The 229921-nt window shown below is 69.6% G+C and carries 212 protein-coding genes, 4 tRNA genes, 2 rRNA genes, 2 pseudogenes and 1 riboswitch (2 of these 221 cut by a window edge); of the genes and pseudogenes, 52 read left to right on the top strand and 168 right to left on the bottom strand.

Going from position 1 to position 229921, the window contains the following annotated elements:
• From tsaE to CP978_RS20290, 8 genes are all read right to left on the bottom strand, one after another.
• A protein-coding gene (gene tsaE / locus CP978_RS20325) for a tRNA (adenosine(37)-N6)-threonylcarbamoyltransferase complex ATPase subunit type 1 TsaE (RefSeq protein WP_043443086.1) crosses the window boundary here: on the bottom strand, window positions 1–498 show its 5' portion. It extends 27 nt beyond the left edge of the window; 498 of the gene's 525 nt are visible here — the first part of the coding sequence; it begins with the start codon at window positions 496–498; its stop codon lies off the left edge, out of view.
• Between the two features lie 87 nt (window positions 499–585).
• On the bottom strand, window positions 586–1806 hold the full coding sequence (locus tag CP978_RS20320; RefSeq protein WP_043443084.1) for an alpha/beta fold hydrolase: 1221 nt from the start codon (window positions 1804–1806) through the stop codon (window positions 586–588).
• A gap of 68 nt (window positions 1807–1874) precedes the next feature.
• A complete protein-coding gene (alr, locus tag CP978_RS20315) occupies window positions 1875–3038 on the bottom strand; it encodes an alanine racemase (protein WP_043443082.1) in 1164 nt (387 codons plus the stop codon).
• Window positions 3039–3245: 207 nt separating this feature from the next.
• The gene (locus CP978_RS20310) at window positions 3246–4715 is read right to left on the bottom strand and encodes an NAD(P)H-hydrate dehydratase (RefSeq protein ID WP_079162225.1); all 1470 of its coding nucleotides are present in this window, start codon (window positions 4713–4715) and stop codon (window positions 3246–3248) included.
• 71 nt (window positions 4716–4786) lie between these two features.
• Window positions 4787–5158 (bottom strand): holo-ACP synthase, encoded by a 372-nt coding sequence (locus tag CP978_RS20305; protein ID WP_043443079.1) that lies wholly within the window; start codon window positions 5156–5158, stop codon window positions 4787–4789.
• Between the two features lie 51 nt (window positions 5159–5209).
• Window positions 5210–5596: a hypothetical protein gene (locus CP978_RS20300; RefSeq protein WP_052454204.1), complete on the bottom strand. Its 387-nt coding sequence runs from the start codon at window positions 5594–5596 to the stop codon at window positions 5210–5212.
• A 339-nt stretch (window positions 5597–5935) separates the two neighbouring features.
• Entirely contained in the window at window positions 5936–7783 is a 1848-nt protein-coding gene (gene glmS, locus CP978_RS20295; protein WP_043443077.1) for a glutamine--fructose-6-phosphate transaminase (isomerizing), read from the bottom strand.
• A 113-nt stretch (window positions 7784–7896) separates the two neighbouring features.
• A complete protein-coding gene (locus CP978_RS20290; protein ID WP_043443075.1) occupies window positions 7897–8685 on the bottom strand; it encodes a hypothetical protein in 789 nt (262 codons plus the stop codon).
• Window positions 8686–8953: 268 nt separating this feature from the next.
• Between CP978_RS20290 and coaA the strand changes: the two genes are divergently transcribed.
• Complete coding sequence (gene coaA / locus CP978_RS20285) at window positions 8954–9922, top strand: type I pantothenate kinase (RefSeq protein WP_052454203.1); 969 nt, start codon at window positions 8954–8956, stop codon at window positions 9920–9922.
• 54 nt (window positions 9923–9976) lie between these two features.
• On the opposite strand, the gene glmM is transcribed toward coaA, so the two are convergent.
• The 3 genes from glmM to rplM form a co-directional block, all read right to left on the bottom strand.
• Complete coding sequence (gene glmM, locus CP978_RS20280) at window positions 9977–11335, bottom strand: phosphoglucosamine mutase (RefSeq protein ID WP_043443071.1); 1359 nt, start codon at window positions 11333–11335, stop codon at window positions 9977–9979.
• A 259-nt stretch (window positions 11336–11594) separates the two neighbouring features.
• A complete protein-coding gene (rpsI, locus tag CP978_RS20275) occupies window positions 11595–12107 on the bottom strand; it encodes a 30S ribosomal protein S9 (RefSeq protein ID WP_043443069.1) in 513 nt (170 codons plus the stop codon).
• A gap of 42 nt (window positions 12108–12149) precedes the next feature.
• Window positions 12150–12593, bottom strand: coding sequence for a 50S ribosomal protein L13 (rplM, locus tag CP978_RS20270; protein ID WP_043443067.1), 444 nt, complete (start codon window positions 12591–12593; stop codon window positions 12150–12152).
• 379 nt (window positions 12594–12972) lie between these two features.
• Between rplM and CP978_RS20265 the strand changes: the two genes are divergently transcribed.
• A complete protein-coding gene (locus CP978_RS20265; protein ID WP_043449052.1) occupies window positions 12973–13845 on the top strand; it encodes a hypothetical protein in 873 nt (290 codons plus the stop codon).
• A 40-nt stretch (window positions 13846–13885) separates the two neighbouring features.
• On the opposite strand, the gene truA is transcribed toward CP978_RS20265, so the two are convergent.
• The 36 genes and pseudogenes from truA to CP978_RS20080 all read right to left on the bottom strand — a co-directional run bounded on the left by truA (window position 13886) and on the right by CP978_RS20080 (window position 38808).
• Window positions 13886–14740: a tRNA pseudouridine(38-40) synthase TruA gene (truA, locus tag CP978_RS20260; RefSeq protein ID WP_150478263.1), complete on the bottom strand. Its 855-nt coding sequence runs from the start codon at window positions 14738–14740 to the stop codon at window positions 13886–13888.
• A gap of 104 nt (window positions 14741–14844) precedes the next feature.
• On the bottom strand, window positions 14845–15351 hold the full coding sequence (gene rplQ, locus CP978_RS20255; protein ID WP_043443065.1) for a 50S ribosomal protein L17: 507 nt from the start codon (window positions 15349–15351) through the stop codon (window positions 14845–14847).
• A 187-nt stretch (window positions 15352–15538) separates the two neighbouring features.
• Window positions 15539–16561, bottom strand: a complete 1023-nt coding sequence (locus CP978_RS20250) for a DNA-directed RNA polymerase subunit alpha (RefSeq protein ID WP_043443063.1) — start codon at window positions 16559–16561, stop codon at window positions 15539–15541.
• A gap of 140 nt (window positions 16562–16701) precedes the next feature.
• Entirely contained in the window at window positions 16702–17106 is a 405-nt protein-coding gene (gene rpsK / locus CP978_RS20245) for a 30S ribosomal protein S11 (protein ID WP_003956432.1), read from the bottom strand.
• Between the two features lie 64 nt (window positions 17107–17170).
• On the bottom strand, window positions 17171–17551 hold the full coding sequence (rpsM, locus tag CP978_RS20240) for a 30S ribosomal protein S13 (RefSeq protein WP_030811707.1): 381 nt from the start codon (window positions 17549–17551) through the stop codon (window positions 17171–17173).
• Between the two features lie 192 nt (window positions 17552–17743).
• A complete protein-coding gene (gene rpmJ, locus CP978_RS20235) occupies window positions 17744–17857 on the bottom strand; it encodes a 50S ribosomal protein L36 (RefSeq protein WP_003974245.1) in 114 nt (37 codons plus the stop codon).
• A gap of 58 nt (window positions 17858–17915) precedes the next feature.
• Window positions 17916–18137, bottom strand: coding sequence for a translation initiation factor IF-1 (infA, locus tag CP978_RS20230; RefSeq protein WP_004927214.1), 222 nt, complete (start codon window positions 18135–18137; stop codon window positions 17916–17918).
• 247 nt (window positions 18138–18384) lie between these two features.
• Complete coding sequence (gene map, locus CP978_RS20225; RefSeq protein ID WP_043443058.1) at window positions 18385–19221, bottom strand: type I methionyl aminopeptidase; 837 nt, start codon at window positions 19219–19221, stop codon at window positions 18385–18387.
• A gap of 190 nt (window positions 19222–19411) precedes the next feature.
• On the bottom strand, window positions 19412–20074 hold the full coding sequence (locus CP978_RS20220; protein ID WP_043443056.1) for an adenylate kinase: 663 nt from the start codon (window positions 20072–20074) through the stop codon (window positions 19412–19414).
• Complete coding sequence (secY, locus tag CP978_RS20215) at window positions 20074–21387, bottom strand: preprotein translocase subunit SecY (protein ID WP_043443054.1); 1314 nt, start codon at window positions 21385–21387, stop codon at window positions 20074–20076. Before secY ends, CP978_RS20220 begins: the two co-directional genes overlap by 1 nt.
• Before the next feature lie 243 nt (window positions 21388–21630).
• Window positions 21631–22086: a 50S ribosomal protein L15 gene (rplO, locus tag CP978_RS20210; RefSeq protein ID WP_043443052.1), complete on the bottom strand. Its 456-nt coding sequence runs from the start codon at window positions 22084–22086 to the stop codon at window positions 21631–21633.
• A 2-nt stretch (window positions 22087–22088) separates the two neighbouring features.
• Window positions 22089–22271 (bottom strand): 50S ribosomal protein L30, encoded by a 183-nt coding sequence (gene rpmD / locus CP978_RS20205; protein WP_043443050.1) that lies wholly within the window; start codon window positions 22269–22271, stop codon window positions 22089–22091.
• Complete coding sequence (gene rpsE / locus CP978_RS20200) at window positions 22271–22876, bottom strand: 30S ribosomal protein S5 (RefSeq protein WP_030420826.1); 606 nt, start codon at window positions 22874–22876, stop codon at window positions 22271–22273. Before rpsE ends, rpmD begins: the two co-directional genes overlap by 1 nt.
• A 62-nt stretch (window positions 22877–22938) precedes the next feature.
• Window positions 22939–23322, bottom strand: coding sequence for a 50S ribosomal protein L18 (gene rplR / locus CP978_RS20195; protein WP_043443046.1), 384 nt, complete (start codon window positions 23320–23322; stop codon window positions 22939–22941).
• 3 nt (window positions 23323–23325) lie between these two features.
• Complete coding sequence (gene rplF / locus CP978_RS20190) at window positions 23326–23865, bottom strand: 50S ribosomal protein L6 (protein ID WP_043443044.1); 540 nt, start codon at window positions 23863–23865, stop codon at window positions 23326–23328.
• Between the two features lie 24 nt (window positions 23866–23889).
• Window positions 23890–24288 carry a 30S ribosomal protein S8 gene (gene rpsH / locus CP978_RS20185; protein WP_043443042.1) on the bottom strand — a complete coding sequence of 133 codons (399 nt, stop codon included), beginning with the start codon at window positions 24286–24288 and terminating at the stop codon, window positions 23890–23892.
• Window positions 24289–24520: 232 nt separating this feature from the next.
• Entirely contained in the window at window positions 24521–24706 is a 186-nt protein-coding gene (locus tag CP978_RS20175) for a type Z 30S ribosomal protein S14 (protein WP_003956452.1), read from the bottom strand.
• A 5-nt stretch (window positions 24707–24711) separates the two neighbouring features.
• A complete protein-coding gene (gene rplE, locus CP978_RS20170) occupies window positions 24712–25269 on the bottom strand; it encodes a 50S ribosomal protein L5 (RefSeq protein WP_019753095.1) in 558 nt (185 codons plus the stop codon).
• A complete protein-coding gene (gene rplX, locus CP978_RS20165) occupies window positions 25269–25592 on the bottom strand; it encodes a 50S ribosomal protein L24 (protein WP_043443039.1) in 324 nt (107 codons plus the stop codon). The genes rplE and rplX overlap by 1 nt, the downstream gene beginning before the upstream one ends.
• Window positions 25593–25594: 2 nt before the next feature.
• Window positions 25595–25963: a 50S ribosomal protein L14 gene (gene rplN, locus CP978_RS20160; RefSeq protein ID WP_003998823.1), complete on the bottom strand. Its 369-nt coding sequence runs from the start codon at window positions 25961–25963 to the stop codon at window positions 25595–25597.
• A gap of 308 nt (window positions 25964–26271) precedes the next feature.
• On the bottom strand, window positions 26272–26553 hold the full coding sequence (gene rpsQ, locus CP978_RS20155) for a 30S ribosomal protein S17 (protein ID WP_043443037.1): 282 nt from the start codon (window positions 26551–26553) through the stop codon (window positions 26272–26274).
• A complete protein-coding gene (rpmC, locus tag CP978_RS20150) occupies window positions 26553–26777 on the bottom strand; it encodes a 50S ribosomal protein L29 (RefSeq protein ID WP_030174543.1) in 225 nt (74 codons plus the stop codon). Before rpmC ends, rpsQ begins: the two co-directional genes overlap by 1 nt.
• Window positions 26777–27196, bottom strand: a complete 420-nt coding sequence (gene rplP / locus CP978_RS20145; RefSeq protein ID WP_043443031.1) for a 50S ribosomal protein L16 — start codon at window positions 27194–27196, stop codon at window positions 26777–26779. The genes rpmC and rplP overlap by 1 nt, the downstream gene beginning before the upstream one ends.
• Before the next feature lie 5 nt (window positions 27197–27201).
• The gene (gene rpsC / locus CP978_RS20140) at window positions 27202–28023 is read right to left on the bottom strand and encodes a 30S ribosomal protein S3 (protein ID WP_043443029.1); all 822 of its coding nucleotides are present in this window, start codon (window positions 28021–28023) and stop codon (window positions 27202–27204) included.
• Entirely contained in the window at window positions 28023–28370 is a 348-nt protein-coding gene (gene rplV / locus CP978_RS20135) for a 50S ribosomal protein L22 (protein WP_019329637.1), read from the bottom strand. Before rplV ends, rpsC begins: the two co-directional genes overlap by 1 nt.
• A 42-nt stretch (window positions 28371–28412) precedes the next feature.
• On the bottom strand, window positions 28413–28694 hold the full coding sequence (rpsS, locus tag CP978_RS20130; protein ID WP_003948639.1) for a 30S ribosomal protein S19: 282 nt from the start codon (window positions 28692–28694) through the stop codon (window positions 28413–28415).
• 12 nt (window positions 28695–28706) lie between these two features.
• The gene (gene rplB, locus CP978_RS20125) at window positions 28707–29543 is read right to left on the bottom strand and encodes a 50S ribosomal protein L2 (protein WP_043443027.1); all 837 of its coding nucleotides are present in this window, start codon (window positions 29541–29543) and stop codon (window positions 28707–28709) included.
• A gap of 51 nt (window positions 29544–29594) precedes the next feature.
• Window positions 29595–30014: a 50S ribosomal protein L23 gene (gene rplW, locus CP978_RS20120; protein ID WP_043443025.1), complete on the bottom strand. Its 420-nt coding sequence runs from the start codon at window positions 30012–30014 to the stop codon at window positions 29595–29597.
• On the bottom strand, window positions 30014–30679 hold the full coding sequence (gene rplD, locus CP978_RS20115; RefSeq protein WP_043443024.1) for a 50S ribosomal protein L4: 666 nt from the start codon (window positions 30677–30679) through the stop codon (window positions 30014–30016). The genes rplW and rplD overlap by 1 nt, the downstream gene beginning before the upstream one ends.
• A gap of 8 nt (window positions 30680–30687) precedes the next feature.
• Entirely contained in the window at window positions 30688–31332 is a 645-nt protein-coding gene (rplC, locus tag CP978_RS20110; RefSeq protein WP_043443022.1) for a 50S ribosomal protein L3, read from the bottom strand.
• Between the two features lie 16 nt (window positions 31333–31348).
• Window positions 31349–31657 (bottom strand): 30S ribosomal protein S10, encoded by a 309-nt coding sequence (gene rpsJ, locus CP978_RS20105; RefSeq protein WP_003948644.1) that lies wholly within the window; start codon window positions 31655–31657, stop codon window positions 31349–31351.
• An 853-nt stretch (window positions 31658–32510) separates the two neighbouring features.
• A complete protein-coding gene (locus tag CP978_RS20095) occupies window positions 32511–32792 on the bottom strand; it encodes a hypothetical protein (RefSeq protein WP_043443020.1) in 282 nt (93 codons plus the stop codon).
• On the bottom strand, window positions 32792–35566 hold the full coding sequence (locus tag CP978_RS36525) for an RHS repeat-associated core domain-containing protein (protein WP_227745641.1): 2775 nt from the start codon (window positions 35564–35566) through the stop codon (window positions 32792–32794). The genes CP978_RS20095 and CP978_RS36525 overlap by 1 nt, the downstream gene beginning before the upstream one ends.
• Window positions 35567–36131: 565 nt before the next feature.
• Window positions 36132–37562: pseudogene (locus CP978_RS36520) on the bottom strand (putative T7SS-secreted protein); the annotation flags it as partial.
• Window positions 37562–38215 (bottom strand): hypothetical protein, encoded by a 654-nt coding sequence (locus CP978_RS20085; RefSeq protein WP_043443018.1) that lies wholly within the window; start codon window positions 38213–38215, stop codon window positions 37562–37564. The pseudogene CP978_RS36520 and the gene CP978_RS20085, both read right to left, overlap by 1 nt.
• The gene (locus CP978_RS20080) at window positions 38212–38808 is read right to left on the bottom strand and encodes a hypothetical protein (protein ID WP_052454198.1); all 597 of its coding nucleotides are present in this window, start codon (window positions 38806–38808) and stop codon (window positions 38212–38214) included. Before CP978_RS20080 ends, CP978_RS20085 begins: the two co-directional genes overlap by 4 nt.
• A gap of 239 nt (window positions 38809–39047) precedes the next feature.
• Between CP978_RS20080 and CP978_RS20075 the strand changes: the two genes are divergently transcribed.
• A complete protein-coding gene (locus CP978_RS20075; RefSeq protein WP_043443016.1) occupies window positions 39048–39272 on the top strand; it encodes a hypothetical protein in 225 nt (74 codons plus the stop codon).
• Between the two features lie 12 nt (window positions 39273–39284).
• Here the strand turns inward: CP978_RS20075 and CP978_RS20070 are convergent, their stop codons facing one another.
• Entirely contained in the window at window positions 39285–39494 is a 210-nt protein-coding gene (locus CP978_RS20070) for a DUF397 domain-containing protein (protein WP_043443014.1), read from the bottom strand.
• Window positions 39491–40369 (bottom strand): helix-turn-helix domain-containing protein, encoded by an 879-nt coding sequence (locus tag CP978_RS20065; protein ID WP_043443012.1) that lies wholly within the window; start codon window positions 40367–40369, stop codon window positions 39491–39493. The genes CP978_RS20070 and CP978_RS20065 overlap by 4 nt, the downstream gene beginning before the upstream one ends.
• 179 nt (window positions 40370–40548) lie before the next feature.
• Here CP978_RS20065 and CP978_RS20060 point away from each other — a divergent pair, with 179 nt between their 5' ends.
• On the top strand, window positions 40549–41043 hold the full coding sequence (locus CP978_RS20060) for an ATP-binding protein (protein ID WP_227745640.1): 495 nt from the start codon (window positions 40549–40551) through the stop codon (window positions 41041–41043).
• Window positions 41044–41181: 138 nt separating this feature from the next.
• Here CP978_RS20060 and gdhA read toward each other — a convergent pair whose 3' ends face one another.
• From gdhA to rpsL, 13 genes are all read right to left on the bottom strand, one after another.
• Window positions 41182–42537 (bottom strand): NADP-specific glutamate dehydrogenase, encoded by a 1356-nt coding sequence (gene gdhA, locus CP978_RS20055; protein WP_043443011.1) that lies wholly within the window; start codon window positions 42535–42537, stop codon window positions 41182–41184.
• 703 nt (window positions 42538–43240) lie between these two features.
• Window positions 43241–44125 carry a hypothetical protein gene (locus tag CP978_RS20050; RefSeq protein ID WP_150478262.1) on the bottom strand — a complete coding sequence of 295 codons (885 nt, stop codon included), beginning with the start codon at window positions 44123–44125 and terminating at the stop codon, window positions 43241–43243.
• 279 nt (window positions 44126–44404) lie between these two features.
• A complete protein-coding gene (locus tag CP978_RS20045; protein WP_144401471.1) occupies window positions 44405–44782 on the bottom strand; it encodes a hypothetical protein in 378 nt (125 codons plus the stop codon).
• 243 nt (window positions 44783–45025) lie between these two features.
• The gene (locus CP978_RS20040; RefSeq protein WP_150478261.1) at window positions 45026–46030 is read right to left on the bottom strand and encodes a hypothetical protein; all 1005 of its coding nucleotides are present in this window, start codon (window positions 46028–46030) and stop codon (window positions 45026–45028) included.
• 61 nt (window positions 46031–46091) lie between these two features.
• The gene (locus CP978_RS20035; RefSeq protein WP_150478260.1) at window positions 46092–48353 is read right to left on the bottom strand and encodes a DUF6571 family protein; all 2262 of its coding nucleotides are present in this window, start codon (window positions 48351–48353) and stop codon (window positions 46092–46094) included.
• 66 nt (window positions 48354–48419) lie between these two features.
• The gene (locus CP978_RS20030) at window positions 48420–48788 is read right to left on the bottom strand and encodes a hypothetical protein (RefSeq protein WP_052454197.1); all 369 of its coding nucleotides are present in this window, start codon (window positions 48786–48788) and stop codon (window positions 48420–48422) included.
• 190 nt (window positions 48789–48978) lie between these two features.
• Window positions 48979–50199, bottom strand: coding sequence for a type VII secretion-associated serine protease mycosin (gene mycP, locus CP978_RS20025; RefSeq protein WP_043449041.1), 1221 nt, complete (start codon window positions 50197–50199; stop codon window positions 48979–48981).
• A 1647-nt stretch (window positions 50200–51846) separates the two neighbouring features.
• The gene (locus CP978_RS20015) at window positions 51847–52284 is read right to left on the bottom strand and encodes a DUF2563 family protein (protein WP_227745415.1); all 438 of its coding nucleotides are present in this window, start codon (window positions 52282–52284) and stop codon (window positions 51847–51849) included.
• 302 nt (window positions 52285–52586) lie between these two features.
• Window positions 52587–55700, bottom strand: coding sequence for a glycosyl hydrolase 115 family protein (locus CP978_RS20010; RefSeq protein WP_150478258.1), 3114 nt, complete (start codon window positions 55698–55700; stop codon window positions 52587–52589).
• A 250-nt stretch (window positions 55701–55950) separates the two neighbouring features.
• Window positions 55951–57144, bottom strand: a complete 1194-nt coding sequence (tuf, locus tag CP978_RS20005; protein ID WP_043443001.1) for an elongation factor Tu — start codon at window positions 57142–57144, stop codon at window positions 55951–55953.
• Window positions 57145–57311: 167 nt separating this feature from the next.
• Window positions 57312–59438 (bottom strand): elongation factor G, encoded by a 2127-nt coding sequence (fusA, locus tag CP978_RS20000; RefSeq protein ID WP_043442999.1) that lies wholly within the window; start codon window positions 59436–59438, stop codon window positions 57312–57314.
• A 39-nt stretch (window positions 59439–59477) separates the two neighbouring features.
• A complete protein-coding gene (gene rpsG / locus CP978_RS19995; RefSeq protein ID WP_003992340.1) occupies window positions 59478–59948 on the bottom strand; it encodes a 30S ribosomal protein S7 in 471 nt (156 codons plus the stop codon).
• Between the two features lie 2 nt (window positions 59949–59950).
• Window positions 59951–60322 (bottom strand): 30S ribosomal protein S12, encoded by a 372-nt coding sequence (rpsL, locus tag CP978_RS19990; RefSeq protein WP_030422047.1) that lies wholly within the window; start codon window positions 60320–60322, stop codon window positions 59951–59953.
• 454 nt (window positions 60323–60776) lie between these two features.
• Between rpsL and CP978_RS19985 the strand changes: the two genes are divergently transcribed.
• From CP978_RS19985 to CP978_RS19960, 6 genes are all read left to right on the top strand, one after another.
• On the top strand, window positions 60777–61535 hold the full coding sequence (locus tag CP978_RS19985) for a Crp/Fnr family transcriptional regulator (protein ID WP_043449036.1): 759 nt from the start codon (window positions 60777–60779) through the stop codon (window positions 61533–61535).
• Window positions 61536–61734: 199 nt separating this feature from the next.
• A complete protein-coding gene (locus tag CP978_RS19980; protein WP_150478257.1) occupies window positions 61735–62622 on the top strand; it encodes a hypothetical protein in 888 nt (295 codons plus the stop codon).
• The gene (locus CP978_RS19975; RefSeq protein ID WP_043442996.1) at window positions 62619–64832 is read left to right on the top strand and encodes a hypothetical protein; all 2214 of its coding nucleotides are present in this window, start codon (window positions 62619–62621) and stop codon (window positions 64830–64832) included. Before CP978_RS19980 ends, CP978_RS19975 begins: the two co-directional genes overlap by 4 nt.
• Before the next feature lie 80 nt (window positions 64833–64912).
• Complete coding sequence (locus CP978_RS19970) at window positions 64913–66577, top strand: hypothetical protein (RefSeq protein ID WP_184750536.1); 1665 nt, start codon at window positions 64913–64915, stop codon at window positions 66575–66577.
• A complete protein-coding gene (locus CP978_RS19965) occupies window positions 66574–67122 on the top strand; it encodes a Pycsar system effector family protein (protein WP_043442994.1) in 549 nt (182 codons plus the stop codon). The genes CP978_RS19970 and CP978_RS19965 overlap by 4 nt, the downstream gene beginning before the upstream one ends.
• Before the next feature lie 598 nt (window positions 67123–67720).
• Window positions 67721–68638: a M48 family metalloprotease gene (locus CP978_RS19960; RefSeq protein WP_227745414.1), complete on the top strand. Its 918-nt coding sequence runs from the start codon at window positions 67721–67723 to the stop codon at window positions 68636–68638.
• A gap of 80 nt (window positions 68639–68718) precedes the next feature.
• Here CP978_RS19960 and CP978_RS19955 read toward each other — a convergent pair whose 3' ends face one another.
• The 11 genes from CP978_RS19955 to CP978_RS19900 all read right to left on the bottom strand — a co-directional run bounded on the left by CP978_RS19955 (window position 68719) and on the right by CP978_RS19900 (window position 83211).
• Entirely contained in the window at window positions 68719–72639 is a 3921-nt protein-coding gene (locus CP978_RS19955) for a DNA-directed RNA polymerase subunit beta' (protein WP_043442992.1), read from the bottom strand.
• Between the two features lie 98 nt (window positions 72640–72737).
• Window positions 72738–76223 (bottom strand): DNA-directed RNA polymerase subunit beta, encoded by a 3486-nt coding sequence (rpoB, locus tag CP978_RS19950; protein WP_043442990.1) that lies wholly within the window; start codon window positions 76221–76223, stop codon window positions 72738–72740.
• Window positions 76224–76933: 710 nt separating this feature from the next.
• Window positions 76934–77317 (bottom strand): 50S ribosomal protein L7/L12, encoded by a 384-nt coding sequence (gene rplL, locus CP978_RS19940; protein ID WP_043442989.1) that lies wholly within the window; start codon window positions 77315–77317, stop codon window positions 76934–76936.
• Window positions 77318–77428: 111 nt separating this feature from the next.
• Window positions 77429–77959, bottom strand: a complete 531-nt coding sequence (gene rplJ / locus CP978_RS19935; RefSeq protein ID WP_043442987.1) for a 50S ribosomal protein L10 — start codon at window positions 77957–77959, stop codon at window positions 77429–77431.
• Between the two features lie 288 nt (window positions 77960–78247).
• Complete coding sequence (locus CP978_RS19930; protein ID WP_043442985.1) at window positions 78248–79111, bottom strand: SCO4651 family lipoprotein; 864 nt, start codon at window positions 79109–79111, stop codon at window positions 78248–78250.
• A 117-nt stretch (window positions 79112–79228) separates the two neighbouring features.
• Window positions 79229–80128, bottom strand: coding sequence for an SCO4651 family lipoprotein (locus CP978_RS19925; RefSeq protein WP_043442982.1), 900 nt, complete (start codon window positions 80126–80128; stop codon window positions 79229–79231).
• A 218-nt stretch (window positions 80129–80346) separates the two neighbouring features.
• Entirely contained in the window at window positions 80347–81072 is a 726-nt protein-coding gene (gene rplA / locus CP978_RS19920) for a 50S ribosomal protein L1 (protein WP_043442980.1), read from the bottom strand.
• A 93-nt stretch (window positions 81073–81165) separates the two neighbouring features.
• Complete coding sequence (gene rplK / locus CP978_RS19915) at window positions 81166–81600, bottom strand: 50S ribosomal protein L11 (RefSeq protein WP_043442978.1); 435 nt, start codon at window positions 81598–81600, stop codon at window positions 81166–81168.
• A 250-nt stretch (window positions 81601–81850) separates the two neighbouring features.
• Window positions 81851–82660, bottom strand: a complete 810-nt coding sequence (gene nusG / locus CP978_RS19910; RefSeq protein WP_043442977.1) for a transcription termination/antitermination protein NusG — start codon at window positions 82658–82660, stop codon at window positions 81851–81853.
• An 81-nt stretch (window positions 82661–82741) separates the two neighbouring features.
• Window positions 82742–83029 carry a preprotein translocase subunit SecE gene (gene secE / locus CP978_RS19905; RefSeq protein ID WP_043442975.1) on the bottom strand — a complete coding sequence of 96 codons (288 nt, stop codon included), beginning with the start codon at window positions 83027–83029 and terminating at the stop codon, window positions 82742–82744.
• Window positions 83030–83138: 109 nt separating this feature from the next.
• Window positions 83139–83211: transfer RNA gene (locus CP978_RS19900), tRNA-Trp, on the bottom strand.
• 262 nt (window positions 83212–83473) lie between these two features.
• Between CP978_RS19900 and CP978_RS19895 the strand changes: the two genes are divergently transcribed.
• The 3 genes from CP978_RS19895 to CP978_RS19885 all read left to right on the top strand — a co-directional run bounded on the left by CP978_RS19895 (window position 83474) and on the right by CP978_RS19885 (window position 86587).
• Window positions 83474–84700: a pyridoxal phosphate-dependent aminotransferase gene (locus CP978_RS19895; RefSeq protein ID WP_043442973.1), complete on the top strand. Its 1227-nt coding sequence runs from the start codon at window positions 83474–83476 to the stop codon at window positions 84698–84700.
• Window positions 84701–84859: 159 nt separating this feature from the next.
• Window positions 84860–85900 (top strand): adenosine deaminase, encoded by a 1041-nt coding sequence (locus CP978_RS19890; RefSeq protein ID WP_043442972.1) that lies wholly within the window; start codon window positions 84860–84862, stop codon window positions 85898–85900.
• Between the two features lie 54 nt (window positions 85901–85954).
• Window positions 85955–86587: an NAD(P)-dependent oxidoreductase gene (locus tag CP978_RS19885; RefSeq protein WP_043442970.1), complete on the top strand. Its 633-nt coding sequence runs from the start codon at window positions 85955–85957 to the stop codon at window positions 86585–86587.
• 34 nt (window positions 86588–86621) lie between these two features.
• On the opposite strand, the gene CP978_RS19880 is transcribed toward CP978_RS19885, so the two are convergent.
• The 6 genes from CP978_RS19880 to CP978_RS19855 all read right to left on the bottom strand — a co-directional run bounded on the left by CP978_RS19880 (window position 86622) and on the right by CP978_RS19855 (window position 89481).
• Entirely contained in the window at window positions 86622–87677 is a 1056-nt protein-coding gene (locus CP978_RS19880; RefSeq protein WP_043442968.1) for a UDP-N-acetylmuramate dehydrogenase, read from the bottom strand.
• 139 nt (window positions 87678–87816) lie between these two features.
• Window positions 87817–88245 carry a MaoC family dehydratase gene (locus CP978_RS19875; protein ID WP_043442966.1) on the bottom strand — a complete coding sequence of 143 codons (429 nt, stop codon included), beginning with the start codon at window positions 88243–88245 and terminating at the stop codon, window positions 87817–87819.
• Window positions 88246–88250: 5 nt separating this feature from the next.
• Window positions 88251–88706, bottom strand: a complete 456-nt coding sequence (locus CP978_RS19870; protein WP_043442964.1) for a MaoC family dehydratase N-terminal domain-containing protein — start codon at window positions 88704–88706, stop codon at window positions 88251–88253.
• Between the two features lie 331 nt (window positions 88707–89037).
• The gene (rpmG, locus tag CP978_RS19865; RefSeq protein ID WP_003948671.1) at window positions 89038–89202 is read right to left on the bottom strand and encodes a 50S ribosomal protein L33; all 165 of its coding nucleotides are present in this window, start codon (window positions 89200–89202) and stop codon (window positions 89038–89040) included.
• Between the two features lie 87 nt (window positions 89203–89289).
• A tRNA-Met gene (locus tag CP978_RS19860) sits at window positions 89290–89362 on the bottom strand.
• A gap of 46 nt (window positions 89363–89408) precedes the next feature.
• Window positions 89409–89481 (bottom strand) — tRNA-Thr (locus CP978_RS19855).
• A gap of 351 nt (window positions 89482–89832) precedes the next feature.
• Here CP978_RS19855 and CP978_RS19850 point away from each other — a divergent pair.
• Both CP978_RS19850 and CP978_RS19845 read left to right on the top strand, forming a co-directional pair.
• The gene (locus CP978_RS19850) at window positions 89833–91083 is read left to right on the top strand and encodes an amidohydrolase family protein (protein WP_043442962.1); all 1251 of its coding nucleotides are present in this window, start codon (window positions 89833–89835) and stop codon (window positions 91081–91083) included.
• Between the two features lie 112 nt (window positions 91084–91195).
• Entirely contained in the window at window positions 91196–91852 is a 657-nt protein-coding gene (locus CP978_RS19845) for an SDR family oxidoreductase (protein WP_043442959.1), read from the top strand.
• A 98-nt stretch (window positions 91853–91950) separates the two neighbouring features.
• On the opposite strand, the gene CP978_RS19840 is transcribed toward CP978_RS19845, so the two are convergent.
• Both CP978_RS19840 and CP978_RS19835 read right to left on the bottom strand, forming a co-directional pair.
• On the bottom strand, window positions 91951–92163 hold the full coding sequence (locus CP978_RS19840) for a hypothetical protein (protein WP_043442956.1): 213 nt from the start codon (window positions 92161–92163) through the stop codon (window positions 91951–91953).
• A 138-nt stretch (window positions 92164–92301) separates the two neighbouring features.
• Window positions 92302–92383, bottom strand: a tRNA-Tyr gene (locus CP978_RS19835).
• 241 nt (window positions 92384–92624) lie between these two features.
• Between CP978_RS19835 and CP978_RS19830 the strand changes: the two genes are divergently transcribed.
• Window positions 92625–93113, top strand: coding sequence for a YajQ family cyclic di-GMP-binding protein (locus tag CP978_RS19830; protein WP_043442953.1), 489 nt, complete (start codon window positions 92625–92627; stop codon window positions 93111–93113).
• A 94-nt stretch (window positions 93114–93207) separates the two neighbouring features.
• Here CP978_RS19830 and CP978_RS19825 read toward each other — a convergent pair whose 3' ends face one another.
• On the bottom strand, window positions 93208–93474 hold the full coding sequence (locus CP978_RS19825) for a GlsB/YeaQ/YmgE family stress response membrane protein (RefSeq protein ID WP_043442951.1): 267 nt from the start codon (window positions 93472–93474) through the stop codon (window positions 93208–93210).
• A gap of 186 nt (window positions 93475–93660) precedes the next feature.
• Here CP978_RS19825 and CP978_RS19820 point away from each other — a divergent pair, with 186 nt between their 5' ends.
• Window positions 93661–94923 carry an APC family permease gene (locus CP978_RS19820; RefSeq protein WP_043442949.1) on the top strand — a complete coding sequence of 421 codons (1263 nt, stop codon included), beginning with the start codon at window positions 93661–93663 and terminating at the stop codon, window positions 94921–94923.
• A gap of 147 nt (window positions 94924–95070) precedes the next feature.
• Here CP978_RS19820 and CP978_RS19815 read toward each other — a convergent pair whose 3' ends face one another.
• The 12 genes from CP978_RS19815 to CP978_RS19760 all read right to left on the bottom strand — a co-directional run bounded on the left by CP978_RS19815 (window position 95071) and on the right by CP978_RS19760 (window position 106622).
• Window positions 95071–95463 (bottom strand): YccF domain-containing protein, encoded by a 393-nt coding sequence (locus CP978_RS19815; RefSeq protein WP_043442947.1) that lies wholly within the window; start codon window positions 95461–95463, stop codon window positions 95071–95073.
• Window positions 95460–96323, bottom strand: a complete 864-nt coding sequence (htpX, locus tag CP978_RS19810) for a zinc metalloprotease HtpX (protein ID WP_043442945.1) — start codon at window positions 96321–96323, stop codon at window positions 95460–95462. The genes CP978_RS19815 and htpX overlap by 4 nt, the downstream gene beginning before the upstream one ends.
• Before the next feature lie 209 nt (window positions 96324–96532).
• Window positions 96533–98065 carry an NADH-quinone oxidoreductase subunit N gene (locus CP978_RS19805; RefSeq protein WP_043442943.1) on the bottom strand — a complete coding sequence of 511 codons (1533 nt, stop codon included), beginning with the start codon at window positions 98063–98065 and terminating at the stop codon, window positions 96533–96535.
• Entirely contained in the window at window positions 98062–99636 is a 1575-nt protein-coding gene (locus tag CP978_RS19800; RefSeq protein WP_043442940.1) for an NADH-quinone oxidoreductase subunit M, read from the bottom strand. Before CP978_RS19800 ends, CP978_RS19805 begins: the two co-directional genes overlap by 4 nt.
• 6 nt (window positions 99637–99642) lie before the next feature.
• Window positions 99643–101670, bottom strand: coding sequence for an NADH-quinone oxidoreductase subunit 5 family protein (locus CP978_RS19795; RefSeq protein WP_043442938.1), 2028 nt, complete (start codon window positions 101668–101670; stop codon window positions 99643–99645).
• The gene (gene nuoK / locus CP978_RS19790; protein WP_043442937.1) at window positions 101667–102032 is read right to left on the bottom strand and encodes an NADH-quinone oxidoreductase subunit NuoK; all 366 of its coding nucleotides are present in this window, start codon (window positions 102030–102032) and stop codon (window positions 101667–101669) included. Before nuoK (CP978_RS19790) ends, CP978_RS19795 begins: the two co-directional genes overlap by 4 nt.
• Window positions 102032–102661, bottom strand: coding sequence for an NADH-quinone oxidoreductase subunit J family protein (locus tag CP978_RS19785; protein WP_043442935.1), 630 nt, complete (start codon window positions 102659–102661; stop codon window positions 102032–102034). Before CP978_RS19785 ends, nuoK (CP978_RS19790) begins: the two co-directional genes overlap by 1 nt.
• The gene (locus CP978_RS19780; RefSeq protein ID WP_052454594.1) at window positions 102658–103185 is read right to left on the bottom strand and encodes a 4Fe-4S binding protein; all 528 of its coding nucleotides are present in this window, start codon (window positions 103183–103185) and stop codon (window positions 102658–102660) included. The genes CP978_RS19785 and CP978_RS19780 overlap by 4 nt, the downstream gene beginning before the upstream one ends.
• A 110-nt stretch (window positions 103186–103295) precedes the next feature.
• Window positions 103296–104264: a complex I subunit 1/NuoH family protein gene (locus CP978_RS19775; RefSeq protein WP_043442933.1), complete on the bottom strand. Its 969-nt coding sequence runs from the start codon at window positions 104262–104264 to the stop codon at window positions 103296–103298.
• Complete coding sequence (locus CP978_RS19770) at window positions 104261–105550, bottom strand: NADH-quinone oxidoreductase subunit C (RefSeq protein ID WP_043442931.1); 1290 nt, start codon at window positions 105548–105550, stop codon at window positions 104261–104263. The genes CP978_RS19775 and CP978_RS19770 overlap by 4 nt, the downstream gene beginning before the upstream one ends.
• Window positions 105550–106194 carry an NADH-quinone oxidoreductase subunit B gene (locus CP978_RS19765; protein WP_043442929.1) on the bottom strand — a complete coding sequence of 215 codons (645 nt, stop codon included), beginning with the start codon at window positions 106192–106194 and terminating at the stop codon, window positions 105550–105552. Before CP978_RS19765 ends, CP978_RS19770 begins: the two co-directional genes overlap by 1 nt.
• Window positions 106185–106622 carry an NADH-quinone oxidoreductase subunit A gene (locus CP978_RS19760; RefSeq protein WP_043449023.1) on the bottom strand — a complete coding sequence of 146 codons (438 nt, stop codon included), beginning with the start codon at window positions 106620–106622 and terminating at the stop codon, window positions 106185–106187. Before CP978_RS19760 ends, CP978_RS19765 begins: the two co-directional genes overlap by 10 nt.
• Before the next feature lie 319 nt (window positions 106623–106941).
• Here CP978_RS19760 and CP978_RS19755 point away from each other — a divergent pair, with 319 nt between their 5' ends.
• The 5 genes from CP978_RS19755 (at window position 106942) to CP978_RS19735 (ending at window position 114059) form a co-directional block, all read left to right on the top strand.
• Entirely contained in the window at window positions 106942–108135 is a 1194-nt protein-coding gene (locus CP978_RS19755) for a sensor histidine kinase (protein ID WP_043442927.1), read from the top strand.
• Window positions 108136–108376: 241 nt separating this feature from the next.
• Window positions 108377–109720 (top strand): sensor histidine kinase, encoded by a 1344-nt coding sequence (locus CP978_RS19750; RefSeq protein WP_043449021.1) that lies wholly within the window; start codon window positions 108377–108379, stop codon window positions 109718–109720.
• Window positions 109721–110190: 470 nt separating this feature from the next.
• The gene (locus CP978_RS19745) at window positions 110191–110850 is read left to right on the top strand and encodes a response regulator transcription factor (protein WP_278190175.1); all 660 of its coding nucleotides are present in this window, start codon (window positions 110191–110193) and stop codon (window positions 110848–110850) included.
• Window positions 110851–111058: 208 nt separating this feature from the next.
• On the top strand, window positions 111059–112987 hold the full coding sequence (locus tag CP978_RS19740; RefSeq protein WP_043442923.1) for a 2-oxoacid:acceptor oxidoreductase subunit alpha: 1929 nt from the start codon (window positions 111059–111061) through the stop codon (window positions 112985–112987).
• Window positions 112980–114059, top strand: a complete 1080-nt coding sequence (locus CP978_RS19735) for a 2-oxoacid:ferredoxin oxidoreductase subunit beta (protein ID WP_043442921.1) — start codon at window positions 112980–112982, stop codon at window positions 114057–114059. The genes CP978_RS19740 and CP978_RS19735 overlap by 8 nt, the downstream gene beginning before the upstream one ends.
• A gap of 50 nt (window positions 114060–114109) precedes the next feature.
• On the opposite strand, the gene CP978_RS19730 is transcribed toward CP978_RS19735, so the two are convergent.
• The gene (locus tag CP978_RS19730; protein WP_043442919.1) at window positions 114110–114538 is read right to left on the bottom strand and encodes a winged helix-turn-helix transcriptional regulator; all 429 of its coding nucleotides are present in this window, start codon (window positions 114536–114538) and stop codon (window positions 114110–114112) included.
• Window positions 114539–114628: 90 nt separating this feature from the next.
• On the opposite strand from CP978_RS19730, the gene CP978_RS19725 reads away from it, so the two are divergent.
• Entirely contained in the window at window positions 114629–115483 is an 855-nt protein-coding gene (locus CP978_RS19725; RefSeq protein ID WP_043442917.1) for an SDR family oxidoreductase, read from the top strand.
• A 130-nt stretch (window positions 115484–115613) separates the two neighbouring features.
• On the top strand, window positions 115614–116627 hold the full coding sequence (gene rarD / locus CP978_RS19720; protein ID WP_052454194.1) for an EamA family transporter RarD: 1014 nt from the start codon (window positions 115614–115616) through the stop codon (window positions 116625–116627).
• Between the two features lie 66 nt (window positions 116628–116693).
• Here the strand turns inward: rarD and CP978_RS36115 are convergent, their stop codons facing one another.
• Window positions 116694–118712, bottom strand: a complete 2019-nt coding sequence (locus CP978_RS36115; RefSeq protein ID WP_043442915.1) for a hypothetical protein — start codon at window positions 118710–118712, stop codon at window positions 116694–116696.
• Between the two features lie 257 nt (window positions 118713–118969).
• On the opposite strand from CP978_RS36115, the gene CP978_RS19710 reads away from it, so the two are divergent.
• Complete coding sequence (locus tag CP978_RS19710) at window positions 118970–119509, top strand: NUDIX domain-containing protein (protein ID WP_043442913.1); 540 nt, start codon at window positions 118970–118972, stop codon at window positions 119507–119509.
• Between the two features lie 12 nt (window positions 119510–119521).
• Here CP978_RS19710 and CP978_RS19705 read toward each other — a convergent pair whose 3' ends face one another.
• The 4 genes from CP978_RS19705 to CP978_RS19690 form a co-directional block, all read right to left on the bottom strand.
• The gene (locus CP978_RS19705) at window positions 119522–120418 is read right to left on the bottom strand and encodes an ABC transporter permease (protein ID WP_043442911.1); all 897 of its coding nucleotides are present in this window, start codon (window positions 120416–120418) and stop codon (window positions 119522–119524) included.
• Entirely contained in the window at window positions 120405–121421 is a 1017-nt protein-coding gene (locus CP978_RS19700; protein WP_043442910.1) for an ABC transporter ATP-binding protein, read from the bottom strand. The genes CP978_RS19705 and CP978_RS19700 overlap by 14 nt, the downstream gene beginning before the upstream one ends.
• Window positions 121422–121465: 44 nt before the next feature.
• Window positions 121466–122725, bottom strand: a complete 1260-nt coding sequence (locus CP978_RS19695) for a LolA family protein (protein ID WP_043442907.1) — start codon at window positions 122723–122725, stop codon at window positions 121466–121468.
• A gap of 308 nt (window positions 122726–123033) precedes the next feature.
• Complete coding sequence (locus CP978_RS19690; protein WP_043442905.1) at window positions 123034–124044, bottom strand: polyprenyl synthetase family protein; 1011 nt, start codon at window positions 124042–124044, stop codon at window positions 123034–123036.
• Between the two features lie 376 nt (window positions 124045–124420).
• Here CP978_RS19690 and CP978_RS19685 point away from each other — a divergent pair, with 376 nt between their 5' ends.
• On the top strand, window positions 124421–126415 hold the full coding sequence (locus CP978_RS19685; RefSeq protein WP_043449014.1) for a CocE/NonD family hydrolase: 1995 nt from the start codon (window positions 124421–124423) through the stop codon (window positions 126413–126415).
• Window positions 126416–126769: 354 nt separating this feature from the next.
• A riboswitch (cyclic di-AMP (ydaO/yuaA leader) is annotated at window positions 126770–126969 on the top strand.
• A 2-nt stretch (window positions 126970–126971) separates the two neighbouring features.
• Window positions 126972–127478, top strand: a complete 507-nt coding sequence (locus CP978_RS19680) for a transglycosylase SLT domain-containing protein (protein ID WP_107070409.1) — start codon at window positions 126972–126974, stop codon at window positions 127476–127478.
• Window positions 127479–127505: 27 nt separating this feature from the next.
• On the opposite strand, the gene CP978_RS19675 is transcribed toward CP978_RS19680, so the two are convergent.
• The 3 genes from CP978_RS19675 to CP978_RS19665 all read right to left on the bottom strand — a co-directional run bounded on the left by CP978_RS19675 (window position 127506) and on the right by CP978_RS19665 (window position 130914).
• Window positions 127506–128318, bottom strand: a complete 813-nt coding sequence (locus CP978_RS19675) for an HAD family hydrolase (protein ID WP_043442902.1) — start codon at window positions 128316–128318, stop codon at window positions 127506–127508.
• Window positions 128319–128384: 66 nt separating this feature from the next.
• Window positions 128385–129587 carry an FAD-dependent oxidoreductase gene (locus CP978_RS19670; RefSeq protein ID WP_043442899.1) on the bottom strand — a complete coding sequence of 401 codons (1203 nt, stop codon included), beginning with the start codon at window positions 129585–129587 and terminating at the stop codon, window positions 128385–128387.
• Between the two features lie 28 nt (window positions 129588–129615).
• Window positions 129616–130914: a carboxylate--amine ligase gene (locus CP978_RS19665; protein WP_043442896.1), complete on the bottom strand. Its 1299-nt coding sequence runs from the start codon at window positions 130912–130914 to the stop codon at window positions 129616–129618.
• 223 nt (window positions 130915–131137) lie between these two features.
• Between CP978_RS19665 and fahA the strand changes: the two genes are divergently transcribed.
• The gene (gene fahA, locus CP978_RS19660; protein WP_043442894.1) at window positions 131138–132352 is read left to right on the top strand and encodes a fumarylacetoacetase; all 1215 of its coding nucleotides are present in this window, start codon (window positions 131138–131140) and stop codon (window positions 132350–132352) included.
• A 178-nt stretch (window positions 132353–132530) separates the two neighbouring features.
• Here fahA and recQ read toward each other — a convergent pair whose 3' ends face one another.
• A complete protein-coding gene (recQ, locus tag CP978_RS19655; RefSeq protein ID WP_052454192.1) occupies window positions 132531–134507 on the bottom strand; it encodes a DNA helicase RecQ in 1977 nt (658 codons plus the stop codon).
• Between the two features lie 199 nt (window positions 134508–134706).
• Here recQ and CP978_RS19650 point away from each other — a divergent pair, with 199 nt between their 5' ends.
• Window positions 134707–135321, top strand: a complete 615-nt coding sequence (locus tag CP978_RS19650) for a Uma2 family endonuclease (RefSeq protein ID WP_043442892.1) — start codon at window positions 134707–134709, stop codon at window positions 135319–135321.
• A 77-nt stretch (window positions 135322–135398) separates the two neighbouring features.
• On the opposite strand, the gene nuoN is transcribed toward CP978_RS19650, so the two are convergent.
• Genes nuoN through CP978_RS19580 form a run of 14 tightly spaced genes read right to left on the bottom strand, consistent with a single transcriptional unit; the run spans window position 135399 to window position 151469 of the window.
• The gene (gene nuoN, locus CP978_RS19645; RefSeq protein WP_043442888.1) at window positions 135399–137048 is read right to left on the bottom strand and encodes an NADH-quinone oxidoreductase subunit NuoN; all 1650 of its coding nucleotides are present in this window, start codon (window positions 137046–137048) and stop codon (window positions 135399–135401) included.
• Window positions 137045–138616, bottom strand: coding sequence for an NADH-quinone oxidoreductase subunit M (locus tag CP978_RS19640; RefSeq protein ID WP_043442885.1), 1572 nt, complete (start codon window positions 138614–138616; stop codon window positions 137045–137047). Before CP978_RS19640 ends, nuoN begins: the two co-directional genes overlap by 4 nt.
• Before the next feature lie 5 nt (window positions 138617–138621).
• Window positions 138622–140517: an NADH-quinone oxidoreductase subunit L gene (gene nuoL, locus CP978_RS19635; protein ID WP_043442882.1), complete on the bottom strand. Its 1896-nt coding sequence runs from the start codon at window positions 140515–140517 to the stop codon at window positions 138622–138624.
• A gap of 14 nt (window positions 140518–140531) precedes the next feature.
• Window positions 140532–140831 carry an NADH-quinone oxidoreductase subunit NuoK gene (gene nuoK / locus CP978_RS19630; RefSeq protein WP_043442880.1) on the bottom strand — a complete coding sequence of 100 codons (300 nt, stop codon included), beginning with the start codon at window positions 140829–140831 and terminating at the stop codon, window positions 140532–140534.
• On the bottom strand, window positions 140828–141670 hold the full coding sequence (locus CP978_RS19625; protein ID WP_043442878.1) for an NADH-quinone oxidoreductase subunit J: 843 nt from the start codon (window positions 141668–141670) through the stop codon (window positions 140828–140830). Before CP978_RS19625 ends, nuoK (CP978_RS19630) begins: the two co-directional genes overlap by 4 nt.
• Complete coding sequence (gene nuoI / locus CP978_RS19620) at window positions 141667–142296, bottom strand: NADH-quinone oxidoreductase subunit NuoI (protein WP_043442876.1); 630 nt, start codon at window positions 142294–142296, stop codon at window positions 141667–141669. Before nuoI ends, CP978_RS19625 begins: the two co-directional genes overlap by 4 nt.
• A complete protein-coding gene (gene nuoH / locus CP978_RS19615; RefSeq protein WP_043442873.1) occupies window positions 142289–143656 on the bottom strand; it encodes an NADH-quinone oxidoreductase subunit NuoH in 1368 nt (455 codons plus the stop codon). Before nuoH ends, nuoI begins: the two co-directional genes overlap by 8 nt.
• Entirely contained in the window at window positions 143653–146154 is a 2502-nt protein-coding gene (locus CP978_RS19610) for an NADH-quinone oxidoreductase subunit G (protein ID WP_043442870.1), read from the bottom strand. The genes nuoH and CP978_RS19610 overlap by 4 nt, the downstream gene beginning before the upstream one ends.
• Window positions 146151–147536, bottom strand: coding sequence for an NADH-quinone oxidoreductase subunit NuoF (gene nuoF / locus CP978_RS19605; RefSeq protein ID WP_043442867.1), 1386 nt, complete (start codon window positions 147534–147536; stop codon window positions 146151–146153). The genes CP978_RS19610 and nuoF overlap by 4 nt, the downstream gene beginning before the upstream one ends.
• Window positions 147536–148411, bottom strand: a complete 876-nt coding sequence (gene nuoE / locus CP978_RS19600) for an NADH-quinone oxidoreductase subunit NuoE (protein ID WP_043442865.1) — start codon at window positions 148409–148411, stop codon at window positions 147536–147538. Before nuoE ends, nuoF begins: the two co-directional genes overlap by 1 nt.
• Complete coding sequence (locus tag CP978_RS19595) at window positions 148408–149748, bottom strand: NADH-quinone oxidoreductase subunit D (protein ID WP_043442863.1); 1341 nt, start codon at window positions 149746–149748, stop codon at window positions 148408–148410. Before CP978_RS19595 ends, nuoE begins: the two co-directional genes overlap by 4 nt.
• Window positions 149745–150545 carry an NADH-quinone oxidoreductase subunit C gene (locus CP978_RS19590; protein ID WP_043442861.1) on the bottom strand — a complete coding sequence of 267 codons (801 nt, stop codon included), beginning with the start codon at window positions 150543–150545 and terminating at the stop codon, window positions 149745–149747. The genes CP978_RS19595 and CP978_RS19590 overlap by 4 nt, the downstream gene beginning before the upstream one ends.
• Window positions 150542–151096: a NuoB/complex I 20 kDa subunit family protein gene (locus CP978_RS19585; RefSeq protein ID WP_043442859.1), complete on the bottom strand. Its 555-nt coding sequence runs from the start codon at window positions 151094–151096 to the stop codon at window positions 150542–150544. The genes CP978_RS19590 and CP978_RS19585 overlap by 4 nt, the downstream gene beginning before the upstream one ends.
• Window positions 151097–151109: 13 nt before the next feature.
• Complete coding sequence (locus tag CP978_RS19580; protein WP_003992243.1) at window positions 151110–151469, bottom strand: NADH-quinone oxidoreductase subunit A; 360 nt, start codon at window positions 151467–151469, stop codon at window positions 151110–151112.
• Window positions 151470–152253: 784 nt separating this feature from the next.
• Here CP978_RS19580 and CP978_RS19575 point away from each other — a divergent pair.
• Complete coding sequence (locus tag CP978_RS19575; protein ID WP_043449006.1) at window positions 152254–153063, top strand: C40 family peptidase; 810 nt, start codon at window positions 152254–152256, stop codon at window positions 153061–153063.
• 289 nt (window positions 153064–153352) lie between these two features.
• Here CP978_RS19575 and CP978_RS19570 read toward each other — a convergent pair whose 3' ends face one another.
• Window positions 153353–154642, bottom strand: a complete 1290-nt coding sequence (locus tag CP978_RS19570; protein WP_043442856.1) for a geranylgeranyl reductase family protein — start codon at window positions 154640–154642, stop codon at window positions 153353–153355.
• A 147-nt stretch (window positions 154643–154789) separates the two neighbouring features.
• On the opposite strand from CP978_RS19570, the gene CP978_RS19565 reads away from it, so the two are divergent.
• Window positions 154790–155296 (top strand): GNAT family N-acetyltransferase, encoded by a 507-nt coding sequence (locus CP978_RS19565; RefSeq protein WP_052454593.1) that lies wholly within the window; start codon window positions 154790–154792, stop codon window positions 155294–155296.
• A gap of 93 nt (window positions 155297–155389) precedes the next feature.
• Entirely contained in the window at window positions 155390–155728 is a 339-nt protein-coding gene (locus tag CP978_RS19560; RefSeq protein WP_043442854.1) for a PASTA domain-containing protein, read from the top strand.
• 10 nt (window positions 155729–155738) lie between these two features.
• Here CP978_RS19560 and CP978_RS19555 read toward each other — a convergent pair whose 3' ends face one another.
• The 6 genes from CP978_RS19555 to CP978_RS19530 all read right to left on the bottom strand — a co-directional run bounded on the left by CP978_RS19555 (window position 155739) and on the right by CP978_RS19530 (window position 161847).
• Entirely contained in the window at window positions 155739–156434 is a 696-nt protein-coding gene (locus CP978_RS19555) for a demethylmenaquinone methyltransferase (protein WP_043449001.1), read from the bottom strand.
• A gap of 71 nt (window positions 156435–156505) precedes the next feature.
• On the bottom strand, window positions 156506–157138 hold the full coding sequence (locus tag CP978_RS19550; RefSeq protein WP_043442851.1) for a hypothetical protein: 633 nt from the start codon (window positions 157136–157138) through the stop codon (window positions 156506–156508).
• Window positions 157139–157145: 7 nt separating this feature from the next.
• Window positions 157146–158360 (bottom strand): cyclic dehypoxanthinyl futalosine synthase, encoded by a 1215-nt coding sequence (gene mqnC, locus CP978_RS19545; RefSeq protein ID WP_043442848.1) that lies wholly within the window; start codon window positions 158358–158360, stop codon window positions 157146–157148.
• A gap of 88 nt (window positions 158361–158448) precedes the next feature.
• Window positions 158449–159177: a prepilin peptidase gene (locus CP978_RS19540; protein WP_052454191.1), complete on the bottom strand. Its 729-nt coding sequence runs from the start codon at window positions 159175–159177 to the stop codon at window positions 158449–158451.
• A 61-nt stretch (window positions 159178–159238) separates the two neighbouring features.
• Window positions 159239–160903: a serine/threonine-protein kinase gene (locus CP978_RS19535; protein WP_150478256.1), complete on the bottom strand. Its 1665-nt coding sequence runs from the start codon at window positions 160901–160903 to the stop codon at window positions 159239–159241.
• Between the two features lie 95 nt (window positions 160904–160998).
• On the bottom strand, window positions 160999–161847 hold the full coding sequence (locus tag CP978_RS19530; protein WP_043442846.1) for a menaquinone biosynthetic enzyme MqnA/MqnD family protein: 849 nt from the start codon (window positions 161845–161847) through the stop codon (window positions 160999–161001).
• A 351-nt stretch (window positions 161848–162198) separates the two neighbouring features.
• Here CP978_RS19530 and CP978_RS19525 point away from each other — a divergent pair, with 351 nt between their 5' ends.
• Window positions 162199–162402, top strand: a complete 204-nt coding sequence (locus CP978_RS19525) for a cold-shock protein (protein WP_043442843.1) — start codon at window positions 162199–162201, stop codon at window positions 162400–162402.
• A gap of 164 nt (window positions 162403–162566) precedes the next feature.
• On the opposite strand, the gene CP978_RS19520 is transcribed toward CP978_RS19525, so the two are convergent.
• From CP978_RS19520 to CP978_RS19480, 9 genes are all read right to left on the bottom strand, one after another.
• Window positions 162567–163772 (bottom strand): cytochrome P450, encoded by a 1206-nt coding sequence (locus CP978_RS19520; RefSeq protein ID WP_043442840.1) that lies wholly within the window; start codon window positions 163770–163772, stop codon window positions 162567–162569.
• Window positions 163773–163893: 121 nt separating this feature from the next.
• Window positions 163894–165834, bottom strand: a complete 1941-nt coding sequence (locus CP978_RS19515; protein ID WP_043442837.1) for an AMP-dependent synthetase/ligase — start codon at window positions 165832–165834, stop codon at window positions 163894–163896.
• Between the two features lie 471 nt (window positions 165835–166305).
• A complete protein-coding gene (locus CP978_RS19510) occupies window positions 166306–166605 on the bottom strand; it encodes a DUF4229 domain-containing protein (RefSeq protein WP_043442835.1) in 300 nt (99 codons plus the stop codon).
• 132 nt (window positions 166606–166737) lie between these two features.
• Window positions 166738–167262, bottom strand: a complete 525-nt coding sequence (locus CP978_RS19505; RefSeq protein ID WP_043442833.1) for a GNAT family N-acetyltransferase — start codon at window positions 167260–167262, stop codon at window positions 166738–166740.
• Between the two features lie 63 nt (window positions 167263–167325).
• A complete protein-coding gene (gene mqnE / locus CP978_RS19500) occupies window positions 167326–168489 on the bottom strand; it encodes an aminofutalosine synthase MqnE (protein ID WP_043442831.1) in 1164 nt (387 codons plus the stop codon).
• Window positions 168490–168620: 131 nt separating this feature from the next.
• Window positions 168621–169079 (bottom strand): Lrp/AsnC family transcriptional regulator, encoded by a 459-nt coding sequence (locus CP978_RS19495; RefSeq protein WP_043442828.1) that lies wholly within the window; start codon window positions 169077–169079, stop codon window positions 168621–168623.
• A 168-nt stretch (window positions 169080–169247) separates the two neighbouring features.
• Window positions 169248–169916, bottom strand: a complete 669-nt coding sequence (locus CP978_RS19490; protein WP_043442824.1) for a UbiX family flavin prenyltransferase — start codon at window positions 169914–169916, stop codon at window positions 169248–169250.
• A 123-nt stretch (window positions 169917–170039) separates the two neighbouring features.
• Window positions 170040–170942, bottom strand: a complete 903-nt coding sequence (gene mqnP / locus CP978_RS19485) for a menaquinone biosynthesis prenyltransferase MqnP (RefSeq protein WP_043442821.1) — start codon at window positions 170940–170942, stop codon at window positions 170040–170042.
• 79 nt (window positions 170943–171021) lie between these two features.
• Complete coding sequence (locus tag CP978_RS19480; RefSeq protein ID WP_043442819.1) at window positions 171022–172479, bottom strand: menaquinone biosynthesis decarboxylase; 1458 nt, start codon at window positions 172477–172479, stop codon at window positions 171022–171024.
• A gap of 89 nt (window positions 172480–172568) precedes the next feature.
• Here CP978_RS19480 and CP978_RS19475 point away from each other — a divergent pair, with 89 nt between their 5' ends.
• The gene (locus CP978_RS19475; RefSeq protein WP_043442817.1) at window positions 172569–172964 is read left to right on the top strand and encodes a PLD nuclease N-terminal domain-containing protein; all 396 of its coding nucleotides are present in this window, start codon (window positions 172569–172571) and stop codon (window positions 172962–172964) included.
• A gap of 42 nt (window positions 172965–173006) precedes the next feature.
• On the opposite strand, the gene CP978_RS19470 is transcribed toward CP978_RS19475, so the two are convergent.
• From CP978_RS19470 to hemL, 8 genes are all read right to left on the bottom strand, one after another.
• The gene (locus CP978_RS19470; RefSeq protein WP_043442815.1) at window positions 173007–173432 is read right to left on the bottom strand and encodes an SRPBCC family protein; all 426 of its coding nucleotides are present in this window, start codon (window positions 173430–173432) and stop codon (window positions 173007–173009) included.
• Window positions 173433–173571: 139 nt separating this feature from the next.
• The gene (ccsB, locus tag CP978_RS19465) at window positions 173572–174654 is read right to left on the bottom strand and encodes a c-type cytochrome biogenesis protein CcsB (RefSeq protein ID WP_043442812.1); all 1083 of its coding nucleotides are present in this window, start codon (window positions 174652–174654) and stop codon (window positions 173572–173574) included.
• Window positions 174651–176465: a cytochrome c biogenesis protein ResB gene (gene resB / locus CP978_RS19460; protein WP_043442809.1), complete on the bottom strand. Its 1815-nt coding sequence runs from the start codon at window positions 176463–176465 to the stop codon at window positions 174651–174653. The genes ccsB and resB overlap by 4 nt, the downstream gene beginning before the upstream one ends.
• A gap of 3 nt (window positions 176466–176468) precedes the next feature.
• Complete coding sequence (locus CP978_RS19455; protein ID WP_043442806.1) at window positions 176469–177239, bottom strand: cytochrome c biogenesis CcdA family protein; 771 nt, start codon at window positions 177237–177239, stop codon at window positions 176469–176471.
• 1 nt (window position 177240) lies between these two features.
• Window positions 177241–177876: a TlpA family protein disulfide reductase gene (locus tag CP978_RS19450; RefSeq protein WP_043442803.1), complete on the bottom strand. Its 636-nt coding sequence runs from the start codon at window positions 177874–177876 to the stop codon at window positions 177241–177243.
• Between the two features lie 66 nt (window positions 177877–177942).
• A complete protein-coding gene (locus CP978_RS19445) occupies window positions 177943–179226 on the bottom strand; it encodes a polysaccharide deacetylase family protein (RefSeq protein ID WP_043442801.1) in 1284 nt (427 codons plus the stop codon).
• A gap of 276 nt (window positions 179227–179502) precedes the next feature.
• On the bottom strand, window positions 179503–180177 hold the full coding sequence (locus tag CP978_RS19440) for a histidine phosphatase family protein (RefSeq protein WP_043442799.1): 675 nt from the start codon (window positions 180175–180177) through the stop codon (window positions 179503–179505).
• Entirely contained in the window at window positions 180174–181493 is a 1320-nt protein-coding gene (hemL, locus tag CP978_RS19435; protein WP_043442797.1) for a glutamate-1-semialdehyde 2,1-aminomutase, read from the bottom strand. The genes CP978_RS19440 and hemL overlap by 4 nt, the downstream gene beginning before the upstream one ends.
• A 139-nt stretch (window positions 181494–181632) precedes the next feature.
• On the opposite strand from hemL, the gene CP978_RS19425 reads away from it, so the two are divergent.
• The 3 genes from CP978_RS19425 (at window position 181633) to CP978_RS19415 (ending at window position 183593) form a co-directional block, all read left to right on the top strand.
• Window positions 181633–182295, top strand: coding sequence for a hypothetical protein (locus CP978_RS19425; RefSeq protein WP_079162218.1), 663 nt, complete (start codon window positions 181633–181635; stop codon window positions 182293–182295).
• A gap of 207 nt (window positions 182296–182502) precedes the next feature.
• A complete protein-coding gene (locus CP978_RS19420) occupies window positions 182503–182847 on the top strand; it encodes a PadR family transcriptional regulator (protein ID WP_174498651.1) in 345 nt (114 codons plus the stop codon).
• Window positions 182844–183593, top strand: a complete 750-nt coding sequence (locus CP978_RS19415) for a hypothetical protein (RefSeq protein ID WP_242647109.1) — start codon at window positions 182844–182846, stop codon at window positions 183591–183593. Before CP978_RS19420 ends, CP978_RS19415 begins: the two co-directional genes overlap by 4 nt.
• Window positions 183594–183706: 113 nt before the next feature.
• Here the strand turns inward: CP978_RS19415 and CP978_RS19410 are convergent, their stop codons facing one another.
• Window positions 183707–184150: a hypothetical protein gene (locus CP978_RS19410; protein ID WP_052454190.1), complete on the bottom strand. Its 444-nt coding sequence runs from the start codon at window positions 184148–184150 to the stop codon at window positions 183707–183709.
• A gap of 357 nt (window positions 184151–184507) precedes the next feature.
• Here CP978_RS19410 and CP978_RS19405 point away from each other — a divergent pair, with 357 nt between their 5' ends.
• Window positions 184508–186454, top strand: coding sequence for an APC family permease (locus CP978_RS19405; RefSeq protein ID WP_043442793.1), 1947 nt, complete (start codon window positions 184508–184510; stop codon window positions 186452–186454).
• Window positions 186455–186543: 89 nt separating this feature from the next.
• On the opposite strand, the gene CP978_RS19400 is transcribed toward CP978_RS19405, so the two are convergent.
• The 4 genes from CP978_RS19400 to CP978_RS19385 form a co-directional block, all read right to left on the bottom strand.
• The gene (locus tag CP978_RS19400) at window positions 186544–187992 is read right to left on the bottom strand and encodes a sensor histidine kinase (RefSeq protein WP_052454592.1); all 1449 of its coding nucleotides are present in this window, start codon (window positions 187990–187992) and stop codon (window positions 186544–186546) included.
• A gap of 122 nt (window positions 187993–188114) precedes the next feature.
• Window positions 188115–188828 carry a response regulator transcription factor gene (locus tag CP978_RS19395; RefSeq protein WP_043442790.1) on the bottom strand — a complete coding sequence of 238 codons (714 nt, stop codon included), beginning with the start codon at window positions 188826–188828 and terminating at the stop codon, window positions 188115–188117.
• A gap of 517 nt (window positions 188829–189345) precedes the next feature.
• Window positions 189346–190083, bottom strand: a complete 738-nt coding sequence (locus CP978_RS19390) for an FMN reductase (RefSeq protein WP_043442787.1) — start codon at window positions 190081–190083, stop codon at window positions 189346–189348.
• On the bottom strand, window positions 190080–191207 hold the full coding sequence (locus CP978_RS19385) for an LLM class flavin-dependent oxidoreductase (RefSeq protein WP_043442784.1): 1128 nt from the start codon (window positions 191205–191207) through the stop codon (window positions 190080–190082). Before CP978_RS19385 ends, CP978_RS19390 begins: the two co-directional genes overlap by 4 nt.
• 99 nt (window positions 191208–191306) lie before the next feature.
• On the opposite strand from CP978_RS19385, the gene CP978_RS19380 reads away from it, so the two are divergent.
• The 3 genes from CP978_RS19380 (at window position 191307) to CP978_RS34935 (ending at window position 192742) form a co-directional block, all read left to right on the top strand.
• A complete protein-coding gene (locus tag CP978_RS19380; protein WP_043442781.1) occupies window positions 191307–191642 on the top strand; it encodes a YnfA family protein in 336 nt (111 codons plus the stop codon).
• A 156-nt stretch (window positions 191643–191798) separates the two neighbouring features.
• Window positions 191799–192578: an SDR family NAD(P)-dependent oxidoreductase gene (locus CP978_RS19375; protein ID WP_043442777.1), complete on the top strand. Its 780-nt coding sequence runs from the start codon at window positions 191799–191801 to the stop codon at window positions 192576–192578.
• Window positions 192575–192742, top strand: coding sequence for a hypothetical protein (locus CP978_RS34935; RefSeq protein ID WP_167748013.1), 168 nt, complete (start codon window positions 192575–192577; stop codon window positions 192740–192742). Before CP978_RS19375 ends, CP978_RS34935 begins: the two co-directional genes overlap by 4 nt.
• Window positions 192743–192779: 37 nt before the next feature.
• Here CP978_RS34935 and CP978_RS19370 read toward each other — a convergent pair whose 3' ends face one another.
• The 3 genes from CP978_RS19370 to CP978_RS19360 form a co-directional block, all read right to left on the bottom strand.
• A complete protein-coding gene (locus CP978_RS19370; protein ID WP_052454189.1) occupies window positions 192780–193097 on the bottom strand; it encodes a hypothetical protein in 318 nt (105 codons plus the stop codon).
• On the bottom strand, window positions 193085–193375 hold the full coding sequence (locus CP978_RS19365) for a hypothetical protein (RefSeq protein ID WP_144401467.1): 291 nt from the start codon (window positions 193373–193375) through the stop codon (window positions 193085–193087). The genes CP978_RS19370 and CP978_RS19365 overlap by 13 nt, the downstream gene beginning before the upstream one ends.
• A gap of 103 nt (window positions 193376–193478) precedes the next feature.
• A complete protein-coding gene (locus CP978_RS19360) occupies window positions 193479–194672 on the bottom strand; it encodes an RtcB family protein (RefSeq protein ID WP_043442774.1) in 1194 nt (397 codons plus the stop codon).
• Window positions 194673–194904: 232 nt separating this feature from the next.
• Here CP978_RS19360 and CP978_RS19355 point away from each other — a divergent pair, with 232 nt between their 5' ends.
• The 3 genes from CP978_RS19355 to CP978_RS19345 all read left to right on the top strand — a co-directional run bounded on the left by CP978_RS19355 (window position 194905) and on the right by CP978_RS19345 (window position 198354).
• Window positions 194905–195762 carry a hypothetical protein gene (locus CP978_RS19355; RefSeq protein WP_043442771.1) on the top strand — a complete coding sequence of 286 codons (858 nt, stop codon included), beginning with the start codon at window positions 194905–194907 and terminating at the stop codon, window positions 195760–195762.
• Window positions 195763–195887: 125 nt separating this feature from the next.
• Complete coding sequence (locus CP978_RS19350) at window positions 195888–196835, top strand: DUF3558 family protein (RefSeq protein ID WP_043442768.1); 948 nt, start codon at window positions 195888–195890, stop codon at window positions 196833–196835.
• Between the two features lie 163 nt (window positions 196836–196998).
• The gene (locus CP978_RS19345; protein ID WP_043448981.1) at window positions 196999–198354 is read left to right on the top strand and encodes a DUF2637 domain-containing protein; all 1356 of its coding nucleotides are present in this window, start codon (window positions 196999–197001) and stop codon (window positions 198352–198354) included.
• Between the two features lie 69 nt (window positions 198355–198423).
• Here CP978_RS19345 and lysS read toward each other — a convergent pair whose 3' ends face one another.
• A complete protein-coding gene (gene lysS, locus CP978_RS19340; RefSeq protein ID WP_043442767.1) occupies window positions 198424–200163 on the bottom strand; it encodes a lysine--tRNA ligase in 1740 nt (579 codons plus the stop codon).
• A gap of 229 nt (window positions 200164–200392) precedes the next feature.
• On the opposite strand from lysS, the gene argS reads away from it, so the two are divergent.
• Window positions 200393–202153: an arginine--tRNA ligase gene (gene argS / locus CP978_RS19335; protein WP_043442765.1), complete on the top strand. Its 1761-nt coding sequence runs from the start codon at window positions 200393–200395 to the stop codon at window positions 202151–202153.
• A gap of 112 nt (window positions 202154–202265) precedes the next feature.
• Here the strand turns inward: argS and CP978_RS19330 are convergent, their stop codons facing one another.
• A complete protein-coding gene (locus CP978_RS19330; protein WP_079162216.1) occupies window positions 202266–203810 on the bottom strand; it encodes a transcriptional regulator in 1545 nt (514 codons plus the stop codon).
• 198 nt (window positions 203811–204008) lie between these two features.
• Between CP978_RS19330 and CP978_RS19325 the strand changes: the two genes are divergently transcribed.
• Window positions 204009–204785 carry a DUF4232 domain-containing protein gene (locus CP978_RS19325; protein ID WP_052454188.1) on the top strand — a complete coding sequence of 259 codons (777 nt, stop codon included), beginning with the start codon at window positions 204009–204011 and terminating at the stop codon, window positions 204783–204785.
• 48 nt (window positions 204786–204833) lie between these two features.
• The gene (locus CP978_RS19320) at window positions 204834–205646 is read left to right on the top strand and encodes a DUF4253 domain-containing protein (RefSeq protein ID WP_043442760.1); all 813 of its coding nucleotides are present in this window, start codon (window positions 204834–204836) and stop codon (window positions 205644–205646) included.
• Between the two features lies 1 nt (window position 205647).
• Here the strand turns inward: CP978_RS19320 and CP978_RS19315 are convergent, their stop codons facing one another.
• Window positions 205648–206865, bottom strand: coding sequence for an aminotransferase-like domain-containing protein (locus CP978_RS19315; protein WP_052454187.1), 1218 nt, complete (start codon window positions 206863–206865; stop codon window positions 205648–205650).
• A gap of 163 nt (window positions 206866–207028) precedes the next feature.
• Between CP978_RS19315 and CP978_RS19310 the strand changes: the two genes are divergently transcribed.
• Window positions 207029–207961 carry a phosphotransferase family protein gene (locus tag CP978_RS19310; protein ID WP_043448975.1) on the top strand — a complete coding sequence of 311 codons (933 nt, stop codon included), beginning with the start codon at window positions 207029–207031 and terminating at the stop codon, window positions 207959–207961.
• A 16-nt stretch (window positions 207962–207977) separates the two neighbouring features.
• On the opposite strand, the gene hemB is transcribed toward CP978_RS19310, so the two are convergent.
• The 6 genes from hemB to CP978_RS19280 all read right to left on the bottom strand — a co-directional run bounded on the left by hemB (window position 207978) and on the right by CP978_RS19280 (window position 215102).
• Window positions 207978–208970 (bottom strand): porphobilinogen synthase, encoded by a 993-nt coding sequence (gene hemB, locus CP978_RS19305; protein ID WP_043442757.1) that lies wholly within the window; start codon window positions 208968–208970, stop codon window positions 207978–207980.
• 228 nt (window positions 208971–209198) lie between these two features.
• A complete protein-coding gene (locus CP978_RS19300) occupies window positions 209199–210905 on the bottom strand; it encodes a bifunctional uroporphyrinogen-III C-methyltransferase/uroporphyrinogen-III synthase (protein ID WP_043442754.1) in 1707 nt (568 codons plus the stop codon).
• On the bottom strand, window positions 210902–211900 hold the full coding sequence (hemC, locus tag CP978_RS19295) for a hydroxymethylbilane synthase (protein WP_043442751.1): 999 nt from the start codon (window positions 211898–211900) through the stop codon (window positions 210902–210904). Before hemC ends, CP978_RS19300 begins: the two co-directional genes overlap by 4 nt.
• Window positions 211897–213693 (bottom strand): glutamyl-tRNA reductase, encoded by a 1797-nt coding sequence (locus CP978_RS19290; protein ID WP_150478255.1) that lies wholly within the window; start codon window positions 213691–213693, stop codon window positions 211897–211899. Before CP978_RS19290 ends, hemC begins: the two co-directional genes overlap by 4 nt.
• The gene (locus CP978_RS19285) at window positions 213690–214451 is read right to left on the bottom strand and encodes a redox-sensing transcriptional repressor Rex (protein WP_043442748.1); all 762 of its coding nucleotides are present in this window, start codon (window positions 214449–214451) and stop codon (window positions 213690–213692) included. The genes CP978_RS19290 and CP978_RS19285 overlap by 4 nt, the downstream gene beginning before the upstream one ends.
• A gap of 375 nt (window positions 214452–214826) precedes the next feature.
• Complete coding sequence (locus tag CP978_RS19280) at window positions 214827–215102, bottom strand: glutaredoxin family protein (RefSeq protein ID WP_043442745.1); 276 nt, start codon at window positions 215100–215102, stop codon at window positions 214827–214829.
• Window positions 215103–215304: 202 nt separating this feature from the next.
• Here CP978_RS19280 and CP978_RS19275 point away from each other — a divergent pair, with 202 nt between their 5' ends.
• The 3 genes from CP978_RS19275 to CP978_RS19265 all read left to right on the top strand — a co-directional run bounded on the left by CP978_RS19275 (window position 215305) and on the right by CP978_RS19265 (window position 219321).
• Window positions 215305–216228 (top strand): HAD family hydrolase, encoded by a 924-nt coding sequence (locus tag CP978_RS19275; RefSeq protein WP_079162215.1) that lies wholly within the window; start codon window positions 215305–215307, stop codon window positions 216226–216228.
• 721 nt (window positions 216229–216949) lie between these two features.
• Window positions 216950–217726, top strand: a complete 777-nt coding sequence (locus CP978_RS19270) for an ECF subfamily RNA polymerase sigma factor, BldN family (protein WP_043442740.1) — start codon at window positions 216950–216952, stop codon at window positions 217724–217726.
• Between the two features lie 305 nt (window positions 217727–218031).
• A complete protein-coding gene (locus tag CP978_RS19265) occupies window positions 218032–219321 on the top strand; it encodes a DUF5667 domain-containing protein (RefSeq protein ID WP_043442738.1) in 1290 nt (429 codons plus the stop codon).
• Window positions 219322–219415: 94 nt separating this feature from the next.
• Here the strand turns inward: CP978_RS19265 and CP978_RS19260 are convergent, their stop codons facing one another.
• From CP978_RS19260 to CP978_RS19230, 7 genes and pseudogenes are all read right to left on the bottom strand, one after another.
• Window positions 219416–220462, bottom strand: coding sequence for a lysophospholipid acyltransferase family protein (locus CP978_RS19260; RefSeq protein ID WP_043442736.1), 1047 nt, complete (start codon window positions 220460–220462; stop codon window positions 219416–219418).
• Between the two features lie 14 nt (window positions 220463–220476).
• Window positions 220477–221538 (bottom strand): NAD-dependent epimerase/dehydratase family protein, encoded by a 1062-nt coding sequence (locus CP978_RS19255; RefSeq protein ID WP_043442733.1) that lies wholly within the window; start codon window positions 221536–221538, stop codon window positions 220477–220479.
• Window positions 221539–221758: 220 nt separating this feature from the next.
• Entirely contained in the window at window positions 221759–221857 is a 99-nt protein-coding gene (locus CP978_RS19250) for a 30S ribosomal protein bS22 (RefSeq protein WP_003948845.1), read from the bottom strand.
• Window positions 221858–221999: 142 nt separating this feature from the next.
• Window positions 222000–222212 carry a helix-turn-helix domain-containing protein gene (locus tag CP978_RS19245; RefSeq protein ID WP_004984898.1) on the bottom strand — a complete coding sequence of 71 codons (213 nt, stop codon included), beginning with the start codon at window positions 222210–222212 and terminating at the stop codon, window positions 222000–222002.
• A gap of 613 nt (window positions 222213–222825) precedes the next feature.
• Complete coding sequence (locus CP978_RS19240) at window positions 222826–223998, bottom strand: acetoin utilization protein AcuC (RefSeq protein WP_043442727.1); 1173 nt, start codon at window positions 223996–223998, stop codon at window positions 222826–222828.
• Entirely contained in the window at window positions 223949–225160 is a 1212-nt protein-coding gene (locus CP978_RS19235; RefSeq protein WP_043442724.1) for an MFS transporter, read from the bottom strand. The genes CP978_RS19240 and CP978_RS19235 overlap by 50 nt, the downstream gene beginning before the upstream one ends.
• Window positions 225161–225221: 61 nt before the next feature.
• Window positions 225222–225836 (bottom strand): annotated as a pseudogene (locus tag CP978_RS19230) (HAD family hydrolase); the annotation flags it as partial.
• 93 nt (window positions 225837–225929) lie between these two features.
• Here CP978_RS19230 and CP978_RS19225 point away from each other — a divergent pair.
• The gene (locus tag CP978_RS19225; RefSeq protein ID WP_150478254.1) at window positions 225930–226700 is read left to right on the top strand and encodes an IS5 family transposase; all 771 of its coding nucleotides are present in this window, start codon (window positions 225930–225932) and stop codon (window positions 226698–226700) included.
• Window positions 226701–226831: 131 nt separating this feature from the next.
• On the opposite strand, the gene rrf is transcribed toward CP978_RS19225, so the two are convergent.
• Window positions 226832–226948 (bottom strand): 5S ribosomal RNA (gene rrf / locus CP978_RS19220).
• A gap of 83 nt (window positions 226949–227031) precedes the next feature.
• Window positions 227032–229921: ribosomal RNA gene (locus tag CP978_RS19215) — 23S ribosomal RNA — on the bottom strand; it runs 228 nt beyond the window's last position.

Genomic DNA, 229921 nt, shown 5'->3' with positions numbered 1-229921 from the left:
TGCCGCCCAGCGCCGGCCGAGGCCCGTGACGGTGACGTGCCGGACCTCGTCCGTGGTGTCCCCGACGGCGCGGTGGATGACCACCTGGAGCCGGTCGTCCGTCAGGTCCTCGACCTTGCCCTCGCCCCACTCCACGACCACCACGGACTCCGGCAGCGAGACGTCGAGGTCGAGGTCCTCCATCTCGTCGAGGCCGCCGCCCAGGCGATAGGCGTCCACATGGACCAGCGGGGGGCCGTCCCCGAGGGACGGGTGCACCCGGGCGATCACAAAGGTCGGCGAGGTGACCGCGCCCCGCACCCCGAGCCCTTCGCCGAGGCCCCGGGTCAACGTGGTCTTGCCCGCGCCCAGCTCGCCGTTGAGCATCACGAGGTCGCCGGCGCGCAGCAGCGCGGCGAGTCGGCGCCCGAGCTCCTGCATCTGTTCGGGGGAGGTGACGGTCAGCCGGGCGGTGACGCCTTCCGGCGCCGGGGTCTGCGGTGTTGCGAGTTCTTCCATCGTCACTCACTTGCGGTAGGGCATCGGTCACGCCCCGCGCGGGGGCCGGTCGGGCCGACCGCAGCCGCGGGCCGGCGGCCGACTCCCTCAGGAGAGGGCGGTGTCACAGCCACCCACGGTAGTCGTGCTCGGCACCGTCCCGGTGCGGGCGAGCAGATCGGCGAGGCGGTCCGTGACGACCTCGGGGTGCTCCAGCATCACCAGGTGCCCGGCGTCCGGTACGAGCACCAGTTCGGCCTCCGGCAGCAGACCGGCGATGGCCTCGCTGTGCTCGCTCGGCGTGACCAGGTCCTGCACCCCCGCCAGCACCAGCACCGGCAGGCCGGCGAAGCGCTCCAGGGCCCCGGTCTTGTCGTGGTCGGCGAACGCCGGATAGAACTCGGCGACCACGTCGATCGGGGTGCCCTCGATCATTCGTTCGGCGAACCGGACGACGGCCGGATCGATGTCCCGGCCGGCGAACGAGTACCGCTTGATGATCCCCGCGAACAGATCGGCGGTCGCCCTGCGCCCCTTCTCCACCAGCTCGGCCTGCTGCCCCAGCGCCTTGAGCACACCGGGCAGGATGCGCCGCACGGCGTTGACGCCCGCAAGGGGCAGCCCGAAGTTGACCTCGCCGAGCCGCCCGGACGAGGTGCCGACGAGGGCCACGCCGACGACCCGGTCGAGGATCAGCTCCGGGAACTGGTCGGCGAGGGCCATGATCGTCATACCGCCCATCGAGTGGCCGACGAGCACCAGGGGCCCCTCGGGCGCGGCAGCGTCGATCACGGCCTTGAGGTCCCGGCCGAGCTGGTCGATGGAGAGCGGGACGCCGTCCGCCTGGGCGAGCCCGCGCCCGGAGCGGCCATGGCTGCGCTGGTCCCAGTGCACGGTGCGGACGACACCGCGCAGCGCGGCCCGCTGGAAGTGCCAGGAGTCCTGGTTGAGGCAGTAGCCATGGCTGAAGACGACGGTGACCGGGGCCGGCGTCCTGCGTCCGAACAGCCGGCGGCGGCGCGAGGCGGCGCCGCTCTCCGGCTCGATGTCGTCGACCTCGTAGTACAGCTCGGTGCCGTCGTCGGCTCGGGTCTTGCCCGGAGTGCCGTGCAGGGAGCCGTACGGCCCCGACGAGTCGAGGGCGAGCCGGGCCTTGCGGCGCACACTGCGGCCGACCGTCATCCGCTCTATGGCGACCCCGGCGGCGGCGCCCGCCGCGACCACGCCGATGGCGGCACCGGCGACGAGGCCGGCCATGCGCCAGTTCCCGGTCGCGGAGACGGTGGCGCCGGTCACGGCCTCCACGGCCTCGGCGCTGCTCTCGCTCACGTCCCGCTTCCTCCTCGCCGGGGGCTCCGCTCGTCCTGACGTACCCTGCCCAGATTCACCCGGGCGGGCTACACGTCCTGTTCCGGATTCACCTTCACGTAGACGCGGGGCACTCGGGATCCGATCCGGGTCACGATTTCGTAAGCGATGGTTCCGGCCGCCTGGGCCCAGTCCTCGGCGGTGGGCTCGCCGAGGTCACCGGGGCCGAAGAGGACCGCCTCCGTGCCGGGGGCGGGCTCGTCGCCGCCCAGGTCCACCACGAACTGGTCCATGGCGACCCGGCCCGCGACGGTGCGCAGCTTTCCGTCGACCAGGACCGGTCCGGCACCGGAGGCATGGCGCGGGATGCCGTCCGCGTAGCCGACGGGGACCAGGCCGAGGGTGGTGCCGCCGGGGGTGGTGTACAGGTGCCCGTAGCTGACGCCATGGCCGCCGGGGACCTGCTTCACCAGGGCGAGCGAGGCCTTCAGCGTCATCACCGGGCGCAGTCCGAGGTCGGCGGGGGTGCCGAGTTCGGGGCTGGGCGAGAGCCCGTACATCGCGATACCGGTGCGGACGAGGTCGAAGTGGGCCTCGGGCAGGGTGAGCGTGGCGGGCGAGTTGGCGATATGGCGCACCTCGGGCCGTACGCCCTGCTCCTCGGCGTACGCCACCATCTCGCGGAAGCGGCTCAGCTGGGCCTGGACGGAGGGGTGGCCCGGTTCGTCGGCGCAGGCGAAGTGCGACCACAGGCCGACGACGGTGATCAGGCCGTCCGCCTGGGCGCGCAGCGCCTCGGCGACGAGTTCCGGCCAGTCGGCGGGCTGGCAGCCGCTGCGGCCGAGTCCGGTGTCGGCCTTGAGGTGGACCCGGGCGGGCGCGCCCGCGGCGCCGGCCGCCTCGCGCACCTCCTCGAGAGCCCACATGCCGCCGACGGACACATCGACGTCCGACTCGATCGCCCGGCGCCAGGGGCCGCCGGGGGTCCAGAGCCAGCACAGGACGCGCCCCGGGAGCCCGGCCTCACGCAGGGCGAAGGCCTCCTCGGGGGTGGCGGTGCCGAGCCAACGGGCGCCGGCTTCGAGGGCGGCGCGGGCGCACGGTACCGCGCCGTGGCCGTAGGCGTCGGCCTTGACCACGGCCATCACGGCGGCGCCGGGCGTCAGGGCGCGCAGGGTACGGACGTTCGCCCGCAGGGCCGCCAGATCGATTTCGGCGCGAGCACGCAGGGGTGCCGTCTGAGAACTTGTCATCGCGCCCCAGTCTCTCAGAGGGCATCCGCCCTCCCCGGCGCCGGTGCCGCGAGCGGGCTCGCGGACACTCCCCCGCGCACCGGCTGCGGCGGGAACGGTTTTACCCCTTCCCTCCTGAACACGACCGCGGCCGACGGCCGGTGGGACGCCGCATCCGGTGGCCGAAACCGCTCGGGAGGCGACGCGCGCCCGCTCTTCCCCGCCCGTTCAGTCCCGTAGGTCCCGCACGTCCCGCCATGCCTCCGGGATCGCGTCCGCCACGTCATGGGCGCCCGCCGGGGCCCCGTCCGCCGCGTACCGACCGGCCAGGCCGTGCAGATAGGCGCCCACGCTCCCGGCGTCCCGGGGCGAGAGACCCGCCGCGAGCAACGAGCCGGTCAGCCCGGAGAGCACATCCCCGCTTCCGGCGGTGGCGAGCCAGGGGGTGCCGGTGGCGTTCACCCGCACGGGGCCGCCCTCCGGGTCCGCCACCAGTGTGGTGGACCCCTTGAGCAGCACGGTCGCCCCGTAACGCGCCGCCAGTTCCCGTACCGCCGCGAGCCGGGAGCCCTCGACCTCCTCGCGCGCCACCCCGAGCAGTGCGGCGGCCTCCCCGGCGTGCGGGGTCATCAGGGTGGGTGCCGTGCGGGCGCGTACAACGTCCCGGTCGGCCAGCCGCAGCCCGTCCGCGTCGACGAGCACGGGGACGTCCGCCTCCAGGACCTCCGCCACGGTCGCCGCGTCGTCCCCGGCGCCCGGTCCCACCACCCAGGCCTGCACCTGCCCGGCCTTCGCGGGGCCCCGGTCGGAGACCAGGGTCTCCGGGTAGCGGGCGATCACCGCCTGCCCCGCGGGCCCCACATACCGCACGGCCCCGGCCCCGCCCCGCAGCGCGCCCGACACCGCGAGCACGGCCGCCCCGGGGTAGCGCGCGGACCCGGCCGCGACCCCGACCACGCCCCGCCGGTACTTGTCGCTCTCGGCGGTCGGCGCGGGCAGCAGCGCCGCCACGTCCGCGTGCTGCAGCGCCTCCAGTTCGGCCTCCTCGGGCAGGTCAAGACCGATCTCGACCAGGCGCACCGAACCGGCGTACTCCCGCGCCGGATCCACGAGCAGCGCCGGCTTGTGGGTACCGAAGGTCACGGTCAGATCGGCCCGTACGGCCGCGCCCCGCACCTCGCCGCTGTCGGCCTCGACCCCGCTCGGCAGATCGACGGCGACGACGACCGCCCGCGACTCCTCGGCGAGCGCGGCCAGCGGTGCGGCGTCCGGCCGGAGCCCGCCCTTGCCGCCGATCCCGACGATCCCGTCGACCACCAGGTCGGCCCGCCGGATCCCCTCCTCCGCGGCGGCGAGGAACGCGGGGATGCCGTCCTTCTGACGGCTCGGCGCCACCGTACCGCCGGCCCTCCGCAGGGCCGCGAGACCGCCTTGATGGGTGTGTTCGGGCGCGAGCAGCACCGCCGTGACCCCGGCTCCGCGCCGGGCCAGCCGTGCCCCCGCGTACAGGGTGTCGCCGCCGTTGTCGCCGCTGCCGACCAGCAGCACGATCCGGCTGCCGTACACCCGGCCCAGCAAGTCCGCGCAGGCCGCCGCCAGTCCGGCGGCGGCGCGCTGCATCAGCGCCCCCTCCGGAAGCCGCGCCATGAGCGCGCGCTCGGCCGCCCTCACCGTCTTCACGCTGTACGCAGTACGCATACCGCCGAGTCTCCCGCACGCGGGCGCGGACCGCCTTCGGGCCACGGCACACCGGCCGGACCGGCCCTGGCCTACCCCTCCGCCACGACGACCGCCGAGGCCACGCCCGCGTCATGGCTGAGCGACACATGCCAGGACCGCACGCCCAGTTCGGCGGCGCGGGCCGCGACCGTGCCCGTCACCCGCAGCCGTGGCTGTCCGCTGTCCTCGACATAGACCTCGGCATCGGTCCAGTGCAGCCCGCCCGGCGCGCCCAGCGCCTTGGCCACCGCCTCCTTGGCGGCGAACCGCGCGGCCAACGAGGCGATACCCCGCCGCTCCCCGTTCGGCAGCAACAACTCCTGGTGCAGAAAGAGACGTTCGGCCAGCGCAGGCGTACGGCTCAACGAGGCGGCGAACCGCTCGATCTCAGCCACGTCGATACCAACCCCGATGATGCTCATACGAGGCACCCTACGATCCGACCCCCACCCCTCGACGTCACCCGAAGCCGCTCACTCCACCCCGCCCCCGGAACTCCCCGGCGCTTCACCGAACAGCTCCTCCACCAACCCCACCGTGCCGGCCCGGTCGAGCCAGTCGTCGAGGCGGTCCAGATCGGTGCAGGAGGTGATGCGCTCGCGCATGTCATCGGAGAGAAGCAGCCCCCGCACTTCCAGTACCCGCAGAACCCCCTGGGCCTTTCCCTTGGCCTTTCCCGCGGCCTCCCCTTCGGCCTTGCCGTCCAGATACGCCTCCTCGAAGACGGTGCCCCTGCCCGGGAAATAAGTGATGACCATCTTCTCCAGCTCTCTCCACGTCTCGCGGGCCGGAATGTCCTCCAGGCCGATCTCCACCAATTCCGACCAGTACTTGGCCGTGTGCTTGTCGAACGACCGCATTCCGCGGGCCAGCAGTTCCAGTATGTGATCCGTGCGATGGTGTCCGGTCCGAGGACGAAGGGGCGAGTGACCTGTGTCTTCCAGGGGCCGACGCGGCATTCGAAGGGTGGGCCTCGATGGCGAGCAGGAAGCCGTTCCCCTCGGACGGTTCCACCTTCAGCACCGCGTCCACACGGGACGGCCGTCCGGGTGATCCGGATGCGTTCACCCTTTCGAGCGGCGGAAAAACGTTTGGTCTGCTGCGATCAGCTGGCGCCCCTGGAAGGCTGCACCACCGCCGTCCCCTCCCGCCCCCGGCCAGGGGCGCTCCCTTCCCGGCCGGGGCTGCGGGGCCGGAGGTCACTCCACGGTGACGGACTTGGCCAGGTTGCGGGGCTGGTCCACCTCGTTGCCCCGGGCGGTCGCCAGTTCGCAGGCGAAGACCTGGAGCGGGACGGTCGCGACGAGTGGCTGGAGCAGGGTGGGGGTGGCCGGGATGCGGATCAGATGGTCGGCGTACGGCTCCACCGCGGTGTCGCCCTCCTCCGCGATCACAATGGTGCGCGCGCCCCGGGCCCGGATCTCCTGGATATTGGAGACGATCTTGTCGTACAGGACCGAGCGTCCACGCGGCGAGGGCACCACCACCACGACCGGCAGGTCCTCCTCGATCAGCGCGATCGGCCCGTGCTTCAGCTCGCCCGCCGCGAAGCCCTCGGCGTGCATATACGCCAGTTCCTTGAGCTTGAGGGCGCCTTCGAGGGCCACCGGATAGCCGACGTGCCGTCCCAGGAACAGCACCGTGTCCTTGTCCGCGAGGGAGCGGGCGAGCTCCCGTACCGGCTCCATGGTCCTGAGGACCCGTCCCACCTCGCGGGAGATCTGCGACAGATCGCGGATGACGGCCCGGATCTCGTCACCCCACTTGGTGCCGCGCGCCTGGCCCAGATACAGGGCCACCAGATAGCAGGCGACGAGCTGGGTCAGAAACGCCTTGGTGGAGGCCACCGCGACCTCCGGGCCCGCATGCGTGTACAGCACGGCGTCCGACTCGCGCGGGATCGTCGAGCCGTTGGTGTTGCAGATCGCCAGCACCTTGGAGCCCTGCTCACGGGCGTGCCGGACCGCCATCAGCGTGTCCATGGTCTCGCCGGACTGGGAGATGGCGATGACCAGCGTGCGCGGGTCGAGGATCGGGTCCCGGTAGCGGAACTCGCTGGCCAGCTCCACCTCGCAGGGGATCCGCGTCCAGTGCTCGATGGCGTACTTGGCGATCATCCCGGCATGGAAGGCCGTCCCGCACGCCACGATCACGACCTTGTCGACCTCGCGCAGCTCGGCGGCCGAGATCCGCAGCTCGTCCAGGCGCAGCGAACCGGACGCGTCGATCCGGCCGAGCAGCGTGTCGGCGACCGCCCTGGGCTGTTCGGCGATCTCCTTGAGCATGAAGTAGTCGTAGCCGCCCTTCTCGGCGGCCGAGGCGTCCCAGTCGATGTGGAACGACCGCACCTCGGCGGGCCGGCCGTCGAAGCCGGTGACCGTCACCCCGTCCCGGCGCAGCTCCACCACCTGGTCCTGGCCCAGCTCGATCGCCGAGCGCGTATGGGCGATGAACGCCGACACATCGGAGGCCAGAAAGGCCTCACCCTCCCCGACACCCACCACCAGCGGGGAGTTGCGGCGCGCGCCCACCACCACCTCCGGCTCGTCGGCGTGCACCGCGACCAGGGTGAACGCGCCCTCCAGCCGCCGGCACACCAGCCGCATCGCCTCCCCGAGGTCCGCCGTCGCGGAGTACTCCTCGGCGAGCAGATGCGCCACGACCTCGGTGTCCGTCTCGGAGGAGAGCGCATGACCGCGTTCCTCCAGCTCGGCCCGCAGCAGGGCGAAGTTCTCGATGATCCCGTTGTGGACCACGGCGACACACCCCGAGTTGTCCAGGTGCGGGTGGGCGTTGGCGTCGTTGGGAGCACCGTGGGTGGCCCACCGGGTGTGCCCGATGCCCGTGGCGCCGGTCGGCAGCGGCCGGTCGACCAGCTCCTTCTCCAGATTGACCAGCTTCCCGGCCTTCTTGGCGGCGGCCAGTCCCCCGTCCGCGAGCACGGCGACACCCGCCGAGTCGTAACCCCGGTACTCCAGCCGCTTCAGTCCCGCCACGACCACATCGAGAGCCGGCTGCGGCCCCACATATCCCACGATTCCGCACATGAGCGGCAGCCTACGGTCCACCAGCCGTCCCGACCTCCCGGAACGTGCCCGAAATCGGAAATTCCCACCGGGGCAGGAAGCCCCGGTGGGACACACCGGATCAGCCGGACGGCTCAGCCGAGCTTGGCGAGCTGCGCCTCGACCAGCTCGGCCGGGAAGTCGTAGTCCTTGCCCGTGGCGGCCGACGCGAGGTTGGCGGAGGTGAAGTAGACCAGGGTGGCGCCCTTGCGGACGACGACGCCCTTGGTCGGCGCCTTGACGTCGTCGGCGTTCAGGGTCTGCGTCACCGCGAACGCCTCGTCGGCACCCTCGGGCGCCTGAGTCGTCTCCACCTTGGCCATCTTGGTCTTGGTGCCCGCCGCGGTGTAGGCGAAGCCGCCCGCGCACTTCTCGGCGGCCGTCTTGAGGTCCTTCATCACCTGCTCGGCGCCGCCGTCGTCGTAGGAGGCGAGCGTCTCGATGACCTTGGCCCGGTCGATGCCGATCAGCAGGGCCTCCTCGGTGCTGGCGTTCTTCGCGGGCCGCTTCACATCGTCCAGCCAGGACCGCTTCGCCGTGGCCGCGGGCTTGCCCACATAGCTGCCGGCCTGGAGGTGCGCGAGCGGTGCGCAGGCCTCGTCGTCGGCCTTCACCTTGTCCTGCGCGATGTCGTCCACCGCCGGAACCTTGGTGGCGACCTTTCCGTGCTTGACGTCCGCCTGGACGAGCGCGGCCTTCTCCAGCTCGGCGGCGGTCAGCGCCTTGGCAGGGGCGGCGGAGGGGGTCTTGTCGGCCTGCGTGGCCCCGGTGTCGCCGGCCTTCTCGTCCGCGCTGTCGGACGAACCACCACAGGCGGTGGCGAGCAGGACCAGAGCGGCGGTGGACGCGGCGAGGGCGGTACGACGGACCACGAGGGAACTCACGGAAGAACACTCTTTTCTTTCGGACCCGCGCCTCTTCGAACCCGCGCGGAGGTCTGCACGGCGGCAGCGCCTGCTTTACGCACACTTTACGCACAGCCGACCCACAGATGATCATGAATTTACCGGCCGGTACCCGACCGTGACATCGATGTGATCTTCCTCACCGGCCCACCCGTTCGCGCAGGCTCAGCCGTCCACGTGACCCACCCCACCCCGCACCGCGTTCAGGCTCCGTTCACAATGGACTGTGATCTCTCCGGTCTCCTCGATGCCCCGGAGCGCCCACCGGTCCCGACCGGAGGCGACTCCCTATGTCGATCTCACCCGTGCCGAGTGGAGCGCGCTGCGCGACAAGACGCCGCTGCCCCTGACAGCCGAGGAGGTCGAGAAGCTACGCGGTCTGGGCGATGTCATCGACCTCGACGAGGTGCGGGACATCTATCTGCCGCTGTCCCGGCTGCTGAATCTCTATGTGGGGGCCACCGACGGCCTCCGAAGCGCCCTGAACACCTTCCTCGGCGAGCAGGGCTCCCAGTCCGGCACCCCGTTCGTCATAGGGGTGGCCGGTTCCGTGGCGGTCGGCAAGTCGACCGTGTCCCGACTGCTCAAGGCCCTGCTCTCGCGCTGGCCCGAACACCCGCGCGTGGAACTGGTGACCACGGACGGCTTCCTGCTCCCCACCAAGGAGCTGGAGGCCCGCGGGCTGATGTCGCGGAAAGGCTTCCCCGAGTCGTACGACCGCCGCGCCCTGACCCGTTTCGTCGCCGACATCAAGGCCGGCAAGGACGAGGTGACGGCCCCCGTCTACTCGCATCTGATCTACGACATCGTGCCCGGGCGCAGACTCACCGTGCGGCGCCCCGACATCCTGATCGTCGAGGGTCTGAACGTGCTCCAGCCCGCCCTTCCCGGCAAGGACGGCCGCACCAGGATGGGTCTCGCGGACTACTTCGACTTCAGCGTGTATGTCGACGCGCGGCCCGAGGACATCGAACGCTGGTACCTCGAACGGTTCAAGAAACTCCGTCAGACCGCGTTCCAGGACCCCTCGTCGTACTTCCGCAAGTACACCCAGGTCTCGGAGGAGGAGGCGCTCGACTACGCCCGCACGACATGGCGGACCATCAACCGCCCGAACCTGCTGGAGAATGTGGCGCCGACCCGCGGCCGCGCCACCCTGGTGCTGCGCAAGGGACCGGACCACAAGGTGCAACGGCTGGGCCTGCGCAAGCTGTGACGGCCCCCGATGCCGCCGCGCCGCATCAGGGGCGGCGGCACCGGGGCGCGGCGATCAGCCGAGCGCCGACTTCACCGCGTCCGCGAGCCGGCCCGCGACGGCCTGCGCCTGGTCGATGTCCGCGGCCTCGACCATGACCCGCACCAGCGGCTCCGTGCCCGAGGGACGCAGCAGCACCCGTCCGGCCGACCCCAGTTCGTCCTCGGCCTCGGTGACCGCGGCAGCCAGTTCGGCGGAGGTGGCGACCTTGGACTTGTCGACGTCCGGGACGTTCACCAGGACCTGCGGAAGCCGCTCCATCACGGAGGCGAGGTCCCTCAGCGTACGGCCGGTCTGCGCCACCCGGGCCGCCAGCAGCAAGCCGGTCAGCGTGCCGTCACCGGTGGTGGCGTGGTCGAGGATGATCACATGGCCGGACTGCTCGCCGCCGAGCGCATAGCCCTTGTCCTTCATCTCCTCCAGCACATAGCGGTCACCGACCCCGGTCTGCACCAGAGCGATGCCCTCGCGCTCCATCGCCAGCTTGAAGCCCAGATTGGACATCACGGTGGCGACAACGGTGTCGGAGCGCAGCACGGAACGCTCCCGCATCGCCAGCGCGAGCACGGCCAGGATCTGGTCGCCGTCCACCTCCTCGCCCATGTGGTCCACGGCGAGGCAGCGGTCGGCGTCACCGTCGTGCGCGATGCCCAGGTCGGCGCCGTGTTCGACCACGGCGGCCTTCAGCTGGTCCAGATGGGTGGACCCGCAGCCGTCGTTGATGTTGAGCCCGTCCGGCTCCGCGCCGATCGTGATGATCTCCGCGCCCGCCCGGGTGAACGCCTCGGGGGAGACCCGGGAGGCGGCACCGTGCGCCTCGTCGAGGACGACCTTGAGCCCGTCGAGCCGGTTCGGCAGGACCTCCAGAAGGTGGTCGACATACCGCTCGAAGCCCTCGTCGTACGAGGTCACCCGGCCGACCCCGGCTCCGGTGGGCCGGTCCCAGGGGGCGCCGGTGCGGTGCTCCGCGTAGACGGCCTCGATCTTGTCCTCGAGCTCGTCGGCCAGCTTGTGACCGCCCCGGGCGAAGAACTTGATGCCGTTGTCCGGCATGGCGTTGTGGCTGGCGGAGAGCATCACACCGAGGTCCGCGCCGAGCGCGCCCGTCAGATGTGCGACGGCCGGGGTGGGCACCACACCGACGCGCAGCACGTTCACGCCGGCGCTGGCCAGTCCGGCGACCATGGCCGCCTCCAGGAACTCTCCGGACGCTCGCGGGTCCCGTCCGACCACCGCCGTGGGCCGGTGGCCCTCGAACGTGCCCGCCTCGGCGAGTACGTGAGCCGCCGCCACGGAGAGACCGAGCGCCATCTCGGCCGTCAAATCCGCGTTGGCGACACCGCGCACGCCGTCCGTGCCGAAGAGTCGTCCCACTGTGGTGTCCTCCGAACCTTGCTGCGTTGTACGGCCCATGCCGAGTGTCCGGCCAGGGACGGAGTACGTACATCCCTCGGACACCGTGTCTACAGGCTTATCCCCTCGGGGCGCTCCCGAGACAGCCGGGATTGCTCCATAAGCCTGCGATAAGCAACCTTCCCCCGTAAACGAACCGCCCCGGCGGCACGGATCGTGCTGCCGGGGCGATGCGGGTGCGCGCCACAGACGGTACGCCTGCGGCGGCCAGCCGACGCGATTAGCGCTTGCTGTACTGCGGAGCCTTGCGGGCCTTCTTCAGACCGGCCTTCTTCCGCTCGACCGCACGGTCGTCGCGGCGCAGGAAGCCGGCCTTCTTCAGGGCGCCGCGGTTGTTGTCGACGTCCGCCTCGTTCAGCGCACGGGCGACACCGAGACGGAGCGCACCGGCCTGACCGGAGACACCGCCACCCGCGATGCGGGCGATGACGTCGTAGCGGCCCTCGAGCTCGAGCACCTTGAAGGGCTCGTTCACTTCCTGCTGGTGCACCTTGTTCGGGAAGTAGTCCTCGAGGGTGCGGCCGTTGATCTTCCACTTCCCGGAGCCCGGAACGATCCGGACGCGGGCGATGGCGTTCTTGCGGCGGCCCAGGCCGGCGGCCGGCTGGGGCTCACCGAAATGCGAGGCGAGGGACTCGGAGGTGTACTCACCCTCCAGCGGAACCTCGGTCTCGGTGGTGTAGCTGTCGATGTCAAGCTCTTCGAGCGGCTGCTCGGCAGTGGTCTCGGCCACGATTCTCCTCAGATTCTGTTCAGTCTTAGGGGGTGGCCGGACTTACTGCGCGACCTGGCGGATCTCGTACGGCACCGGCTGCTGGGCAGCGTGCGGGTGCTGGTCGCCCGAGTAGACCTTCAGCTTCGAGAGCATCTGACGGCCCAGGGAGTTCTTGGGGAGCATGCCCTTGACGGCCTTCTCCACCGCCTTCTCCGGGCTCTTCGCCAGCAGCTCGTCATAGCGGACCGAGCGCAGACCGCCCGGGTAGCCCGAGTGGCGGTACGCCATCTTCTGGGTCCGCTTGTTGCCGGACAGGTGCACCTTGTCCGCGTTGATGATGATGACGAAGTCGCCGGCGTCCACGTGGGGCGCATAGATCGGCTTGTGCTTGCCGCGCAGAAGGGTGGCGGCAGTGGTGGCCAGACGACCCAGGACGACGTCCTGAGCGTCGATGACATGCCACTGGCGCGTCACATCGCCGGGCTTGGGGCTGTACGTACGCACGGTTCGTAGCCTTCGCTTCTTCAGTGAGGTTCCAGACAAGGTCACCGAAGACGATCACGACAGCCCAGACCGCAGGCGGGGACGCAAACCGCACGCCGGTCGCTGGTCATCGGCCCGGTGGACCGGTGTAAGGGCCCCTCACGTGAGAATGAGCAAGCCAATACACACAACGAACGACCAGGATACCGGGGGCGCCCACTCGGGTCAAAACGAGCCCGCATCGCCCTGTCGTGCCACCTTGTCCGGCCGGCCGGCGGAACCTTCGGCGGACCGGTTGTCCGGGCTGGGCCGTTTTGGTGCCGTGACGCTCGCCGCCCGGCCGCCACGGCGGCCAACTGCGGGGCGGAGGAGGGCCGGCCGCCCGTCTAAGATGCGCCGCATGAGTTATGGGCACGGGGATTCGCAGTGGGATCCCTGGAAACCGAGTTCCCAGCAACCCGAATGGAAAGCTGGCGACGACACCCCCGACTGGGCCGCGCTCGCCGAGGCCTCCGAGGCCCGCAACAAGCGCCGCCGGCTGCTGCTGATCCTCGGCGGCGCCCTCGGCACGATCGCCGTGGGGGCCGCCGTCGCCGTGGCCGTGGTGTCCGCGAACAGCGGCAACGGGAACTCCGACAAGCAGGCAGGCACCCTGCCCACCGCGGACATCCCCGGTGCGAGCACCGCCACCGCACCGTCGTTCGCCCCGACCTCGGCGCCTCCCCCGCTGGACCCGCTGGACTTCATCTCCAGCGCGGCGAAGGACAAGGCTCCGATCAGCGCGGACACCCTGTTCCCCGGTGCACAGCTGACCATGGGCAGCAATGTGTACAAGAAGGGCCCCACGGCCTCCACCGCCGACTGCGCCTCGGCCGCTCAGGGCACCCTGTCGACGTTGCTCGAGAAGAACGGCTGCACCCGCGTCATCCGCGCCACCTACAGCAAGGACGGCATCGCGGTGACGGTCGGTGTGGCCCTCTTCGACACCACGGCCCAGGCGACGAAGGCCAAACAGGAGGCGGACAAGCAGAGCATCATCACCTCACTGTCCGGCGACGGCGTCCCCGCGTTCTGCCGTACGACGATCTGCCGGTCCACCACCAACTCGTACGCCCGCTACGCGTACTTCACGATCGGTGGCTTCACCGACAACAAGAACGTGACGGAGAAGGACAAGCAGGTCTTCACCGCCGGTGACGATCTGGCCGAGTTCGCCTTCCGGCAGATCCACCGCCGCGGCGAGGTGCAGGCGTCCGCGGCCGCCAACCAGTGACGGTCCGTGGCGGCCACGGACTCAGGGCGAGGCCGGGGGTTCAGGGGCAGCCCGCCCCCGGCAGGGTCCGCCGGTTGCGCGCCTGCCTGTTCCGTTCGGCCAGCAGCTCGTCGGCCGGGTAGCCGACCTCCTCCAGGGTGAGCCCGTGCGGCCGGACGACATGCACCGCCGAGTCCCGTACGCCGACGGCCAGCACCTTTCCGGGCCAGTCGGGCGTCCGGTGCCCGTCCCCGACGAACAGCAGCGCGCCGATCAGCGACCGCACCATGTTGTGGCAGAAGGCGTCCGCGCGCACGGTGGCCGTGATGATCCCGTCCCCGCCGCGCACCAGGCTCAGCTCCTGGAGGGTGCGGATGGTGGTGGCCCCTTCACGCCGCTTGCAGTAGGCGGCGAAGTCGTGCTCCCCGAGGAGCCGCCGGGCCGCCTCGTTCATGGCGTCGACATCGAGCGGCCAGTCGTGCCACAGCACATGGTTGCGCAGCAGCGGATCGACACCGCCCGGGTTGTCCGTGACCCGGTAGGCATAGCGCCGCCATATCGCCGAGAAGCGGGCGTCGAAGCCGCTGGGCGCCTCTCTGAGGGCCCACACCCGCACATCCTTCGGCAGGCGTCCGGCCAGCCGCTTCAGCAGCTTGCCCCGGTGTTCGCCCCAGACCTCCCGCGGCAGATCGACATGGGCGACCTGCCCCCGGGCGTGCACCCCGGCGTCGGTCCGGCCGGCCACGGTCAGCTCATGGATGTCCGGCGACCGTGTCACCGTCCGCAGGGCGTCCTCGATCTCCCCCTGCACGGTCCGCCGGCCGCCGGCCTGCTTGGCCCAGCCGTGGAACTCGGTCCCGTCGTAGGAGAGATCGAGGCGGATGCGGATGTGTCCGGGCTGTACGTCGTCACTCACACACAGATCCTCACACAGGCCGCGGGCCGTGGTTCCGCCGAGCGCCGGGAACGCGAGAGCGGGCCCGTCCCGGGGGGACGGACCCGCTCTGCGTGAGATCGGACTCAGGCGTCCTTGGACTCCTCGGCAGCCTCGGCCGGCTTGGCGTCCTCGACGACCTCTTCGGCCTTGGTCTCCTCGACCTTGGTCTCGGTCTCCTTGACGGCACGCTTGGTCGCCGCCTCGGCCTCACCGACGGCCGTCTGCTGCACCGTCAGCGCCTCGACCAGCTCGATCACGGCCATGGGCGCGTTGTCGCCACGGCGGTTACCGATCTTGGTGATCCGGGTGTAACCACCCGGACGGTTCTCGTAGCGCGGGCCGATCTCGGTGAAGAGCGTGTGGACGATGCTCTTGTCCGTGATCACCTGGAGCACCTGGCGGCGGTTGTGAAGGTCACCCTTCTTCGCCTTGGTGACCAGACGCTCGGCGTACGGGCGCAGGCGGCGGGCCTTCGCCTCGGTGGTGGTGATACGGCCGTGCTCGAACAGCGCCTTCGCGAGGTTCGCGAGGAGCAGCTTCTCGTGCGCGGCGCTGCCGCCCAGACGGGCACCCTTGGTGGGCTTCGGCATGGTTCTTCTCCTAGGTGTCTGCCCCGGCCGTACCAGGTACCGGGGTCAGTATCCGAGCGAGCGGTTGCCCGTCGGAGATCCGGTCGTCCTGACGACTCCCGGAGGCCCCGCGCCCCAAAGGGGCACGGGGAACTGCGCGACCGGCCACAACGGACCGGCAGTCAAAATCGGACCGTCGATCCCGAGCTCAGTACTGCTCGGTCTCGACGAACCCGGCGTCCGCGTCGTCGTCCGCGCCGAACGCGTCCGCGGCGGCCGTCGGGTCGAATCCGGGCGGGCTGTCCTTGAGGGCCAGGCCCATGCCGGCCAGCTTCGCCTTGACCTCGTCGATGGACTTCGCACCGAAGTTACGGATGTCCAGCAGGTCGGCCTCGGAGCGGGCGACGAGCTCACCCACGGAGTGGATGCCCTCGCGCTTGAGGCAGTTGTAGGAGCGGACCGTGAGCTCCAGCTCCTCGATCGGCAGCGCCAGGTCGGCGGCCAGGGCGGCGTCCGTCGGGGACGGACCCATGTCGATGCCCTCGGCATCGATGTTCAGCTCGCGCGCCAGACCGAACAGCTCCACCAGCGTCTTGCCCGCGGACGCCATGGCATCCCGCGGACGCATGGCCTGCTTGGTCTCGACATCGACGATCAGCTTGTCGAAGTCCGTACGCTGCTCGACACGGGTCGCCTCCACCTTGTAGGTGACCTTGAGCACCGGCGAGTAGATCGAGTCGACCGGCACCCGGCCGATCTCCTGACCCACCTGCTTGTTCTGCACCGCGGAGACATAACCACGACCGCGCTCCACGGTCAGCTCCATCTCCAGCTTGCCCTTGCCGTTCAGCGTGGCCAGGACAAGATCGGGATTGTGCACCTCGACACCGGCCGGAGGCGCGATGTCCGCGGCGGTGACCAGACCCGGACCCTGCTTACGCAGATACATCACCACCGGCTCGTCGTGCTCCGAGGAGACGACCAGCTGCTTGATGTTGAGGATCAGGTCGGTGACATCCTCCTTCACGCCCGGCACGGTGGTGAACTCGTGCAGAACGCCGTCGACACGGATGCTGGTGACAGCAGCACCCGGAATCGACGACAGGAGGGTACGGCGAAGAGAGTTGCCGAGGGTGTAGCCGAAGCCCGGCTCCAGCGGCTCGATCACGAACCGGGAGCGGAACTCGTCGACGACCTCTTCGGTCAACGAGGGACGCTGAGCGATCAGCATGTGTGGATCAGATCCTTCAGTCGTGGACGCCCGCTATATGACGCCCGACGGGACCGCACCCTGCGGAGTGCGGGTATGGCAAGGGTACGGGCGGTACGCCCCCGAAGGGAGGTACCGCCCGGAACCTCATGGCAGATGCCTCAGACGCGGCGGCGCTTCGGCGGGCGGCAGCCGTTGTGCGGGGTCGGGGTGACGTCCTGGATGGAGCCGACCTCGAGGCCCGTGGCCTGCAGGGAGCGGATCGCGGTCTCACGACCGGAGCCCGGGCCCTTGACGAACACGTCGACCTTGCGCATGCCGTGCTCCTGGGCACGACGCGCGGCGGACTCGGCGGCCATCTGCGCGGCGAACGGCGTGGACTTGCGGGAGCCCTTGAAGCCGACGTGGCCCGCGGAGGCCCACGAGATCACGTTGCCGGACGGGTCCGTGATCGAGACGATCGTGTTGTTGAACGTGCTCTTGATGTGCGCGTGGCCGTGAGCGACGTTCTTCTTTTCCTTGCGGCGCACCTTCTTGGCAGCGCCCTGACGACCCTTGGGGGGCATCTCTCAACTCCTGGGGAGGTGGTCGGTCCTACAGCGAAGACCGTGGACAGGTGTCCGCTGCGGACTACTTCTTGCCCGGCTTCTTCTTGCCGGCGATGGCGCGACGCGGGCCCTTGCGGGTACGAGCGTTGGTGCTGGTGCGCTGACCGCGGACGGGCAGACCGCGGCGGTGCCGCAGGCCCTGGTAGCAGCCGATCTCGACCTTGCGGCGGATGTCGGCCTGGATCTCGCGACGGAGGTCACCCTCGGTCTTGATGTTGTTGTCGACGTACTCGCGGATCGCGACGAGCTGCTCCTCGGAGAGGTCGCGAACGCGGGTGTTCGGGTCGACGCCGGTCGCTGCCAGCGTCTCCTGCGAAAGGGTCCGGCCGATGCCGAACACGTAGGTGAGGGCGACCTCCACGCGCTTTTCGCGCGGGATGTCAACACCGGAAACGCGTGCCATTCAATGGCTCCAGTTGATCTTCGGAGGTCTTCCGCAGGACCGGTTCCCAGCCGCCGTACCAGGTACGAACTGGGTCCCCGGCCTCCGAACCGGGGGTGTCAGATCCGATCGCTCGGATCCGGGCCCTGCGTATGAACATATTCTGCTCGCGTCGCGCGAATCTCTGCGGATGCAGAGGGTACGGTCCTTGCGTCAGCCCTGGCGCTGCTTGTGGCGCGGGTTGTCGCAGATGACCATGACCCGACCGTGACGGCGGATCACCCTGCACTTGTCGCAGATCTTCTTGACGCTCGGCTTGACCTTCATGGGTGTGAGGTTCTCCGGGTCAGTGCCACCACCCCGTCAGACGGGGCACCGGCAAGATCTACTTGTATCGGTAGACGATCCGGCCACGCGTCAGGTCGTACGGAGAAAGCTCCACCACGACCCGGTCGTCAGGGAGGATGCGGATGTAGTGCATACGCATCTTGCCGCTGATGTGTGCCAGGACCTGGTGGCCGTTCTGGAGCTCGACCCTGAACATGGCGTTCGGCAGAGACTCGACGACAGTGCCCTCGATCTCGATGGCACCTTGCTTCTTGGCCACGCTTCGCCCTTCGAATCGACTACCTTGATCGACTCCAGGTCCCGCATGCGGACATGCGGATACACGAGAGCCGACGAGTCAGTCTACGCCAGGGCCCTCTGAAAGACGAATCGGGGAAGTCTGCCCCATTCCCGAGATCATCATGCGGACCGGCACGGGGGAGGGTGAAGCGACGAAGGGGTGTCCTGTGCTGCGGCCGGCCCGTACGGACCGGCGCCACCGGCGGTATCGGGCCTGGGCCCGCGCCTCAGGCGAGCGGGTCGGGCGCCGCCGTGATGCCGTACTCGGCCAGCTTGGCCTTGCCGCCGTCGGGAGCCGTCAGCACCAGCGGGCCCTGCTCCGTCAGGGCGATGGAGTGCTCCCAGTGGGAGGACCAGGTGCCGTCGGTGGTGATCACGGTCCAGTCGTCCGAGAGGACCTCCGTGCGCGGGGTGCCCAGGGACACCATCGGCTCGATGGCGAGGCAGAAGCCGGGCACCAGCTTGGGGCCCTTGCCCCGCCGACGCTCCACGTAGTTCAGCAGATGCGGGTCCATGTGCATCTCGGTGCCGATGCCGTGGCCGCCGTAGTCCTCGATGATCCCGTACCGGCCGCCGCCCGGCTTGGGCTGCCGGCGGATGTAGGTCTCGATCGCCCGGGAGATGTCGACCAGCCGGTTGCCCGGCTTCATCGCCGCGATCCCGGCCCACATGGACTCCTCGGTCACCCGGGACAGCTCGATGAGCTCCGGGGCGTGACCGGACCCCACGAACGCGGTGAAGGCGGCGTCGCCGTGCCAGCCGTCCACGATGGCGCCGGCGTCGATGGAGATGACGTCGCCGTCCTTGAGCACCACCTCGTCGGAGGGGATGCCGTGGACGACGACCTCGTTGACCGAGGTGCAGATGGTCGCCGGGAAACCGCCGTACCCCAGGAAGTTCGAGGTGGCCCCGTGCTCCGCGAGAACCTTGCGGGCGACCTGGTCCAGGTCCTTGGTGGTGGCACCCGGCACGGCCGCCTCGCTCGTGGCCGCGTGCACGGCGGCGACGACCAGCCCCGCCTCACGCATCTTGGCGATCTGCTCGGGGGTCTTGATCTGCACCATGACGGCTACGGGCCTTTCTGGACCGGAGAGAGTACGGACGCCATCCAGGGATGGACACCGTCAACGATAAGGTGCCGCCGCCACCGGCCCGTCCAGAGCCCCCGGGAGGCTGCACCTGAAGGGCCGCATGCCTCGGCCGCGGCTCCCGCCAGGGGAACCGCGGCCGGGAAGCGGCGGCAGGGACCGGTGACTACGCGTCGCCGGCCTTCGACCCGAGCGCCTCCATCGCGCGCTGGGTGACCTCCTCCACCTTGCCGAGCGCGGAGATCGTGACCACCAGGCCCTGGGCCTTGTAGTAGTCGATGATCGGCTCGGTCTGGGTGTGGTAGACCTCCAGGCGCTTGCGAACGGTGTCCTCGGAGTCGTCGTCGCGCTGGTAGAGCTCGCCGCCGCACAGGTCGCAGACGCCCTCCTTCTGCGACGGCTTGTACGACACATGGAAGACGTGCGAGGAGTCGTTGCGGCACACGCGGCGGCCCGCGATGCGCTTGACGACCTCGTCCTCCGGCACCTCGAGGTCCAGGACCCCGTCCAGCTTCATGCCCTCGGTCTGGAGCATGTCGTCCAGCGCCTCGGCCTGCTGCACATTGCGCGGGAAGCCGTCCAGCAGGAACCCGTCGGCCGCGTCGGACTGCTCCATGCGGTCCTTGGCCATCGCGATGGTGACCTCGTCCGGTACCAGATCGCCCCGGTCCATGTAGGACTTCGCGAGGGTGCCCAGTTCCGTCTCGTTGCTGATGTTGGCGCGGAACAGGTCGCCCGTGGAGATGTGCGGGACCGACAAGTTCGTGGCAAGGAACGCAGCCTGCGTTCCCTTGCCGGCACCGGGCGGTCCGACGAGGACGATTCGCATCAGCGGAGGAACCCTTCGTAATTGCGCTGCTGGAGCTGGCTCTCGATCTGCTTCACCGTCTCCAGGCCCACACCCACGATGATCAGGATGCTGGTGCCACCGAACGGGAAGTTCTGGCTTGCTCCGAAGCCCACCAACGCCATGGTCGGCACAAGAGCGATCAGACCCAGGTACAGCGAACCCGGCCAGGTGATCCGGTTGAGCACATACGAGAGGTACTCGGCGGTAGGCCTGCCGGCCCGGATGCCGGGAATAAAGCCACCATACTTCTTCATGTTGTCCGCGACTTCTTCGGGGTTGAAGGAGATGGCCACGTAGAAGAAGGCGAAGAACACGATCAGCAAGAAGTACAGGCTGATGTAAATCGGGTGATCACCCTTGGTGAGGTTCTGCTGGATCCAGGTCTTCCAGCCGGAATCTCCACCGGCGAACTGCGCGATCAACGCCGGGATGTACAGCAGTGACGAGGCGAAGATGACGGGGATCACACCCGCCTGGTTCACCTTCAGCGGGATGTAGGTGGACGTACCGCCGTAGGAACGGCGTCCGATCATCCGCTTGGCGTACTGGACGGGGATGCGCCGCTGCGCCTGCTCGACGAAGACCACCAGGGCGACCATGACCAGGCCGACCAGGATGACCGTGCCGAATTCGATCCAGCCGCCGGCCAGCGAGCCCTGCTTCTTGATGGCCCACAGCGCGGACGGGAAGGTGGCGGCGATCGAGATGAACATCAGGATGGACATGCCGTTGCCGATGCCGCGGTCGGTGATCAGCTCACCGAGCCACATGACGACGGCGGTACCGGCGGTCATCACGATGACCATCGTGATGGTGGTGAAGATCGACTGGTCGGGGACGATCGACGTCGCCACCGGGCATCCACTGAACAGCGCACCACTGCGGGCGGTGGCCACCAGGCCGGTGCCCTGGAGGATCGCCAGCGCCACCGTCAGATAACGGGTGTACTGGGTGATCTTCGCGGTGCCCGTCTGGCCCTCCTTCTTGAGGGCCTCGAGGCGCGGGATGACCACGGTCAGCAGCTGGAGAATGATGCTCGCCGTGATGTACGGCATGATGCCCAGCGCGAAGACCGTGATCTGCAGCAGGGCGCCGCCGCTGAACATGTTGACCAGGCCGAACAGGCCCTGGTTGCCCTTGGCCACGTCGATACAGGTCTGGACGCTCCTGTAATCGACGCCTGGGATCGGGATGTGGGTACCCATTCGGTACACCACGATGATGCCGAGCGTGAAGAGCAGCTTCTTGCGCAGGTCGGGCGTCTTGAACGCCCGGGCGAACGCGGTGAGCACGGTGCCTCCTGCGACCCCCGCGCGACTGCGTCAAGGGTGACGGTCTGAGATTCCGACTGAACAACGACATGCATAACGGTCAACTGCCGCCCCGAGTGCCCGTACCGCGGCACCCTGTGCAAGTTGGCAGTGGGGGCCACCTTACCGGCGGAACCGCCCCCCTTGGAACGACCAACCGGGGATACCCCAATTGTGGAGTATCCCCGGTCGGGATCGTTCAAGTCATCAAGACGTCCGAGAATGTCAGACGAGCTCGGTGACGGTACCGCCGGCGGCGGTGATCTTCTCCTTGGCGGAGCCGGAGACGGCATCGACCGTCACCTGCAGCGCCACGGAGATCTCGCCCTGGCCGAGGACCTTGACGAGGCTGTTCTTGCGAACGGCGCCCTTGGCCACCAGCGACTCGACGGTGACCTCGCCGCCCTCGGGGTAGAGCTCGGCCAGACGGTCGAGGTTCACGACCTGGAACTCGGTCTTGAACGGGTTCTTGAAGCCCTTCAGCTTCGGGAGGCGCATGTGCAGCGGCATCTGGCCGCCCTCGAAGCGCTCCGGAACCTGGTAACGGGCCTTGGTGCCCTTGGTACCACGACCGGCCGTCTTACCCTTGGACGCCTCACCACGACCGACACGGGTCTTGGCGGTCTTGGCACCCGGGGCGGGACGGAGGTTGTGGATCTTGAGCGGGTTCTGCTCCGCCATGATCAGTCGACCTCCTCGACCGTCACGAGGTGGCGGACGGTGTGCACCATGCCGCGGAACTCGGGGCGGTCCTCCTTGACGACCACGTCGCCGAGCCTCTTCAGGCCGAGCGAACGCAGGGTGTCACGGTGGTTCTGCTTGCTGCCGATGTACGACTTCGTCTGCGTGACCTTGAGCTGTGCCATCACGCACCAGCCCCGGCACGCGCACGAAGCAGAGCCGCGGGGGCGACGTCCTCGAGCGGCAGACCACGGCGGGCCGCGATCTCCTCGGGACGCTGCAGGCCCTTCAGGGCCTCCACGGTCGCGTGCACGATGTTGATCTGGTTGTCGGAGCCGAGCGACTTCGACAGCACATCGTGGATACCGGCGCACTCCAGCACGGCACGCACCGGGCCACCGGCGATAACACCGGTACCGGGCGACGCGGGCTTGAGCAGCACGACACCGGCAGCCTTCTCACCCTGGATCGGGTGCGGGATGGTGCCCTGGATCCGGGGGACCTTGAAGAAGTGCTTCTTGGCCTCCTCCACACCCTTGGCGATGGCGGCCGGCACCTCCTTGGCCTTGCCGTATCCGACACCCACGGTGCCGTCACCGTCGCCCACCACGACCAGCGCGGTGAAGCTGAAGCGACGACCACCCTTCACAACCTTGGCGACGCGGTTGATCGCGACGACGCGCTCAACGTACGCGGTCTTCTCGGCGGCAGCTGCGCCGCCGTCACGGCCCTTCCGGTCCCGCCGCTCGCCGCCACCGGCACCGCTGCCGCGGCGCTGGGGTCCAGCCATTGGATTTACCTCTCTCTTTTCCGCTAGCTACGCGACAACATTCCGTCGTCGCGACGGGCGGCTCAGAACTTGAGCCCGGCCTCGCGGGCGGCGTCCGCCAGGGCGGCGATGCGCCCGGCGTACTGGTTACCGCCACGGTCGAACACGACGGCCTCGACACCGGCGGCCTTGGCACGCTCGGCGACCAGGGCCCCGACCTGCTTGGCCTGCGCGGACTTGTCGCCCTCGCCACCACGGATCGAGGTGTCCAGGGTGGACGCGGACGCCAGGGTGTGACCCTTGAGGTCGTCGATCACCTGCGCCACGATGTGGCGGTTGGAGCGAGTCACGACCAGACGGGGACGCTCCGCCGTACCCGAGACCCGCTTGCGGATCCGGATGTGACGGCGCTTGATCGCGGCGCGCTTGTAGGCGTCGCCCTTGAGGATCTTCTGTCCGTATGCCATGGCTTACTTACCCGCCTTTCCGACCTTGCGGCGGATGACTTCGCCCTCGTACTTGACACCCTTGGCCTTGTACGGGTCGGGCTTGCGCAGCTTGCGGATGTTGGCCGCGACCTCGCCCACCTTCTGCTTGTCGATGCCCTCGACCTGGAAGCGGGTCGGGGTCTCGACCTTGAAGGTGATGCCCTCGGGCGCCTCGACGGTGATCGAGTGGCTGTAACCGAGCGCGAACTCCAGGTTGGAGCCCTTGGCGGTCACGCGGTAACCGACACCGCTGATTTCGAGCTTCTTCACGTAACCCTGGGTCACGCCGGTGATCATGTTCGCCACCAGCGTGCGGGACAGGCCGTGGAGAGCCCTGTTCTGACGCTCGTCGTTGGGACGGCTCACCTGGAGGGTGCCGTCCTCAGCCTTGACGATCTCGATCGGCGCGGCGACGGTGTGGGTCAGCTCGCCCTTGGGGCCCTTGACCGAGACCGTGCTGCCGTCGATGGTGACGTCCACGCCGGCGGGAACCGCGATGGGGAGCTTGCCGATGCGCGACATAGCTGTTTCCTCCGTTCCCTTCCGCTACCAGACGTAGGCGAGGACTTCCCCACCCACGCCCTTCTTGCCGGCCTGCTTGTCGGTGAGGAGCCCGTGCGACGTGGAGATGATCGCCACGCCCAGGCCGCCGAGCACCTTCGGCAGGTTGGTGGACTTCGCGTACACCCGGAGACCGGGCTTGGAGATCCGCTTGATGCCCGCGATGGAGCGCTCACGGTTGGGGCCGAACTTCAGCTCCAGGACGAGGTTCTTGCCGACCTCGGCGTCCTCGACCTTCCAGCCCGTGATGAAGCCCTCCTGCTGGAGGATCTCCGCGATGTGAGACTTGATCTTCGAGTGCGGCATGCCCACGGAGTCGTGGTACGCCGAGTTCGCGTTCCGCAGACGCGTGAGCATGTCTGCGATCGGATCAGTCATGGTCATGAATTGGCCTTCGGCCTCTCTCGCCGGGGTTTCCTGGTGCGCCATCCCTCTCCCCGATCCGAGACGGGACGGGTGCGGCGCGGTGGACCTACGGCGTAGTAAGCAAACATTAGCGGGCCAAGCCCGCAGTACGGGCGGCAGACGCCCAACCCCACCAGCCTACGGCATGCGGGGTGAGCGGTCTGCCGACCCTGTTGCTCACCGAGAGCCCGGTATCAACCCAAACGGGTTGTTACCAGGAGCTCTTGGTGACGCCCGGCAGCTCGCCGCGGTGAGCCATCTCACGGAGGCACACGCGGCACAGGCCGAACTTGCGGTACACGGAGTGCGGACGGCCGCAGCGCTGGCAGCGGGTGTACGCACGGACACCGAACTTGGGCTTACGGGCAGCCTTTGCGATCAGAGCCTTCTTCGCCATCTCGCTTACGCCTCCTTGAACGGGAAGCCGAGGTGACGAAGGAGCGCACGGCCCTCAGCGTCATTGGTCGCCGTGGTGACCACGGTGATGTCCATACCCCGGACGCGGTCGATCTTGTCCTGGTCGATCTCGTGGAACATGACCTGCTCCGTGAGACCGAAGGTGTAGTTGCCACGGCCGTCGAACTGCTTGGGGGACAGACCGCGGAAGTCGCGGATGCGCGGCAGCGCGAGCGACAGGGTGCGGTCCAGGAACTCCCACATGCGGTCGCCACGGAGCGTGACGTGGGCACCGATCGGCTGGCCCTCACGCAGCTTGAACTGCGCGATGGACTTGCGGGCCTTGGTGACGGCCGGCTTCTGACCGGTGATCGTGGTGAGGTCGCGGATGGCGCCCTCGATCAGCTTGGAGTCGCGGGCGGCGTCGCCCACACCCATGTTGACCACGATCTTGACGAGGCCGGGAACCTGCATGACGTTCTCGTACTTGAACTCGTCACGCAGCTTGCCCGCGATCTCCTCGCGGTACTTCTGCTTCAGACGCGGAGTGGTGGTGGTAGCCATCAGATGTCCTCACCCGTCCGCTTGGCAACGCGGATCTTGTTGCCGTTCTCGTCGAAGCGGTAGCCGACACGGGTCACGACCTTGTTGCCGTCCTTCTCCACGACCAGCTGAACGTTGGACACGTGGATGGGGGCCTCGGTGGTGACGATGCCGCCGGCCTGCGAGCCGCGGGCCGTCGGACCGGCCTTGGTGTGCTTCTTGACCCGGTTGACACCCTCGACCAGGACACGCTCGTCGCGCGGGTAAGCGGCAATGACCTTGCCCTGCTTGCCCTTGTCCTTACCGGTGATGACCTGGACCAGGTCGCCCTTCTTGATCTTCATGCTTACAGCACCTCCGGCGCGAGCGAGATGATCTTCATGAACTTCTTCTCGCGCAGCTCACGGCCGACCGGGCCGAAGATACGGGTGCCGCGAGGGTCGCCGTCGTTCTTCAGAATGACGGCGGCGTTCTCGTCGAAGCGGATGTACGAGCCGTCCGGACGGCGGCGCTCCTTGACGGTGCGAACGATGACCGCCTTGACGACGTCACCCTTCTTCACGTTGCCACCGGGGATCGCGTCCTTGACGGTGGCGACGATGACGTCACCGATGCCCGCGTAGCGGCGACCGGAGCCACCGAGCACACGGATGCAAAGAATCTCCTTCGCACCCGTGTTGTCGGCGACACGCAGTCGCGACTCCTGCTGGATCACGTCTATCTCCTGATCGTCTGCCGGTTCCCTCCGAACGGTGGTCCGGAGAGCCTGGCGGAACTGTCCTGCGGGTCGCTCCCGCAGGAATTTACGTAACGGGCCGACTCCCGCCGGGGTCCGTCCGTTGTACGGACCCCGTCGGGGCGGCGGCCTGGCCCCGCGGACTGACCGCGGGGATTCGGTCCGGTGAAGCCCTCGCCGGGGACAACCGCCCGGACCTCAGGTCCGGGCGGGGTTCCGCCCCACCGGCCCTGAGGCCTGGGGGCGAAGTCTCCGACGGCGGCAGCGGGGGCAGGGCCCCTGCTGGATTACTTCGCCTTCTCGAGGATCTCGATGACGCGCCAGTGCTTGGTGGCGGACAGCTTCCGGGTCTCCATGAGGAGGACGCGGTCACCGATGCCGGCAGCGTTCTGCTCGTCGTGCGCCTTGAGCTTGTTGGTACGGCGGATGACCTTGCCGTACAGCGCGTGCTTCACGCGGTCCTCGACGGCGACGACGACGGTCTTGTCCATCTTGTCGCTGACGACCAGACCCTCACGGGTCTTCCGTGCGTTGCGCTCGGTCTGCTCAGTCACGTTCTTCTCGCTCATCAGGCGCTCTCCACCGTTTCGATGCCCAGCTCACGCTCGCGCATCAGGGTGTAGATCCGCGCGATGTCCTTGCGGACCGCCTTCAGACGGCCGTGGTTCTCCAGCTGGCCCGTCGCCGCCTGGAAGCGGAGGTTGAACAGCTCTTCCTTGGCCTCGCGGAGCTTGCCCAGAAGCTCCTCGTTGCCCAGTTCGCGCAGCTCGGACGCCTTGGTACCGGCCGACATCACGCTTCACCTGCCTCGCGCTTGACGATCCGGCACTTCATCGGCAGCTTGTGGGCCGCACGGGTCAGCGCCTCACGGGCGATCTTCTCGTTCGGGTAGGACAGCTCGAACATCACCCGACCGGGCTTGACGTTCGCGATCCACCACTCCGGGGAACCCTTACCGGAACCCATGCGGGTCTCGGCGGGCTTCTTGGTCAGCGGGCGGTCCGGGTAGATGTTGATCCAGACCTTGCCGCCACGCTTGATGTGACGGGTCATGGCGATACGAGCCGCTTCGATCTGGCGGTTCGTGACGTAGGCCGGGGTCACCGCCTGGATGCCGTACTCGCCGAACGCAACCTGCGTGCCACCCTTGGCCATACCATCGCGCTTCGGGTGGTGCTGCTTGCGGTGCTTGACCCTACGGGGGATCAGCATGTCGGTCAGGCCTCCGTTCCGGTGCTCTCAGCCGGAGCGGCAGCGGGAGCCTCGGCCTTGGGGGCCTCGGCAGCCGGAGCCTGCTGCGGCTTGCGACCGCGCCGCTCGCCACCACGGCCACCACGGGCCGGGCGGTCGGCGCCACCACGGGCCGGGCGGTTGCCGGCGCGGGCAGCGGCGTTCTCAGCGCGGACCTCGGCGATGTTCTTGACGTCGCCCTTGTAGATCCAGACCTTCACACCGATGCGGCCGAAGGTCGTCTTGGCCTCGAAGAAGCCGTAGTCCACGTTCGCGCGGAGGGTGTGCAGGGGCACACGGCCCTCGCGGTAGAACTCCGAGCGGGACATCTCGGCGCCGCCGAGGCGGCCACCGCACTGGATCTTGATGCCCTTGGCGCCCGCCTTCATGGCCGACTGCATGCTCTTACGCATGGCGCGGCGGAAGGAGACGCGGGAGGAGAGCTGCTCGGCCACGGCCTGGGCCACGAGCTGAGCATCGGTCTCGGGGTTCTTGACCTCGAGGATGTTCAGCTGGACCTGCTTGCCCGTCAGCTTCTCCAGGTCGCCGCGGATACGGTCGGCCTCGGCGCCACGGCGGCCGATGACGATGCCCGGACGCGCGGTGTGGATGTCGACGCGGACGCGGTCACGGGTGCGCTCGATCTCCACCTTGGAGATGCCGGCGCGCTCCATGCCGGACGTCATCATCCGACGGATGGCGACGTCTTCCTTGACGTAGTCCTTGTACAGCTTGTCGGCGTACCAGCGCGACTTGAAGTCGGTGGTGACACCGAGCCGGAACCCGTGCGGGTTTACCTTCTGGCCCATTACCGGGTTCCTTCCTTGCTGCTGACGACCACGGTGATGTGGCTGGTCCGCTTGCGGATCCGGTAGGCGCGGCCCTGGGCACGCGGACGGAACCGCTTCAGGGTCGGGCCCTCGTCGACGTACGCCTCGGAGATGTAGAGGCTGTCGGCGTCGGTGTGGTCGTAGTTGTGCGCGGCGTTGGCGATGGCGCTGTCCAGCACCTTGCCGACCGGCACGCTCGCGGCCTGCGGGGCGAAACGCAGGACCGCCTGAGCCTCCGTGGCGTCCATGCCACGGATGAGGTCCACCACACGGCGGGCCTTCATGGGCGTGACGCGGATGTACCGCGCCTGGGCCCTGGCTTCCATGGTTGTCCCTTCAGTGTTTGTCATAGTCATTCCACCCCGCTACTAGCGGCGCTTCGACTTCCGGTCGTCCTTGACGTGACCCCGGAAGGTGCGGGTCGGCGAGAACTCGCCGAGCTTGTGGCCGACCATCGACTCGGTGACAAACACCGGAATGTGGGTCTTGCCGTTGTGCACCGCGATCGTGTGGCCCAGCATGGCCGGGACGATCATCGAGCGACGGGACCAGGTCTTGATGACGTTCTTGGTGCCGGCTTCGTTCTGGACATCCACCTTCTTGATCAGGTGGTCGTCGACGAAGGGCCCCTTCTTCAAGCTACGAGGCATCTCAACCCGTCCTTAGCGCTTCTTGTTCGTCTTGCGGCGGCGGACGATGTACTTGTTGCTCGCCTTCTTGGGAGACCGGGTGCGGCCTTCCTTCTTGCCCCACGGGGACACCGGGTGGCGACCACCGGAGGTACGACCCTCACCACCACCGTGCGGGTGGTCGACAGGGTTCATGACCACACCACGCACGCTCGGGCGAACGCCCAGCCAGCGCTTGCGGCCGGCCTTGCCCCAGTTGATGTTCGACTGCTCGGCGTTGCCGACCTCGCCGACGGTGGCGCGGCAGCGGACGTCGACCAGGCGGATCTCACCGGACGGCATGCGGAGGTGGGCGTAGGCGCCCTCCTTCGCGAGCAGCTGCACGGAGGTACCGGCGGAACGGGCGAACTTGGCACCGCCACCGGGACGGAGCTCGATCGCGTGGATCGTGGTACCGACCGGGATGTTGCGGAGGGCCAGGTTGTTGCCCGGCTTGATGTCGGCCCCGGGGCCGTTCTCGACGCGGTCGCCCTGCGTCAGGCCGCGCGGCGCGAGGATGTAGCGCTTCTCGCCGTCGGCGTAGTGCAGCAGCGCGATGCGCGCGGTGCGGTTGGGGTCGTACTCGATGTGCGCGACCTTCGCCGGCACGCCGTCCTTGTCGTGACGACGGAAGTCGATCACGCGGTAGGCGCGCTTGTGTCCGCCACCCTGGTGGCGAACGGTCACACGACCGGCGTTGTTACGGCCGCCCTTGCTGTGCAGCGGGCGGACCAGCGACTTCTCCGGCGTGGACCGCGTGACCTCGACGAAGTCGGCGACGCTGGCGCCACGACGGCCAGGAGTCGTCGGCTTGTACTTGCGGATACCCATTGTCTCTCAGTCCTCGGAAGATTCCGATTATCTGGACGATCCAGACCTCCGTCAGGAGGTCGGACCGCCGAAGATGTCGATACGGTCGCCCTCGGCGAGGGTCACGATCGCGCGCTTGGTGGCGGCACGCTGGCCGAAGCCCGTACGGGTCCGCTTGCGCTTGCCCTGACGGTTGATCGTGTTCACGCCGGTGACCTTGACCTCGAAGACCGCCTGGACGGCTTCCTTGATCTGGGTCTTGTTGGCACGCGGGTCGACGACGAACGTGTACTTGTTCTCGTCGAGGAGCGCGTAGCTCTTCTCCGACACGACCGGCTTGATCAGGACGTCACGGGGGTCCGTGTACGCCTTGCTCGCCGGGGTGATGACGGTGTTCTTGCCCTCGGTGGCGTGGCGGCGCGCCTTGGCGACGCGCGCGGCCTTGGCGGCCTTGGCGGCCTTCGAGGCAATGGCGGGATGACGGATAGCCATCAGGCCTCGCTCCCTTCGGTGTCGTTGCTCCGCGCAGCAGAAGGCGCGCCGGACACGAAGGACTCGAAAGCGGCCTGGGTGAAGACCACGTCGTCCGAGACGATCACGTCGTACGTGTTCAGCTGGCCCGGCTCCAGGATGTGGACCTGGGGCAGGTTGCGAGCGGACAGCAGGGCCTTCTCGTTCTCGCGCTCGACGACCAGGAGCACGTTCTTGCGCTCGCTGATCTTGCCGAGGAGAGCCTTGGCGGCCTTGGTGGAGATGTCCGACTCCACCACGTCGGTGACGACGTGGATGCGGTTGCTGCGGGCCCGGTCGGTGAGGGCGTGGCGCAGGGCCGCGGCCTTCATCTTCTTCGGGGTCCGCTGCGAGTAGTCACGCGGCTGCGGGCCGTGGACGACGCCACCGCCGGCGAACTGCGGCGCGCGGGTCGAACCCTGACGGGCGCGACCGGTGCCCTTCTGGCGGTACGGCTTCCTGCCGCCGCCACGGACCTCGGCACGGGTCTTCGTCTTGTGCGTGCCCTGGCGGGCAGCGGCCAGCTGTGCGACGACGACCTGGTGGATCAGCGGAACGCTGACCTTCTCAACGCCGAAGATCTCCGCGGGGAGCTCGACGGAACCGGCCTTCTCGCCCGCCGGCGAAAGGATGTCAACAGTGCTCATCGGTTACCTCAGGCCCCCTTGGCCGCGGTGCGGACCAGGACGAGGCCGCCGTTCGGACCAGGAACCGCGCCCTTGATGAGCAGCAGACCCTTCTCCGCGTCAACGGCGTGGACGGTCAGGTTCTGGGTGGTGACCCGCTCGTGGCCCATGCGACCCGCCATGCGGACGCCCTTGAACACACGGCCCGGGGTGGCGCAGCCACCGATCGAGCCGGGAGAGCGGTGCTTGCGCTGGACACCGTGTCCGGCGCCGAGGCCCTTGAAGTTGTGACGCTTCATGACACCGGCGAAGCCCTTGCCCTTGCTCTTGCCGGTGACGTCGACCTTCACGCCGGCCTCGAACACCTCGGCGGTGATCTCCTGGCCGAGGGTGTACTCGGCGGCGTCCGCCGTGCGGATCTCGACGAGGTGACGGCGCGGGGTGACGTCGGCCTTGGCGAAGTGGCCCTTGAGGGGCTTGTTCACCTTGCGGGGGTCGATCTCGCCGAAGGCGATCTGGACCGACTCGTAGCCGTCGGCGTCGTTCGTACGAACCTGGGTCACGACGTTGGGGCCGGCCTTGACGACGGTCACGGGGACGACACGGTTGTTCTCGTCCCAGACCTGCGTCATGCCGAGCTTCTCGCCCAGGATGCCCTTGATCTGCTTAGCCATTCTCAGATCACCGGCCTCAGAGCTTGATCTCGATGTCGACACCGGCCGGGAGGTCGAGTCGCATCAGGGAGTCAACGGTCTTGGGCGTCGGGTCGAGAATGTCGATCAGACGCTTGTGGGTACGCATCTCGAAGTGCTCGCGCGAGTCCTTGTACTTGTGCGGCGACTTGATGACGCAGTACACGTTCTTCTCAGTGGGCAGCGGCACCGGGCCCGCGACCGACGCACCAGTACGGGTCACCGTCTCGACGATCTTCTTCGCCGAGGAGTCGATGACCTCGTGGTCGTAGGCCTTGAGCCGGATGCGGATCTTCTGTCCCGCCATGGCTACTTCGTAGTCCTGTCTCTCATTTACGCTCTGGAACCCGGCGGGTTTGCGCCCTCGTCTCCGACCCCCGCGGTCGGGTGTGTCGCGCTCCCGCCGACATGAATGTCCCTTGTTCGAACATCCCTGCGGGGGAACACGGCCCTTCCGGAACCGCGAGACCGGGGGCGAGGACCCACCGGGTGCCTGGCCGACGTCGCACCCACGCTTCCCGGAAGATTCCCGTACGTCCGCCCCAGCGCTGCCGTCAGGCAGTTAGGGCGACGAGTACTGTGGGACTCGCTTCCAGTCCTCCCGGCGGGAGGCGCGCGGCATCAACACTCGACCGAGCAACTCCGACAGTCTGCCACAGTGAACGGCCCCCTGGCCAATCGAGCGGAAGAGGGTACCCCGGGGGCGACGATGGTCAAACGCGGTCGGCCATCCGTGTCGTCCGGAAGCCGGCGGGTACGTCGATCATCGCGCTGGGGTTCGGGCGCCGAAAACGCCGACGCGCATTCTGGGGGGGGGAACCATGACAGCAGCCGATGCGGAATGCGGGTCCCCTCTACGCCCGTGCTCGACCGCCGCGACGCCTGGCACACGGCCTGCCGCCGCCTGCTGAAGTCCCGTCCCGGCCCACTGCTCGTACCCACTCTCGCCATCGCTGAGTTGCTCAGGACTTCACGGAGGGCCTGTTCCCGGTCGAGTTCGTGCCGTCATTCACACTGCCGGGACGCCGAGTCGGGACGGGGTCTGCTGCCGGTGGACGCGCTCGCCGACGGCTGGGGCGTGCCCGAGGACCGGTTCTCCCGCAAGTGCGTATGGGCAGAACTGCGCCGCCCAGGTACGGAACCACCCCCACGGGCTGGAATCAGCACGCCTCGAAGGGCTTCAAGGCCAGAACCTCATGAATGTCGAGGAATCTGCATTCACCGGTCTCGCCGTGCACCGAAATACAGTTGGGTCCGTAATTGAAGTATTTATGGTCCCGGGTCTCGATGTACTTCACGGAATTGAAGCCGAAATAGAAGAACTCGCCCATTTTTGTCACGAATTCCCCGTCACCGTAAAGCGCGACCTGATCGCTCCACTCTCCGTACTTCTTACGCAGAGCCTCCGATGCGAGCCGCTCCGCCTGGTCCATCGTGTACATCAGTTGGTCCTCATCAACTTGAATGTCCTGTATAGCATAGGGTCGACGAATCCGGTCTGCACATCAGAGAAAAGAACGCGACCCTGATGGTTCACGATATTGAACACGTGACCCGCCATGCCCCCTTCGGGCCGTGCAGCCACCAGGCCCCGAGACCCGTGGCCGGAATTCCGGATATCGTCGACCATATCCCAGAATCCGGTGTCCTTGAAACTCCGGCCGTACGCGCTCTCTAGCCGTTCGAGGGATTGGAGCGGAATGTCACCGGGGACTGCCTTGACACCCTCTCCAGCAAGGTACCGGTCGAACGCCTCGCTCACATAGGTGCAGTTACTCATCCCTCCCTCCGGATTGAAGTCCTTCACCAAATGGGAAAGATCTGGCGTCTCGTACGGCTTGGGCGGGGGCAGGTTCTTCTGCGGCGCGAGGCCGAGGGGATCACAGGCCACCGACGGCCGATCCACATAAGTGGCGGGATTGGCTGCCGGAGCCAGCCCGAGGGGGTCGAGACTGACGTACCGTCCCACTTCGGGGTCGTAATACCGCAGGTAGTTGTAGTGCAGGCCCGTTTCGGTGTCGAAATACTGCCCCGGGAAACGCAGCGGTGTGTAGGCATGGCTCCGCACCGACCACGACCGTTTTCCCCAGTTCGTGGCACGGGACCGCCAGGCGATCTCTCCGGACTCGTCGATCAGCTCACAAGGGGATCCCGAGAGATCAGCCACGATGGCAAAGAACCGGGCGTCCACCTCTTCCTGTGAGGTCACGGCCATGGTTCTGCGTTCGCTCTGCGCAACCGCTTCGGCACCGTCGAGATGCCACGTCAGGGTCACCGAGTCGGCCGAGGAACCCCAGCTCGTCGTCTGTTCGCACAGCGAGACGCCGTCCCAGCTGAAGTCCACCCGTTCCAGTACGTCCACACCGTTGTCGGCGGTGCGCTGTTTGCTCACGCGTCGCCCGAGAGCGTCGTACGTGTATCGCCATACCGTGCCGTCCGGGGTGACAACCTGGGTGAGCCGGTCCTCCGCGTCCCAGTCGTAGCGCCATGTATCCGGTTTTCGGGAGAGCCGGACCTTCTGACGAAGCACAACACGTCCTGCGGCGTCGTACTCGTAGCGGATCCGGCCGGCGCGCAGCAGATCGGCACCCTGGTAGACACGCTCCCCGCATCCGTCGTCTCCGATGCTGCGCGCAGGCCAGTCAGCCGACACCTGGTTGCCGAGCGCGTCGTAGGTGTAGGCCTCCGCCCATCCCTCTCCGCTGACCTGTGTGGTCCTGCCCGTCAGGTCCAGGTCGAACAGCTGAACACCATTCAGTTGATCGTGGACCTTGGTCAGGCTGCCGTCACCGCGGTACTCGTAGGCGCGCGTCTGGATACGTCCGAGAGGGCCGTCCACCGCCTGGGACGCCAGGCGGCCCATCGCGTCGAACGAGCGGGACATGCTCAGGGACCCGGCGAACCTGCGACTGACTTCGCGCCCGACCTGGTCATACTCCAGCGTGACGACACGCCCGTCCGCCACGAGCCGACAGGGCCGCCCCGTGGCATCGAACTGCCAGGCGGTCTCAGCGCCCGACGGCGTCCGGCGTCCCTCCAGTCTGCCGAACTCGTCGTACCGGTACGCCACCTCCCGGTCGTTCACGCGCTCGCTGACCAGCCGTCCGTGCCGGTCACGAAGCAGGCTCAGGTCCGCATGGGCGTTACTGGCCCAAGCGATCCGGTCGGTGAAGTCGTAGTCGTACGTCATCACCTCGCCGTCGGCGGTCTTGCGAACGACCTGACCGAGTTCGTTGTGCTCGAAGGTGACGATCTGTCCCAGTGCGTTCGTGCGGGAGATCAGCTCACCGGCCGCGCTGTAGGAGTACCTGGTGACCCGGCCGCCGAAGTCGGTTTCCGAGGCCGGCCGCCCGACCAGGTCGTACTCGTAGGTCCACGTCAGCCCATGGGGGTTGGTCACCGTGGTCAGGCGGAGTTCGTTGTCGTACTGGAACTCGTACCGTGAGCCGTCGGGTTCGACGCGAGCCGTCAGTAGATCGAACGGGGCGTATTCGAAACGGGTGACGCCGCCGATGGCGTTCGTGTGAGTGAGACAGTTCCCCTCACCGTCGTACGTCCACGTCTCCTCCGTTCCGTCCGGGTTCAGCCGACGCTTGATCTTGCCCTCGACGGTCCATTCGAGCCGACCGGTCGTGCCCAGCGGGTCGGTCATGGATATGACCCGCCCGAGCGCGTCCCGCCGGTAGCGCATGACGCCGCCCTGGTGATCACGCATCTCCAGGGGCAGGCCGGCCGTGTCACACCGTATTTCGGTCGCCCGGCCGTACTGATCACGCAGTGCTGACGGACGTCCGCGAGCGTCGTAGGAGAAGAAGGTCGCACCGCCCGCCGAATCGGTCACCGACGTCTGGTTCCCGCGGTCGTCGAACTCCTGGCGGACCACGCTCCCGTCGGGACGCACCACCCGGATGAGCAGGCCACGGTCGTCGTAGGAGAACGCGGTGCGTCGGCCGTCCGGGCGGACGATCTCCGTCGGGTTCCCCATGTCGTCGTATCGGTAGGACGTCGTACGGCCGACGGCATCGGTCTCGGACAGCAGATGGTTGAACCGGTCGCGGGTGAAGCGCCTGGTGCTCCCCGCGGGGTCGACGATGGCGACGATCTGGTGGAGATCGTTGACGAAGTACTGACGTACCGCACCGTCCCCGTTGACTGCCGTCGTGGTGTGCAGTCCGGTTTCCGGGTCTTTCTCGTCGTAGGAAAGCCGGAGGCTCATGTGGCCCTGGGCGCCGCCTTGTGCGATGCATCGGTTTCTGTCGTCGTACGCGTACTCGTACGCATGCCCGTTGGTGTCCGTCCACGACGTGACGCGCAGCGCCTCGTCGTAGGCGAACCTGAGCGGCTTCCCGGACGAATTGCCGACTTCGGTCAGGTTCCCCTGGGCATAGCCGTAACGGACCAACGCGAGGTCGGAACCGCCGTCCCCCCCCGCCGACCAGGTGCACGCCGGTGACCAGCCCCTCGGCGCTGTCAATCCGCAGGCGGTACCCGGCGCTGTGGGCGATGTTCGAGGGAACTCCCGCCTCGTCGTACTCGAAGGTGATCCAGTTGCCGTTGCGGTCGTCGATCTGCTCCAGGACCGCCTGGTCGTCGCCCCGGTCGGCGAAGTGCCAGGTGTGGCGTGTCTGGGGGTCCGTGATCGTGTAGCCGCCGTCCACACGGTCCAGGGGACGCCGCGGACCGTGGCTGGGTAGGGTCGGCACACCGGGTGCCGGGTGAGGGTAGGCCAGGAGCAGGCCGTCCTCGGTGACGAAGACGACGCCTTCCGCGTCGATCTCCAGACGCTGGTCGAGTGTGGAGGACCAGGACGGCCCGAAACAGCGGCCGAGGTGGTAGCCGGACTCCACTCGCCGAGTCAGGGCCAAAGGCAGCACACCGGGAAGGACGGCATCCGTCTGCGGCAAGTACATCGTGCCGGTGGCGAGGTCAATCGGGTCGGTGCCCTCGCTGTGCTTACCCTCGGATCGGGAGTTTTCCGCCGGATCCCCGTTCACCTTCTCCCGAGCCGTCTTCCCGGCCGCTTTCTCGCCCTCACCCTCGACCGCGCTGCGCGCGGTCTTGCGCAGGCCCTGTTCCGCGGCTCCCTCCGCGCCCTCTTTCAGCGCGAGTCGTAGGCCGCCGCGGGCGAGTCCGGCGCCCTTGGTGCCGATGAGTTCGGGGATGAGGCGGCCGACGAACTCGGAGGGGTCCTTCTTGAAGCCGTCCACGGCGGCCTGGACGACGCGTTCGGGGTGGGAGGCGGTGGAGACGAGGCCGGAGAGCGTCATGCTGACGTTCTGCAGGTAATCGGCCGGGTGGGTGAGGTTGTAGGGGTCCGTGGGGTTCAGGCCACGGGCGAAGTTCAGCAGACCTGCGGTGCCCTTGAGGGCACCGCCGACGACGTGGGTGAGTTCGAGGTTGACGGCCTGGTAGCCGTCGACGAGGTCATGGCTGAGGCGTTCCAGGGGCGGGGGCTCGGCGGGGGCGTGTGCGAGGGCGGCCTTGACCTTGCTCTGGGCCTCGGAGGCGGCGGTGTTGCGCTGTTTGCGCGCCTCGGCCAGCTTTTGAACGGCGGATCGGATGTCGACCTTGCCGGGGTCCTGGAACGGCTCCGGCTTGGGACCGGGGTCCTGGTTCGCCTTGACTTTGGCGTTGTAGGCATCGACCTTCTTGTTGTACGCGTCGGCCGCGTCCTTGGACGCCTTCACGCCCTTGTTGTAGAGCTCGACGGCTTCCTCGGCCTGGCCTTGCGCCCAGGTGACGGATTCCGCGTACGACTCCAGCGCCCCGGCCGCCGTGTGGCACGCATCGGCTGCCTGTGCCCACTTGGTGGGGTGCACTCCGAACTTCTTGCGGAAGGTGTCGCCGGCCTCGCCTTTCCAGCCGGAGGAATCGACCTTCCTCATCCCCTGGTGGACCTTGTCGAAGGCGCCGTGGAAGTCCCGCAGATGCTTGGCGCTCTCGCGGATCTTTCCCGGATCGCCGTGGACGAGGTCTTTCGCCTCGTCGGTCTGGCCGAGTTGTTTCTCGCCCGGAGTGGCGCCCAGATCGGAGGCGATGCCGTCGCCCCAGTCCTCCACGCCATGGGCCCAGTCGTGCAGCCCGACGTAGTCCAGGCCCTCACCCAGCTTGTCCGTGGTCCAGTCGATGCCCTGGCCGAGCTTCTTCTTGCCCTCGTCCCAGAGGTGCTCGCCCTCGCCCAGCAGCGAGTTGGTCAGGTCTCCCAGTCCCATCAGCCCTGACCGTCCTGCTGCCCGGCCGTCTTGGCGCGTTCCTCGGGGGAGGGGCCGAAGGTGTCGTCCAGGAACTGGTTGTACTCCTTGTCGGAGACACCGAACGCGCCGTGCAGGTTCTCCGGGTTGAGGCCCAGCGGTCCGACGGTGTGCGAGGTCATCACGTCCCGGCCGGCGTCCTTCCAGCCCTGCTCACTGTTGGCCAGCGCCCTGTCGAACGACTCCTTGCTGTAGTCCACCCCGCCGAACGCACCGGACTTCGCGATGTCGCCCCACCCCATGCCCTCCACGTCCTCCTCGGACGCATACGGATTACCGATCGCCGAGTTCGCGACGACCTTGAAACTGCCCTCGACGTAGTGCTCGGTCTCGTAGAGCGTGCCCGCCGACAGACCCGTCTTCACAGCGAAGGCGTTACCCTCGTTGATCAGTGACCGCACACCCCACTCCCAGCGCTCGCAGAACGCCGTGAACTCCCCCGTCAGCCCCTCATGGCCCAGCTCAAGCCCTGACAACGCGATCTCACCGAAACCACGCCCGGCGCCGGCCTCGCCGACCATGCCGAGTTCCTCCAGCTCGCCCAGCGCCTCGGTCAGACCCTTGGCGACCAGACCGAGCCCCTCCGTGGACAGGTCCTTGCCACCATCAGTCACGCCGTTCCCCCCGTTCGTCCGTCCGCGTTCACGTCGAAGTCCACCGCCACCGCATCCGGCACGATCCCGCACACCGGCGGGAACACCATGCCGTCCTCCCCGTCCGCGCAGTCCAAGGCCACCCCGCACGGCACCCCGGCCGCGGGCACGGCCACATCCAGCAGACGCGCGCCAAGAATCGTCTGATACGTCCACTCACGGCTCGACTCACCACGTACGACGGCATAACGCGCCAGCGCCTGCTCATCGGAGAAAGCCAGGATGAAGCGGATACCGCCCAAGTCGACGGTCAACAGACCGCGTTCGGAGTCCGGGCCCGGCCCGTCACCCAACGGCACCAGCACCGCGGTACGACGGAACTCGCCGAGGAGCGCAGCGAACTCACGCCTGCGCACCGCCGCTTCGGAAGACGAGGATGCGGGTGATGGAACCGGCTCCTGAACGGACGACTGTTCACCCTGCCTCGTGCCCGTCTCCCGGTACTCCCGCGAAGACGTCATCACGGCCGGGGTATCCATCATCTCCGCGTAGTCCGCGAGTCGCGAACGTGGAATCCCCTGCGGCCCGTCGACCGCACCCCCGTGCTCAGCCATACGTCACATCATCACAACTCCACACGGCAAATTGCAAAGGCAACGGGGCGAGTCGCTGATACTTGGTCAGTTCTGCAAACAGGCGGCAGACGGTGGTCACGGCTGTCAGTAAGCGCTGTCGAGCCTGCCATGGTTCCAGAACACGCCTCCAAGGGATGCCAGCAGACAAGGCCGAGGCGCAGCGGCAGGGCCCAGTAGCGCGGCATGGACGCGGACGACACGGACCCGTCAGCCAAATAGTGCTCACCACGGGCGAGAGCGACCCGCGATGCAAGGGCCCGCCGCTCGACCCGTTCCAGCAGGACCGCGCCTGCCGCAGCGAACTGCGCCAGTGGTCGGCGCTGCTCGGCATCCTGGCCCTGTCACTCATCGTCACGGTGGTCGCCGCGACCACCGCCGTCTACGCCAAGCTGCTCTCCCGGCTCGCCCGCACGCCCGGCCGGGACGGCAGCAGCGCCCTCTGACCGGCGGCGCGATCAGCCCTCGGACACATACGGGACGAACGCCGCCCATGCGCCCGGGGCGAACGCGAGCCGGGGGCCGGCGATGTCCTTGGAGTCTCGGACGTGGACGGTGCCGGGGCCAGTGGCCATCTCGACGCACGACTCACCATCGGTGCCGTCGCTGTAGCTGCTCTTGAACCACGCCGGCTCGGCGGCGTCACCGGCAGCAGTCTTACGGATCATGTTTCCCCCAGCAGTAGGTGCTCGATGAAGGCCAGCGAATCCCGGGGCGTGAGAGCCTGCGCCCGGATGGTGCCGTAGCGCAGTTCAAGGATGCGCAGGAGCTTTGGTTCGGAGGTCGGCCGGCCGTTGAACGCGCCGTCGGAACGCCCCACTGCCGTGCCATCCGCGAACTTCAGCACCTCAATCTTGCCGTCCACCCCGGGGTGAGCATCGGTCTTCGTCGGCATTACCTGAAGTGTGATGTTGCGCAACTGCCCTACCTCCAGCAGGCGTTCAAGCTGCCCACGCCACACCATTGTGCCGCCGACCTCCCGTAGCAGCGTCGCCTCCTCCAGCACGAAACTGACAGAAGGAGCCGGATCGCGTTCGAAGATCGCCCCCCGAGCCGTCCGAGCGGCCACCATGCGCTCCACATCATCTGGCGAGTACGGCGGCTGCGCAGCGTGGAAGAGCGCCCGCGCATGTTCCGGTGTCTGCAGCAACCCACTGATGCTGTTGCACACGTACACCCCGATCTCGACCGCCTGCGCCTCCAGCTTCGCGATGTCCCGAACCTTCTTCGGGTATCGGACCCTCTTCACGTCCTCCCATGTCGCCGCGACGAGCCCACCCGCGTCCAACAGTTCATCGGCCCTGATCAGATAATCCTGCCGAGGAATCCGCTTCCCGCCCTCGACCTTGTAGACCAGGTCCTCCCCGTACCCGACGGCCTTTCCGAACTCGGCGGCCCGCAGTCCCGCCGCCTCACGCCGCAGCTTCAGTTGCCGCCCCACCGTGGTGATGACCGCCACGCCCCACTCGTCGTCCGGGTCCACCTCCCACCCCGGTTCATCCGCCTCGCTCCTGAGCCGTACCGCCTCGCCGTCCACCGACATGCCGCGCCCCTCCGTAGTCCCGCGTCGTACCGCGACGCCTTACCCGTGGCAACGGTGCCGACAGCCCGGACAGCACCGGACAGCTCGCCGACAGTCACGGTACGCAACCACTCAGTCACTCCTCACGGTAGATGCGGTCGGCCACGCTCAGTGATGTGAATCAGGAAATCGCCGAGCCCATGGCCCCACCAGCGACCACGCTCCCCCACTTCACCGTGCTGCTGTCCTCCACGCGGCGCGGGGCCCGCCTCGCACGCCTGCTCGCGGAGGCGCAGCTCCGCCGCTGGGGGCTGCCCACGAAGCCCGCGGACCTCCTCGTGGCCGAGCTGGCGGCCAACGCCGTCACACACGGTCGTGTCCCCGGGCGGGACTTCCGGCTGACGCTCTACGTGATCGGCGGCACCCTCCGTATCGAGGTCACCGACACCCGCGGTGACCGGCTCCCAGCACTCCAACGTCCCAGCGGGGACGACGAGTCGGGACGGGGCCTGCTCCTCGTGGACGCGCTTGCCGACCGCTGGGGCGTGGCCGAGGACCGATTCCCGCGCAAGCGGGTCTGGGCCGAGCTGCGCTGTGCGTCGCCGGCACCCGGCCCCACGGATTCCGGCGCCCCCGACTCCCCTGCTCTCAGCGCGAACGACCGCACACATGCAGCGGCCCCCGGCCGGGAGTAGAGATCCCGATCGAGGGCCTGGCCACCGAGCAAGTAGGGCTTCCCGACGGGTGCCCAGAACCCTGACGCGCCCCCGCCCTCAGCCCCTGTCCGGGGGCGGCGAGAACGGGGGCCGAGGATCAGAGGTACGGCGGCGGGATCAGATCACGCCCTGCTCCAGCATCGCGTCGGCGACGCGTTCGAAGCCGGCGATATTGGCGCCGGTGACATAGTCGCCGGAGGCGCCGTAGCGCTCGGCGGTCTCGTGGCAGGTGGCGTGGATGCCGTTCATGATGTGGGTCAGCTCCTCCTCCACCCGCGCGCGGGGCCAGACGGTGCGGGCGTGGTTCTGGCTCATCTCCAGGGCGCTGACCGCGACGCCGCCCGCGTTGGCCGCCTTGCCGGGGCCGAAGGCGACGCCCGCCTGCCGGAGGAGGTGGACCGCCTCCGGGGTGGCGGGCATGTTGGCGCCCTCGGACACGGCCTTGACGCCGTTGCGCACCAGCGTGGCCGCGGCGTCCGCGTCCAGCTCGTTCTGGGTGGCCGACGGCAGGGCGATGTCGGCCGGGACGTCCCAGACACTGCCGCCGGCGACGAACCGCGCCGAGGCGCCCCGCCGTGCGGCGTAGTCGCCGACCCGGCCGCGCTCGACCTCCTTGATCTGCTTGAGCAGCTCGACGTCGATGCCCTTGTCGTCCACGACATAGCCGGTGGAGTCGGAGCAGGTCAGCGGGTTCGCGCCGAGGGCGATCAGCTTCTCGACGGTGTAGATGGCGACATTGCCGGAGCCGGAGACTACGGCGGTCTGCCCCTCCAGGTCCTCACCCCGCTCGCGGAGCATGGCCGCGGTGAACAGGACGTTGCCGTAGCCGGTGGCCTCGGGGCGGATCGCGGAGCCGCCCCACCGCGTCCCCTTGCCGGTGAGGACGCCGGCCTCCCAGCGGTTGGTGATGCGCCGGTACTGCCCGAACAGGTAGCCGATCTCACGGCCCCCGACACCGATGTCACCGGCGGGCACGTCGGTGTGCTCGCCGATGTGCCGGTGGAGTTCGGTCATGAAGGACTGGCAGAAGCGCATGACCTCGGCGTCGGAGCGGCCGTGCGGGTCGAAGTCGCTGCCGCCCTTTCCGCCGCCGATACCCAGTCCGGTCAGCGCGTTCTTGAAGATCTGTTCGAAGCCGAGGAACTTCACGATGCCCAGGTTGACCGACGGGTGGAAGCGCAGACCGCCCTTGTAGGGGCCGAGCGCGCTGTTGAACTCCACACGGAAGCCACGGTTGACATGAACCCGGCCGTGGTCGTCCTGCCACGGGACCCGGAAGATGATCTGCCGCTCCGGTTCGCACAGGCGCTCGACCAGTCCGGCGTCCGCGTACTCCGGCCGGGCGGCGAGCACCGGCGCCAGAGTCTCCAGCACCTCATGGGCGGCCTGGTGGAACTCGGGCTGGGCCGGGTTGCGCCGTTCGATGTCGGCGAGCAGGGAGGCGAGCAAGGTCTTCGTGTCGGGTCGCGTCACAGGGGACCCCTTTCTGGCACGACTACCGGTGGAAACCGGTGGTGATGCGCTCGGCGCCGTTGCCTGCGCACAGGACAGGGCCGCCCCGGGAAGGGTCATCCGGGAAACGGCCGACCCTTCAGTGTTACCCCTGTGTAAACGTGGTGACCAGTGGCCATGTGGTCCCCGCCCACTATCTGAGACCACTCGACCCGAAACGCACCGGACACATCGCTGCCAATCACCTGATACTCGACGGCTGCTCCATCCGAGGGACAGATCGGCGATACCCCACGTTGACCACGGCGAACGTGTCCAGCGGCCGACGGGACCCCGGGCGGGACGATCCCCCGCACCGATCACGCCCACCCCCGACACCACCCGCCCCGCACAACTGTCCGATATGACGAACGCCACGCCCACAGAAGCCCCTAGGGCGAATCCGCATCGGCCGTCCCCTCCTCACGGCCTGGGCCAGCCGTCGCGAGTGCGCACCGGGCTCGCTCCCGACCGTCGCCTTCCGAACTGCCTCCCCGAGCCGGCGAACAGTCCGAGCTTGCCCTCCCCCAGGTCCTTACAGACGTCCGCATCCTGGCCGACCGCGCTGATCAGCCAAGCAGTCGCAGCGCGCTACTGCGCCCCCGACTGGCGCTGTTGAGCGAGTCGCCGACCAAGGAATCCGAGAGCTCCCGCCCCAGACCCATCCCGGTACTCCAGGTACGTGTCATCTCCGTACCCTGAATTTCAAAAAGGCTAAGGGCATCGCCGTTCTTACCCTCAACTCGAACTTTCCGGTCCCACGACGCAACAAGGTGGCCGGCACCATCCTTGCTGTACGGCGGGACGTTAACCTTTTTTTCGACAGCCGCGCAAGAACGTCCCGATCCCAGACCCCCGCCTCCCCTCCTTCGCCCCGAGCCTTCTCCGCCACCGCATCGAAGTTGCCCAGGACTCTCGAGGAGAGCTTGGCAAGAAGGGACAGCTTCTCCTTCTCCGCATCAGGTGACGTCTCAGCGAGGCGACCAGCGATCTCCTGCGTAATAGATTCACGCAGGATGGCATAAGCGGCAGAACTTTCGGAGAGCGAACGCATCACCTGCAGCAGGGACTCCAGCGACACCGCCATGTGCACACCGTCGTCATCCTGCCACGGTGACGTCGACGACGTATCCCTGCGAATGTATTCGACGTTCACCGAGGCAAGTATCTGGTCCATATCCTCGGCATAGTCGGCCAAGGCTTCAGAGAAGGGAACAGCCAAGTCAACATCCAGCTCACCAGCATTCCCGCTGACCTGCTCACTCATCACTGTCAGCAGGCTTTGCATCGACCGTGCCTGATCCAGTGAGTGCTCGCGTGCCACCGAGCCCATAGTGGCTCGCTTGACCGCATTACCCAACTGTGCACAACTGAGATCCGACTGATACCCCGCCCCCAGGGCCTTCTCCACCCGCTTGTCCCCTAGAAGGTCCTTGCAGTTCTTTCCCTCGCGAACCGAGTCGACGTACGACCATGCTCCAAAACCGGCGGCCAAAACCACAAGCGAGAGGATGCCGACGGCAACCTTGGAAAATACTCTCCTGGACGACTTTTCTGCTGGTTGGGACACGACTTCCTTCATTGCCGGCTAAGAGTGCGGGCAGTCCAGGGCCTGATCGAATAAATTCGTGCACGCTTAAAGATACTTAAACGCATCGCCAGCCCCCGGCCATGACCCTGGAGAGTTGCCGTCGCAAGGCTGTCCACACGATCCTTCGCACCCTCGTCATCCATCAGGATCACTGGAGCCAAGCGCCGACCGAACGCGCTTGTCCTCCCCCAACTTCTTACAGACGTCGACACTTTGGCCGAACGTGCCGCACTTGCTGTTCAGTGCAGGGCCTGCTCATCAAGTGGTGCATCGGAGCTTCTTGGTTACCGCGGGCGTGAAATCTTCCAGGAAGCGCTGAAGCTTCTTGTACCCAGCTTGCGTATTCTCAACTCGGCCTCCATAGAAGTCGACATCAAAGAGTATGTACGCCGTAGGGCTTCCACATTTCGCCACGACCAACGCCCCATCAGCCCCGATAACGGCACGCCCGGGGAAAGTCATCCTCCGTTCGGCTGCCATCCTGTAGTAGGAGGTTGCATTTTTCCAATCCTCGGGAGGCAACGGCTTATCGATCTGGCGAACCGTGACGCTCAAGACCCGAACCCCGTCGACGCCCAGATAGCAGTACGTATTCCGTAGGCCAGCTTCCAGCGGGTCTTCACGCGTCTTCTTCACCTGTTCTCCATCTGGAAGGAGCGGCGACAGCGTAGATCCATTTACGGGCACACTACAGAAATCTTTCGGTATAGCCATGTTTTTGCTACACCCAGTCAACGCTCCCGACAGAGCAATGATGACTGCTACGCAACAAGAAAATCTTTTCATCGATGAACTCCGGATATGCCATCCATCACACCCCAAGGCATTGCGGGCAATTCGCCAGATCGCCGTATACTCGAAGTCGCTGACAAATCGAGGTCAGGAGAGATTGCGAAGCGCGTTGCCCCGTGCTGCGGATGTGTCGTTCAGCGCGTCGTCGTGGAGTGAGTCCCGGACTTTGTCGCCGAGTCCTGTGGCCTTGCCCCATATGTCGACCATGACGGCATTTTGCTGCTCAAGGACATCCGCGCTGTTCTCGAGTCCGCCCTCACGCAACGTCTGCTGCCAAGAGGCGACAAGGTGGCCGACGGGATCCTTGGCGTAAGGGGGAGGCACAGACTGCCTCGCCGTCGCCTCCTCGAACACCTTCCGGTCCCATTCCGCCGCCCGTTCCTTGCCGAGGTCGCGCCGGACAGCAGTGGCGAAGGCGTCAAAAGCGCCGAACACATGGGAGTTGAGCATGGGAGGAACGGTGAGGTCGACGCCGGTGGCCCTGCGGGGCACGGCTGTGAGTACCTCAGCAGCATGGTGCGTCGTGGCCCCTCGCAGTGTGACGTAAGCCGTGGAGTCTTCCGAGAGGGCGCGCGCGACCCGGAGCAGCGTATAGCGCGGTACAGCCATGTGGACGCCCTCATCATCCTTCCAGGCCGGCTTGGAGGGCGAGCCGTTGCGGACGTAGTCCCTGTCTCCGAGACCAATGGTCGACGCTGTGTCCGCTGCGTAGTCCGCAAGGGACTCGGCGAAGGGCACGCGCAGTGCGGCATCAATATGGCCGCTGGTCTTCTCTAGGCTCTCGTCAACGGCCATCACCACCGTTTTCATTACCTGCGCCTGCTGAAGCGAGTGTTGTCCCGGCTGCACGCCCACAGCAGCCTTCTTTACGGCTTCTCCCAGCTCCGAACATGACATATCAGCCTTGTAGCTGCTTCCCAACGCGCTGCGTACGTGCTCGTCTTTGAGAAGCGCCTCGCAAGTCCCTGTTTTCTGGTCAGCCCCAAGAAGGAACCACGCCGCGGCCCCTCCAGCAGCCACAACACAAAAGACGACAGCGGCCACCGGGACGAAACGGATCCGCAGAGAACGACGGGTGGGCAGTTCAGGCAAGACTCTTCCTTCATGCAGAGACGCAATGCTGAGCGGTTGCCAATCTGATTCGAGGCAACTGTTACATGTATTTCGCCGCCAAGTTCGACCCTCGATCGTGACTGTTGAGCATTTCACCACGAAAAGCGTCCAGCAAATCTTTACCACTTCGAGAGTTCGGGTCGATATCTGGCCTGCCATCTGCCCATCCGGCGAGCATGTCGCCTAGCTGGTTGTTGGCATCGAGATACATATCGGCAATCGCGGCATCGGCCTTAGCGTCTGCCTTCCCCTTCATGTCATTGCCCCACAGCCAGGCCCAAGTGTCGACACCACGCTGAAGGGCATCGCCTACCGCAAGCGAACCACCAGCGGTCGGGATAGCCAATGGAGTGACCACCCCGCCAACAATATGGTAAGCGATCTTCGATTTCCAGTCAGCCTTGAGATAGTCGTCCATACGATCACTATTTATCACGTCTTCCCGAATGGCGCTGTAATTGCCGAGCGCAGCGCCTGCCTTACCGAGAGGCCCGGACTGCGCAAAATCCGTCTCACCGTCCGGGATCTTGTTCAGCTCAGCATTGATATACCGAGATTCCGCCTTGTGTAGCGTGGCATATGCATCTGGATCGTCAGACAAGCCACGCATAACTTGAACGAGGTCTTTCTGCGAGACCCCCAAATGCACCGTTTCGCCATCATGAAAGTATCCATCCCCGGTCGCTGCCCGCACATACTCGGTACCCATACCACCCAGGATTTCGTGCGTATCGTTCGTATACTCCGCCAGAGCGTTCGCCAATGGTTGACGTAGGTTCCTTTTCACGTCGGCGTCATTACCTGTGGACGGCTTGAGCTCCTCGATGATTCCGTGCATCACACGTGCTTCGGCGTCGCTGTGTGACATTTCAGGCCAAGGGTCCTGGCCTTTCGCGAGCGGAGGATGGCCGGTCGCCGCTGCCTCCAGGGCTGCACCGAGGCCTACCCGGCTCAGGGGGTCGTCCATCTCGATGACCGAGACACCAGCGTTTATATGTTTCGGCCACTCCCGTGCGCCGTCACCGCTACCGAGCAGATAGTGCAGGTGATCGTTGCCCTTTCCAGTCGGGTCGAAGAAAGCAGTGGCGGCATCGGGATTTTTACTCATGACACCAAGGAGTCCGTCAAGTGCGTCTGCTCGGACGCCATCGTGCCCGCCTCCCCATTCCGTAGAAAAGCCTGGATGCTTCTTATCAACTTCGATCAGGTCGTGGCCCATCTCGTACAGGAACTGGTCATCGTACTTGGCATCGCCATGCTGCATCATACTGACGAACGCCTGATACCCGTACAGGGGGTTCGCACCGGTCGCGTAGTTCTTGTTGCCATATTCATCAAGGCCTTTCATCCAATCCCGGTAAAATTTTCCGTCGCCACTGGCGAGCCACTCCTTGAATTTCTGCGACCCCGGAGGCATCTCTGTAACGGAACCAGGCACCTGAGTCGCTTGAGCCACGGTATCGGCCAACCCGCCCTGCAGTTCCATGTATACACGTTCATGACTCTTATCCGAGTCGTAGGCGAGGTGGTTCAGCTCATTGATGAACCTGATAGTTCCGTCTGCTCCCAGTTCATCCAGGAAGGCGCGACTGAACGAATTGTCGCCAGCATTGTCTCGGAAAGTGCGTTGAAGTTCGGCAAGTTCCGCAGCGGAGATGTTTTCTCCGAGGGTGATCCGATTCGCGATGTCGCTGGCTTCCTGCGCTTCGTACTTCTCGATGTCACCCTGGGCTTTGCCATTGAAGCCGTTGGTGGTGCCGTCCATCGGGTCTGAGTCGATCACTACGGCCTTGAAGGCGACCTCCACGCCCTTGTCCGCGTCGCCCACGTCGTTCACCAGCCGGTCGATGCGCTCCTGCCAGGAGACGACAGCCTTTCGGACGATCTCCTTATAATCTGGGTCATGGTGAAGGGCACTGGCTTCGCCTGCGCTCAGTTTTCCGTAGTCGTAGGAAACCACGCCTTGGTCCGAGACCAGCATGCCCTTCTCAATTGCCTCGTCCCGGGCCGCCTGCAGCTTCTTGCGAAGGTCGACAAACTGTTCATGTGCATCGCGGAGGAGCGACGCGATCGCCTTCGCTTCGACCTGCGCATTTTGGAATTCCTTGAGAGTGGTATCGAAGCGCTTGCTGGCGGCGTCCGAACTCACTCCTCTTGATGTGGGAAGAAGAGTGATTCCTTGCACATCACGCTCGTAAGCCTTTTCCTGCTCGTGGAACTCCTTCGCGGTTGCGTCCCAGCACTCCGCAGCAGTGGTAAGCATGGACAGATCGGTCGTTAGAATCTCGTGGTACGTCGGCATGAATCCCCGTAAATGCAGTGGCGTACGAGTCGGTTCGAACTCCGCAGAGTGCCGCTGTATCAGCTGCTAGTAGGAGTGGAAAACCGATACTTGGCCCGTCTTGGCTCCGATCACGGTATCGGTGCCATGCAAGACCTGGTTGGCCCCCTTGAGGGAATCCCTGTCACTCGACAGTCGATCTGTGTGGGCCTTTACCTGCTCGCCCCAGGCGTTGTGGGCTCTTTGTACAGCCCTGGAGGTCAGCCACCCGTGGCCGTCCTTTGCCCCGAACTCCTTGACAACAGCTTCAGTGTCCTTGTCAGGTAAGGCCCCGGCCTTGCGAGTGTCGCCCAGGATGTGTTGGTCAATGGCCCGGGCTGCGGCCCGCATCTCGGCCGGCGAAGACGCCAGATCCGGTTGCGCGCCCTGATCGGCCGGGAACTGGTTCAGCCTCATACCGACAGCTTGTGTGGTCCCGCGCCCATCGAGACCGGTCTCTCCTGTTGCGCCTGCCACGGGTTCTTCCCCCCATTCGACTGTTTCCAACATGCGGTCCGCCAGGCCGCACAGAGCACTGCGCTCGTCAGCACGGCCTGGCGCATTAATGTTGACGACTGGACCTGGTCCTCCAAGTGGTGGTCAACAGTCAGAAAGCATTGGGCCGCCGACGCCTAGCGACAGCGACAGCCGCTCCTACCCCGCCCAGCACCAGAACCGCGCCCCCGCCGAGGCCGGCCCACAGCAGGCCGTTGCCGTCGTCGTTCTTGGCGGTTGCCGCAGCCGGGGTCTTCGCGTCGCGACTCGCTGCCTCGGTGGAAGTCGGCGACGCAGAGGGCGATGCCGAGGCCGCCAGGTCCGGGAGCGGGTAGACGTCCGCGGGGCCAGGGTCGCCCGGGTTCTTCAGCGCTATGCGCGGGCGGACGATGCCGTAGCCGATGGAGTCATTGCGCTTGGCGCCGTCCGTGGGACCGCCGATGGTGTTCAGCATGACGCGCAGGACCTGGTTGTTGGTCCAGTCCGGGTGGGCCGACCAGATCAAAGCGGCGCTGGCGGAGGCGATGGCGGTGGCATCGCTGGTGCCATGGCCTCGACACAGACCGGTCTCTCCCCTGCACGCCGCGACCATGTCCTCACCGGGAGCTGCCACGTCGACCTGGTCGCCGAATGCGGATTCCTCGGTTCTCCTGAGGTTCTTGCCGACGGCGGCCACCCCCACCACTCCGGGTGTGGCCGCCGGGTATTCGACCGGGTTGTCCTTACCCCCGTCATTCCCTACTGCGGCGAAGACAAGTGAGCCATGGGACAGCGCGTAGTCCACCGCCTCGGTGAGCTGGGGTGAGCCGATCCGGGCACCCATGGAGATATTGATGACCTGGGCTCCCGAGTCTGTCGCATAGCGAATGGCCCGGCTGAGGTACGAGGGACCGGCGTAGCCCCTGATGTCGCTCGTGGCAGGCATACGGACAGGGAGAATCTTGACTCCTGGCGCAAGACCGAACGCCCCGCGTCCGCCATGGAACGCCCCTGTGCCTGCGATGAGTCCGGCCATTCCCGTGCCGTGGCCGTCGTAGTCCGTGTGCTCGTCTCCAGCACGCTTTGCGGGGGCGAGGTCCTTTCCGTCGAGCACTTGCCCCTTCAGGTCGACATTGCTCGGGTCGACACCCGTGTCGATCACAGCAACCGTGATGCCCTCACCTGTGCTCGTTCGCCACATGTCCTCTGCGTGCATGGCGTCCAGGTGCCATTGCATGTCCCGGATGGAGTCGGCGGCCTGAGCCTGTGTGGTGGCGCCGCCCACGAGGAGTACGCAGACGGCCATCGAGGCCACCACGCGGGCTGCCCTATGCCACTTGTTGATCGCGGCCATGCGCATGTTCTGGTGTCCCCTGATCATTGGCCGTCGGTCGGTGGTTCGCTTCGGCGCTTGGGCTTCTGTTTCTGGCTCCGCTGCCGAGGACCACTCGGCGATCCGTTCGTAACACCGCGAACGCCGCTCCGCGCGCCGCCCGCGGTCTCGCTCGGCACGCCGCCGGAGATACCTCCCCGCGTCGGTGCCATGGGCAGCTGCGTACCGGGTCGTACCGGAGGGCGGCCTGTCCGCTGTGGAGTGCCGCCTACGATGCCTTCACGCGGCGTGGATACAGCACGCCCGGCGGTGGGGCCGACGCTCCGAGACACCGGCTGTCCTGGCGCACTCGTTGATGGCAGGCGGCCGGACGGACCGGGACCAGTTGCAGTCGGGCCACCTACCGGTCCCCCCGGAACCCGGCCCATCGACCGTCCCCCGGCAGCGGGTGCAGCCGGACGCCCACCGGTCCCCGAACCGGGCGTACCACCACGCCCGGCTGCGGGACCCTGGCCCGAGGCGCCCTGGCCGATAGCGCTTACAGGACCTGGCAGGCTGCGGCCAGGGGAAGGACTGGTTCCTGCGACGCCACGAGCGGGAGCCGGCCCGATGGACTTCTGGCCGGGCTGGGCGGGCACGCGCCCTCCACCGACGGACTTCTCAACTCCCCCTGAAGCCGAAGGCATCCGCTCAAGGCCACGCGAGACCGGAGGAACCGGTCCGGGCGCCGGAGGCAGAGTTCCCATGTCCGGGCGCGCGGCCGCGGCCTGCGCTCCCGCAGGGCCCGTGACGGGCTGACGGACTTCTGGCGGCGCGGCCACCGTGTCGATGCCGACGCGCGTCGCCGGCTCGTCGACCGACGGAAGCGGGTGACTCGGCGGGGACACGCTGGGGGGCAGGTTCGAAGTGCGCCCGGAAGCCGCAGGATCCCGATGCTCAGAGCTTGTAGCGGCGCTGATGCCGTTGGTGGGGCCATAACTCGCACTTGGGCTTTTGGTACTCACACCATGGGTGGTGCCGGTTCCCGGGCGGGTCAGTTCCACGGATGAGCGATGCGGTTCCGGCGGCCTGATCTCATCCGGCGGCGGTGGAAACTTCGGCCTTTCCAGGCCGTCCAGTTGGCTCGCCGAGAGCTCGTAGGACTGTCCCAGCTTGTGCATCTGGGACGCCGCCTCCAGGCGGACCTTCTCCTGGTCCGCCTTCAACGCGGCGAGTTCCGTCGCCGACTTGGCGCGTACCGCGGCCGAATCCGGGTCGTTGTGGGCCGCCGTCGCCGCGTCCAGGTTCGCCTGTGCGCCCTTGGTGTCACGGGGGATCGATGCCTGGGCCGTGGCGATCGCACCCGATGCCTCGCCCAGCCACTTCGCCGCGTCCTCGCTGAAGTCACCCAGCCGGAGCGTGGAATTGGCCAGATCGTTCGCCCAGGCACGGAACGCGTCCGCGCCCTCGCCCTTCCACTCCACCCACTGTGGGCGGACCTTCAGTTCCTCGGCGATCTTCCGGATCTCCTCGGCCGCCGCCGTCAGACGGCCCGCGGCAGCCTGCACCTCTCCCGAGTTCGCCTGGTCCAGCCACGCCAGCATCTGCTCATGGCTCATGCCCTCGAAGGACGTACCGCCACCGTTGCCCTTGCCCGCCATCAAGGCACCCCCGTCACCGTCACCACCATCAGATCGTGCCACCGGCGTCGCGTGCGTGCGGCAGGGAGGGGTCGTAGCTTCCGCCGTAGTTCTCTCTCGCCCTCGCGCTGATGACCGTCATCCGGTGCCGCGTGTCCAGGTCGATGTTCGCGTAGCCCTTGTGCGAGGCCATGACGGCGATGCCCATGCCCTCCATCGAGTCGGACAGCAGCCTCGACAGCGTCTCCAGTTCGCCGATCACCGTCTCGTAGGCCGAGTACAGACCGGTCGCCTCCGACCACGAACCGCCACCGCCACCGAACTGGTGTCGGACCAGCTGGGCCTCCCCGACCTTGCCCGGGCCGGCGGCCGAGCCCTTCAGGTCACGGATCAGGGCGTCCACCCGCTTCTGGAAATTCGTGAACGACGACAACTCCGTGGCCATGTCGGCCTGGGCAGCGACGGCGCTCGCGGTCCCCTCGGCCAAGCCTGACAACAGCGACGGCGGCTGTCCGGTCGACCCGGCATCGCTCGGCAACACAGCACTCTCCCCCGTGCGTTCGTACAACACGCATTGCTCGGTGACAACCCTAGCTACGCCAAGTGACAGCGCCTACCCGGGTTGTGCGCGGCCGATCCGAATCGGCCGACGTCACTCGATCCAACCAGCTCAGGGGGAGCGGGCGCCTGAGTAGTTCTACTCAACCAGGCGCAGGCGCCTTCGCGGCGCCCGCACGCCGAGGCGGGCGCGGAGTCCGGTGACCCTGCGCCCGCCTTCCCGGTGGCAGGTCAGCGCAGTCGTCGGCTCTCCAGCGGGCCGAGGTACGTCTGCGGCAGGCCGCCCGTGTCGATCAGGAGGCGCTGGAGGACGACCGTGGGGTCGACCATCCAGAAGGTGAGGCGGTGGGTCCCGGCAGCGAGGCGGTGCCGGGTCGAGGTGCGGTTGATGTTGTCGGAGGTGTTCCGCGCCCACTGGATGTTCATCGAGCCGTCGTCCGAGCCCGTGGCCTCGATGATGTCCACCGTCTGCGGCTTCGCGTCGTCGAAGGAGACCGCGTACCGCAGGCCGCTCGTCGCGAGGGCCGGGTTGCGCGGGGACACCTCCGCCCAGAGCGTCACCTCACCCGGCGACAGAAGCGTCACCTCGTACTCCAGACGGGGGGACTTGGCGCCGCCCGGGGTCTGCCGGGGGGCCGTGACCGGCCAGGGGGTCATGCCCGCCGTGGTGCGGCCGATGCCGTCCAGCCGGCGCCAGGTGCCCACCGCGCGGTCGTAGTGCTCGGTGTCGATCGCCACATAGCCGCCCGCCTCGACAAAGCCCTTCAGACCCCGCTGCGACGGCTTGTCCGCCGTGCACTGGACGGTCACCGAGGAGCCCGCGCCCGACACCGTCAGCGTCGCCTTCGCGCCGCCCGCCGGCACCCTCGACCAGTCCACCCGGACCTCGACCCGCTCCTGCTGCTCCACCCGGCCCCGCTTGCGGTCCGGCACCAGCCAGGCGGCGGAGGTCTCCACCCGGTAGTCGAAGGCCGTACGGCCCCGGTTGAAGATCTCCACATACTGCTGCGGGCGGGTCTGGTACGGGCTGAACTCCGGCAGCCGCGCCGGGGTCGTCGCGCCGCCCGGCCACCACTGCCCCGCGTCCTCGGAGCCGTCCAGCGAGACGCCAAGACCCGCGGCCTTCGGTATCTCGATCCGCCGTACCGCCGGGAACAGGACGTCCGGGATCGCTTCGTTGTCGATCTCCGGCTGCTGCCAGCCCGCGTTCGGACCGTAGCGGTCCACATCGCCGTAGTCGATGTGCGGCTGGGTCTGGAAGCCGTTCCATTTGCCGCCCGCGACCTGGTGGTTGAAGTGCGCGGCGAGGGCGAGGTCCTGCTCCAGGCCCGCCTCCGCCTCCTTGGCCCGGTCGTTGGTCGCCGCCCGGCCCTGCCCGGCGTAGAGCAGGTTGGTGAACTCGGCCTGCCGCAGGGCGTAGAGGTTGGCGGTCGCCGTCACCTCGTAGCCGACCAGTTCGAACCAGGCGTCCTGGTTGCGGGCGGGCAGCTTCCGGGCGATCCGGTCGGCCTTGCGCGCCAGGGCCTTCCACTCGTCGGTGACCCGCTCCATCTCCCGGTGGGCGAAGTGGTACGGGCTCTGCTGGTCGTCGTACCGGACCTGACCGTCCTGGAGGGTGATCCGGCGGTTGAGCAGCTCGGGCTTGCGGCGGGCCTGGAGGCGGCCGTACTCCTCCAGCACCTCCGCGATCGCCGCGGAGTCGCTCTCGCCGAAGTTCTGGCGGGCGTACCGGCGTTCCCACTCCGTCAGCCGCTCCTGGGGCCAGTTGTCCGGGTTCCAGGCGTAGTCGAGGAAGAACTCGGTCGGCAGCTCATTGCCCTTCAGATCGCCGACGTTGACGACCCACAGGCCGTGGTTGCCGTAGGCGTGGGCCTGGTGGAGCTGCTCCTGGACATTGCGGAGGTTGGCGGTGTCGACCCACTTGTAGTTGCGGCCCACGCCGACGTAGTCGAAGTGGTAGTACAGGCCGTAGCCGCCGGGTCGGGCGGCCTCCGCGGGGTCGGGGTGCTTACGGATGTTGCTCCAGTTGTCGTCGGTCAGCACGACCGTGACGTCGTCCGGGGCGCGCAGTCCGCGGTCCCAGTAGCGCTGGACCTCCTTGTAGAGGGTCCACACCTGGGGGGTCTCGGCGGCCGGCCGGCCGGTGACCTCCTCGATGATGCGGCGCTGCTCGGAGATGATCTCCTGCATCAGTTCGATGCCGTCGCCGTCCGGCAGGCTGGTGTCGCCGTTGCCGCGCATGCCCAGGGTGACGACGCCCTCGAAGCCCTCGTCGACCATGCGCTGCAGGCCGTCCCGCCAGTACGCCTTGACCGCCTGGGCGTTGCGGACGTACGACCACTCGCCATTGCCGCCGTACGGGTCCTTGCCCCCGCTCGCGTGGCGGTTCCACTCCTCGATGCCGCGCATCATGGGGGCCTCGTGGGAGGTGCCCATGACGATCCCGTACTCGGTGGCCCGCTGGTGGTTCTCCGGGTCGTCCTCCGCGAAGGCGCGCCCCCACACCGCCGGCCAGAGGTAGTTGCCCTTCAGCCTGAGCAGGAGTTCGAAGACCTTGGCGTAGAAGTCGGCGTTGAAGCCGCCGGGGTAGCCCGGCGCCTTGCCCGGACCGAAGAAAGCGGGTGCCCAGAGGCCCAGGGCCGGGTTCTCGTCGTTGATGAAGACACCGCGGTACTTCACCACCGGTGTGCCCTGGGTGTGGCGGCCTGGCAGGATCCAGACGCGGTTGCGGCGCACCGGCTGCACATCGTCCCACCAGTACCAGGGCGAGACCCCGATGCCGTACGAGACGTCGTAGGCGCCGAAGATCGTGCCGCGCGGGTCGCTGCCCGCGATGACCAGGGCGCGGTCGACCCCGGGCATCGGGTGGTCCACCACGGCCTGGAGCGAGGTCTCCCAGCCTCCGCGCACCCCGGTGACGTCCAGCTTCCCCGACTTCACCAACGAGTCGATCAGCGGGCTGCGGCCGATCGTGCCCACCAGCACGGCGTTACGGGCGATGGTGCGGCCCGGCCGGACGCCCGTGACCCGCTCGATGTCGTCGCGGAGGTCCCCTGCGGCCCGTACGACACCGGAGTGGTCGTCGGCGCTGACCACGACCGGGGCGCCCACCAGGGAGAAGGAGCCCGGTCTCGGTTCATGGGACGCGAAGGAGACATAGGCCCCGGGTTCGGTGACCTGGAGACCTCCGCCTCCGGGCCCGTGTCCCTGTCCGTTCTCGTTTCCCTGTCCGTTCCCGTTTCCACTTCCGGCCGCCCACGCGGCGCCCGTGGCACCCGACGAAAGCACCGGCACCGCGGCGAGACCCGCGCCCAGGACGGCTCTCCTGCTGACGTGCGCAGACATGCACACCCTCCCGCTCTGAATTTGGTTAGTGGCATGACAAATGGTGGGCGAGTGATCTACGGGGAGCCAGAGGTCGTAGGCACCGAATAATTTCGTAACAGCGCCCCGGTTCCGCCTCCGACCGGCCGGCCGCACGGCGCACGGCCCCGGGTACGCGAAAGGGCCCGTACGACGTGATGTCGTACGGGCCCCTTCAGGTGCACGCAGTGCGCGTCACCGGGGTCATCGGACCCGGAGCAAGCTGGAGAGCTTACTTCACGATCTTGGTGACCTGGCCGGCGCCCACGGTACGGCCACCCTCACGGATGGCGAACTTCAGGCCCTCTTCCATGGCGACGGGCTGGATGAGCTCCACCTTCATCTCGGTGTTGTCACCCGGCATGACCATCTCGGTGCCCTCGGGGAGGGTCACCACGCCGGTCACGTCCGTCGTACGGAAGTAGAACTGCGGACGGTAGTTGTTGAAGAACGGCGTGTGGCGGCCACCCTCGTCCTTGGAGAGGATGTAGGCCTGCGCCTGGAACTCGGTGTGCGGGGTGACCGAGCCCGGCTTGATGATGACCTGGCCGCGCTCGACGTCCTCGCGCTTGATGCCGCGGAGCAGCAGACCGACGTTCTCACCGGCCTGGCCCTCGTCGAGCAGCTTGCGGAACATCTCGATGCCGGTGACCGTGGTGGTGGTCTTCTCGGTCTTGATGCCGATGATGTCGACGGTCTCGTTGACCTTGAGGACACCACGCTCGATACGGCCGGTGACGACCGTACCGCGACCGGTGATGGTGAAGACGTCCTCGATCGGCATCAGGAACGGCTTGTCGACGTCGCGCTCGGGCTGCGGGATCGACTCGTCGACGGCCTTCATCAGGTTGAGGACCGACTCGCCCCACTCCTTGTCGCCCTCGAGGGCCTTCAGAGCGGAGACCTTGACGACCGGAACGTCGTCGCCCGGGAACTCGTACTCGGAGAGGAGCTCACGGACCTCGAGCTCGACGAGCTCCAGGATCTCCTCGTCGTCCACCATGTCGGCCTTGTTCAGGGCGACGACGATGTACGGAACGCCGACCTGGCGGGCCAGGAGCACGTGCTCCTTGGTCTGCGGCATCGGGCCGTCGGTCGCGGCGACCACCAGGATCGCGCCGTCCATCTGGGCGGCACCGGTGATCATGTTCTTGATGTAGTCCGCGTGACCGGGGCAGTCGACGTGGGCGTAGTGACGCTGCTCGGTCTGGTACTCGACGTGCGAGATCGAGATGGTGATCCCGCGCTGGCGCTCCTCAGGAGCCTTGTCGATCTGGTCGAACGCCGAGGCCTCGTTCAGGTCCGGGTACGCGTCGTGCAGCACCTTGGTAATGGCGGCCGTGAGGGTCGTCTTACCGTGGTCGATGTGACCGATGGTGCCGATGTTGACGTGCGGCTTAGTCCGCTCGAACTTCGCCTTCGCCACTGGGTTCCTCCTGTGGAGTGGTTCTGTACGCCTTACTCATCGGCGCCAGGTGATCTTTGCTGGGGTGCCGCCCGCCGGGATCCTCGCCCGTATGGGGACCGAGGGTCCTTTCCGGGATTCGGAACCCGGCGGTCGGTGTCAAGCCTAAAGCGTGTAAACGGGGTGCGTTACTCGCCCTTGGCCTTCGCGATGATCTCCTCGGCGACGTTCCGGGGAACCTCGGCGTAGGAGTCGAACTGCATCGAGTAGCTTGCGCGACCCGACGTCTTGCTGCGGAGGTCGCCGACGTAGCCGAACATCTCCGACAGGGGCACGAGGCCCTTGACGACGCGGGCACCGGCCCGCTCCTCCATGGCCTGGATCTGGCCACGGCGGGAGTTGATGTCGCCGATGACCTCACCCATGTAGTCCTCGGGCGTGGTGACCTCGACGGCCATCATCGGTTCGAGGAGCACAGGGCCGGCCTTGCGCGCGGCCTCCTTGAAGGCCTGCGAGCCGGCGATCTTGAAGGCGAGCTCGGAGGAGTCGACCTCGTGGTAGCCACCGTCGAGCAGGATGACACGGACACCGGTCATCTCGTAGCCCGCCAGGATGCCGAACTGCATGGCCTCCTGGGCACCGGCGTCGACCGAAGGGATGTACTCCTTCGGGATACGGCCACCGGTCACCTTGTTAACGAACTCGTACGAGGTGTCGCCACCCTCGAGCGGCTCGATCGAGATCTGCACCTTGGCGAACTGGCCGGTACCACCAGTCTGCTTCTTGTGCGTGTAGTCGACCCGGTCGACCGTCTTGCGGATGGTCTCGCGGTACGCGACCTGCGGCTTGCCGACGTTGGCCTCGACCTTGAACTCACGGCGCATACGGTCGACCAGCACCTCGAGGTGCAGCTCGCCCATACCACCGATGATGGTCTGGCCGGTCTCCTCGTCCGAGTGGACCTGGAAGGACGGGTCCTCCTCGGCCAGGCGCTGGATGGCGACGCCCAGCTTCTCCTGGTCGCCCTTCGACTTGGGCTCGATGGCGACCTGGATGACCGGCGCCGGGAAGTCCATGGACTCCAGGATCACCGGGGCCTTCTCGTCGCTCAGCGTCTCACCGGTGGTGGTCTGCTTCAGGCCCATGACGGCGACGATGTCACCGGCGCCCACCGACTCGATCTCCTCACGCTTGTTGGCGTGCATACGGTAGATCTTGCCGATGCGCTCCTTCTTGCCCTTGACGGCGTTCAGCACGGCGGTGCCGGACACCAGGCGGCCGGAGTACACCCGGACGAAGGTGAGCTTGCCCAGGTGCGGGTCGCTCATGATCTTGAACGCCAGCGCGGCCAGCGGCTCGTCCTCGGACGGCTTGCGCTTGACGATCACCTCGGGGTCCTTGACGTCGTGGCCCTCGATGGCCTCGACGTCGAGCGGCGAGGGGAGGTAGCGCACGACCGCGTCGAGCAGGGGCTGGACGCCCTTGTTCTTGAACGCGGTACCGCAGAACACCGGGGTGACGGTCTTGTCGGACGCCTTGCCGGAGGCGATGGTGATACGACGGATCGCCGCGTACAGCTGCTCCTCGGTGGGCTCCTCGCCCTCGAGGTACAGCTCCATCAGCTCTTCGTCGTTCTCCGCGACGGCCTCGAGCAGCTTGCCGCGCCACTCCTCGGCGGCCTCGGCGTGCGTGTCGGGGATGTCGACGACGTCGTACATCTCACCCTTGGTCGCCTCGGCGGACCAGACCAGGGCCTTCATGCGGACCAGGTCCACCACGCCGCGGAAGTCGGCCTCGGCACCGATGGGCAGCTGCATGACCAGCGGCTGAGCGCCCAGACGGTCGGAGATCATGTCGACGCAGCGGTGGAACTCGGCACCGGTGCGGTCGAGCTTGTTGACGAAGCAGATACGCGGAACGCCGTAGCGGTCCGCCTGACGCCACACCGTCTCGGACTGCGGCTCGACGCCCGCAACACCGTCGAACACCGTCACGGCACCGTCGAGGACGCGCAGGGAGCGCTCCACCTCGACGGTGAAGTCCACGTGGCCCGGGGTGTCGATGATGTTGATGGTGTGGTCCACATCGGCCAGCGGCCAGTGACAGGTGGTGGCAGCAGACGTGATCGTGATGCCACGCTCCTGCTCCTGCTCCATCCAGTCCATGGTCGCGGAGCCTTCGTGCGTCTCGCCGATCTTGTACGAGACACCCGTGTAGAACAGGATCCGTTCGGTGGTGGTCGTCTTGCCCGCGTCGATGTGGGCCATGATCCCGATGTTGCGGACCCTGGCCAGGTCAAGTGAAGTGGTAGCCATAAGGCTTCAGTCTTCTCTCGGTTCTCGATGGGGTAGCGACTACCAGCGGTAGTGCGCGAAGGCCTTGTTGGACTCGGCCATCTTGTGCGTGTCCTCGCGCTTCTTCACCGCGGCACCGAGGCCGTTGGAGGCGTCGAGGAGCTCGTTGAGGAGACGCTCGGTCATGGTCTTCTCGCGACGGGCGCGGGAGTAACCGACGAGCCAGCGCAGCGCCAGGGTGTTGGCACGACCGGGCTTGACCTCGATCGGGACCTGGTACGTCGCGCCACCGACACGGCGGGACTTGACCTCGAGGGTCGGCTTGATGTTCTCCAGGGCGCGCTTCAGCGTGATGATCGGGTCGTTGCCCGTCTTCTCACGCAGACCCTCCATGGCGCCGTAGACGATGCGCTCGGCGGTGGAGCGCTTGCCGTTCAGCAGCACCTTGTTGATGAGGGAGGTCACCAGAGGAGAGCCGTAGACCGGGTCGATGATGACCGGGCGCTTCGGGGCGGGGCCCTTACGAGGCATTCTTACTTCTCCTTCTTGGCGCCGTAACGGCTGCGAGCCTGCTTGCGGTTCTTGACACCCTGGGTGTCGAGCGAGCCGCGGATGATCTTGTAGCGAACACCCGGCAGGTCCTTCACACGGCCGCCGCGCACGAGCACGATGGAGTGCTCCTGCAGGTTGTGTCCCTCACCCGGAATGTAGGCCGTGACCTCGATGCCGCTGGTCAGACGCACACGCGCGACCTTACGCAGGGCCGAGTTCGGCTTCTTCGGGGTAGTCGTGAACACACGCGTGCAGACGCCACGACGCTGAGGGGAACCCTCGAGTGCCGGCGTCTTGTTCTTGTCGACCTTGTCCTGCCGGCCCTTCCGGACCAGCTGCTGGATCGTAGGCACTACTTCTCCGGTTTCTGTGTGCCGATGGGTACAGCTAACCTGGAACTTCACCGACCCACGCGGTCGGGTGTGTCGAATCCCGCAGACTCCCGCCGCAAGGCGAGAAGGGCGCAGATCGCGGTGGCCGGTGACGGCTCGCCATGCGGTTGAAGGCACGCACGAGAGCCAGGGCACACCCCAGGCACAAGGTCTGAGCGTACCTACCGCACGGACTTCGGTCAAAACAAATGGAGCGGGACTCGACACCCCGTGCCCCGCACCTCCCTGCCTGCGCTTGGTCCCACTTGTCCGGGCACCGCGAAGCGACTGGAGCCGCGTGCCCGGGCGGCAGCTCGGGGGCCCGCCCGAAGCACTTCGGACAGACATGGCCGAATCGCGCTCTTCCGTGCCCCACCGGCATGTGCTTTCAGTACGTTGATCCGTCCGCTGCGGGCGAGGGATTCGGGGGATGGGCATGGCGACGACATGGACGGCGGCGTACTCGCCGGACGACGGGGGCCTGGACGACCGGGTTCCGTTCCTGGCGAGACTGGAGGCGGAGGACCGCTCGGCACTGCTGGCGCTCGGCCATGAGCTGACCTTCGGACCGCGGGTGGTGCTGCTCCATCAGCACGAGCCCTCCTCCCATGTCCTCTTCCTGGTGCACGGCTGGACGAAGGTCACCGCCTCGGCCGCCAACGGCTATGAGGCGCTGCTCGCGCTGCGCGGGCCCGGCGACATCATCGGCGAGGCGGCCGCGCTCACCGGCCGGCCCCGGGCGGCCACGGTGACCGCGCTGGAACCGGTGCGGGCGACCGCGGTCGAGCACGAGCGGTTCAGGGACTTTCTGAGCCGCTCCCCCGCCGTCTCGTTCGCGCTGCTCGGACTGACCGCGGACCGCACCCGCGCGGCGGACCGGCGTCGGCTGGAGTTCGCCTCCCTGAGCGTGCGGGAACGTCTCGCGGTCCTTCTGCTGGATCTCGCACGCACGCACGGCCGCCGCACCGCCGAGGGCATCGAGCTCTCCGTGCCGCTGAGCAAACAGGAACTCGCCGGCTCGGTGGGTGCCTCCCGGGAGATGGTGCAGCGTCTGCTGCGCGAGCTCCGCGACAAGGAGGCGGTCGCGACCGGCCGCCGCATGCTGCTGATCAGGCGCCCCGACATACTCCGCCGCATCGCCGCGGCGGGCCCGGCCACCGGGATTCCCTCACCGCCGAGGTCGCCTGAGAGCTGACCGCCCCCTCTCTCCCCCGACGGCGGCACACCCTGCCCCGGCGTTCGAAGGCCCCCGCCCCGCCGCGTGGGCCTTCCGCCACCACCCGAGGCGCTCTGTGCACACGGTCACACTCGGAGTGGGTCATCCGCCCTCACCGCTCCGGGGCTCCCGCCGTCACTCTGCTGTCCTGCACGGCGTTCCCCCTCGAGAGGCGACCATGAGCGATCCCGTCAGCCGCACGATCCTTCTGCTGGACATCGAGAGGTTCAGCGACCGGGACGACGTGGAGCAGGCCTATCTGCGGCGCATGCTCTACGACATCACCGACCGCGCGCTGGAGAGCGCCGGCATCGACGAGACCCGGCGGCTGCGGGCCGACCGCGGCGACTCCGTGATGGAGCTCATCGACGCCAACGCCCCGGTGACGGCGCTGCTGAGGGCTCTGCTCACCGAGGTCCCGGCGCAGCTGCGCGCGATCAACCGCATGGCGTCCCGCTCCGCACAGATCCGGCTGCGGGGAGTCGTCGCCACCGGGTACGTCGCGGTGGACCGGCACGACGGCTGGGTCGGGTCCGACCTGAACCACGCCTGCCGGCTGCTGGACGCCGGGCTGCTGCGCGCCGCCCTGCGCGAACGGCCCGACGACTTCGCGCTCTGCGTCTCGGACGCCCTCTACACCGGGGTCGTGCGCCATGACCACACCGGCGTCCCGGCCGCCGACTTCCACCCGGTGACGATGGAGAGCAAGAACGGCCCCCTCAAGGCCTGGCTGCACGGGCCGGTGCCCGGCGAGGCGGCCACGACGGGGGACCAGGACCACGGTGACACGGGGGCGGGGGAGGCGCCGGGCGGTTCGGGGGACCGCCCGGCGCCGGCGCCCCCGCAGGACGGATCCCGGGACGGATCCCACCAGGACCGCCCGGCGCCGGCCGGATCAGGGGGAGCCCCGGCGCCGGGCACCGTCGTCAACATCCAGGGCGCCACCTTCACCGGTGGCGTGATCGGCGGCAACCAGTACGGCGGCATCAGCGGCGGCCGCTTCTCCGGCGATGTGGTCGTCGGCGACGGCGCGGACCGTCACCGCGAACGGGGTGAGCGCACATGAGCACGCCCGAGGCGCAGACGTCCCCGCACCCGGCCTCCGCGCCCGGACCCGCGGGCGGACCGCCGCCGGCCGACCCGGTCCCCGCGGACGACACCGCCCCCGGCCCCGGCCCCGAGGACGAGCCGGAGGAGCGCGACCAGCCGCAGGACGCCTGGGCGGCGCGGCGCGAGCTGGTCGACCACAGTCCCCGCACCATGAACGTCGGCGCCAGGGCCCGCTTCAGCGGCGGTGTCGTCGGCGACCAGCACGGCGGCATCAGCGGCGGCCACTTCTCCGGCGATGTCCTGCTGGGCAGCAAGACGGAGATCTACCAGCTCGCGGTGCCGGGGCTCACCGCGTCCGCGGCCGCCTCCGGCGAGGTCCCGGGCGCCACCCTGGAGCGGCTGGCGGACCATTTCGTCGCCGATGAGCAGGTCATGGACCGTCTGCTGGACCGGCTGCGCCGCGACCGCGTCCTGGTCCTGTCCGGCGGCCGTTTCACCGGCCGGCGCACCGCCGCCCTGATGCTGCTGCGCCGGCTCGGCGCCCTCCCCGTCCGCACGCTGGACCGCGACACCGGCCCGGGCGCCCTCGCCGAGCGGCTCACCCCGGAGAACCCGGCCCGTGGCCATGTCCTGTGCGACCTCGCCACCCGCCGGGACCGTCCGCTGCGCGAGACCCATCTGCTGGCCGCCCGCGACCGCCTCCTGGAGCAGGACGCCTATCTGGTCGTCACCGTCGGACCCGGCGCCGTACTGGAGGACGTGACCGCCGAGGAGTGGCGACCGCCCGCCGCGGCCGAGGTGCTCGCCGCCCATCTGGGCGCCGGTGCCGACCGGGAGACCATCGCCGAGCTGCTCGACCTGCCGTCCGTGACCGACTTCCTGACCCGCGGTCACCAGCTGCGCGAGGTGGCCGCGTTCGCCCGGCTGCTCGGCCGGTACTCGGCCGGGGACGTCACCGAGGACACGGTCGCCCGGTTCTCCCTGGTGTCCCTGGAGAACCAGGTCCAGGAGTGGTTCGAGGAGGACGACACCTCGCTCCATCTGCGGGACAAGGCGTTCCTCGTCGCGCTCGCCGCCTTCGACGGCGGTCCCTACGCGCTGACCGCCGAACTCGGCGATCTGCTCTACCGCTTCCTCCAGGAGACCGAGAACCCCTCCCGCGTCCCCGAGGTGCCCGTCTTCGGCACCCACGTCGGCAAGCGCCTCCAACTGGCCCGCGCCCACACCTACTGGGAGGACGAGCACACCGAATGGGGCCCGGTGACGCAGCAGAAGGCGGCGTTCCACGACGAACGGGCCTCCCTGGTGCTGCTGCGCGAGGTGTGGACCGGCCATCCGTCCGCCCGGCCCGCGCTGATCCAGTGGCTGCGCCGTCTCGCCGACGACGGCCGCCCCCTGGTCCGCACCCGCGCCGCGTCCGCCGTCGCCGTGCTCGCCCGCACCGACCTGCCGTCCGCGATGGCGCTGGTCATCGAGGTCTGGGGCCTCTCCAGGCGGTTCCGGCACCGGCTCGTCGCCGTCAACGCCCTCACCCTCGCCCATCTGGTCGGCACGCCCAACATCCCCCGCATCCTCGACGCCTGGTGCGCGGGCGACGACCCGCGGCTGCGCTGGGTGGCGGTGCGGGCCTACGGGCTGATCGGCCCCGAGCGTCCCGAGCAGGCGCTGGCCGCGCTGCGCGGTGCCGTACGACGGCTGTACGCCGGCGCGCCCGACGACACCGACGGCGAACTGGCGCGGGAGCTGGCGGAGGCGGTGGAGCTGCTGCTGCTCTCACCGGCGAGCGACCCGGTCCTCGCCGAGCTCCGCGCCCACCTGGACGACGACCGGGCGGTGCGCGATCTCACGCTCGGCGGCTTCGTGAGCGCCTGCCGCCGCACCGACAGCGACGACGAGCGGTCCGGCACCCCGCTCGTCCTCGGCTGGTACGCCCGTGCCGCGGGCGAGGGCGGGCCCGCCGCGCAGGGCGTCCCCTTCCTGTGGCGGGCGGCGCTCTCCGACCCGCGCACCACCCGGCACGCACTGGACGTGCTGCGCGCCTGGGTGCTGCTCGCCGACCGGTCCACCGCGGTCGAGTGGGCGCTGGCCGCACTGCTGCCCACGCTGGTCACCACGCCCGCCGAGCACCAACGCCTGGACCATCTGCTGCGCACCATGCCCGGCGAGGACGGTGCGCCCCCGCCGTCCGTCGCGGCCCGTCTGCTGACCACGCTCCCCACCCGCTGAGCCCGGCGGGACGACCGGTGGGGGACCTCGTGCCTCCCCGCCGATCGCCCGGCGGTCCGTTCCGAGGAGACACACGCACCATGCCCCCCTTCCACCGCCAGCCCGAGTGGCAGCAGCCGGCGGACCGGCACACCCAGCTGGTCGACCCGGTGCTGACCGTGCGTCAGCTGTCCCGCTTCGACTTCAATCTGCGCTCGCTGGTCCGCATCGACCATGCGCTCGTCTTCTCCACCCCCAAGGGCTCCTTCGAGGCGTATCCGCCGCCGCGGCGCCCGACACGCGCCGAGGTCGTCGCCAACCGGTACACCGCCGTGTACGAGGTGGACATGGGCGTGCACCGCTGGACGGCCGAACTCACGCTGCCCAGCGACAACGACGCCTTCGAGTTCACGGCCGAGGTCGACCTCTCCTGGCAGGTCCTGGACCCGGCCCGGTTCGTGGCGAGCGGGCACCGGGACGTGCCGGGGCTGCTGCTCGGCGAACTCCAGCAGGCGGCCCGGCCGGTGACCCGGCGGTTCGCCATCGCCGACAGCGCGGTGACCGAACGGGAGCTGCTGCAGGCGGTCACCGTGCTGGGGCCGCTCGGAGCGCCCGCGGGACTGCAGGTCACCTGGACCCTGCGGCTCAGGCGTGACCAGGCGAACATCGAGCACCAGCAACGGTTGCAGGCCATCGACCACTCGGCCGCCGAGCAGGTCCGGGTGGCCCAGCGCGGCATGGAGGTCGACGTCGAGGCGGACCGGCGTCAGCGGCAGCAGGACGCACTACAGGTCGAACGAGCCATGGTGTACGGCACGCAGCAGCAGGAGCTGCTTCTCCAGCAGCAGCGGTGGCAGCACGAACAAGCCCTGCTGCACAGCGGGCAGCAGCACCAGCTCGCTCTGCAGCACGGGCAACAGCAACTGGAGCTGCAGCAGATCGAGGCCCAGAAGATCGACTTCTACCAGTGGCACCTCCAGCAGGGCGGAGTCCACTCCTGGGCGCTTCATCTCGCCCAGCACCCGGAGGACTCCCAGCTCGTCATGACCAGCATGCGTGAGGACCAGCTCCGCATGATCCAGGCGCAGATGGACCTGGTGAAGCAGCTGCTGAGCGGTGACGCGGCGGAGAACTACGAGTTGGAGGGGCCGAAGCAGCTGGCGCTGCGCACGGTCAGCGACATCCTCAACCAGCGTCTCCCCGGAGTCCCCCAGAGCCCGCCCCCGCTCCCCGGAGGAACGGGGCCCGCCTACCCGGGAGTCGTGGTGGACGCGGCGGGGCAGGTGGAGGCCGGGCGGACCGACGCCGGGCGGGGCGACGCACCACCGGACGGGGCGGCTCCGGTCCCCCCGCCCGGCCCTCCGGCGACCAGCCCGGCACCGGTCCCGGGCACCCCGCCGCCTCCGCCACCGCCCACGGTGCCGCCCGCTGCCGCGGGCCCGTACGGCCCTCCTGCGACCGGTCCTTACACGCCCCCGGGACCGCCCGCCGGTCCATACACACCCCCGGGACCGCCCCCGTTCACGCCGCCGCCCCCGGCAACGGCCGCCCCGTACGGCGCCGCCGGCGCCTTCCCCCCGCCGCCCGCCACCGCGTATGCGCCGCCGCAGACGGGGTGGCAGCCCCCGCCCGGCTACGGCACCACCCCGAACGCACCCGAACGGCCGGACGCGGCGCCCCCGGAGCAGTCCCCCGGGACCCCGGTGGAGCGCGCCGCCGATGCCACCGAGGAAGCCGGCGGCGACGACGGAAGGAGCAGCACATGACCGCCCTCGATCCCGCACCCGCCCCGGCCACCGGCGCTCCGGCCGACGGCTCCACGGCACGCGCCGAGCTCTGTGAGCGGCTCCTCACCGAACTGCGCGCCGAGATCGCCCGCGCCGACAGCAAGGCATCGGTCCTGGTCGCCGCCCTCGGCATGACCGCCGGTGTCTTCAGCGGTCTGCTCGCCGGACGGAGGTGGACCCCGGTCTCGCTCTCCGGACCGGGCAACGCCCTGTGGTGGGCCGGGGCCCTCTCCCTCGCGCTGTCGCTGTTCGCCCTGCTGCTGGCCGTGCTGCCGCGCTACCGCACCAGGACATGGGAACCGGGCCGGACCCTGTCCTACTTCGGAGACATCCACCAGGCCGTCCGGCAGGGGCATCTGGAGAGCGCGCTCGCCGACACCGAGCGCCACCCCACGGAGGCCCTGACCGGAGCACTCGCCGAGACCAGCCGGATCGCCGCCCAGAAGCACCGGTGGATCCGGGTCGGCCTCGTCGCCTTCTGCGCCGGCACGGTCCTGCTGCCCGCCTCCCTGCTGATCGGCTGACCTGCCGGCCGTCCCCACACCCGCAAGTGAAGGAACGCTCGCCATGACCGCATCCCCACCGCCCCCGCCCGAAGACCCCGGGCCGTCCGCGCAGGCCGCCTCGCCGCAGCCGATGCCGCCGCCGCAGCCCCAGCAGCCTCCCCCGTATCCGCAGCCCGACCAGCCTCCGGCGTATCCGCAGTCGGCGGCCGCACCCCCGTACCCCTATCCCGCCCCGGCCCCCCACGCCCAACCACCGGCCGGACCGCCCCCACAACACCCCCAGGCAGGGCCCCCTCCGCAGTACCCCCAGGCCGGCCCCATACCGCCGTACCCCCAACCGGGACCGCCACAGCAGTACCCCCAAGCGGCACCCCATCACCCCGGAGCAGGCCCGGCACCGTACCGCCCCCAGGCGGCCCCACCACCGCAGTACCCCCAGCAGTACCCCCAAGCGGGCCCCCCTCCCCACCACCCCCAGGCCGGCCCGCCGCCGCACCACCTCCAAGGGGGACCGCCACCCCACTACCCGACGGCACCCCCGCCGGCGCCGCCCCCCGGGGCGCTCTCCCCCCACGACCCGGCGCACCCCCACCACATCAGCACCGACCACGGGCGTGTGCACATCTCCAAGGACCAGCGGCGCACCGACGCCACCGCCGTCGGCAGCCTCCTGCTCCACCTGCCGAACTTCCTGTGCAGCCTCTTTGTGGTCGCCCTGGTCTCCGTCTTCTTCGGCGGACTCGGCCTGCTGCTGATCCTCGCCTGGCTCCTCAGCGGCGCACTCGTGTTCCACCGCCCCACCGAGAGCGCCCTCGCGCGCCATCTGCTGCGGCTGCGCTACCCCACCCCGCAGGAACAAGCCAGACTCGAACGGGTCTGGCACGAGGTCACGGCGCGTGCCGGCATCGAGGGACGCGCCTATGAGCTGTGGGTGGAGGACAGCGACAATCTGAACGCGGTCGCGGCAGCCGGGCATATCGTCGGCGTCACCCGCTTCGCCGTCGAGCAGCTGCCCAACGGCGAACTGGCCGCCGTCCTGGCGCACGAGCTGGGCCACCATGTCGGCGGCCACGCCTGGTCCTCGCTGCTCGGCTACTGGTACGCGCTGCCCGGACGCCTCGCCTGGCGGTTCCTCAAGGCGTTCTCCGGCGTGGTGTTCAAGGTGTCGCGTGTGTTCGGCTGCTTCGGCGTCGTCTTCGTGGCGATGTTCTTCGGCTTCATCGCCCTGGCGACGGTCGGTACGCTCTACGGCCTTCCGCTGCTGATCCTGGGTGTGCCCTATGCGCTCGCCGCCGTGGGCCGCCGCTCCGAGCTGCGCGCCGACGAGCACGCTGCCGCCCTCGGCTTCGCCCCGATGCTCGCCGCCGTGCTCGACAAGCTGCACCAGCAGGACCAGCGCCGGACCGCCGAGCTGACCTACCGCAACGGCGGCGTCCCCGTCCGGGAGAGCGCGCTCAGCAAGCTGCTCTCCTCGCACCCGGACCACTACACGCGGCTGCACCACTTGCAGCCGTATCTCCAGCCGCAGCGCTGAGCGCTCCGGTTCCCGCCCGGACACGCCGAGGGGCGGTCACTCCGCAATGGAGTGACCGCCCCTCGACTCAAGCTGCTCGCTTACTGGTTGTACGGACCGTAGTCGTAGTCCTCCAGCGGCACGGCCTGGCCGGAGCCGGTGCCGAACGGCGAGTAGTCGATGTCGTCGTAGCCGACGGCCGAGTACATCGCGGCCTTGGCCTCCTCGGTCGGCTCGACCCGGATGTTGCGGTAGCGGGACAGGCCCGTACCGGCCGGGATGAGCTTACCGATGATGACGTTCTCCTTGAGGCCGATCAGGGAGTCGGACTTGGCGTTGATCGCCGCGTCCGTGAGGACCCTGGTCGTCTCCTGGAAGGACGCCGCCGACAGCCAGGACTCCGTGGCCAGCGAGGCCTTGGTGATACCCATGAGCTGCGGACGACCGGAGGCCGGGTGACCGCCCTCCTGGACCACACGACGGTTCTCGTGCTCGAACTTCGAGCGCTCGACCAGCTCACCGGGCAGCAGCTCGGCGTCGCCGGACTCGATGATCGTCACACGGCGCAGCATCTGCCGGATGATGATCTCGATGTGCTTGTCGTGGATCGACACACCCTGCGAGTTGTAGACCTTCTGGACCTCGCCGACCAGGTGGACCTGGACGGCACGCTGGCCCAGGATGCGCAGCACGTCGTGCGGGTTGGTGGCACCCACGGTGAGCTTCTGGCCCACCTCGACGTGCTCGCCCTCGCTCACCAGGAGACGGGCGCGCTTCGAGATCGGGTAGGCCGTCTCGTCGCTGCCGTCGTCCGGGGTGATGACGATCTTCTTGGTCTTCTCGGTCTCCTCGATCCGGACGCGGCCGGAGGCCTCGGAGATCGGGGCGACACCCTTCGGGGTACGGGCCTCGAAGAGCTCGACGACACGCGGCAGACCCTGGGTGATGTCGTCACCGGCCACACCACCGGTGTGGAAGGTACGCATCGTCAGCTGGGTACCGGGCTCACCGATGGACTGGGCGGCGATGATGCCGACCGCCTCACCGATATCGACCAGCTTGCCGGTGGCCAGCGAGCGGCCGTAGCACATGGCGCAGGTGCCGACGGCGGACTCACAGGTCAGGACCGAGCGGGTCTTGACCTCGGCGACGCCGCGGGAGACCAGCTCCTCGATGAGCACATCGCCCAGGTCGGTACCGGCCGGGGCCAGCACCTGGCCGTCGACCACGATGTCCTCGGCGAGGCAGCGCGCGTACACGGACGTCTCGACGTTGTCCGCCTTGCGCAGCACGCCGTCCGCGCCGCGCTCCGCGATCTGGAGCTTGAGGCCGCGCTCGGTGCCGCAGTCCTCCTCGCGGATGATGACGTCCTGCGACACGTCGACCAGACGACGGGTGAGGTAACCCGAGTCGGCGGTACGCAGAGCGGTGTCCGCGAGACCCTTACGGGCACCGTGCGTGGAGATGAAGTACTCCAGCACGGACAGACCCTCACGGAACGACGCCTTGATGGGCCGCGGGATGGTCTCGTTCTTCGCGTTCGACACCAGACCGCGCATACCCGCGATCTGGCGCATCTGCATCATGTTTCCTCGCGCACCCGAGTTCACCATCATGAAGATCGGGTTCGTCTTCGGGAAGTTGTCGTTCATCGCCTCGGCGACCTCGTTGGTCGCCTTGGTCCAGATCGCGATGAGCTCCTGGGTGCGCTCGTCCTTGGTGATCAGACCGCGCTCGTACTGCTTCTGGACCTTCTCGTCCTGCGCCTCGTAGCCCTTGACGATCTCCTTCTTCGCCTCGGGGACGACGACGTCGGAGATGGCGACGGTGACGCCGGAGCGGGTGGCCCAGAAGAAGCCGGCCGCCTTCAGGTTGTCGAGCGTCGCCGCCACGATGACCTTCGGGTAGCGCTCGGCGAGGTCGTTGACGATCTCGGAGAGCTGCTTCTTGCCGACCTCGTAGTCGACGAACGGGTAGTCCTCGGGCAGCAGCTCGTTGAAGAGCGCACGGCCCAGCGTCGTCCGCAGCCGGAAGCTGTCGCCCTGCTGCCACTCACCGGTGCCGAAGCCGTCGCCGGCCGCGGGCTCCTCGTCGGCCGGCGGGGTCCAGCCGCGCGGCGGGATGGTGCCCACCGGGAAGCGGATGTCCACGCGCGACTGCAGCGAGAGCTCACCGGCGTCGAACGCCATGATCGCCTCGGCCACGGATGCGAAGGAGCGCTCCTCGCCCTTCACGTTCCGCATCTCGCCGTCCGTGGTCAGGAAGAACAGACCGAGGACCATGTCCTGGGTCGGCATCGTGACCGGGCGGCCGTCGGCCGGCTTGAGGATGTTGTTCGAGGACAGCATCAGGATGCGGGCCTCGGCCTGCGCCTCCGCGGACAGCGGCAGGTGCACGGCCATCTGGTCACCGTCGAAGTCCGCGTTGAAGGCGGTGCAGACGAGCGGGTGGATCTGGATGGCCTTGCCCTCGACCAGCTGCGGCTCGAAGGCCTGGATGCCGAGGCGGTGCAGGGTGGGCGCACGGTTCAGCAGAACCGGGTGCTCCGCGATGACCTCTTCCAGCACGTCGTACACGACCGTGCGGCCGCGCTCGACCATGCGCTTGGCGCTCTTGATGTTCTGCGCGTGGTTCAGGTCGACCAGGCGCTTCATCACGAACGGCTTGAAGAGCTCCAGCGCCATCGCCTTCGGCAGACCGCACTGGTGCAGCTTCAGCTGCGGACCGACGACGATCACGGAACGCGCCGAGTAGTCGACACGCTTACCGAGCAGGTTCTGACGGAAGCGGCCCTGCTTGCCCTTCAGCATGTCGCTGAGGGACTTCAGCGGACGGTTGCCGGGGCCCGTGACCGGGCGGCCGCGACGACCGTTGTCGAAGAGGGCGTCAACAGCCTCCTGAAGCATGCGCTTCTCGTTGTTGACGATGATCTCCGGGGCACCGAGGTCCAGGAGCCTCTTCAGACGGTTGTTGCGGTTGATGACGCGGCGGTACAGGTCGTTGAGGTCGGAGGTCGCGAAGCGGCCACCGTCCAGCTGCACCATCGGACGCAGGTCCGGCGGGATGACCGGCACGCAGTCCAGGACCATGCCCTTGGGGCTGTTGGAGGTCTGCAGGAACGCGGAGACGACCTTCAGCCGCTTGAGGGCGCGGGTCTTCTTCTGGCCCTTGCCGGTACGGATGATCTCGCGGAGGCGCTCGGCCTCCTCCTCCAGGTCGAAGGACTCCAGGCGCTTCTGCAGCGCCGCGGCACCCATCGAACCGTCGAAGTACGTGCCGAAGCGGTCACGCAGCTCGCGGTAGAGCAGCTCGTCGCCCTCGAGGTCCTGGACCTTGAGGTTCTTGAAGCGGGTCCAGACCTCGTCCAGGCGGTCGATCTCGCGCTGCGCACGGTCGCGCAGCTGCTTCATCTCGCGCTCGGCACCCTCGCGGACCTTGCGGCGCACATCGGCCTTGGCGCCCTCGGCCTCCAGCTCGGCGAGGTCCGTCTCGAGCTTCTTGGCGCGGGCCTCCAGGTCGGCGTCGCGACGGTTCTCGATCTGCTGCCGCTCGACGGAGACATGCGCCTCCAGCGAGGGCAGGTCACGGGTGCGGCGCTCCTCGTCGACGTACGTGATCATGTACGCCGCGAAGTAGATGACCTTCTCCAGGTCCTTCGGGGCGAGGTCGAGCAGGTAGCCCAGCCGCGACGGAACGCCCTTGAAGTACCAGATGTGCGTGACGGGAGCGGCCAGCTCGATGTGGCCCATCCGCTCACGGCGCACCTTGGCGCGCGTGACCTCGACGCCACAGCGCTCGCAGATGATGCCCTTGAATCGGACGCGCTTGTACTTGCCGCAGTAGCACTCCCAGTCCCGGGTGGGACCGAAGATCTTCTCGCAGAAGAGTCCGTCCTTCTCGGGCTTGAGGGTGCGGTAGTTGATGGTCTCGGGCTTCTTGACCTCGCCGTGGCTCCACTGCCGGATGTCGTCAGCGGTGGCCAGGCCGATCCGGAGCTCGTCGAAGAAGTTGACGTCGAGCACTATGCGTCAATCCCTCTCAGGGTCGTGAGTCTTGGGGTCTGATACGGGGGTCCTGGGGCCGGCGGGCCTTGATCGCTCAAGTCCCGCCGGAACTCCCGTCAGACCTCTTCGACGCTGCTCGGCTCGCGCCGGGACAGGTCGATGCCGAGCTCCTCCGCAGCGCGGAAGACGTCCTCGTCGGTGTCACGCATCTCGATGGACATACCGTCGCTGGACAGCACCTCCACGTTCAGGCACAGGGACTGCATCTCCTTGATGAGCACCTTGAAGGACTCGGGGATGCCGGGTTCGGGGATGTTCTCGCCCTTGACGATGGCCTCGTAGACCTTCACGCGGCCGGTGACGTCGTCGGACTTGATGGTCAGCAGCTCCTGGAGGGCGTACGCGGCGCCGTAGGCCTCGAGGGCCCACACCTCCATCTCGCCGAACCGCTGGCCACCGAACTGGGCCTTACCACCCAGCGGCTGCTGGGTGATCATCGAGTAGGGGCCGGTCGAGCGGGCGTGCAGCTTGTCGTCGACCAGGTGGTGCAGCTTCAGGATGTACATGTAGCCGACCGAGATCGGGTCCGGGAACGGCTCACCGCTGCGGCCGTCGAACAGCCGCGCCTTACCGGTCGGGAGCACCATGCGCTCGCCGTCCCGGTTCGGGATGGTGTGCTGGAGCAGACCGGCCAGCTCGTCCTCACGGGCACCGTCGAAGACCGGGGTCGCGACGTTGGTGCCGGGGTCGACCTGGTCGGCGCCGATCGCCTGGAGGCGCTGCGCCCACTCCTCCGCGAGGCCGGAGACGTCCCAGCCGCGGCTGGCGAGCCAGCCGAGGTGGATCTCCAGGACCTGTCCCGGGTTCATTCGGGACGGCACACCCAGCGGGTTGAGGATGATGTCGACCGGGGTGCCGTCCTCCAGGAACGGCATGTCCTCGATCGGCAGGATCTTGGAGATGACACCCTTGTTGCCGTGGCGGCCGGCGAGCTTGTCACCGTCGGTGATCTTGCGCTTCTGCGCGACATAGACGCGGACCAGCTGGTTCACGCCCGGCGGCAGTTCGTCGCCCTCCTCGCGGTCGAAGACGCGCACACCGATGACCTTGCCGGTCTCACCGTGCGGCACCTTCAGCGAGGTGTCACGGACCTCACGGGCCTTCTCACCGAAGATCGCGCGCAGCAGGCGCTCCTCGGGCGTCAGCTCGGTCTCACCCTTCGGGGTGACCTTGCCGACGAGGATGTCACCGGCGATGACCTCGGCGCCGATCCGGATGATGCCGCGCTCGTCGAGGTCGGCGAGGACCTCCTCGGAGACGTTCGGGATGTCCCGGGTGATCTCCTCGGGGCCGAGCTTGGTGTCACGGGCGTCGACCTCGTGCTCCTCGATGTGGATCGAGGAAAGGACGTCGTCCTGCACGAGGCGCTGCGACAGGATGATCGCGTCCTCGTAGTTGTGACCCTCCCACGGCATGAACGCCACCAGCAGGTTCTTGCCGAGCGCCATCTCGCCGTTCTGGGTGGCCGGACCGTCGGCGAGGACCTGGCCCTCGATGACGCGGTCGCCCTCGTTGACGATGACCTTCTGGTTGACCGAGGTGCCCTGGTTGGAGCGGGCGAACTTGGCCAGGCGGTAGGTGATGTACGTGCCGTCGTCGTTGGCGGTGGTGATGTAGTCCGCGGAGACCTCCTGGACCACACCGGCCTTCTCGGCCTTGACGACGTCGCCGGCGTCGACGGCGGAGCGGTACTCCATGCCGGTGCCGACGAGCGGGGACTCCGACTTGATCAGCGGAACGGCCTGGCGCATCATGTTCGCGCCCATCAGGGCACGGTTGGCGTCGTCGTGCTCCAGGAACGGGATCATGGCGGTCGCGACCGACACCATCTGGCGCGGCGAGACGTCCATGTAGTCCACGTCCGAGGGGCTGACGTAGTCGACCTCACCGCCGCGGCGGCGGACCAGGACACGGTTCTCGGCGAAGCGCAGGTCGTCCGTCAGGGTGGCGTTGGCCTGCGCGATGACGAAGCGGTCCTCCTCGTCGGCCGTCAGGTAGTCGACCTCGTCGGTGACCTGGCCCTCGTCGACCTTGCGGTACGGGGTCTCGACGAAACCGAACGCGTTGACCCGGCCGTAGGAGGCGAGCGAGCCGATCAGACCGATGTTCGGGCCTTCGGGGGTCTCGATCGGGCACATGCGGCCGTAGTGCGAGGGGTGCACGTCACGGACCTCGAAGCCGGCCCGCTCACGGGAGAGACCGCCCGGGCCCAGCGCGGACAGACGCCGCTTGTGCGTCAGGCCGGACAGCGGGTTGTTCTGGTCCATGAACTGGGACAGCTGGCTGGTGCCGAAGAACTCCTTGATGGAGGCGACGACCGGCCGGATGTTGATCAGGGTCTGCGGCGTGATCGCCTCGACGTCCTGCGTGGTCATGCGCTCGCGCACGACGCGCTCCATACGCGCCAGACCCGTGCGGACCTGGTTCTGGATGAGCTCGCCGACGCTGCGCAGACGACGGTTGCCGAAGTGGTCGATGTCGTCGGTCTCGACGACCACCGTCTCGCCGTTGTCGGCGACGGTCTCGATCTCACCGGCGTGCAGCTTCACCAGGTACTTGATCGAGGCGATGATGTCCTCGACGGTCAGGACACCCGCGTCGAGCCCGGTGTCCGTACCCAGCTTCTTGTTGACCTTGTAGCGGCCGACCTTCGCGAGGTCGTAGCGCTTCGGGTTGAAGTAGAGGTTCTCGAGCAGCGTCTGCGCGGCCTCACGCGTCGGGGGCTCGCCCGGGCGCAGCTTGCGGTAGATGTCGAGCAGCGCGTCGTCCTGGCCCTGGGTGTGGTCCTTCTCCAGGGTGGCGCGCATGGACTCGTACTCGCCGAACTCCTCGAGGATCTGCTCGGTCGTCCAGCCGAGCGCCTTCAGGAGGACGGTCACGGACTGCTTGCGCTTGCGGTCGATGCGGACACCGACCATGTCACGCTTGTCGATCTCCATCTCCAGCCAGGCACCCCGGGACGGGATGATCTTGGCGGAGAAGATGTCCTTGTCGGACGTCTTGTCGATGCTGGAGTCGAAGTAGACACCGGGGGAACGGACCAGCTGCGACACCACGACACGCTCGGTGCCGTTGATGACGAAGGTGCCCTTGTTCGTCATGAGCGGGAAGTCACCCATGAAGACGGTCTGGGACTTGATCTCGCCGGTCTCGTTGTTGGTGAACTCGGCCGTGACGAAGAGCGGAGCCGCGTACGTGAAGTCGCGCTCCTTGCACTCGTCGATCGAGTTCTTGGGCGGCTCGAAGCGGTGGTCGCGGAACGTCAGCGACATCGACCCGGAGAAGTCCTCGATCGGGGAGATCTCCTCGAAGATCTCCTCGAGACCGGACTTGGTGGGGACGTCCTGACCTGACTCCAGAGCCTCCTCGACGCGAGCCTTCCACGCGTCGTTGCCGAGCAGCCAGTCGAAGCTCTCGGTTTGCAGCGCGAGAAGGTTCGGAACCTCGAGGGGCTCCTTGATCTTTGCAAAGGAGATGCGCAGCGGGGCGGTGCTGGCGCCGTTGTTCGTATTCGCGGTCGAGGCAGTGCGCGAGGCGGCCAAGAGGGGGTCCTTCCGAGGGCTCGGACTCACTACGCGCGTCCCTGTCCTCGCCGGGCACAGAGATGGAAGTCCCAGGTCAGAGACTCATGATCGTCGTGCTCAAGCAAGGAGCGTGCTCCTGGTGACGGGCAGGAGGCAGCTAACAGGCAGCGCAAAGGGTCAGTGTAGCCACTTGGCACACTGATGTCCAGTGCGGGTTTGAAGGCTCACGACGGACACCCTCGTTATTCCTCAACACCTGCAGCAAGCCACGCCCTCGATGCACATCGATACTGCCCTCTTCGTCGTCGATCCATGCCTCGGATCCGGATCGTTGTGACGACGCGTCCTGAGAATTGCGCGCTGCGTGCAGTTCGTCAAGGCCCCCCTGGCCGAAAACCGGGTGCTGCCCTCGTCACGTGCCGCCTGTCACCGGGGCCCTCGGGAGGCACGACGAAGATCACCATACTCCCCGCGGCGACAGCCGCAAGGCAGCCGCCGCCTGACCCTCCGGAACGCCGAAGAGCGACCACCCGGATGGATGATCGCTCTTCAGCGCGTTCGCGTTACAGCCCCACGAGTGAGCCGCGAGCGACCCGAGCGAGGTCGTTACGGCGTTCGAGTGAGCTGCACGTCACATGCACGGCAGGGGCACGTACGGGACACCCGTCCCGTACGGCCCCAGGGGTCCCGTGCGGACCCGTGAGCCCGGGTGTGGACCCGAGGAGGTCTTACTTGACCTCGACGGAGGCGCCGGCGCCCTTGAGGGACTCGGCGGCCTTCTCCGCGGCCTCCTTGTTGACCTTCTCCAGGACCGGCTTCGGGGCGCCGTCCACCAGGTCCTTGGCCTCCTTCAGGCCGAGGGAGGTGAGCTCGCGCACGACCTTGATGACCTGGATCTTCTTCTCGCCGGCACCGGTGAGGATGACGTCGAACTCGTCCTTCTCCTCCTCGGCCTCGACCGGGGCGCCGGGGGCACCCGGGGCGGCGACGGCGACCGCGGCGGCGGCGGTGACGTCGAACTTCTCCTCGAACGCCTTCACGAACTCGGAGAGCTCGATGAGGGTCATCTCCTCGAACTGCGCGAGCAGGTCATCCTGGGTGAGCTTCGCCATGATGGGCGATCCTTCCATTGATTCGGCTGGTGCCGGATGTACATGTATGGCGGGCGTACGTTCGGCCCGCTGTGACCGTCGCCTCAGGCGGCGGTCAATGCGCGAGCCGAGTTACTCGGCACCGCCCTGCTCGTCCTGCTTGGCGCGAAGCGCGTCCACGGTGCGGACGAGCTTCGACGGGAGCGCCTGGAAGACCTGAGCAGCCTGGGTCTGCTTGCCCTTGAAGGCGCCCGCCAGCTTGGCGAGCAGAACCTCGCGGGACTCGAGGTCCGCAAGCTTCTTGATCTCGTCGGCCGACAGCGCCTTGCCGTCGAGGACACCGCCCTTGATGACGAGATTCGGGTTGTCCTTGGCGAAGTCACGAAGACCCTTCGCCGACTCCACCGGGTCACCGGTGACGAAGGCGACCGCCGTCGGACCGTTGAACAGGTCGTCCAGCGTGTTGATCCCGGCCTCGTTGGCCGCAATCTTGGTCAGCGTGTTCTTCACCACGGCGTACTGGGCGTTCTCACCGAGCGAACGACGCAGCGTCTTGAGCTGCGCCACGGTGAGACCCCGGTACTCGGTCAGCACGGCGGCGTTCGAGCTACGGAACTGCTCCGCCAGCTCGGCTACCGCGGCAGCCTTGTCGGGCCTCGCCATAGAGCGTCGGCCTCCTTCCGGGTGATGGGACCGCTCGGAAGGGGCTGAGAAAACGAAACGCCCCGGCGCAGGCGCACGGGGCGGACTCGACCGGTCGCACATACGGCGAACGCATGTGCTCCGGGAGTTCTTCCACTGTCACCTGCGCGGGTCGTCCGCAATTCAGCGGATCCTTCGGTCACCGCGCCCTCGTGCGAGCACACGGCGACGACCAGCGGTCTTTGGCTTCGACAGGGAGACTACGGGAACGGATCGCCGTGGGGCAAATCCGTTCCCGCACGAGGGGGCTCAGCCCTGCTGGGCCTCCTTCATCATCTCCTCGAGGGAGGCCGTGTCGTTGGCCGGCGGGGCCTTCACCGTCACCGGCTTGTTGAAGTCGAGGAAGGTGATGGTGATGTCGAGCGGGCCCTGCTCAGCGTCGCCGTGCATCCGGAACTGCTTGGTGTGGTCGTCGCCGTCGATCCACATGTCCATGGTCAGCTTGTCGGCGCCCAGGCTCTCGTACTGCTCGAGGCTCTTCTCGCGGCCCTTGCGGGTCTCCTTGTCGAGCTTCTGCTTCTTGAGGTCGGCGCGCAGGTCGGCGAGGGTGATCTTGCCCTTGTAGTGGGTCGTCTTCACGCCGTCGACGGTCTCGGTGCCCACCTCCGTCACATTCTTGGAGCCGGTGAGGAAGGTGGACTCCTGGGCCGGATTCTGGCTCGCCTGGCCGGCGCCGAACTGGTCGGTGCCCAGCCCCCCGTCCTCGCCCAGGTTCCCCAGGTCGAACTTCATCCAGCTCTTGCCGTTCATCTCCTTGGCGAGCTCGGCGTTCCCGCCCATGTACATCACCGAATCCACGAGCCGGATCTCGATCGGTCCTTCGGTGCCCTGCTCCTCGGCCGTCATCTTCATCGACATGGCGAGGGGCTTCATGCTCATCTCGGCCTCGGCCTCGACCTTGCCCGAGCCCGGAACCGTGCCGGTCATCCGGTAGTGCAGGGAGCTGATGTCCTGGCTGTTCTTCGCGGCCTTGGCCACGGCCGCGGCGGGCGTCATCCGCGGCTCGTCCGCGCCACCCTTCGAACAGGCGACTGCCCCGCCGCCCAGGATCAGAGCCGCGAGCACCACGCCCGTCGCCCCACGCCCCGCCGTTCCACGCACGGCAACCTTCATGGTGATTCCCCCCAAGGAACACATAGACGATTAACAGCAAGATCGTGAGCTTATCCCGCCCCGGTGACAACGCCCCCTGCCTTCCCGCGCCGCCCGCCGCGAAACGCCCCAGGAGCCCTAGGAGCCCTGGGTGTCCATCAGCTCCTTGAAATCGGCGGTGTCCGCGGCCGGAGGCTTGGCGACCGTGACCTTCACCCCGTACTCGCGGTAGTACGCCGTCGAGGACATCCGTCCGGTCGACAGCTCGCCCCGCTCGGCCTTCTTGACCAGCAGGTCGTGGTCATCGACCCAGATGTCGACGGTCTCCGTGGTGACCCCCGCCTGTTCCAGCTGCGCCTTGAGCCCCGCGGCACCCCGCCCGGTGAGAGCTGCCGTGGTGACCGTGCCCGAGTAGTGCGTGGTACGCCGGCCGCGCACCGTCTCCTCGCCGACCCGGTGGACGTTCCCGGAGGCGAGCAGCAGGCGGACCGGCTGGAGTGGGGCGGTGCTGCGCAGCTGGTCCGACAGATAGGCCCCGGAGCCGCCCGGCAGGGCCGTCAGGTCGTCGTAGGCGTACTGGATCCAGTGGCGGCCCCGCAGATGGCGGGCGAAGGCGGCTCCGACCTTCGCGTAGTAGGCGTCGGGGAGCAGCCGGGCCTCCATGGAGGTGCTGTTGAGGGTGCGCATGGTCTCGGCGAGCCGGCCGCCGGTGTAGGTGATGCTCAGGGTGCCGACGGAGTCCCCGGACCAGCCGAGCGCCCCCTCCGTCTTCAGGGAGAGCATCCCGCCCATGGCCGTGGTGGACTCTATCCGCGCGGAGCCGGCCCTGGCGGTGGCCTGCTCGACGGCGCGCAGGGCGGTCGCGGTCCGCGGGTCTGTGCGATGGGGCCCCTCGGCACGGCCCGTTCGGCCGTCCGACGGCGCCACGGAGTGCCGGTGGGCTTCACCGTCACCGGAGAATCCGCAGGCCGCCACGGCGGACAGCGCGGCGAGCGCCGCGATCGAGAGGACGCCCCGCCTGATGATCCGGTCCCTCATCCGTCCCCCTCACCCGCTCCGTGATCATCACGCTAACTCCGGGAGGGGAAAAGAGCACGTGCCCGGGGTGAAACGGCATGTGCCTCTTCTCCCAGGGCCGCTTCTCACGGCACGGGCGCCCACGCGCGGCGGTCCGGTGCCCGAACGCCGACGGGCCCCGCACCTGGGAAGGTACGGGGCCCGTCGTCAGCTGCGCAGGACCGCGGCTGCCGTCAGGATCAGACGGCGGCCGGGTCCTCCTCGACGAGGAGGTTGCGGGTGCGGTTCGGGTCGAGGGGGATGCCGGGGCCCATCGTGGTGGTGATGGCGGCCTTCTTGATGTAACGACCCTTGGCGGCGGACGGCTTCAGACGGAGGATCTCCTCCAGGGCCGCGCCATAGTTCTCCACCAGCTTGGTGTCGTCGAAGGACGCCTTGCCGATGATGAAGTGCAGGTTCGAGTGCTTGTCGACGCGGAACTCGATCTTGCCGCCCTTGATGTCCGTGACAGCCTTCGTCACGTCCGGGGTCACGGTGCCGGTCTTGGGGTTCGGCATGAGACCACGGGGACCGAGCACACGGCCGAGACGGCCGACCTTGCCCATGAGGTCCGGGGTGGCGACGACGGCGTCGAAGTCCAGGCGGCCCTTCGACACCTCGTCGATGAGCTCGTCGGCGCCGACGATGTCGGCGCCCGCGGCACGAGCGGCCTCGGCACGGTCACCGGTCGCGAAGACCAGGACCCGGGCGGTCTTACCGGTGCCGTGCGGGAGGTTCACGGTGCCACGGACCATCTGGTCCGCCTTGCGCGGGTCGACACCCAGACGGAAGGCGACCTCGACGGTGCCGTCGAACTTGGAGGTGGAGGTCTCCTTGGCGAGACGGACGGCCTCGAGCGGGGCGTACAGCTTCTCCCGGTCGACCTTGGCGTCCGCAGCGCGGAGAGCCTTGCTGCGCTTGCTCACAACTGCTCCTGAGTGTTCTGAAAGGAGTCGTGGTGCGGGCCGAGCAGGCCCTGCCACGTGCGGCCGGAGCCGCATGTTCTACGAAGGTGGGGTTCAGCCCTCGACCGTGACGCCCATGGAACGCGCGGTACCGGCGATGATCTTCGCGGCGGCGTCCAGGTCGTTGGCGTTGAGGTCGGGCAGCTTGGTCTGGGCGATCTCGCGGACCTGCGCCTGGGTGATCTTGGCGACCTTGGTCTTGTGCGGCTCGCCGGAGCCCTTCTCCACGCCCGCGGCCTTGAGGATCATCTTGGCGGCCGGCGGCGTCTTGGTGATGAAGGTGAAGGAACGGTCCTCGTAGACCGTGATCTCCACCGGGATGACCCAACCGCGCTGCGACTCGGTCGCGGCGTTGTAGGCCTTGCAGAACTCCATGATGTTGACGCCGTGCTGACCCAGCGCCGGGCCGACCGGCGGGGCCGGATTGGCTGCGCCGGCCTGGATCTGGAGCTTGATAAGCCCCGTGACCTTCTTCTTCTTGGGAGGCATGCTCTCTCCGGGTCCTTACTGAGAGGTTGAGTACCCTCCGCGCCGTTGGATGCGTGCATCCCGCGGAAGGCATACCGCACAACGATAGCCGGTGTCACCTCGGGACAAGAAATCGGCCCCCGGCCGCCCCTCGGCGGCAGGTGTGCCGTTCCTCGTCGGCGGAGCGGATCCGATGCCCGGGGCCCGGGCACGAAAGAGCCCCCGCCCGCAGGAAACCGCTGGGCAGGGGCTCGGTCGGACGACCGTGACGTCAGTTCTTCTGGATCTGGTCGAAGGAGAGCTCGACCGGCGTCTCGCGGCCGAAGATCTCCACCAGGCCCTTGACCTTCTTGGAGTCGGCGTTGATCTCGTTGATGGTGGCCTGCAGCGTGGCGAAGGGGCCGTCGGTGACGGTGACCGAGTCGCCGACCTCGAAGTCCAGCACCTGGACCTCGACCTTGCGCTGCGGAGCCGGCTTGCCCTCGGCCTCGGCGGCCTCGCGGGCGGCCTTCTCCTCGGCCTCCGGGGCGAGCATCTTGACGATCTCGTCCAGGGTCAGCGGGTAGGGGTCGTAGGCGTTGCCGACGAAGCCGGTGACTCCGGGCGTGTTGCGCACGACGCCCCAGGACTCGTTCGTCAGGTCCATGCGCACCAGCACATAGCCGGGGAGCTTGTTCTGACGGATGGTCTTGCGGTCGCCGTTCTTGATCTGGACGACCTCTTCCTGCGGCACCTCGGCCTGGAAGATGTAGTCCTCGACGTTCAGCGAGACGGCGCGCTGTTCGAGGTTGGTCTTCACGCGGTTCTCGTAACCGGCGTAGGTGTGGATCACGTACCACTCGCCGGGCAGGGAGCGCAGTTCCTCGCGGAGCTTCTCGACCGGGTCGAGCTCGGGCTCCGAAGCACCCTCGACGGCCTCGTCCTCGTCCACGACGTGCACAGCGGCCTGCTCTGCCGGCTCGCCCGCGGCGGCTTCGGCAGCCTCGGCCTCGTCGACCTCGTCCGCGCCTTCGACGATGTCGAGCTCATCATCCACGGACTCGTCCGGCTCGATGGCGTCGTTCAGGTTCGGGTCAGACACGGTGGCTGCTTCTTCCTGGATACATAGGGGTGGAACACGCGAAAGGGACGCCGGGCACCAACGGCGTCCTTCGCTCTCGGCTCAGCCGAAGACGTACTTGGCGGCGTGGTTGAACCCATAGTCAATCAAAGTCACCAGGGCGATCATGATCACGACGAAGAAGATCACCACAGTGGTGTACGACGTCAACTGGTTCCGCGTCGGCCAGACGACCTTGCGCAGCTCCGCGATGATCTGACGATAGAAGAGGGCAAGGCGCTTCAGCGGGCCCTTCTTGCCACGCTTCCCGCCCTTGCGGGTCTTCTTCTTCGACTCCTGCACCTCGTCCTGGGCGTCAGGCATGTCGATGGAGCCCACGGCGTCCGTCACTCGTCCTCACCTGAATTCCCGGGTCGTGGCCGTGCCGCGCCCGGTTGAGCCGCACGGCGAGTGCAAAACATACGTACTGTGCGCACACTTCCTGGTGGAGAGTGTGTAGCAGGGCCGGAGGGACTTGAACCCCCAACCGCTGGTTTTGGAGACCAGTGCTCTACCAATTGAGCTACGACCCTTTGCTGTGTAGCCCCAACGTACCGCATCCGACCGGGTGCGCGGTGTGCACCGACCCGAAGCAGCCGCTGGTGGCCAACGAGGTGAGAGTGTACGTGCTCCGGGGCCGGTCGTCGAACAGAAAGTTCCCGTAAGGGCTTTGCCGCCGGAAGATCGGCCCGGTGACCCTCTGGATCCGGACATGGGTTCGGTCCTCGGTCCGGTCCTGTTCAGTCTGTGAAACCCGCGTGCCGAGGGTGATTCCGGTCTGAAACGATGGGTTGCATGAGCGCTGCAACCCCTCCGACCGAGCGCCGGGTCTCCGCCCGGATCGGCGCGATCTCCGAGTCCGCCACCCTCGCCGTGGATGCCAAGGCCAAGGCCCTCAAGGCCGCCGGGCGTCCGGTGATCGGCTTCGGCGCCGGTGAGCCCGACTTCCCGACGCCGGACTACATCGTCGAGGCCGCCGTCGAGGCCTGCAGAAACCCGAAGTACCACCGCTACACGCCGGCCGGCGGACTGCCCGAGCTGAAGACCGCGATCGCGGCCAAGACGCTGCGGGACTCCGGCTACGAGGTGGACGCCTCCCAGGTCCTGGTCACCAACGGCGGCAAGCAGGCCATCTACCAGGCCTTCGCCGCGATCCTCGACCCGGGCGACGAGGTGATCGTCCCGGCGCCGTACTGGACGACGTACCCGGAGTCGATCCGGCTGGCCGACGGTGTCCCGGTGGAGGTCGTCGCGGACGAGACGACCGGATACCGCGTCTCCGTCGAGCAGCTGGAGGCGGCCCGTACGGAGAAGACCAAGGTCGTCCTCTTCGTCTCCCCCTCCAACCCGACCGGCGCGGTCTACAGCGAGGCGGAGACCGAGGCGATCGGCCGCTGGGCGGTCGAGCACGGTCTGTGGGTGCTGACGGACGAGATCTATGAGCACCTGGTCTACGGCGACGCGACGTTCACCTCGCTGCCGGCGATCCTTCCCGAGCTGCGCGACAAGTGCATCGTGGTCAACGGCGTCGCCAAGACGTACGCGATGACCGGCTGGCGGGTGGGCTGGATCATCGGCCCGAAGGACGTGGTGAAGGCGGCGACGAACCTCCAGTCGCATGCCACGTCCAATGTGTCGAACGTCGCGCAGGTGGCGGCGCTGGCGGCCGTGTCGGGCGATCTGACGGCGGTCGCGGAGATGCGCGAGGCCTTCGACCGGCGCCGCAGGACCATCGTGCGGATGCTGAACGAGATCGACGGCGTGGTCTGCCCCGAGCCGGAGGGCGCGTTCTATGTCTACCCCTCGGTGAAGGCGCTGATCGGCAAGGAGATCCGCGGCAAGCGCCCGGAGAGCTCGGTGGAGCTGGCCGCGCTGATCCTGGAGGAGGCCGAGGTCGCGGTCGTCCCGGGCGAGGCCTTCGGCACCCCCGGCTATCTGCGGCTGTCGTACGCCCTCGGTGACGAGGACCTGGTCGAGGGCGTGAGCCGGATCCAGAAGCTGCTGGCGGAGGCGCGGGACTGACGTCGTCCCGCTCCCGGTCCGCGGGGCGGTCACCCACGAATGCGTGGGGTGACCGCCCCGTTCGTCTGTGCGAGCGGGACCATGAATTGTTTGTGCGAGCAAGACCACGAAGGGGGAAAGTGCTACCGGTGCGGCGGGAGTGTCGGGCAGGATCCTGGAATGGAGCATGTACGTGATGTCTCTGAGCTGCCGAAGGCCCATCTGCACCTGCACTTCACCGGCTCGATGCGGCCCGCCACCCTGCTGGAACTCGCCGACAGGGACGGGGTCCGGCTGCCCGATGCGCTGACGGAGGCGCTGACCAGCGGGGAGCCGCCGAAGCTGCGGGCGACGGACGAGCGCGGCTGGTTCCGCTTCCAGCGGTTGTACGACGCGGCGCGCTCGTGCCTCAGGAAACCCGAGGACATCCAGCGGCTGGTGCGGGAGGCCGCGGAGGAGGACGTCAAGGACGGCTCGGGCTGGCTGGAGATCCAGGTCGACCCGACGTCCTACGCGCCGCGCCTGGGCGGTCTGATCCCGGCGCTGGAGATCATCCTGGACGCGGTCGACACCACGATGCGGGAGACCGGTCTCGGAATGCGTGTGCTGGTCGCCGCGAACCGGATGAAGCACCCCCTGGACGCGCGCACGCTGGCGCGTCTGGCGGTGCGGTACGGGGACCGCGGAGTGGTGGGCTTCGGCCTCTCGAACGACGAGCGCCGGGGCATGGCACGGGATTTCGACCGCGCGTTCGCCATCGCCCGCGACGGCGGTCTGCTGTCGGCCCCGCACGGCGGCGAGCTGACCGGTCCGGCGTCGGTCCGCGACTGCCTGGACGATCTGCACGCGGACCGGCTGGGCCACGGGGTGCGCGCCGCGGAGGACCCCCGGCTGCTGAGGCGGCTGGCGGACCGCGGGGTGACCTGTGAGGTGTGCCCGGCGTCGAATGTGGCACTGGGCGTCTACGAGAAGCCCGAGGACGTCCCCCTGCGCACTCTGTTCGAAGCCGGGGTCCCGATGGCGCTGGGCGCCGACGACCCCCTGCTGTTCGGCTCCCGTCTGGCGGCCCAGTACGAGATCGCCCGTCACCACCACGGCTTCACGGACGAGGAGCTGGCGGAACTGGCCCGCCAGTCGGTGCGGGGGTCGGCGGCACCCGAGGACGCGAAGGCGAAACTGCTGGCGGGCATCGACGACTGGATCAACACCCCGGCCCCCTGACCCGGGCGGTGTCCATGTGAGCGATACAAAAGGGACGACGGAAGGGACAGCCGAATGAGAATCACCGTGTTCGGTGCCACCGGCGGCATCGGCCGGGAGATCGTGCGCCAGGCTCTGGCCGCCGGCCACCAGGTCACCGCCGTCGTACGGGATCCCGCGCGGTTCACCGTGACCGGTGCGGGCCTGGAGGTGTTCCGCGCGGATCTGGTCGACCCCGGTGCGCTGCGTCCGTCGGTGGCCGGCCGGGACGCTGTCCTGTCGGGGCTCGGCGCGCGCAGCCGCCGGGACGCCGGGGTGGCGACACGGCTGACACGGGCGGTGCTGGACGCCATGGCGGCGGAGAACGTGGGCCGGCTGCTCGTGGTGAGCGCCGCTCCGGTCGGCCCCGCGCCCGAGGGCGACGGACTGCTCGACCGCGCCGTCCGGGGTGTGGTCTCGGCGGTCCTGAAGGACGTCTACGCCGACCTCGCGGCGATGGAGGCCGAACTGGCCCGCAGCGCCACGGACTGGACGGTCGTACGCCCGCCGCGGCTGCTGGACAAGCCGCTCACCGGCGCGTACCGCACGGTCGTCGGCGGCTTCCCCCGCGGCGGCCGGTTCATCGCGCGCGCCGATGTGGCCCACGCGATGCTGGCGATGCTGGACGACCGGGGGACGGTGAAGCAGGGGGTGGGGGTGGCCTACTAGCTTGATCTTCAACCTGTGCGGCGTGACCCTCCGGTCAGAGGGTCACGCCGACCGTCACGGGCTCGTTCACCAGGGTGATCCCGAAGGCCTCGCGGACCCCGGCGACGACCTCGCGGGCGAGGGCGAGCAGATCCTCGGTGGTGGCGTCACCCCGGTTGGTGAGGGCCAGGGTGTGCTTGGTGGAGATACGGGCGGGGCCGGTGCCGTACCCCTTGGTGAAGCCCGCCCTGTCGATCAGCCAGGCGGCCGAGGTCTTGGTGTGACCGTCGCCCGCCGGGTACGCGGGCGGCTGCGCCTCCTGGCCCAGCCGTTCCCGCACCCGGGCGCGGAACGCGGCGAACTCCTCGTCCCTGAGGATCGGGTTGGTGAAGAAGGAGCCGGCCGACCAGGTGTCGTGGTCCTCCGGGTCCAGGACCATGCCCTTACCCGTCCGCAGCTTCAGGACGGTCTCGCGGGCCTCGGCCAGCGGCACCCGGTCACCGGGCTCGGCCCCCAGGGCGCGGGCCGTCTCGGCGTACTTCAGCGGGGCGGAGAGTCCCGCTGCGTCCTCCAGAGCGAAGCGGACCCGCAGCACTACGAAGCGGTCGGGGTCGGCCTTGAAACGACTGTGCCGGTACGAGAACGCGCACTCGGCGTTCGGGATCACAACCGTTTCACGCGTCCTTCGGTCGTAGGCGATCACCTCGGTGATCGTGGAGGAGACTTCCTGACCGTAGGCCCCGACGTTCTGGATCGGGGTCGCGCCGGCGGACCCGGGGATTCCGGCGAGGCACTCGATCCCGGCGAGACCGGCCTCGACGGTGCGGGCGACGGCGTCGGTCCACACCTCGCCGGCGGCCAGCTCCAGCCGCGTGCCGTCGAGCGAGAAACCCTCCGTCGCGATGCGCAGGGCGGTGCCCTCGAAGCCCTCGTCGCCGATGACCAGGTTGGATCCGCCGCCGATGACCAGCAGCGGCGTACCGGAGTCGTCGGCCTCCCGGACGGCGGCGATCACCTCGGCGTCGGTGCCGGCGGTGATCAGGCGGGTCGCGGGACCGCCCAGCCGGAAGGTGGTCAGCGGGGCGAGCGGGGCGTCATGGAGTTCCTGCACGCGCCAAGACTACGAGACGGCCCCGACGGCACCGGCGCATGGGCACGGCCCCGCCGGAGGGGGCCGACACCCGCAAGGGGCACCCGCACCTGGCGGACGCCCCTTGCCGAAGTCGCGGTCGAGCCGGACCGATCCGTCGTCAGGCCAGTCGTACGACGGCCCGGGACATGCCCAGCACCTTCTGTCCCGCGCTGGTCGCCGTGAGGTCGACGCGGACCCTGTGGTCGTCGAGCTTGGCCGCGACCTTGCCGCTGACCTCGATGAGGGCTCCCTGGTCGTCGTTGGGCACGACGACGGGCTTGGTGAAGCGGACTCCGTACTCGACGACGGCACCGGGGTCGCCCGCCCAGTCGGTCACCACGCGGATCGCCTCGGCCATGGTGAACATGCCGTGCGCGATGACGTCCGGCAGACCGACCTCCCGGGCGAACTTCTCGTTCCAGTGGATCGGGTTGAAGTCCCCGGAGGCGCCCGCGTATCGCACGAGCGTGTCACGGGTGACGGGGAAGGTCTGCGCCGGCAGTTCGGTGCCGATGTCGACGGCGTCGTAAGCGATCTTCGCGGTCATCCGGCTCATGCCTCCTCTTCGGGCGCCCGCGCCACGAGCTTCGTCCAGGCGGTCACCACATGCTCGCCGGCCTCGTCATGGACCTCGCCGCGGATGTCCAGGATGTCGTTGCCGGCCAGGGACTTGATCGACTCGATGGTCGAGGTGACGCTCAGCCGGTCGCCTGCGCGGACCGGGCGGGTGTAGGCGAACTTCTGGTCACCGTGCACCACGCGGCTGTAGTCCAGGCCGAGCTTGGGGTCCTCGACGACCTGGCCCGCGGCCTTGAAGGTGATCGCGAAGACAAAGGTCGGCGGGGCGATCACATCGGGGTGGCCGAGTGCCTTGGCGGCCTCACGGTCCGTGTAGGCCGGGTTGTCGTCCCCGATCGCCTCCGCGAACTCGCGGATCTTCTCCCGGCCGACCTCGTAGGGGTCGGTGGGCGGGTAGGACCGCCCCACAAAGGACTGGTCGAGCGCCATGGGCTCGGCACCTCCTGCTAGTTCATCGGGTCTGGCCGCGTCGAAGGCCGCCGCGGCGAAGCGCTGCCGCGCGCCGGTTCGATCGTCCGGTCCGGCCCATCTTCCTTCAGCCACCCGCTCGATGTCCGTCAGCCACCCGGTCGGCCGGGTCGTCCCGGACCCGGCCACGCGAACGCCGCCGTCCGGGGCGGCCGGTCACGGCCGCGCGCCCGCCGGTCTCACACGGAGGCCACCGGGAGGGAAGTCCCGCCGAAACCACGGCGGACACCGGTCACCGCAACGACGCGAGGCCGCCCCCTGGTGATGGGGGCGGCCTCGCGTACGAACTTGCTTATCGCGTCTCGCGGTGCGCGGTGTGCGCGTTGCAACGCGGGCAATGCTTCTTCATCTCAAGTCGGTCCGGGTTGTTACGCCGGTTCTTCTTGGTGATGTAGTTCCGCTCCTTGCACTCCACGCAGGCCAGCGTGATCTTCGGGCGGACGTCGGTGGCAGCCACGTGAGTGCTCCTTGACGAACGGATGGGGAATTAACGCAAGAAAGAGTAGCCGATCGAAGGACCGACCCCGCAATCGGCTACTGTGTGTAGCGGTGACCGGACTTGAACCGGTGACACAGCGATTATGAGCCGCTTGCTCTACCGACTGAGCTACACCGCTGCGATGCGATCGGAACCCGTCTTGCGACGGGGGCCTCTCACACCAGAGCCCCAAAACGGAATCGAACCGTTGACCTTCTCCTTACCATGGAGACGCTCTGCCGACTGAGCTATTGGGGCGAGCGATGAAGACATTACACGGTCGCCCGCCGTTCGCCCAAATCCGTTTCGCGGCACCCGCCCCGGCCTGTTCCGGGCCCTGCCCCGGGGGTTTCCCTCCGCCCCTCGCGCACCCGGCGCGACGGAACCTCCCCGCCCTGCGGGCACGACCACGACGGGGCTCCGTCCGGCCGCGCCGGGCATCACCCGGGCATAGGCGATCACGCCGGTCACCGGCGGTAAGGACCACACCGGTACGACTATTGCGCTCCTCCCCACCCCGGCCGGGTCGCCACCCTAGGCTCGACCCACCCCGCCTGATCTTGATCTTTGCCTCTGGTGCGCAACGGCCCTCGGAACCACAGGAGCGCGATGCCCGACAGCCGACCGCAGCCGCCGCCCCGCCTCTCCGCCCCGCCGCCGGAACCGGCCGGCCCGGCCGCGCTGCTGCTGAGCGGGGCACGGCTGTCCGACGGGCGGACGGTGGACGTGCGGCTGGGCGACGGTCGCATCGAAGCCGTCGGAACCGTCGGCAGCTTGGCCGCGGAGTCCGTCGGCGCCCATGTCGACCTCGAGGGTTATCTCCTTCTGCCGGCCCCCGCCGAGCCGCATGCGCACAGCGACACGGCCCTGTCCGCGGACGGCGACGGACCCGTCTCCTGCACGGCCGAGGAGGTCCAGCGCCGCACCACCGAGGCCGCGCTGCTGCAGCTCGGGCACGGCGCGACGGCGCTGCGCTCGCATGTGCGCATCGGTGAGGTGCAGGGCCTGGACGCGCTGGCGGCGGTCCTGAACGCACGGCGTTCGCTGTCCGGACTTGCCGAGCTGACGGTGGTGGCGATGCCGCGGGTCCTGACCGGGATCGCCGGGGCGGACGGCCTCGCCCTGCTGCGGGAGGCGCTGCGGAGGGGCGCGACGGTGGTGGGCGGCTGCCCGGACGCGGATCCCGACCCGGCGGGATACACGGAGACGGTCCTGGAGCTGGCCTCCGAGTTCGACCGCCCGGTGGACCTGCACACGGACGCCGGCGATCCGGCACGTCTGGCCCGGCTGGCGGCGATGGCGGGCGGTCTGCGCCCCGGGGTGACCCTGGCCCCGTGCGGCGGGCTCGGGCGTCTCCCGGCGGGCTCCGCGGCACAGGCCGCCGAGCGGCTCGCCGCCGCGGGAGTGACGGTGGTCTGCCTGCCGCAGGGCGGCTGCGGCGCGGTCGAGCGGCGCGGCACAGCTCCGGTACGGCTGCTGCGGTCCGCCGGGGTCAGAGTGGCGGCGGGCAGTGGGGCGCTCAGGGATCTGTCGAATCCGGTGGGGCGCGGGGACCCGCTGGAGGCGGCCTATCTGCTGGCCTCCCGCCATGGGCTGTCCGCCGAGGAGGCCTACGACACGGTGAGCGCGTCGGCGCGGGCCGTGCTCGGGCTGCCCGAGGTGCGCGTGGAGGCCGGCTTCCCCGCCGAACTGCTGGCCGTGCGCGGCGAACGGCTGGCGGGCGCGCTGTCGCTCGCATACAGCCGCGTCGTCGTGCACCGGGGCCGTGTGGTGGCTCGCACGAGCGCGGTACGGGAGTACTGCGACTCGGCGGCGGTGGCGCTGGACCTGCCCCGGCAGGGGCGGGCGCAGCCGTCCTGAACCCCGCCCGTCCGAGGTGCCGAGCGCGCAGGGCCTGATGTCCGCCGATGGAGGCAGAACCAGGCCTGAAGTCGTTCGGCGAAGGCGTCCGCCCCGGCGTACGGTCGGAGACATGCGCATTGTCATCGCTGGTGGTCATGGACAGATCGCGCTGCGGCTGGAGCGGCTGCTCGCCGCGCGCGGCGACGTGCCCGCGGGGATCGTCCGTCGTCCGGAGCAGGCCGACGATCTGCGGGAGGCGGGCGCCGAACCGATCGTGTGCGACCTGGAGTCGGCGTCGGTCGAGGAGGTCGCCGCGCATCTGGAGGGAGCCGACGCGGCCGTCTTCGCGGCGGGCGCGGGCCCGGGCAGCGGCGCGGCCCGCAAGGACACCGTGGACCGGGACGCGGCGATCCTGTTCGCGGACGCGGCGGAACGGGCGGGCGTACGCCGTTTCGTCATCGTCTCCTCGATGGGCGCGGACCCGGAGCACCGGGGCGACGAGGTCTTCGATGTGTATCTGCGCGCCAAGGGCGAGGCGGACGCCCATGTACGCGCCCACAAGTCCCTGGACTGGACGATCCTGCGTCCGGGCGCGCTGACGAACGACGCCGGCCGCGGCCTGGTGCGCCTCGAGGCGCACACCGGCCGTGGCGCGATCCCACGCGACGACGTGGCGGCGGTCCTCGCGGAGCTGATCGAGACCCCCGCGACGGCCGGTCTGGTCCTGGAGCTGACCGGCGGCTCGACCCCGGTCTCGGTGGCCGTGAAGTCGGTGGCGGGGAACTGACCCTTCCCTCGCGGGCCGGGCGGCCGGGCCGATGCCAGGGGCGCGGGCGGCGGCGCCTGACGGCGCGTCAAGGCCCCCCGTTCCCAGGGCCTGTCGTCTCAGAAGATCGGGAGCTGCCCCGGGAACTCCGGTACGGCATACCCGTCGAGAGCGGGCTGTGCGGCGTCGTGGTGGGAGAGCCGACGGGATCCCGGACAGGAGACCAGTTCCCCGCCGCGCCGCGCCCCGGGCGGATCGTGCCGTGCGAACCGCCCGGCGACCACGGCGATCTCCCGACGGCACTCGGGGCACTTCCTGCGACGGGAGGACATGCCCTCAGCCTACGAGACCCGAGTGCGCCGCCACGGAGAACGGCCCGGTCCGGCCGACAGGACGACGAGCACAAGGCGGGCGGGAACAAGAACGGCCCCCGACCAGATGCACTGGTCGGGGGCCGATTCCCACAAGCGTGGCGGCGCCAGGATTCGAACCTGGGAAGGCTGAGCCGGCAGATTTACAGTCTGCTCCCTTTGGCCGCTCGGGCACACCGCCGGGGTTCGTTGTCGTGGAGCCGCTTTCGCGGTGATCCCCGGCAACGACGTAAACAATACCCGATGCGGTGGGGTGCTTCGCCACCCGATAGTCGGCGCCCATCAGGGGCGCAGGTGGCTAGGCTTATCCGGATGCGGGCCCGCGATTCCCGTCGGGCCGGGCGGTCGCGCTCCCGCACGCCGAACGCATCCCGATCCACCCCGATCACCCCGATACAACCCGATACAAGGAGCCACAGGACATGGCCGACTCCAGTTTCGACATCGTCTCGAAGGTCGAGCGGCAGGAGGTCGACAACGCCCTCAACCAGGCCGCCAAGGAGATCTCTCAGCGCTACGACTTCAAGAACGTCGGCGCTTCGATCGCCTGGTCCGGCGACAAGATCCTGATGCAGGCCAACTCCGAGGACCGGGTGAAGGCCATCCTCGACGTCTTCCAGTCGAAGCTCATCAAGCGCGGCATCTCGCTGAAGTCGCTGGACGCCGGTGAGCCGCAGCTCTCCGGCAAGGAGTACAAGATCTTCGCGTCGATCGAGGAGGGCATCTCCCAGGACAACGCGAAGAAGGTGGCGAAGATCATCCGTGACGAGGGCCCCAAGGGCATCAAGGCCCAGGTGCAGGGCGACGAGCTGCGGGTCAGCTCCAAGAGCCGCGACGACCTCCAGGCCGTGATCGCCCTGCTGAAGGGCAAGGACTTCGACTTCGCGCTCCAGTTCGTGAACTACCGGTAGACGGTCCCCCGATGCGCAGAGGGTGGGCACCCCGTCCAGGGGTCCCACCCTCTGCGCTGTCGGCCGCGCCGCAGGCGGCATGTCAGGGCGCCTCTCAGCGGCGTGAGCCGCCGAACAGAACGCGGTAGATGATCAGCAGCACCAGTGAGCCGCCGATCGCGGCCGCCCAGGTGGCGCCGTCGTAGAAGTTCTTGGTGATCGGGTGGTCCAGCCATCGCGCCGAGATCCAGCCGCCGATGAAGGCACCCGCGATGCCGATGAGAGTCGTGCCGATGAAGCCACCGGGGTCCTTGCCCGGCAGCAGGAACTTGGCGATGGCACCCGCCAACAGTCCCAGAATGATCCAGCCGACGATTCCCATGCCCCGAACCTGCCTCTCCGTGCTTCTTGCCTGTGCTGTGCTCCTGCTCCGGCCAGGCTGTGTTCATGCGTCGATGCCGCTGGTGACGGTGGTGGACCGCGCTCGATCGTGCCCGGTGCACGCCCGTCGCCGGGAAGGACGCCTCCGCCGCGGTCGCCGGTTGCGAGGGTCAGTAGGGTTCGCCGCATGGCACAGTCCGGGGCACACCGGCCCGACGACATGGGGTTGCGCAGGACTCTCGGGGTCCGGGACGCGGTCGTCGTCGGACTCGGGTCGATGGTCGGCGCCGGGATCTTCGCGGCGCTGGGCCCGGCGGCACGCGCGGCCGGGTCGGGCCTGCTGATCGGGCTCGCGGTGGCCGCCGTGATCGCCTACTGCAACGCGATGTCCTCGGCACGGCTGGCCGCTCTGTATCCCGCGTCCGGCGGCACCTATGTGTACGGGCGGGAGCGGCTGGGGGCCTTCTGGGGCTATCTGGCGGGCTGGTCGTTCGTCGTCGGGAAGATCGCTTCCTGTGCGGCGATGGCGCTCACCGTGGGCGCCTATGTCTGGCCGGGGCAGGCGCACGCCGTGGCCGTCGTGGCCGTGGTGGCGCTGACCGCCGTGAACTACGGCGGCGTGCACAAGTCGGCCCTGCTGACACGGGTGATCGTCGCGGTGGTCCTGGCCGTGCTCGCCGCCGTGGTCGTCGTGTGTCTCGCGTCGGGCACGCTCGGTGCGGCGCGGCCGGCCGTCGGCGGCCCCGGAGGCTTCGCCGGGGTGTTCCAGGCGGCCGGTCTGCTCTTCTTCGCGTTCGCCGGGTACGCACGCATCGCCACCCTCGGCGAGGAGGTACGGGAACCGGCACGCACCATTCCGCGCGCGATCCCGCTGGCGCTGGCCGTCGCGCTGGTGGTGTACGCGGCGGTGGCGGTGGCCGTGCTGTCCGTGCTGGGGCCGGACGGGCTGGGGCGGGCGACCGCGCCGCTGGCCGACGCGGTGCGGGCGGCGGGCGTACCGGGTCTGGTGCCGGTGGTGCGCGTGGGCGCCGCCGTGGCCGCGCTGGGCTCGCTGCTGGCACTCGTCCTGGGAGTCTCCCGCACCACGCTGGCCATGGCCCGCGACCGCCATCTCCCCGGCGCTCTGGCGGCCGTGCATCCGCGCTTCCGGGTTCCGCACCGGGCCGAACTGGCCGTGGGTGCCGTGGTGGCCGCGCTCGCCGCCACGGTGGATGTGCGGGGCGCGATCGGTTTCTCCTCCTTCGGCGTGCTGGTGTACTACGCCGTCGCCAACGCGTCCGCCTGGACCCTGAGTTCGGCACCGGCCTCGCGCGTGGTACCGGTGGTCGGGCTCCTCGGATGCGTCGTACTGGCCTGTGCGCTGCCCGGGGTGTCGGTGGGGGTGGGCACGGGGGTGCTCTGCGTGGGGGCGGCGGCGTACGGCGTACGGCGCCGGATCGCGAGGCGGTAGACGGCGGCCGCGGGCCTCCGACGGCCTCTGACGCGCAGCCGGGTCATGGCCGCGCGCGGGAGCCCGGCCACGGGCCCGGGCCGCTCCGGTGCATGCCGAAGATCCGGGCGGCCCGTGAACGTCCCCCGGCCCCGGCAGGACCCTCCGTCAGCGCGTCGCGAACGGCTGGTCCGTGGGGACGATCTCGCGGCCCAGGGGGAGCAGCGAGACCGGGATGAGCTTGAAGTTGGCGATGCCGAACGGGATGCCGATGATCGTGAGGCACAAGGCGATGCCCGTGGTGATGTGGGCGAGGGCCAGCCACCAGCCCGCCAGGACCAGCCACAGGACGTTGCCGATGCAGGAAGGCGCTCCCGCGTCGCGGCGCTCGACCGTCGTATAGCCGAAGGGCCACAGGGCGTAGACGCCGATCCGGAACGCGGCTATGCCGAACGGGATGCCGATGATCGTGATGCAGAGCAGCACGCCCGCGAAGAGATATCCGAGGAACAGCCAGAAGCCGCTCAGGACGAGCCAAATGACGTTCAGGATTGTCTTCACTGGTGGCGACCTGCCATCTGTTCGAGCCGGCTGATGCGCTCCGCCATCGGCGGGTGCGTGGAAAACATCTTGGACAGTCCCTGGCCCGGACGGAAGGGGTTCGCGATCATCATGTGGCTGGCGGTCTCGATGCGCGGCTCGGGCGGCAGTGGAAGCTGCTGGGTGCCCGTCTCCAGCTTGCGCAGGGCGCTCGCGAGCGCGAGCGGGTCGCCGGTCAGCCGGGCTCCCGAGGCGTCCGCCTCGTACTCTCTGGAGCGGCTGATGGCGAGCTGGATGAGGCTCGCGGCGAGCGGACCCAGGATCATGATCAACAGCAGGCCGAGGATGCCCGGGCCGTCGTCGTCGTCCGAGCGGCCGAACGGGATCAGCCAGGCGAAGTTCACCAGGAACATGATCACCGAGGCGAGGGCGCCGGCGACCGAGGAGATCAGGATGTCCCGGTTGTAGACATGGCTGAGCTCATGTCCGATGACGCCGCGCAGCTCCCGTTCGTCGAGGAGGCGGAGGATGCCGTCGGTGCAGCAGACGGCGGCATTGCGCGGGTTGCGTCCGGTCGCGAAGGCGTTCGGCGCGTCCGTCGGCGAGATGTACAGCCGGGGCATGGGCTGACGGGCCTGGTTCGAGAGTTCGCGGACCATGCGGTAGAGGCCGGGGGCCTCGAACTCGCTCACCGGGCGGGCACGCATCGCACGCAGGGCCAGTTTGTCGCTGTTCCAGTACGCGTACGCGTTGGTGCCGAGTGCGACCAGGACGGCGACGATCAGACCCGTGCGCCCGAAGAAACTGCCGATGACGATGATGAGTGCGGACAGGCCCCCGAGGAGTGCTGCGGTCCTGAGCCCGTTGTGCCGGCGGTGCACGGTACGCCCTCCAAGTGGTGCGGCAGGGGAACCCTTTGTCTGCGGGTGCTGCTGACTCCACCTCTCAGTGGACCCTCCCGCACTGGTCAACGCCAGGCGGGAAGCCCGAGTTCCCTGCTGCCCGCCCCATGGGCGTGTGGGCCGTCCGGGTGAGGCGACGGCCCCCGCACGCGTGCGTGGGGGGCCGTGTGCGTGTGTGCGGTGGTCCGTCAGAAGAGAGCGGCGGCCGAGAAGCGCAGCACCAGCTGGGGCGCCCCGGACAGAACGATGCCCAGGACGGCCGTCAGGGCGATGGCGGCCGTGAGCGGGGCGGGGACCCGGAGCTTCTCCGCCGCCTCGCTCGGGACGGGGGCAGGTTCGCCCTCGGGGGCGCGGAAGAGCACGGCCGTCCACTGGAGGTAGTAGAAGAGCGCGATCACCACATTGACCGCCATGACCACGGCGAGCCAGCCGAGGCCCGCGTCGACGGCCGCGGAGAAGACGGTGACCTTGGCGAAGAGCCCGATGACACCCGGCGGCAGGCCCGCCAGGCAGAGCAGGAAGAACGCGAGGAACAGGGCGGCAAGGGGGTGCGAGGCGTACAGGCCGCGGTAGTCGGTGATGCGGTTCAGGGTCCTGGTGCGTCCGACGAGGGCGGCGACGGCGAAGGCACCCAGGTTCACCGCCGCGTACATGAGGGCGTACGCCACGGTGGAGCCGATGGCCTTCCGGGTGTCCTCGGCGTACGCGGCCGCGGCGATCGGCACCAGGAGGTAGCCGGCCTGGCCGACGGAGGACCAGGCCAGCAGGCGTACGGCGCTGAAGGCGCGGTCGGCCCGCTGCCGGAGTGCCCCGACATTACCGACGGTCATGGTGAGGGCGGCCAGCACGGCCAGGGCCGGGCCCCAGACATCGGCGTAGGACGGAAGGGCGACCACCGTGACGAGGATCAGTCCGGAGAAGCCGACCGCCTTGCCGACGACCGACAGATAGGCGGCGACCGGCAGCGGGGCTCCGACATAGGTGTCGGGCACCCAGAAGTGGAACGGGACGGCGGCCGTCTTGAAGGCGAAGCCCACCAGGGTGAGGACGACACCGGTCTGGGCGAGCGTGTGGAACTGGCCGTCCACATGCTGGATCCGTTCGGCGATCCGGGTCAGGTGCAGGGTGCCGGTGGACGCGTACACGAAGCTGATGCCCATGAGGCTCACCGCGGTGGCGGTGACGGAGGAGAGGAAGAACTTCAGGGCCGCTTCGGAGGACCTGCTGTCACCGTGGCGGATGCCGACGAGGGCGAACGCGGGCAGCGAGGCGACCTCCAGGGCGACGATCAGGGTCGCCAGGTCGCGGGCGGCGGGCAGCAGGGCGGCGCCCGCGGCGGAGGAGAGCAGCAGGAACCAGAACTCGCCCTCGGGAAGGTTCCGCTCGGCGTCCTTCAGGGCGGTGACCGAGAGAAGTGCCGCGACGAAGGCGCCGCCGAGGACCAGGAACTGGATGACGAGGGTGAACCGGTCCGCGGTGTAGCTGCACACCTGCGGGTCGCCGGTCAGGCAGAAGGTGGCGCGGTCGCCGTCCAGGAGCGGCAGCAGCATCAGTGCCGCGGCGGCCAGTCCGGCGAGGGAGATCCAGCCGAGGACGGCCTTGTGGCGCTCGCCGAGGAAGAGGTCGGTGACGAGGACGGCGAGTGCCACGACGGCCGCGACGGCGGGTGGCGCGACGGCCGTCCAGTCGACGGACTGGACGAGAGAGCTCATCGAGCTCATCGGATGCCTCCTGCGAGGAGCTGCTGCACGGCCGGGTCGGTCAGGCCGAGGAGGGCCCTGGGCCACAGTCCGGCGACGAGGGTGAGGACGACGAGCGGTGTCCAGGCCGCGAACTCGTACCGGTGGACGTCGGCGAGCTCGGGCGATCCCTCCGGGACGGCGCCCATGCAGACCCGCCGCACCACGATGAGCATGTACGCGGCGGTGAGCAGCGTGCCGAAGGCCGCGATCGCCATGAAGGTGAGGAAGGCGGGGCGGCTGAGGCCGGCGGCGGGCCGGAACGCGCCGAACATCGCCAGCATCTCGCCCCAGAATCCGGCGAGGCCGGGCAGACCGAGCGAGGCGACGGCACCGAAGGCGAGCAGTCCGCCGAGGCGGGGTGCCCTGCCGTAGAGGGCGGCGCCGGCCCCTTCGGCGAGGGAGTCGAGATCGGTGCTGCCCGTACGGTCCTTGACCGCGCCGACCAGGAAGAACAGCAGGCCGGTGATGAGGCCGTGGGCGATGTTGGCGAACAGGGCGCCGTTCACCCCGGTCGGGGTCATGGTCGCGATGCCGAGCAGGACGAAGCCCATGTGGCCCACCGAGGAGTAGGCGATGAGCCGCTTGAGGTCGCCCTTCGCGCCCCGTCGGACGAGGGCGAGACAGGCGAGCGAACCGTAGATGATCCCGATGACGGCGAGGGCGGCGAGGGACGGGGCGAAGGTGCGGAATCCATCGGGCGCGACGGGCAGCAGGATCCGTACGAACCCGTAGGTGCCCATCTTCAGCAGGACTCCGGCCAGCAGGACCGAGCCGACGGTGGGCGCCGCGGTGTGGGCGTCGGGCAGCCAGCTGTGCAGGGGCCACATCGGTGTCTTGACCGCGAGCCCGATCCCGATCGCCAGTACGGCGACGACCTGCACGGATGTGGTGAGGGACCGGCCGTTGTCAGTGGCGAGTGCCACCATGTCGAAGGTGCCCGCCCTGAGTCCGATCAGAAGCAGGCCGAGCAGCATGACCACGGAGCCGAGCAGGGTGAAGAGGATGAACCTCCACGCGGCCCGGGTCCGCCCCTCGCCGCCCCAGCGGGCGATGAGGAAGTACATCGGGATGAGCACCATCTCGAACGCGAGGAAGAACAGCAGCAGATCGAGGACGGCGAAGGTCGCGAGGGTGCCGGACTCGAGGACCAGCAGCAGGGCGACGAAGGCCTTCGGGGACGGGCCCGAGGGCATCTTGAAGTACGAGTAGACCGCGCAGAGGAAGGTCAGCAGCGCGGTCAGGACCAGAAGGGGGAGAGAGATGCCGTCGATGCCGAGGTGGATCCGCACATCGAGTGCGGGGATCCAGCTGATGTCGGTCGTGGCCTGCATCTTCGACGGGTGGCGGTGGTCGAAGCCGAGCGCCAGGGCGATCGCCGCGATGAGCACGGCGCCGGTGACGGTGACGCCGTGCCGCAGCACGGCCTGCCCGGGGGACTTCCCCTTCAGCCCGGGCGGGGCGGGCAGCAGGGCGGCCGCCGCGCCGATGAGCGGCACGACGACGATGAACGCCAGAAGAAGCTGCATCAGGGACTCGCTGATATCGATCACGCCTGCTCACGCTCCCGTGGCGACGAGGAGGACGGCCACCGCCAGGACGACGGTGCCGGCGAGCAGCGCGCTCACATAGGTCTGCACATTGCCGGTCTGGGCGCGCCGTACGGCGGCGCCGAGCAGTCGGGGCAATGCTCCGGCGCCCCGTACATAGGTCTCGACGACCTCGCGGTCGAGGAACCGGACGAGACTCGCTCCGGCCCTGACCGGACGGACGAAGAGCGCCTCGTACAGGGCGTCCAGATGGAAGCCGGCGGCGGCGTGACGGTGCAGCGGGCCGAGCAGCAGGCGGCCCGGGTCCGCCGGGTCGGACGCAGCGGCCGCTTCGCCCCCGGCGGGCACGTGGCTCGCGATGGCCTCGGCCTCGACCAGGCCGGCGTCCTCCTCGGGGTGGTCGGCGGCGACGTCCTGGGCGTACTCCGTCGAGCCGAGCCGAGTGCCCGGGGAGGGGACGCGGGCCGCGAGCACGGTGGTGTGCCGCCAGGCGCCGTAGGTCACCAGTCCGCCCACCAGGGCGAGCCCCGTACCGAGGACGGAGGTGGTGAGGGTCGGTGCCAGGCGGTGGCCGTCGAACCAGTCGGGCAGCACGCCGTAGCCGAGGCCGAACGCGACGGAGGGGATGGCGAGCACCCACAGCACGGCGTTCATCGCGAGGGGCTGTTTTCCATGGTCGGGGGCCTCGGCACCGTGGCCGCGGAAGGCGAGCAGCCACAGCCGGGTCGCGTAGGCGGCGGTGAGCAGGGCGGTGACCAGACCGAAGACCAGGACGATCCAGCCCGCGGCGCCCGGGGCGTGCCCGGTGTGGCCGATGGCGACGTGCTCGGCCGCGGAGAGGACGGACTCCTTGGAGAAGAAGCCGGCGAACGGCGGGACCGCGGCGAGCGCGAGCAGCGCCACGGTCATCGTCCAGTAGGCGTCGGGGATGCGGGCGCGCAGGTTCTTCATGCGGGACATCTCGGCCAGCGAGTTGGTGCCGGCGGCGTGGATGACCACTCCGGCGGCGAGGAAGAGCAGTGCCTTGAAGGCGCCGTGGGACAGGAGGTGGAAGACGGCGGCACCGCGTTCGCCGACGGCGAGGGCGCCGGTCATATAGCCGAGCTGGCCGATCGTCGAGTAGGCGAGGACGCGTTTGATGTCGTCCTGGGCGAGCGCGGCGAGCGCCGAGCCGGCCATGGTGACGGCGGCCATGACGGCGAGGACCACCATCGCGGCCGAGGAGGCCTGGAAGACGGGGAGGAGGCGGGCGACGAAGTACACACCGGCGGCGACCATCGTCGCGGCGTGGATCAGCGCGGAGACGGGGGTGGGGCCCGCCATCGCGTCGGGGAGCCAGGTGTGCAGCGGGAACTGCGCCGACTTGCCCGCCACGCCGGCCAGGAGCAGCAGGGCGATCAGGGTGGGGTGGTGCAGCCCGCCGCTCGCCACGGTGCCGAGCACCCGGGTGATCCGGAAGGAACCGGCGTCGGCGCCCAGGGCGAACAGCCCGATCAGAAAGGGGACGTCGCCGAGCTTGGTGACCAGGAATGCCTTGAGGGAGGCGGCGCGTGCCTGCGGGGTCTCCCAGTAGTGGCCCACCAGGAAGTAGGAGCAGATGCCCATGACTTCCCAGCCGACCAGCAGCACGATCAGGTCGCCGGAGTAGACGACCAGCAGCATCGCGGAGGTGAACAGGGAGACGAGAGCGGCGTACGAGGGGTAGCGCGGGTCGTGGCGCAGATAGCCCGTCGAGTAGATCTGCACACAGGTGGCGACGACGCCGACCAGGACGGCCACCAGGGCGGCGAAGCCGTCGATGTGCAGGGCGAGCTCGATCGGGACGGAGCCGGTGGGGGTGAGTTCCGTGGCGGAGTCGAGGGCCGGGCCGCCGCCCTGGCGTGCGGCGACCAGCACGGCCAGCACGAGGGAGGTGAGGGCCGGCAGGACGGCGAGGGGGCGGACGAAGCCGGGAGCGGTGCGGCCGAGGAGCAGTCCGGCCGCGGCGCCGAGGAAGGGCAGGAGGGGGACGAGAACGGCGAGGGTGGTCGTGGTCACGCGGTGGCCTCAGCCTTCTCGGCCGCGGGGGTGTCGCCCTCGGGGCCCTCGGCGGTGTCGCGGAGTCGGTCGATGTCGGAGGTGCCGCGGTTGCGGTACACGGCGAGGACGATCGCCAGGCCGATGCCGATCTCGGCGGCGGCGACGGCGATGGTGAACAGCGTCAGTGCCTGGCCGGAGTGCAGCGTGTCGCGGGCGGTCCTGCTCAGCCAGACGTCGAAGGCGACGAGGTTGAGGTTGACCGCGTTGAGCATCAGCTCGACCGACATCAGGACGAGGATCGCGTTGCGGCGGGCGAGGACACCGTAGAGGCCGGTCGAAAAGAGGAGGGCGGCGAGCACGGCGGGATAGGCGAGGTGCATCAGCGGGCGCCTTCCTTCTCGCTGCGCGCGTCCGGGCGGGCCGGGGTGCTCTCGGTGGTGGCCTCGTCGGCCTTCGCCCTGCGGGAGAGGACGATCGCCCCGACCAGAGCGGTGAGGAGGAGGACGGAGAGGGCCTCGAAGGGGAGGACCCAGTGCTGGAAGAGGCTCGCGCCGGTGACCTCGGTGGAGCCCGAGGCGGGTCCTGACAGGTCTATCCAGGTGGTGCGGAAGGCGTCGACGACCACCCAGACCAGGGCGGCCCCGGCGGCGACGGCCACGGTGAGGGCGGCCGGGCGGTTGCCGGAGTCGGCGTCCGGGGACCGGCCGATGGGGGCCTTGGTGAGCATCAGACCGAACAGCAGCAGGACCACGACGGACCCGACATAGATGAGGACCTGCATCCAGGCGATGAACTCGGCGGTGAGCAGGAGGTACTCGACGGCGAGCCCGCCGAGCGTCACCACGAGCCACAGGGCGGCGTGCACCAGCTGTCGGGTGGTGACGGTGACGAGCGCGGCGCCGAAGGTCACCAGGCCGACGAGGAGGAAGGCGATCTCGACGCCGGTCGGGGAGAGGAAGCCGTGTGTCCCGGTGACGGCCGTGGCCGCCACCGCCAGGGCGGGGCTCACGCGGTGCCTCCCTGCGGACCGTCGGGCTCGGTGGGCTCGCCCTGTGCCGGTGCGTCCTGTGCGGCGGCCAGCTTCTCGGCGGTCCTGCGGGCGGCGGCGATCTCCTTGGGTTCCTCGGAGGCGGGGTCGAGCGCGGGCGGGGCCGGCACGGTCCACATCCACTCGCGGAGCTTGTCGCGCTCATGGGTGAGGTCGCGGATGTCGGTCTCGGCGTACTCGAACTCCGGGGACCAGAAGAGGGCGTCGAAGGGGCAGACCTCGATGCAGATGCCGCAGTACATGCAGAGGGAGAAGTCGATGGCGAAGCGGTCGAGCACATTGCGGCTGCGCTCGCGGCCGCCGGGGGCCGCGGGCGGAACCGTCTCCTTGTGGGAGTCGATGTAGATGCACCAGTCCGGGCACTCGCGGGCGCACAGCATGCAGACCGTGCAGTTCTCCTCGAACAGGCCGATGACACCACGGCTGCGCGGCGGAAGGGCGGGCTGGGTGTCCGGGTACTGCTCGGTGACGGACTTCTTCGTCATCGTGCGGAGGGTGACGGCCAGGCCCTTGGCGAGGCCGGAGCCGGGGACGGACCGGCGAGGCCGCTCGGGGGGCGTCGTCGTGGAGCGGTGGCCGGGCGACGAGCGGGACACTAGGAGATCACCACCTTGACGATGCCGGTGAGGGCGATCTGGGCGAGGGCGAGGGGGACGAGGAGGGTCCAGGAGAGCTTCTGGAGCTGGTCCTCGCGCAGGCGGGGGTAGGTGACGCGCAGCCAGATGACGACGAAGGCGAGGACCGCGGTCTTCAGGAGCGTCCAGAGCCAGCCGAGTCCGTCGGCTCCCCAGGGGCCGTGCCAGCCGCCCAGGAAGAGGACGGTGGTCAGGCCGCACAGGACGATGATCCCGGCGTACTCGGCGAGCAGGAACAGGGCGAAACGGAGCCCGGTGTACTCGGTGTACGCGCCGAAGATGATCTCCGAGTCGGCGACCGGCATGTCGAAGGGCGGGCGTTGGAGCTCGGCGAGGCCGGCCACGAAGAAGATCAGCGCGCCGATGATCTGCCAGGGCAGCCACCACCACCGGAAGGCGTCGACGATGCCGGGCAGCGAGACCGTCCCGGCCGCCATCGCCACCGAGGCGGCGGCGAGCAGCATGGGGAGTTCATAGGCGAGGAGCTGGGCGGCGGTGCGGAGGCCGCCGAGGAGGGAGAACTTGTTGGCGGAGGCCCAGCCGGCCATGAGCGAGCCGAGGACTCCCACACCCATGACGGCCAGCACGAAGAAGATGCCCGCGTCGACGACCTGACCGACGGCGCCCTCACCCGGACCGATCGGGATGGCGAGCAGCACCAGAAGGTACGGCAGAAGGGCGACGGCGGGGGCCAGTTGGAAGATGCGGCGGTCCGCGCCCGCCGGGACGACGTCCTCTTTCTGGGCGAACTTCACACCGTCGGCGACAAGTTGGGCCCAGCCGTGGAATCCGCCGGCGTACATGGGTCCGAGGCGGCCCTGCATATGGGCCATGACCTTGTGTTCGGTCTGCCCGACGATCAGGGGGAAGGTGAGGAAGACGACGAACACCACGACGAGTCGCAGGGCGACGTCGAGAGCGCCGTTCACGGCGTGCCTCCGGAGGGGTCGTCGGGGGTGGGTGTGTCGTCGGCGGGCGTCTCGTCGGGGTCCGGCCCGGGGCGCCGGGCGTCGCCGGGGCGGTCCTCGCCACCGCCCGTTCCGGATCCGGCCCCGGACGCGTCCTCGGGCGCGTCCTCGGGCGCGAGTTCGGGCGCCGATTCGGGCACGGCTGCTCGTACGGCGGTGTCGTCCTCGGTCCCCGTCGTCTCCTTCGTGCTCTCGGCCCCGGCGGGCTCGGGCTCGTCGAAGGCGGGGCGGGCGTGGTGCCAGGGGGCGTCCGCACCGTGGGGCGGGACGGGGCGCTCGGCGGTCGGGTCCTCGGCCGCCGGGGCGTTCGACCCTTGCGATGCGGACCCTTCGGACGCGCTGCGGGCCCGTCGGGGACCGGACGCGGGTGCCTCGGGCGAGGGTGAGGGGGCCTCGGGCGAGGGCGCCGTGCGTTGGGACGCCGACCCCTGCGAGGCGCTGCGCGCACGCCGCGGACCGGCCGGAGCCGTGGAACCGGCGTCCGGCTCCGGCGCGCGCTGCGAGGCCGATCCTCCCGAGGCGCTGCGGGCCCGTCGGGGGGTGGGCGGGGTGTCCGTGGGCTCGCCGGTGGCCGGGCCCTGGCTCGTCGAACCCTCCGCGGCCGTACGGGTGCGGCGGACCGGCCGGTCTCCCGCCGCGCGGCCCGCGGCTCGGGCGGGGCGGGAGGGAGCCGGGGGAAGCTGGCCCTTGAGGGGGCCCCATTCATTGGGGTCGGGGACGCCCGGGGGCAGCATCTGCCGGCGCCTGGGGCCGCCGTGGTCGGACTCGCCCGGTTCCTTGGCGCCGGGCCAGGCCTTGGCGACCCGGGCGGCCAGCACGAAGTCCTTGCGCAGGGGGTGGCCCTCGAAGCCCTCGGGCAGCAGCAGATGGGCCGGCGCGGGGTGGCCCTCGAAGGTGACACCGAACATTTCGTGGGTCTCGCGTTCATGCCAGGCGGCACCCGCGTAGACGCCCACGGCGGAGGGGAGCACCGGGGCCGTGTGCGGCACGGTCGTACGGACGAGGAGTCGGCGGACCGGGGACAGGGCTACCACATGCGCCGAGACGCGCAGGCCCGTGCCCGGTTCGTCGACCGCGCTCAGCCAGTCGAAATAGGTGCAGCCCAGGTCGTCGCGGGCGACCCGCAGCGCCTCGGTCCAGCCCGTCGCGGGGACGTCGACCGTCAGGACGTCGTAGGACACCTCGGCCGTGGCCTGGGGGCCGAAGAGTTCCTCGGCGGGTGCGGGCAGCCAGCCGACCGTGGTCATCACCGCACCTCCGTGGCCGGGCCCGTCCCGGGGCCCGGGACCGGGGCGGGCGGGGTGACCAGGCCGCTCTGGAGGGCGGCGGTGGACGGCCGCGCCGTGCCGTAGCGCTCCCCCAGCGACTCGCGCGCGATCTTCTCCTGGAGTTTGAGGATGCCCTGGAGCAGCGCCTCGGGGCGGGGCGGGCAGCCGGGGACGTACACATCCACCGGGATGATCTGGTCGACGCCCTTGGTGACGGAGTACGAGTCCCAGTAGGGGCCGCCGCAGTTCGAGCACGCCCCGAAGGAGATGACGTACTTCGGCTCGGGCATCTGCTCGTACAGGCGTTTGACGGCCGGGGCCATCTTGTCCGTGACCGTGCCGGACACCACCATCAGATCGGCCTGGCGCGGGCCGGGTGCGAACGGGATCACGCCCAGGCGGATGAAGTCGTGGCGGGCCATCGACGCGGCGATGAACTCGATCGCGCAGCAGGCGAGGCCGAAGTTGAAGACCCAGAGCGAGTAGCGGCGTCCCCAGTTCAGGACCACCTTCATCGGCTCGGGGGCGAGGCGGGAGAGCGCGCCCAGTCGCTTCGGCTCCAGGAGCGGTACCGGGACCGGGACCGGCTCGGGAACCGACGGAGTCGAGGGGTTCACGTCCATGTCAGGACGCCCTTCTTGTATGCGTACAGCAGTCCCACGGCCAGAAAGCCGAGGAAGACGAACATCTCCACGAGCGTGGTCGCTCCATAACGCGGATCGGCGAAGACCGTCGCCCAGGGGAAGAGGAAGATCGAGTCGACCGCGAAAATCACATACAGAAACGCATAGACGTAGTAGCGAACCTGGGTGTGGGCCCAGCCCTCGCCGACGGGGTCGACACCGCACTCGTACGTCAGAAGCTTCTCCGGGGTGGGCACGACCGGGCGCAGCAGCCGGCCGGCGCCGAAGGCGACGGCCACGAAGAGCACCCCCACGACGGCGAGCAGCCCGACGACGGAGTAGGACTGGAAGTAGCCCGTCGCGATGATGTCTCCGGCTCTCGCGGCGGTCTCCGCGCTCCCCGTCCCCGTGCTTCCGGTCTCCGCCATGACGGCGACGGCGGTCGGATCCGGCACGTCAGCCCCTCACTCCCTGACCTGGTGACCCTGGTGAACCGTGTGTTCGACGATCTGTACGCACGGGAGTCTAGGCCCTGCTAAAGAAAGGGTAAGCAGCCCGTCGCACCTCGAGATGCCCTTGTGCTGCTTAGGCGGTTCCGCCGCGCGACCCTCGGAACGACCCGTTCACCTCCCGGCGGATCGGACGGGGGGTGGGGTTTACCCCAGTGGATCGCGGCGGTCCGCCTCATGGCGCGGTGGTACACCGGATTGGCAGGCTGGGGCACATGAGCGAACGAGGCCGAACGAGATGACCGGACACGACGGGACCCCGGGGACCCCGGACGGCGACCGCCCGCCGCCCCCGCGCTTCGCCCTGGACGGATACACCTGGCGGGAGATCACGCATCTCCTCGCGAATCTGCCGGTGTCGCTGGTCGGGTTCACCTATGTGGTGACGGTGATGTCCCTGGGGGCCGGGCTGACCATGACCGTGATCGGCTTCCCGATGCTGTCGGCCGGTCTGCTGGGCGCACGGCTGCTGGGCAGGATGGAGCGGTCCCGGGCCAGGGCGCTGCTCGGGGTGCGGATCGAGGAGCCCTCTCCGCTGCCGTTGCGCAGAAGCGGTGGGGTGTTCGCGCGGATGTGGATGGCGCTGAAGGATCCGGTGGGCTGGCGGGCGGTTCTGTACGAGTTCATCAGGCTGCCGTGGGGGATCCTGACGTTCACGGTGACCCTTGTGTCGCTGTTCGTCCTGTGGCCGTTGCTGCCCTTCATCGCCCGTGGGCTGACGAACGTGGACCGGGTGCTGGTGCGCGGGCTGCTGTCCCCCTCCGACGAGTTGGAGCGGCGCATCGCCGAGTTGGAGTCCGACCGGGGGGTGGTCGTGGACACGGCGGCAGCGGATCTGCGCCGCATCGAGCGCGATCTCCACGACGGGGCGCAGGCCCGGCTGGTGAACCTGGCGATGGGGCTCGGTCTGGCCAAGGAGAAGCTGGTCGAGGACCCGGATGCGGCGGCGGCGATGGTGGACGAGGCCCATGGTGAGGTGAAACTCGCGCTGCAGGAGCTGCGGGACCTCGCCCGCGGGATCCATCCGGCGGTGCTGACCGACCGCGGGCTGGACGCGGCCCTCTCGGCCGTGGCCACGCGGTGCACCGTGCCGGTGAAGGTGACCGTGGACCTGGTGGCGAGGCCGGCGGCGGCGATCGAGGGCATCGCCTACTTCACCGTCTCCGAGCTGCTGCAGAACATCAGCAAGCACAGCGGGGCGAAGTCCGCCTCCGTCGACGTCTGGCGGTCGGACGAGCGGCTGCTGATACAGGTGCAGGACGACGGCCGCGGCGGGGCCCGCCTCGACGGCGGCACAGGCATGGCGGGGCTCGCGGAGCGGCTGGACGCGGTCGACGGCCTGTTCGTCGTCGATTCACCGGTGGGCGGCCCGACGGCCGTCACGGCGGAACTGCCCTGGCGGGATCCGGACGGCACGGCACGCCGCGGGTAGGCGCCCGGACGGGGGCGGACGCGCGAGGAGCGGTCGTACGCGAGCGGACGCGTACGACCGCTCCGGCGTGTGCGGGCTGCCTCTGCGGCCTCCGGGGGGTGGGGAAAACCCCCGGTTCAAGACGCCGACCCGCTCCATGGTCCTACGGGGCCGGAAGCAGCAGGGTGGGGACATGAACCGGTGGCGGGCCTCGCGGGCCGAGCACACCGGGACGGACGACGAGGAGAAACGGACGACGCCGATGGCCACGCAGGGGTACGGAGAGTGGGACGACCCTGGATCCCAGGGCTCTCGGGGGCGACCGCACCGGCTTCCGGTCGCCCTGCGGGCGCCGGTCGAGGGGCGCAGCTGGCGTGAGCTGTGCCATCTGGTGCTGAGCCTGCCGATCGGCACGGTGATGTTCGCCTACAGCGTCACGATGTTCTCCATGGGGGTGGGGCTGCTGGTGACGTTCCTCGGCATCCCGGTGCTCGCGGCGGGGCTCATGGGCTGCAGGGGGTTCGGGGTGCTGGAGCGGGCCCGGGCGCGTGCGCTGCTGGGGCTCGACGTGGCCGAGCCCGAGCCGCTGCGGCCGAGGCGGGGCGGGGCGATGGCCTGGATGGGGGCGGTTTTCAAGAGCGGCTCATCGTGGCGGCACATGCTGTACACCGTGCTGCAGTTCCCCTGGACGTTGTTCTCGTCCGTGGCGGGGCTCGTCTTCTGGTCGTGCGGGTGGTCACTGCTGACGTATCCGCTGTGGTTCTGGGTGTTCCCGGTGTACGCCGGGCAGGGCGGGATCCAGCTGTACGGCGACGAGACGCACTCCGTCTATCTCGACAACCCGTTCGAGATCACGGTGACCGCGCTGGTGGGGCTGTTGCTCACGCTGGCGACGCCGTGGATCATACGGGGGCTGACGACCGTCGACCGGCTGCTGGTGCTGGGGCTGCTCGGGCCGTCCCCGCTGGCGACGCGGGTGGTGGAGCTGGAGTCGGACCGTGGCGTGGTGGTCGACACGGCGGCGGCGGATCTGCGGCGGATCGAGCGCGATCTCCACGACGGGGCGCAGGCCCGGCTGGTGGCGCTGGCCATGGATCTGGGACTGGCCAAGGAGAAGCTGACGGAGGATCCGCGGGCGGCGGCTCGGATGGTGGACGAGGCGCACGGAGAGGTGAAGACGGCTCTCCAGGAGCTGCGGGACCTCGCCCGCGGGATCCATCCGGCGGTGCTGACCGACCGCGGCCTGGACGCGGCCCTCTCGGCCGTGGCCACGCGGTGCACCGTGCCGGTGACGGTGGATGTGGATCTGCCGTCGCGTCCGGCGCCGGCGATCGAGGGCATCGCCTACTTCACGGTGTCGGAGCTGCTGCAGAACATCAGCAAACACGCCCGGGCCTCGCGGGCCGTGGTGGATGTGTGGCGGGTGGAGAACCGGCTGCTGTTGCAGGTGACCGACGACGGGGTGGGCGGCGCGGACGCCTCCGCCGGGTCGGGGCTGGCCGGACTGGCCGGGCGCCTGGACGCGGTGGACGGGGTCCTGGTCGTCGACTCGCCGGCCGGGGGGCCGACCCGGATCACCGCGGAACTGCCCTGGCGATCGGCCTGACCTCCTGAGCACCCCGGACCCGCCGGGCACTTCCGGCCCCTGGATCACCCGGCCCCGAACACCCGGCCCCGAACACTCCCCTCTTGGGCACCGGCACCGCCCGGCCCCGATCACCGATCATCGGCCCCGGCCCGGGCCCCGGGCCCCCGATCACCGGCCATCCATCGGTCACCGGTCACCGCCCTCGTGCAGCGCTCCCCCCCGTTCGAAGGCACCGGCGGGGACGGCGTCCGTACGGGGGCGGCGGCGTCGGTACGGGGCGTGGCACGGCACCGCACGGGGCCTGACCGGAACTGATCGCTCCCTCCGTCCGCACTCTGTCCACAGGCTCGGTGAGAAATCGCGGTCGGGGCGATACTGAGGGTCCCAGGGGCGGTGCCGGGGCGTGTGGCGTCCAGGACGCCTCCGGACGCGCAGGACGCACGGCCGAAGACGGAAGACACGGGGGGCCGAAGATCGTGGAGGACAGGGTGCGGGTGGTCATCGCCGAGGATTCAGTGCTGCTCAGGGAGGGCCTGACCCGGCTGCTGACCGACCGCGGGCATGAGGTCGTCGCCGGTGTCGGGGACGGGGAAGCGCTGATCAAGACCATCACGGAGCTCGCGGACGACGGCAAGCTGCCCGAGGTCGTGGTGGCCGATGTGCGGATGCCGCCGACCCATACGGACGAGGGGGTCCGGGCCGCGGTGCGGCTGCGGAAGGCCTATCCCGGGCTCGGGGTGCTGGTGCTGTCCCAGTATGTCGAGGAGCGCTACGCGACCGAGCTGCTGGCCGGCTCCAGTCGTGGCGTGGGCTATCTGCTCAAGGACCGGGTCGCCGAGGTCCGCGAGTTCGTGGACGCCGTGGTGCGGGTGGCCCACGGGGGGACCGCGCTGGACCCCGAGGTGATCGCCCAGCTGCTCGGGCGCAGCCGTAAGCAGGACGTGCTGGCCGCGCTCACCCCGCGGGAGCGGGAGGTCCTGGGGCTGATGGCGGAGGGACGGACGAACTCCGCCATCGCCCGGCAGCTGGTGGTGAGCGACGGAGCCGTCGAGAAGCACGTCAGCAACATCTTCCTGAAACTCGGCCTGTCCCCGAGTGACGGGGATCACCGGCGTGTTCTGGCCGTGCTCACCTATCTCAACTCCTGATCGGCTGACACTGTCTCAGGCGGCGCGTCTTCTCCACCATCGTCGGGGGCGAATCAATCATGAGAAATCAGGGTGCCGGCCCGTCTCAGCATGGTGTCCATCATGCGATCCACCGCGGGAAGGCGACCCTTACCGACGTAGGGTTGGCCCTGGGAGGCCGGTGGGCCGGCCACTCCCAGTCAGCCGCCTCGATGGGAGGTCCAGTTCAGTGACCAGCCAGGTCAGCAGTCCAGCGGAGCAGGCAGACGAAGCCGTCGTGGGAGAACAGCGCAGACCGGCGGGCGCCAAGGATGTACACAAGCTCGACCGGGTGATCATCCGCTTCGCGGGGGACTCCGGTGACGGTATGCAGCTCACCGGCGACCGCTTCACCTCCGAGACGGCGTCCTTCGGCAACGACCTCTCGACGCTGCCGAACTTCCCGGCCGAGATCCGGGCGCCCGCAGGGACCCTGCCGGGTGTGTCGTCGTTCCAGCTGCACTTCGCCGACCACGACATCCTGACCCCCGGGGACGCGCCGAACGTGCTGGTGGCGATGAACCCGGCCGCGCTGAAGGCGAACATCGGCGATCTGCCGCGCGGGGCGGAGGTCATCGTCAACACGGACGAGTTCACCAAGCGCGCGCTGCAGAAGGTCGGTTACACCGCTTCCCCGCTGGAGGACGGGTCGCTGGACGGCTACCACGTCCATCCGGTGCCGCTGACCGCCCTCACCGTGGAGGCGCTCAAGGAGTTCGACCTCAGCCGCAAGGAGGCCGAGCGCAGCAAGAACATGTTCGCGCTGGGCCTGCTGAGCTGGATGTACCACCGGCCCACCGACGGCACCGAGACGTTCCTGAAGACCAAGTTCGCGAAGAAGCCGGACATCGCCGCGGCGAACATCGCGGCCTTCCGCGCCGGCTGGAACTTCGGCGAGACCACCGAGGACTTCGCGGTCTCCTACGAGGTCGCCCCGGCCACCACGGCGTTCCCGGTCGGCACCTACCGCAACATCTCCGGGAACCTCGCCCTGTCGTACGGCCTGGTGGCCGCCTCCCGTCAGGCGGACCTGCCGCTGTTCCTCGGCTCCTACCCGATCACCCCGGCCTCGGACATCCTGCACGAGCTGTCCAAGCACAAGAACTTCGGGGTGCGGACCTTCCAGGCCGAGGACGAGATCGCCGGCATCGGCGCGGCGCTGGGCGCGGCCTTCGGGGGGTCCCTGGCGGTGACCACGACCTCCGGTCCCGGTGTGGCCCTCAAGAGCGAGACGATCGGCCTGGCGGTCTCCCTGGAGCTGCCGCTGCTGGTCGTGGACATCCAGCGGGGCGGCCCGTCCACCGGTCTGCCGACCAAGACCGAGCAGGCCGACCTGCTGCAGGCGATGTACGGCCGCAACGGCGAGGCCCCGGTCCCGGTCGTCGCCCCGCGCACCCCTGCCGACTGCTTCGAAGCGGCCCTGGAGGCGGCCCGGATCGCCCTGACCTACCGCACGCCCGTCTTCCTCCTCTCCGACGGCTATCTGGCCAACGGCTCCGAGCCCTGGCGGATCCCGGAGCTGGACGAGCTGCCGGACCTGCGGGTGCGGTTCGCCCAGGGCCCCAACCACACCCTGGACGACGGCACCGAGGTGTTCTGGCCGTACAAGCGGGACCCGGAGACCCTGGCCCGGCCGTGGGCCATCCCGGGCACGCCCGGCCTGGAGCACCGCATCGGCGGCATCGAGAAGCAGGACGGCACGGGCAACATCTCCTACGACCCGGCCAACCACGAGTTCATGGTCCGCACCCGTCAGGCGAAGATCGACGGAATCGTGGTACCCGACCTCGAGGTGGACGACGAGCCGGGCGCGAACACCCTGGTGCTCGGCTGGGGCTCGACCTACGGCCCCATCACGGCGGCGGTGCGGCGGCTGCGCGCGGCCGGGCAGCCGATCGCCCAGGCGCATCTGCGCCACCTCAACCCCTTCCCACGGAATCTCGGCCAGGTTCTGGAGCGTTACGACAAGGTGGTGATCCCCGAGATGAACCTCGGTCAGCTCGCCACGCTCATCCGGGCGAGGTACCTGGTCGACGCTCACTCCTACACCCAGGTCAACGGCATGCCGTTCAAGGCCGAACAGCTTGCCGCGGCTCTCAAGGAGGCCATCGATGGCTGAGACGTCCATGGAAGGCACGGGCACGATCGAGGCGCTCTCCCTCGTTCCCAAGGCCGAGGCCCGGCAGTCCATGAAGGACTTCAAGTCCGACCAGGAGGTGCGCTGGTGCCCCGGCTGCGGTGACTACGCGATCCTCGCCGCCGTCCAGGGCTTCATGCCGGAGCTGGGCCTGGCCAGGGAGAACATCGTCTTCGTCTCCGGCATCGGCTGTTCCTCGCGCTTCCCGTACTACATGAACACGTACGGAATGCACTCCATCCACGGCCGTGCGCCCGCCATCGCGACCGGTCTCGCCAGCTCGCGCCGCGATCTGTCGGTATGGGTGGTCACCGGCGACGGCGATGCGCTGTCCATCGGAGGCAACCACCTCATCCATGCCCTGCGCCGCAATGTCAATCTGAAGATCCTGCTGTTCAACAACCGGATCTACGGTCTGACCAAGGGCCAGTACTCCCCGACCTCCGAGGTCGGCAAGATCACCAAGTCGACGCCGATGGGCTCGCTCGACGCGCCCTTCAACCCGGTGTCGCTGGCGATCGGCGCGGAGGCGTCCTTCGTGGCGCGGACCGTCGACTCCGACCGCAAGCATCTGACCGGGGTGCTGCGCCAGGCCGCCGCCCACCCGGGCACGGCGCTGGTGGAGATCTACCAGAACTGCAACATCTTCAACGACGGCGCCTTCGAGCCGCTCAAGGACAAGCAGACCGCCGAGGAGGCCGTGATCCGCCTGGAGCACGGGCAGCCGATCCGCTTCGGCCCCGACGGCTCGCGCGGTGTCGTCCGGGATATGCGCACCGGTGATCTGGAGGTCGTCACGGTCACCCCGGAGAACGAGGCGGACATCCTGGTGCACGACGCCCACGCGGCCTCCCCCACCACGGCGTTCGCGCTGTCCCGGCTCGCCGACCCGGACACCCTCCACCACACCCCGATCGGCGTCTTCCGCTCGGTGGACCGGCCGGTCTACGACACCCTGATGGCCGACCAGCTCGACACCGCCATCGAGCAGAACGGCAAGGGCGACCTGGCCGCGCTGCTCGCCGGCGGCGACACCTGGACCGTCATCGGCTAGGCCAGGCCACCCCAGGCCCTACGCCACAGACGTCACAAGGTTTCACGTTTTCACGAGACCCGGGCCCTCGGCGCCCGGGTCTCGTCGTACGCCCGGCGGGCCTCCTCGACATCGGCCATGCGCCGCTCGGTCCACAGCGCCAGTGCGCGCACCTGTTCGGCTGCCTCACGGCCCAGACCGGTCAGGGAGTAGTCGACCCTCGGCGGGATCACCGGCTTGGCGTCCCGGTGGACCAGACCGTCGCGCTCCAGCGTCTGCAGGGTCTGGGTGAGCATCTTCTCGCTGACGCGGGCGCTCCTGCCGATCGCCCGGCGCAGCTCGCTGAAGCGGTGGGACCCCTCGAGGAGCTCGATCAGCACAAGGGCTCCCCAACGGCTGGTGACATGCTCCAGGACGAGGCGATGGGGGCACATCGCCTCACGGCTGTCGCCTGTGCGGGTCTCGTCCCGGCCGTCCGCGGCCGTGCTGCTCACTGCCATGCCGGTACCTTACTTCAAAGTGGGTACTTTCCCAGAGTTAGTACCCCTCCTAGGGTGAGTGCCAGACCCACCCCACAAGGAGATCCCGTCATGAGCATCGTCGTCACCGGAGCCACCGGCCACCTGGGCCGTCATGTGGTGGAGCAGCTGCTGGAGAAGGTACCGGCCGAGCAGATCACCGCGGTCGTCCGCACCCCGGAGAAGGCCGCCGGCTTCGCGGATCGCGGTGTACGGATCGCGGTCGCCGACTACAACGTCCCCGAGACCTTCGACGGCCTCTTCGCCGCCGGCGACCGGGTGCTGCTGATCTCCGGCAACGAGTTCGACAAGGGACGGACCGGCCAGCACCGGATCGTTCTGGACGCCGCCCGTGCCGCCGGTGTCGCGCTCTTCGCCTACACCAGTGCGCCAGGGAGCCTGACGGCCGCCCTCGCCGACGACCACCGGGACACCGAGGAGGCGATCCTGGCCTCGGGCGTGCCCCATGTGCTGCTGCGCAACGGCTGGTACAGCGAGAACTACACCGAGCAGCTCGCCCCCGTCCTGGAGCACGGCGCCGTCGTGGCCGCCGCCGGTGAGGGCCGGGTCGCCTCGGCCGCCCGCGCCGACTACGCGGCCGCCGCCGTCGCGGTGCTGACCGGCGAGGGCCATGAGAACACGACGTACGAGCTGAGCGGCGACACCGCGTGGGGCTTCGCCGAGTACGCCGCCGAGCTGAGCCGGCAGACCGGCAGGGAGATCGCCTACGACGCCGTCTCCGTCGAGGCCCTGACGGGCATCCTGACCGGCGCCGGACTGCCCGCCCCGCTCGCCGCGATCCTGGCCGGGGTGGACGCCTCCGTCGAGAAGGGCGAGCTGGCCGTCACCACCGGCGACCTCTCCCGTCTGACCGGCCGCCCGACCACCCCGCTCGCCGAGTCGATCACCCTCGCCCTGAAGGGCTGAACCCCTCGCAGGGTCCACCCGGCATCCCCGCCTGTCATGACCGTATGCCCATACGGGTATGACAGGCGGGGATGCTCGCGCTACCTTCGTGGATGCTGCCCAGGAACAGTCGTGCGAGAAGGAGGGACCCGTGACCGAGAAGTCGAGAAGTGAACGGCGGACAGGTCTGCTGAACGGCTTCGCGGCATACGGGATGTGGGGGATCGTGCCCCTCTTCTGGCCACTGCTGCGGCCCGCCGGCGCGGCGGAGATCCTCGCCCACCGGATGGTCTGGTCCCTGCTGATCGTCGCCGTCGCCCTGCTGGTGATGCGCCGCTGGGCCTGGGCGGGCGAACTGCTGCGGCAGCCCCGCAAGCTGGTGCTGGTCACGGTGGCCGCGGTGGTCATCACCGTGAACTGGGGCGTCTACATCTGGGCCGTGAACAGCGGCCATGTGGTGGAGGCCTCACTGGGCTACTTCATCAACCCGCTCGTCACCATAGCCCTGGGCGTGCTGCTGCTGAAGGAACGGCTGCGGCCCGTCCAGTGGGCGGCGGTCGGGGTGGGCTTCGCCGCCGTCCTCGTCCTGACGATCGGTTACGGCCGCCCGCCGTGGATCTCGCTGTGTCTCGCCGTCACCTTCGCCACCTACGGTCTGGTGAAGAAGAAGGTCAGCCTCGGCGGCATCGAGTCGCTGGCGGCCGAGACCGCCGTGCAGTTCGTGCCGGCGCTGGCGTATCTGCTGTGGCTCACCGCGCACGGCGGCTCGACCTTCACCTCCGAGGGCGCCGGGCATGCGACGCTGCTCGCCGCCACCGGTCTGGTCACCGCGCTTCCGCTGGTCTGCTTCGGCGCCGCCGCGATCCGGGTGCCGCTGTCCACGCTCGGGCTGCTCCAGTACCTCGCACCGGTGTTCCAGTTCCTGCTGGGCATCCTCTACTTCCACGAGGAGATGCCGCTGGAGCGCTGGGCGGGCTTCGGCCTGGTCTGGATCGCGCTGGTGCTGCTGACCGGCGACGCGCTGCGCATGGCCCGGCGGGGGGCGCGTGCGCTCAGGAACGGGGCCGCCGTGCCCGGCTCCGTCGCCACCGCGGCGGTGAGCGCGGCGCCGGTCACGGAGGGCTCGGTGACCGGGCCCGATCAACCGGTGGACGCCAGGCCGTAGTCCGCGATGGCGCGGGCGCGCCCGTCGAGGTGACAGGGGCCGGGGCCGTGCCCCGGCCCCTTCGGCTCACCGCGGGGAGGGGTGCGTGCCGCCCGCGGCGTCGCGGGCGCGTGCGGCCAGGCGGTCCATGCGGCTGCGGGCCCGTTCGAGCGGGTCGAGGTCGTCCGCGGCCGGGCCCTCGGCCGCGGCGAGTTCGGTCCATACGGCGATGAGGTCATGGCCGAGACGCAGTCCCTGGACCGGATCGCGGACCGCACGCCAGGCGGCGGCCGCGCTCTGCACATTGCCGTAGGCACCGCGCGGATCGCCCAGGCGCCGGCGGAGCCCGGCCAGGTCGAGCGAAAGCTGGAAGGAACGCGGGGCGTCTCCGGCCAGGTAGGCGATGTACGCGGTGAGTTCGCGCAGACGGACCACATCGAGGTGTTCGGCGCCCAGGCCGGCCAAGGCCTCGGTGACGGCCAGCTCCGCGAGTTCGGTGGCCTCCTCGATACGGCCCTGCTGCACGGCCGTGCTGATCCGGGCCATGGACTCCGCGACCGGGCCCGCGGCACCGCCGGGCCTCTCGGTCCCCGACTCGGGCGCGAGCATCGACTCGGCCACGTCGAACTCCCGCACGGGCGGCTCCTTGACCTCCTCCTCCCCGGCCTCGGCGACGGGAGCGGTCCCCGGGGCCGGGGGCGGCCTCCACTCGGAGGCGGAAGACAAGCCGGGGTCGGACTCGAAGTCGGGCCTGAGCGTCTTCGGTTCGTCCGGTCCGGTCTCCGGCGCCCTCCAGACGGGGGCCGGTTCCGGCTCCACGGGCGTGGTGATCACGGGCGGCGGCCCGAACACCCCCGTCGGTGCGGAGACGACACCCGCGGGGGCGGCGCCCTGCCCCGGCAGCATCTGCGCCGGGCCCGAGGTCGCACTGATCAACGGCGCCCGCTCGGGCACGGCCCGCAGCACAGAGGTGGCGACGGTGCCGCCGGGACGTACGGGCGTGCCCTCCGCGGGCGCAGGGGGGACGGGGACCGGCTCAGGGGGCGACACGGGCTGCCCCGGCTGCTCGGGCCGCCGGGGCGGCGAGGGGGGCCGAGCCTCCTGGGACTGCCGGGCGACAGCGGGGCGCGGCCCGGGCGGGGGTGCCGGCTCCGGTCCGGCGGCGCCCGGCGCCCTCACGAAAAGGGCCCGCAGGACCTGCGTCGGTTCCGAGTCGTCCGGCGGCGTCGGCTGGACCCGCCGCGCGGGGCCCGGGTGCGGAGCCGACGGGTGGTCCGGTCGCAGCCGGGGGCCCGGCCTCGCCTCGGGAACCACTTGCAGCGGAACCGTCGGGACCTCGTCCACCGTCACCGGCTCCTCGGCCTGGCGCGGGACATACGTCGGCCCCTCGCGCCACGGCCGCTCCGCCTCACGGGGCGGGGCAGGGTCGGACAAGGGCCTGCCCCCCGGCGGCGCGGTCGGCAGGGGCGGCACAGACGCCCGCCCTTCCGGTCCCGGCGGCAGAGGCGGCACCGGCGGACGCTCCTCCGACTCCGGCGACGGAAGCAGCACGGACGCCCGCTCCTCCGACCCTGGCGGCAGAGGCGGCACAGACGCCCGTCCCTCCGGTCCCGGCGGCAGAGGCGGCACCGGCGGACGCTCCTCCGACCCCGGCGACGGAAGCAGCACGGACGCCCGCTCCTCCGACCCTGGCGGCAGAGGCGACACGGACACCCGCCCCTCCGACCCCACCGGCAGAGGCGACACGGGCGTCTCTCCCTCCGGTCCGGGGGCCGGTGTCCCGGGGGTTCCCGTCCGTACCGGTTCCCCCGCGAACTCGCTCGCCCCGTCCACCGAGACCAGGATCGGCACCACGAACCCGATCCGCTCGTCCCGGATCGTGGCCCTGACGGAGCGTCCGGTGGCCAGGGCGATGCGATGGAGGCGGCTCAGGACCGCCTGCTGGATCTCCTCGCCCCGGGCCGCGAAGACCGGTACGCCGTCGATCGACGCACCGCCCGCCCCCGGGCCGGACGCGGGGACCCGTACCTCGATCGGCGCCGCCGCCGGGGCGGCCGGGGACGCAGGACGCTTCTGCTCCCGCTTCTCATCGCTGGGTCGAGGCATCTGTTCCCTCACTGTGATGCGCCGGGGCCGGTCACACGCTCACCGCCAAGTGTGTCCGCCCGTCCACCGTCTCACGTCACCGTGGCGTAACGGGCTCGCTCCAGAACCCGGGGGTCTCGGGCCGGGGCTGGCGCGACGCCACGCCGCACGTCCCGCACCCCCTGCGTCTCCTCGGCGAAGGCAGGGTGATCCTCGCGCCCAACGGGTCGCACACTGGGTCCCAGCACCGTCGTCGGGTTCATCACCAGGGGGACCGCATGCGTTGGACCGTCCATGGAGAGCGTCCGCTGTACGACACGCCCTGGGTACGGCTGCGCGCCCTGGACGTCGAGCAGCCCGACAGGACGCGGGGTGACTATCACGTGGTCCGGCTCCGGGATGTCGCCGTCACCGCCGCCGTCGACGACGCGGGACGGGTCCTGATGATGTGGCGCCACCGCTTTGTCACGGACACCTGGGCCTGGGAGCTGCCCATGGGGCTCGTCGAGGACGGGGAGACGCCCGCCGAAGCGGCGGCACGCGAGCTCGAGGAGGAGACCGGCTGGCGCGCGGGCTCCCTCCGGCCGCTCGTCCACGCCCAGCCCGCGGCCGGCATCACCGACTCCCGGCACTTCCTCTTCCGTACCCGGGACGCCGTCCGCGTCGGCGAGCCCACCGAACGCAATGAGTCGGACCGTCTGGAGTGGATCCCGTTGCCGGTGGTGCGAGCCATGATCGAACGCGGGGAGATCGTCAGCAGCGCCACCCTGGTGGGGGTGATGGCGCTCCTGCTGGACCTGTCCCAGGGCACCGGCTGACGTCGGCGGACCCTATGCGGTGATGTCCTTGGTGGTGAAGCGCGCCCAGGCCGCCGAGCCGAAGACCAGTGCGTACAGGGCCTGGAGGCCGAGGTTGCGGACCAGGTCGTCCCAGTAGACCGGGTCACGCACGAGGTCGGCGAAGGACAGCCAGTAGTGCGGGAAGAGATAGGGCTGGATCGCGTGCAGCTGCGGTATCTGGTCCAGGATCTGAGCGGTGATCAGCAGGCCGACCGTGGTCGCCATCGCCGCGACACCGCTGTGGGTGAGGGTGGAGACGAACAGCCCCAGGGCCGCCACGCCGATCAGGGAGGCGGCGACGACCAGCGCGATCAGCAGGGCCCTGACCAGTCCCTCGGAGAAGCCGATCCGGGTGCCCGAGATCGTCGTCAGATCGCCGAGCGGGAAGAGCAGGGCCCCCATGGCCAGCGCCGAGACCGCGACGACCAGGGTGGCGACGAGGCAGAAGGCCATGACGGTCGCGTACTTGGTGAGCAGCAGACGGGTACGGCCCGCGGGGGCGACCAGGAGGTAGCGCAGGGTCCCGGAGTTCGCCTCGCCCGCGACGGCGTCCCCCGCGACGACCCCGATCGCCATCGGCAGAAAGAACGGGAGCGTGGCGGCCAGGGCGGTGAAGACCAGGAACAGCCCGTTGTTGGTGATCTGTGCGATGAACGCCGGACCCCCGTCACCGCCCCGACCTCCGGCGCCGGAACCCCCGCTCGTCTCGATCCTGACGGCGATCCCGACCAGGACCGGCACGGCGGCCAGCACCGCCAGCAGGGCGAGGGTGCGCCAGCGCCGGAAGGTGACCAGCAGTTCGTCGCGCAGCAGTCCGAAGGTCCACAAGGGGTTCGGCCGCCCGGCGAGCGGGACCCTGCTCGCCTCGGCCGGCTCAGCCCGCGACATCGAAGCCCTCCCCCGTCAGTTCCACGAAGGCGTCCTCCAGTGAGGCTCGTTCGACGCCGAAGCCGCGGACGCGGACCCCGGCACGCACCAGCGCGGCGTTCACCTCGGCCATGTCCCGGTCCGGGGGTTCGCCGGTCACCCGGTTCTCCGCCACCACCACATCGGCCACGCCCTGTTCCTTCAGGACACGGGCCGCCTCTCCCGGGTCCGGGGTCGTCACCACAAGGCGGCCACGCGCCCGGGCCGCCAGGTCCGCCACCGCGCCCTGGGTGATCAGCCGGCCGCGGGCCATCACCGCGGCATGGGTGCAGACCTGCTCGATCTCGTCGAGCAGATGGGAGGAGAGAAAGACGGTCGTGCCGTCGTCGGCGAGCTCCCGCACCAGGGAACGGATCTCCCGCATGCCCTGCGGGTCGAGGCCGTTGGTCGGCTCGTCCAGGACGAGGAGCGCCCGGGGCCGCAGCAGCGCCGCCGCGAGACCGAGGCGCTGTTTCATGCCCAGGGAGTACGCCTTCGCCTTCTTGCCGGCCGCCGCCGTGAGGCCGACCCGGTCCAGCGCCTCCGCGACGCGTGCGCGCCGGGTGCGCGGGTCGGCGGTGGGGTCGGCGGCGTCGTACCGCAGCAGGTTGTCGCGGCCGGAGAGGAAGCCGTACGGGGCCGGGCCCTCGATGAGGGCGCCGACATGCGGGAGCACGGCGCGCGCGGCGCGGGGCATGGGCCGCCCCAGTACGCGCGCCGTGCCCGAGGTGGGCTCGATCAGGCCCATCAGCATGCGGATGGTGGTGGTCTTGCCGGAGCCGTTCGGCCCGAGGAAACCGAAGACGCTGCCCGCCGGGACGGTCAGATCGAGCCCGTCCACGGCGAGTTGTCCGCCGCGGTAGCGCTTGGTGAGGGCGCGGGTGACGATGACCGGTGCGTCCCGGCCGCTCGCCACCGGATCCGCTGCCGGATCCGCTCCCGGTGCTCTCTCCGCGTCCGCTTCCGCGGCGGACCGTTCCTCCATGGGCTCTCCCGCTCGTACCGTCCGCACGCGGTCCCCCGCGCGGTCTACTTGCCCGCGTTCGCCGCCTTCACCAGCGCGTCCTTGGTGACCGCGCCCGCATACACCGTGCCGTCGTCCGTGATCAGGGCGTTGACCAGGCGGGTGGAGAACACCGTGCCCGAGCCGAAGCTGCCCTTGACATGGTCGCCGAGCGAGTTCAGGAACCCGCCGACGGCGCCCCCGTCGGCCGCCGCACCCGAGGGCACCCCGCCCTCGGCGCCGGTGTCGAACACGACGATGGTGTTCCAGCCCTCGCCGATGGTCCTGCGCCCGGCGTCCTCGGCCGCCTTCTGCCCGTTCTTCTCGTGACGACCCTTCGACGAGCCCTTCTCGTCCTGGGGCCGCACCGCGTGCCGCTCGCCCTTCAGTTCGTCGCCCTGGGTGACCTTCGTGCCCTTGGGCGGCGTGAAGTCGAACGTCGACGCGGCCGGCCTGGCGAAGGAGACCTCGGTGAAGCCCGCGTCCAGGACGGCCGCGCCGCCCGTCGCCGGGGTCAGGGTGAACTTCAGCGGCAGCCCCGTCTTCGCGTCCACCGCGATGCTGACGGCCCCGACCGTGGTGCCCGACTGCTTCGGCCTGATGAGCAGTTTGTAGGCGTCCCGCCCGGCGATCTGGGCCGTGCCGTCCACCGTCACCGAGGTGGTCTCGTCCGCGGCCTTCAGGGCCTGTTCGGCGAAGTCCTTCGGGGTGGCCGGCACGTCCTCGGGCGCCGTGCCGCCGTCCCGGTGCTCACCCGCTCCGGACGCGTGGTACGCCTCGTTGGACGCGCTGTCGTACGCCCATACGTCGTCGCCGTTGCGGATGACGCTGTACTCGGCGGCCTTCTCGACGAGCGAGAGCTTCTGCTTGTCCTGGCCGTCGGTGGCCACCCGCACGGTGTGGGTGCCGGCGGCCAGTTCCATCAGCTTGGAGCTGGGGTCGGCGGCCGAGCCGTCCTTGCCGCCCGCGCCCTGGGAGAGGGCGCCCGCGCCGAGGCCGTCCGCCAGGCCGCCCAGGTCGGGCAGGCCCAGATCGGTGCTGATCTTCACCGTGCCCGACAACTGTTCGACGTCGGAATCGGCGATCTTCTGGATGAGCTGCTGCGCGCTGATCTTCGGCAGATCGGGGTCGCCGGATCCGGCGAACGCCGGGGCGAGCCCGATCGTCGCCGCGGCCACTCCCACCACCGTCACCGGGACGACGTACCGCGCGGCCGTGCGCCGGCCGTCGCGTACGTCCTCGACCTCCCCGGCGGGTGTGCTGTCGTCGGATGCGTACGGTGCCATGTCTGCCTTACCTCCGTCATCGGCGGCGGCCTTCGTCCATGTGCCCCACCCCTGCGCCGCCATTCTCACCCGGACTCCGGTGAGGTGGTGCTTCTCATCTGACCAAATCGGCCGGGGAGAAGCGTCAGACCACGGACTCAACTCCGCGTAATCCTGCGGTATGACATGACGGTCCGGCCCCCTGACCCGTCCCGTAGGGGGCGCCTCGGACTTCCCTGGTACTTCCCCTGGCCGGGCGCCCCTGCCCGGTCCCGTACGGGGACGCGGCCGTCCCGGTGGCCGGCAACGCGCCCGTCCCGGCGGCCTTCTCAGCCGGCCCGGTGCACCACCGCGTCGCACAGCTCCATCAGGGACGCCCGGGCGCCGCACTCCGGCAGCGGAGCCAGGGCCGCGCGGGCGTCCTCCGCATAGCGGATCGTGTCGCGGCGGGCCTGCTCCAGGGCCGGGTGGACGCGGAGCCCGGCGAGGGCCTCGGCGTGCCGGGCGTCGTCGGTGAGGTCCGAGTCCAGGAGCGCGCACAGGGCGAGGTCCTCGGGCAGCCCCAGCCGTTCCGCGCGCTCGCGCAGATGCAGGACCGGGAGGGTGGCGATGCCCTCACGCAGATCCGTACCGGGGGTCTTGCCGGACTCGTGCGAGTCCGAGGCGATGTCCAGGACGTCGTCGGCCAGCTGGAAGGCCACGCCCAGTCGCTCGCCGTACTGGGTGAGCACATCCACGACCGTCTCGTCGGCGCCCGACATCATGGCCCCGAAGCGGCACGCCACCGCCATCAGCGAGCCCGTCTTGCCGCTGAGGACGTCCAGATAGTGCTCCACGGGGTCGCGGCCGTCCCGGGGGCCGGCCGTCTCCAGGATCTGGCCGGTGACCAGCCGCTCGAACGCCTCGGCCTGGATGCGGACCGCCTCAGGGCCGAGATCGGCCAGGATGTGCGACGCGCGGGCGAAGAGGAAATCACCCGTGAGGACCGCGACCGAATTACCCCAGCGACTGTTCGCGCTGTCCACCCCGCGGCGTACCTCGGCCTCGTCCATCACATCGTCGTGGTACAGCGTGGCGAGGTGGGTGAGCTCCACGACCACGGCCGAGGGCACCACACCGGGCGCATACGGGTCGCCGAACTGCGCCGCGAGCATCACCAGCAGCGGCCGGAACCGCTTCCCGCCCGCGCGGACGAGATGCTGCGCGGCCCCCGTGATGAAGGGGACCTCGCTCTTGGTGGCGGCGAGCAGCCCCTCCTCGACAGCGGCCATTCCGGCCTGGACATCGGCTTCCAGGGCCTGGTCCCGCACGCTCAGCCCGAACGGCCCGACGACGGTCACGTGGGGTCTCCTGTCTGCTGACGTCTACTGACGATCACACGGTCGGTCTCAAGAACGGTCACTCGGTCGATGACACCGCCACTCGACGCGGCTCATCGCGTTTGTCGATCTGTCGTTGCCTTCACTCAAGTCAGCGTATCCGGTCAGGTTTCGATCACCACGAGCGCCCACTGTTCCAGGCCGGGCGGTATCGGATCACGAACGGTATGTTCGTGATCAGGTGATATGCAGACATATTTATCGACATACCCGAACAGTGCCTCTCGCAGCCCGGTACGGCCCCTCACGTCCTCCCGTCTACACCACCGGCCGCCGCGACACACCGGGGTCCACCGCGGACGTCGCCGAAGAGTCGAAGGAGTCCGAGGTCACGCGCATGCACATCCGTACGTCCTTGCCCCATGAGATCACCCACGGGGACTTCTGGATCCCGCTGCGGGACGGCACCCGTCTGTATGCACGCGCCTGGCGTCCGCTGACCTCGGGGCCCGTCCCGGCCCTCCTGGAATACCAGCCGGGCCGCCTCACCGACGCCACCGCGCCCCGCGACCGGCAGCGGCACCCCTGGTACGCGGGCCACGGCTATGTCTCCGTACGGGTGGACGCGCGCGGGTACGGCAACTCGGACGGCCTGCCGACGGCCGACCCGCATGCGGCGACCGCACTCCTCGACGGCGTCGATGTCGTCGAGTGGCTGGCCGCCCAGCCCTGGTGCGACGGCCGGGTGGGCATGTTCGGCATCTCCTGGGGCGGCCTCGCCTCGCTCCGGGTCGCGGCCCTGGCGCCCGAGCCCCTACGGGCGGTCGTCGCCGTCTGCCCCGCCGGCGAACGCCACTTCGAGGATCTGCGCCGGACCGGCGGCTCCGTCCTCGCCGGCGGTCTGCCCGCACGGGCGGCGGCGCTGCTCGCACTCGCGGCCCTGCCCCCGGACCCCACGTATGTGGGCACGGTGTGGCGGGACGTCTGGGCCCGGCGCCTGGAGGCCATGGAGCCGCTGGTCGACGCCTGGCCGGGCGACCCGGTACCGGACGGCCCCCGGCCGGACGGCGGCCCCGGGGAGGACCCGGGCACACCCCGGGCGGCCGTCCTCGCGGTGGGCGGCTGGCACGAACCGCACCGGGACACCGTGCTCGGACTGGTGGAGCAGCTTCCACCCGACCGTGTGAGAGGCCTGATCGGGCCATGGTCGCTCCAGTACCCCGACCACGGTCAGCCGGGCCCCGCGATCGGCTTCCTCCAGGAGACGCTCCGCTGGTGGGACCACTGGCTCAAGGACGAGGACACCGGGGTGATGGCGGAGCCGGTGCTGCGCGCCTACCTCGACGGCCCGCATCCCCCGGCGACCAGCTACGAGGTGCTGCCGGGCCGCTGGATCGGCGAGCCGGCCTGGCCCTCGCCACAGGTCACCTGGGTCTCGTACACGCTCCAGGGCGCTCCCGTACTCGTGCGGTCCCCCATGCACACCGGGCTCGACGCCGGCCGCTTCGCCCCTCGTGGGAACGACGCCGATCTGCCGCCCGACCAGCGGGAGGAGGACGCGCGCTCGGTGTGCTTCGAGTTCGCGGCGGCCGAGGAGACCTGGCTGCTGGGACGGCCCCGGGTGCGCCTGCGGCTGACCTGCCCGGTGCCGCGCGCCCAGGTCGTCGCCCGGCTCTGCGACGTGGCGCCCGACGGGTCGTCGACGCTGGTCACCCGGGGCGCACTGAATCTGCTCGCACGTCATGGTCCCGACCGGGAGACGCCCTGGCCCCCTGGCGCCACCGAGGATGTGGTGTTCGCGCTGAACGGCATCGGCCACACCTTCCGCGCCGGGCACCGCATCCGTCTCGCCGTGTCCTCCGCGTACTGGCCGTGGCTGTGGCCGCAGCCGGGTTCGGAGGCGGGCTTCACCCTGGACCCGGCGGGCAGTTCGCTGGAACTCCCGGTACGCGCGAGGGAGTCCGGGCCCACGATCGCCTTCGCCGAGCCGGAGCAGTACGAGCCGCTCCGCGTCAGCAGCCCGGCCACGCTCGAGGAACCCCGCCCGGAGCGCCTGGTGGTGCGGGACACGGCGAAGGGCGAGTGGCTCCTGGTGGTCGACCCGAGCCGCGACGGCACCCGGGTCTACCCCGACGGCCTCGAGGTCACCGAGGACGCGTTGGAGGCCTACACCATCGGGGACTCGGGACCCTCCACCGCCCGCGCCCGGAGCGACCGGTCGGTGCGGCTGCACCGGCCCGAACAGGGGTGGGACGCGCGGGTGGAGACACACTCCGAGGTCAGCTGCACCGACACGGACTTCGCCGTCTGGACCGAGATCGTCTGCAAGGACGGCTACGAGGTGGTGTTCCACCGGACCTGGGAGCGGCGGATCCCTCGCGTGCAGGGATAGACGGCGGGTGCACGGCGACCACACCCCACTCCCATATGCCCTGAAACGGGAGAACCTTGGGCGAGTGACCCTCAACACAGCAACGCTTTATGTCCGTTTTAAGCATCTTTGCGGGCTTTTCTTCACCCAATACCCCCTCGCCATCAACAAGGACTCGCGAGTGAATTGGGTCACCTCAGGGCATGATCACCCTTTTCTGGCCATATCGCCAACGCCCTCCGCGCGCATGGCCAGTTGAACCCCCCTCAACACATTGGATCACCCCCCTTATTCCCTCAAGTCAGGGTTATTCGGGCAGGAGTGTGACTTTCGAGCTTGTTCCCGATATGTGCGGTCGCATACCTTCCTCTCACCGCGAGCGGAATGCCGAATCCTGCCGCCGCTCGAGGCTCCTTCTACACACGACGGCAGGAGCGGGGGACCCAGGTAAGCCGCCGCACCGGACACCGTTCCGGAGCGGCTCGGGGTGAAGCCGCGTCTCGACACCGAGACCGGCCGGGCACCTCCCCGCCCGAACCCGACAGCTCACCTCGCAGGCATCGGAGAGGAAAACGACATGCCCGCTTTCTCCCTGCCCGCACGCCGTCGGAACCGCAACTCCAAGGCCGTCCGTCTGACCCGCGCCCTTGCCGTCGCGGGCACCGGAGCCGCCGTTCTCGCCCTCCCGATCCTGGGCGCGACCGGCGCCTCCGCCGCCACCCCCGCCAAGGCCCCGATGGCCCTGACGGCCTCGACCAGCACCTCCGGGAACCTCGACGGCTGGATCCGTCAGTCGCTGTCGATCATGAAGCAGCACGGGATCCCCGGCTCCTACAACGGCATCTACCGCAATGTGATGCGCGAGTCCTCGGGCAACCCGAAGGCCATCAACCTCTGGGACTCCAACGCTCGTGCGGGCATCCCGTCCAAGGGCCTCCTCCAGGTCATCGACCCGACCTTCAGCACGTACCACGTGCCGGGCACGGCCTTCGACCCCTACGACCCGATCGCGAACATCACGGCCGCGTGCAACTACGCCGCCCACCGGTACGGCTCGATCGACAACGTCAACAGCGCGTACTGAGATCCGCCCTTCGGGATAAGCCGAGGGCTAGCGCCCCGGGAACAGTCGTTCGAGGACGACGGCGATGCCGTCGTCCTCGTTCGATGTGGTGATCTCGTCGGCGACCGCCTTGAGTTCGGGATGGGCGTTGGCCATGGCGACGCCGTACGCGGCCCAGTCGAACATCGGTATGTCATTGGGCATGTCCCCGAAGGCGACGGTGCCGGACCGGCTCAGTCCGAGGTGCTCGGCGGCCAGCGCCAGCCCCGTCGCCTTGGTGATGCCCGAGGGCTGGAGTTCGACGGTGCCGGGCCCCGACATGGTGACCGTAGCCAGGGAACCGACCGCGCCACGGGCCGCCGCCGCCAACGCGTCGTCGGACAGGGCGTGATGGCGCAGCAGCACCTTGCTGACGGGCCGGCGCCACAGGTCCTCGCGCCGTCCCACCCGTACCGCGGGCAGGGTGGGGTGCGGCATCCGGTAGCCGGGCTCGATGAGCGTGAGCCCGTCCACCCCGTCCTGGTCGACGGCCGCACAGACCTGCCCGACCTCGGCCTCGATCTTGCCGAGCGCGGTCTCCGCCAGCTCCCGGTCCAGGGTGGCGGAGAACAGCAGCCGGTCGGCGCCGGCGTCGTACACCTGCGCGCCCTGTCCGCACACCGCGAGCCCCGTGGCGCCGAGGTCGTCCAGCAGCGGCCGTACTCTCGGCGCCGGGCGCCCCGTCACCACCAGGTGCTGTGCGCCGGCCGCCACGGCCCGGGCCAGCGCGGCCCTGGACCGGTCGGAGAGCGTGTCGTCACCTCGCAGCAGCGTTCCGTCCAGATCGGTGGCGATGAGTGTGTACGCGAGCGGTGCGGCCATGATCAGAGAATACGGACGGAGCCGTCCCGGCGGTCCCGCTCCAACCGACCCCGGGTGCTTCGGTGTTCAGCGGTGCGCCGCCGTCAGATGCTTGGCCAGGCGCGGGGAGGCGAACTCCGTGCCGCACACGAACCGCATCACCGGACCGTACGAGGCCGCTGCCGGAAGTCCCGTGAAGTACAGACCCGGGACTGAGGAGGCATAGCCCGCGCCGAGCCTCGGTGCACCCCGGCTCACCGCCAGCTCCGTGCGCAGCTCATGGCCCAGGAAGTCCATGGCCGCGATGTCCACGCGGTAGCCGGTGGCGGCGATCACATGGTCCGCGGCCAGTTCCTCCGTGCCGCCGGTGTGCGAGCGGACCGTCAGCACCGGTCCCCCGTGCGACGCGGACGCACCCACGACCCGGTCCACGTCGTGCACCTCCACCGTGCCTTCGAAACGCTCCCGCAACCACCACGCGCCGAGCGGGCCGAGCACCCGGCGGACCAGATAGTGGCGGGTCCCGGCGGGCAGAAAGCGGTACGGGTGCGGGTAGTAGCTCAGCGCCCACAGCGACCAGGCGCGGCCGAACGGCGATTCGGGGCGCAGCCTCGGCTGCCGCCACGGGGGCGCGCCGAAGGCGACCTTGCCGCGACCGCGTGCCACCACGCGCACCCGGGCCCCCGCCTCGGCCGCCAGCACCGCCGTCTCCAGCGCGGACTGCCCCGCGCCGACCACCAGCAGTTCCTTGCCGGAGAACCGGTGCAGATCGTGGTGCTGGGAGCTGTGGGAGACCGGGCCGAGCGGCGTGGGTCCGTCCGCCGCGGCCGTCGCCAGCTCGGGCGGCAGATGCGCGAGCCCCGACAGGCCCGTGGCCACCACGACCGCACGCGCGGCGAAGAGTTCACCCGAGTCCAGCTTCAGATCGAACCCGCCGCCCGGCCGGCGGTCCACGGAGACGACCCGGACCCGTTCCAGTTCGGGCACCAGCTTCTGCTGGAACCACTCGCCGTAGGCGAGGAACGTCCCGACCGGGACGATGTCCTCGTCCGTCACCAGCCGGGGGATGCCGGCGGCATCGCAGTAGTCGACCAGGGTGTGGCCGCCCTGGGGCGCGTCGATGGTGGAGGCGGCCGGGGTCGATTTCAGGAGCATGCCCTGGGGCATATGGTCGCGCCAGCTCACCATGGGCTCGCCGAAGACGCGCACCGGCACGCCCCGCGCCCGCAGATGGGCGGCGGTGGACAGGCCGAACGGCCCGGCGCCGATCACTGCTACCGGTTGAATCACGAAGTCCCTCCCCAGGACGCGACCGTGCCTACTTCGTGGTGGAACGGGCCGGACCGGGCCGCCTGCCCGAACGCGTGGTGCTGCCACGGCGGTTGGTCCGCCACAGCTGATACAGATGTTTTGCGCCCGGCCGCACGAGGCGCGCGAGCATGGTGAAGAACGGCCGGGGGTCGTCCCCCGCCAACCAGGCCAGCTCCGTACCGCTCGCGCGGGCCGGTGCGTGCGGAGTCGTATAGCCGCTGCGGCGGTAGGCGAGCAGGGCGGGCAGGTCGATGTTCTCCACGACGAACCGACGGCCGGAGCGCTGCGCCCCCGCCGGGACGGTACGGCCGGTGAGGTCCAGATGCATGGCCCGGACGACGTCCACTCCCGGCTCGTTCTCGAAGAGCCGGAACTGGGCGCCCATACGGGGGTTGAAGTCGAGCAGCTTGTACCGGCCGTCGCGGCGGTCGAAGCGGAGGTCGAGGTCGACGATGCCGGTGAAGCCGATCCGCTCGATGAAACGCGTGGCGAGGTCGGCGAGATCCGGGTTGTCGACGATGTACGCACTGGCCGTCATCCCCGCGTGCGGCGGCCAGGAGCGGACCTTGACCCCGGTGAACAGGGCGAGCGGGGCCGAGTCCCGGTCGAAGTACGCGTGCACGATCCAGTCCTCGGCCTCCTCCCGCGGCAGATACTCCTGGAGGATCACCCCGGGGTGCTCTCCCCAGTCGCGGGCGAGCCTCAGCAGGCCCTCGCGGGTGGCGATCCGCGTCGTCCCGTTGACGGCGGGCCGGGTGCGCCGTACGAACGCCTCACGGTTCTTGGCCACCAGCGGGAAGCGGGCCTTCTCCGCGAAGGCGACGATGTCGTCGTACGACTGCGGGAAGGCGGCCGCCGGGCTGGGGATGCCGTGTTCCACGCACAGTTCGTGCAGCCCCTGCTTGCTGGCCAGCCGGCGCGGAAGCTTGGCGTCCACCCTCGGGAACAGAAAGGGGCCGGCCAGGACGTCCTGGTGCTCCGCGATCAGGACCGCGGCCTCCTCGTCGGTGGGGACCAGCACGGTGGGTCGGCCGATCCGCCTGCCGATCCGCAGCAGGCCCTCCACCAGTCGCTCCGGTTCCTCCGTCCCCGTGGTCGGCCAGACGAAGGCGCGCCGCAGATAGCGGGAGGCGGCGGCCGGTGTGTAACGGTCCTCGGTGATCGCATACATCGGAATGCCGAGCCGGCCGAGGCTGCGGATGGCGCCGACGCCGCCGTGGTGCAGCGGGTAGTCGCCGAACTTCACGATGAGCCCCGGTACATCGCGGTCCGCGTCGAACGGCACGCTGCCGGTGCTCCTGGCCACGGGTCCCCCCACGTGTCCCCCCTATGGACCGGACCCACCCCGTCCGTGCCCCCAAAGGACGCTAAGCCCGAATTGGCCCCTCTGACAAGACCTATTCGGACATTGCGAACTCTTGAGACACTGCCCGGGACGGGCGGGCCACCCGTACCGTGTGGGGGCGTCCCTCAGGGCACGCCACCCCCCGCACGACCCACCCGAAGTGCACGAAAGCGAGGCAGCATCCATGCCCCCCTTCGATCTTCCCGAGGACGACCCCTTCGGCCCGCACAACCTTCCTTACGGTGTCTTCTCGGCCGCCGGCTCCGATGCGCGCGGCGTCGGTGTCCGCCTGGGCGACCATGTGCTCGACGCGGGCGCGGCCGCGCGGGCGCTCGGCTCCCCCCATGTCTCGCTGCTGGCCCGGCCGACCCTCGGCCCCCTGCTGGCCGCCGGTCGCCCCGTCTGGTCCGATGTGCGCCGGGCGCTGACGGAGTGGGTGACGGATCCCGCGCACCGGGAGACCGTCGCGCCTCTGCTGCATCCGCTCTCCGAGGTCACCCTGCATCTGCCCTTCGAGGTCGCGGACTATGTCGACTTCTATGCCTCCGAGAACCATGCCCGCAATGTCGGTCAGATCTTCCGCCCGGACGCCGAGGACTCCCTGACACCCAACTGGAAGCATCTGCCGATCGGTTACCACGGCCGGTCGGGCACCGTGGTGGTGTCGGGCACGGATGTCGTCCGTCCGCAGGGGCAGCGCAAGGCGCCCACGGACCCGGCACCGGTCTTCGGGCCCTCGGTGCGCCTGGACATCGAGGCCGAGGTCGGATTCGTGGTGGGGGTTCCCTCGCCGCTGGGCCGGCCGGTGGGGATGTCCGGGTTCCGGGACCATGTGTTCGGACTGTGCCTGCTCAACGACTGGTCGGCGCGGGACCTCCAGGCCTGGGAGTACGTTCCGCTCGGGCCGTTCCTCGGCAAGTCGTTCGCCACGTCCGTCTCGGCATGGCTCACCCCGCTGGACGCGCTGGAGGAGGCGCGGGTGGCGCCCCCGGAGCGCACCCACCCGCTGCTGCCGTACCTGGACGACGCGCAGGAGGAGCCGATGGGCTACGACCTGCGCATCTCCGTGGCGATCAACGGCCATACGGTCTCCGAGCCGCCGTTCTCGACCATGTACTGGACCGCGGCCCAGCAGCTCGCGCACATGACGGTGAACGGGGCGTCCCTGCGGACGGGCGACCTCTACGGCTCGGGCACCGTGAGCGGCACGACGGAGCGGGAGCGGGGCTCGCTCCTGGAGCTGACCTGGAACGGGCGTGAACCGCTCGAACTCCCGGACGGCAAGCGGGCGTTCCTGGAGGACGGGGACGTGGTGACGCTGACGGCATGGGCACCGGGCCCGAACGGCACGCGGGTGGGCCTCGGAGAGGTGACGGGCCGGGTGGCACCGAGCCTCTGACAGCTCCCCACCCACCCGTACCGGAGAGCGGCGGCCCGAGCGGCCCTGCTCTCCGGTACCGCCGGGGAGCAGGCCGCGGAGCAGGCCACGCCCACGAAGGCGACCGCCTTCTCGCGTCCCCGGCTCCCTGGCTCTCCCGGACCCCCGGAATCCGGACCCCCGGAATCCGGCCCTCCGGCTATATCCAGTCCTCCGGCTCCTCCGGTTCCTCCGGTTCGGGCCACTCCGGGTCCGGGGGCTCCGCCGGGCCCGCGGGCCCGGCCGGGGAGGGACCCCCGTCCAGGGAGGCCAGCACCGCGAGGACCCCCTCCCCGTAGGTCGCCAGCTTCTTCTCCCCGACCCCGCCGATCGTGCCCAGCTCCGCCACCGTCGCGGGGCGGGCGGTCGCGATCTCCCGGAGCGTGGCGTCATGGAAGATCACATAGGCCGGGACACCCTGTTCCTTCGCCTGGGCGGCGCGCCAGGAGCGCAGGGCCTCGAAGACCGGCTGAAGCTCCGGGGAGAGCTCGACGGCGGCCTTCGGGGCCCGCCCGCCCTTCGGAGAGGCGGACCGCGCCACGGCGGGCTTGGGCTCCTTGCGCAGCGGCACCTCGCGCTTGCGCCCCAGCACCTCCCCGCTCTCCCCGGTCAGCACCAGCGTGCCGTACTCACCCTCGACCGCGAGCAGTCCCTGCGCCAGCAACTGCCGGACGACGCCCCGCCATTCGCCCTCGGACAGCTCCTCGCCGATGCCGAACACGGACAGCTGGTCGTGGTCGAACTGGATCACCTTGGCCGTGCGCCGGCCGAGCAGGATGTCGACGATCTGCACCGCGCCGAACTTCTGCCGCCGCTCCCGGTCCAGCCGCCACACCGTGGACAGCACCTTCTGCGCCGCGACCGTGCCGTCCCAGGTCTCCGGGGGCACCAGACAGGTGTCGCAGTTGCCGCAGCCGTCCGGCCCCGCTTCCTGGCCGAAGTACGCCAGCAGCTGGCCGCGGCGGCACCGGGCCGTCTCGCACAGCGCCAGCATCGCGTCCAGATGCGTCTCGACCCGACGGCGATGGGCCTCGTCGCCCTCGCCTGACCGGATCAGCTTGCGCTGCTGTATGACGTCGTTCAGTCCATAGGCCATCCAGGCCGTGGAGGGGAGCCCGTCGCGGCCCGCCCGGCCGGTCTCCTGGTAGTAGCCCTCGACCGACTTCGGCAGGTCGAGATGGGCCACGAAGCGTACGTCGGGCTTGTCGATGCCCATCCCGAACGCGATGGTCGCGACCACGACCAGGCCGTCCTCGCGCAGAAAGCGGGACTGGTGCGCCGCGCGCACGCCCGCGTCCAGGCCCGCGTGGTACGGCACCGCCGCCACTCCGTTGCGGGTCAGATACTCCGCGGTCTTCTCCACGGAGTTCCGCGAGAGGCAGTAGACGATGCCCGCGTCGCCCGCGTGCTCCTCACGCAGAAGGGTCAGCAGCTGCTTCTTGGGGTCGGCCTTGGGGACGATCCGGTACTGGATGTTGGGACGGTCGAAGCTCGCCACGAAGTGCCGGGCCCGGTCCATCCGCAGCCGCTGGGTGATCTCCTGGTGCGTGGAGTGCGTCGCCGTCGCCGTGAGCGCGATCCGGGGGACGTCCGGCCAGCGCTCGCCCAGCAGGGACAGCGCGAGATAGTCCGGCCGGAAGTCATGGCCCCACTGGGACACACAGTGCGCCTCGTCGATCGCGAACACCGAGATCTTGCCGCGCGAGAGCAGCTCGAGGCTGGACTCCAGACGCAACCGCTCCGGGGCCAGATAGAGCAGATCCAGCTCACCGGCGAGGAATTCCGCCTCCACCGTGCGCCGCTCGTCGAAGTCCTGTGTGGAGTTGACGAAGCCGGCCCGCACCCCGAGGGCGCGCAGCGCGTCCACCTGGTCCTGCATCAGCGCGATCAGAGGCGAGACGACCACCCCCGTACCGGGTCTGACCAGGGCGGGGATCTGATAGCAGAGCGACTTTCCGGCGCCGGTCGGCATGAGCACCACGGCGTCGCCGCCGGCCACCACATGCTCGATGACGGCTTCCTGGTCGCCACGGAAGGCCTCGTACCCGAAGACCCGGTGCAGCGTGGCCAGCGCCTCGCTCCCGCCATAGGCCTCCGGCCTCACGCCCGCCTCGGTCATCACACCCGTCCCGTCCATCGCCCGTCCCCCGTACGTCGTCCCTCGACCACTGCGTCCACGATAGGGGCCCACGCCGACACCCCCCGAAGTTGTCCACAACCCACACCCGCGCACCCCGGCCCGCTCCAGGCCAAGGACACGAGGTTCGTTCACACGTACGTGGGGGACCTGCCTATTTCCACCCGATAGTCTGAATGCGCCGACGAGACTCCGCCCCATGGGAGCACTGACGAGCGTCGCACCGAAGGCGTCCAAACCCACCTGGCCGATCCCGCCGGAGGGCGGCTGGACCGCCGACGACCTGGACCGCCTCCCGGATCTTCCTCCCCACACGGAACTGATCGACGGGAGTCTCGTCTTCGTGCGTCCGCAGACCCTTTTCCACTCACGCGCTGTCGACTACTTCACCTGGCAACTGGAGTCCGTGGCCCCAGAGAATCTTGAGGTCGTCCGCCAGTTCACCATCGACATCGACCGCCAGAACCGGCCCGAGCCGGATGTGGTCGTGGTGCAGGGGGACGTGGTGGAGGATCCGGGGCAGACCCGCTTCCCGGCCGAGTCGGTCGTCCTCGCCATCGAGGTGGTCTCCGAGGAGTCCGTCTCCCGGGACCGGGAGACCAAGCCGCTCAAGTACGCGCAGGCGAAGATCCCCCACTACTGGCGGGTCGAGAACGAGAACGGCCGCGCCGCCGTGCACACGTTCGAACTGGAACCCACCACCGGCGCCTACACCGGTACCGGCATCCACCGGGAGCGGATGAAGCTGGACGTTCCCTTCGCGGTGGACCTGGATCTGACGCTCATCAGGGCGCGGCGCCACAAGGATCAGTGAATCGCCGGCTCCGGGCAGACCGCGGCCCGGCACCCCCCGAGCGGGTGCCGGGCCGTCCTGTGCGGGTGCGGGGTGCGTCAGCGCACGAACACGCCCGCCTGGCTCGCCAGGTCCAGGAAGTACTGCGGGGCCAGGCCCAGGACCAGCGTGACCAGCACGCCCATCCCGATCGCCGTCATGGTCAGCGGGGAGGGGACCGCCACCGTGGGGCCCTCGGGGCTCGGCTCGCTGAAGAACATCAGCACGATCACCCGGATGTAGAAGAACGCGGCGATCGCCGAGGAGATCACACCGATCACGACCAGCGGCATCGCCCCGCCTTCCGCCGCCGCCTTGAACACGGCGAACTTCCCGGCGAAGCCGGAGGTCAGCGGGATCCCCGCGAAGGCCAGCAGGAACACCGCGAACACGGCCGCCACCAGCGGCGACCTGCGTCCCAGCCCGGCCCACTTCGACAGATGCGTCGCCTCGCCGCCCGCGTCGCGGACCAGCGTCACCACGGCGAAGGCGCCGATCGTCACGAAGGAGTACGCGGCCAGATAGAAGAGGACCGAGGACACGCCGTCCCGTGAGGTCGCGATGACACCCGCGAGGATGAAGCCCGCGTGTGCGATCGACGAGTACGCCAGCAGGCGCTTGATGTCGGTCTGGGTGATCGCCACGATCGCACCGCCCAGCATGGTGACGATCGCGACCGCCCACATCACCGGCCGCCAGTCCCAGCGCATGCCCGGCAGGACCACATACAGCAGCCGCAGCAGGGCACCGAAAGCCGCCACCTTGGTCGCCGCCGCCATGAAGCCGGTCACCGGGGTCGGCGCGCCCTGATACACATCCGGCGTCCACATGTGGAACGGCACCGCGGCCACCTTGAACAGCAGGCCCATGGTGATCAGCGCGGCACCCACCAGGAGCAGCGCGTCATTGCCCATGGTGTTGGCGAGCGCCGGGTCGGCGGTGGTGATCCTGCCGTCGACGACCTGGGCGATCGTCGCGTACGACACCGAGCCCGCGTACCCGTAGAGCAGCGCGATGCCGAACAGCGTGAACGCGGAGGCGAAGGCACCGAGCAAGAAGTACTTGACCGCGGCCTCCTGCGACATCAGCCGCTTGCGGCGGGCCAGCGCGCACAGCAGATACAGCGGCAGCGAGAAGACCTCCAGGGCGACGAACAGGGTCAGCAGGTCGTTCGCCGAGGGGAAGACAAGCATGCCGGCCACCGCGAACAGCAGCAGCGGAAAGGCCTCGGTGGTGGTGAACCCGGCCTTGACCGCGGCCTTCTCGGCCTCGCCGCCCGGGACGGCCGCGGCCTGCGCCGCGAAGGAGTCGACCCGGTTGCCGTGCGCCTCCGGATCGAGGCGCCGCTCGGCGAAGGTGAACACACCGAGCAGACCGGCCAGCAGGATCGTGCCCTGGAGGAACAGGGACGGTCCGTCGACCGCGATCGCGCCCATCGCCGCGATATGCGCCTTGGTGGTGCCGTATCCGCCGGCCGCCAGCGCCACCACCGCGGCGAACGCGGCGGTGAGTGCGACGACCGCCACGAACGCCTGGGCGTAGTAACGGGACCTGCGCGGCACGAACGCCTCGATCAGCACCCCGATGAGCGCCGCGCCGATGACGATCAGGGTCGGCGACAACTGACCGTATTCGATCTTCGGCGTCTCGATCTTGGAGATCGGGTCGGCCGCGGTTGTCCACAGGCTGTGGACGACTGCTGTGCTCACTTGGCCGCCTCCACCGCGGGCTGGGGATCGGTCTGGTGTACATCGGACATGGTCTGCTTGACCGCCGGGTTGACGATGTCGGTGACCGGCTTCGGATAGACGCCCAGGAAGATCAGCAGCGCGATCAGCGGGGCGACCACCAGGAGTTCACGGACCCTCAGATCGGGCATCGCGGAGACCTCCGGCTTCACCGGGCCCGTCATCGTCCGCTGGTAGAGGACGAGCGTGTAGAGCGCGGCGAGAACGATGCCAAGGGTGGCGACGATGCCGATCGCGGGATAGCGGGTGAACGTGCCGACCAGTACCAGGAACTCACTGACGAACGGCGCCAGTCCGGGCAGGGACAGCGTCGCCAGACTGCCGACCAGGAAGGTGCCGGCCAGCACCGGCGCGACCTTCTGCACGCCGCCGTAGTCCGCGATCAGACGCGAGCCGCGGCGCGTGATCAGGAAGCCCGCCACCAGCATCAGCGCGGCGGTCGACAGCCCGTGGTTCACCATGTAGAGCGTCGCACCGGACTGGCCCTGGCTGGTCATCGCGAAGATGCCCAGGATGATGAAGCCGAAGTGCGAGATGGACGCGTACGCCACCAGCCGCTTGATGTCGCGCTGGCCGACCGCGAGCAGCGCCCCGTAGATGATGCTGATGACCGCCAGGACGAGGATGACGGGCGTCGCCCACTTGCTCGCCTCGGGGAACAGCTGGAGGCAGAAGCGGAGCATCGCGAAGGTGCCCACCTTGTCCACGACCGCCGTGATCAGCACGGCGACCGGGGCGGTGGCCTCCCCCATGGCGTTGGGCAGCCAGGTGTGCAGCGGCCACAGCGGGGCCTTCACCGCGAAGGCGAAGAAGAAGCCCAGGAACAGCCAGCGCTCGGTGCCGGTCGCGATGTGGAGCGAGCCGTTGGCCCGCGCCTGCACGATCTCCGGGAGCGAGAAGTTCCCGGCCTGCGCGTAGAGGCCGATCACCGCGGCCAGCATGATCAGACCGCCGGCCAGGTTGTACAGCAGGAACTTCACGGCGGCGTACGAGCGCTGGGTGGAGGCCGCCTTCTCGCCGTGCTCATGGGCACGGTCCCCGAAGCCGCCGATGAGGAAGTACATCGGGATGAGCATGGCTTCGAAGAAGATGTAGAAGACAAAGACGTCGGTGGCCTCGAAGGAGAGGATCACCATCGCCTCGACGGCCAGGATCAGGGCGAAGAAGCCCTGGGTGGGCCGCCAGCGCCGGCTTCCGGTCTCCATCGGGTCGGCGTCGTGCCAGCCCGCCAGGATCACGAACGGGATCAGCAGCGCGGTCAGCGCGACGAGCGCCACCGCGATGCCGTCCACGCCCAGCTCGTACCGCACCCCGAATTCCTTGATCCAGGAATGGGACTCGATGAACTGGTAGCGCGCGCCGCCGGGTTCGAAGCGGGCCGCGATCACCCCGGCGAGGACGAGCGTGGCGAGCGAGACGACCAGTGCCAGCCACTTGGCGGCGGTGCGCCGGGCGGCCGGGACCGCGGCCGTGGCGACCGCCCCCAGGGCCGGGAGCACCGCCGTCGCTGTCAGCAGAGGAAAGGACATGGCTATCAGACCGCCCTCATCAGCAGGGTCAGGGCGACGAGCACCGCCGCACCGCCGAACATCGAGACGGCGTACGACCGTGCGTAGCCGTTCTGCAGCCGGCGGAGCCGGCCGGAGAGGCCGCCGACCGCGGCCGCCGCGCCGTTGACGACGCCGTCGACCAGGGTGTGGTCCACGTACACCAGGGAGCGGGTGAGGTGCTCCCCGCCTCGGACGAGGACGACATGGTTGAAGTCGTCCTGGAGCAGATCGCGCCGGGCGGCCCGGGTGAGCAGCGAACCGCGCGGGGCGACGGCCGGGACCGGGCGGCGCCCGTACTGCAGATAGGCGAGGCCCGCGCCGACGACCAGGAGCACCAGCGTGGCGGCGGTGATCACACCCGCGCCCACCGGCGAGTTGCCCTCCTCGTGCCCGGTGACCGGCTCGAGCCAGCTCAGGAAGCGGTCGCCGAGGTGGAAGAAGAAACCGGCGCCGACCGAGCCGACGGCGAGCACGATCATCGGGATCGTCATGACGTTCGGCGACTCGTGCGGGTGCGGCTCGTTGCCGTTCTCGTCGGGCGCCCAGCGCTTCTCGCCGAAGAACGTCATCAGCATCACGCGCGTCATGTAGAACGCGGTGATGGCCGCGCCCAGCAGGGCCACCCCGCCGAGGATCCAGCCCTGGGTGCCGCCCTTGGCGAAGGCCGCCTCGATGATGGCGTCCTTGGAGTAGAAGCCGGACAGGAACGGGAAGCCGATGATCGCCAGATAGCCGAGGCCGAAGGTGACGAAGGTGATCGGCATGTACTTCCGCAGGCCGCCGTACTTACGCATGTCGACCTCGTCGTTCATGCCGTGCATCACCGACCCGGCGCCCAGGAACAGCCCGGCCTTGAAGAAGCCGTGCGTCACCAGGTGCATGATCGCGAAGACATAGCCGATGGGGCCGAGGCCCGCGGCCAGCACCATGTAGCCGATCTGCGACATGGTCGAGCCGGCCAGTGCCTTCTTGATGTCGTCCTTGGCGCAACCGACGATCGCACCGAAGAGCAGCGTGACGGCGCCGACCACGGTCACCACCAGCTGGGCGTCGGGCGCGGCGTTGAAGATCGCGCCGGAGCGGACGATCAGATACACACCCGCGGTCACCATGGTCGCGGCGTGGATGAGGGCCGAGACCGGGGTCGGGCCCTCCATCGCGTCCCCGAGCCAGGACTGCAGCGGCACCTGGGCGGACTTGCCGCAGGCGGCGAGCAGCAGCATCAGGGCGATCGCGGTGAGCTTGCCCTCACCGGTCCTGGCCACCCCGTCGAAGACCGGTCCGAAGGCGAAGGTCCCGAAGGTCGTGAACATCAGCATGATGGCGATCGACAGGCCCATGTCGCCGACCCGGTTGACCAGGAAGGCCTTCTTGGCCGCGGTCGCCGCGCTGGGCTTGTGCTGCCAGAAGCCGATCAGCAGGTAGGAGGCGAGACCCACGCCCTCCCAGCCGACGTACAGCAGCAGATAGTTGTCGGCGAGGACCAGCAGCAGCATCGCCGCGAGGAACAGGTTCAGATAACCGAAGAAGCGGCGCCGGCGCTCGTCGTGCTCCATGTACCCCACGGAGTACAGATGGATGAGCGAGCCGACGCCTGTGATCAGCAGGACGAAGGTCATCGACAGCTGGTCGAGCCGGAAGGCGACATCGGCCTGGAAACCGGCCACCGGGATCCAGCTGAACAGATGCTGGGTCAGCATCCGGTGGTCGGCGGCCTTCCCCAGCATGTCGGCGAAGAGCACGACGCCGAGCACGAAGGAGGCGGCGGCCAGGACCGTGCCGATCCAGTGGCCGACGGCGTCCAGCCTTCTGCCGCCGCACAGCAGGACGGCCGCTCCGAGCAGGGGCGCCGCGATCAGCAGCGCAATCAGGTTCTCCACGATTCAGCGACCCCTCACAGCTTCATCAGGCTGGCGTCGTCGACCGAGGCCGAGTGGCGGGTACGGAACAGCGACACGATGATCGCGAGGCCCACCACGACCTCCGCGGCGGCGACGACCATGGTGAAGAAGGCGAAGATCTGGCCGTCGAGATTGCCGTGCATCCGGGAGAAGGTGACGAAGGCGAGGTTGCATGCGTTGAGCATCAGCTCGATGCACATGAACAGCACGATCGCGTTCCGCCGGATCAGCACGCCGGTGGCGCCGATGGTGAACAACAGGGCGGCGAGATACAGATAGTTGACCGGGTTCACTTCGACGCCTCCTCGGTCCTCTTGAGCGCCGGGCCCTCGTCCTCGGTGCGCTCCAGGCGTTCCTCGGCGCGCTGTTCCAGGGCCTTCAGATCGCTGAGCGCCTCGTCGGACACATCACGGATCTGGCCGCGGTCCCGCAGCGTCCGGTTGACGGTCAGCTCGGACGGGGTACCGTCCGGCAGAAGACCGGCGATGTCCACCGCGTTGTGCCGGGCGTAGACGCCGGGGGCCGGCAGCGGCGGGAGGTGCTTGCCCTCCCGTACGCGCAGTTCGGCCAGCTCGCGCTGGGTCCTGGCGCGCTCGGTGCGCTCGCGGTGGGTGAGCACCATGGCGCCGACCGCGGCCGTGATCAGCAGAGCGCCGGTGATTTCGAAGGCGAACACGTACTTGGTGAAGATGAGGGCCGCCAGGCCCTCCACATTGCCGTTCGCGTTCGCCCGGCCGAGGCCGTTGAAGTCCTTCAGGGACGCATGGGCCACGCCTGAGAACAGCAGGATGCCGAAGCCGAGCCCGCACAGCAGGGCCAGCCAGCGCTGTCCCTTGATGGTCTCCTTCAGGGAGTCCGCCGCGGTGACGCCGACGAGCATCACCACGAACAGGAACAGCATCATGATCGCGCCGGTGTAGACGACGATCTGCACGATGCCCAGGAAGTAGGCACCGTTGGCCAGATAGAACACCGCCAGCACGATCATGGTGCCGGCCAGGCTGAGCGCACTGTGCACGGCCTTCTTCATGAAGACGGTGCACAGGGCGCCGATCACCGCCACGGTGCCGAGGACCCAGAACTGGAAGGCCTCACCGGTGGAGGTGGCATAGGCGGCGAGTTGCGGGCTCATGCGTCGGCCCCCTGCTCCCCCGAGGCGCCCGAGGAGGCGGCCGACGCGGGCTGCTCCCCCTTGGAGACGGCGACCTGGCGCTCCGTGCCGGGCGCGGCCTCCGTCACCAGGCCCCGGTAGTAGTCCTGCTCGTCCGTCCCCGGGTAGATGGCGTGGGGGGTGTCGACCATGCCCTCTTCGAGGCCGGCGAGCAGCTGCTCCTTGGTGTAGATGAGGTTGGCGCGGCTGGAGTCCGCCAGCTCGAACTCATTGGTCATCGTCAGCGCGCGGGTGGGGCACGCCTCGATGCAGAGGCCGCACAGAATGCAGCGGGCGTAGTTGATCTGGTACACCCGCCCGTACCGCTCGCCGGGCGAGTAACGCTCCTCGTCCGTGTTGTCCGCGCCCTCGACATAGATCGCGTCGGCGGGGCAGGCCCAGGCGCACAGCTCACAGCCGACGCACTTCTCCAGGCCGTCCGGATGGCGGTTGAGCTGGTGCCGACCGTGGAACCGCGGAGCCGTGGTCTTCTTCTGCTCCGGGTACTGCTCGGTCAGCCGCTTCTTGAACATGGCCTTGAAGGTCACGCCGAAGCCGGCCACGGGGTTCTGGAAACCGGGTGCGGTGTCCTTGGGCTCCTCAGCCATCGGACGCCTCCTTTCCATCCGAAATGCCGTCACTGACAGTGTCCGGCCCGCCACTGACAATCAGCTCCCGCTCTCCCCCGCGCCGCGGGCGGCGCCGGGGCACCGGCGGCAGCTCCTGTCCCGGCAGCGGCGGTACGGGGAAGCCGCCCGCCATCGAGTCGAAGGCGGGCTCCTCGGCCGGGGCCTCGGCCTCCTTCGCCCGCTCGCGGAACATGTCGACGACGAACGACAGCACCAGCAGCGTGAGCACGCCGCCCGCCACGGGCAGGGCGATGTCACCGAAGCCGTAGTTCTCGTTGCGCAGCGCCCGCACCGTGGCGACGAGCATCAGCCACACCACGGAGACCGGGATGAGGACCTTCCAGCCGAGCTTCATCAGCTGGTCGTAGCGGACGCGAGGGAGCGTGCCGCGCAGCCAGATGAAGAAGAACAGCAGCAGCTGGACCTTGACGACGAACCAGAGAAGCGGCCACCAGCCGTGGTTCGCGCCCGCCCAGAAGGTGCTGATCGGCCAGGGTGCCCGCCAGCCGCCCAGGAAGAGGGTGGCCGACACGGCCGAGACGGTCACCATGTTGACGTACTCGGCGAGCATGAACATCGCGAACTTGATCGACGAGTACTCGGTGTTGAAGCCGCCGACCAGGTCGCCCTCGGACTCCGGCATGTCGAAGGGGGCGCGGTTGGTCTCGCCGACCATCGTGACGATGTAGATGATGAACGAGACCGGGAGCAGCAGGATGAACCAGCGGTCGTGCTGCTGTTCGACGATCTTCGATGTGGACATCGACCCCGAGTAGAGGAACACGGAGGCGAAGGCGGCCCCCATGGCGATCTCGTAGGAGATCATCTGCGCACAGGAGCGCAGACCGCCGAGCAGCGGATAGGTGGATCCGGAGCTCCAGCCCGCCAGGACGATGCCGTAGATGCCGACCGAGGCGACCGCGAGGATGTAGAGCATCGCGATCGGCAGGTCGGTGAGCTGCATCGCGGTGCGGTGGCCGAAGATCGAGATCTCGTTGCCGGAGGGTCCGAAGGGGATCACCGCGATCGCCATGAAGGCCGGGATGGCCGCGACGATCGGCGCGAGGACATAGACCACCTTGTCCGCGCGCTTGACGACGAGGTCCTCCTTGAGCATCAGCTTCACGCCGTCGGCGAGCGACTGGAGCATGCCCCAGGGGCCGTGCCGGTTGGGGCCGATGCGCAGCTGCATCCAGGCGACGACCTTGCGCTCCCACACGATGGAGAACAGCACGGTCACCATCAGGAAGGCGAAGCAGAACACCGCCTTGATGACGACCAGCCACCAGGGGTCGTGGCCGAACATGGAGAGATCTTCAGCGGCGAGGTACGGGCTCATGCCTCCACCTCCTGGGGGGCGTCGGCGGGCGTCGCCGGGGCGATGCGGACAAGGGTGCCGGGCAGCGCCCCGGTGTCGGAGAGCACACCGCCGCCCGCGGAGTTCATCGGGAGCCAGACCACACGGTCGGGCATCTCGGTGATCTGGAGCGGGAGTTCGGTGGTTCCGGCGGGGCCGGTCACCGCCAGCAGGCCGCCGTCCTCGACGCCCGCCTCGGCGGCGGTGGCCGCGGACAGCCGAGCATGTGCCGCGTGCCGGGTGCCGGCCAGCGCGTCGTCGCCCTCCTGGAGGCGGCCCCGGTCCAGCAGCAGCCGGTGGCCGGCGAGCACGGCCTCTCCGGCGGCCGGGCGGGGCAGCTGTGCGCCGATCTCCAGCGGGTTGTCGGCGCGCGGTCCGGTCCAGGCGCCGAGCCGGTCCAGCTCGCCGCGCACGGTGCGCAGGTCGGGCAGTCCCAGATGGACGTCCATGGCGTCGGCGAGCATCTGGAGCACCCGGGCGTCGGTGGGCGCGGTCCTGCGGGTCATCTGGTCCGGCTTGAGCGCGGCCTCGAAGAAGCGGGCGCGGCCCTCCCAGTTGAGGAAGGTGCCGGCCTTCTCGGCGACCGCCGCGACCGGAAGCACCACGTCCGCGTGCTCGGTGATGTCTCCGGGGCGCAGTTCGAGCGAGACCAGGAAGTCCACCTCGGAGAACGCCTCCCGGGCGCGCGCCGGGTCGGGCAGGTCGGCGGCCTCGACGCCGGCGATCAGCAGGGCCCGCAGTTCGCCGCCGGCCGCGGCCTCCACGATGGCCGCCGTGTCCCGTCCGTAGCGGTGCGGGAGTTCGGCGACGCCCCAGGCAGCGGCGACCTCCTGCCGTGCGCGCGGGTCGGTGGCCGGACGTCCGCCCGGCAGCAGCGAGGGCAGCGCCCCCACTTCGACCGCGCCGCGCTCCCCGGCCCGGCGCGGGATCCACACCAGGGCGGCACCGGTGGCGGCCGCGGTGCGGACCACGGCGGTGAGGGCGCCCGCCACCCCGGCGAGGCGTTCGCCGACGACGATCACGGCGCCCTCGGTGCGCAGCGCCTCGGCGGCCTTGACGCCGTCCTCCTCCAGGCCGACCTTTCCGGCCAGCGCGTCCAGCCACTCGGTCTCGGTGCCGGGCGCGGCGGGCAGCAGGGTGCCGTCGGCCTTCTCCAGGCCCCGGGTGGCATGGGTGGCGATCGAGAACACCCGCTGTCCGTGCGTCCGCCAGGCCTTGCGCAGCCGCAGAAAGACGCCGGGGGCCTCCTCCTCGGACTCGAACCCGACGAGCAGGACGGCCGGTGCCTTCTCCAGGGAGGTGTAGGTGACACCGCTGCCGTCGAGGTCGCGGCCGCGTCCGGCGACTCGGGCGGCCAGGAAGTCGGCCTCCTCGCCGCTGTGCACCCGCGCACGGAAGTCGATGTCGTTGGTGTCCAGGGCCACCCGGGCGAACTTGCTGTACGCGTAGGCGTCCTCGACGGTGAGCCGGCCGCCGGTCAGCACACCCGCCCGGCCCCGCGCGGCGCTCAGGCCCCGGGCGGCGGCGTCCAGCGCCTCCGGCCAGGACGCCGGCTCCAGTTCACCGGACTCGCCCCGCACCAGTGGTGTCTCGAGGCGGTCCTTCTGCTGTGCGTACCGGAATCCGAACCGCCCCTTGTCGCAGATCCACTCCTCGTTGACCTCGGGGTCGTTGGCCGCGAGCCGCCGCATGACCTTGCCGCGCCGGTGGTCCGTGCGGGTCGCGCAGCCGCCGGAGCAGTGCTCGCACACGGACGGCGAGGAGATCAGGTCGAAGGGGCGGGAGCGGAAGCGGTACGCCGCCGAGGTGAGCGCGCCGACGGGGCAGATCTGGATGGTGTTCCCGGAGAAGTACGACTCGAACGGGTCGCCCTCGCCGGTGCCGATCTGCTGGAGCGCGCCCCGTTCCACCATCTCGATCATCGGGTCGCCCGCGATCTGGTTGGAGAACCGGGTGCAGCGGGCGCACAGCACGCACCGCTCGCGGTCGAGCAGCACCTGGCTGGAGATCGCGACGGGCTTCTCGTAGGTGCGCTTCCTCCCCTCGAAGCGGGAGTCGGCGTTGCCGTGCGACATGGCCTGGTTCTGCAGCGGGCACTCGCCGCCCTTGTCGCAGACCGGGCAGTCCAGCGGGTGGTTGATGAGCAGCAGCTCCATCACACCCTTCTGGGCCTTCTCGGCGACGGGCGAGGTGAGCTGGGTCCTCACGACCATCCCGTCGGTGCAGGTGATCGTGCAGGAGGCCATGGGCTTGCGCTGCCCCTCGACCTCCACGATGCACTGGCGGCAGGCGCCGGCCGGGTCGAGCAGGGGGTGGTCGCAGAAGCGGGGGATCTCGATGCCGAGCTGCTCGGCGGCGCGGATCACCAGGGTGCCCTTGGGCACGCTGATCTCGATGCCGTCGATCGTCAGCGTGACGAGGTCCTCCGGCGGGACCGCCGCGGCACCGCCCCCGGTGGGAGCGTTGGTCGTCACGGTCATGCGTTCACCTCCGCGGGCTTGTCCGCCCAGGCCGTGGACTTGGCCGGGTCGAAGGGGCATCCCCGGCCCGTGATGTGCTCCTCGTACTCCGCGCGGAAGTACTTGAGGGAGGAGAAGATGGGCGAGGCGGCACCGTCGCCGAGGGCGCAGAAGGCCTTGCCGTTGATGTTGTCGGCGATGTCGTTGAGCTTGTCGAGGTCGGACATCTTTCCCTTGCCGGCCTCGATGTCGCGCATCAACTGCACGAGCCAGTACGTCCCTTCACGGCAGGGCGTGCACTTTCCGCAGGACTCGTGGGCGTAGAACTCGGTCCAGCGGGTGACGGCGCGGACCACGCAGGTGGTCTCGTCGAAGCACTGCAGGGCCTTGGTGCCGAGCATGGAACCGGCGGCGCCCACGCCCTCGTAGTCGAGCGGGACGTCGAGGTGTTCCTCGGTGAACATCGGCGTCGAGGAGCCGCCCGGGGTCCAGAACTTGAGGCGGTGGCCGGACCGCATGCCGCCGCTCATGTCGAGCAGCTGGCGGAGCGTGATGCCGAGCGGTGCCTCGTACTGGCCGGGGTTGGCGACATGGCCGCTGAGCGAGTAGAGCGTGAAGCCGGGCGACTTCTCGCTGCCCATCGAACGGAACCAGTCCTTGCCCCGGTTCATGATGGCGGGAACCGATGCGATGGATTCGACGTTGTTCACCACAGTCGGGCACGCATAGAGGCCCGCGACCGCAGGGAAGGGGGGACGCAGCCGCGGCTGGCCACGGCGGCCTTCGAGCGAGTCGAGCAGTGCGGTCTCCTCGCCGCAGATGTACGCGCCCGCGCCCGCGTGCACGGTGAGTTCGAGGTCGAGTCCGCTGCCCAGGATGTTCTCGCCGAGGTAGCCCGCCGCGTATGCCTCACGCACCGCCGAGTGCAGCCGCCGCAGCACGGGGACGACCTCGCCCCGCAGATAGATGAAGGCATGCGACGACCTGATGGCGTAGCACGCGATGACGATGCCCTCGATGAGGCTGTGCGGGTTCGCGAAGAGGAGCGGGATGTCCTTGCAGGTCCCGGGCTCCGATTCGTCGGCGTTGACAACGAGATAGTGCGGCTTGCCGTCTCCCTGGGGGATGAACTGCCATTTCATGCCCGTGGGGAAGCCCGCGCCGCCGCGTCCGCGCAGTCCGGACTCCTTGACGTAGGCGATCACGTCGTCCGGCGACATGGCCAGCGCCTTGCGGAGCCCCTCGTACCCCTCGTGCCGCCGGTAGGCGTCCAGGGTCCAGGACTTCTCCTCGTCCCAGAAGGCGGACAGGACGGGTGCGAGCAGCTTCTCGGGGCTGCTGTCTCCGCCGTCCGCGAAGTGGCCCGAGCGGGCGGTCCCCCCGTCCTCGGTGGTCACCGTCATCACTCCCCCTCCTCTTCCGTGACGGGACCCGCCGGATGGGCAGGGTCGGAGGCCGATGTGTCCTGTGGCGCGTCGTGCGAGCTCAGGTGCTCGGCGGGTGACGGCTCGTGCAGCGCCGCGTCCCGCGGTTCGTCCTGCGGTCCGCCGGCCCGTGGATGCACCACGCGCGCGGCGGGCGACTCTCCCCTGGCCAGCCGCAGCCCGACCAGCGAGGCGGGTCCCGCGCCGCCGGTCGCCTCCACGGCTCCGTCCCGTTCGTCGGGGAAGCCGGCCAGCATCCGGGCCGTCTCCTTGAAGGTGCACAGAGGGGCGCCGCGGGTGGGTGCGGCCTGCCGTCCCGCGCGCAGGTCGTCCACGAGGCGCAGGGCGCTCTCGGGGGTCTGGTTGTCGAAGAACTCCCAGTTGACCATCACGACCGGTGCGTAGTCGCAGGCCGCGTTGCACTCGATGTGCTCCAGGGTGACCTTGCCGTCGTCGGTGGTCCCGCCGTTGGCGACGCCCAGGTGCTCCTGGAGGGCGGCGAAGATCGCGTCTCCGCCCATCACCGCGCACAGGGTGTTGGTGCACACACCCACCTGGTAGTCGCCGGAGGGGCCCCGCCGGTACATGGTGTAGAAGGTCGCGACGGCGGTGACCTCGGCCGTGGTCAGCTCCAGTACGTCCGCGCAGAACTGCATCCCGGTGCGTGTGACATGGCCCTCCTCCGACTGCACCAGGTGCAGCAGGGGCAGCAGAGCGGAGCGCGCGTCCGGGTAGCGGTCGATGATCTGGCGCGCGTCCTGCTCCAGCCGGGCGCGGACGTCGTCCGGGTAGTCGGGCGCGGGCAGTCGGGGCATGCCCAGGCTGACGCCGTGCTCCGAAGAACTGGTGGTCACCGGTCGACGCCTCCCATCACGGGGTCGATGGACGCCACGGCGACGATCACGTCGGCGACCTGGCCGCCCTCGCACATCGCCGCCATGGTCTGAAGGTTGGTGAAGGACGGGTCGCGGAAGTGGACCCGGTAGGGACGGGTGCCGCCGTCGGAGACGACATGCACGCCGAGTTCGCCCTTGGGCGACTCGACCGCCGTGTACGCCTGTCCCGGCGGGACGCGGAAGCCCTCGGTCACCAGCTTGAAGTGGTGGATCAGGGCCTCCATGGAGGTGCCCATGATGTTCTTGATGTGGTCGAGGGAGTTGCCCAGTCCGTCCGGGCCCAGGGCGAGCTGGGCGGGCCAGGCGATCTTCTTGTCGGCGACCATGACCGGTCCCGGCTGCAGCCGGTCCAGGCACTGCTCGACGATCCTGAGGGACTGGCGCATCTCCTCCAGGCGGATCAGGAAACGGCCGTAGGCGTCGCAGCTGTCTGCGGTCGGGACGTCGAAGTCATAGGTCTCGTAGTCGCAGTAGGGCTGCGACTTGCGCAGATCGTGCGGCAGACCGGTGGCGCGCAGGATCGGTCCGGTGGCGCCCAGGGCCATGCAGCCGGCCAGGTCCAGATAGCCGATGTCCTGCATACGGGCCTTGAAGATGGGGTTCCCGGTGGCGAGCTTGTCGTACTCCGGGAGGTTCTTCCGCATCTTCTTCACGAACTCGCGGATCTGGTCCACCGCGCCCGGCGGCAGGTCCTGGGCGAGTCCGCCGGGGCGGATGTACGCGTGGTTCATCCGCAGGCCGGTGATCAGCTCGTAGATGTCGAGGATCAGCTCCCGGTCGCGGAAGCCGTAGATCATGATGGTGGTGGCGCCGAGCTCCATGCCTCCGGTGGCGATGCACACCAGGTGGGAGGAGAGCCGGTTCAGCTCCATCAGCAGCACCCGGATGATCGTGGCGCGGTCCGGGACCTCGTCCTCGATGCCGAGCAGCCTCTCGACGGCGAGGCAGTACGCCGCCTCGTTGAAGAACGGCGTCAGATAGTCCATGCGCGTCACGAACGTGGTGCCCTGGGTCCAGGTGCGGTACTCGAGGTTCTTCTCGATACCGGTGTGGAGATAGCCGATGCCGCAGCGGGCCTCGGTGACGGTCTCCCCGTCGATCTCCAGGATCAGCCTCAGCACTCCGTGGGTGGAGGGGTGCTGCGGACCCATGTTGACGATGAGGCGTTCGTCGTCGGCGCGGGCCGCGGACTGGGCGATCTCGTCCCAGTCGCCGCCGGTGACCGTGTAGACGGTGCCCTCGGTGGTCTCGCGCGCGGAGGCGGCGGAGGCATCGGAGGGTGTGTGCGTGCTCATGAGTACGACCTCCGCTGGTCCGGAGCCGGGATCTGGGCGCCCTTGTACTCGACGGGGATGCCGCCGAGGGGATAGTCCTTGCGCTGCGGATGGCCCTGCCAGTCGTCGGGCATCATGATCCGCGTCAGCGCCGGATGGCCGTCGAAGATCAGCCCGAAGAAGTCGTAGGTCTCGCGCTCGTGCCAGTCGTTCGTCGGATAGACGGGGACCAGCGACGGGACGTGCGGGTCGGCGTCCGGGGCCCCGACCTCCAGCCGGATCAGCCGGTTGTGGGTGATCGAGCGCAGATGGTAGACGGCGTGCAGCTCGCGGCCCTTGTCGCCGGGATAGTGCACTCCGCTCACCCCCGTGCACAGCTCGAAGCGGAGCGCCGGGTCGTCGCGCAGGGTCTGGGCGACGGCGACGAGGTACTCGCGTTCGATGTGGAAGGTCAGCTCGCCACGGTCGACGACCGTCTTCTCGATGGCGTTCTCGGGGACGAGACCCTGTTCCTCCAGGGCCCCCTCCAGCTCGTCGGCGACCTCGTCGAACCAGCCGCCGTAGGGGCGGGCGGCCGGGCCCGGCAGCCGGACCGGGCGGACCAGACCGCCGTAGCCGGAGGTGTCGCCGCCGTTTGTGGCGCCGAACATGCCGCGCTGGACGCGGATCTCCTCGCCGTGGTCACCCCGCATTCCGGGGAGGTTCGCGGCGCCGAGGTCCTTCTCGGGGTTGACGCCGCCCGCGCCGCTCCCGTTCGCCGCGGCGCCGTTCGCGCCGTTGCGCGGTGTGTTCGCGCCGTTGCTCTTGGCGTCACTCATCGCAGCAGCCCCTTCATCTCGATCGTCGGGAGCGCCTTGAGTGCCGCTTCCTCCGCCTCACGGGCCGCCTCCTCGGCGTTGACGCCGAGCTTGGAGGTCTGGATCTTGTGGTGGAGCTTGAGGATCGCGTCCATCAGCATCTCGGGCCGTGGCGGACAGCCGGGCAGATAGATGTCGACGGGGACGATGTGATCGACGCCCTGGACGATCGCGTAGTTGTTGAACATGCCGCCCGAGGAGGCGCAGACCCCCATGGAGATCACCCACTTGGGGTTCGGCATCTGGTCGTAGACCTGCCGGAGCACCGGCGCCATCTTCTGGCTGACCCGGCCCGCGACGATCATCAGGTCCGCCTGCCGGGGCGAGCCGCGGAAGACCTCCATGCCGAAGCGCGCCAGGTCGTAGCGGCCGGCACCGGTGGTCATCATCTCGATGGCGCAACAGGCCAGGCCGAAGGTGGCCGGGAAGACCGACGACTTACGCACCCAGCCCGCGGCCTGCTCGACCGTGGTCAGAAGGAATCCGCTCGGCAGCTTTTCTTCGAGTCCCATGGCTAAAGGCCCCTCAGTCCCATTCCAGGCCGCCGCGCCGCCATACGTACGCGTACGCGACGAAGACGGTGAGCACGAAGAGCAGCATCTCCACGAGCCCGAAAATCCCGAGGGCGTCGAAGGTGACGGCCCAGGGGTAGAGGAAGACGATCTCGATGTCGAAGACGATGAAGAGCATCGCCGTCAGGTAGTACTTGATAGGGAAACGCCCGCCGCCGGCCGGCGTGGGGGTCGGCTCGATGCCGCACTCGTACGCTTCAAGTTTGGCGCGGTTGTACCGCTTCGGACCGATCAGCGTGGCCATGACCACGGAGAAGATCGCAAAGCCTGCCCCGAGGGCTCCCAGTACGAGGATGGGCGCATACGCGTTCACCGCTCCTCGCTCCTCTCAGTCGGCACTGACTGCTGGCGTTCGCCGGACTCGCAGCCGTCCCACCTGCCCCGCGAACCCCACTGGTCCCGACGAAGATCGCGAACATGTGAAGCAGGTCACAAGCCCAACTGCCCCGCATCCTATGCCCGCCGGTATGTGATCTGCGACACGGGGGTCACCACCTACTTTGTGATCTTCACCACCTATCGAAGGATCATGAAGTCGGATGAGCGGTGACCTTCATACGCGAAGCAGTCGAGCGATCACCAAGAGGTGACATTTCCCCTCGTCATCGCTGGTCGGAGGGGGTTTGCACTATCAAAGGAGAAGCTCCTGGCGCAAATTCGCCCCGAAGTTGATCACTTGATAGAGGGACACGTTCACACGCCGGAGGTCGGAACGGGACATCTGTGGACGTGTGCACGCGTTCACGAGCGGGTGATCACTCCCGCGCGGACGAAGCACCCGCAGCGGCGCGCGAGGGCGGCCGGCATCCGCGCACGGGACGCCGGGGGCGCGGAGACCGTTCCGTGACCTGCGCCACATCTGACGGGGCGTCCGACCGAACGGACTTGGCCACGCTCCTGCGGCGATGGTAGGCGCGGCGCAATCCGGACGTAACGATGAAAGACCGTGATCACAGGCTTGATCATTACTGTCCGGATTGCCCGTTAAGGCGTCAATAAAGAAAGACCCGCCGGGGATTCATGACGCCGATTGAACAACTGTGGCGCACCACACGTTTCTTGTAGGTATGGAGCAGCCCCTGATACCGGTTGTACTCATGTCCCACACCGCTCAGATACGCAGCCACCGGAAGCACCGCGCCCGCAGCGCCTCGACGATCGCGATGCGGACCGGAGTCGCCGGCGGTGTGCTCAGCACCCTGGCCGTCGCCGGTGCGTCTGCTTACGCCGCCGAGCCGGTGGCGCAGCAGACCCTCGAACTGCCGACCCTGACGGCAGATCTGTCCACTCAGGTCGCCCAGTCGGCGGAGGCCACCCAGCTGGCCGCGGCCAACTACCAGTTGCAGGCCGAGCGCGACGCGGCCGCCGCACAGGCCGCGAAGCAGGCCAAGGCGAACCTCGCGGAGGCCAAGAAGAAGGCGGCGGAGGCCAAGCGCAAGGCCGAGGCCGAGCGCAAGACCGCCGAGGCCGCCTCGCGCAGCGCGGAGCGGGCCGTGCTCACCGCCGCGTCCGCGTCGACCAGCGCCTCCACGGCGAGCGTCTCCCAGGCCACCGGTTCGGCCTCCGCGGTCATCGCCTTCGTCAAGGCGCAGCTCGGCGACGCCTATGTCTCCGGCAGCACCGGCCCCAACTCCTGGGACTGCTCCGGCCTGGTGCAGACCGCCTTCAAGCAGGTCGGCGTGAGCCTGCCGCGGGTCTCCCAGGACCAGTCCACCGTCGGCACCCAGGTCTCGCTGAGCAATCTGCAGCCGGGCGACATCCTCTACTGGGGCGGCGCGGGCAGCGCCTACCACGTCGCGGTGTATGTCGGTGACGGCATGTTCGTCGGCGCGCAGAACCCGTCCACGGGCGTCGTCGAGAGGCCGCTCTCGTACGACCCGCCGTCCGGTGCGGTCCGCGTGCTCTGAGCCGCACCGCTTCGCACTCCTGCCGTCGTACGGCAGAACGGGCCGAGGGCCGCCGCTTCCCCGAGCGGCGGCCCTCAGCCGACCCCGGACGCCGAAGCCGCCCTCCGGCGCCTCACGGCCGGCCCAGGACCCGGTGCGGGAAAGGGCCGTTCACCGGCCACCCCCGGTATCGGCGTACGGGCAACCGGAATTCACCCCAAAGGGGACACCTGTATCGCGAGGGCGACGGCCCGGCTCCGGCGGCCGGACCGCACGGGGCGGAGCCGGCCGCCCCGTGGGGCGCGCGGGGTCATGCCTTGGGGGCCACCTTGGACAGGCCGTTGATGAGCCGGTCCATCGCGTCCCCGCCCGTCGGATCCGTCAGGTTGGCCAGGAGTTTCAGCGTGAACTTCATCAGCAGCGGGTGCGTCAGACCCCGCTGCGCGGCGACCTTCATCACCTTGGGGTTGCCGATCAGCTTCACAAAGGCGCGGCCCAGCGTGTAGTAGCCCCCATAGGTGTCCTTGAGGATCTTCGGGTAGCTGTGCAGGGCCAACTCCCGCTGGGCGGGGGTCGCCCGGGCCAGGGCCTGCACGATCACCTCCGCCGCGATCTGGCCCGACTCCATCGCGTAGGCGATGCCCTCGCCGTTGAAGGGGTTCACCAGGCCGCCCGCGTCGCCCACGAGCAGCAGGCCCTTGGTGTAGTGCGGCTGGCGGTTGAAGGCCATGGGCAGGGCGGCGCCGCGGATGGGACCGGTCATGTTCTCGGGGGTGTAGCCCCAGTCCTGAGGCATCGAGGCGCACCAGGCCTTGAGCACCTCGCGCCAGTCCAGCTCCTTGAAGGAGGCGGAGGTGTTCAGGACGCCGAGGCCGACGTTGCTCGTGCCGTCGCCCATGCCGAAGATCCAGCCGTAGCCCGGCAGCAGCCGCTCCTGGCCGCCGCGCCGGTCCCACAGCTCCAGCCAGGACTCCAGATAGTCGTCGTCATGGCGCGGGGAGGTGAAATAGGTGCGGACCGCGACGCCCATGGGGCGGTCCTCCCGGCGGTGCAGCCCCATCGCGAGCGACAGACGCGAGGAGTTGCCGTCCGCGGCCACCACGAGCGGCGCGTGAAAGGTGACCTCGCGCTTCTCCTCGCCCAGCTTGGCGTGCACACCCGTGATGCGTCCGGTGCGGCCGTCCACGACCGGCGCGCCCACATTGCAGCGCTCGTACAGGCGCGCGCCCGCCTTCTGTGCCTGCCGGGCCAGCTGCTCGTCGAAGTCGTCGCGCTTGCGGACCAGACCGTAGTCCGGGTAGGAGGCGAGTTCCGGCCAGTCCAGCTGGAGCCGCACCCCGCCGCCGATGATGCGCAGACCCTTGTTGCGCAGCCAGCCGGCCTCCTCGGAGATGTCGATGCCCATCCCCACGAGCTGCTTGGTGGCGCGGGGGGTGAGGCCGTCGCCGCAGACCTTCTCGCGCGGGAAGGCCGTCTTCTCCAGGAGCAGGACGTCGAGTCCGGCCTTCGCCAGGTAGTAGGCGGTGGTGGAACCGGCTGGCCCGGCCCCGACGACGATCACATCGGCGGTGTGTTCGGTAAGGGGCTGGGGCTCGGTCACGGCGGGTTCTCCCCAAGACTCGACGACGGCTGGACGGCTCCGCAGCGACGAGGACGCCGAAATCTTCGGCAAAACACCGTGCTGACGGGGTGGACATGGGCAGTCTATGCAGCGGTACCGATCCACCGGCTGAAGGGCTGCACCCCCGTGAACCGAGCTCTCCCCGATGTACGGCTGCGCGTTCCCACCGATGAGGACGCCCTCGCGTGGCACCGGGTGTTCGACGACCCCGAGGTCATGGAGTTCCACGGCGGCCGGTCCGCCGAGCCGTCGCTCTACGAGGAGCTCACGGCCCGTCAGCGTCGGCACGACGCCGAGCTGGGGTTCTGTCTGTGGACCGTGCTCGACGCGTCGGGCGAGGTCCTCGGCTTCACCGGCGCACAGCCCTGGCCGCATCCCTGGGGTCCGGCGGGAGAGATCGAGATCGGCTGGCGGCTGGGGCGGGCGCACTGGGGGAAGGGCTATGTCACCGCGGCGGCGCTGGCCACACTGGAGCGGTTGCGGGCGGCGGACGTGCCGGAGGTGGTGGCGATGGTGATGGCCGCCAACACGCGGTCCATCGCCGTGACCCGGCGCCTCGGCATGGAGCTGGCCGAGGTCTTCCCGCACCCCGGCCTGGGAGAGCCCGCACACCGCTATCGACTCACCCTGTGACGTTCTGTGACCGACTGTCACAGAACGGCACCTGCCGCTTCCGACTGACACCTCCCGGCGGTTACCCTTCCCCTACCGCTGGGGGTGACATCTATGCCTATAACACCCAAAACACCCGACGTGCGCGTGCCGCGGTTGGTGGGTCTGATGGCGATGGACGCACGCGAGGCCGCCGCGCGACAGGGCGTGCTGCTGGCCGCGCCCGACCGGCCGGACTTCCATCGCGTCGTCGTCGACTACGTCGTACGCCAATATCCCCCGCCCGGCGCCGAGGTGCCGCGCGGGGCCGTGGTCACCGTGTGGTTCGACCTCGGTGAGGGCGAGGGCGGCGGGGGCGCCGGGGTCCGTGAGCCACGGCTGCCGATCCCGCCGCCGGGCGGGCTGCGCCGCGAACTCGACGAACCCGGCGACGCGTTCGAGGTGCTCAGGTGATCCCCGGCCGTCAGTCCGCCTTGAAGCCCCGGTGCAGCGCCACGATCCCGCCCGTGAGGTTCCGCCAGGCCACCTTGGACCAGCCCGCCGAGCGCAGCCGTCCGGCCAGCGCGGGCTGGTCCGGCCAGGCGCGGATGGACTCGGCGAGGTAGACGTACGCCTCGGGGTTGGACGACGCGGCGCGGGCCACCGGCGGCAGCGCGCGCATCAGGTACTCGGTGTAGACCGTGCGGAAGGGCGCCCAGGTCGGGTGCGAGAACTCGCAGATCACCACCCGCCCACCGGGCTTGGTCACCCGGTACAGCTCACGCAGCGCGGCGTCCGTGTCCTGCACATTGCGCAGCCCGAAGGAGATCGTCACCGCGTCGAAGGTGTCGTCCCTGAACGGCAGCCGAGTCGCGTCGCCCGCCGTGAACGGCATCCAGGGGTGCCGCTTCTTGCCGACCCGGAGCATCCCGAGCGAGAAGTCGCAGGGGACGACATAGGCCCCGGTGCGGGCGAAGGGGAGGGACGAGGTGGCCGTACCGGCCGCGAGGTCCAGGATCTTCTGGGCGGGGCGCGCGCCGACCGCCCTGGCGACCTCCTTGCGCCACACCCGGTCCTGGCCGAGCGACAGCAGGTCGTTGGTCAGGTCGTACCGTTCCGCCACGTGGTCGAACATCGAGGCGACTTCATGGGGCTGCTTGTCCAGGGATGCTCGGGTCACGCCGCCCATTGTGGCAGTACGCCCCGGACGTCCCTCGGCCACCCGGCCGTTACCCCGGCCACCAGGTGGTGTCAGCGGCGGCGGTGGAGCAGGCGGCCTCCGACGACCGTCGCCACACAGGTCCCGGCTCCGCGTGCGGCGAGCGCCGCCTCGTCCGGGACGTCGAACACGGCGAAGGTCGCCTCCCCGCCGAGCGGGCGCGACATCGCCTCCCCGGGGTTCCGGCCGGCCAGCGGGTCGAGGGCTGGCGGGCCCGCGGGAGATGCGAGGCGCTCCCGCACGGTCAGCCCCGCCCGGCGTACGGCGTCCACCACGGCGGGCCGTGACAGGGGTCCCGTCACGGCGACCGTCCCGTGCGCCAGCATGCGCTGCACCCCGCGCCGCGCGCTCGCGCCCCAGCGGGCCTCGGTCATCGCCAGCGCCGCGAGGGCCTCGCCCACGATCGGTTCGGTGCCCAGTTCACCGGCCTCGCGCGGATCGGGATGGTAGGCCCGCTCCAGCAGTTCGGGCCCGTGGGGATGGAGCAGCCCCGGGATGAGAAGCCCCGGCCACCGCCGCACCCGGGCCGTCGGATGCGCCGCCGTCAGCTCCTCGCAGGGACCGATGCGCGCGCACTCCCGCCCGTCGACGAGCACCGCGCCGCCGGGCAGGGCGGGCCGCCGGTCCCCCGTGATCAGGAGGTCGGCGGCGTGGATCGTCAGCACGGCCCGGTCAGTTGGAGGCGAGCAGCTTCAGCTCGGGGTGAGCCGTGCCGCCCTCGATCGCCGTAGAGGAGATATGGGACATCACCCGCTCGTCGACCGGGTCGTTCGCCGGGTCGTCGTGGACCACGAGGTGCTCATAGGTCGTGGCCCGCTGGGCGGGGACACGCCCCGCCTTGCGGATCAGGTCGATGATCTCCAGCCGGTTGGAGCGGTGCCTGGCTCCGGCGGACGAGACCACGTTCTCCTCGAGCATGATCGAGCCGAGGTCGTCCGCGCCGTAGTGCAGGGACAGTTGGCCGACCTCCTTGCCGGTGGTCAGCCACGATCCCTGGATGTGCCGGACGTTGTCGAGGAAGAGGCGGGCGACGGCGATCATCCGCAGATACTCGAAGAGGGTCGCCTGGGTGCGGCCCTTCAGATGGTTGTTCTCGGGCTGGTAGGTGTACGGGATGAAGGCCCGGAAGCCGCCCGTGCGGTCCTGTACGTCGCGGATCATCCGCAGGTGCTCGATGCGTTCGGCGTTGGTCTCGCCGGTGCCCATCAGCATGGTGGACGTGGACTCGACGCCGAGGTTGTGCGCGATCTCCATGATCTCCAGCCAGCGCTCTCCGCTCTCCTTCAGCGGGGCGATGGCCTTGCGCGGCCGCTCGGGCAGCAGTTCGGCACCGGCGCCGGCGAACGAGTCGAGCCCGGCGGCGTGGATGCGGGTGATGGCCTCCTCCACCGGCACACCCGAGATCCGCGCCATGTGCTCGACCTCGGAGGCCCCCAGGCTGTGGATGACCAGCTGCGGGAAGGCGTCCTTGATGGCGCGGAAGTGCTTCTCGTAGTACTCCACGCCGTAGTCCGGGTGGTGGCCGCCCTGGAACATGATCTGGGTGCCGCCGAGTTCGACGGTCTCGGCGCACCGTCGCAGGATGTCGTCCAGATCCCGGGTCCAGCCCTTGGCGGTGTCCTTGGGGGCCGCGTAGAACGCACAGAACCGGCACGCCGTCACACAGACGTTGGTGTAGTTGATGTTGCGCTCGATGATGTACGTCGCGATGTGCTCGGTACCGGCGTACTGACGGCGGCGCACGGCGTCGGCGGCGGCTCCCAGCGCGTGCAGCGGGGCGTCGCGGTAGAGGACGAGCGCTTCTTCGGGGGTGATCCGACCACCGGCGGCGGCACGGTCCAGGACGGCTGTGACATCAATGGACGTGAGATCGGCCTTCTCGGTCACCGGCGTCCCTTTCGTAAGGGGTTGTGGACGGACGTGAGGGTCTGGACGGACCGAACCAGCCTACGCCAGCGCCTTCTCGGGACCCGCGTCAGGCCGCGTACGCCCCGATCATCAGCCCGACGAAGGCCCCCGCGATGAGGAACGGTCCGAAGGGGATCGCGGTCCGCCGCCCGGCGCGCCGCAGCACGACCAGGGCGAGCCCGTACAGGCCCCCGAAGAGAAAGCCGGCGAAGGTCCCGAGCAGCACGGTGCCCCAGCCGTACCAGCCGAGCACCGCCCCGAGCCCCGGCGCGAGTTTGACGTCGCCGAAGCCCAGGCCGTTCGGGTTGACGAGGAAGAGCAGGAAGTAGGCGCCGCCGAGCACCAGCGCGCCGAGGAACGCGGTGCCCCACCGGCCCGCGTGCTCCGGCAGGGCCGCGGCGGCGCCGAGCAGGGCCAGGGCGAGGACGGCGAGCGGCAGCGTCACCACGTCCGGCAGCCGCTGCACCCGGAAGTCCACGATCGTCAGCAGCACGCCGAGGGGCGCGAGGAGCAGCCAGACCGGAAGTTCGGGGCGGAGTCCGGTGGCCAGGGCGAGCCCCGCGCAGACCAGGGCGGTGACCACGCTCACCGCCGCCGTCCCGGGGCCGTACGCCCGTCCGTCCGCGCAGCGGGCCCGTCCGACCCAGCCGCCGATCGGATGGCCGTCCGGGCAGCGGTCCCGCCAGGACTGCTCGGGCTCGACGGAGAGCCGGTAGGCGGCCCGGGGCACCAGCACCCCGGCCGTCGCGCCCCACAGGGCGGCGACCGCGACGGCCGGCCAGAGGTCCAGATCCACCCGGACAGACTATGCGGCCCACCCCACGGGGCACCGGTCTTCCGGACGGTCGGACGGTCCGCTAATCGGCTCGGTCGACCTTGGTCATCCGTGCCGTCGGGTTGCCGGCGCGCGCGTTGTCCGTCTCGTAACCGAGGTGGCTGCCGGCCAGGGTCAGCCGCACCTCGTGCCGCCCGGTGGTGCAGGTCGACGGGTTGGACTCCTCGGCCACGCTCGTGACCACCAGGCGCCGGGCCGAGATCCGCTCCAGAAGCAGTACGTCGTCGCAGGTGCCGCCCAGCAGGTCGGTGGACCGGAAGTGGCCGATCTCCTCTCCCACGCCGGCCTGCCGGAGAGTGACGCGGAAGGTGCCGGCGGGCAGTGCGCCACCGAGCGCGACGGCCTCGCCCTCCCAGGTGCCCAGATAGGCCTCGGGCACGGCGGTGGTCCTCGCCCCGCCCGGGCCGGCCGGACGGCCCGTGTCGAACAGCCCGAACAGCAGCGCCGAGCCGGCCGCCACCGCGCCCAGCGCACCCGCGAGCGTCAGCACCCGGGCCCACCCCAGCCGCCGTCCGCGGCCGCCGTCCGCCACGGTCGCCGCGGGCTTCCCGGGGCGGCCCTCGGAGGTGGGCGGGGCGGCGTCCGACGGGCCCGACTCCCCCGGGCGCGGCGACGGCAGGGCGGCGGACGGGGGCGCGGGGGTGCTCATCGCGGGCGGCGGTCCGAAGACCCCGCCGGGCACCCGGGCGGAGGCTCCGCCCGACGGCGCCCCCTCGGGTTCCGCCGCGGCGGTGGGCTCCTCGGCCACCGACACCCTACTGAAGGCCACCGGCCCGGACCGCTCCGCCTCCCCCGCCTCCAGATTGAGCAGCTGTACGGCCTTGCGGCTGACCTGTTCCACCAGGGGGCCCGGCAGCCAGCCCCCGGCCACCAGACGCGCCGCGCCCTGCGGGGCGAGTCGGCCGGCCACCTCGGCCGGTGCGGGCCGCGCGGCCGGGTCCTTGGCCAGGCACGCGGCCACCAGGTCCCGCAGCTCGCCCGTGAGCGGCCCGAGTTCGGGCTCCTCGTGGACGACCTTGTAGAGCAGCGCCGCCGAGGAGTCGCCGGGGAAGGGCGGCTCCCCGTTCGCCGCGTACGCCAGCACCGCGCCCAGCGAGAAGACGTCCGCCGCACCGGTGACCCCCTTGCCGAGGATCTGCTCCGGGGACATATAGCCGGGTGAGCCGATGGAGACGCCCGTGGACGTCAGCGACGCGGTGCCGTCCGTGGCACGTGCGATGCCGAAGTCGATGAGCAGCGGACCGTCCAGGGTCAGCAGGATGTTCGACGGCTTGACGTCCCGGTGGACGAGCCCGAGGCCGTGCACCGCCGTCAGGGCCTCCGCGAGTCCCGCGCCCAGGGCTCGCACGGAGGGGAGCGGGAGCGGACCGACCTCCGTGACCGCGGCGGTCAGGGACGGCCCGGCCGCATACCCGGTCGCGACCCAGGGCACCGGCGCGTCGGGGTCCGCGTCCAGAACCGGCGCGGTCCAGGCGCCGCCGACCCGCCGGGCGGCGTCCACCTCGCGGCGGAAGCGGGCGCGGAACTCCTCGTCCAGCGCGAAGTGCGGATGCACGATCTTGACCGCGACCGTGCGCCCGCCGGCGCTGCGCCCCAGATAGACCCGGCCCATCCCGCCGGAGCCGAGCCTGCCGAGCAGCCGGTAGGGCCCCACCTCGCCGGGTTCACCGGCCTCCAGCGGCTGCATGGCGCACACCCCTTCCCCCGTACGAGTTCCCGAGCAGCGTAGTCCCGCGGCGGCGCGGGAGGCGTGCACCGTGCCCGGGCGTCGGGCGCGCTCTGCTACGGCGTCAACAGCTCCACCTTCACATCGGCCGGAAAGCCGGTCGTCGGGCCGACCCGCCGCGCGAACTCGGCGACCGCCGTCAGCTGGGGGCCGCCGAACCGGAAGTCCAGCGTGGTGAAGTACTTCTCCAGGACCCGCTCGTCGAAGGCCTCCCAGCGCGCCGCCTGCTCGGCGACCTTGCCGACCTCCTCCAGGGACAGATTGCGGGAGGACAGAAAGGCCTCGTGCACCTTGCGGGTGATGAACGGCTCGCGCTCCAGGTAGTCGCGGCGCGCCGCCCACACCGCGAAGACGAAGGGCAGCCCCGTCCACTCCTTCCACAGCGTGCCCAGGTCGTGCACGGTGAGGCCGTAGCGGGGCCCGTCGTGGAGGTTGGCGCGCAGCGCGGCGTCGCCGATCAGCACCGCCGCCTCCGCCTCCTGCATCATCAGGCTGAGGTCGGGCGGGCAGGTGTAGTAGTCCGGCGCCACCCCGTAGCGCTCGGCGAGCAGCAGCTGGGCGAGTCGTACGGAGGTCCGCGAGGTGGAGCCGAGGGCGACCCTGGCCCCGTCCAGCCGGTCCAGCGGGACCTGGGAGACGATCACACAGGACATCACCGGGCCGTCGCAGCCGACCGCGATGTCGGGAAAGGCGACCAGTTCGTCGGCGTGCTTGAGGAACTCGACGAGGGTGACCGGACCGATGTCCAGCTCGCCCTGCACCAGCTTCTCGCTGAGTTTCTCGGGGGTGTCCTTGGTCAGCTCGAGGTCCAGGAGGGTGCCGGTTCTCGCGAGCCCCCAGTAGAGGGGCAGGCAGTTCAGGAACTGGATGTGACCGACGCGCGGCCGAGTGCGAGAATTGTCCACATCGCGAGACTAGACCCCGTGCGGCACCGTCCCGGGCCCGGGTCCGCGACGACTTCCGAGACCCCCCGGCCGATCGGGGCACCTCCGGGGACTACGATGCGACACCAAGATGTCAATCAGCCCAGTGTCATTCAAACGTCCGGGTGAAGTGATCTTGACCTCTATTGCTTCCGGCTGCCTGCGTGCTAGGCTCGCCGCAAGTTGCAGTTTGGTTTCCCTTGCAGTACAGAGCCTGCGGAGCATGTAACCGCGGGCTCTCGTCGTTTTCAGACATATGCAGTTGTGCGGCGCTTCTGTTTTCACACTTGCAGGTTCTGGAGCAGGGCAACCCTTTGGGCCCAAGGAGGGCTTATGGCTACCGGAACCGTGAAGTGGTTCAACGCCGAAAAGGGCTTTGGTTTCATCGCCCAGGAAGGCGGCGGCCCCGACGTCTTCGTCCACTACTCCGCGATCAACGCGAACGGCTTCCGTTCGCTCGAGGAGAACCAGCAGGTGAGCTTCGACGTGACCCAGGGTCCCAAGGGCCCGCAGGCGGAGAACGTCACCGCCATCTGAGCTCACTCTCGGAGTTTCGGTCTCCGGTTCCAGGCGGTCGGCTCGCTGAGCCCGACTGCTTTGATCCGGAACGGAGAGCAGTACCCAAGGAGCCCCGCGCCTTCGGCGCAGGGGGCTCCTGCTTTTTTGGCCCCGGTCATCCCCTGGAGTGCCGCCTCGGGGACCTACCAGGTCACAGGCAGTTCCAGCGGGAAGCGGCGGATCGTCTCCGTGTCCCAGCGCACCTCCTGCGGCGGCACCGCGAGCCGCATCCCCGGGAAGCGCTCCACCAGCCGGCCGACGGCCACCTCCAGCTCGGCCATGGCCAGCGGGACGGCGATGCACCGGTGTCCGCCCCAGCCGAAGGTCATATGCGGCGCGGACGGCCGCTCCGGGTCGATGGAGTGCGGGTCCGGGTAGCGCCCGGGGTCACGGTTCGCCGTCAGATACGACACATGGACGAAGTCACCCGCCCGGATGCGCACGCCGTCCAGTTCCACGTCCTCCAGAGCCACCCTGGGGATCCCGACCCCCTTGCGGAAGGGGATGACCCGGAGCAGTTCGTTCAGAACCTCCGTCAGGGCCTCCGGCCGGTCCCTGAGGTGCTCCATCAGCTCGGGACGGGTCAGCAGCAGATAGGCGATGTTGCTGATCTGGCAGGTGGCGGTGTCCTGTCCGCTGAGCACCAGCGTCAGCGCCATGACCGCCAGCTCCTGGTCGTCGAGCGCGTCCTCGCCGTCCTTGGCCGCGGCCATCGCACTGATCAGGTCCGTGCCCGGGACGCGCCGCCGCTGTTCGACCAGTCCGGCGAAGTACTCCCGCATCTCGGCCTTGGCCCGGGCCGCGGTCTCCCGGCTGTCCGGTCCGGTGGCCAGCAGCTGGTGGACGTACTGCTGCATACGGGGCCAGTCGTCCTGCGGGATGCCCAGCACATCGAAGATGGTCTGCCGGGGCAGCGGGTTGGAGAGGTGCTGGGTCAGATCGGCCGGCGGCCCCAGCTCCTCCATCTCGTCCAGCAGGGTGTCCGCCAGCCGGACGATTCTGCGCCGCATCCGGTCGACATGACGCTGGGTGAAGCCCTGCGACGCCAGGTGCCGCAACCGGCTGCTGTCCGGCGGATCCAGCACATTGATCGACTCCGGGGAGACGATGGGCTCCGGGGTCAGCCTCGGATAGTCGGACCCGGTGATCCCCGCCCGGCTGAACCGCTGGTCCGTGGTCACCTGCCGCACCCCCTCGAACCCGGTGACCAGCCAGGCGTCGGCATCGCCGTAGGGGAGCCGGATCCGGGTGATGGACTCGCGGGACATGAGCGCCGCGAGCGAGGGATCGAACTCCAGGGCCTCACTGAAGTCGAACGGGCACCGGATTGCTTCGCCGCCAGTGGTCATCCGCGGTTCTCCCTTGTCATGTCAGCCATCCTCACTCCATGCTTATCTCCTTTCGCGCTCGGTGACCTCCCGAACACCCCCACATGGCGCTGTCCCGCGCCGCCCCGCCCCGTCCCGACGGTCAGCGGTAGAGGGACTCCACATGGGGGGCGAAGTCGCGGAGGATGGCGTCCCGGCGGAGCTTCAGCGAGGGGGTCAGGTGGCCGTCCCGTTCCGTGAAGTCCACCGGGAGGACGGTGAAGCGGCGGATGGACTCGGGGCGGGAGACCAGCTTGTTGGCCTCGTCCACCGCGCGTTGCAGGACCGTGTGCAGCGCGTCGTCGTCCACCAGGTGCTGCGGCCACAGCGGGGGCCGTCCGTTCATCCGGCACCAGTGGACGATGCCCTCCGGGTCCAGGGTGATCAGAGCGCTCACATAGGGGCGGCGGTCACCCAGGACCATGCAGTGGGAGACCAGCGGATGGGAGCGCAGCCGGTCCTCCAGGGGCGCGGGGGCCACGTTCTTCCCCCCTGCGGTGATCAGGATCTCCTTCTTCCGGCCGGTGATCGTCAGATAGCCCTCGTCGTCCAGACGGCCGAGGTCGCCCGTCGGGAACCAGCCGTCGGGGGCGGCGGGAACCACCCCGCCGGCATGGGGGTTCCAGTAGCCGCGGAACACCTGAGGACCGGACAGCAGCACCTCGCCGTCCGCCGCGATACGGACCGCCATCCCGGGCAGGGGCCATCCCACCGTGCCCAGACGGGGTCTGAGCGGGGGCGTCACGGTGGCCGCTCCGGTGGTCTCCGTCAGCCCGTAGCCTTCGAAGATCTCCACGCCCATGCCCGCATAGAAGGCGGCGAGCTCGCGGCCCAGGGGGGAGCCACCGCAGATGACCTGGCGGAGGCGTCCGCCCAGGGCGTTGCGGATGCCACGGTGGACCAGCGGGGAGTAGAAGGCGCGGGCCGTCTTCAGGGCCCGGTTGGGGCCGGGTCCCGTACCGTGCCGTCGGGCCTCCAGCGCCTCGCCGTAGCGGCGGGCCACATCAGCCGCGCGGTCGAACAACGCCGTCCGACCACCGCGCTCGGCCACCGCCCGGGCGTTGTTGTAGACCTTCTCCAGCATGTACGGGATGGCCAGCAGAAAGGTCGGCCGGAAGCTCGCCAGATCGGCCAGCAGGTCCTCCGCCTTCATGCTGGGCGCGTGGCCCAGGCACACCCGCGCGCGGACGCAGGCGATCGACACCATCCGGCCGAAGACGTGCGACAGCGGCAGGAACAGCAGGGTGGAGGGCACATAGTCGTCCTTCGGCCCGAACACCGGGGCGAGGAGCTCGATCGCGTTGTCGACCTCCGCCAGGAAGTTCCCGTGCGTCAGCGCACAGCCCTTGGGGCGGCCCGTGGTGCCCGAGGTGTAGACGATCGTGGCCGGAGTGTCCGGGCCCAGGACGCCCCGGCGCACGGCCACCTCCTGGTCCGGCACCGACCGGCCCAGTTCCGCGAGCCGCTCGACGTGCCCCTTGCCCATCACCCACACATGGCGCAGATCGGGCAGCCGGTCGCGTTCGGGGCCGAGGGCCGCCGCCTGGCGGGCCTTCTCCGTCACCAGGGCCGCGGCACCGGAGTCCTGGAGGATCCAGCGGGTCTGGAAGACCGAGGAGGTGGGATACACGGGGACCGTGACCAGGCCCGCCGCCCAGGCCGCGAAGTCCAGCAGCGTCCACTCATAGGTGGTCCGCGCCATGATCGCGAGCCGGTCGCCGGGCATCAGGCCCTCGGCGATCAGCCCCTTCGCGACGGCCAGCACCTCCTCGGCGAACCGGGCCGCCGTCACATCGGTCCATGCCCCGTCCGGGTCACGGCGCCGGAAGACCTGGTGGTCGGGGGCCGCCCTCGCATTCTCGAACGGCAGGTCGGCGAGCGACCCATGGGTCACCCAGGACGCCAGCGGGGGCACATACGCCTCGCGCACCTCGCCGTTCAGCCTCCGGAGGGTCGGCTCCACGAGCACCGGCCCGCCGTCGTGATCGAGGTCGAGATCGGCCGGGTCCTCGGGGACGGGCGCGGACGAGTACGGGTCGGGCATGGGGCAGCTCCTGTGACCAGCGGCTGTGCACCGCTCTGCTGCAGGGGGGTACGCGCGGGGCACACCCTGGCGTTCACCGGCGTACGCGGCTCGCGGTCACCGCCGGTCGGACCGTGATCGTACGGCGCGGGAGCGAGGAGGTGGTGCGGGTTCCGGGACGCTCCGAAGCGGGGGGGGCGTGCAGCCGCCGCCTCCGGGACGCTCCGGAGCCGGGGGCGCCCAGCCGCCGCCCGGCCGGCCTTCGGACAGGGGCGGCGAGGGACACCGGACGCGGCCGACGAGAACGGTCGGGCGGGCCGGTCAGGGAGGTCGGCCGCGGAGGAGGGCCGGAAGCACGCGGGCGCCGGGCGGGGGCGCAGGGCGGCCGGGAACGGACCTGTCCGTGGCCGCCGGTCCGGCGCGTGCGCAGAGAACGGAACGCGCGCCGACCAGCCTGGAGCAGGCGGCCGGCGCGGGTGCCGGGTGCCGGAACTAGGACGCCTGGTGCGGTGCGGTCACCGGGGCGTCCGCCAGGTCCTCCTGGCTGCGGTTGGCCTCGACGTTGGCCTTCATCCGCTCCACCCGCTCGACGACCTGCAACGACGCCCGGTCGCGCTCCTTGCGGAGCACCACGAAGCTGATCGGGGCCGAGATCACCAGGGCCAGCAGCACCACCCAGATGCCGTTGGAGTCACCGAGGCCGCGCGGGACGAGGCCCGAGTAGACGAGGCCCCAGGTGAGCACGAGGCAACCCGCGAAAATACCGAGGCGCATCAGCGTGTAGCGGAGCATCTCAATCCACTCTTCCGTTCCGTGGGCCACCCCTGTTCGGGCGAAACCGGGCGTCCGGGGAGATCCCGTAGGTCACATTCCAGTGAAGCACGCCGGGCCTTCGCTCCTGCAGGGGGGTGCGCGGACGCCCGCTCATCCCAGCGGCAGCAGCATGACGATGTCGTCGCGGTCGTCCCCCGGCGTCACCCGGATCGCGCCGGGCACCCGGCCGACCTCCTTGTAGCCGCAGGAGCCGTAGAACCGCTCCAGACCGAGGCCGCCCCGGCAGGTGAGCCGTATCGCCTCGATGCCCTCGAAGCCGCGGGCCGCGTCCTCGGCGGCGGCCATCAGGTCACGGCCGTACCCCTTGCCCTGATGGCGGGGGTGCACCATCACCGTGTAGAGCCACATCCAGTGCGTCATCAGCCGGTGGGTGTTGAAGGTGAGGAACGCGGCCGCGGCCACCCGCCCGTCCTCGTCGAGCCCGACCAGCAGCCGGGCGCGGCCCTCGGCCATCGCCGTGAGGTGCCGCAGCAGTTCCGGGCGGATCTCCTCGCGGGTGACCGGCGGGACGAAGCCCACCGCCCCACCGGCACGGGACACCTCCGTCCACAGATCGAGGACGCCGTCACGGAGGGCGGGAGTCATGGCCGGATCGAGCACAAACGTAAGGGGCATGGCGGGAGGCTATCCATTACCTCTCGATGTGCTCAAGACCTGCTCCCGCCGTCCGGGGACGGGTCAGACCCGCATGGGCTGGGGCTCGTCCCGGCGCGCCGGGTCCGGGCCCTCGTACTCACGGATGATTTCGTAGCGGGTGTTCCGCTCCACCGGGCGGAAGCCCGCGTCCCGGATCAGATCGAGCAGGTCCTCGCGGGTCAGCTTGTTCGGCGTGCCGAAGTTGTCCGCATCGTGCGTGATCTTGTACTCCACGACCGAGCCGTCCATGTCGTCGGCACCGTGCTGGAGGGCGAGTTGCGCGGTCTGCACCCCGTGCATCACCCAGAACACCTTGACGTGCGGGACATTGTCGAAGAGCAGCCGGGAGACCGCGAAGGTCTTCAGGGCCTCCGCGCCGGTCGCCATCTGCGTCCGCGTCTGGAGGCGGTTGCGGACCTTGCCGTCCTTCATGTCCACGAAGTCGTGCTGGTAGCGCAGGGGGATGAAGACCTGGAAGCCGCCGGTCTCGTCCTGGAGTTCACGCAGCCGCAGCACATGGTCCACCCGGTGCCGGGGCTCTTCGATATGACCGTAGAGCATGGTGCACGGGGTCTTCAGACCCTTCTCGTGCGCCAGCCGGTGGATGCGCGACCAGTCCTCCCAGTGGGTGCGGTGGTCGACGATGTGCTGCCGGACCTCCCAGTCGAAGATCTCGGCGCCACCGCCGGTCAGCGACTCGAGGCCGGCGTCGATCAGTTCGTCGAGGATCTCGGAGGCCGTGAGACCGGAGATGGTCTCGAAGTGATGGATCTCGGTCGCAGTGAACGCCTTCAGCGAGACGTTCGGCAGCGCGGCCTTCAACTCGCGCAGCGAGCGCGGGTAGTAACGCCACGGCAGGTTGGGGTGCAGTCCGTTGACGATGTGCAGCTCGGTGAGGTTCTCCGACTCCATCGCCGTGGCGAGGCGGACGGCCTCCTCGATGCGCATCGTGTACGCGTCCTTCTCCCCCGGCTTGCGCTGGAAGGAGCAGTAGGCGCAGGACGCGGTGCACACATTCGTCATATTGAGATGACGGTTGACGTTGAAGTGGACCACGTCGCCGTTCTTGCGGGTGCGCACCTCGTGTGCGAGGCCGCCCAACCAGGCCAGGTCGTCCGACTCGTACAGCGCGATGCCGTCCTCGCGGGTCAGCCGCTCACCGGCCCGGACCTTGTCCTCCAGCTCGCGCTTGAGCCCGACATCCATACTTCTGCCTCTCCCTGTGGACGAACCTGCCCCACCGTACCCCTCGGCCCCGGGGGCGGGCGGTGCCCCCCGTGCGCGCCTCGGCACGCCACCACCCGCACACCCCGGTACGGCACTTCGCGCCGGATTGCCTAGCGCCGGCCGGACGGCAGTTCGCCCACCCGGTTCTCCCACTTGGTGGAGAGCACGATCGTGGTCCGGGTGCGGGAGACACCCTTGGTGCCGGAGAGCCGGCGGATGGTCCGCTCCAGACCGTCCACGTTGTCGGACCGCACCTTGAGCATGAACGAGTCCTCACCGGCGATGAACCAGCAGTCCTCGATCTCATGAAGGTCCTTCAGACGGAGCGCCACGTCCTCGTGGTCGGCGGCGTCGGAGAGCGAGATGCCGATGAGGGCGGTGACCCCGAGCCCGAGGGACGCGGCGTCGACCGTGGCGCGGTAGCCGGTGATGACTCCGGCCGCCTCCAGGCGGTTGATACGGTCGGTGACGCTGGGCCCGGAGAGGCCCACGAGCCGGCCGAGCTCGGCGTAAGAGGCCCTACCGTTCTCGCGCAGGGCCTGGATGAGCTGCCTGTCAACGGCATCCATAGATCCGCAGCCTTTCATTGTTCGGCGTTCCCGCAAGTTTACGCATAGAAATCAAGGCACATAGGGCCGAAGCCCTCTATTTCTTTCATATGATTCGGGGCGCGTCACCGTCCCGGCACGGCGTACCGCCGACGGGCGCTCCCCAGGCGCAGCCCCCGCCCCCGGCGCCTACTCGTCGGCCCCGGAGCCTCCCCCGAGCTCGCCCTTCCAGCGGCGGTACAGCCCGTGCGGCACCCCTGCCGCGTCCAGCACCCGTCCGGCGACGAAGTCCACCAGGTCCTGGATGTGCGTGGCTCCCGCGTAGAACGCCGGTGACGCGGGCAGGACCACCGCGCCCGCCTCGTCCAGCGCCACCAGTTGCCTGAGGGTCACCCCGCTCAGCGGGGTCTCCCGGACGGCGACGACCAGCGGGCGCCGCTCCTTGAGGGTGACGCTCGCGGACCGTTGCAGCAGGTCCTTCGAGAGCCCGAGGGCCACCCCCGCCACACAGGCCGTGGACGCGGGCACGATCAGCATCCCCTTCGCCGGGTACGAGCCGGAGGACGGCCCCGCGGCCAGGTCGCCGGCGCTCCAGTGCCGTACGCGGTCCCCTTCGACGTCGACCGTGAAGGTGCCGGGCTTGCCGTCGGCGCCACGCTCCAGCCATTCCCGCAGATCGTCCCGCCAGTGGGCGTCCCGGAAGGCGATCCGGGTCTCGTCGAGCAGGGTGAGCCGCGAGGCACGGGAGACCACCAGATCGACGCTCTCCCCCGCGGCGAGCAGGGCCCGCAGCACGGCAGCGGCGTAGGGGGTGCCCGAGGCGCCCGAGACCCCCACGATCCAAGGCCTACGCGGCATCTCTCCTGGCTTGGCTGGGTTCACGCCCCGAGCCTATCCGGCACCGCACCGCACGAACCGGCCCAGGGGTCCCCCTCCGCCGCCCCCGGGGTCAGGGCCGCTCGTGCCCTTCCGGATCCGCGTTCACAGTGCCAGACCCCGCACCAGCAGGTCGAGCAGGGCGCACACGAACAGGGCGATGCCGATGAACCCGTTGACGCTGAAGAAGGCCCGGTTCACCCGGCTCAGATCATGGGGGCGGACGATGCTGTGCTCGTACACGAAGGCGCCCGCCACGATCACCAGGCCCAGCCAGAAGAAGAAGCCGGCGCCGGTGGCGAGGGCGTACCAGACGAACAGCGCCGTCACAATCGTGTGGCACACCCGGGCGCCCCAGATCGCCGCGGGGATGCCGAAGCGGGCCGGTACCGACATCACGCCGATCCTGCGGTCCGTCTCCACGTCCTGGCAGGCGTAGATCAGGTCGAAGCCGCCGATCCAGATGCCCACCGCGAGGCCGAGGATCACCGCGTCCCAGGACCACTCACCGCTGATCGCCAGCCAGCCGCCGACCGGGCCCATCGACTGGGCCAGGCCCAGGATGGCCTGCGGGAAGTTGGTGAACCGCTTGCCGTACGGATAGACCACCATCGGGATCACCGCGATGGGCGCCAGGGCCAGACAGAGCGGGTTGAGCAGGGCGGCGGCGCCCAGGAAGAAGACCAGGGCGACCAGCGCGCCGGTCCAGGCGTGCCGCACCGTCATCGCGCCGGTGACCAGCTCGCGATGGGCCGTGCGCGGGTTACGGGCGTCGATCTCGCGGTCGATGATCCGGTTCGCCGCCATGGCGAAGGTCCGCAGGCCCACCATGGCGACCGTGACCAGCAGCAGCCGGCCCCAGTGGACGGAGCGGTCCCACTCGAACATCGCGGTCAGCGCGGCGATGTAGGCGAAGGGCAGTGCGAAGACGGAGTGCTCGATCATCACCAGGCGCAGAAAGGCCCGGGTGCGTCCCGGCTGCGGGATCGCCGCGGAGGCGCTGCTCACCGGCCGTACCCCGGCTCGGCCCCGCGGCGTCGGGGCGTTCCCGTCCCCGCGCTCACGGCTCCCGGCGTGTCCGTACGCGTCACAGTCCGTACTCCTTCCAGCGTCGCGTCACTCGTTCGGCGGTCTCCGGGTCCGAGAGGACCATGTCGGGCCAACCGCCGTCCCTGGTGTAGCCCTCCTCGGGCCATTTCCTCGTCGCGTCGATACCCGCCTTGCCGCCCCAGAACTGCTGGTAGGAGGCATGGTCCAGATGATCGACGGGACCTTCGACGACCGTGAGGTCACGGGCGTAGTCGGTGTTGCCGAGGGCGCGCCAGGCGACCTCGTGCAGATCGTGGACGTCGCAGTCGGAGTCCACGACCACGATCAGCTTGGTCAGGGACATCATGTGCGCGCCCCAGACGGCGTGCATCACCTTCTGGGCGTGCTTGGGGTACTTCTTGTCGATCGACACGATCGCGCAGTTGTGGAAGCCGCCCGCCTCGGGCAGGTGGTAGTCCACGATGTCCGGCACGATGATCTTGAGCAGCGGGAGGAAGAACCGCTCGGTGGCCCGGCCGAGGGGGCCGTCCTCCGTCGGGGGGCGTCCCACGACGATCGACTGGAGCAGGGGGCGCCTGCGCATGGTGACGCAGTCGATCGTCAGCGCGGGGAAGGGCTCCTGCGGGGTGTAGAAGCCGGTGTGGTCGCCGAAGGGCCCCTCCGGCAGCATCTGCCCGGGCTCCAGCCAGCCCTCCAGGACCACCTCGGCGGCGGCCGGCACCTGGAGCGGCACCGTCTTGCAGTCGACCATCTCGATCCGCCGGCCCGCGATGAACCCGGCGAAGAGGTACTCGTCGATGTCCCCGGGCAGCGGGGCGGTGGAGGCGTAGGTCACGGCGGGCGGGCATCCGAAGGCGATGGCGACCGGGAGCCGCTCGCCGCGCCGGGCCGCCACCTGGTAGTGATTGCGGCTGTCCTTGTGGATCTGCCAGTGCATGCCGATGGTGCGCCGGTCATGGCGCTGGAGGCGGTACAGACCGAGGTTGCGGATCCCGGTCTCCGGGTCCTTGGTGTGGGTGAGCCCGAGATTGAAGAAGGAGCCGCCGTCCTTCGGCCAGGTGAACAGGGCGGGCAGGGCGTCCAGATCGACGTCCTCGCCGTGCAGCACGACCTCCTGCACGGGCGCGCTCTCGGCCTTGACCTTCCTGGGCGGCACATGGGTCATCGCGCCGAGCTTCCCGAAGGCCTCGCGCACCCCGACGAACCCGTGCGGCAGTTCGGGCTTCAGCAGCCCGCCGATCTTGCCGGAGATCTCGTCGTAGGACTTCAGGCCGAGGGACTTGAGGAGGCGCCGGTCGGTCCCGAACACATTCATGGCGAGCGGCATGCTCGACCCGCGCACGTTCTCGAAGAGCAGCGCGGGCCCCCCGGACTTCTGCACCCGGTCGACGATCTCCCCGACCTCCAGAAAGGGGTCGACCTCGGCCTTGATGCGCTTGAGGTCTCCCTCGCGCTCCAGCGCCCGGAGCAGGGAGCGAAGATCGTCGTAAGCCATGCGGTCCAGTATCGGGCAAGGGCTACCCTTGCCCCGTCACCGGGGCCCGTTCCGTGCCCCGACGCCGTCTCCTGGGGGATCGCACCACCATGCTCCGGTATCTGCCCTTCCTACTGGTCCTGGCTCTGTTGATATATGCCTTCATCGACTGCCTGAACACCCCCGAGGAGCAGGTGCGGGGGCTGCCCAAGGTGGTCTGGCTGATCATCATCCTGCTCTTCGGCGAGGTGCTGGTCGGCCCGATCCTCTGGCTGCTCGTCGGCAAGGTGCGTCAGACCCCGGCGACCGGCTCCACACCCTCCGAGTGGCACCGCAACCACACCACCACCTGGGTCGCGCCCGACGACAACCCCGAGTTCCTGAAGTCCCTCAAGGAGGAGAACAAGAAGGACGAGTCGCTCCTGAAGGACTGGGAGGCCGATCTGCGCCGCCGCGAGGACGAGCTGCGGCGCCGGGAACGGGGCGAGGAGCCCACCGCCGACTGACGGACCTCCGCGATCTGTACGACGATGCGGTGCCGCCCCGGTTCAGCCGGCGCCGCCCAGATCGTCGCCGCCGCTCAGATGGACGAGCAGGCGTTCGAAGCGGGCGCGCCAGCCCGGGTCCCGGTCCACCCGGGTCTCATGGGTGAAGCGCACCGTGGTGCCCGTGGGCGGGTCCGGTTCCAGATGGAAGCGGATACGGCCCCGGCCCTCCACCGTGTACTCGGCGATCCGTTCCACGTCCCAGGCCGTGATGCGGCCCCGGGCCGGGCCGTCCGGGAGCCGGAGTCCCACCGCGCCGCCGAGCCGTGGTTCGAAGGGGTCCGCGGCGGCCAGCCAGTTCCGCAGTCCCGCCGCGCTGGCCAGGGCGGGCCAGACCTCCTCCACCGGCCGGGGCAGCCGCAGCAGATAGTGCCGTACGCGAAGATCTCCCCGCCGCTCGACATGACCCCCTTCGATGGGATCGCTCATGATTCCAGCCTGACTCTCGGACGGACGTTCCGCATGTGTGGGATCGCCCTGGTCACAGGCGTGGAGTGCCGAGACGACGACGGCCGGCTTCCACCGACCGAGGTCGGCTGGAAACCGGCCGTGACGGCACGGGCCGGGGCTACACGCCCGCGTACGAGTGCTTGCCGGAGACGAAGATGTTGACGCCGTAGTAGTTGAACAGCCAGCAGGCGAACGCGATCAGCGCGATATAGGCGGCCTTGCGGCCCTTCCAACCGGCCGTGGCACGGGCGTGCAGATATCCGGCATAGGCGACCCAGGTGATGAAGGACCAGGTCTCCTTGGGGTCCCAGCCCCAGTAGCGACCCCAGGCGTCACCGGCCCAGATGGCGCCCGCGATGATCGTGAAGGTCCACAGCGGGAAGACGGCGGCGTTGACGCGGTAGGAGAACTTGTCGAGCGAGGCCGAGGCGGGCAGCCGCTCCAGGACCGAGGTGGCGAAGCGGCCGGGCTTGCCGCCGCTCTGGAGCTTGTTCTCGTAGGAGTCCTTGAACAGATAGAGGACCGTGCCGACCGCGCCGACATAGAAGACCGCGCCGCAGAAGATCGCCGTCGAGACATGGATGTACAGCCAGTACGAGTGCAGGGCCGGGACCAGCTGGTCGCTCGCCGTGTACAGCACGGTGACCGCGAGACCGAGGTCGAGCAGGACCGTGGTGACCAGCGGAAGGCCCAGCCAGCGCACATTCTTCTTCAGGGTCAGCAGGGTGAGATACACACCGACGGCGACCGTGGAGAAGGTGATGTTGAACTCGTACATGTTGCCCCACGGCGCCCGCTGCACGGAGGCCGCGCGGGCGATGACGCCGCCGAGCTCGATCAGAAAGGCCAGCGCGGTGAGCGACACGGCGATCCGGCCGTAGAGGTCGCCCTGTTCGTCGCCGCCGTGGGCGCCGGGGCCGTCCGGCACCTCACGGGTGCCGGACGCGGCGCGGGTGACGACCGTCGGCCGCTCCAGCACCGCGGTGCCCCCGGCCTTCTTGACCGTGACGGCGGGCGCCTGCGCCTTCTTCGGGGCGCCGGTGGTGAGCGCGTCGGCCGTGCGGGCGACCTTGCTGCGGCTGCCGAAGAGCCATTCGGCGATGTGCGCGAAGAAGGCCAGGGTGTAGACGGCCATCGAGGAGTAGATCAGCGTGTTGCTGGTGTGCGCGAGTTGTTCGTTGGTGGCGGTGGCGAGGATCACTTCTGCTCGGCCCCTTCGGCGGCGGGTTCGGGAGATGGGGCGCCCGGCTCCTGATCGGGGTCGGCGTCTGGATCGTCCGGGTCATCCGGGTCGTCGGTCTTCGTGGGTGCCCGGTCGTGGACGAGTGCGGCCAGGTCACCCAGTTCCTCGGGCAGCTTCGCGGACTCGCTGCGGCCGAGGCCCGCCATCTCCACGACGGTGACCCCGTCGGCGCCGGTCGTGGCGCGCACCCAGACACGGCGGCGCTGGATGAACAGCGAGGCGGCCAGGCCGAAGATCGCGGCGAGCGCGCCGCCGAGCGCCCAGCCGCTGCCGGGCTGCTGCACGACCTGGAAGCCGGCCCATTCCTTGATGTCCTTCTCGAAGGTGATGGAGCCGTTGCCGCCGGGCAGCTTCATGGTCTCGCCGGGCAGCAGGCGGTCCTTGAGGATGTTGCCCTTGGCGTCCTTGAACTGCTTCAGGTTCTTGGTGTCCAGCTGGTAGACGTTCTGCGGGAGGCCCGCGTCGACGCCCAGGTCCCCGTGGTACGCGTTCAGCGCCAGCACCGGGAAGTCCAGCGCGGGGAACTGGGAGAACATGTCGCCCTTGCCAGCACCGGCGAAGGTCGGCACGAAGAGCGCGAGAAAGCCGAGCTGGTCCCGCTGGCCCTGGGCGTTCCGATAGCCGTCCATCACCTTGATCGCGCCCTGGGAGGTCACATTGGAGTCCAGGGGCAGCAGCGGCACGGCGGCGTGGAAGACGACCGCGCCCTTGCCGTCCCGCACCGTGACCACGGGCGCATACCCGTGGCTGACCAGGTAGACCTTGGCGTCGCCGATCTCCAGCGGCCGGTTGACCTTGACGGTGGCCTTCTTCTCCTTGCCGTAGGCGCCCACGCTGTAGGTGACGTCCGCCTGATAGGTGCGCGGGGTCCCCTTGTTGGGGCCGGTGCGCTCATAGGTGCCGGTGAAGTTCTTCAGGTCGAAGCTGAAGGGCACCAGGTCGTCGTCGGTGAAGAGGCTGCCGTACTTGATGTCGTCGTACTGGGTGAGGGTGTTGGAGAAGCCGTCGCCCTCGACGATCAGCTTGTTGCCCTCGGACTTGAAGAGCTGGCCCCAGGCGAAGGCGACCAGCATCACGATCAGCGCGACATGGAAGACCAGATTGCCGAACTCGCGCAGATAGCCCTTCTCCGCGGCGACCGCGTCACCGGAGAGACGGGCGCGGAACCGGCGCCGCCCGAGCACCTCGAGCGCGGTCTCGCGGACCTGCTCCGGTTCGGCGTCCGTGCGCCAGGTCGCATACGCGGGCAGCCGGGTCAGCCGCTTGGGCGCGGCCGGCGGACGGCCCCTGAGCTGGCCGACGAACTGCCAAGTGCGGGGGACGATGCAGCCGATGAGCGAGACGAACAGCAGGATGTAGATCGCGGAGAACCACACCGAGCTGTAGACATGGAACAGCCCGAGCCGGTCGTAGAGCGGGCCGAGCACGCTGTGCGCGCGCTTGAAGTCCTCCACCTTGAGCACATCGGTGCCGGTCTGCGGGATCAGCGAGCCGGGGATCGCGCCGAGCGAGAGCAGGAACAGCAGCAGCAGCGCGACCCGCATGGAGGTCAGCTGCCGCCAGAACCAGCGGCTCCAGCCGATGATCTCGCGCGCGGTCCAGATGAGCCCGCCCTTGGCGCCGGGGGCGCGGGGGCCGCCGAAGGAGCCGGGCATGGCCGTCTCGGCGGGCGCGGTGGACAGCTGCGCGCCGGCCTCGTCGAGGCGGGGGTCGCCGGTGGTGTCCGTCGTCGTCTCGCTGTGCACGTCGGTGCTCCGTGTGTCGCTCATGGGTCAGATCCCCACCAGGAAGCCGTCGGACCAGCTCTGCATCTGCTGCACGATGCCGTCCCAGACACCGGTCAGCAGCAGCAGCCCGGTCACGATCATCATGGTGCCGCCGATCCGCATCACCCAGAGATAGTGGCTCTTGATCCAGGCGAAGGCGCCGAGCGCCTTGCGGAAGGCGACCGCGGCCAGCACGAAGGGCACCCCGAGGCCGAGGCAGTAGGCGATCGTCAGGATCGCCCCGCGGCCCGCGCTGCCCTGGTCGGAGGAGAGCACCAGCACGGAGGAGAGGGTCGGGCCGATGCACGGGGTCCAGCCGATGCCGAACAGCGCGCCCAGCAGGGGCGCGCCGACCAGACCGGTCACGGGCCGCCGGTGGAAGCGGAACTCACGTTGGGTGAACCAGGGCATCAGGCCCATGAAGAACACACCCATGAGGATCATGAGCACACCGAGCACCTTGGACAGGACGTCCCGGTGTTCCTGGAGCGTCGAGCCGAAGAAGCCGAACAGCGCCCCGCTGGAGACGAACACGGCGGTGAAGCCGAGCACGAAGAGGGAGGCGCCCGCGACCATCCGTCCGCGCCGGGCCTCCGCCAGGTCGGTACCGGTCACGCCGGTGACATAGGACAGATAGCCGGGGACCAGCGGCAGGACGCAGGGGGAGAAGAAGGAGACCAGACCGCCGAGGAGCGCGATGGGCAGGGCCACCAGCAGGGCTCCGTTGAGCACTGTGGCGTTGCTGCCCGTGGCCGCCAGCGTGGACACCGCGTTCATGTCACTTCTCCGCGACGACCGGATCGATCATCTCGCGCAGCTTGTCCTCGCTGAGGGCCTGCAGCGTGCGCGCGGCGATCTTTCCGTCCCGGTCGATGATCAGTGTGGAGGGGATGGCCTGCGGGTTGAGCGTGCCCTTCTCGAACCGGAGCATCAGCTTCCCGGTCGGGTCGTACAGGCTCGGGTAGGTGACCCCGTACTGCTTCTCGAAGGCGCGGGCCGGCTGGGTGTCGGTGTCACGGGTGTTGATGCCGACGAACTGGACGCCCTTGCCCGCCGTCTCCTCGGCGACCTTGACGAAGTTCGGGGCCTCGGCGCGGCACGGCGGGCACCAGGAGCCCCAGACGTTGAGGACGACGACCTTGCCCTTGTAGTCGGCGACATCGAGCTTCTTGCCGTCGATGGTCGTGCCGGACAGATCGGGGGCGGCGGTGCGCTCACCCTTCTTGACGGTCGCGATGCCGTCCGCGCCGGTGATGAAGTTGGTGCTGCCGGATCCCCCGGAGGTGCCGCCGGAACCGCAGGCGGTGAGGACGAGCGCGGCGACGGCGGCCCCGGCGGCAGCCAGGGCGGCGCGTCGGCGGGCATGGCCACGGGTGCGGTTCAGGCGCTGCGGGGCGCGGCAGTCGGCACACATGTGAAAAGTTTCGCATGTCCGTTCCGGGGATCTTGCGCACCCCCCTTGCGGGTGGAAACCCGCATTTCAGGCCGCCTTCGACGAGCCTGACGGCGCCCCCTTGCCGGAGTCCGCGAAGAGCGCCTTCCAGCCGCCTGCGGGGCGTTCGCCCACGTCCAGCGACCGGAGCTTGCTCAGCACCTCGGGCCGCTGCACATCGAGCCAGTCGGTGAACTGGCGGAAGGAGACCAGCCGCACATCGCCGCCCTTCTCCTTCTCGCGCGCGATGTGCTTGAACGCCTTCTCGACGGCGTCCATGTAGATGCCGCCGTTCCACTGCTCGAAGTGGTTGCCTATGAAGAAGGGTGCGCGATTTGTCTCATACGCCCGCTTGAACCCGGATATATAGGAGTTCGCCGCCTGCTCGCGCCACCCCGGGTAGTTGTGGGCGGGCGCCCGGGTGGTGTTGAGCGACTGGTTGGCGAGCATGTTGTAGTCCATCGACAGCACCTCGAAGCTGTGCCCGGGGAACGGGATCAGCTGGAGCGGGAAGTCCCACACCCCCTGTCGCTTCTCCGGCCAGACCTGCCGACCGCCGGGCGAGGAGGCGTCATAGCGCCAGCCCAGCCGACGGGCGGTGGGCAGCAGATTGTTCTGACCGAGGAGACAGGGCGTACGGGCGCCGATCAGCTCCTTGTCGTAGTCGAAGGGCAGCGCCGGCAGATCGGTGAACCCGGTGTTGGTGCGCCACTCCTTGACAAAGCTCTTGGCCTGTTCTATCTCGCTGCTCCACTGTTTGGGCGTCCAGTGCTCGACCGTTCCGAAACCGGAGCAGAAATGGCCGTTGAAATGCGTGCCGATCTCATGGCCTTCCAGCCAGGCGCGGCGGACGTTGCGAAGTGTGGAGCGGATGTGGCCATCCGTCAGATATCCGATGTCGGAGGCGCCGGGCTGGTTGTTCGGCGGAAGATACATACGCTTCTTGGACTCCGGCAGCAGATAGAGCCCGGAGAGGAAGAAGGTCATATACGCGCCGTGTTCCTTGGCGAGGTCCAGGAAGCGCGGGAAGAGCCCGTTACCCACCTCCCCGGCGCCGTCCCAGGAGAACACCACGAACTGCGGCGGGGTCTCACCGGGCTCCAGCGGAACGGGCGTTCCCGGCTGGTTCGGCTGCTTGCCGGTGTCGGTGGTGGATCCGTCGCCGAGCGGACGCGCGGTGACCGTGGGACTGCTGGAGGCACGGGGACTCTCTCTGCCTGCGCCGTCGGCCGGCGCCGCGTCCTGCCGGCCTGATCCGCATGCGGTCAGTCCCATCGCGGCCGCGGCCCCCGCCCCCAGCCCGATCAGTCCCCGTCGGCTGACGTCCCGCATTCCCGTCCCCATTTCATCGCGCCCATCGCGCCGTCTGTGGTCACTCTTTGAGAGGGCACGATGGACGCGGCGGTTCCGGGGAACCCGGAGGCGGGGAGGGGATTCGGCGAAAATACGGTGACATGAGGGGGCCGTCTACGCCCTGTGACATGGCGCACGTGCGGCGCAGACCGGTGCCGTACCGCTCACGGCGCACGTCCCGGCACGCACGCCGTCCGTCGCATGCCTCGGAGCACGGTCCGGCGCACACGGCGGCACACCGTGGACGCCGGTCCGTCAGGCCCCGAACGCCTTGTTCTTCCCCTTCACCGGCTTGGCGCCCGCGAGCAGATGAGCCGGCACCAGATCGCGGGCCGGTTCGGTGTAGCCCACCGACACGATCTTGTCCCCCTGGTACGTGAACGTGGTCAGGGAGGCCAGCGTGCACTGCCGCTTGCGGGGGTCGTGCCACAGCCGCCGCTTCTCCACGAAGCTGCGCACGATCCAGATCGGCAGCTGATGGCTGACGCACACGGCCTCATGACCGCGCGCCGCGTCCTTGGCGGCGTCCAGTGCCCCCATCATCCGGACGACCTGCTCCACATACGGCTCGCCCCAGGACGGCTTGAACGGGTTGACCAGGTGCTTCCAGTTCTCCGGCCGCCGCAGCGCCCCGTCCCCGACCCCGAAGGTCTTGCCCTGGAAGACGTTGTCGGCCTCGATCAGCCGCCGGTCCACGTCCACGTCCAGCCCGTGCGTCTTGGCGATCGGGGCCGCCGTCTCCTGCGCCCGCTCCAGCGGGGAGGCGACGACATGGGTGATGTCCCGGGGGGCGAGGTGCTCGGCCACCCGCTCGGCCATCTGCCGCCCCAGTTCGGAGAGGTGGTAGCCGGGCAGCCGCCCGTAGAGGACCCCCTCGGGGTTGGCGACCTCGCCATGCCGCATCAGATGGACGACGGTGATGTCACTCATGCTGCCGTGGCCTCCGCTGCCGCACGGGCCGCCGCCGGAAGGGCGTCGGCGATTCGCTGGATCGCCCGCTCGTCATGGGCCGTGGAGACGAACCAGGACTCGAAGGACGAGGGCGGCAGATAGACGCCCTGGGAGAGAAGGGAGTGGAAGAAGGCCGTGAACCGGAAGGACTCCTGCCTCCTGGCGTCCTCGTAGTCACGCACCGGGCGGTCGGTGAAGAACACCGAGAACATGTTGGAGGCGGACTGCAGTTGGTGGGCGACGCCCTCCTTGGCGAGAGCCTCCGTGACCAGGGTGCGGATCTCCTCGGAGACCGCGTTCACCGTGTCGTACGCCGCGTCGTCAAGGAGCCGCAGCTGGGCCAGCCCGGCGGCGGTGGCGACCGGGTTCCCGGACAGGGTGCCGGCCTGGTAGACGGGGCCCGCCGGGGCGAGGTGCGCCATGACGTCCTTGCGTCCGCCGAAGGCTGCGGCGGGGAAGCCGCCGCCCATGACCTTGCCGAAGGTCATCAGGTCCGGCTTCACCCCGTCGACGCCGTACCAGCCGGCCCTGCTGGTGCGGAAACCGGTCATGACCTCGTCGGAGATGTACAAGGCGCCGTTCTCCGCGCAGATGTCCTTGAGGCCCTGGTTGAACCCCGGCAGCGGCGGCACGACCCCCATGTTCCCGGGTGAGGCCTCGGTGATCACGCAGGCGATCTCGCCGGGGTGGGCGGCGAAGGCGGCCCGGACGGCGTCGAGGTCGTTGTACGGCAGCACGATGGTGTCGCCGGCCTGTGCCCCGGTGACACCGGGGGTGTCGGGGAGCGCGAAGGTGGCCACACCACTGCCGGCGGCGGCGAGCAACGAGTCGACATGCCCGTGGTAGCACCCGGCGAACTTGATTACCTTGGCCCGCCGGGTGAACCCGCGGGCGAGCCGGATGGCCGACATGGTGGCCTCCGTCCCGCTGGAGACGAGCCGTACCTGCTCGACGGGCTCGACCCGGGCGACGATCTCCTCGGCGAGTGCGACCTCGCCCTCACCCGGAGTGCCGAAGGACGTACCGCGCGAGACGGCTTCCTGTACGGCCGCGATCACCTCCGGATGGGAATGCCCGAGGATCATGGGTCCCCATGAACAAACGAGATCGACATATTCGCGTCCGTCGGCATCGGTCAGATAGGGACCGCTGCCGGACACCATGAACCGGGGCGTACCGCCCACGGCGCGGAAGGCGCGCACCGGAGAGTTCACGCCGCCGGGCGTGACGGCCGACGCGCGCTCGAAAAGAGTCTGCGAAACTGGGGCTTCGTACTGATAGGTCACACTGGCCATGGTGTCAGAGGCCGCGAAGTTCCCGCGGACAGGTGTTTCCGCGCACGTTTCGGCGAGCGGCCGTGGGGGAGGTCACTGACACGATGATCGGGTTGCGCGGCCAGGGCCACGCGTCCTAGAAAAGCAGTCGGGTGGAGATATGCATCGCGGTGGCGGACTGGGCGAGGGGACCGACGACCTGGGTCCTCGGCGTGCCCGGCGGGGAAGGCACCGACGCGACGCGGAGGAGACGACCGAGACACCGGGCTCGCAGGGTGCACAGCTTTCGCGACGTGAGCCTGAGCGGAACGACCGCCCGACGCGTATGGATCGTGGGGATCGTGTGTTCGACCAGCTCAGGACAGGGAGCGGGAATGGTGGCCGGGTGGGGGTGACCTACAAGTACTTCGGCGCGCCGGACGGTGCCACGGCGGCCCGCGTCCCGATCTCGATGCGCCCCGAGGAACTCGGCGGTGACGAGCTCGGCATGGGCGGCATGTTCACCAAGATCAAGCCGGAGACGATGGCGGCGATGGTCCTCACCGGCATAGAGGGCGTCCCGCTGCACAAGGTCCCGCCCCTGGAACTGGTGGTCCTGCACCCCGACTACGCGGTGGTCAAGCTCCCCATGACGGTGGTGGACCCGCTGCGCGACATCGGCGAGGAGGCAGTGGGCGCGGCCGCCTTCATCTGGTCCACGGTCCCGGACCGCGGCGGCCCCCGCGACGCCTTCAACGTCTACCGACTGCTCCACGAATGGCAGGACTTCAGCCACCGGCTGCATGAGGCGGGACATCAGGCGTACTGCCTGGTCTGGCCCTGAGCCGGGGTTTCGCTGTCTCGGGCGGGGTCCGAAGGACCCCGCCCTTCTCTCTTACGCATCCGGCGCTCGGCCGCCGTCCGCCACGAGCGCCCGGAGCGCGGAACCGCCCGGCAGCGGCCGCTGCGGCGTACTGACCTCACTTGCCGGCCGGGCGTTTGCTCGGCCATATAGGTTGCATAGCTAACTAACAAGTGATCCAATCTATGTATGGCGATCGACAAGAGGGCCAGCTGGCTCAAGGGAGTTCTTGATCTGCTGGTGCTGTCCTGTCTGACCGGCGGCGAGAGCTATGGCTACGAGATCGCGAGGCGTCTCGACGAGGCCGGCCTCGGGCAGATCAAGGGGGGCACGCTGTATCCCGTCCTCAACCGGCTGGAGGAAGCCGGCCTGGTGGAGGCGGAGTTCCGGGCCGCCGAGCGCGGCCCGGGGCGGCGCTACTACCGGTTGACCCAGGAGGGCCGCCAGGGCCTGCGCGACCAGAGCGACGCCTGGCTGGGCTTTCACCGCATCGTCGAGGAGCTGCTGAACAAGAAGGGGGAGAACGGCGCATGAGCGATACGGCCACCTACTTCGAGAGGCTGTCCGCGCTGCTGTCGGAGCGGGGCATGCCGCAGGGGCGCGTCGAGGCGCTCGTACAGGAACTGAGCGCGTACGCGAAGGAGGCGGCGCGCCCGGTGGAGGAGGAGTTCGGCCCGGTCGAGGAGCTGGCGGCGCAGCTGGCCGCACGGGGGAGCACCGGCACCGCGGACGAACCGGAGGCCGAGGCGGACACCTGGGTGTGGACCGCCGACGCGTTCAAGGACCTGCGGCTGCTGGACCACTTCGGCGCCCAGGGCTGGGAGGTCGAACGACTCGACCGGCTCGGCCGCTTCGTCTGCCGCCGCGACCGGCAGGCGCCCATGCGCTGGGCCTACCGCCGCGAGACGGTGGGCCACCGGCACCGCGAGGAGTTCGCCGAACGGCTGGCGCCCGAGGGATGGGAGCCGTGCGGGGCGTGGGGGCCCTTCGTGTACTACAAGCGCCCGGAGGCCGTGGTCATGGGGCCGGAGGCACAGCTGGCCGAGCCGCCCGCGCCGCCCCGGCGGCGGGTCTACATCGCACCGTGGCTCTACGCCTGGGTCGCGCTGTGTCTCCTCGGCCTGGTGGCCGTGGTCTGGCGCGGCGCACTCGGCATCGACATGTCGAACCCCAGCACCCTCGCCGGGGCACTCACCGGACTGCTCGTCGGTGGTTCTCTGGCGCTCTGGCTGTGGAAGTCCGCCCAGCGCGCCCAGCAGGGAGACAAGAACGCGCAGTGACCGGAGCGGGAGCAGCGGCCCCTCGGTCCCGGCAGTTCCTGGAGAAGGAGAAAGAGGAAAAGAGGAAAGGGGCGCCCCGGGCCCAGGGCGCCCCTTCCTCAGCGTCGGTCAGGTCACTTCACGTAGACCGTGACCTCGGGCGAGTAGATCTTGCCGTCGCTCACCCGGTACCGCTGGTTGCCCTTCTCGGTGAGCTTGGAGATCAGCGTGTAGCTGTCGCCCTCCTTGACGATGGCGCGGTCCTTCAGGTCCACCCACCGGGCACCGTCATGGCGCTGGAGGACGAGAGCGCTCCCCGTCTTCAGGCCCGTGGTGCGGCCGGTGAAGGTCACCGCCTCGCCGTACCTCACCTCGGCCTTGTCGGTCTTGATGGCGATGGTGGCCATCGAGATCTGGGGCGTCTTCGGTTCCGGGTTGTCCGCCTGCTTGGTCACGGACGGCGCGGGTACCGACGCGTCGTCGGCGAAGGCCACGGACGCCGCAGGCGCCAGCAGCGCGGCGGAGGCCACGGCGACGACGACGGCACGGCTGGAACGGGTGCGGAGTGAGGATTTCACGGTTGTCTCCTGTCGTGCGACAGATCCCCCACGGACGGATCCCCCCGGCGCGCCCTTTCGAGGCTTCCACGTAACCCATCGGGCGGCGACCCGTCTGTCACCGCAATGCAGCAGCGAAAATACCCGAAAGGCGGTCACGGTGCGTAATGACCGCAGGTAGCCCAAGTGACCGCGGGGGCCGTTTTCTTACCTTCGCTTCATATCGGACCGAGGTCGCCGGCCGCTCCCGCGATCGTGGTCCACGGGCCCCGGCAACACTCTCTGCCTAGGCTGGAACCGCGGTCTCCCCGATGTCCGGAACCGTTCGCAGAGCCGTACCCGAGCCCTACCGGAGTCGTACGCCAGGAGAGCACGCCGATGGCCGCCACGGAGCACGCCCGTTCGAGCCGGTTGCGTGCGTGGATGCTGCAGGGGCTGTCCGACCTGGGCTCCCCGCAGGGACCGCACGCCCGGCCCGAACCTCCGCACCAGGGACAGCGCTGGTGGCGGGTGATGTGCCTGACCGGTGTCGACTACTTCTCCACCCTCGGCTACCAGCCCGGCATCGCGGCGCTCGCGGCCGGGCTGCTCTCGCCCCTCGCCACCATCGTCCTGGTGATCGTCACCCTGGCCGGCGCCCTGCCGGTCTATCGACGGGTGGCCGAGGAGAGCCCCCACGGCCAGGGCTCCATCGCCATGCTGGAGCGGCTGCTCACCTTCTGGCAGGGCAAGCTCTTCGTGCTGACCCTGCTCGGCTTCGCCGCCACCGACTTCCTGATCACCATCACGCTGTCCGCCGCCGACGCCTCCACCCACCTGGTGGAGAACCCCCATCTCACCGCGCTGCTGCACGGCCATCAGATGCTGATCACCCTGCTGCTGATCGCCCTGCTGGGCGCGGTGTTCCTGAAGGGCTTTCTGGAGGCGATCGGCGTCGCGGTCACCCTGGTCGGGATCTATCTCGCGCTGAACGCCGTGGTCGTGGCGGTGGGGCTGTGGCATGTGCTCACGACGCGGCATGTGATCGCCGACTGGAGCGGCGCCCTGACCGTCCAGCACGGAAATGTCTTTGTGATGATCGGCCTGGCACTGATCGTCTTCCCCAAGCTGGCCCTCGGACTGTCCGGTTTCGAGACCGGCGTCGCCGTGATGCCCCATGTGCGGGGCGCCCCGGACGACACCGAGGAGAACCCCAGGGGCCGTATCCGGGACACCCGTAAGCTGCTGACCACCGCCGCCGCCGTGATGAGCTGCTTTCTGATCGCCACCAGCTTCATCACCACGCTGCTGATCCCGGCCAGGGAGTTCCAGCCGGGCGGCCGGGCCAACGGGCGGGCGCTGGCCTATCTGGCGCACCAGTACCTCGGCAACACCTTCGGCACGGTGTACGACATCTCCACGATCGCGATCCTGTGGTTCGCGGGCGCCTCCGCGATGGCCGGGCTGCTCAATCTGATGCCCCGCTATCTGCCGCGCTACGGAATGGCCCCGCACTGGGCGCGCGCGGTGCGGCCCATGGTCATCGTCTTCATCCTGATCGCCTTCCTGGTCACCTGGATCTTCGACGCCAGCGTCGACGCCCAGGGCGGTGCCTACGCCACCGGTGTGCTGGTGCTGATCAGCTCCGCGGCGATCGCGGTGACCATCGCGTCCCGCAGGGCCCGCCAGCGGCGCTGGACCGTCGCCTTCGCGGTGATCTCTGCGGTGTTCCTGTACACCACGGTCGTCAATGTGATCGAGCGGCCGGACGGGGTGAAGATCGGCGCCTGCTTCATCACCGGGATCATCCTGGTCTCGCTGCTGTCCCGGCTCGCCCGTGCGTTCGAACTGCGGGTGACCAGTGTGACCGTGGACTCGATGGCGGAACGCTTCGTCCGGGACATCGCCAGCCGCCGTATCCGCTTCATCGCCAACGAGCCCCATGCCCGGGACGCCGCCCAGTACCGGGCGAAGGTCGAGCAGATCAGGGCCGACCACGACCTGCCCCCGCAGGAGGACTTCGTCTTCGTGGAGGTGACGGTCGGCGACCCCTCGGAGTTCGAGACCGGCATGACCGTACGCGGCGAGGTGGTGCACGACCGCTACCGGGTGCTCACCCTGGAGTCGTCCTCCATCCCCAACGCCCTCGCCGCCCTGCTGCTGCACGTCCGCGACACCACCGGCCGCATCCCGCACATCTATTTCGAGTGGACCGAGGGCAACCCGTTCGCCAACTTCCTGCGCTTCTTCCTCTTCGGCCAGGGTGAGGTCGCCCCCGTCACCCGGGAGGTGCTGCGGGAGGCGGAACCGGACCGGAGCAGACGGCCCCGGGTGCATGTGGGCTGACCGGGGATCGCCTCGGGGTCCGGCACGGCACACGGGCCGGGCCGACCCGGGGCCGAACCGACCCGGGGCCGGGCCGATCCGGGGCCCCGCTACTCGCGCCTGCCGGCGGCTCCCCCGCCGACCGTGAAGCCGATGACCGAACCGCCGCCGGCACGCCGGTGGGCGAACGCCGCTCCCCCGTGCGAGATCGCCACCTCCCGCACGATCGAGAGGCCGAGCCCCGAGCCGGGCAGGCTCCTCGCGTCCGCGGCGCGGTAGAAGCGGTCGAAGATACGGAGCCGGTCGCCGTCCTCGAGACCGGGCCCCCGGTCCATGACCTCGACCCGCACACTGCCCAGCGGCGGCCCGGTGTCCGGCTCGTCGGAGTCCTCCAGCTGGAGCGGGTGCCGCGGACCCGTGACGACGGCCTCGATCGGCGCCCCGCCCTCCCGGTCGAACTTCGCCGCGTTCTCCAGCAGGTTGGACACCGCACGCTGGAGCGCCGTGGCCCGTCCGTCGACCGTGGTGTCCCCGCCGGCCCGGACGACGATCTCCCGGCCGGTGCGGCGCCGGGCGATCGTCGCCGCGTCCTCCACCACATCGGCGAGCGTCAGCCGCTGCACCGGTTCGGTGTCCGACTGCCCGGCCGCCAGCGCGACCAGCTCATTGACCAGGTCGGTCAGCTCCCTGGACTCCTCGGCGAGGTCGGCGACCAGTTCCTCACGGGCGGCGGAGGGCAGCTCGTCGATACGGCCCAGCAGCGAGATGTTCGTCCGCAGGGACGTCAGCGGGGTAAGGAGCTCATGGCCCGCGTCCTGCACCAGGCGCCGCTGGTCCTCCTCGGACTGGGCCAGCCGCCCGAGCATCCGGTCGAAGGAGCGGCCGAGGCGGGCCACCTCGTCGTTTCCGGTGACCGGCACCTGGATGCCGAGCCGCCGGGTGCGCGCCACGTCCTCGGCGGCGCCGGTCAGCCGCACCAGCCGCCGGGTGATCCGCCGGGCCAGCCACCAGCCGAACAGCCCGGACGCCAGGACGACCGCGCCGACCAGCAGGACGGTCCGCTGCTGAAGGCTGCGCAGCAGGTCCTCGGTGCTGCTGAGCTCCTGGGCGACCTGCACCGCACCCCTGCCGCGGCCGAGCGCGACGGTGGCGACCCGGTAGACGTCGCCGCCGACGCTGACGTTCGCGTGTTCCACCAGCTTGCCCGAGCGGGTGGCCTCGGCGATCCCCCGGTCGTCGGCGCCCACGGGCAGCGGGGGGTTGGAGTGGTCGACGAGCTTCCCGCCGGGGCCGAGGACCTGCACCACCGTGCGGCTGGGCCGGATGATGTCGTCGCGCGGGGTGTCGTGGTCCTTGTCGGAGACCGCGAAGTCCTCCGGCCGCAGCGGCTTCTGACTGACCTGGTCCCGCAGATCGGCCACGACCTGCGCGAAGACGGTCTGCTGGTCCACCCGGACCAGGCGGGCGGCGGCGTCGTAGCTCAGAAAGCCGACCAGGACGGTGACCCCGGCGGCCACGGCCGCGAACGACACGGTGAAGGTGGTCCGCAGCGACGACATCCGCCGCAGCCTGGACCGCAGCCGCAGCCGGCGGCGCAGCCCGCGCGGCAGCCGCTGCCACCGGCGCAGCCAGAACCCGGTGTCGGGGCCGGCGCCGGTGGCCGGGCGGGACGGCGGAGGCACTAGTCCTCCCTCAGGACGTACCCCACGCCGCGCACCGTGTGGATGAGCGCCGGGGCTCCCGGCTCGTCGAGCTTGCGCCGCAGATAACCCACGTAGACGGCGAGGTTCTTGGATCCCGGGCCGAAGTCGTAGCCCCAGATGCGGTCGTAGATGGTGGCGTGGTCGAGGACGATGCCGGTGTTGCGGGCGAGCAGTTCCAGCAGGTCGAACTCGGTCCTGGTGAGCTCCAGCTCCCGCGCGCCGCGCCAGGCGCGGCGCGCCTGCACATCCATGCGCAGCCCGGCGACGGACACCTGGCCGCTGGGTACCTTCTCCTCCTCCTTGGGCATCTCGAAGGCGGCGGAGCCGTTGGTACGGCGCAGCAGGGCCCTCAGCCGGGCGAAGACCTCCTCGACGTCGAACGGCTTGACGACATAGTCGTCGGCGCCCGCGTCCAGGCCCGCGATCCGGTCGGCGGTCTCCACCAGCGCGGTGAGCATCAGGATCGGGGTGCGGTCCCCCTCGGCGCGCAGCACCCGGCACACCTGGAGGCCGTCGATGCCGGGCATCATCACATCGAGCACCAGCACATCGGGCTGGGTGCGGTGGGCCTGGGCGAGGGCCTCCACGCCGTCGGCCACGGCGGTCACCTGGTAACCCTCCAGCGTCAGCGCGCGTTCCAGGGCATGGCGGATGGCACGGTCGTCCTCGGCGAGCAGCACGGTCTGGGTCACCCCACCAGTCTGCCAAGGTCACAGCCGTGCCCGACCGGATGAGCGGAGCCGCAGGAGCCTTCTTACCCCTCTCTCACCGCTCCCGGCGTGGCGACTTACCTGGTGGGGCCAGTGTGTCGGCTATGTCACGTCGCCGCGTCCCGCCCTCGGGGGCACGCCGCGGAGGGTCACGGCGACGGGACCTGAACGGAGCGGTCGCGGGGTGCCGGCCGACGCGTTGGGGAGCGTCACCGAGCGTCACCGCGCGGGATCGAGAGGCCTCCTGATCCCGCCGGACCTCCGCCGGGCACCGCGATCGCCCCGGAAGACATCTGCACAGGTACGGCACGACGGCCGGGCTCCCGAAGGGGCCGGAGGCCGACGCCGCCCTCGAGGCTCCCGACCCGCCGTCCCAGGGCGAGGCCGGGTGACGGGAGGGGTGGGCCGGAACGGTACGACGGTGGCGGCCCACCCCTCACCCACGCCCGGGCGCCACCGCACGGAGCCGCCCGGCCCGCCCTTCTCCGCTCTTGTCCTTCTACTTCCGCAGCGCGGCCAGCTGTTCCTCGAAGGGGATCACCCGGAAGCCGTGGGAGCGCGTCGCGCCGCGTTCGTCCGCGCCCTGCCGCTCCGGCCCGGCGGTGTGCGGTACGGACGGTACAGACGGTACGGACTCGGCTCCGTGCTCCGGCTGCGACGGTACGGCCGCCGCAGGCACCGGCCCCGCGGACTCCCGCGCCCCGGAGCCGGCCGGCTCCGGCGCGGTGCCCGCGCCCATCAGCCGCGCCAGCTCGCCCGCCGCCCGTTCGATCCGTTCGGCGAGCCCCTCGGCGCCCCAGTCCTCGGAGGCCGCGTAGACGCCGGTCGGGACGATCAGGGCCCGCAGATAGGAGAAGAGCGGACGCAGGGCGTGGTCCAGGACCAGCGAGTGCCGGGCGCTGCCGCCGGTCGCCGCGACCAGGACCGGCTTGCCCGCCAGCGCGTCCTTGTCGATCACATCGAAGAACGACTTGAACAGACCGCTGTACGAGGCCGAGAACACCGGTGTGACGACGATCAGTCCGTCCGCCCCCGTCACCGCGTCCAGCGCCGCACCGAGCGCTCCGCCGGGGAACCCGTTGGTGAAGTGGTGCGCGATCTCCACGGCCAGGTCACGCAGTTCGACGACCTGGAGGTCGACGGGATGGCGCCGGTCCACCGCGGCGGCCAGCCGATCGGCGAGCAGCCGGGTGGAGGACGGGACGCTCAGCCCCGCCGAGACGACGACCAGTCTCATGCGACGCCCACCTCCTCGGAACCTTCCTTCGCCCCCTCGGCACCGCCCCGGGCCTCCGCGGCCGCGAGCAGCGAGCGATGGGTCGGCGCCTCCGGCACATGCGCCGGGCGGCCCTTGGCGAACTCCTCGCGCAGCACCGGCACGACCTGCTCGCCGAGCAGGTCGATCTGCTCCAGCACGGTCTTCAGCGGCAGCCCCGCATGGTCCATCAGGAACAGCTGGCGCTGGTAGTCGCCGGCGTACTTCCGGAAGGACAGCGTCTTCTCGATGACCTGCTGCGGCGAGCCGACGGTCAGCGGCGTCCGGTCGGTGAACTCCTCCAGGGACGGCCCGTGCCCGTACACCGGCGCGTTGTCGAAGTACGGCCGGAACTCGCGCATCGCGTCCTGGGAGTTCCTCCGCATGAACACCTGACCGCCCAGTCCCACGACGGCCTGCTCCGCGGCGCCGTGCCCGTAGTGGGCGTAGCGCTCCCGGTAGAGCGCGACCATGCGCTCGGTGTGGTCGGCGGGCCAGAAGATGTTGTTGTGGAAGAAGCCGTCGCCGTAGTACGCGGCCTGTTCGGCGATCTCCGGGGAGCGGATGGAGCCGTGCCAGACGAACGGCGGCACGCCGTCCAGCGGGCGCGGGGTGGAGGTGAAGCCCTGCAGCGGCGTGCGGAAGGTGCCCTCCCAGTCCACCACGTCCTCCCGCCACAGCCGGTGCAGCAGCGCGTAGTTCTCGACCGCGAGGTTGATGCCCTGGCGGATGTCCTGGCCGAACCAGGGGTAGACGGGGCCGGTGTTGCCGCGCCCCATCATCAGGTCCGTCCGCCCGTCCGCGAGGTGCTGGAGCATCGCGAAGTCCTCGGCGATCTTCACCGGGTCGTTGGTGGTGATCAGGGTGGTGGACGTGGAGAGGATCAGCCGCTCCGTCCTCGCCGCGACATAGCCGAGCATCGTGGTCGGCGAGGACGGCACGAACGGCGGGTTGTGGTGCTCGCCCGTGGCGAAGACGTCGAGGCCGACCTCCTCGGCCTTGAGCGCGATGGCGACCATGGCCTTGATCCGCTCGCGCTCGGTCGGCGTCCGTCCCGTGGTCGGGTCCGGAGTGACGTCCCCGACGCTGAAGATCCCGAACTGCATGCTCGCTCACACCCTCCAGGTTGTTTACGATTCAACTATACCCGGAGAACGGAGCCACCCCGCCCCGTATTCCACGGACCCCCGTGCGAGGGTGACCGCATGCAGATCCTCCGTTCCGCCGCCCTCTTCGTCGTGGCCGCCCTCTTCGAGATCGGCGGCGCCTGGCTCGTCTGGCAAGGCCTGCGCGAAGGCCGGGGGCGGCTGTGGATCGGCGCGGGCGTCCTGGCCCTCGGCGTCTACGGCTTCGTCGCCACCTTTCAGCCGGACTCCCACTTCGGCCGGGTCCTCGCCGCGTACGGCGGGGTCTTCGTGGCCGGCTCCCTGGCCTGGGGCGCGATCGCGGACGGCTACCGCCCGGACCGCTGGGACGTGACCGGCGCGCTGATCTGTCTGGCCGGGATGGCCGTGATCATGTGGGCACCCCGGGGCCGCTGACCGCTCCCGGTCAGGGCTACGGCCTCTCGGACGCATCCGCCGGGCCCCGGACCGCCCGCACTATCCTGGGCGGAGGCCACTCGACCGACCGTGCGCACCCGCACAGCGCCGAGCCCGCCGCACGCATCGCCGAACCGCCGCCCGAGGAGCAGCCTCATGACCGCCGCCGAACCCGCCGCCGCCTCCCGCATCGCCGTGGTCACCGGCGCGAGCAGCGGCATCGGCGCCGCGACGGCCCGACGGCTCGCCGAGGCGGGCCATCGCGTGGTGCTCACGGCCCGCCGCAAGGACCGTATCGAGGCGCTCGCCGAGGAACTCACCACGGCCGGTCACTCGGCGACGGCATATGCGCTGGACGTCACGGACCGGGCGGCGGTCGAGACCTTCGCCACCGCCTTCCGGACGATCGGGGTCCTGGTCAACAACGCGGGCGGTGCGCTGGGCGCCGACCCGGTCGCCACCGGCGACCCCGAGCACTGGCGCCGGATGTACGAGACGAACGTCCTCGGCACCCTGAACGTCACCCAGGCCCTGCTCCCCGCGCTGACGGCGAGCGGTGACGGCACGGTGGTGGTCGTCTCCTCCACCGCGGGCCACGGGACGTACGAGGGCGGCGCGGGCTATGTCGCCGCGAAGCACGCCGAGCACGTCCTCGCCGAGACCCTCCGGCTGGAGATCGTCGGCACCCCGGTCCGGGTGATCGAGATCGCCCCCGGGATGGTACGGACGGACGAGTTCGCGCTGACCCGCTTCGGCGGCGACGCGGAGAAGGCGGCCAAGGTGTACGAGGGCGTCGCCGAGCCGCTGACGGCGGAGGATGTGGCCGACACGATCGGCTGGGCGGTCACCCGCCCCAGCCACGTCAATATCGACCTCCTGGTGGTCCGCCCCCGGGCCCAGGCGTCGAACACCAAGGTCCACCGGGAGGCACGATGACCGAACCGACCCCGGCGGCCGAGCCCGAGGACACCGCGGACCGGGACCGCCTGTCGCTGGAGAAGAAGCGCGAGCGGTATGTCTGGTACTACCTCGCGTACTTCCTCTTCGGCATCCATGTGGTGGCGTTCGTGATGATCTACGCCGTACGCCACGCGAAGTGACGGCGCACCAGGTGACGGCGGGCCGGTCGCCCGGTGTTCAGCGCGACCGGCACGAAGGATCATCGACGATGACGGCGTTCGCGGGGAGGATCCTGACGTCGTCCTCGTCCTTGGACTGCACGAAGGACGTGGTGGCATAGCCCCGCTTGCCGTCCCCCACGCACTTGGTGGCGAGGTTCCCGAACCCGTCCGGGAAGTTGTAGGCCTCGGCGGGGGAGTCCTCCCCCGCCCTGCCCAGCACCGGGGCGTCCGCCTTGCCGCGCTCCTCGTAGTGCTGCCGGGAGCAGCCGCTGACGCCGAGCAGGAGTGCGGCGCAGACGCCGGCCGCGGCGACCGCGGTGCTCAGCCGGCGCACGCCTTGTCCTCCACGATCTGCACGTTCGACGGGGCGTCGGCGTTGGTGGTCACATACGCCCGGAACCCGTGCCCGACGCACTTGGTGGCGAGATTCCCGAAGCCGTCCGGGAAGTTGTAGACCTCCACGGGCGTGTTGTCCCCGGCCTTGCCCTTCACCGGCGCATCGCCCTTGCCCCGCTTGTCGTTGTAGCCCTGCGAACACCCCACGAGCAGCGTCCCCACGACCAGCAGCAGCCCGGCGGCCCGGAGCGTCCCGCTTCCGCGTGCTCGGTTCATCAGCCGTCCCTCCATGGAAAGTTGACCTGTCTGCATCAGGAGGACTGCGCGGCGGGCTGACCGGTTCCGCCCCGTTCCGGCCCGCCCGCGACGGCGGAGCGCGTCAGCCCTTCACACAGACGACCTGCTTGAGTTCGGCCACGACCTCGACCAGGTCGCGCTGCTGGTCGATGACCTGCCGGATCGGCTTGTAGGCACCCGGGATCTCGTCCACGACCCCCGAATCCTTGCGGCACTCCACGCCCCGGGTCTGCTCCTCCAGGTCCTTCGCGGTGAAGCGGCGCTTGGCCGCGCTGCGGCTCATCCGGCGGCCCGCGCCGTGCGAGGCCGAGTTGAACGCCTTCTCGTTGCCGAGGCCCTTCACGATGTACGAGCCGGTGCCCATCGAGCCCGGGATGATCCCGTAGTCGCCGGCACCCGCCCGGATCGCGCCCTTGCGGGTCACCAGCAGATCCATGCCCTCGTACCGCTCCTCGGACACATAGTTGTGATGGCAGGAGATCTCCCGCTCGAAGGCCGGCTTCGCCTTTCTGAACTCCTTGCGGATCACGTCCTTCAGCAGGGCCATCATCAGCGTGCGGTTGTACCGGGCGTACTCCTGCGCCCAGTACAGGTCGTTGCGGTACGCCGCCATCTGCGGTGTGCCCGCGACGAAGACGGCGAGGTCACGGTCGATCAGCCCCTGGTTGTGCGGGAGCCGCTGCGCCACGCCGATGTGGTGCTCGGCGAGTTCCTTGCCGATGTTGCGGGAGCCGGAGTGCAGCATCAGCCACACCGCCCCCTCGGTGTCCACGCACACCTCCACGAAGTGATTGCCCGAACCGAGCGTGCCCATCTGCCTGGTCGCACGCTCCGCGCGGAACTTCACCGCGTCGGCCACCGAGTCGAACCGCCCCCAGAAGTCGTCCCATCCTGAGGTGGGCATGCCGTGGAAGCGGCCGGGGTCGACCGGATCGTCGTGCATCCCCCGCCCGACCGGGATGGCCCGCTCGATCGCGGACCGCAGCCGGGACAGATCCCCCGGCAGGTCGTCGGCCGTGAGCGACGTCCGCACCGCCGACATCCCGCAGCCGATGTCCACCCCCACCGCCGCCGGGCACACCGCGTCCCGCATGGCGATGACCGAGCCGACGGTCGCCCCCTTGCCGTAGTGCACGTCCGGCATGACCGCGAGGCCCTCGATCCACGGCAGCGTCGCGACGTTCCGCAACTGCCGCATCGCGACGTCCTCGACGCCCGCCGGGTCCGTCCACATACGGATCGGGACCTTCGCCCCCGGCACCTCTACATATGACATATGCCCCCCACTCCCCTGAAACGCGTCAAAAGTCTGCTATCGCAAAAACCGGCGCCAAGGTCGACGTAAAGGACAACGGACCGGCGTCCACGGCAGTGCGTGCGATACACATTGTCTGCAAGGAGCCGCCCCCGGCGGCAACCGAATAACCGGCGGATCCGTCCAGCCGGCCACTCCGCACCCCACGGCTCCGTCGCGGAACCGTCGCGGAACCGTCGAGAGGAGCCTCACCGTGCAGCGGAAGGCGTACGTACCGGGCGCCGTCGTCCTCCTCGCGGCCCTGCTGGCCGCCTGCACCGGCAGCTCCCAGAGTGGCGGCGCCGCGGAGGACTCCAAGGCCGGCGGTGCCCCCGCGGACGCCAGCGGCGCCCAGCCCGGCAAGTACCGCACGCTCGCCGACGCCTGCGGCGCGGTGAGCCATGACACCCTCGGCTCGCTGCTGCCGGGCATCCGGCAGGTGACCGACCAGGAGCAGCGCGACAAGGCGTACGCGGGCACGGCGGTGCCCACCTACAACAACGACCGCCGCTCGGGCTGCCGTTGGAAGGCCGAGTCGACCGGCGCCACGGACCATCTGTATGTCGACTTCGAGCGTGTGGTGTCGTACGACAACACGGTCTCCGACGACAGCCGCGCCCATGAGGTCTATGCCGTCAAGGAGACCGCCGCGGATCTGCCCGAGCCTCGTGCGGGCTCCACGTCCCCCGACGGCGCCGGCACGGACGGCGCGAGCAGCACGCCCTCCGGCTCGCCCTCCGCCTCCACGCGGCACCCCGCGCCCGGCGGCGAGGCGTCCGCCTCCGCCACCGCCTCCAGCACCCCCTCGGCTCCCGCGAGCCCCTCCGTCTCCGGGACCCCGGCCGACCTCCAGCCCCGCGCGCTCGACGACCTCGGGGACGAGGCGTTCCTCGACGACCAGCTGAGCAGCTCCCGGCAGCGCACCGTGACTGTGGTGTTCCGCACGTCCAATGTGATCGTGACCATCCAGTACGACGAGCAGCCGGCCACCGCCACGGACGCCCCGGACAGCAAGGACATGCAGGACAAGGCCCGAAAACTGGCCGATCGGCTGGCCGGTTCGCTCGGCTGACCGCCGCCCCCGGCCGGTCCCGGCGACCGGCCCCGACCCGGCACCGCATGTCTCCGCACCGCGTACCGTGGCCCCTCGGACCCGATCCGACCGCACGATCCACGAGCGTCATGAGTGAAGGAACCATGCACCGACCTGCACAGCGAGACCAGCGGAACCAGCGAGACCAGCACGCTCGGGACGAGTACCGGCCGTCCCGCCGGACCTCCCGCCTTCGCCGCGTCCTCGTCTGCGCGGCCGCCGTTCCCGCGGTGCTCGTCGCCGCCGGGTGCTCCTCGGACTCCGGTTCCCCCACGGGCAGCTCCACCACGCAGCAGAGCCCGTCCGCGCGCCCCTCGCAGAGCGCGAGCGCCTCGGCGGACTCCATACGGCCGGCCGTCTACACGACGCTGCCCAAGCCGTGCACCGTGCTCTCCAAGAAGACCCTGGGCGATCTGGTCCCGGAGGCGAAGTCCGGCAAGCAGGGCGCCTCCGACGATCCGGAGGCCCGTGTCGGCTGCTCCTGGGACAGCCTGAAGGACAACGGCGTCAAGGGCTCCCAGTTCCGCTGGCTCAATGTCTCCCTGCTGCGCTTCGAGTCGGACGCCGCGCGTGGCGAGGCCGACAAGCAGGCGCAGCAGTACTACGACAAGCAGGTGCACGAGGCCGCGTCCGTCGACGGGGCCGGGTCCACCAAATCGGAGCCGCTGACGGGCGCGGGCGACCAGGCGACCACCGTGCGCTACGACCTGAAGAAGAAGGAAGGCACCTTCAAGCAGCAGACGGTCGTGGCGCGCGTGGAGAACGTCGTCGTCACCCTCGACTACAACGGTGCGGGTCTGGCCGGTGACGGCGCGCCCGACGCCGACGCCTTGACGAAGGCGGCCGAGAAGGCCGTCAAGGAGGTCGTCGCCGCGGTGTCGGAGGCGAACAAGGGCGGCGACGCGGGCGCGTCGACGAGCGCCTCGCCCTCCGCGCCGGCCTCCAAGGGCGCGTCCCCGAGCGCCTCGAGGAGTGCGTCGGAGAGCGCTTCCCCGTCGAAGTCCTCCTCCGCGGAGTCCTCTTCGTCGAAGTCGGCCGACGCGAAGAACTGAACGTAACGGCGCCACCAGGGAAAACGCCCGAGCCCGGTCCCGCGCGGACCGGGCTCGTACCCCACCGGCCACTCGCCCGCCGAACACGTGTGCAACCCTGTTGCGCGCAACAACACGTGCGGGGAGGGGAGTACAGGTGGCCGGGCCGATCAAACTGACTCGGATGCACCGGGTTCTCATCGGTGTGGTCGTCGCCGGTGCAGTCGTCATCGCCGGGATCGGCTTCGCGGGTTCGTACGCGGCCGTTCGCGCGCTGGCCATCCAGAAGGGCTTCGGGAACTTCAGTTATGTCTTCCCGATCGGCATCGACGCGGGCATCTGTGTCCTGCTGGCCCTGGATCTGCTGCTGACCTGGATCCGCATCCCCTTCCCCCTGCTGCGCCAGACGGCATGGCTGCTGACCATGGCGACGATCGCGTTCAACGGCGCCGCGGCCTGGCCGGACCCGCTGGGCGTGGGCATGCACGCGGTGATCCCGGTGCTTTTCGTGGTCGCGGTCGAGGCGGCCCGCCATGCGATCGGCCGGATCGCGGACATCACGGCGGACAAGCACATGGAGGGCGTCCGCCTGACCCGCTGGCTGCTCTCGCCCCTGCCCACCTTTCTGCTCTGGCGCCGTATGAAGCTGTGGGAGCTCCGCTCCTACGACCAGGTCATCAAGCTGGAACAGGAGCGTCTGGTCTATCAGGCCAGGCTGCGCTCCCGCTTCGGCCGCGCCTGGCGCCGCAAGGCCCCGGTGGAGGCGCTGATGCCGCTGAGGCTGGCGCGGTACGGCGTCCCGCTGGCCAACACGGCCCCGGCGGGCCTGGCCGCGGCGGGCATCGAGACGGCCCTGGTGCCTCCGGCGCCGCAACTGGAAGCGGCCCCGGCCGACCGTGCCGCCGACCCGGCGCCCCTCGCGCGGGAGGCGGTGGCGCCGGCGGCCGAACCGCACCCCCCGCTCGACGGCGGCCAGGGACCCGAGCAGCCCGCCCAGGCGCCGGACCCCGAGCACAGCCCCTGGTTCAACACCCCTCCCCAGAGCGAATACCAGGGCGGCTACGACGCCGCGTACGAACCGGAGCCCTCCTACGGTCCCGAGGAGGAGCACCTGAGCTGGTACGAGGAGCAGGAGCAGTACCCGGCGGAGCCGCAGCAGTACCAGGAGCAGATGCAGCAGTTCCGGGAAGAGGTGCAGCAGTTCCAGGAGCAGCCGCAGCAGCCGGAGTTCCAGCATCCGGAGTACCAGCAGCAGCCCGTCCAGGAGCCCTCCCCGGAGGAGACCGGCAGCTTCCCCATCCCCGTCTCCGGTGCCCGCACCCGCGAGCTCGGCGGGGGCGGCGGCACGGAACCGAACGAGGACGACCACTACCAGGTCTTCAAGAAGTCGATCAACGGCAGCTACCCGACTCCCCGGGAGTTCGGTGACAACGTCGAGGCGGAGTTCGGCCGCACCCTCGCCCCGGAGGACGCCAAGCGCATGGTCAACCGCTTCACCAACCGCCACACGGCGGAACTGGAGGAGGACCACATCGCGTGACCGGGTGAAGCCCACCACCACATGCGTGAGGCCCCCGTACGTTCCCGTACGGGGGCCTCACGCGTGGGATCACTCCCCGAGCAGCCTGCGCACCCGGTCCTGCCCCACCGCGAGCAGCAGGGTGGGCAGCCGCGGACCGGTGTCCCGGCCGACGAGCAGGTGGTAGAGGAGCGCGAAGAACGACCGCTGGGCGGTCTTGATCTCCGGCGGCAGCTCCTTGGGCGTGGCGTCGGCGGAGAACCCGGCCTGCACCTTGGGCACGCCGTACACATGGTGGGTGAGCCCGTCCAGCGACCAGTGCTCGTCGAGACCGTCGAGCAGCAGCCGCAGCGAGTGCTGCGCCTTCTCGTCGAGGGACTTCAGCAGATCGACGTCCGGCTCCTCGCGGACGATGGTGCGCTGGTCCGCCGGGACATAGGTGTTGATCCAGGCCTCGGCCCTGTCGTACCGCGGCCGGGCCTCCTCGAGCGAGGCGAGCGGGTGGGCCGGGTCGAGGTCGGACAGGATGCGCAGCGCCTGGTCCTGGTGGCCCGCGGTGATGTCGGCGACGGACGCCAGCGTGCGGTACGGCAGCGGACGCGCGGTGGCGGGCAGCGGACCGGCGGCCGTGCCGGTGGCCCGGGTGTAGGCGGCCACGTCACCCGGCAGCGCGGAGTCGTCGGCGACCTTGGCCCCCAACTTGTCCCACTCGTCGTAGAGCCGCTGGATCTCCTGGTCGAAGGCGATCTTGAAGGACTGGTTGGGCCTGCGGCGGGCGTACAGCCAGCGCAGCAGCTGCGGCTCCATGATCTTCAGCGCGTCGGCCGGGGTGGGGACCCCGCCCTTGCTGCTGGACATCTTGGCCATGCCGCTGATGCCCACGAAGGCGTACATCGGCCCGATGGGCTGCTCGCCGCCGAAGATCCCGACGATCTGACCGCCCACCTGGAAGCTGGAGCCCGGGGAGGAGTGGTCGACACCGCTCGGCTCGAAGATCACGCCCTCGTACGCCCACCGCATGGGCCAGTCGACCTTCCAGACCAGCTTGCCGCGGTTGAACTCGCTCAGCCGCACCGTCTCGGAGAAACCGCACGCGGTGCAGACGTACGACAGCTCGGTGGTGTCGTCGTCGTACGCGGTGACGGTGGTGAGGTCCTTCTCGCAGCTCCCGCAGTAGGGCTTGTACGGGAAGTACCCGGCGGACCCGGAGCTGCCGTCGTCCTCCGAGGCGGCCCCCGAGCCCTCCGCGGCCTCCAGCTCCGCCTCGTCGAGGGGCTTCTGCTGCTTCTTGGCCGCCTTGGGCTTGGTCCGGTACTGGGCGAGGACGGCGTCGATGTCCGCCCGGTGCCGCATGGCGTGCAGGATCTGCTCCCGGTACACACCGGAGGTGTACTGCTCGGTCTGGCTGATGCCGTCGAACTCCACACCCATCTCGGCGAGCGAGGCGACCATGGCGGCCTTGAAGTGCTCGGACCAGTTGGGGTGCGGCGAGCCCTCGGGGGCCGGCACGGACGTCAGCGGCTTGCCGATGTGCTCGGCCCAGGACTCGTCGACCCCGGCGATCCCGGCGGGCACCTTGCGGTACCGGTCGTAGTCGTCCCAGGAGATCAGATGGCGCACCTGGCGACCGCGACGCCGGATCTCGTCGGCGACGAGGTGGGGCGTCATGACCTCCCGCAGATTCCCCAGGTGGATGGGGCCCGAAGGGGAGAGTCCGGACGCGACGACGACCGGTTTGCCCGGGGCCCGACGCTCCGACTCCTCGATGACCTCATCCGCGAAACGGGAGACCCAGTCGATGGTCTCGGTGCTCTGAGCCACGATCGGCACGTCCTTTTTTCCTCGACGTTTCCTCGAAGCAGCCGGCACGGTCACACGGCTGACCGCTCCATTGTCACCGCCACCCCCGCATCCACGAAAACGGCTTTTCAAACCCTTGCCCGCCGCATACGGACCGGTCCGGGGCCCACTGCCGGGCCCGAGCCCGGAAAAACCGCTTTACCCCCATGGGATACTGGCCACGTCTATCCGTACCCACGAGGAGAACGGCACCCACTCCATGGCCTCGGTCACGTCCCTCACCGCCTCCGTCCACCAGCGCCTCGCGACCGCCCTCACGGCCAAGCTGCCCCAGGCCGCCGCGGACCCGCTGCTGCGACGAAGCGACCGGGCGGACTACCAGGCCAACGGGATCCTGGCGCTCGCCAAGAAGGCGAAGGCCAACCCGCGTGAGCTGGCGGCCCAAGTCGTGGAGAAGGTGGTCACCGGCGATCTGATCGAGGACGTCGAGGTCTCGGGACCCGGCTTCCTCAACATCACGGTCACCGACCGGGCGATCACCGCCAACCTCGCCGCCCGCGCCGCCGACCCCGAGGGCCGCCTCGGCGTGCCGTACGCCGAGGACCCGGGCACCACGGTCATCGACTACGCCCAGCCGAACGTGGCCAAGGAGATGCACGTCGGCCATCTGCGCTCCGCGGTGATCGGCGACTCGGTGGTCAAGCTTCTGGAGTTCACCGGCGAGAGCGTGGTCAGGCGCCACCACATCGGCGACTGGGGCACCCAGTTCGGCATGCTCATCCAGTACCTGGACGAGCACCCGCACGAGCTGGACCACAAGGCCGCCGAGGTCACCGGCGAGGAGGCGATGTCGAACCTCGACCGCCTCTACAAGGCGGCCCGCAGGCTCTTCGACTCCGACGAGGAGTTCAAGACGCGTGCCCGCCGCCGGGTGGTCGACCTCCAGGCCGGTGACCCGCACACGCTCGCCATGTGGCAGAAGTTCGTCGACGAGTCGAAGATCTACTTCTTCTCCGTCTTCGAGAAGCTGGACATGGAGATCCGCGACCCCGACATCGTCGGCGAGTCCGGCTACAACGAGATGCTCCAGGAGACCTGCCGGCTGCTGGAGGAGTCCGGTGTGGCGGTCCGCTCCGAGGGCGCCCTGTGCGTCTTCTTCGACGACATCAGGGGCCCGGACGGCAACCCGGTCCCGCTGATCGTGCAGAAGTCGGACGGCGGCTTCGGCTATGCGGCCACCGACCTGTCGGCGATCCGTGACCGGGTCTTCCGTCTGAAGGCCGACACCCTCCTCTATGTGGTGGACGCCCGCCAGGCGCTCCACTTCAAGATGGTCTTCGAGACCGCCCGCCGGGCCGGCTGGCTGGGCGACGGAGTGAAGGCGATCCAGCTCGCCTTCGGCACGGTCCTCGGCAAGGACGGCAAGCCCTTCAAGACGCGTGAGGGCGAGACGGTCCGGCTGGTCGACCTCCTCGACGAGGCGATCGAGCGCGCCTCCGCCGTCGTCCGGGAGAAGGCTCAGGACCTGTCCGAGCAGGAGATCACCGAGCGCGGCGCCCAGGTGGGCATCGGCGCGGTGAAGTACGCGGACCTGTCCACCTCGGCGAGCCGCGACTACAAGTTCGACCTCGACCAGATGGTCTCGCTGCACGGCGACACCTCCGTCTACCTCCAGTACGCCTACGCCCGTATCCAGTCGATCCTCCGCAAGGCCGGCGAGGTACGTCCGGCCGCGCACCCGGAGCTGGCGCTGGCCGACGCGGAGCGCGCGCTGGGCCTGCACGCGGACCAGTTCGCGGAGACGGTCGCGGAGACAGCGGCGGAGTACGCCCCGCACAAGCTGGCCGCGTATCTGTACCAGTTGGCGTCGCTGTACACGTCCTTCTACGACAAGTGCCCGGTGCTGAAGGCCGAGACGCCCGAGCAGGTGGAGAACCGCCTCTTCCTGTGCGACATCACGGCCCGCACCCTGCACCAGGGCATGGCCCTGCTGGGCATCAGGACGCCCGAGCGTCTCTGACCCCGCGCCGCCGACGCGAAGAGCCCCGCACCCCGGGCCGGTTCCCGGGGTGCGGGGCTCTTTCCTTCGGCCTTCCGGCCGGGGTTCCGTCAGCCTTCCGGCCGGGGTTCCGTCAGCCTTCCTGCCGGGTGATCCACTCCACCCCGCCGAGCGGGTAGTCATACCCCGGCCGTCCGGTGTTCCCGCTGGTCCGGAAGGGCTTGCCGTGGTCGTCGATCCGGACGGTGCCGTGCCGTGCGCCGCTGGACCACTCCAGCTCCAGATACCAGCGCACATCGTGCGCGGCGGTGCGGGCCCGGACCCGGAAGACCTCCGGGTCGGACTCGCTCACCTTGAACGGGAAGCCGCGCTGCCCCGCGACGGGCACCGCGGCCGGACGGCCCTCGTCCAGGTCCACGCCGAAGGCGTGGGTCCCCACACCACCGCCGCAGCCGACGCCCATGGCGTAGTCGTTCCAGGCCAGGGGCGCACCGGACGCCTGCACCCGGACCTTCAGGTCCTCCAGGACCACGGTCTGACTGCCGGTGCCCTGCACGGTGAGCACCACATACTGCTCCCCGGACGACACCGCGCCGAGCGCCGACACCCAGCCCGGGGCTTCCTGTTCGGTGGGCGGCGGCGAGGACACCCACTGCGGCGTGCGGTCGATCAGATAGTGCTGGCTGCACGGGTTTTCCCAGGCGTACGGGCGGGTGTTGACCGTCAGCGGCACGGCGGGGGCCGGGTCGCTTCGGGGGGTCTCCCGGCCGGTGCCCGGGGTCGGGGAGCCGGTACCCGGGCCGGCGCTGCGGTCCGCGCCGGTCCTCTTGTCGCCTCCGGCCGCCTTGTCCGCGGTCTCGCCGCCGGACCGCGACGCCGCGGGAGCCGTGGCGCCGTCCGTGCCGCCGCCGTCCGTCGCCGCCCCGCGCCCGTCCACCGCCGGCGTCGCTCCCACGGGGCCCTCGGCGCCGCTGCCGTCGGTGCCGGAGAGGGGGTTCCAGGCGAGCACGGCGGCGCCCAGGACGACGAGGGCACCGACCGGGACCAGCACCGCGGCGCGGAGACGACGGCGGGTGCCGGGACGTGCCCCGGTGCCCGGCCCCGCAGGGACGGTCCGTTCCTCGTCGGAACCCTCGGCTCCGGCTCCCCGGGCGGGCTCCGGTGGTGCCGGCGCCCCGGCACCACCGGATTCAGTCCCTGCTCCTCCCGTGTTCCCGGGCTCGGGGCCTGTTTCGGCGGTACCGCCGGTCTCGGAGCCTGGTTCCAGGGCACCGCCGGGCTCGGAAGCCGGTTCTCCGGTACCACCTGCCGCGCCCACGGCCGTCCGCTCCTGCCCCGGGCCCGGCGCGGCGCCCGCGTCCGGCTCGACGGGACGCTGCTCCCGTACCGCGGCCGTCCTGCTCCGCCTCTCCCGCACCGCGTCGGCCAGCACCCATCTGCGGTGCAGCTCGACCAGTTCCTCGGGCGAGGCCTTGCAGAGCCGGGCCAGCCGCTCCACGGGCGCGTAGTCGCTCGGTACGACCTCCCCGTTGCAGTAGCGGTGCAGCGTCGACGTACTCATGTGGAGCCGCTTGGCCAGCAGTCCGTAGCTCAGCCCGGACCGCTCCTTCAACTCCCTCAACAACTGCCCGAATAACTCCGCCGCTTCCGCCCCCGACACCATTCCTCCGCCTCCCATGTCCCGGCCCGGCGTTCCAGGGACACCTTGTTCTCCCAGCTCAGAGCCGTTGCGAGCGTTCCAGCGTCCCTGTTCGTCCCTCGGTCGTGGCGGCTGGGACGGATCGCCCCGCAGGCTTCCTGTCATCCAAGCACGCCGCTCCCGCCGACCGGCCGAGCGGCATCCGTCACCACCAACTGTGAACGAGGTAATCCGGTCATGCGTACTTTTCGCGCCACCCTCCCCCGTACCGGTCTGCTCGCCACCACGGTCGCGCTCGCGGCGCTGACCCTCACGGCGTGCCAGAACGGCACCGGCACCCAGGACGAGGGCAGGGCGACCACCCCCGCCGCCTCCTCCCCCGACCGGAGCCCCGCCGCACAGAACACCGAGACCCCGGGCACCGGCTCGAACCCGGGTTCCTCGGTCGCGCACGGCTCGAACGCGGCGTCCCACACGGGCACGGGAGCGGGCACCGGCACCGGCACCAGCACCGGCCAGGGCAAGGGCAAGGGCTCCACAGGCGGTGCCACCGGCTCCAATACGGCCCGCGGGACATCGGACACGGCCCCCGTCCTCTGCAACGGCGCCAACACCCAGGTCACCGCCCAGGAGGTGTCCCGTCCCCTCAACCACATGCTGATCACCGTCAAGAACACCGGATCGCGGACCTGCTCCCTGCCGTACTACCCCGTGCTGCGGTTCGACGAGATGCAGTGGGCGCCGGGCGGCTTCGAGGAGAGCCGGCCGCAGGCCGTGGTCACGCTCGCCCCCGGCGAGTCCGGCTATGCGGGCGTGCGCCTCTCCTCCGCCGACGGCAGCGGGGAGAACGGCACCACGGGCCACCGGCTGACCGTCCTCTTCCAGGGACGCACCCCGCACAGCGACGGAGGCCCCACGGCCATCGTGTCGCTGCCCGCGAAGGGTGTGTACTACGACAGCACCCTGACCGCCACGTACTGGCAGACCAACGCGGCCGACGCCCTCACCTGGTGAGCCCGCCGGCCGGGGCGGTTGTCAGTGGGAGTCCCTACAGTCGCGGGCATGGCGACACTCCCCAATCCTCTGCCCCGGCTGGCGACCGATCCGAGCGGGCGGGCGCTCGGGCTCGAGCTCCCGCCCGGGAGACTGATCGACGCGACGGACGACGGCCCGTGGCACGAGCCTCTGCTGTGGCACGCCGGGCCCCCGGCAGCCCCGGGCGACTGGGCGCGGCTGGGCGCCCCCGGTGCGCGCGTGGGGCTGCTTCCGGTGCTCGTCGAGACGGGCGGCAGCCAAGGCGGACCCGAGCGGTGGGAGTTGATGCCCGGGGAGATGTCGTATCCGGGGGACCATGACGCCGCGGAGGTGCTGGCCGCGTTCTGGGGCGACGAGGACGACGAACTCCCGGAGTTCCTGGCCCCGTTCGGCCTCAGGTGGCCCGGGCTCGCCGCCGCGTCCCGACGGGAGGCCGAGCCCGGCGCCCGTGCCGCCGAGGTCGCCGATGTCCTCCTGGGGTCCGGCTCCTGGCCCACGGAGCCGCGCCTCGCCCTGGTCCCGGCCCGCCGCTCCGCCGACATCCCGGCGGCGATCGGCTGGTGCGGCCCGCTGAACCACGAGAACGACGTGGCGCGTCTCTGCGCGGTGCTGCGCTCCTGGGAGGACCGCTTCGGCATACGGGTCGTCGCGCTCGGCTTCGACCAGCTGGTCCTCTCGGTCGCGGCGCCGCCCACCACCCCCGCCGAGGCCGAGGCGGTGGCCGCCGAACACTTCGCGTTCTGCCCGGACAACATCACCCAGGGGCACCACCCCACCCTGCGCGAGTACGCCGGGCACGAGGTTCTGAACCGGCCGGTGTGGTCCTTCTGGTGGGACTGAGCTAGTGCTGTGACCGGCGCAGCCCCTCCCCGAGGCGTCGCAGGCCCTCGGCGATCTCGTCCGGGGTGTGGGTGACGAAACAGAGCCGCATCGTCGAGGTCTCGGGGGTGGCCGCGTAGAAGGGCGCGCCGGGGACGTACGCGACGTCCCGCCGTACCACCTGCGGCAGCAGGGCGGTGGTGTCGTACGCCTCGGGGAGCCGGACCCAGAGGAACATGCCGCCCTCGGGACGGTTCCAGGACGAGCCCTCGGGCAGCGCGTCCGGGAGACCGGCGAGCAGGGCGTCCCGGCGCTCGCGGTACGCGGCGGCGACCCGCGCCACATGGGCGTCCAGGTCCCGGTCGGCCAGATAGCGCGCCGCGGCCAGCTGGTTGACGGTCGGGGTGTGCAGGTCGGCGGCCTGCTTGGCGACCGCGCAGGCCCTCCGCAGCGCCGCCGGGGCCCGCAGCCAGCCGAGCCGCAGTCCGGGGGCCATCACCTTGGAGAAGGAGCCGAGCAGCACGGCACGGTCGCCGGCGTCCTCGTGGGCGGCGATCCACGGCACCCGCTCGCCCTCGAAGCGGAGTTCGCCGTACGGGTCGTCCTCGACGATCCACAGCCCGAGCCGGGCGGCGACGCGGGCGATCGCGGCGCGGCGCCCGGCGGGCAGGGTGCGGCCGGTGGGGTTCTGGAAGGTGGGGACCGTATAGAGCAGCTTGGGGCGCTCCCGGGCCACCAGTTCCTCCAGGGCCTCCGGGTCCAGGCCGTCCCCGTCACCGGGCACGGGGACGATCCGGGCGCCCGCGAAGCCGAACACCTGGAGGGCCGCGAGATAGCAGGGGTTCTCGACGAGCACGGTGTCCCCGGGCTCCAGCAGGGCGGTGGCGATCAGCGACAGCGCCTGCTGCGAGCCGGTGGTGACGAGCAGATCGTCGGGTCCGGTCGCCAGGCCGCGCTCGGTGGTGCGGTCGGCGAGCGCGGCGCGCAGCGCGGGCTCGCCCTCGGTCGTCGCGTACTGCAGCGCCCGCTGCGAGGTCTCGCTCAGCACGGCCCCGAACGCGGCGGCCACGCCCTCCGCGTCGAACAGCTCGGGAGCGGGCAGCCCGCCCGCGAAGTTGACGACCTCGGGGCGCTCGGTGACGGCCAGGATGTCCCGTACGGGGGAACCGCCGGTCGAGGCGACCCGGGCCGCGAAGGCGGGCGGTTGCGGACGGCTGCTCACACGGGCGGTTGAGGTCACGGCGGCGGCTCCTTGTGTGGACGGGCGCACCCCGGTAACCGGAGAACACCGAGGGGTGCGCCGCTCGAAAACACCTCGTTCACGCACCTTAGGGACACCGGTGCCCGGCGCAACATCTCATATCGCCCTGCGGGCACCCGTCGAGAGCCCTAGCATGCCGCCCATGCTGCCGAGCGTGGACACGATCGACGAGTTGGACGCCCTTGTCTCGGACGAGGCGGTACTGCGTCCTGCCGTGCTGGATCTGTGCGACCGGCTGGGCCTGGTGGGGCTGGCGGTACGGCGTTTCGACGAGGGCTCCCTGCCGGTGTACGCCATCGGGGGCGACCTGGTGCTGAAGCTGTATCCGCGCTTCGACACCACACGGTCCCTCAGGGAGGCACGGGTGCTGGAGCATCTCTGGGGCCGGCTTCCGCTTCCCACCCCGCGGTTGCTCGCCACCGACGAGTATGCGGGCGGCTGGCGCTTCGTCCTGATGTCCCGGCTGCCCGGACTGAGCCTCGCCGAAGCCTGGCCGCGGCTCGAGGCGGCGGACCGGGACCGGATCGTCACGGAGTCCGCCGAGACGCTCGCCGCGCTGCACGCAATGGACTTCAAGGCGCTGACGGACGTCGTGGGCCCTTCGGACTGGGGCTCGTTCCTGAGCCACCGGCGGTCCCGGGCGCTCGCCCATCATCGCGCCAATGCGGTGCCCGAGCCCTGGCTGAGCCGGATCCCCGGCTTCCTGGACTCCGTACCCCTGCCCGCCTCCACCGAACTGGCCCTGCTGCACACGGAGTTCATGCGGGACCATCTGACCGTCGACCTGCGCGGCGGCCGGCGGCTGACCGGTCTGTTCGACTTCGAACCGGCGATGATCGGCGACCCGGCCTACGACTTCGTGAGCGTGGGCCTGTTCCTGACCCGCGGCGACCCGCGCCGGTTCCGCCGCTTCTACCAGGCCTACGGCCGCGCCCCGTACGACCCGGACCAGTTGCTCGCGTACACGCTGCTGCATGTGTACAGCGACTTCCCTCTTTGCCTCCACGAACTCCCCACCCCACCCGAACCACGCCTCGACACGCTCGCCGAGACCTGGTTCGGCACGGAGGGGTGACCGCGGGGGTCGGCGGCTAACGCAGCTTCTGAGCCACCTCGGTGGCCCAGTACGTGAGGATGGTGCGGGCACCCGCCCGCTTGATGCCGGTCAGGGTCTCCAGGATCGCGCGGTCGCGGTCGACCCAGCCCTTCTCCGCGGCGGCCTCGACCATCGAGTACTCGCCGGAGATCTGGTAGGCGGCCACCGGCACATCGACGGCGTCGGCGACCCTGGCCAGGATGTCGAGGTAGGGACCGGCCGGCTTGACCATCACCATATCGGCGCCCTCCTCCAGGTCGAGGGCGAGTTCCCGCAGCGACTCGCGCCAGTTGGCGGGGTCCTGCTGGTACGTCTTGCGGTCGCCCTTCAGGGAGGAGCCGACGGCCTCCCGGAACGGCCCGTAGAACGCGGAGGAGTACTTCGCGGTGTAGGCGAGGATCGCGACGTCCTCCCGGCCGATCTGGTCGAGGGCGTCCCGGACGACCCCGATCTGCCCGTCCATCATGCCGCTGGGCCCCACGACATGCGCACCGGCGTCCGCCTGCACCTGCGCCATCTCGGCGTAGCGCTCCAGCGTGGCGTCGTTGTCCACCCGCCCCTCGGCGTCGAGCACACCGCAGTGCCCGTGGTCGGTGGTCTCGTCCAGGCACAGGTCGGACATGACGAGCAGCTCGTCCCCGACCTCGGCCCGCACATCACGGATGGCGACCTGGAGGATCCCCTCCGGGTCGGTCCCCGGCGTGCCGAGAGCGTCCTTCTTCGACTCCTCGGGCACCCCGAAGAGCATGATCCCGGAGATACCGGCCGCCACCGCCTCGGCCGCCGCCTTCTTCAGGCTGTCCCTGGTGTGCTGCACCACGCCGGGCATCGCCGCGATCGGCACGGGCTCGGCGACCCCCTCCCGCACGAACGCGGGAAGGATGAGGTCGGCCGGGTGCAGCCGGGTCTCGGCGACCATCCGGCGCATGACGGGCGTGGTACGCAGCCGCCGGGGACGGGAACCGGGGAAGGATCCGTACTTCGTCATGCCTCCTACGCTACGCCCGCCTCCCCCCTGCCTTTACCGACGCCCAGTCGGCCCCGGCAGAGGGGTCCGCTCCCCCTCAGGTGAACAAGGCGGTGGTCAGGCGGCGGCCTTCGAGGAGCCTTTCCCGCCGCCCGGGCGGCCTTCCTGCCGTATGCCTCGCGCTGACGGCGTGAACCGCGCGTGGCCCGCACCCGTGAACTCGGGTGCGGGCCACGCGGCCGGCGCAGGTCAGGTCGACGCGCGTCGCCTCCGCGCGCCCGGGCGGCGTTCGCTCGGGCGGGTCACCGGGTCGCCGGCCTCCAGGGCCGCGGTCCTGCGGCGCATGCCGAAGTCCGCCAGGGCCTCGGCCAGCTTGTGGACCGACGGCTCGGGGGCCATGACGTCCACCCTCAGGCCGTGTTCCTCCGCCGTCTTCGCCGTGGCGGGGCCGATACACGCGATCACCGTCACATTGTGCGGCTTGCCCGCGATGCCCACCAGGTTCCGGACCGTCGACGACGAGGTGAAGAGCACCGCGTCGAAGCCGCCGCCCTTGATCGCCTCCCGGGTCTCGGCCGGCGGGGGCGAGGCGCGGACCGTCCGGTACGCCGTGACGTCGTCGACCTCCCAGCCCAGCTCGATCAGGCCGGCGACCAGGGTCTCGGTGGCGATGTCGGCGCGCGGCAGGAACACCCGGTCGATCGGGTCGAACACCGGGTCGTAGGGCGGCCAGTCCTCCAGCAGGCCGGCCGCCGACTGCTCGCCGGAGGGGATCAGGTCCGGCTTCACGCCGAAGGCGACCAGCGCCTTCGCCGTCTGCTCGCCGACCGCGGCCACCTTGATGCCCGCGAAGGCCCGTGCGTCGAGGCCGTACTCCTCGAACTTCTCCCGGACCGCCTTCACCGCGTTGACCGAGGTGAACGCGATCCACTCGTAGCGGCCGGTCACCAGGCCCTTGACGGCCCGCTCCATCTGCTGGGGCGTGCGCGGCGGCTCGACGGCGATCGTCGGCACCTCGTGCGGCACGGCCCCGTAGGACCGCAGCTGGTCGGAGAGCGACGCCGCCTGCTCCTTCGTACGCGGCACGAGGACCTGCCAGCCGAACAGCGGCTTGCTCTCGAACCACGACAGCCGGTCGCGCTGGGCGGCGGCGGAACGCTCACCGACCACGACTATCACCGGCCGGCCGCCCTGCGGGGACGGCAGGACCTTCGCCTGCTTCAGCGTCTGGGCGATCGAACCGAGGGTGGCGGTCCAGGTGCGCTGCCGCGTCGTCGTACCGGCGATCGTCACCGTCATCGGGGTGTCCGGCTTACGGCCCGCGGCCACCAGCTCCCCGGCGGCGGCCGCCACCGAGTCCAGGGTCGTGGAGACCACCACGGTCCCGTCGGAGGCGCCGACCTCGGTCCAGCAGCGGTCCGAAGCGGTCCGCGCATCCACGAACCGTACGTCCGCGCCGTGCGCGTCCCGCAGCGGAACCCCGGCGTAGGCGGGCACGCCCACGGCGGTCGCCACGCCCGGCACGACCTCGAACGGAACGCCCGCGGCGGCGCACGCCAGCATCTCCTCGGCGGCGTAGGCGTCCAGCCCGGGGTCCCCGGACACCGCACGGACGACCCGCTTGCCGCCCCGCGCGGCCTCCATGGAAAGATGTGCGGCATCCCTCAACGCAGGGACGCCAGCGGTTGTTGACGCGCCGTCAACTACCGGCGACTGAGGCGTGCCCGTGCCCGGATACACACCCGTGGAGGGGTCCGGGTCCGTGTGCAGAACGGCGGCGCCCGCTCTGGCGTGGGTACGCACCACGTCGAGCACCTCGTGCTCTCCGACGAGGACGTCCGCGTTCGCCAGCGCCTCGACGGCGCGCAAGGTGAGGAGTCCCGGATCCCCGGGTCCGGCACCCAGGAAGGTGACGTGCCCGTGTTCGAGGCCGGCGGGAAAGGCGGTGGGGCTCAATGTGCTCGCTCCCCCATCAGACCGGCCGCGCCCTTGGCAAGCATCTCGGCGGCGAGTTCGCGACCGAGCGCCATCGCCTGGTCGTGCGTCTCGGGCACGGGACCGGTGGTGGACAGCTGCACCAGCGTGGAGCCGTCGGCCGTGCCGACGACGCCGCGCAGGCGCATTTCCTTGACAATCTGCCCGTCGGCCTGGGAGCCCTCCCCGTCTCGAGCGAAGTCGAGAACCGGGGGAAGGTCGGCCAGCGCGCCCACGGGGGCGGTGCAACCGGCCTCCAGGGCGTTGAGCAGGGACCGCTCGGCAGTCACGGCGATCCGGGTGAGCGGGTCGTCGAGCATGGCGAGCGAGGCGATGAGGTCCGCGTCGTGCGCGACGCACTCGACCGCCAGGGCCCCCTGGCCGGGGGCGGGCAGAATCGTGTCGACCGGGATGAAGTCGGTCGCTTCCCCGATCCTCCCGACGCGGTTCAGTCCGGCCGCGGCGAGGATCACGGCGTCCAGCTCACCGCTGCGGACGTACCCGATCCGGGTGTCGACGTTGCCGCGGATCGGGACCGTCTCGATGTCCAGGCCGTGGTTACGGGCGTATGCGTTCAGCTGTGCCATACGGCGCGCCGAACCGGTGCCCACGCGCGCCCCGCTGGGCAGGTCGGTGAGTTTCAGGCCGTCGCGGGCGACGAGCACATCACGCGGGTCCTCGCGCAGCGGCACGGCGGCCAGCGCCAGCTCCTCGGGCTGCACGGTCGGCAGGTCCTTGAGGGAGTGCACCGCGAAGTCGACCTCGCCGCGCAGCAGCGCGTCACGCAGGGCCGTCACGAACACACCGGTGCCGCCGATCTGGGAGAGCTGCTCACGGGAGGTGTCGCCGTACGTCGTGATCTTCACAAGCTCCACGGGCCGTCCGGTCACCTGGCTCACTGCGTCCGCGACCAGCCCGGACTGGGCCACGGCCAGCTTGCTGCCCCTGGTCCCGAGCCTCAGTGCCTGCTCAGTCATGCTCGCCCTCGGTTCTCGGTGTTCTCGGTGTTCTCTGTGCTCTCGGGGGTGACCCCGTTGTCGGCGGTGTCGGCGCTCGCGGCGTCCTCGGTCCGGGAGACGGAGGCGACCGTCTCGGGGTCGAGGTCGAAGAGCGTGCGCAGCGCGTCCGCGTACCCGGCGCCTCCGGGCTCGGCGGCCAGCTGCTTGACCCGTACCGTCGGCGAGTGCAGCAGCTTGTCCACGACACGCCGCACGGTCTGCGTGATCTCGGCCCGGTGCTTGGTGTCGAGGCCCGGCAGCCGCCCCTCCAGGCGAGCGATCTCGCCCGCCACCACATCGGCGGCCATCGAGCGCAGCGCCACCACGGTCGGCGTGATGTGCGCCGCGCGCAGGGCGGCGCCGAACGCGGCGACCTCGTCGGAGACGATCCCGCGGACCTGATCGACGTCGGCGGCCATGGGCGCGTCGGCGGAGGCCCCGGCGAGCGTCTCGATGTCGACCAGACGCACCCCGGGCAGCCGGTGCGCGGCCGCGTCGACGTCCCTGGGCATCGCGAGGTCCAGCAGCGCCAGCACGGGTGCGGGGCGGGGAGCCTCCGGGACGGGCTCGGGGCGGCGGTGCTCGGGGATCCGGCCCACCGAGGCGGCGGTCGCGGCGAGCGCGCTGATCACTTCGGCCTCGGCCTCGGGGTCGGCCACGGCGGCGCCGGACACACGGACAACGCGCTCCCCGGCGCCCTTGTCCACCCAGGCCGCGTGCTGTTCCAGGTCCGCGGCGGCCATCCCGGCGACCGCGGCCTCGCCCGCCACCGAGAAGCCGGCGGTCCCCTGGACGGCCGACAGGTCGAGCGGACAGCCGTCCTCGGTGTCGAGGCCGGTGCCGCCGGCCGGGTCCGTCGTGGGGGCCGCGGCGGTGCGTGCGTCGGCGGTGCGTACGGTCCCGGCGGTGCTCGGGGTGCCGGGGGCAGGCACGCGGCCCTCGAGCGCCTCCTCGATCGCCTCCGCGGTGAGGACCAGGCCGGTGGCGCCGGTACAGGAGACCACCAGGTCGGCACGTGTCAGCTCGGCGGGCACCGAGTCCATCGGCACCGCGCGCGCCGATACGACCGTGCCGTCCTGTTCGGTGAGGATCTGCGCGAGGCGCTCGGCACGTGCCAGGGTGCGGTTGGCGATCACGACCTCGGCGACCCCGGCGCGCGCGAGGGTCGCGGCGGCCAGGGAGGACATGGAGCCGGCGCCCATCACCAGGGCACGCCGACCAGCGGCCCAGGTCTCCACCGGTGTGCCGGAGGCCAGCTGTTCCAGGCCGAAGGTCACCAGGGACTGGCCGGCGCGGTCGATGTCCGTCTCGGAGTGGGCGCGCTTGCCGACCCGCAGCGACTGCTGGAACAGGTCGTTCAGCAGCCGTCCGGCGGTGTGCAGCTCCTGCGAGACGGCCAGCGAGTCCTTGATCTGGCCGAGGATCTGGCCCTCGCCCACGACCATCGAGTCCAGACCGCAGGCCACCGAGAACAGATGGTGGACGGCCCGGTCCTCGTAGTGCACATACAGATGGGGCGTCAGCTCGTCCAGGCCGACCCCGCTGTGCTGGGCGAGGAGGGTGGACAGCTCGGCGACGCCCGCGTGGAACTTGTCCACATCGGCGTACAGCTCGATGCGGTTGCAGGTGGCGAGCACCGCGGCCTCGGTGGCCGGCTCGGCGGCGACCGTGTCCTGGAGCAGCTTGGCCTGGGCGTCCGCGGTCAGCGCGGCCCGCTCCAGGACGCTGACCGGAGCGCTGCGGTGGCTCAGCCCGACGACGAGGAGACTCATGCCGGCATCACGGCGGGGACGTCCCCGTCGGGCCCCTGGTCGGTGGACTCCTGAGCCGTGGCGGCGGAGGCCGGCAGGCCGTCCGTCAGGGCCTCCTCGCCGGCCTTGCGCTGCTCGTGGAAGGCGAGGATCTGAAGTTCGATGGAGAGATCGACCTTGCGCACATCGACGCCGTCCGGGACGGACAGCACGGTCGGTGCGAAGTTCAGGATGGAGGTCACTCCCGCGCTCACCAGCCGGTCGCAGACCTGCTGTGCGGCTCCGGCGGGGGTGGCGATGACGCCGATGGAGACACCGTTGTCCTTGATGATCTTTTCCAGGTCATCGGTGTGCTGGACCGGAATGCCGGCCACCGGCTTTCCGGCCAATGCCGGGTCGGCGTCGATGAGCGCCGCGACCCGGAAGCCGCGCGACGCGAACCCGCCGTAGTTGGCCAGCGCCGCACCGAGGTTACCGATACCTACGATCACAACCGGCCAGTCCTGGGTGAGGCCGAGTTCGCGGGAGATCTGGTACACGAGATACTCGACGTCGTACCCCACGCCCCGGGTCCCGTAGGAGCCCAGGTAGGAGAAGTCCTTGCGCAGCTTCGCGGAGTTGACCCCCGCGGCCGCGGCCAGCTCCTCGGAGGAGACCGTGGGCACCGAGCGCTCCGACAGTGCGGTCAGTGCTCGGAGGTACAGCGGAAGCCGGGCGACGGTGGCCTCGGGAATCCCTCGGCTGCGGGTCGCCGGTCGGTGAGTTCGGCCAGTTGCCACGGTGCTCCTGCGGGTAGAGCGGGGCTGTAGGCGGTCACACGTCCCCGGACCGCCCCGTCGAATGCAGGCTATGTCTTTGTGAACGCGTGCACAAAGATGGTGTCCGATTTGCCCGGCCAACGTGACCGGGGTCACGCGCCCTCTGTGCCCTGGTACGGAACCCGTGCAGACGCGCCCACGTTCCTTAACTTCTGGGGGCAAAATCGCACACGCTCCTCAATGTTCCATGCCCCCGCGACCAGTCGCCCGACGATCCTAAGCGACTTTACGAATTCTTGGACCGTTCGGTCGGGCCGCGACAGACGTCCCCACGGGGGGGGCGGAGACCGACCCGGGGGCAGGCCCGAGCGGCTCCCTCCGGCCCGGCGCCGGGGACTAGCTCAGGGCCTTGCGCAGGCGCTCCTCCCCCACCCGCCAGAAGGTGTGCTGTTCGCCGTCCACCAGCACGACGGGGATCTGCTCCCAGTACAGCCGGTGAAGCTCCTCGTCCTCGGTGATGTCCTTCTGCTCCCAGGGGACGCCGAGCTCACCGCAGACCTTCTCGATGACGATCTGTGCGTCATCACACAGATGACACCCGGGCTTGCGGATGAGGGTGACAAGCCGGTCCTGGGGCCCCTGGGCGCCCTTGCGTCGAAAGATGCGACTCATACGGCCATTCTCGCCCCGCCGGGCCTCCGGAAGCGCCCTGGGAGCGTCCCGGGAGCACCGGGTGCCATAACCCGGGACACCCTCCCGGCATCCCGCCGCCACGCCGGTGCGACGAGTTCTTTAACGACCCCGTCGCGCAGAGTTCACGGCCTGCCAACCTCTCGACTCCGGAACCACCGAACAGACTGGCTATGCTCACGACATGGCCGCTCTCGGATGGCTCACCCCCCGTAGGCGCTCCGCCACGGCGCGGAGCGTGTTGGCAGGCGAGGCCTCGGCGGAGGCCGCGCGCAAGTCCTCGCAGGACACTGCCCCGCAGAACGTCCCCGAACCGGAACCCTTCCCGGTGCTCGGCGACGACAAGGCCGCCGCGTTCTTCGACCTGGACAACACCGTGATGCAGGGCGCCGCGCTGTTCCACTTCGGCCGGGGCCTGTACAAGCGGAAGTTCTTCGAGACGCGCGACCTGGCGAAGTTCGCCTGGCAGCAGGCGTGGTTCCGGCTGGCCGGGGTGGAGGACCCCGACCACATGCAGGACGCGCGGGACTCGGCCCTGTCGATCGTGAAGGGCCACCGCGTCTCCGAGCTGATGTCGATCGGCGAGGAGATCTACGACGAGTACATGGCCGAGCGGATCTGGCCAGGTACGCGGGCGCTGGCACAGGCGCACCTGGACGCGGGCCAGAAGGTGTGGCTGGTCACGGCCGCGCCCGTGGAGATCGCCACGGTGATCGCCCGCCGGCTGGGCCTGACCGGGGCCCTGGGCACGGTGGCGGAGTCGGTCGACGGCGTCTACACCGGCCGACTGGTGGGCGAGCCGCTGCACGGCCCGGCGAAGGCGGAGGCGGTCCGCGCGCTGGCCGCGGCGGAGAAGCTGGACCTCCTGCGCTGCGCGGCGTACAGCGACTCCCACAACGACATCCCGATGCTGTCGCTGGTGGGGCACCCGTACGCGATCAACCCCGATCCCAAGCTCCGCAAGCACGCCCGCGCCAGCGACTGGCGGCTGCGCGACTACCGCACCGCCCGCAAGGCGGCGAAGGTGGGCATCCCGGCGGCGGCCGGCGTGGGCGCGGTGGCCGGCGGCACCGCGGCAGCCATCGCCCTGCACCGCCGCCGCCGCTGACCGGAGCCCGGCTCCTCCCCGGCGGACCGCGGCTCCGGGCCCTCCCGTCCCGGACGGCCGTGGCCGCACGTCCGGAGACTTCCGCGGTCACGATCGTGACCGCACGCTCGTCCGCCCCGGACACCACCCGCGATCGCAGCCGCGCACACCCGCATGCGCCCCGTGATCGCAGCCGCGCACACCCGCCGTACACCCCGCGATCACCGTCGCGCACACCCGCCCCGCGCCCCGAGACCGCAGTCGAGCCCACACCGGCCCTCTCGCCCTCACCTCCGCGGCACGCACGCGTTCCGGCCGCCCGTCCGGCACCCGCCGCCCCACGCCATCGTCACTGCGCGTGACGCCGGGGGACCCTGGTCCGGTCGCGCCACGCCCCGGGTGCGCACGGTCCGTGCGACCCCGTGCACCCCTCTGCCGGACGCCCTCGTCCCACCGGTCCCGCCCCGCGTTTTCCCGCCGTTCCCCCACACCCGCCCGGCACAACACGCCCCGCACCCAGACGGAAGGCGAACTGAATCGGTCAACAAACGGTCATTCTGCGGCACTTGAGTGAGCGTCAACGGACCACAGAGGCGATGGATTCGACGATTTGAGCAACTGGGTGTAGCGCCGCCTGCACTAAGCGTTATTCTCCTCAGACGCATACCGGTACCCCTCCGTCGCCACGACGGGTGAACGGTCCCGCACTGCACGTGATGGAAGCTCTGCCTCTGGGAGTCCCGTGTACCCACACGTCGGGGTTGACGCCTCGGGCCTGGCTACGCTGCGCGCAACGGTCCTGAACCTGTTGCGCGGCTTCGTCCCCACCGCGTCCGCCGTCCCCGCCTTCGCCACCGCCGCACCGCTCGGCCCGTGCTACGCACTGGCCGAGAGCAGTGCCGCGGTCGGCGGCCGACGGGCCCGCTCCGGCTCGGCCGCCACCACCGCACGCCGTCCGGCCGCGGACAGCGACAGCGCCCGCATGATGGAACTCGTGGAGCGCGCCCAGGCCGGCGAGGCCGAAGCCTTCGGGCGCCTGTACGACCAGTACAGCGACACCGTCTACCGCTACATCTACTACCGGGTGGGCGGCCGGGCGACGGCCGAGGACCTCACCAGTGAGACCTTTCTGCGCGCCCTGCGCCGGATCGGCACCTTCACCTGGCAGGGGCGCGACTTCGGCGCCTGGCTCGTCACCATCGCCCGCAACCTCGTCGCCGACCACTTCAAGTCCAGCCGCTTCCGGCTGGAGGTCACCACCGGCGAGATGCTCGACGCCAACGAGGTCGAGCGCTCCCCCGAGGACTCCGTCCTGGAATCCCTCTCCAACGCGGCCCTGCTCGACGCCGTGCGCCGGCTCAACCCCCAGCAGCAGGAGTGCGTCACGCTCCGCTTCCTCCAGGGCCTCTCGGTCGCTGAGACCGCCCGGGTGATGGGCAAGAACGAGGGCGCGATCAAGACCCTCCAGTACCGCGCCGTCCGTACGCTCGCCCGGCTGCTGCCCGAAGACGCCCGCTGAACCCCCGCCTCCGTGGCCCCCGTCCGCACCCTGCCGCACCGCACCCTGCCGCAGCGCTCTGCCACGCCCCGGTCGCACACCCACCGCCACGCCCAACTCACCGTAGGTACAGGGTCGTTGAATTCGCGGTCAGATCATCCGTCGTCCGTAACCCAAGTGCCGCGCCGCTCGTTGTGCGGGATACAGGCTCCCTGTGGTCACACCCCGGCCCTCCCCGACCACCCGATCGTGTGGACATGGTCAGGGCGTGCAACCCTCAGGACCCCCTGGGGAGTCGACCGTCATGATGAGAGGAGGTGCCGCCAGTGATCGCGAACGTATCGGCGCACCGGCGGGCGAACGCCTTCGCCCAGGCCCTGGAGGAGCAGTCCGACGACCGGGGCACGGCGGCCGAGCGGCCCGAAGAAGCGGCTCGGGCGCCGGCCCCCACTGCTCCGGAAGGCACCGAGCAGGCCGGACTGCTGGCCCTCGCGACCCGTCTCGACGAGCTGCCCCGACCGGAGCTCGACCCCGAGGTGAAGGTCGTCCAGCGTGCGCAGCTGGTGGCCGCGATGGAGGCCATGCTGCAGGAGGGCACGGCCACACGGGGCGAAGCGGCCAGAGCGTCGGTGCCCGGCCAGCTGGCGGGCGCCGCGTCGTCCGCGCAAGGGCGGGGGCAGGAGCCGGGCGAGCGGTCCCCCCGGGGCCGCGGCGCCCACCGGGCGAACCCGTTGGGAAAGCTGCGACCGCGCACCCGGCTCACCAAGGGCCTCGCCGCGGGCGGGCTCAGTGTCGGTGTGGCCGCGGCCTCCTTCGGCGGAGTGGCCGCTGCCAGCTCGGACGCCCTGCCCGGTGACTCGCTCTACGGGCTCAAACGCGGCATCGAGGACGTCAAGCTCGGCATGGCCCATGGGGACGACGGCCGCGGACGGCTCTACCTCGACCAGGCGTCGACCCGGCTGAACGAGGCCCGGCGACTGATGGAGCGCGGCCGTTCCGGTGACCTCGACCATGAGTCCCTGGGCGAGATCCGCCGGACCCTGTCCGGCATGCAGCACGACGCGTCCGAAGGCCACCGCCTGCTGCACGAGGCCTATGAGCGGGACGGCTCGCTCGCCCCCATCCAGGCACTCTCCGCCTTCTCCCAGTCCCACCGCGAGACCTGGGGCGCCCTGCGCGACCGGCTGCCCGTCCAGCTCGGCGACGTCAGTCAGCAGGTGTCGTCGGTCTTCGACGCCATAGACCAGGAGGTCGCCCCGCTGCGGTCGCTGCTGCCGCAGCCCCCGTCGCAGAGCGGCTCCGACCGGCCCTCCAGCCCCACCGCCTCGGACACCACCGGCGGCTCCCCCGGCACGGACAGCCCCACGCCCAGCGCCGGCGGAGAACCCTCCACCGGCAGCCACAGCAGCGGCACCCCCGAGCCGTCCGCGTCGACCAGCAGCGGCGACGGACTGCTCGGCGGCAACACCGGCGATCTGCTGGACCCGCCGAAGGAGAGCACCGGAGCCTCCCCCTCGGGGAGCAAGAGCCCGTCGTCCGGACCGAATGTGACGCTGCCGCCGCTGCTCCCCGGCCTCCTGCCGGGGCTGGGCATCGACAGCGAGGACACCAAGTAGCCACGTAGCCGAGTAGGGCTCACAGCAGCAGATACGACGGTGGGGGCGCTCCTGTCACCAGGGGCGCCCCCACCGTCGTACCCGGGCCGCGGCCTCAGAAGAACACCGAGCGCCGCTGCACCAGCAGCTTGTACAGCGTGTGCTGGATCTGCTCCCTGACCTGATCCGTCAGATTGAACATCAGCATCGGGTCCTCGGCGGCCTCCGGCGGATAGCCGTCCGTGGAGATCGGCTCCCCGAACTGGATCGTCCACTTCGTCGGCAGCGGGATCGCACCCAGCGGCCCCAGCCAGGGGAACGTCGGGGTGATCGGGAAGTAGGGGAAGCCCAGCAGCCGGGCGAGGGTCTTCGCGTTCCCGATCATCGGGTAGATCTCCTCGGCGCCCACGATCGAGCACGGGATGATGGGCGCTCCGGCGCGCAGGGCCGTGGAGACGAAGCCGCCGCGGCCGAAGCGCTGCAGCTTGTAACGCTCGCCGAAGGGCTTTCCGATGCCCTTGAAGCCCTCCGGCATCACCCCGACCACCTCGCCCCGCTCGAGCAGCCGCTGGGCGTCCTCCGTGCAGGCCAGCGTGTGGCCGGCCTTGCGGGCCAGTTCATTGACCACCGGCAGCACAAAGACCAGATCGGCCGCCAGCAGCCGCAGATGGCGGTCGGCCGGGTGGTGGTCGTGCACGGCGACCTGCATCATCAGGCCGTCCAGCGGCAGTGTGCCCGAGTGGTTGGCGACGATCAGCGCCCCGCCCCTCGACGGGATGTTCTCGATGCCCTTGACCTCGACCCGGAAGTATTTCTCGTACAGCGGGCGCAGCAACGACATCAGGACCTGGTCGGTGAGTTCCTCGTCATAGCCGAAGTCGTCGACCTCGTAGTCGCCGGTCAGACGCCGCCGCAGAAAGGCCAGGCCCCCGGCGATACGCCGGTCGAGACCGCCCTCTTTGCCGGCGGCCGCCGCCTTGTCGTCACCCGTCACCGAACCATCATCCTGTGGGTTCTCCCCGCCGGCCGGGAACTGGACCTCATGGACCGCCGCGGGCTCGCCCGTGCCCCGGCTCCCCGTGCTCCGGCGGCGCTGTGACCGCTGCCCGGAAGCCCCGCGGGACCGGTCGTCGTCGAACGGAATGACCTTGGCGTCCGCCATCGTTGATGCGCTCCTCAGTTGGCGCTCTGCGTCGGGAGGTGGCCGCCGCCCAGGGCGGGCAGCGCAGCGATCCGGTCGACGGCCCCCGCGAGGGTTTCCGGCGGCAGCAGTCCCCTCCCCCGGCTGTCCGCGAAGTCCGCGAAGGTCTCCGCGGTGGTGTACTCGGGCCGGTATCCGAGCGTCTCGTGCAGCTGGACCGTCTCCACGACCCGGCCATGGGTGAGCAGCCGGATCTGCTCGGGGGAGAAGTCCGTCATGCCCAGCGTGCGCATCGTCGAACCGGCCCAGGTGACCACGGGCAGCAGCAGGGGCACGGTGGGCCGCCCCAGGCGCCGTGCGCACTGCGACAGCAGCAGCACCCCGTCGCCGGCCACATTGAACGTGCCGCTGTTGAGCGTGCCGCGCCGTGCCTCGTGCGCGCCGATCCGCAGCACCTCGATCACATCGTCCTCGTGCACGAACTGCAACCGCGGGTCGTAGCCGAGAACGGTGGGCAGCACCGGCAGCGAGAAGTACGAGGCGAGCGGCGAATCGGCGTACGGGCCCAGGATGTTGGCGAACCGCAGCACACAGACGGCGACATCGGGCCGACGCCGGGCGAAGCCCCGTACATAGCCCTCGACCTCGACGGCGTCCTTGGCGAAGCCGCCGCTGGGCAGGGACTTGGGCGGAGTGGTCTCGGTGAAGACGGCCGGATCACGCGGTGCCGACCCGTACACATTCGTACTGGACTTGACCACCAGCCGTTTGACCGTCGGGGACTTCTGGCAGGCGCCCAGCAGTTGCATGGTGCCGATGACATTGGTCTCCTTGACCGTGGTCCGACTGCCGCTGCCCAGCGGGGTGCCGGTCACGTCCAGGTGGACGACCGTGTCGACGGAGTGCTCCGCGAGCACCCGGGCGATGGTGGGCTGACGGATGTCGGCCCGCACGAAGTCGGCGCCGCCCAGCTGCTGCTCGGGCGGGACCGCGTCCACCGCGACGACGCGGTCGACCTCCGGGTCACGCTGGATCCGTCGTACGAACCGGCCACCGAGCCGGCGGGCCACCCCGGTCACGAGCACGACCTTGCCCAAGATCAGCGCCTCTCTTCCCGTGCCGTCCAGTCATGGACACGGCTCTGTTCTCAGCCTGCCGCGTTCCTCGTCCGCGGCCAACTTAGCGGCTCGGCGTCGCGCTGTGACGGCTGCTCGATGCGCCGTGTCGTCCAGAGACGGCGAAGGCCCCCCACCGAGGGTGGGGGGCCACAACGCACATCCGCGCGCGAAGCAGGGGCGGCCCCTGAGGGGCCGCGTCCTACTTCTTGTTGCGACGCTGGACGCGAGTGCGCTTGAGCAGCTTGCGGTGCTTCTTCTTCGCCATCCGCTTGCGCCGCTTCTTGATAACAGAGCCCACGACTACCCTCGCTCACTTCTCATCACTCGGTGCTGGGCGCCATGGGCCCATACGACCTACGAGGGGCTAGCCTACCCGCCCGAGCGCTGAGGTCGTAATCGAGGTGCCCGGGGGGTCCTGCGGGGACCCCGCCGGGCCGCCGTCAGGCCGTCTCCACCCCCACATAGCTCTCGCGGAGATACTCGTGAACCGCTTGCTCCGGCACCCGGAAGGACCTTCCCACCCGGATCGCCGGCAGATGGCCGCTGTGCACCAGCCGGTACACGGTCATCTTCGACACTCGCATCACCGAGGCGACTTCCGCCACGGTCAGGAACTGAACCTCGTTGAGAGGCCTCTCGCCAGCTGCAGCCATGACACACCTGCACCTTCCGCACTCGACGGGCACCGGCTTCCCCTTCCGGTGACTCTTCGTCGTTGCGTGCTCACTCCCCAATGTAGGGGCGGGTGGTGCGAGTGGGGAAGAGGGGATGGCATCGGCGGCCTACTGTGACAGACACGCCCGATTGAGTACATAGCGAGTAGGCGGTCGGCAGTAAGCGGACCGCACCGCGTCATCCAGGGGGAAGACGACGGACACCACCCCTCCACCTGCCCGGCGCGGAGCACGGGACCCCCGCGGCGACCGGGCCACCGGCGCCGGACCCCGGCTGACCAGCACCGCAGCCCCCGACTTGCTCTCCGGTCGCCGACTCCGGCAGCGGCCCGCGGAACTCCGCGGCGGTGGTGAGCACGGCGCGGACCGGGAGCGGCGAGTACCTCCGTGCGCCGGATTCACCACCGGTTTCCCAGCTCCCGGCTTCCCCGGCGATGCGAGTCCCCGTACGCCATCGAGGCCGCAGATACGTAGACCGAACTAAGTCGTTATGTCGACACAGCGGCCCTTCATCGAGGTGAGAACGACACATCCCGCCGCCGACCGGGCGTCCACGAGGCTCTCCCCGGAGCCGCGGTACACGGCGAAACGGCTACGCCAGCAACCCGCGCAGCGGGAAGGCCGCCCTGCGTGCCGCGCGCACCGCCTGATCGAGCCGGTTCGCGGGGTCGTACCCCGACTCCCAGTGCGCGAACGATACCGGCCAACCCCCGTCCGTCATCCGCATCGGTGCCAACTGGCGTGTGCGGGCGTAGACCTCCTGCCGCCAGCTCTCCGGGATCACGGTCTCCGGGGTGATCGGCCGGTCCGCCGCGATGGCGACCAGATGCGTCCAGGAGCGCGGCACCACGTCCACGACCGCGTATCCGCCGCCGCCCAGCGCGATCCAGCGCCCGTCGGCGTACTGGTGCGCCAGGTCGTGGCAGGCGATCTGCACCGCCCGCTGCGCGTCCAGCGAGACGGCGAGATGGGCGAGGGGGTCCTCGACATGGGTGTCGGCACCGTGCTGGGTGACCAGGACCTGCGGCCGGAAGTCGGCGAGCAGTTCCGGCACCACGGCGTGGAAGGCCCGCACCCATCCCGCGTCCCCCGTGCCGGCCGGCAGCGCCACGTTCACCGCGCTGCCCTCCGCGTCCGGGGCACCCGTCTCCTCGGGCCACCCGGTCTGCGGGAACAGGGTCCGCGGATGCTCGTGCAGGGAGACGGTGAGCACCCGGGGATCCTCCCAGAACGCCGTCTGCACCCCGTCCCCGTGGTGCACGTCCACGTCCACATAGGCGATCCGTTCGGCGCCCAGCTCCAGCAGCCGGGCGATGGCGAGCGAGGCGTCGTTGTAGATGCAGAACCCGGAGGCGCCGCCGGGCATCGCATGGTGCAGCCCGCCGGCGAAGTTCACCGCATGCAGGGCGTCCCCGTGCCACACGGCCTCGGCCGCGGCCACCGACTGCCCGGCGATCAGGGCGGACACCTCGTGCATCCCGGCGAAGGCGGGGTCGTCCAGGGTGCCCAGCCCGTAGGACGCATCGGCCGACGCGGGGTCGGCGGAGGCGGCCTTCACGGCCCGCACATAGTCCTCGCGGTGCACCAGACGCAGCGTCGAGTCTCCTGCGGGCTTCGCGGCGACCACCTCGACGGCCCGGTCGAGCCCGAAGGCGTCGACCAGCCTCCTGGTCAGCGCGAGGCGCACCGGGTCCATCGGGTGGCCGGGGCCGAAGTCATAGCCCGTTACTGCCTCGTCCCACATCAGCTGTGCGCGGCCGCTCATGTCCGTCACGGTAGCGGTCCGATCGAGGTGCGAACGAACGGGCGTACACCAGTGTCACCAGGACCAGCACCATCGGTACGAGCATGGCGCCGCGGTAGCTCCAGGCGTCCCCGAGCGCGCCCACCAGCGGCGAGCCTATGAGGAAGCCCACGTAGTTGAAGATGTTGAGGCGGGCGACGGCCGTGTCCGACGCCCCGGGGAACAGCCGTCCGGCAGCGGCGAAGGTCTGTGGCACCAGCACGCACAGCCCCAGGCCCAGCAGGGTGAACCCGAGCATCCCGACCCATGCCCCGGGCGCCCCCGCCACCACGGCGAACCCGACTGCCGCCAGCAGCACCCCGATCCGCACGACGGTCACGGCCCCGAACCGCCGCACCCCGAGGTCCCCGATGGACCGTCCGAGCAGTGTGGTGACCATATAGACGTTGTAGGGAACGGTCGCCAGTTGCTCCGAGCCGCCGAGGGTGTCCTGCAGATACTTGGCGCTCCAGTTGGAGACGGTGGAGTCCCCGATATAGGCGAAGGTCATCACCAGGCAGAGCGGCAGCAGCAGCCGGAACACCACGGGTCGGCGCTCGGCCTCCCGGACGTCCGGAGCGGGATCGCCTCCGTCGACGTACCAGCGGCTGCCGAGCAGGGTGGCCGGCAACAGCACCGCGACCACGGGCAGATACGACACCCACAGCGCCAGATGCCAGTGCGCCCCCGCCCAGGCGAGCGAGGCGCCGAGGATCCCGCCGAGGCTGTACGCGGCGTGGAAGCCGAGCATGATGCTGCGCCCGTAAGCCCGCTGGAGACTCACCCCGAGCATGTTCATGGAGGCGTCCAGGGCGCCCACCGCCAGCCCGAACGCGGCCAGTGCGATCGCCAGCGCGACCAGGTTCGTCCCGGCCCCTACGCCGAGGAGGGAGAGCAGCACCACGGGCTGCGACCAGCGGAGCAGTCGGCTGGGCCGGACCCGCTTGACGAGCTGCTCGGTCGTCACGCTGCCCAGCCCGGCCAGGATCGGCACGGCGGCGAGGAAGAGGGGGAGCAGGGCGTCCGACACCCCGTACCGCGCCTGGACGGCGGGGATCCGGGTCACCAGCAGAGCGAAGGCCACGCCCTGGGCGAAGAAGCCGAACGCCAGAGAGGCCCTGCCGCGCCGTCTGCCATCTGTCATGGCGGCGAGCGTAGGGGCGGGGTCCGGGACGGGGATACATCCCGGCGAGGACGAGTTTCGTTCAGCTCAGCAGGTCGGCCAACTCACCCATGCCGGCGAAGAGTCGGGAGGCGCCGGTCAGCTTTGCCGCGGGCGTCATCGCGGTGAACCCGTACACCTCCATCCCCGCGGCCACGGCCGCCTGCACACCGAGCGGGCTGTCCTCGATGACCAGGCACTGGTCGAGGGCGATCCCCATCCGCTCGGCGGCGTACAGGAACAGGTCCGGTGCCGGCTTGCCCCGGCCCACGTCCTGGGAGCTGAAGATTCGCTCGTCGTCGAACCACTGGTCGAGTCCGGTCGTACGGTGTCCGACGCGGATCCGCTCATGGCTCCCGGAGGACGCCACACAGAAGGGCACACCGTCCGCGGACAGCGCGGCCAGCACGTCCACGACCCCGGTGACGGGCTTCAGCTCCCGCTCGAAGGCGGCGAAGACCCGTGTGTGGAAGACATCGTCGAAGTCGGCCGGCAGCCGCTCTCCCGTACGCTCCAGGACCAGGTCATGGACCCGGTGCATCGCGGACCCCATGTAGTCGCGGATGGAGTCCTCGTAGGTGGTCGGGTGCCCGAGCTCGGTCAGATACGCGGCCAGCAGCCGGTTGGAGATGGGCTCACTGAGCCTTTGCCAACTTGCCTCGTGAGCTGGTCAGTTGGGTCGACAGATGAGTGAAGCCCCTGGTAGACGGGTTCACGACCAAGATCACCCGGTACCCACCAGAGGCTTCGCATGCTTGTCTACCCGTGTGGGCTGGACGTGTCCAGTCGATCCCTGTCCTTCCTCGCTGCTCGCCTGCGAGAACACCATCGTCGGATCAAGAGCCGCTGGCGCCGGCTCCCGGTCGGCCGTCAAGCCCTGCTGGTGTTGGCGCATCTGCGGAACGGAACCACGTACGCCCAGCTCGCGGCGGGTTTCGGGGTCGGGACGAGCACGGTCTACCGCTACATCAGCGAGGCCGTCGACCTGCTGGCCGCACTGGCACCGACCCTCGACGAGGCCGTCCGGGCTGCTTCGACGAAAGCGTACGTCCTGCTCGACGGGACGCTCCTCCCCATCGACCGGATCGCCGCCGACCGGCCCTTCTACTCGGGGAAGCATAAGAAGCACGGCATGAACGTGCAGGTCATCGCCGATCCGTTCGGCCGGCTGCTATGGGCCTCGCCCGCACTGCCAGGAGCCGTTCACGACGTTCGGGCGGCCCGCGAACACGGCATCATCAACGCCCTCGACCAGGCCCGAATCCCTTGCTGGGCGGACAAGGGCTACCAGGGCGCCCGCGGTACGGTCCGGGTTCCGTTCCGCGGCCGATGGGAGACACTTTCCACAGGTCAGCAGGCCGTGAACCGATCCCAGGCCAAAATCCGTGCCCTCGTCGAACAAGCCATGGCTACCCTCAAGAACTGGCGACTCCTTCGCAAACTCCGCTGCTCGACCACCCGCATCACGGGCCTGGTCCAAGCTGTCCTCACCCTGCATCACGCCAGCTCACCAGCAGGTTGAAAAGACCTCACTGTCGACGAGAACGCCGTCGTTGTCGAAGATGACGAGGTCGTAGCGCATGGGTACGAGCCTAGACGAGCCGAAAACGCAGAAAACCCCGCACCATACGGTGCGGGGTTTTCCCACAATTTGTTCGGCGGCGTCCTACTCTCCCACAGGGTCCCCCCTGCAGTACCATCGGCGCTCTGAGGCTTAGCTTCCGGGTTCGGAATGTAACCGGGCGTTTCCCTCACGCTATGACCACCGAAACACTATGAAACACACAACCCGACCACCCGTCAGGGTGCGATTGTTCGTGGTTTCAGAACCAACACAGTGAACGCGAGCAACTGAGGACAAGCCCTCGGCCTATTAGTACCAGTCACCTCCACACCTCACGATGCTTCCAGATCTGGCCTATCAACCCAGTCGTCTACTGGGAGCCTTACCCCATCAAGTGGGTGGGAGTCCTCATCTCGAAGCAGGCTTCCCGCTTAGATGCTTTCAGCGGTTATCCCTCCCGAACGTAGCCAACCAGCCATGCCCTTGGCAGAACAACTGGCACACCAGAGGTTCGTCCGTCCCGGTCCTCTCGTACTAGGGACAGCCCTTCTCAAGACTCCTACGCGCACAGCGGATAGGGACCGAACTGTCTCACGACGTTCTAAACCCAGCTCGCGTACCGCTTTAATGGGCGAACAGCCCAACCCTTGGGACCGACTCCAGCCCCAGGATGCGACGAGCCGACATCGAGGTGCCAAACCATCCCGTCGATATGGACTCTTGGGGAAGATCAGCCTGTTATCCCCGGGGTACCTTTTATCCGTTGAGCGACGGCGCTTCCACAAGCCACCGCCGGATCACTAGTCCCGACTTTCGTCCCTGCTCGACCCGTCGGTCTCACAGTCAAGCTCCCTTGTGCACTTACACTCAACACCTGATTGCCAACCAGGCTGAGGGAACCTTTGGGCGCCTCCGTTACCCTTTAGGAGGCAACCGCCCCAGTTAAACTACCCATCAGACACTGTCCCCGATCCGGATCACGGACCCGGGTTAGACATCCAGCACGACCAGACTGGTATTTCAACGACGACTCCACAACCACTGGCGTGGCCGCTTCAAAGTCTCCCAGCTATCCTACACAAGCCGAACCGAACACCAATATCAAACTGTAGTAAAGGTCCCGGGGTCTTTCCGTCCTGCTGCGCGAAACGAGCATCTTTACTCGTAGTGCAATTTCACCGGGCCTATGGTTGAGACAGTCGAGAAGTCGTTACGCCATTCGTGCAGGTCGGAACTTACCCGACAAGGAATTTCGCTACCTTAGGATGGTTATAGTTACCACCGCCGTTTACTGGCGCTTAAGTTCTCAGCTTCGCCCACCCGAAAGTGAGCTAACCGGTCCCCTTAACGTTCCAGCACCGGGCAGGCGTCAGTCCGTATACATCGCCTTACGGCTTCGCACGGACCTGTGTTTTTAGTAAACAGTCGCTTCTCGCTGGTCTCTGCGGCCACCCCCAGCTCAGACCGTATAGATCATCACCAGAAGTGGCCCCCCTTCTCCCGAAGTTACGGGGGCATTTTGCCGAATTCCTTAACCATAGTTCACCCGAACGCCTCGGTATTCTCTACCTGACCACCTGAGTCGGTTTAGGGTACGGGCCGCCATGAAACTCGCTAGAGGCTTTTCTCGACAGCATAGGATCATCCACTTCACCACAATCGGCTCGGCATCAGGTCTCACCCACAAGGTGTGCGGATTTACCTACACACCGGGCTACACCCTTACCCCGGGACAACCACCACCCGGGATGGACTACCTTCCTGCGTCACCCCATCACTCACCTACTACCAACTTGGTTCAGCGGCTCCACCACTTTCCTTTCCCCGAAGGGTCCGGAACGGCTTCACGGCCTTAGCATCACTGGATTCAATGTTTGACGCTCCACAGCGGGTACCGGAATATCAACCGGTTATCCATCGACTACGCCTGTCGGCCTCGCCTTAGGTCCCGACTTACCCTGGGCAGATCAGCTTGACCCAGGAACCCTTAGTCAATCGGCGCACACGTTTCCCACGTGTGAATCGCTACTCATGCCTGCATTCTCACTCGTCAACCGTCCACAACTACCTTCCGGTGCTGCTTCACCCGGCAGACGACGCTCCCCTACCCATCACAGCAGGCGTTGGCCCTTATGCTGCAATGACACGACTTCGGCGGTACGCTTGAGCCCCGCTACATTGTCGGCGCGGAATCACTAGACCAGTGAGCTATTACGCACTCTTTCAAGGGTGGCTGCTTCTAAGCCAACCTCCTGGTTGTCTGTGCGACTCCACATCCTTTCCCACTTAGCGTACGCTTAGGGGCCTTAGTCGATGCTCTGGGCTGTTTCCCTCTCGACCATGGAGCTTATCCCCCACAGTCTCACTGCCGCGCTCTCACTTACCGGCATTCGGAGTTTGGCTAAGGTCAGTAACCCGGTAGGGCCCATCGCCTATCCAGTGCTCTACCTCCGGCAAGAAACACACGACGCTGCACCTAAATGCATTTCGGGGAGAACCAGCTATCACGGAGTTTGATTGGCCTTTCACCCCTAACCACAGGTCATCCCCCAGGTTTTCAACCCTGGTGGGTTCGGTCCTCCACGAAGTCTTACCTCCGCTTCAACCTGCCCATGGCTAGATCACTCCGCTTCGGGTCTTGGGCATGCTACTCAAACGCCCTGTTCGGACTCGCTTTCGCTACGGCTACCCCACCCGGGTTAACCTCGCAACACACCGCAAACTCGCAGGCTCATTCTTCAAAAGGCACGCAGTCACGAGAATGTGCAAGCACATTCCGACGCTCCCACGGCTTGTAGGCACACGGTTTCAGGTACTATTTCACTCCCCTCCCGGGGTACTTTTCACCATTCCCTCACGGTACTATCCGCTATCGGTCACCAGGGAATATTTAGGCTTAGCGGGTGGTCCCGCCAGATTCACACGGGATTTCTCGGGCCCCGTGCTACTTGGGTGTCTCTCCAACGAGCCGCTGACGTTTCGACTACGGGGGTCTTACCCTCTACGCCGGACCTTTCGCATGTCCTTCGTCTACATCAACGGTTTCTGACTCGTCTCACGGCCGGCAGACCGTGACAAAGAGATCCCACAACCCCCACAACGCAACCCCTGCCGGGTCTCACACGCCATAGGTTTAGCCTCATCCGGTTTCGCTCGCCACTACTCCCGGAATCACGGTT

The organism is Streptomyces nodosus, assembly GCF_008704995.1.
Lineage (GTDB): Bacteria > Actinomycetota > Actinomycetes > Streptomycetales > Streptomycetaceae > Streptomyces > Streptomyces nodosus.
Note: the sequence above shows the minus strand (reverse complement) of the source record. Positions and strands in the feature narration are given on the sequence as shown.

Coding starts and splice junctions, on each gene's coding strand:
- alr (WP_043443082.1), bottom strand. CDS start 3,038: ATGACAAGTTCTCAGACGGCACCCCTGCGTGCTCGCGCCGAAATCGAT.
- CP978_RS20310 (WP_079162225.1), bottom strand. CDS start 4,715: ATGCGTACTGCGTACAGCGTGAAGACGGTGAGGGCGGCCGAGCGCGCG.
- CP978_RS20305 (WP_043443079.1), bottom strand. CDS start 5,158: ATGAGCATCATCGGGGTTGGTATCGACGTGGCTGAGATCGAGCGGTTC.
- CP978_RS20300 (WP_052454204.1), bottom strand. CDS start 5,596: ATGCGGTCGTTCGACAAGCACACGGCCAAGTACTGGTCGGAATTGGTG.
- glmS (WP_043443077.1), bottom strand. CDS start 7,783: ATGTGCGGAATCGTGGGATATGTGGGGCCGCAGCCGGCTCTCGATGTG.
- coaA (WP_052454203.1), top strand. CDS start 8,954: ATGCCCCGGAGCGCCCACCGGTCCCGACCGGAGGCGACTCCCTATGTC.
- CP978_RS20265 (WP_043449052.1), top strand. CDS start 12,973: ATGAGTTATGGGCACGGGGATTCGCAGTGGGATCCCTGGAAACCGAGT.
- rplQ (WP_043443065.1), bottom strand. CDS start 15,351: ATGCCGAAGCCCACCAAGGGTGCCCGTCTGGGCGGCAGCGCCGCGCAC.
- CP978_RS20250 (WP_043443063.1), bottom strand. CDS start 16,561: ATGCTGATCGCTCAGCGTCCCTCGTTGACCGAAGAGGTCGTCGACGAG.
- rpsK (WP_003956432.1), bottom strand. CDS start 17,106: ATGCCCCCCAAGGGTCGTCAGGGCGCTGCCAAGAAGGTGCGCCGCAAG.
- rpsM (WP_030811707.1), bottom strand. CDS start 17,551: ATGGCACGCGTTTCCGGTGTTGACATCCCGCGCGAAAAGCGCGTGGAG.
- rpmJ (WP_003974245.1), bottom strand. CDS start 17,857: ATGAAGGTCAAGCCGAGCGTCAAGAAGATCTGCGACAAGTGCAGGGTG.
- map (WP_043443058.1), bottom strand. CDS start 19,221: ATGGTGCAGATCAAGACCCCCGAGCAGATCGCCAAGATGCGTGAGGCG.
- CP978_RS20220 (WP_043443056.1), bottom strand. CDS start 20,074: ATGCGAATCGTCCTCGTCGGACCGCCCGGTGCCGGCAAGGGAACGCAG.
- rplO (WP_043443052.1), bottom strand. CDS start 22,086: ATGGCGGAGCAGAACCCGCTCAAGATCCACAACCTCCGTCCCGCCCCG.
- rpmD (WP_043443050.1), bottom strand. CDS start 22,271: ATGGCACAGCTCAAGGTCACGCAGACGAAGTCGTACATCGGCAGCAAG.
- rpsE (WP_030420826.1), bottom strand. CDS start 22,876: ATGGCTGGACCCCAGCGCCGCGGCAGCGGTGCCGGTGGCGGCGAGCGG.
- rplR (WP_043443046.1), bottom strand. CDS start 23,322: ATGGCATACGGACAGAAGATCCTCAAGGGCGACGCCTACAAGCGCGCC.
- rplF (WP_043443044.1), bottom strand. CDS start 23,865: ATGTCGCGCATCGGCAAGCTCCCCATCGCGGTTCCCGCCGGCGTGGAC.
- rpsH (WP_043443042.1), bottom strand. CDS start 24,288: ATGACCATGACTGATCCGATCGCAGACATGCTCACGCGTCTGCGGAAC.
- CP978_RS20175 (WP_003956452.1), bottom strand. CDS start 24,706: ATGGCGAAGAAGGCTCTGATCGCAAAGGCTGCCCGTAAGCCCAAGTTC.
- rplE (WP_019753095.1), bottom strand. CDS start 25,269: ATGGCTACCACCACCACTCCGCGTCTGAAGCAGAAGTACCGCGAGGAG.
- rplX (WP_043443039.1), bottom strand. CDS start 25,592: ATGAAGATCAAGAAGGGCGACCTGGTCCAGGTCATCACCGGTAAGGAC.
- rpsQ (WP_043443037.1), bottom strand. CDS start 26,553: ATGAGCGAGAAGAACGTGACTGAGCAGACCGAGCGCAACGCACGGAAG.
- rpmC (WP_030174543.1), bottom strand. CDS start 26,777: ATGTCGGCCGGTACCAAGGCGTCCGAGCTGCGCGAACTGGGCAACGAG.
- rplP (WP_043443031.1), bottom strand. CDS start 27,196: ATGCTGATCCCCCGTAGGGTCAAGCACCGCAAGCAGCACCACCCGAAG.
- rpsC (WP_043443029.1), bottom strand. CDS start 28,023: ATGGGCCAGAAGGTAAACCCGCACGGGTTCCGGCTCGGTGTCACCACC.
- rplV (WP_019329637.1), bottom strand. CDS start 28,370: ATGGAAGCCAGGGCCCAGGCGCGGTACATCCGCGTCACGCCCATGAAG.
- rpsS (WP_003948639.1), bottom strand. CDS start 28,694: ATGCCTCGTAGCTTGAAGAAGGGGCCCTTCGTCGACGACCACCTGATC.
- rplB (WP_043443027.1), bottom strand. CDS start 29,543: ATGGGTATCCGCAAGTACAAGCCGACGACTCCTGGCCGTCGTGGCGCC.
- rplW (WP_043443025.1), bottom strand. CDS start 30,014: ATGGCTATCCGTCATCCCGCCATTGCCTCGAAGGCCGCCAAGGCCGCC.
- rplD (WP_043443024.1), bottom strand. CDS start 30,679: ATGAGCACTGTTGACATCCTTTCGCCGGCGGGCGAGAAGGCCGGTTCC.
- rplC (WP_043443022.1), bottom strand. CDS start 31,332: ATGGCTAAGCAGATCAAGGGCATCCTGGGCGAGAAGCTCGGCATGACG.
- rpsJ (WP_003948644.1), bottom strand. CDS start 31,657: ATGGCGGGACAGAAGATCCGCATCCGGCTCAAGGCCTACGACCACGAG.
- CP978_RS20095 (WP_043443020.1), bottom strand. CDS start 32,792: ATGTACACGATGGACCAGGCGGAGCGGCTCGCATCGGAGGCTCTGCGT.
- CP978_RS36525 (WP_227745641.1), bottom strand. CDS start 35,566: ATGAGCCTCCGGCTTTCCTACGACGAGAAAGACCCGGAAACCGGACTG.
- CP978_RS20080 (WP_052454198.1), bottom strand. CDS start 38,808: ATGGCTGAGCACGGGGGTGCGGTCGACGGGCCGCAGGGGATTCCACGT.
- CP978_RS20070 (WP_043443014.1), bottom strand. CDS start 39,494: ATGATCCGTAAGACTGCTGCCGGTGACGCCGCCGAGCCGGCGTGGTTC.
- CP978_RS20065 (WP_043443012.1), bottom strand. CDS start 40,369: ATGTCGGTGGACGGCGAGGCGGTACGGCTCAGGAGCGAGGCGGATGAA.
- CP978_RS20060 (WP_227745640.1), top strand. CDS start 40,549: ATGGCCCCACCAGCGACCACGCTCCCCCACTTCACCGTGCTGCTGTCC.
- CP978_RS20035 (WP_150478260.1), bottom strand. CDS start 48,353: ATGCCGACGTACCACGAGATTCTAACGACCGATCTGTCCATGCTTACC.
- CP978_RS20030 (WP_052454197.1), bottom strand. CDS start 48,788: ATGAGGCTGAACCAGTTCCCGGCCGATCAGGGCGCGCAACCGGATCTG.
- mycP (WP_043449041.1), bottom strand. CDS start 50,199: ATGGCCGCGATCAACAAGTGGCATAGGGCAGCCCGCGTGGTGGCCTCG.
- CP978_RS20010 (WP_150478258.1), bottom strand. CDS start 55,700: ATGTCTGCGCACGTCAGCAGGAGAGCCGTCCTGGGCGCGGGTCTCGCC.
- fusA (WP_043442999.1), bottom strand. CDS start 59,438: ATGGCTACCACTTCACTTGACCTGGCCAGGGTCCGCAACATCGGGATC.
- rpsG (WP_003992340.1), bottom strand. CDS start 59,948: ATGCCTCGTAAGGGCCCCGCCCCGAAGCGCCCGGTCATCATCGACCCG.
- CP978_RS19985 (WP_043449036.1), top strand. CDS start 60,777: ATGGCGACGACATGGACGGCGGCGTACTCGCCGGACGACGGGGGCCTG.
- CP978_RS19980 (WP_150478257.1), top strand. CDS start 61,735: ATGAGCGATCCCGTCAGCCGCACGATCCTTCTGCTGGACATCGAGAGG.
- CP978_RS19975 (WP_043442996.1), top strand. CDS start 62,619: ATGAGCACGCCCGAGGCGCAGACGTCCCCGCACCCGGCCTCCGCGCCC.
- CP978_RS19970 (WP_184750536.1), top strand. CDS start 64,913: ATGCCCCCCTTCCACCGCCAGCCCGAGTGGCAGCAGCCGGCGGACCGG.
- CP978_RS19965 (WP_043442994.1), top strand. CDS start 66,574: ATGACCGCCCTCGATCCCGCACCCGCCCCGGCCACCGGCGCTCCGGCC.
- rplL (WP_043442989.1), bottom strand. CDS start 77,317: ATGGCGAAGCTCACCCAGGATGACCTGCTCGCGCAGTTCGAGGAGATG.
- rplJ (WP_043442987.1), bottom strand. CDS start 77,959: ATGGCGAGGCCCGACAAGGCTGCCGCGGTAGCCGAGCTGGCGGAGCAG.
- CP978_RS19930 (WP_043442985.1), bottom strand. CDS start 79,111: ATGAAGGTTGCCGTGCGTGGAACGGCGGGGCGTGGGGCGACGGGCGTG.
- CP978_RS19925 (WP_043442982.1), bottom strand. CDS start 80,128: ATGAGGGACCGGATCATCAGGCGGGGCGTCCTCTCGATCGCGGCGCTC.
- rplK (WP_043442978.1), bottom strand. CDS start 81,600: ATGCCTCCCAAGAAGAAGAAGGTCACGGGGCTTATCAAGCTCCAGATC.
- CP978_RS19895 (WP_043442973.1), top strand. CDS start 83,474: ATGAGCGCTGCAACCCCTCCGACCGAGCGCCGGGTCTCCGCCCGGATC.
- CP978_RS19890 (WP_043442972.1), top strand. CDS start 84,860: ATGGAGCATGTACGTGATGTCTCTGAGCTGCCGAAGGCCCATCTGCAC.
- CP978_RS19885 (WP_043442970.1), top strand. CDS start 85,955: ATGAGAATCACCGTGTTCGGTGCCACCGGCGGCATCGGCCGGGAGATC.
- CP978_RS19875 (WP_043442966.1), bottom strand. CDS start 88,245: ATGACCGCGAAGATCGCTTACGACGCCGTCGACATCGGCACCGAACTG.
- CP978_RS19870 (WP_043442964.1), bottom strand. CDS start 88,706: ATGGCGCTCGACCAGTCCTTTGTGGGGCGGTCCTACCCGCCCACCGAC.
- CP978_RS19850 (WP_043442962.1), top strand. CDS start 89,833: ATGCCCGACAGCCGACCGCAGCCGCCGCCCCGCCTCTCCGCCCCGCCG.
- CP978_RS19845 (WP_043442959.1), top strand. CDS start 91,196: ATGCGCATTGTCATCGCTGGTGGTCATGGACAGATCGCGCTGCGGCTG.
- CP978_RS19840 (WP_043442956.1), bottom strand. CDS start 92,163: ATGTCCTCCCGTCGCAGGAAGTGCCCCGAGTGCCGTCGGGAGATCGCC.
- CP978_RS19830 (WP_043442953.1), top strand. CDS start 92,625: ATGGCCGACTCCAGTTTCGACATCGTCTCGAAGGTCGAGCGGCAGGAG.
- CP978_RS19825 (WP_043442951.1), bottom strand. CDS start 93,474: ATGGGAATCGTCGGCTGGATCATTCTGGGACTGTTGGCGGGTGCCATC.
- CP978_RS19820 (WP_043442949.1), top strand. CDS start 93,661: ATGGCACAGTCCGGGGCACACCGGCCCGACGACATGGGGTTGCGCAGG.
- CP978_RS19805 (WP_043442943.1), bottom strand. CDS start 98,065: ATGAGCTCGATGAGCTCTCTCGTCCAGTCCGTCGACTGGACGGCCGTC.
- nuoK (WP_043442937.1), bottom strand. CDS start 102,032: ATGCACCTCGCCTATCCCGCCGTGCTCGCCGCCCTCCTCTTTTCGACC.
- CP978_RS19780 (WP_052454594.1), bottom strand. CDS start 103,185: ATGACGAAGAAGTCCGTCACCGAGCAGTACCCGGACACCCAGCCCGCC.
- CP978_RS19770 (WP_043442931.1), bottom strand. CDS start 105,550: ATGACCACGGTCGGCTGGCTGCCCGCACCCGCCGAGGAACTCTTCGGC.
- CP978_RS19765 (WP_043442929.1), bottom strand. CDS start 106,194: ATGGACGTGAACCCCTCGACTCCGTCGGTTCCCGAGCCGGTCCCGGTC.
- CP978_RS19760 (WP_043449023.1), bottom strand. CDS start 106,622: ATGGCGGAGACCGGAAGCACGGGGACGGGGAGCGCGGAGACCGCCGCG.
- CP978_RS19755 (WP_043442927.1), top strand. CDS start 106,942: ATGACCGGACACGACGGGACCCCGGGGACCCCGGACGGCGACCGCCCG.
- CP978_RS19750 (WP_043449021.1), top strand. CDS start 108,377: ATGGCCACGCAGGGGTACGGAGAGTGGGACGACCCTGGATCCCAGGGC.
- CP978_RS19735 (WP_043442921.1), top strand. CDS start 112,980: ATGGCTGAGACGTCCATGGAAGGCACGGGCACGATCGAGGCGCTCTCC.
- CP978_RS19730 (WP_043442919.1), bottom strand. CDS start 114,538: ATGGCAGTGAGCAGCACGGCCGCGGACGGCCGGGACGAGACCCGCACA.
- CP978_RS19725 (WP_043442917.1), top strand. CDS start 114,629: ATGAGCATCGTCGTCACCGGAGCCACCGGCCACCTGGGCCGTCATGTG.
- CP978_RS36115 (WP_043442915.1), bottom strand. CDS start 118,712: ATGCCTCGACCCAGCGATGAGAAGCGGGAGCAGAAGCGTCCTGCGTCC.
- CP978_RS19710 (WP_043442913.1), top strand. CDS start 118,970: ATGCGTTGGACCGTCCATGGAGAGCGTCCGCTGTACGACACGCCCTGG.
- CP978_RS19705 (WP_043442911.1), bottom strand. CDS start 120,418: ATGTCGCGGGCTGAGCCGGCCGAGGCGAGCAGGGTCCCGCTCGCCGGG.
- CP978_RS19700 (WP_043442910.1), bottom strand. CDS start 121,421: ATGGAGGAACGGTCCGCCGCGGAAGCGGACGCGGAGAGAGCACCGGGA.
- CP978_RS19695 (WP_043442907.1), bottom strand. CDS start 122,725: ATGGCACCGTACGCATCCGACGACAGCACACCCGCCGGGGAGGTCGAG.
- CP978_RS19685 (WP_043449014.1), top strand. CDS start 124,421: ATGCACATCCGTACGTCCTTGCCCCATGAGATCACCCACGGGGACTTC.
- CP978_RS19680 (WP_107070409.1), top strand. CDS start 126,972: ATGCCCGCTTTCTCCCTGCCCGCACGCCGTCGGAACCGCAACTCCAAG.
- CP978_RS19675 (WP_043442902.1), bottom strand. CDS start 128,318: ATGGCCGCACCGCTCGCGTACACACTCATCGCCACCGATCTGGACGGA.
- fahA (WP_043442894.1), top strand. CDS start 131,138: ATGCCCCCCTTCGATCTTCCCGAGGACGACCCCTTCGGCCCGCACAAC.
- recQ (WP_052454192.1), bottom strand. CDS start 134,507: ATGGACGGGACGGGTGTGATGACCGAGGCGGGCGTGAGGCCGGAGGCC.
- CP978_RS19650 (WP_043442892.1), top strand. CDS start 134,707: ATGGGAGCACTGACGAGCGTCGCACCGAAGGCGTCCAAACCCACCTGG.
- CP978_RS19640 (WP_043442885.1), bottom strand. CDS start 138,616: ATGTCCTTTCCTCTGCTGACAGCGACGGCGGTGCTCCCGGCCCTGGGG.
- CP978_RS19625 (WP_043442878.1), bottom strand. CDS start 141,670: ATGAGCCCGCAACTCGCCGCCTATGCCACCTCCACCGGTGAGGCCTTC.
- nuoI (WP_043442876.1), bottom strand. CDS start 142,296: ATGGCTGAGGAGCCCAAGGACACCGCACCCGGTTTCCAGAACCCCGTG.
- nuoH (WP_043442873.1), bottom strand. CDS start 143,656: ATGAGCCCGTACCTCGCCGCTGAAGATCTCTCCATGTTCGGCCACGAC.
- CP978_RS19610 (WP_043442870.1), bottom strand. CDS start 146,154: ATGACCGTGACGACCAACGCTCCCACCGGGGGCGGTGCCGCGGCGGTC.
- nuoF (WP_043442867.1), bottom strand. CDS start 147,536: ATGACGGTGACCACCGAGGACGGGGGGACCGCCCGCTCGGGCCACTTC.
- CP978_RS19595 (WP_043442863.1), bottom strand. CDS start 149,748: ATGAGCACGCACACACCCTCCGATGCCTCCGCCGCCTCCGCGCGCGAG.
- CP978_RS19590 (WP_043442861.1), bottom strand. CDS start 150,545: ATGAGTGACGCCAAGAGCAACGGCGCGAACACACCGCGCAACGGCGCG.
- CP978_RS19585 (WP_043442859.1), bottom strand. CDS start 151,096: ATGGGACTCGAAGAAAAGCTGCCGAGCGGATTCCTTCTGACCACGGTC.
- CP978_RS19575 (WP_043449006.1), top strand. CDS start 152,254: ATGTCCCACACCGCTCAGATACGCAGCCACCGGAAGCACCGCGCCCGC.
- CP978_RS19560 (WP_043442854.1), top strand. CDS start 155,390: ATGCCTATAACACCCAAAACACCCGACGTGCGCGTGCCGCGGTTGGTG.
- CP978_RS19535 (WP_150478256.1), bottom strand. CDS start 160,903: ATGCAGCCGCTGGAGGCCGGTGAACCCGGCGAGGTGGGGCCCTACCGG.
- CP978_RS19525 (WP_043442843.1), top strand. CDS start 162,199: ATGGCTACCGGAACCGTGAAGTGGTTCAACGCCGAAAAGGGCTTTGGT.
- CP978_RS19520 (WP_043442840.1), bottom strand. CDS start 163,772: ATGACCACTGGCGGCGAAGCAATCCGGTGCCCGTTCGACTTCAGTGAG.
- CP978_RS19515 (WP_043442837.1), bottom strand. CDS start 165,834: ATGCCCGACCCGTACTCGTCCGCGCCCGTCCCCGAGGACCCGGCCGAT.
- CP978_RS19510 (WP_043442835.1), bottom strand. CDS start 166,605: ATGCTCCGCTACACGCTGATGCGCCTCGGTATTTTCGCGGGTTGCCTC.
- CP978_RS19505 (WP_043442833.1), bottom strand. CDS start 167,262: ATGCCCCTTACGTTTGTGCTCGATCCGGCCATGACTCCCGCCCTCCGT.
- mqnE (WP_043442831.1), bottom strand. CDS start 168,489: ATGGATGTCGGGCTCAAGCGCGAGCTGGAGGACAAGGTCCGGGCCGGT.
- CP978_RS19495 (WP_043442828.1), bottom strand. CDS start 169,079: ATGGATGCCGTTGACAGGCAGCTCATCCAGGCCCTGCGCGAGAACGGT.
- CP978_RS19490 (WP_043442824.1), bottom strand. CDS start 169,916: ATGCCGCGTAGGCCTTGGATCGTGGGGGTCTCGGGCGCCTCGGGCACC.
- CP978_RS19480 (WP_043442819.1), bottom strand. CDS start 172,479: ATGGCTTACGACGATCTTCGCTCCCTGCTCCGGGCGCTGGAGCGCGAG.
- CP978_RS19475 (WP_043442817.1), top strand. CDS start 172,569: ATGCTCCGGTATCTGCCCTTCCTACTGGTCCTGGCTCTGTTGATATAT.
- CP978_RS19470 (WP_043442815.1), bottom strand. CDS start 173,432: ATGAGCGATCCCATCGAAGGGGGTCATGTCGAGCGGCGGGGAGATCTT.
- resB (WP_043442809.1), bottom strand. CDS start 176,465: ATGAGCGACACACGGAGCACCGACGTGCACAGCGAGACGACGACGGAC.
- CP978_RS19455 (WP_043442806.1), bottom strand. CDS start 177,239: ATGAACGCGGTGTCCACGCTGGCGGCCACGGGCAGCAACGCCACAGTG.
- CP978_RS19450 (WP_043442803.1), bottom strand. CDS start 177,876: ATGTGTGCCGACTGCCGCGCCCCGCAGCGCCTGAACCGCACCCGTGGC.
- CP978_RS19445 (WP_043442801.1), bottom strand. CDS start 179,226: ATGCGGGACGTCAGCCGACGGGGACTGATCGGGCTGGGGGCGGGGGCC.
- CP978_RS19440 (WP_043442799.1), bottom strand. CDS start 180,177: ATGAGTGACATCACCGTCGTCCATCTGATGCGGCATGGCGAGGTCGCC.
- hemL (WP_043442797.1), bottom strand. CDS start 181,493: ATGGCCAGTGTGACCTATCAGTACGAAGCCCCAGTTTCGCAGACTCTT.
- CP978_RS19425 (WP_079162218.1), top strand. CDS start 181,633: ATGCATCGCGGTGGCGGACTGGGCGAGGGGACCGACGACCTGGGTCCT.
- CP978_RS19420 (WP_174498651.1), top strand. CDS start 182,503: ATGGCGATCGACAAGAGGGCCAGCTGGCTCAAGGGAGTTCTTGATCTG.
- CP978_RS19415 (WP_242647109.1), top strand. CDS start 182,844: ATGAGCGATACGGCCACCTACTTCGAGAGGCTGTCCGCGCTGCTGTCG.
- CP978_RS19405 (WP_043442793.1), top strand. CDS start 184,508: ATGGCCGCCACGGAGCACGCCCGTTCGAGCCGGTTGCGTGCGTGGATG.
- CP978_RS19400 (WP_052454592.1), bottom strand. CDS start 187,992: ATGTCGTCGCTGCGGACCACCTTCACCGTGTCGTTCGCGGCCGTGGCC.
- CP978_RS19390 (WP_043442787.1), bottom strand. CDS start 190,083: ATGAGACTGGTCGTCGTCTCGGCGGGGCTGAGCGTCCCGTCCTCCACC.
- CP978_RS19385 (WP_043442784.1), bottom strand. CDS start 191,207: ATGCAGTTCGGGATCTTCAGCGTCGGGGACGTCACTCCGGACCCGACC.
- CP978_RS19380 (WP_043442781.1), top strand. CDS start 191,307: ATGCAGATCCTCCGTTCCGCCGCCCTCTTCGTCGTGGCCGCCCTCTTC.
- CP978_RS19375 (WP_043442777.1), top strand. CDS start 191,799: ATGACCGCCGCCGAACCCGCCGCCGCCTCCCGCATCGCCGTGGTCACC.
- CP978_RS34935 (WP_167748013.1), top strand. CDS start 192,575: ATGACCGAACCGACCCCGGCGGCCGAGCCCGAGGACACCGCGGACCGG.
- CP978_RS19365 (WP_144401467.1), bottom strand. CDS start 193,375: ATGAACCGAGCACGCGGAAGCGGGACGCTCCGGGCCGCCGGGCTGCTG.
- CP978_RS19360 (WP_043442774.1), bottom strand. CDS start 194,672: ATGTCATATGTAGAGGTGCCGGGGGCGAAGGTCCCGATCCGTATGTGG.
- CP978_RS19350 (WP_043442768.1), top strand. CDS start 195,888: ATGCACCGACCTGCACAGCGAGACCAGCGGAACCAGCGAGACCAGCAC.
- CP978_RS19345 (WP_043448981.1), top strand. CDS start 196,999: ATGCACCGGGTTCTCATCGGTGTGGTCGTCGCCGGTGCAGTCGTCATC.
- argS (WP_043442765.1), top strand. CDS start 200,393: ATGGCCTCGGTCACGTCCCTCACCGCCTCCGTCCACCAGCGCCTCGCG.
- CP978_RS19330 (WP_079162216.1), bottom strand. CDS start 203,810: ATGGGAGGCGGAGGAATGGTGTCGGGGGCGGAAGCGGCGGAGTTATTC.
- CP978_RS19325 (WP_052454188.1), top strand. CDS start 204,009: ATGCGTACTTTTCGCGCCACCCTCCCCCGTACCGGTCTGCTCGCCACC.
- CP978_RS19320 (WP_043442760.1), top strand. CDS start 204,834: ATGGCGACACTCCCCAATCCTCTGCCCCGGCTGGCGACCGATCCGAGC.
- CP978_RS19310 (WP_043448975.1), top strand. CDS start 207,029: ATGCTGCCGAGCGTGGACACGATCGACGAGTTGGACGCCCTTGTCTCG.
- hemB (WP_043442757.1), bottom strand. CDS start 208,970: ATGACGAAGTACGGATCCTTCCCCGGTTCCCGTCCCCGGCGGCTGCGT.
- hemC (WP_043442751.1), bottom strand. CDS start 211,900: ATGACTGAGCAGGCACTGAGGCTCGGGACCAGGGGCAGCAAGCTGGCC.
- CP978_RS19290 (WP_150478255.1), bottom strand. CDS start 213,693: ATGAGTCTCCTCGTCGTCGGGCTGAGCCACCGCAGCGCTCCGGTCAGC.
- CP978_RS19280 (WP_043442745.1), bottom strand. CDS start 215,102: ATGAGTCGCATCTTTCGACGCAAGGGCGCCCAGGGGCCCCAGGACCGG.
- CP978_RS19275 (WP_079162215.1), top strand. CDS start 215,305: ATGGCCGCTCTCGGATGGCTCACCCCCCGTAGGCGCTCCGCCACGGCG.
- CP978_RS19260 (WP_043442736.1), bottom strand. CDS start 220,462: ATGGCGGACGCCAAGGTCATTCCGTTCGACGACGACCGGTCCCGCGGG.
- CP978_RS19245 (WP_004984898.1), bottom strand. CDS start 222,212: ATGGCTGCAGCTGGCGAGAGGCCTCTCAACGAGGTTCAGTTCCTGACC.
- CP978_RS19240 (WP_043442727.1), bottom strand. CDS start 223,998: ATGAGCGGCCGCGCACAGCTGATGTGGGACGAGGCAGTAACGGGCTAT.
- CP978_RS19235 (WP_043442724.1), bottom strand. CDS start 225,160: ATGACAGATGGCAGACGGCGCGGCAGGGCCTCTCTGGCGTTCGGCTTC.
- CP978_RS19225 (WP_150478254.1), top strand. CDS start 225,930: ATGCTTGTCTACCCGTGTGGGCTGGACGTGTCCAGTCGATCCCTGTCC.